Source organism: Pseudomonas sp. LS1212 (genome assembly GCF_024741815.1).
GTDB lineage: Bacteria > Pseudomonadota > Gammaproteobacteria > Pseudomonadales > Pseudomonadaceae > Aquipseudomonas.
Genome location: NZ_CP102951.1, coordinates 4386226 through 4616911 on the forward strand (window position 1 = coordinate 4386226; position 230686 = coordinate 4616911).

At 59.7% G+C, this 230686-nt stretch carries 204 protein-coding genes, 1 tRNA gene and 7 pseudogenes (2 of these 212 running past the window's edge); 100 read left to right on the forward strand and 112 right to left on the reverse strand.

Features of this window, described 5'->3' with window-relative positions:
* The 4 genes from NVV94_RS20410 to ttcA form a co-directional block, all read right to left on the reverse strand.
* On the reverse strand, window positions 1-291 hold the beginning of the coding sequence (locus tag NVV94_RS20410; protein ID WP_258444178.1) for a phosphatase PAP2/dual specificity phosphatase family protein. 1077 nt of this gene lie to the left of the window's left edge; only the first 291 of its 1368 coding nucleotides appear in the window; its start codon is at window positions 289-291; its stop codon lies beyond the left edge, outside the window.
* The gene (locus NVV94_RS20415; RefSeq protein WP_258444179.1) at window positions 288-2042 is read right to left on the reverse strand and encodes a bifunctional alpha/beta hydrolase/class I SAM-dependent methyltransferase; all 1755 of its coding nucleotides are present in this window, start codon (window positions 2040-2042) and stop codon (window positions 288-290) included. The genes NVV94_RS20410 and NVV94_RS20415 overlap by 4 nt, the downstream gene beginning before the upstream one ends.
* 14 nt (window positions 2043-2056) lie before the next feature.
* Complete coding sequence (locus tag NVV94_RS20420) at window positions 2057-2671, reverse strand: CDP-alcohol phosphatidyltransferase family protein (RefSeq protein WP_258444180.1); 615 nt, start codon at window positions 2669-2671, stop codon at window positions 2057-2059.
* A 161-nt stretch (window positions 2672-2832) separates the two neighbouring features.
* Window positions 2833-3660, reverse strand: a complete 828-nt coding sequence (gene ttcA / locus NVV94_RS20425) for a tRNA 2-thiocytidine(32) synthetase TtcA (protein WP_258444181.1) — start codon at window positions 3658-3660, stop codon at window positions 2833-2835.
* Window positions 3661-3976: 316 nt separating this feature from the next.
* On the opposite strand from ttcA, the gene NVV94_RS20430 reads away from it, so the two are divergent.
* Window positions 3977-4576, forward strand: a complete 600-nt coding sequence (locus tag NVV94_RS20430) for a Yip1 family protein (RefSeq protein ID WP_258444182.1) — start codon at window positions 3977-3979, stop codon at window positions 4574-4576.
* 138 nt (window positions 4577-4714) lie between these two features.
* Window positions 4715-5209 (forward strand): SprT family zinc-dependent metalloprotease, encoded by a 495-nt coding sequence (locus NVV94_RS20435; protein ID WP_258444183.1) that lies wholly within the window; start codon window positions 4715-4717, stop codon window positions 5207-5209.
* Window positions 5210-5310: 101 nt separating this feature from the next.
* Here the strand turns inward: NVV94_RS20435 and NVV94_RS20440 are convergent, their stop codons facing one another.
* The 4 genes from NVV94_RS20440 to NVV94_RS20455 form a co-directional block, all read right to left on the reverse strand.
* A complete protein-coding gene (locus tag NVV94_RS20440; RefSeq protein WP_258444184.1) occupies window positions 5311-6633 on the reverse strand; it encodes a dicarboxylate/amino acid:cation symporter in 1323 nt (440 codons plus the stop codon).
* 309 nt (window positions 6634-6942) lie between these two features.
* Complete coding sequence (locus NVV94_RS20445) at window positions 6943-8289, reverse strand: ATP-binding protein (protein ID WP_258444185.1); 1347 nt, start codon at window positions 8287-8289, stop codon at window positions 6943-6945.
* A complete protein-coding gene (locus NVV94_RS20450; RefSeq protein WP_258444186.1) occupies window positions 8286-8963 on the reverse strand; it encodes a response regulator in 678 nt (225 codons plus the stop codon). Before NVV94_RS20450 ends, NVV94_RS20445 begins: the two co-directional genes overlap by 4 nt.
* Before the next feature lie 115 nt (window positions 8964-9078).
* Window positions 9079-9681, reverse strand: coding sequence for an outer membrane protein (locus NVV94_RS20455; RefSeq protein ID WP_258444187.1), 603 nt, complete (start codon window positions 9679-9681; stop codon window positions 9079-9081).
* 354 nt (window positions 9682-10035) lie between these two features.
* On the opposite strand from NVV94_RS20455, the gene NVV94_RS20460 reads away from it, so the two are divergent.
* Window positions 10036-10749 carry a 4'-phosphopantetheinyl transferase gene (locus tag NVV94_RS20460; protein WP_408733519.1) on the forward strand — a complete coding sequence of 238 codons (714 nt, stop codon included), beginning with the start codon at window positions 10036-10038 and terminating at the stop codon, window positions 10747-10749.
* 4 nt (window positions 10750-10753) lie between these two features.
* Here NVV94_RS20460 and fhuF read toward each other — a convergent pair whose 3' ends face one another.
* From fhuF to NVV94_RS20475, 3 genes are read right to left on the reverse strand one after another with little or no spacing between them, the layout of a single operon-like run.
* On the reverse strand, window positions 10754-11455 hold the full coding sequence (gene fhuF / locus NVV94_RS20465; RefSeq protein ID WP_258447763.1) for a siderophore-iron reductase FhuF: 702 nt from the start codon (window positions 11453-11455) through the stop codon (window positions 10754-10756).
* Complete coding sequence (locus NVV94_RS20470) at window positions 11413-13014, reverse strand: ATP-binding protein (protein ID WP_258444188.1); 1602 nt, start codon at window positions 13012-13014, stop codon at window positions 11413-11415. Before NVV94_RS20470 ends, fhuF begins: the two co-directional genes overlap by 43 nt.
* Window positions 13015-13761: a response regulator gene (locus NVV94_RS20475; RefSeq protein ID WP_258444189.1), complete on the reverse strand. Its 747-nt coding sequence runs from the start codon at window positions 13759-13761 to the stop codon at window positions 13015-13017.
* Between the two features lie 758 nt (window positions 13762-14519).
* Between NVV94_RS20475 and NVV94_RS20480 the strand changes: the two genes are divergently transcribed.
* From NVV94_RS20480 to NVV94_RS20505, 7 genes are all read left to right on the forward strand, one after another.
* A complete protein-coding gene (locus NVV94_RS20480) occupies window positions 14520-17405 on the forward strand; it encodes a ribonucleoside-diphosphate reductase subunit alpha (protein WP_258444190.1) in 2886 nt (961 codons plus the stop codon).
* A 189-nt stretch (window positions 17406-17594) separates the two neighbouring features.
* The gene (locus NVV94_RS20485; RefSeq protein ID WP_258444191.1) at window positions 17595-18512 is read left to right on the forward strand and encodes a tyrosine-type recombinase/integrase; all 918 of its coding nucleotides are present in this window, start codon (window positions 17595-17597) and stop codon (window positions 18510-18512) included.
* The gene (locus NVV94_RS27005; protein WP_408733520.1) at window positions 18460-18789 is read left to right on the forward strand and encodes a hypothetical protein; all 330 of its coding nucleotides are present in this window, start codon (window positions 18460-18462) and stop codon (window positions 18787-18789) included. The genes NVV94_RS20485 and NVV94_RS27005 overlap by 53 nt, the downstream gene beginning before the upstream one ends.
* On the forward strand, window positions 18758-20254 hold the full coding sequence (locus NVV94_RS20490) for a hypothetical protein (protein WP_258444192.1): 1497 nt from the start codon (window positions 18758-18760) through the stop codon (window positions 20252-20254). The genes NVV94_RS27005 and NVV94_RS20490 overlap by 32 nt, the downstream gene beginning before the upstream one ends.
* Before the next feature lies 1 nt (window position 20255).
* On the forward strand, window positions 20256-22373 hold the full coding sequence (locus NVV94_RS20495) for a hypothetical protein (protein ID WP_258444193.1): 2118 nt from the start codon (window positions 20256-20258) through the stop codon (window positions 22371-22373).
* The gene (locus NVV94_RS20500; RefSeq protein WP_258444194.1) at window positions 22373-22780 is read left to right on the forward strand and encodes a hypothetical protein; all 408 of its coding nucleotides are present in this window, start codon (window positions 22373-22375) and stop codon (window positions 22778-22780) included. Before NVV94_RS20495 ends, NVV94_RS20500 begins: the two co-directional genes overlap by 1 nt.
* A gap of 1060 nt (window positions 22781-23840) precedes the next feature.
* Window positions 23841-25088, forward strand: a complete 1248-nt coding sequence (locus NVV94_RS20505) for a ribonucleotide-diphosphate reductase subunit beta (RefSeq protein ID WP_258444195.1) — start codon at window positions 23841-23843, stop codon at window positions 25086-25088.
* A gap of 217 nt (window positions 25089-25305) precedes the next feature.
* On the opposite strand, the pseudogene NVV94_RS20510 reads toward NVV94_RS20505, so the two are convergent.
* The 7 genes and pseudogenes from NVV94_RS20510 to NVV94_RS20535 form a co-directional block, all read right to left on the reverse strand.
* Window positions 25306-25479 (reverse strand): annotated as a pseudogene (locus tag NVV94_RS20510) (transposase domain-containing protein); the annotation flags it as partial.
* A 67-nt stretch (window positions 25480-25546) separates the two neighbouring features.
* Complete coding sequence (locus NVV94_RS27010; protein ID WP_408733422.1) at window positions 25547-25891, reverse strand: group II intron maturase-specific domain-containing protein; 345 nt, start codon at window positions 25889-25891, stop codon at window positions 25547-25549.
* Entirely contained in the window at window positions 25801-26157 is a 357-nt protein-coding gene (locus tag NVV94_RS20515; RefSeq protein ID WP_258444196.1) for a reverse transcriptase domain-containing protein, read from the reverse strand. Before NVV94_RS20515 ends, NVV94_RS27010 begins: the two co-directional genes overlap by 91 nt.
* 228 nt (window positions 26158-26385) lie before the next feature.
* The gene (locus tag NVV94_RS20520) at window positions 26386-27708 is read right to left on the reverse strand and encodes a hypothetical protein (protein WP_258444197.1); all 1323 of its coding nucleotides are present in this window, start codon (window positions 27706-27708) and stop codon (window positions 26386-26388) included.
* A 580-nt stretch (window positions 27709-28288) separates the two neighbouring features.
* The gene (locus tag NVV94_RS20525; protein WP_258444198.1) at window positions 28289-31798 is read right to left on the reverse strand and encodes a DEAD/DEAH box helicase; all 3510 of its coding nucleotides are present in this window, start codon (window positions 31796-31798) and stop codon (window positions 28289-28291) included.
* Window positions 31782-32561: a DUF1837 domain-containing protein gene (locus NVV94_RS20530; RefSeq protein WP_258444199.1), complete on the reverse strand. Its 780-nt coding sequence runs from the start codon at window positions 32559-32561 to the stop codon at window positions 31782-31784. The genes NVV94_RS20525 and NVV94_RS20530 overlap by 17 nt, the downstream gene beginning before the upstream one ends.
* 638 nt (window positions 32562-33199) lie before the next feature.
* Window positions 33200-34419, reverse strand: a protein-coding gene (locus NVV94_RS20535; protein WP_408733423.1) for an IS3 family transposase whose coding sequence is annotated in 2 segments (ribosomal slippage) — window positions 33200-34074 and window positions 34074-34419 — 1221 coding nt in all. Because the reading frame shifts where the segments join, the coding sequence is not laid out codon by codon here.
* Between the two features lie 102 nt (window positions 34420-34521).
* Between NVV94_RS20535 and NVV94_RS20540 the strand changes: the two genes are divergently transcribed.
* From NVV94_RS20540 to NVV94_RS20575, 9 genes are all read left to right on the forward strand, one after another.
* Window positions 34522-35946: a DDE-type integrase/transposase/recombinase gene (locus NVV94_RS20540; protein WP_258444201.1), complete on the forward strand. Its 1425-nt coding sequence runs from the start codon at window positions 34522-34524 to the stop codon at window positions 35944-35946.
* Window positions 35946-36890: a TniB family NTP-binding protein gene (locus tag NVV94_RS20545; protein WP_258444202.1), complete on the forward strand. Its 945-nt coding sequence runs from the start codon at window positions 35946-35948 to the stop codon at window positions 36888-36890. Before NVV94_RS20540 ends, NVV94_RS20545 begins: the two co-directional genes overlap by 1 nt.
* Window positions 36891-36940: 50 nt before the next feature.
* Window positions 36941-37927, forward strand: coding sequence for a TniQ family protein (locus NVV94_RS27015; protein ID WP_408733521.1), 987 nt, complete (start codon window positions 36941-36943; stop codon window positions 37925-37927).
* Entirely contained in the window at window positions 37831-38163 is a 333-nt protein-coding gene (gene tnpA, locus NVV94_RS20550; RefSeq protein WP_258443077.1) for an IS66-like element accessory protein TnpA, read from the forward strand. Before NVV94_RS27015 ends, tnpA begins: the two co-directional genes overlap by 97 nt.
* Window positions 38160-38495, forward strand: coding sequence for an IS66 family insertion sequence element accessory protein TnpB (gene tnpB, locus NVV94_RS20555; RefSeq protein WP_258443103.1), 336 nt, complete (start codon window positions 38160-38162; stop codon window positions 38493-38495). The genes tnpA and tnpB overlap by 4 nt, the downstream gene beginning before the upstream one ends.
* A gap of 81 nt (window positions 38496-38576) precedes the next feature.
* Window positions 38577-40112, forward strand: a complete 1536-nt coding sequence (gene tnpC, locus NVV94_RS20560) for an IS66 family transposase (protein WP_258443102.1) — start codon at window positions 38577-38579, stop codon at window positions 40110-40112.
* A 52-nt stretch (window positions 40113-40164) separates the two neighbouring features.
* A complete protein-coding gene (locus NVV94_RS20565) occupies window positions 40165-41070 on the forward strand; it encodes a hypothetical protein (RefSeq protein ID WP_258444203.1) in 906 nt (301 codons plus the stop codon).
* Between the two features lie 67 nt (window positions 41071-41137).
* Window positions 41138-42357, forward strand: a protein-coding gene (locus NVV94_RS20570; protein WP_408733424.1) for an IS3 family transposase whose coding sequence is annotated in 2 segments (ribosomal slippage) — window positions 41138-41477 and window positions 41477-42357 — 1221 coding nt in all. Because the reading frame shifts where the segments join, the coding sequence is not laid out codon by codon here.
* An 825-nt stretch (window positions 42358-43182) separates the two neighbouring features.
* A complete protein-coding gene (locus NVV94_RS20575) occupies window positions 43183-43713 on the forward strand; it encodes a Bro-N domain-containing protein (protein ID WP_258444205.1) in 531 nt (176 codons plus the stop codon).
* Window positions 43714-43778: 65 nt separating this feature from the next.
* Here the strand turns inward: NVV94_RS20575 and NVV94_RS20580 are convergent, their stop codons facing one another.
* The 8 genes from NVV94_RS20580 to NVV94_RS20615 form a co-directional block, all read right to left on the reverse strand.
* Window positions 43779-44591 carry an HNH endonuclease gene (locus NVV94_RS20580; protein WP_258444206.1) on the reverse strand — a complete coding sequence of 271 codons (813 nt, stop codon included), beginning with the start codon at window positions 44589-44591 and terminating at the stop codon, window positions 43779-43781.
* A 188-nt stretch (window positions 44592-44779) separates the two neighbouring features.
* On the reverse strand, window positions 44780-45070 hold the full coding sequence (locus tag NVV94_RS20585; protein WP_258444207.1) for a hypothetical protein: 291 nt from the start codon (window positions 45068-45070) through the stop codon (window positions 44780-44782).
* Window positions 45071-45195: 125 nt separating this feature from the next.
* A complete protein-coding gene (locus NVV94_RS20590) occupies window positions 45196-46179 on the reverse strand; it encodes an asparaginase (protein ID WP_258444208.1) in 984 nt (327 codons plus the stop codon).
* A gap of 35 nt (window positions 46180-46214) precedes the next feature.
* Window positions 46215-47438 (reverse strand): hypothetical protein, encoded by a 1224-nt coding sequence (locus NVV94_RS20595; protein WP_408733425.1) that lies wholly within the window; start codon window positions 47436-47438, stop codon window positions 46215-46217.
* Window positions 47439-47449: 11 nt separating this feature from the next.
* Window positions 47450-48346, reverse strand: a complete 897-nt coding sequence (locus NVV94_RS20600) for a nitrilase family protein (RefSeq protein ID WP_258444209.1) — start codon at window positions 48344-48346, stop codon at window positions 47450-47452.
* A 352-nt stretch (window positions 48347-48698) separates the two neighbouring features.
* Window positions 48699-50636, reverse strand: a complete 1938-nt coding sequence (locus tag NVV94_RS20605; protein WP_258444210.1) for an FAD-dependent oxidoreductase — start codon at window positions 50634-50636, stop codon at window positions 48699-48701.
* 402 nt (window positions 50637-51038) lie between these two features.
* Complete coding sequence (locus tag NVV94_RS20610) at window positions 51039-51452, reverse strand: CBS domain-containing protein (RefSeq protein WP_258444211.1); 414 nt, start codon at window positions 51450-51452, stop codon at window positions 51039-51041.
* A 12-nt stretch (window positions 51453-51464) separates the two neighbouring features.
* Window positions 51465-51926, reverse strand: a complete 462-nt coding sequence (locus NVV94_RS20615) for a hypothetical protein (protein ID WP_258447845.1) — start codon at window positions 51924-51926, stop codon at window positions 51465-51467.
* Between NVV94_RS20615 and NVV94_RS20620 the strand changes: the two genes are divergently transcribed.
* Entirely contained in the window at window positions 51925-52947 is a 1023-nt protein-coding gene (locus NVV94_RS20620; RefSeq protein ID WP_258447765.1) for a YhcG family protein, read from the forward strand. The genes NVV94_RS20615 and NVV94_RS20620 overlap by 2 nt on opposite strands.
* Before the next feature lie 8 nt (window positions 52948-52955).
* On the opposite strand, the gene NVV94_RS20625 is transcribed toward NVV94_RS20620, so the two are convergent.
* The 8 genes and pseudogenes from NVV94_RS20625 to NVV94_RS20660 form a co-directional block, all read right to left on the reverse strand.
* Window positions 52956-53645 (reverse strand): DUF6933 domain-containing protein, encoded by a 690-nt coding sequence (locus NVV94_RS20625; protein ID WP_258444212.1) that lies wholly within the window; start codon window positions 53643-53645, stop codon window positions 52956-52958.
* A 108-nt stretch (window positions 53646-53753) separates the two neighbouring features.
* A pseudogene (locus tag NVV94_RS20630) lies at window positions 53754-53831 on the reverse strand (type II toxin-antitoxin system mRNA interferase toxin, RelE/StbE family); the annotation flags it as partial.
* Window positions 53821-54060: a type II toxin-antitoxin system RelB/DinJ family antitoxin gene (locus NVV94_RS20635; RefSeq protein ID WP_258444213.1), complete on the reverse strand. Its 240-nt coding sequence runs from the start codon at window positions 54058-54060 to the stop codon at window positions 53821-53823. The gene NVV94_RS20635 and the pseudogene NVV94_RS20630, both read right to left, overlap by 11 nt.
* A 66-nt stretch (window positions 54061-54126) precedes the next feature.
* Entirely contained in the window at window positions 54127-54795 is a 669-nt protein-coding gene (locus NVV94_RS20640; RefSeq protein ID WP_258444214.1) for a YecA family protein, read from the reverse strand.
* Between the two features lie 165 nt (window positions 54796-54960).
* Entirely contained in the window at window positions 54961-55653 is a 693-nt protein-coding gene (locus NVV94_RS20645) for a UPF0149 family protein (RefSeq protein WP_258444215.1), read from the reverse strand.
* A gap of 215 nt (window positions 55654-55868) precedes the next feature.
* Window positions 55869-55945, reverse strand: a tRNA-Val gene (locus NVV94_RS20650).
* A gap of 48 nt (window positions 55946-55993) precedes the next feature.
* On the reverse strand, window positions 55994-56293 hold the full coding sequence (locus NVV94_RS20655) for a protealysin inhibitor emfourin (RefSeq protein WP_258444216.1): 300 nt from the start codon (window positions 56291-56293) through the stop codon (window positions 55994-55996).
* 24 nt (window positions 56294-56317) lie between these two features.
* Window positions 56318-57385 carry a M4 family metallopeptidase gene (locus tag NVV94_RS20660; RefSeq protein ID WP_258444217.1) on the reverse strand — a complete coding sequence of 356 codons (1068 nt, stop codon included), beginning with the start codon at window positions 57383-57385 and terminating at the stop codon, window positions 56318-56320.
* A gap of 122 nt (window positions 57386-57507) precedes the next feature.
* On the opposite strand from NVV94_RS20660, the gene NVV94_RS20665 reads away from it, so the two are divergent.
* Entirely contained in the window at window positions 57508-57981 is a 474-nt protein-coding gene (locus tag NVV94_RS20665; protein WP_258444218.1) for a hypothetical protein, read from the forward strand.
* A 58-nt stretch (window positions 57982-58039) separates the two neighbouring features.
* On the opposite strand, the gene NVV94_RS20670 is transcribed toward NVV94_RS20665, so the two are convergent.
* Both NVV94_RS20670 and NVV94_RS20675 read right to left on the reverse strand, forming a co-directional pair.
* The gene (locus NVV94_RS20670; protein WP_258444219.1) at window positions 58040-59032 is read right to left on the reverse strand and encodes a diaminopimelate epimerase; all 993 of its coding nucleotides are present in this window, start codon (window positions 59030-59032) and stop codon (window positions 58040-58042) included.
* Window positions 59033-59144: 112 nt separating this feature from the next.
* A complete protein-coding gene (locus NVV94_RS20675; protein ID WP_408733426.1) occupies window positions 59145-60230 on the reverse strand; it encodes an MBL fold metallo-hydrolase in 1086 nt (361 codons plus the stop codon).
* A 332-nt stretch (window positions 60231-60562) separates the two neighbouring features.
* Here NVV94_RS20675 and NVV94_RS20680 point away from each other — a divergent pair, with 332 nt between their 5' ends.
* The gene (locus tag NVV94_RS20680; protein WP_258444221.1) at window positions 60563-61639 is read left to right on the forward strand and encodes a diguanylate cyclase; all 1077 of its coding nucleotides are present in this window, start codon (window positions 60563-60565) and stop codon (window positions 61637-61639) included.
* A gap of 130 nt (window positions 61640-61769) precedes the next feature.
* Entirely contained in the window at window positions 61770-62948 is a 1179-nt protein-coding gene (locus NVV94_RS20685; protein WP_258444222.1) for an ATP-binding protein, read from the forward strand.
* Window positions 62949-62950: 2 nt separating this feature from the next.
* On the opposite strand, the gene NVV94_RS20690 is transcribed toward NVV94_RS20685, so the two are convergent.
* The 6 genes and pseudogenes from NVV94_RS20690 to NVV94_RS20715 form a co-directional block, all read right to left on the reverse strand.
* On the reverse strand, window positions 62951-64267 hold the full coding sequence (locus NVV94_RS20690) for a cytosine permease (RefSeq protein WP_258444223.1): 1317 nt from the start codon (window positions 64265-64267) through the stop codon (window positions 62951-62953).
* Between the two features lie 114 nt (window positions 64268-64381).
* Window positions 64382-65356, reverse strand: coding sequence for a biotin-dependent carboxyltransferase family protein (locus tag NVV94_RS20695; RefSeq protein ID WP_258444224.1), 975 nt, complete (start codon window positions 65354-65356; stop codon window positions 64382-64384).
* A pseudogene (locus NVV94_RS20700) lies at window positions 65353-66224 on the reverse strand (5-oxoprolinase subunit B family protein). Before NVV94_RS20700 ends, NVV94_RS20695 begins: the two are co-directional and overlap by 4 nt.
* Window positions 66224-67594 (reverse strand): acetyl-CoA carboxylase biotin carboxylase subunit, encoded by a 1371-nt coding sequence (locus NVV94_RS20705; RefSeq protein WP_258444225.1) that lies wholly within the window; start codon window positions 67592-67594, stop codon window positions 66224-66226. Before NVV94_RS20705 ends, NVV94_RS20700 begins: the two are co-directional and overlap by 1 nt.
* A gap of 10 nt (window positions 67595-67604) precedes the next feature.
* The gene (locus tag NVV94_RS20710) at window positions 67605-67850 is read right to left on the reverse strand and encodes an acetyl-CoA carboxylase (RefSeq protein ID WP_258444226.1); all 246 of its coding nucleotides are present in this window, start codon (window positions 67848-67850) and stop codon (window positions 67605-67607) included.
* An 85-nt stretch (window positions 67851-67935) separates the two neighbouring features.
* Window positions 67936-68694, reverse strand: coding sequence for a 5-oxoprolinase subunit PxpA (locus NVV94_RS20715; protein WP_258444227.1), 759 nt, complete (start codon window positions 68692-68694; stop codon window positions 67936-67938).
* Window positions 68695-68818: 124 nt separating this feature from the next.
* On the opposite strand from NVV94_RS20715, the gene NVV94_RS20720 reads away from it, so the two are divergent.
* Complete coding sequence (locus NVV94_RS20720) at window positions 68819-69736, forward strand: LysR family transcriptional regulator (RefSeq protein ID WP_258444228.1); 918 nt, start codon at window positions 68819-68821, stop codon at window positions 69734-69736.
* A gap of 76 nt (window positions 69737-69812) precedes the next feature.
* Window positions 69813-70571 (forward strand): SDR family NAD(P)-dependent oxidoreductase, encoded by a 759-nt coding sequence (locus NVV94_RS20725; protein ID WP_258444229.1) that lies wholly within the window; start codon window positions 69813-69815, stop codon window positions 70569-70571.
* Window positions 70572-70593: 22 nt separating this feature from the next.
* Here the strand turns inward: NVV94_RS20725 and NVV94_RS20730 are convergent.
* The 4 genes and pseudogenes from NVV94_RS20730 to NVV94_RS20740 form a co-directional block, all read right to left on the reverse strand.
* Window positions 70594-70743, reverse strand: a pseudogene (locus tag NVV94_RS20730) (biotin/lipoyl-binding protein); the annotation flags it as partial.
* 61 nt (window positions 70744-70804) lie between these two features.
* Window positions 70805-70921 carry a cytochrome c oxidase subunit CcoM gene (ccoM, locus tag NVV94_RS26755; RefSeq protein ID WP_309304265.1) on the reverse strand — a complete coding sequence of 39 codons (117 nt, stop codon included), beginning with the start codon at window positions 70919-70921 and terminating at the stop codon, window positions 70805-70807.
* A 134-nt stretch (window positions 70922-71055) separates the two neighbouring features.
* Window positions 71056-71223: a hypothetical protein gene (locus NVV94_RS20735; protein ID WP_258444230.1), complete on the reverse strand. Its 168-nt coding sequence runs from the start codon at window positions 71221-71223 to the stop codon at window positions 71056-71058.
* Window positions 71224-71363: 140 nt separating this feature from the next.
* Window positions 71364-71702: an aspartate-semialdehyde dehydrogenase gene (locus NVV94_RS20740; RefSeq protein WP_258444231.1), complete on the reverse strand. Its 339-nt coding sequence runs from the start codon at window positions 71700-71702 to the stop codon at window positions 71364-71366.
* A gap of 165 nt (window positions 71703-71867) precedes the next feature.
* Here NVV94_RS20740 and rapA point away from each other — a divergent pair, with 165 nt between their 5' ends.
* On the forward strand, window positions 71868-74714 hold the full coding sequence (gene rapA / locus NVV94_RS20745) for an RNA polymerase-associated protein RapA (RefSeq protein ID WP_258444232.1): 2847 nt from the start codon (window positions 71868-71870) through the stop codon (window positions 74712-74714).
* A gap of 151 nt (window positions 74715-74865) precedes the next feature.
* Here the strand turns inward: rapA and NVV94_RS20750 are convergent, their stop codons facing one another.
* Window positions 74866-75693 (reverse strand): MFS transporter, encoded by an 828-nt coding sequence (locus NVV94_RS20750; RefSeq protein WP_258444233.1) that lies wholly within the window; start codon window positions 75691-75693, stop codon window positions 74866-74868.
* Between the two features lie 170 nt (window positions 75694-75863).
* Between NVV94_RS20750 and NVV94_RS20755 the strand changes: the two genes are divergently transcribed.
* Window positions 75864-78152 (forward strand): bifunctional diguanylate cyclase/phosphodiesterase, encoded by a 2289-nt coding sequence (locus NVV94_RS20755; protein WP_258444234.1) that lies wholly within the window; start codon window positions 75864-75866, stop codon window positions 78150-78152.
* On the opposite strand, the gene NVV94_RS20760 is transcribed toward NVV94_RS20755, so the two are convergent.
* Window positions 78043-78939, reverse strand: a complete 897-nt coding sequence (locus NVV94_RS20760; protein WP_258444235.1) for an NAD(P)-dependent oxidoreductase — start codon at window positions 78937-78939, stop codon at window positions 78043-78045. The genes NVV94_RS20755 and NVV94_RS20760 overlap by 110 nt on opposite strands.
* 199 nt (window positions 78940-79138) lie before the next feature.
* On the opposite strand from NVV94_RS20760, the gene NVV94_RS20765 reads away from it, so the two are divergent.
* Window positions 79139-81322 carry a hypothetical protein gene (locus tag NVV94_RS20765; protein WP_258444236.1) on the forward strand — a complete coding sequence of 728 codons (2184 nt, stop codon included), beginning with the start codon at window positions 79139-79141 and terminating at the stop codon, window positions 81320-81322.
* Between the two features lie 151 nt (window positions 81323-81473).
* Here the strand turns inward: NVV94_RS20765 and NVV94_RS20770 are convergent, their stop codons facing one another.
* The gene (locus NVV94_RS20770) at window positions 81474-81887 is read right to left on the reverse strand and encodes a DUF2288 domain-containing protein (RefSeq protein WP_309304266.1); all 414 of its coding nucleotides are present in this window, start codon (window positions 81885-81887) and stop codon (window positions 81474-81476) included.
* A gap of 226 nt (window positions 81888-82113) precedes the next feature.
* Here NVV94_RS20770 and NVV94_RS20775 point away from each other — a divergent pair, with 226 nt between their 5' ends.
* The 9 genes from NVV94_RS20775 to NVV94_RS20815 all read left to right on the forward strand — a co-directional run bounded on the left by NVV94_RS20775 (window position 82114) and on the right by NVV94_RS20815 (window position 89751).
* Window positions 82114-83241: a branched-chain amino acid ABC transporter substrate-binding protein gene (locus NVV94_RS20775; protein WP_258444238.1), complete on the forward strand. Its 1128-nt coding sequence runs from the start codon at window positions 82114-82116 to the stop codon at window positions 83239-83241.
* 229 nt (window positions 83242-83470) lie between these two features.
* The gene (livH, locus tag NVV94_RS20780; RefSeq protein WP_258444239.1) at window positions 83471-84394 is read left to right on the forward strand and encodes a high-affinity branched-chain amino acid ABC transporter permease LivH; all 924 of its coding nucleotides are present in this window, start codon (window positions 83471-83473) and stop codon (window positions 84392-84394) included.
* Window positions 84391-85647, forward strand: coding sequence for a high-affinity branched-chain amino acid ABC transporter permease LivM (locus tag NVV94_RS20785; protein WP_258444240.1), 1257 nt, complete (start codon window positions 84391-84393; stop codon window positions 85645-85647). The genes livH and NVV94_RS20785 overlap by 4 nt, the downstream gene beginning before the upstream one ends.
* On the forward strand, window positions 85644-86411 hold the full coding sequence (gene livG, locus NVV94_RS20790; RefSeq protein WP_258444241.1) for a high-affinity branched-chain amino acid ABC transporter ATP-binding protein LivG: 768 nt from the start codon (window positions 85644-85646) through the stop codon (window positions 86409-86411). Before NVV94_RS20785 ends, livG begins: the two co-directional genes overlap by 4 nt.
* Window positions 86412-87113, forward strand: coding sequence for an ABC transporter ATP-binding protein (locus NVV94_RS20795; protein ID WP_258444242.1), 702 nt, complete (start codon window positions 86412-86414; stop codon window positions 87111-87113). It abuts the gene before it with no gap.
* A gap of 144 nt (window positions 87114-87257) precedes the next feature.
* Complete coding sequence (locus tag NVV94_RS20800) at window positions 87258-87569, forward strand: DUF2282 domain-containing protein (protein ID WP_258444243.1); 312 nt, start codon at window positions 87258-87260, stop codon at window positions 87567-87569.
* A gap of 33 nt (window positions 87570-87602) precedes the next feature.
* On the forward strand, window positions 87603-88490 hold the full coding sequence (locus NVV94_RS20805; protein WP_258444244.1) for a DUF692 domain-containing protein: 888 nt from the start codon (window positions 87603-87605) through the stop codon (window positions 88488-88490).
* A complete protein-coding gene (locus NVV94_RS20810; protein WP_258444245.1) occupies window positions 88487-89242 on the forward strand; it encodes a DUF2063 domain-containing protein in 756 nt (251 codons plus the stop codon). The genes NVV94_RS20805 and NVV94_RS20810 overlap by 4 nt, the downstream gene beginning before the upstream one ends.
* An 11-nt stretch (window positions 89243-89253) precedes the next feature.
* Window positions 89254-89751 (forward strand): DoxX family protein, encoded by a 498-nt coding sequence (locus NVV94_RS20815; RefSeq protein ID WP_258444246.1) that lies wholly within the window; start codon window positions 89254-89256, stop codon window positions 89749-89751.
* On the opposite strand, the gene NVV94_RS20820 is transcribed toward NVV94_RS20815, so the two are convergent.
* On the reverse strand, window positions 89748-90656 hold the full coding sequence (locus NVV94_RS20820) for a LysR family transcriptional regulator (protein ID WP_258444247.1): 909 nt from the start codon (window positions 90654-90656) through the stop codon (window positions 89748-89750). The two genes, NVV94_RS20815 and NVV94_RS20820, sit on opposite strands and share 4 nt — an antisense overlap.
* Window positions 90657-90761: 105 nt before the next feature.
* Here NVV94_RS20820 and NVV94_RS20825 point away from each other — a divergent pair, with 105 nt between their 5' ends.
* From NVV94_RS20825 to NVV94_RS20835, 3 genes are all read left to right on the forward strand, one after another.
* On the forward strand, window positions 90762-91361 hold the full coding sequence (locus NVV94_RS20825; protein ID WP_258444248.1) for a short chain dehydrogenase: 600 nt from the start codon (window positions 90762-90764) through the stop codon (window positions 91359-91361).
* A gap of 66 nt (window positions 91362-91427) precedes the next feature.
* Window positions 91428-92099 (forward strand): COG3650 family protein, encoded by a 672-nt coding sequence (locus NVV94_RS20830; RefSeq protein WP_258444249.1) that lies wholly within the window; start codon window positions 91428-91430, stop codon window positions 92097-92099.
* A gap of 135 nt (window positions 92100-92234) precedes the next feature.
* Window positions 92235-93845 carry an NAD(P)/FAD-dependent oxidoreductase gene (locus NVV94_RS20835; protein WP_258444250.1) on the forward strand — a complete coding sequence of 537 codons (1611 nt, stop codon included), beginning with the start codon at window positions 92235-92237 and terminating at the stop codon, window positions 93843-93845.
* Between the two features lie 48 nt (window positions 93846-93893).
* Here NVV94_RS20835 and NVV94_RS20840 read toward each other — a convergent pair whose 3' ends face one another.
* Window positions 93894-94988, reverse strand: coding sequence for a PLP-dependent cysteine synthase family protein (locus NVV94_RS20840; RefSeq protein ID WP_258444251.1), 1095 nt, complete (start codon window positions 94986-94988; stop codon window positions 93894-93896).
* A gap of 216 nt (window positions 94989-95204) precedes the next feature.
* On the opposite strand from NVV94_RS20840, the gene nhaA reads away from it, so the two are divergent.
* A complete protein-coding gene (nhaA, locus tag NVV94_RS20845; RefSeq protein WP_258444252.1) occupies window positions 95205-96386 on the forward strand; it encodes a Na+/H+ antiporter NhaA in 1182 nt (393 codons plus the stop codon).
* A 74-nt stretch (window positions 96387-96460) separates the two neighbouring features.
* Here the strand turns inward: nhaA and NVV94_RS20850 are convergent, their stop codons facing one another.
* From NVV94_RS20850 to dinG, 6 genes are all read right to left on the reverse strand, one after another.
* Entirely contained in the window at window positions 96461-96925 is a 465-nt protein-coding gene (locus tag NVV94_RS20850; RefSeq protein ID WP_258444253.1) for a glycine zipper 2TM domain-containing protein, read from the reverse strand.
* Between the two features lie 260 nt (window positions 96926-97185).
* Window positions 97186-97833 (reverse strand): pyridoxamine 5'-phosphate oxidase, encoded by a 648-nt coding sequence (pdxH, locus tag NVV94_RS20855; protein WP_258444254.1) that lies wholly within the window; start codon window positions 97831-97833, stop codon window positions 97186-97188.
* 18 nt (window positions 97834-97851) lie between these two features.
* Window positions 97852-98886, reverse strand: a complete 1035-nt coding sequence (locus tag NVV94_RS20860) for an OmpA family protein (protein ID WP_258447766.1) — start codon at window positions 98884-98886, stop codon at window positions 97852-97854.
* Between the two features lie 109 nt (window positions 98887-98995).
* A complete protein-coding gene (locus NVV94_RS20865; protein WP_258444255.1) occupies window positions 98996-100144 on the reverse strand; it encodes a serine hydrolase domain-containing protein in 1149 nt (382 codons plus the stop codon).
* Between the two features lie 106 nt (window positions 100145-100250).
* Window positions 100251-102626, reverse strand: a complete 2376-nt coding sequence (locus tag NVV94_RS20870; RefSeq protein WP_258444256.1) for a beta-agarase — start codon at window positions 102624-102626, stop codon at window positions 100251-100253.
* A gap of 80 nt (window positions 102627-102706) precedes the next feature.
* Complete coding sequence (dinG, locus tag NVV94_RS20875) at window positions 102707-104851, reverse strand: ATP-dependent DNA helicase DinG (RefSeq protein WP_258444257.1); 2145 nt, start codon at window positions 104849-104851, stop codon at window positions 102707-102709.
* A gap of 96 nt (window positions 104852-104947) precedes the next feature.
* On the opposite strand from dinG, the gene NVV94_RS20880 reads away from it, so the two are divergent.
* Window positions 104948-105412, forward strand: coding sequence for a CopD family protein (locus NVV94_RS20880; RefSeq protein WP_258444258.1), 465 nt, complete (start codon window positions 104948-104950; stop codon window positions 105410-105412).
* A 70-nt stretch (window positions 105413-105482) separates the two neighbouring features.
* Here the strand turns inward: NVV94_RS20880 and NVV94_RS20885 are convergent, their stop codons facing one another.
* From NVV94_RS20885 to NVV94_RS20900, 4 genes are all read right to left on the reverse strand, one after another.
* The gene (locus tag NVV94_RS20885) at window positions 105483-106241 is read right to left on the reverse strand and encodes a collagen-like protein (RefSeq protein WP_258444259.1); all 759 of its coding nucleotides are present in this window, start codon (window positions 106239-106241) and stop codon (window positions 105483-105485) included.
* Window positions 106234-106509: a DUF1145 domain-containing protein gene (locus NVV94_RS20890; protein ID WP_258444260.1), complete on the reverse strand. Its 276-nt coding sequence runs from the start codon at window positions 106507-106509 to the stop codon at window positions 106234-106236. Before NVV94_RS20890 ends, NVV94_RS20885 begins: the two co-directional genes overlap by 8 nt.
* 154 nt (window positions 106510-106663) lie before the next feature.
* Window positions 106664-107221, reverse strand: a complete 558-nt coding sequence (locus NVV94_RS20895) for an OmpA family protein (RefSeq protein ID WP_258444261.1) — start codon at window positions 107219-107221, stop codon at window positions 106664-106666.
* Between the two features lie 89 nt (window positions 107222-107310).
* Window positions 107311-108003, reverse strand: a complete 693-nt coding sequence (locus tag NVV94_RS20900) for an OmpA family protein (protein ID WP_258444262.1) — start codon at window positions 108001-108003, stop codon at window positions 107311-107313.
* 154 nt (window positions 108004-108157) lie between these two features.
* Here NVV94_RS20900 and NVV94_RS20905 point away from each other — a divergent pair, with 154 nt between their 5' ends.
* The 10 genes from NVV94_RS20905 (at window position 108158) to NVV94_RS20950 (ending at window position 116846) form a co-directional block, all read left to right on the forward strand.
* A complete protein-coding gene (locus tag NVV94_RS20905) occupies window positions 108158-108652 on the forward strand; it encodes a DUF6231 family protein (protein ID WP_258444263.1) in 495 nt (164 codons plus the stop codon).
* 4 nt (window positions 108653-108656) lie between these two features.
* A complete protein-coding gene (locus NVV94_RS20910) occupies window positions 108657-109133 on the forward strand; it encodes a YchJ family protein (protein WP_258444264.1) in 477 nt (158 codons plus the stop codon).
* 37 nt (window positions 109134-109170) lie between these two features.
* Window positions 109171-109656 (forward strand): LEA type 2 family protein, encoded by a 486-nt coding sequence (locus NVV94_RS20915; RefSeq protein ID WP_258444265.1) that lies wholly within the window; start codon window positions 109171-109173, stop codon window positions 109654-109656.
* A 6-nt stretch (window positions 109657-109662) separates the two neighbouring features.
* The gene (locus NVV94_RS20920; RefSeq protein WP_166358770.1) at window positions 109663-109866 is read left to right on the forward strand and encodes an SEC-C metal-binding domain-containing protein; all 204 of its coding nucleotides are present in this window, start codon (window positions 109663-109665) and stop codon (window positions 109864-109866) included.
* A 136-nt stretch (window positions 109867-110002) separates the two neighbouring features.
* Window positions 110003-112543: a penicillin acylase family protein gene (locus NVV94_RS20925; RefSeq protein WP_258444266.1), complete on the forward strand. Its 2541-nt coding sequence runs from the start codon at window positions 110003-110005 to the stop codon at window positions 112541-112543.
* Window positions 112544-112658: 115 nt separating this feature from the next.
* Window positions 112659-113441, forward strand: coding sequence for a transporter substrate-binding domain-containing protein (locus tag NVV94_RS20930; RefSeq protein WP_258444267.1), 783 nt, complete (start codon window positions 112659-112661; stop codon window positions 113439-113441).
* A 67-nt stretch (window positions 113442-113508) separates the two neighbouring features.
* Window positions 113509-114237, forward strand: coding sequence for an ABC transporter permease (locus NVV94_RS20935; RefSeq protein ID WP_258444268.1), 729 nt, complete (start codon window positions 113509-113511; stop codon window positions 114235-114237).
* Window positions 114234-114944 carry an ABC transporter permease gene (locus NVV94_RS20940; protein ID WP_258444269.1) on the forward strand — a complete coding sequence of 237 codons (711 nt, stop codon included), beginning with the start codon at window positions 114234-114236 and terminating at the stop codon, window positions 114942-114944. Before NVV94_RS20935 ends, NVV94_RS20940 begins: the two co-directional genes overlap by 4 nt.
* Before the next feature lie 8 nt (window positions 114945-114952).
* Window positions 114953-116068, forward strand: a complete 1116-nt coding sequence (locus NVV94_RS20945) for a succinylglutamate desuccinylase/aspartoacylase family protein (RefSeq protein WP_258444270.1) — start codon at window positions 114953-114955, stop codon at window positions 116066-116068.
* A gap of 13 nt (window positions 116069-116081) precedes the next feature.
* The gene (locus tag NVV94_RS20950) at window positions 116082-116846 is read left to right on the forward strand and encodes an ABC transporter ATP-binding protein (RefSeq protein WP_258444271.1); all 765 of its coding nucleotides are present in this window, start codon (window positions 116082-116084) and stop codon (window positions 116844-116846) included.
* Between the two features lie 46 nt (window positions 116847-116892).
* On the opposite strand, the gene NVV94_RS20955 is transcribed toward NVV94_RS20950, so the two are convergent.
* Window positions 116893-117102 (reverse strand): hypothetical protein, encoded by a 210-nt coding sequence (locus NVV94_RS20955; RefSeq protein ID WP_258444272.1) that lies wholly within the window; start codon window positions 117100-117102, stop codon window positions 116893-116895.
* A gap of 103 nt (window positions 117103-117205) precedes the next feature.
* A complete protein-coding gene (dcd, locus tag NVV94_RS20960; protein WP_258444273.1) occupies window positions 117206-117772 on the reverse strand; it encodes a dCTP deaminase in 567 nt (188 codons plus the stop codon).
* A 372-nt stretch (window positions 117773-118144) separates the two neighbouring features.
* On the opposite strand from dcd, the gene NVV94_RS20965 reads away from it, so the two are divergent.
* Window positions 118145-118354 (forward strand): cold-shock protein, encoded by a 210-nt coding sequence (locus NVV94_RS20965; RefSeq protein WP_008365925.1) that lies wholly within the window; start codon window positions 118145-118147, stop codon window positions 118352-118354.
* 187 nt (window positions 118355-118541) lie between these two features.
* Here the strand turns inward: NVV94_RS20965 and apbC are convergent, their stop codons facing one another.
* Window positions 118542-119636: an iron-sulfur cluster carrier protein ApbC gene (gene apbC / locus NVV94_RS20970; RefSeq protein WP_258444274.1), complete on the reverse strand. Its 1095-nt coding sequence runs from the start codon at window positions 119634-119636 to the stop codon at window positions 118542-118544.
* Between the two features lie 184 nt (window positions 119637-119820).
* Between apbC and metG the strand changes: the two genes are divergently transcribed.
* The 8 genes from metG (at window position 119821) to NVV94_RS21010 (ending at window position 126658) form a co-directional block, all read left to right on the forward strand.
* Window positions 119821-121860, forward strand: coding sequence for a methionine--tRNA ligase (gene metG / locus NVV94_RS20975; RefSeq protein ID WP_258444275.1), 2040 nt, complete (start codon window positions 119821-119823; stop codon window positions 121858-121860).
* A gap of 98 nt (window positions 121861-121958) precedes the next feature.
* Window positions 121959-122540 (forward strand): electron transport complex protein RnfA, encoded by a 582-nt coding sequence (locus NVV94_RS20980; protein WP_258444276.1) that lies wholly within the window; start codon window positions 121959-121961, stop codon window positions 122538-122540.
* Window positions 122537-123556, forward strand: coding sequence for an electron transport complex subunit RsxB (gene rsxB / locus NVV94_RS20985; protein ID WP_258444277.1), 1020 nt, complete (start codon window positions 122537-122539; stop codon window positions 123554-123556). Before NVV94_RS20980 ends, rsxB begins: the two co-directional genes overlap by 4 nt.
* Window positions 123543-124550 carry an RnfABCDGE type electron transport complex subunit D gene (locus NVV94_RS20990; RefSeq protein WP_258444278.1) on the forward strand — a complete coding sequence of 336 codons (1008 nt, stop codon included), beginning with the start codon at window positions 123543-123545 and terminating at the stop codon, window positions 124548-124550. The genes rsxB and NVV94_RS20990 overlap by 14 nt, the downstream gene beginning before the upstream one ends.
* Complete coding sequence (locus NVV94_RS20995; RefSeq protein ID WP_258444279.1) at window positions 124547-125170, forward strand: RnfABCDGE type electron transport complex subunit G; 624 nt, start codon at window positions 124547-124549, stop codon at window positions 125168-125170. The genes NVV94_RS20990 and NVV94_RS20995 overlap by 4 nt, the downstream gene beginning before the upstream one ends.
* A complete protein-coding gene (locus tag NVV94_RS21000) occupies window positions 125163-125735 on the forward strand; it encodes an Rnf-Nqr domain containing protein (RefSeq protein ID WP_258444280.1) in 573 nt (190 codons plus the stop codon). Before NVV94_RS20995 ends, NVV94_RS21000 begins: the two co-directional genes overlap by 8 nt.
* On the forward strand, window positions 125732-126370 hold the full coding sequence (nth, locus tag NVV94_RS21005; RefSeq protein WP_258444281.1) for an endonuclease III: 639 nt from the start codon (window positions 125732-125734) through the stop codon (window positions 126368-126370). Before NVV94_RS21000 ends, nth begins: the two co-directional genes overlap by 4 nt.
* A gap of 105 nt (window positions 126371-126475) precedes the next feature.
* On the forward strand, window positions 126476-126658 hold the full coding sequence (locus NVV94_RS21010) for a PA3496 family putative envelope integrity protein (RefSeq protein ID WP_258444282.1): 183 nt from the start codon (window positions 126476-126478) through the stop codon (window positions 126656-126658).
* A 117-nt stretch (window positions 126659-126775) separates the two neighbouring features.
* Here NVV94_RS21010 and NVV94_RS21015 read toward each other — a convergent pair whose 3' ends face one another.
* On the reverse strand, window positions 126776-127402 hold the full coding sequence (locus tag NVV94_RS21015) for a response regulator transcription factor (protein ID WP_258444283.1): 627 nt from the start codon (window positions 127400-127402) through the stop codon (window positions 126776-126778).
* Between the two features lie 251 nt (window positions 127403-127653).
* Window positions 127654-127899 carry a hypothetical protein gene (locus tag NVV94_RS21020; RefSeq protein ID WP_258444284.1) on the reverse strand — a complete coding sequence of 82 codons (246 nt, stop codon included), beginning with the start codon at window positions 127897-127899 and terminating at the stop codon, window positions 127654-127656.
* Window positions 127900-128052: 153 nt separating this feature from the next.
* Between NVV94_RS21020 and NVV94_RS21025 the strand changes: the two genes are divergently transcribed.
* Window positions 128053-128805 carry a hypothetical protein gene (locus tag NVV94_RS21025; RefSeq protein WP_258444285.1) on the forward strand — a complete coding sequence of 251 codons (753 nt, stop codon included), beginning with the start codon at window positions 128053-128055 and terminating at the stop codon, window positions 128803-128805.
* Window positions 128806-128881: 76 nt separating this feature from the next.
* On the opposite strand, the gene NVV94_RS21030 is transcribed toward NVV94_RS21025, so the two are convergent.
* Together NVV94_RS21030 and NVV94_RS21035 are read right to left on the reverse strand one after the other, a co-directional pair.
* On the reverse strand, window positions 128882-130099 hold the full coding sequence (locus NVV94_RS21030; protein ID WP_258444286.1) for an argininosuccinate synthase: 1218 nt from the start codon (window positions 130097-130099) through the stop codon (window positions 128882-128884).
* Between the two features lie 97 nt (window positions 130100-130196).
* Window positions 130197-131135, reverse strand: coding sequence for an OmpA family protein (locus NVV94_RS21035; RefSeq protein WP_258444287.1), 939 nt, complete (start codon window positions 131133-131135; stop codon window positions 130197-130199).
* A gap of 129 nt (window positions 131136-131264) precedes the next feature.
* Between NVV94_RS21035 and pyrC the strand changes: the two genes are divergently transcribed.
* Window positions 131265-132311, forward strand: a complete 1047-nt coding sequence (pyrC, locus tag NVV94_RS21040; RefSeq protein WP_258444288.1) for a dihydroorotase — start codon at window positions 131265-131267, stop codon at window positions 132309-132311.
* Window positions 132308-132982, forward strand: coding sequence for a ribonuclease T (gene rnt / locus NVV94_RS21045; RefSeq protein ID WP_258444289.1), 675 nt, complete (start codon window positions 132308-132310; stop codon window positions 132980-132982). The genes pyrC and rnt overlap by 4 nt, the downstream gene beginning before the upstream one ends.
* Window positions 132983-133045: 63 nt before the next feature.
* Here rnt and NVV94_RS21050 read toward each other — a convergent pair whose 3' ends face one another.
* Entirely contained in the window at window positions 133046-133648 is a 603-nt protein-coding gene (locus NVV94_RS21050) for a peroxiredoxin (protein WP_258444290.1), read from the reverse strand.
* A gap of 222 nt (window positions 133649-133870) precedes the next feature.
* On the opposite strand from NVV94_RS21050, the gene NVV94_RS21055 reads away from it, so the two are divergent.
* Both NVV94_RS21055 and bfr read left to right on the forward strand, forming a co-directional pair.
* Window positions 133871-134089 (forward strand): bacterioferritin-associated ferredoxin, encoded by a 219-nt coding sequence (locus NVV94_RS21055; protein WP_258444291.1) that lies wholly within the window; start codon window positions 133871-133873, stop codon window positions 134087-134089.
* A 201-nt stretch (window positions 134090-134290) separates the two neighbouring features.
* The gene (gene bfr / locus NVV94_RS21060; protein WP_258444292.1) at window positions 134291-134761 is read left to right on the forward strand and encodes a bacterioferritin; all 471 of its coding nucleotides are present in this window, start codon (window positions 134291-134293) and stop codon (window positions 134759-134761) included.
* Between the two features lie 84 nt (window positions 134762-134845).
* Here bfr and grxD read toward each other — a convergent pair whose 3' ends face one another.
* Together grxD and NVV94_RS21070 are read right to left on the reverse strand one after the other, a co-directional pair.
* A complete protein-coding gene (gene grxD / locus NVV94_RS21065) occupies window positions 134846-135187 on the reverse strand; it encodes a Grx4 family monothiol glutaredoxin (protein WP_258444293.1) in 342 nt (113 codons plus the stop codon).
* Between the two features lie 109 nt (window positions 135188-135296).
* Window positions 135297-136204: pseudogene (locus tag NVV94_RS21070) on the reverse strand (molybdopterin oxidoreductase family protein).
* A 392-nt stretch (window positions 136205-136596) separates the two neighbouring features.
* Here NVV94_RS21070 and argF point away from each other — a divergent pair.
* Both argF and NVV94_RS21080 read left to right on the forward strand, forming a co-directional pair.
* The gene (gene argF / locus NVV94_RS21075; RefSeq protein WP_258447767.1) at window positions 136597-137517 is read left to right on the forward strand and encodes an ornithine carbamoyltransferase; all 921 of its coding nucleotides are present in this window, start codon (window positions 136597-136599) and stop codon (window positions 137515-137517) included.
* Entirely contained in the window at window positions 137514-138623 is a 1110-nt protein-coding gene (locus NVV94_RS21080; protein WP_258444294.1) for an ABC transporter ATP-binding protein, read from the forward strand. Before argF ends, NVV94_RS21080 begins: the two co-directional genes overlap by 4 nt.
* Window positions 138624-138678: 55 nt before the next feature.
* Here NVV94_RS21080 and NVV94_RS21085 read toward each other — a convergent pair whose 3' ends face one another.
* Entirely contained in the window at window positions 138679-139461 is a 783-nt protein-coding gene (locus tag NVV94_RS21085; protein WP_258444295.1) for a PhzF family phenazine biosynthesis protein, read from the reverse strand.
* Window positions 139462-139558: 97 nt separating this feature from the next.
* Complete coding sequence (gene ybaK, locus NVV94_RS21090) at window positions 139559-140029, reverse strand: Cys-tRNA(Pro) deacylase (RefSeq protein WP_258444296.1); 471 nt, start codon at window positions 140027-140029, stop codon at window positions 139559-139561.
* Window positions 140030-140344: 315 nt separating this feature from the next.
* Here ybaK and NVV94_RS21095 point away from each other — a divergent pair, with 315 nt between their 5' ends.
* The 10 genes from NVV94_RS21095 to NVV94_RS21140 all read left to right on the forward strand — a co-directional run bounded on the left by NVV94_RS21095 (window position 140345) and on the right by NVV94_RS21140 (window position 152251).
* Window positions 140345-141196 carry an MIP/aquaporin family protein gene (locus tag NVV94_RS21095; RefSeq protein WP_258444297.1) on the forward strand — a complete coding sequence of 284 codons (852 nt, stop codon included), beginning with the start codon at window positions 140345-140347 and terminating at the stop codon, window positions 141194-141196.
* A gap of 83 nt (window positions 141197-141279) precedes the next feature.
* A complete protein-coding gene (glpK, locus tag NVV94_RS21100) occupies window positions 141280-142782 on the forward strand; it encodes a glycerol kinase GlpK (protein WP_258444298.1) in 1503 nt (500 codons plus the stop codon).
* Between the two features lie 219 nt (window positions 142783-143001).
* Window positions 143002-143757: a DeoR/GlpR family transcriptional regulator gene (locus tag NVV94_RS21105; RefSeq protein WP_258444299.1), complete on the forward strand. Its 756-nt coding sequence runs from the start codon at window positions 143002-143004 to the stop codon at window positions 143755-143757.
* A 191-nt stretch (window positions 143758-143948) separates the two neighbouring features.
* The gene (gene glpD / locus NVV94_RS21110) at window positions 143949-145487 is read left to right on the forward strand and encodes a glycerol-3-phosphate dehydrogenase (RefSeq protein WP_258444300.1); all 1539 of its coding nucleotides are present in this window, start codon (window positions 143949-143951) and stop codon (window positions 145485-145487) included.
* A gap of 320 nt (window positions 145488-145807) precedes the next feature.
* Window positions 145808-146722 carry a glutamate/aspartate ABC transporter substrate-binding protein gene (locus NVV94_RS21115; protein ID WP_258444301.1) on the forward strand — a complete coding sequence of 305 codons (915 nt, stop codon included), beginning with the start codon at window positions 145808-145810 and terminating at the stop codon, window positions 146720-146722.
* A 90-nt stretch (window positions 146723-146812) separates the two neighbouring features.
* A complete protein-coding gene (locus NVV94_RS21120) occupies window positions 146813-147559 on the forward strand; it encodes an amino acid ABC transporter permease (protein WP_258444302.1) in 747 nt (248 codons plus the stop codon).
* Entirely contained in the window at window positions 147556-148224 is a 669-nt protein-coding gene (locus tag NVV94_RS21125; protein WP_258447768.1) for an amino acid ABC transporter permease, read from the forward strand. Before NVV94_RS21120 ends, NVV94_RS21125 begins: the two co-directional genes overlap by 4 nt.
* On the forward strand, window positions 148221-148955 hold the full coding sequence (locus NVV94_RS21130; RefSeq protein WP_258444303.1) for an amino acid ABC transporter ATP-binding protein: 735 nt from the start codon (window positions 148221-148223) through the stop codon (window positions 148953-148955). Before NVV94_RS21125 ends, NVV94_RS21130 begins: the two co-directional genes overlap by 4 nt.
* A 63-nt stretch (window positions 148956-149018) precedes the next feature.
* Window positions 149019-150926: an ATP-binding protein gene (locus NVV94_RS21135; RefSeq protein ID WP_258444304.1), complete on the forward strand. Its 1908-nt coding sequence runs from the start codon at window positions 149019-149021 to the stop codon at window positions 150924-150926.
* Between the two features lie 47 nt (window positions 150927-150973).
* Window positions 150974-152251 (forward strand): sigma-54 dependent transcriptional regulator, encoded by a 1278-nt coding sequence (locus NVV94_RS21140; RefSeq protein WP_258447769.1) that lies wholly within the window; start codon window positions 150974-150976, stop codon window positions 152249-152251.
* A 9-nt stretch (window positions 152252-152260) separates the two neighbouring features.
* Here the strand turns inward: NVV94_RS21140 and NVV94_RS21145 are convergent, their stop codons facing one another.
* The gene (locus NVV94_RS21145; RefSeq protein WP_258444305.1) at window positions 152261-153253 is read right to left on the reverse strand and encodes an alpha/beta fold hydrolase; all 993 of its coding nucleotides are present in this window, start codon (window positions 153251-153253) and stop codon (window positions 152261-152263) included.
* Window positions 153254-153461: 208 nt separating this feature from the next.
* Complete coding sequence (gene metE, locus NVV94_RS21150) at window positions 153462-155771, reverse strand: 5-methyltetrahydropteroyltriglutamate--homocysteine S-methyltransferase (protein ID WP_258444306.1); 2310 nt, start codon at window positions 155769-155771, stop codon at window positions 153462-153464.
* 108 nt (window positions 155772-155879) lie between these two features.
* Here metE and metR point away from each other — a divergent pair, with 108 nt between their 5' ends.
* Complete coding sequence (gene metR, locus NVV94_RS21155; protein ID WP_258444307.1) at window positions 155880-156797, forward strand: transcriptional regulator MetR; 918 nt, start codon at window positions 155880-155882, stop codon at window positions 156795-156797.
* 6 nt (window positions 156798-156803) lie between these two features.
* Here the strand turns inward: metR and NVV94_RS21160 are convergent, their stop codons facing one another.
* Window positions 156804-157442 carry a LysE family translocator gene (locus NVV94_RS21160; protein ID WP_258444308.1) on the reverse strand — a complete coding sequence of 213 codons (639 nt, stop codon included), beginning with the start codon at window positions 157440-157442 and terminating at the stop codon, window positions 156804-156806.
* A 22-nt stretch (window positions 157443-157464) separates the two neighbouring features.
* Window positions 157465-157873 (reverse strand): annotated as a pseudogene (locus tag NVV94_RS21165) (NUDIX hydrolase).
* Between the two features lie 192 nt (window positions 157874-158065).
* Between NVV94_RS21165 and NVV94_RS21170 the strand changes: the two are divergent.
* Window positions 158066-162358 carry a DEAD/DEAH box helicase gene (locus NVV94_RS21170; RefSeq protein WP_258444309.1) on the forward strand — a complete coding sequence of 1431 codons (4293 nt, stop codon included), beginning with the start codon at window positions 158066-158068 and terminating at the stop codon, window positions 162356-162358.
* Window positions 162359-162528: 170 nt separating this feature from the next.
* On the opposite strand, the gene NVV94_RS21175 is transcribed toward NVV94_RS21170, so the two are convergent.
* From NVV94_RS21175 to NVV94_RS26760, 6 genes are all read right to left on the reverse strand, one after another.
* Window positions 162529-163542: a succinylglutamate desuccinylase/aspartoacylase family protein gene (locus NVV94_RS21175; protein ID WP_258444310.1), complete on the reverse strand. Its 1014-nt coding sequence runs from the start codon at window positions 163540-163542 to the stop codon at window positions 162529-162531.
* Complete coding sequence (locus NVV94_RS21180) at window positions 163521-164438, reverse strand: DMT family transporter (RefSeq protein ID WP_258444311.1); 918 nt, start codon at window positions 164436-164438, stop codon at window positions 163521-163523. Before NVV94_RS21180 ends, NVV94_RS21175 begins: the two co-directional genes overlap by 22 nt.
* Window positions 164435-165133, reverse strand: a complete 699-nt coding sequence (locus NVV94_RS21185; RefSeq protein ID WP_258444312.1) for an ABC transporter permease — start codon at window positions 165131-165133, stop codon at window positions 164435-164437. Before NVV94_RS21185 ends, NVV94_RS21180 begins: the two co-directional genes overlap by 4 nt.
* Before the next feature lie 5 nt (window positions 165134-165138).
* Entirely contained in the window at window positions 165139-165852 is a 714-nt protein-coding gene (locus NVV94_RS21190) for an ABC transporter permease (protein WP_258444313.1), read from the reverse strand.
* 176 nt (window positions 165853-166028) lie between these two features.
* Entirely contained in the window at window positions 166029-166811 is a 783-nt protein-coding gene (locus NVV94_RS21195; protein ID WP_258444314.1) for a transporter substrate-binding domain-containing protein, read from the reverse strand.
* Window positions 166812-166840: 29 nt separating this feature from the next.
* Window positions 166841-168847, reverse strand: coding sequence for an aminotransferase class I/II-fold pyridoxal phosphate-dependent enzyme (locus NVV94_RS26760; protein WP_309304267.1), 2007 nt, complete (start codon window positions 168845-168847; stop codon window positions 166841-166843).
* A gap of 343 nt (window positions 168848-169190) precedes the next feature.
* Here NVV94_RS26760 and NVV94_RS21210 point away from each other — a divergent pair, with 343 nt between their 5' ends.
* A complete protein-coding gene (locus NVV94_RS21210; RefSeq protein WP_258444315.1) occupies window positions 169191-170315 on the forward strand; it encodes an OpgC family protein in 1125 nt (374 codons plus the stop codon).
* A gap of 425 nt (window positions 170316-170740) precedes the next feature.
* Here NVV94_RS21210 and NVV94_RS21215 read toward each other — a convergent pair whose 3' ends face one another.
* Window positions 170741-172162, reverse strand: coding sequence for an amino acid permease (locus tag NVV94_RS21215; RefSeq protein ID WP_258444316.1), 1422 nt, complete (start codon window positions 172160-172162; stop codon window positions 170741-170743).
* 477 nt (window positions 172163-172639) lie between these two features.
* Here NVV94_RS21215 and NVV94_RS21220 point away from each other — a divergent pair, with 477 nt between their 5' ends.
* Complete coding sequence (locus NVV94_RS21220; RefSeq protein WP_258444317.1) at window positions 172640-175753, forward strand: transglycosylase domain-containing protein; 3114 nt, start codon at window positions 172640-172642, stop codon at window positions 175751-175753.
* Window positions 175754-175768: 15 nt separating this feature from the next.
* Window positions 175769-175960 (forward strand): annotated as a pseudogene (locus tag NVV94_RS21225) (siderophore-interacting protein); the annotation flags it as partial.
* Between the two features lie 24 nt (window positions 175961-175984).
* Here NVV94_RS21225 and NVV94_RS21230 read toward each other — a convergent pair.
* Window positions 175985-176620, reverse strand: coding sequence for a Pr6Pr family membrane protein (locus NVV94_RS21230; RefSeq protein ID WP_258447771.1), 636 nt, complete (start codon window positions 176618-176620; stop codon window positions 175985-175987).
* Window positions 176621-176633: 13 nt separating this feature from the next.
* Window positions 176634-176855: a VF530 family protein gene (locus tag NVV94_RS21235; RefSeq protein ID WP_258444318.1), complete on the reverse strand. Its 222-nt coding sequence runs from the start codon at window positions 176853-176855 to the stop codon at window positions 176634-176636.
* 414 nt (window positions 176856-177269) lie between these two features.
* Between NVV94_RS21235 and NVV94_RS21240 the strand changes: the two genes are divergently transcribed.
* The 4 genes from NVV94_RS21240 (at window position 177270) to NVV94_RS21255 (ending at window position 184237) form a co-directional block, all read left to right on the forward strand.
* Window positions 177270-178622 (forward strand): carbohydrate porin, encoded by a 1353-nt coding sequence (locus tag NVV94_RS21240; RefSeq protein WP_258444319.1) that lies wholly within the window; start codon window positions 177270-177272, stop codon window positions 178620-178622.
* Window positions 178623-178687: 65 nt separating this feature from the next.
* The gene (locus NVV94_RS21245; RefSeq protein WP_258444320.1) at window positions 178688-181102 is read left to right on the forward strand and encodes a glucose/quinate/shikimate family membrane-bound PQQ-dependent dehydrogenase; all 2415 of its coding nucleotides are present in this window, start codon (window positions 178688-178690) and stop codon (window positions 181100-181102) included.
* Between the two features lie 174 nt (window positions 181103-181276).
* Window positions 181277-183697, forward strand: a complete 2421-nt coding sequence (gene lon / locus NVV94_RS21250; RefSeq protein ID WP_258444321.1) for an endopeptidase La — start codon at window positions 181277-181279, stop codon at window positions 183695-183697.
* Window positions 183698-183844: 147 nt separating this feature from the next.
* Entirely contained in the window at window positions 183845-184237 is a 393-nt protein-coding gene (locus NVV94_RS21255) for a protease inhibitor I42 family protein (RefSeq protein WP_258444322.1), read from the forward strand.
* 27 nt (window positions 184238-184264) lie between these two features.
* On the opposite strand, the gene NVV94_RS21260 is transcribed toward NVV94_RS21255, so the two are convergent.
* Both NVV94_RS21260 and NVV94_RS21265 read right to left on the reverse strand, forming a co-directional pair.
* The gene (locus NVV94_RS21260; protein WP_258444323.1) at window positions 184265-185281 is read right to left on the reverse strand and encodes an alpha-xenorhabdolysin family binary toxin subunit B; all 1017 of its coding nucleotides are present in this window, start codon (window positions 185279-185281) and stop codon (window positions 184265-184267) included.
* Between the two features lie 18 nt (window positions 185282-185299).
* Window positions 185300-186517 carry an alpha-xenorhabdolysin family binary toxin subunit A gene (locus NVV94_RS21265; RefSeq protein ID WP_258444324.1) on the reverse strand — a complete coding sequence of 406 codons (1218 nt, stop codon included), beginning with the start codon at window positions 186515-186517 and terminating at the stop codon, window positions 185300-185302.
* Between the two features lie 364 nt (window positions 186518-186881).
* Here NVV94_RS21265 and cmoA point away from each other — a divergent pair, with 364 nt between their 5' ends.
* A complete protein-coding gene (cmoA, locus tag NVV94_RS21270; protein WP_258444325.1) occupies window positions 186882-187625 on the forward strand; it encodes a carboxy-S-adenosyl-L-methionine synthase CmoA in 744 nt (247 codons plus the stop codon).
* A complete protein-coding gene (gene cmoB, locus NVV94_RS21275) occupies window positions 187622-188578 on the forward strand; it encodes a tRNA 5-methoxyuridine(34)/uridine 5-oxyacetic acid(34) synthase CmoB (RefSeq protein ID WP_258444326.1) in 957 nt (318 codons plus the stop codon). The genes cmoA and cmoB overlap by 4 nt, the downstream gene beginning before the upstream one ends.
* A gap of 108 nt (window positions 188579-188686) precedes the next feature.
* Here cmoB and NVV94_RS21280 read toward each other — a convergent pair whose 3' ends face one another.
* The 5 genes from NVV94_RS21280 to NVV94_RS21300 all read right to left on the reverse strand — a co-directional run bounded on the left by NVV94_RS21280 (window position 188687) and on the right by NVV94_RS21300 (window position 196354).
* On the reverse strand, window positions 188687-188935 hold the full coding sequence (locus NVV94_RS21280) for a hypothetical protein (protein WP_258444327.1): 249 nt from the start codon (window positions 188933-188935) through the stop codon (window positions 188687-188689).
* A 102-nt stretch (window positions 188936-189037) separates the two neighbouring features.
* Entirely contained in the window at window positions 189038-190363 is a 1326-nt protein-coding gene (locus NVV94_RS21285; protein ID WP_258444328.1) for an OprD family porin, read from the reverse strand.
* Window positions 190364-190519: 156 nt separating this feature from the next.
* Window positions 190520-193669 carry a CusA/CzcA family heavy metal efflux RND transporter gene (locus NVV94_RS21290; protein WP_258444329.1) on the reverse strand — a complete coding sequence of 1050 codons (3150 nt, stop codon included), beginning with the start codon at window positions 193667-193669 and terminating at the stop codon, window positions 190520-190522.
* Between the two features lie 25 nt (window positions 193670-193694).
* On the reverse strand, window positions 193695-194897 hold the full coding sequence (locus NVV94_RS21295) for an efflux RND transporter periplasmic adaptor subunit (protein WP_258444330.1): 1203 nt from the start codon (window positions 194895-194897) through the stop codon (window positions 193695-193697).
* Between the two features lie 248 nt (window positions 194898-195145).
* Window positions 195146-196354, reverse strand: a complete 1209-nt coding sequence (locus NVV94_RS21300) for a TolC family protein (RefSeq protein ID WP_258444331.1) — start codon at window positions 196352-196354, stop codon at window positions 195146-195148.
* A gap of 539 nt (window positions 196355-196893) precedes the next feature.
* On the opposite strand from NVV94_RS21300, the gene NVV94_RS21305 reads away from it, so the two are divergent.
* From NVV94_RS21305 to nadE, 3 genes are all read left to right on the forward strand, one after another.
* On the forward strand, window positions 196894-197568 hold the full coding sequence (locus NVV94_RS21305) for a heavy metal response regulator transcription factor (protein ID WP_258444332.1): 675 nt from the start codon (window positions 196894-196896) through the stop codon (window positions 197566-197568).
* Window positions 197565-198998: a heavy metal sensor histidine kinase gene (locus tag NVV94_RS21310; protein ID WP_258444333.1), complete on the forward strand. Its 1434-nt coding sequence runs from the start codon at window positions 197565-197567 to the stop codon at window positions 198996-198998. Before NVV94_RS21305 ends, NVV94_RS21310 begins: the two co-directional genes overlap by 4 nt.
* A 71-nt stretch (window positions 198999-199069) precedes the next feature.
* Window positions 199070-199897 carry an ammonia-dependent NAD(+) synthetase gene (gene nadE / locus NVV94_RS21315; protein WP_258444334.1) on the forward strand — a complete coding sequence of 276 codons (828 nt, stop codon included), beginning with the start codon at window positions 199070-199072 and terminating at the stop codon, window positions 199895-199897.
* Window positions 199898-199974: 77 nt separating this feature from the next.
* On the opposite strand, the gene pdxJ is transcribed toward nadE, so the two are convergent.
* The 12 genes from pdxJ to rpoE all read right to left on the reverse strand — a co-directional run bounded on the left by pdxJ (window position 199975) and on the right by rpoE (window position 212034).
* Window positions 199975-200718, reverse strand: a complete 744-nt coding sequence (gene pdxJ, locus NVV94_RS21320; protein ID WP_258444335.1) for a pyridoxine 5'-phosphate synthase — start codon at window positions 200716-200718, stop codon at window positions 199975-199977.
* 42 nt (window positions 200719-200760) lie between these two features.
* The gene (gene recO, locus NVV94_RS21325; protein WP_258444336.1) at window positions 200761-201444 is read right to left on the reverse strand and encodes a DNA repair protein RecO; all 684 of its coding nucleotides are present in this window, start codon (window positions 201442-201444) and stop codon (window positions 200761-200763) included.
* A 75-nt stretch (window positions 201445-201519) separates the two neighbouring features.
* The gene (gene era / locus NVV94_RS21330) at window positions 201520-202422 is read right to left on the reverse strand and encodes a GTPase Era (protein ID WP_258444337.1); all 903 of its coding nucleotides are present in this window, start codon (window positions 202420-202422) and stop codon (window positions 201520-201522) included.
* Window positions 202415-203104 (reverse strand): ribonuclease III, encoded by a 690-nt coding sequence (gene rnc / locus NVV94_RS21335; RefSeq protein ID WP_258444338.1) that lies wholly within the window; start codon window positions 203102-203104, stop codon window positions 202415-202417. Before rnc ends, era begins: the two co-directional genes overlap by 8 nt.
* A complete protein-coding gene (locus tag NVV94_RS21340; RefSeq protein WP_258444339.1) occupies window positions 203101-203232 on the reverse strand; it encodes a hypothetical protein in 132 nt (43 codons plus the stop codon). The genes rnc and NVV94_RS21340 overlap by 4 nt, the downstream gene beginning before the upstream one ends.
* A 136-nt stretch (window positions 203233-203368) precedes the next feature.
* Window positions 203369-204223: a signal peptidase I gene (gene lepB, locus NVV94_RS21345; protein ID WP_258444340.1), complete on the reverse strand. Its 855-nt coding sequence runs from the start codon at window positions 204221-204223 to the stop codon at window positions 203369-203371.
* 5 nt (window positions 204224-204228) lie between these two features.
* A complete protein-coding gene (gene lepA, locus NVV94_RS21350; RefSeq protein ID WP_258444341.1) occupies window positions 204229-206028 on the reverse strand; it encodes a translation elongation factor 4 in 1800 nt (599 codons plus the stop codon).
* A gap of 322 nt (window positions 206029-206350) precedes the next feature.
* Window positions 206351-207667, reverse strand: coding sequence for a group II intron reverse transcriptase/maturase (ltrA, locus tag NVV94_RS21355; protein WP_258444342.1), 1317 nt, complete (start codon window positions 207665-207667; stop codon window positions 206351-206353).
* A gap of 473 nt (window positions 207668-208140) precedes the next feature.
* On the reverse strand, window positions 208141-209565 hold the full coding sequence (locus NVV94_RS21360; protein ID WP_258447772.1) for a DegQ family serine endoprotease: 1425 nt from the start codon (window positions 209563-209565) through the stop codon (window positions 208141-208143).
* Window positions 209566-209850: 285 nt separating this feature from the next.
* Window positions 209851-210819: a MucB/RseB C-terminal domain-containing protein gene (locus NVV94_RS21365; RefSeq protein WP_258444343.1), complete on the reverse strand. Its 969-nt coding sequence runs from the start codon at window positions 210817-210819 to the stop codon at window positions 209851-209853.
* Between the two features lie 8 nt (window positions 210820-210827).
* A complete protein-coding gene (locus tag NVV94_RS21370) occupies window positions 210828-211421 on the reverse strand; it encodes a sigma-E factor negative regulatory protein (protein WP_258444344.1) in 594 nt (197 codons plus the stop codon).
* 31 nt (window positions 211422-211452) lie between these two features.
* On the reverse strand, window positions 211453-212034 hold the full coding sequence (gene rpoE / locus NVV94_RS21375) for an RNA polymerase sigma factor RpoE (protein WP_258444345.1): 582 nt from the start codon (window positions 212032-212034) through the stop codon (window positions 211453-211455).
* Between the two features lie 532 nt (window positions 212035-212566).
* Here rpoE and nadB point away from each other — a divergent pair.
* The gene (nadB, locus tag NVV94_RS21380) at window positions 212567-214183 is read left to right on the forward strand and encodes an L-aspartate oxidase (RefSeq protein WP_258444346.1); all 1617 of its coding nucleotides are present in this window, start codon (window positions 212567-212569) and stop codon (window positions 214181-214183) included.
* Here the strand turns inward: nadB and NVV94_RS21385 are convergent.
* Both NVV94_RS21385 and NVV94_RS21390 read right to left on the reverse strand, forming a co-directional pair.
* Entirely contained in the window at window positions 214152-214604 is a 453-nt protein-coding gene (locus tag NVV94_RS21385; protein WP_258444347.1) for a protein YgfX, read from the reverse strand. The two genes, nadB and NVV94_RS21385, sit on opposite strands and share 32 nt — an antisense overlap.
* Entirely contained in the window at window positions 214588-214842 is a 255-nt protein-coding gene (locus NVV94_RS21390; protein WP_258444348.1) for a succinate dehydrogenase assembly factor 2, read from the reverse strand. The genes NVV94_RS21385 and NVV94_RS21390 overlap by 17 nt, the downstream gene beginning before the upstream one ends.
* Window positions 214843-215024: 182 nt before the next feature.
* On the opposite strand from NVV94_RS21390, the gene NVV94_RS21395 reads away from it, so the two are divergent.
* Window positions 215025-215966 carry a folate-binding protein YgfZ gene (locus NVV94_RS21395; protein WP_258444349.1) on the forward strand — a complete coding sequence of 314 codons (942 nt, stop codon included), beginning with the start codon at window positions 215025-215027 and terminating at the stop codon, window positions 215964-215966.
* A 74-nt stretch (window positions 215967-216040) separates the two neighbouring features.
* Window positions 216041-216847: an HDOD domain-containing protein gene (locus NVV94_RS21400; protein WP_258444350.1), complete on the forward strand. Its 807-nt coding sequence runs from the start codon at window positions 216041-216043 to the stop codon at window positions 216845-216847.
* Here NVV94_RS21400 and NVV94_RS21405 read toward each other — a convergent pair.
* Both NVV94_RS21405 and NVV94_RS21410 read right to left on the reverse strand, forming a co-directional pair.
* Window positions 216844-218223 (reverse strand): sensor histidine kinase, encoded by a 1380-nt coding sequence (locus tag NVV94_RS21405; protein ID WP_258444351.1) that lies wholly within the window; start codon window positions 218221-218223, stop codon window positions 216844-216846. The genes NVV94_RS21400 and NVV94_RS21405 overlap by 4 nt on opposite strands.
* A complete protein-coding gene (locus tag NVV94_RS21410; RefSeq protein WP_258444352.1) occupies window positions 218216-218887 on the reverse strand; it encodes a response regulator in 672 nt (223 codons plus the stop codon). Before NVV94_RS21410 ends, NVV94_RS21405 begins: the two co-directional genes overlap by 8 nt.
* A gap of 224 nt (window positions 218888-219111) precedes the next feature.
* Between NVV94_RS21410 and NVV94_RS21415 the strand changes: the two genes are divergently transcribed.
* The 5 genes from NVV94_RS21415 to NVV94_RS21435 all read left to right on the forward strand — a co-directional run bounded on the left by NVV94_RS21415 (window position 219112) and on the right by NVV94_RS21435 (window position 224519).
* Window positions 219112-220401 carry an OprD family porin gene (locus NVV94_RS21415; protein ID WP_258444353.1) on the forward strand — a complete coding sequence of 430 codons (1290 nt, stop codon included), beginning with the start codon at window positions 219112-219114 and terminating at the stop codon, window positions 220399-220401.
* Window positions 220402-220431: 30 nt separating this feature from the next.
* The gene (locus NVV94_RS21420; RefSeq protein WP_258447773.1) at window positions 220432-221433 is read left to right on the forward strand and encodes a tripartite tricarboxylate transporter substrate binding protein; all 1002 of its coding nucleotides are present in this window, start codon (window positions 220432-220434) and stop codon (window positions 221431-221433) included.
* Window positions 221434-221523: 90 nt separating this feature from the next.
* Window positions 221524-221982 (forward strand): tripartite tricarboxylate transporter TctB family protein, encoded by a 459-nt coding sequence (locus NVV94_RS21425; RefSeq protein ID WP_258444354.1) that lies wholly within the window; start codon window positions 221524-221526, stop codon window positions 221980-221982.
* A gap of 1 nt (window position 221983) precedes the next feature.
* Window positions 221984-223498, forward strand: coding sequence for a tripartite tricarboxylate transporter permease (locus NVV94_RS21430; protein ID WP_258444355.1), 1515 nt, complete (start codon window positions 221984-221986; stop codon window positions 223496-223498).
* Window positions 223491-224519 (forward strand): AbrB family transcriptional regulator, encoded by a 1029-nt coding sequence (locus NVV94_RS21435; protein ID WP_258444356.1) that lies wholly within the window; start codon window positions 223491-223493, stop codon window positions 224517-224519. The genes NVV94_RS21430 and NVV94_RS21435 overlap by 8 nt, the downstream gene beginning before the upstream one ends.
* Before the next feature lie 26 nt (window positions 224520-224545).
* Here the strand turns inward: NVV94_RS21435 and NVV94_RS21440 are convergent, their stop codons facing one another.
* The 3 genes from NVV94_RS21440 to NVV94_RS21450 form a co-directional block, all read right to left on the reverse strand.
* The gene (locus tag NVV94_RS21440) at window positions 224546-226747 is read right to left on the reverse strand and encodes an autotransporter outer membrane beta-barrel domain-containing protein (protein WP_258444357.1); all 2202 of its coding nucleotides are present in this window, start codon (window positions 226745-226747) and stop codon (window positions 224546-224548) included.
* Window positions 226748-227098: 351 nt separating this feature from the next.
* On the reverse strand, window positions 227099-229087 hold the full coding sequence (locus NVV94_RS21445; RefSeq protein WP_258444358.1) for a hypothetical protein: 1989 nt from the start codon (window positions 229085-229087) through the stop codon (window positions 227099-227101).
* 387 nt (window positions 229088-229474) lie between these two features.
* Window positions 229475-230686: the 3' portion of a hypothetical protein gene (locus tag NVV94_RS21450; RefSeq protein WP_258444359.1), read on the reverse strand. It continues 675 nt past the right edge of the window; 1212 of the gene's 1887 nt are visible here — the last part of the coding sequence; its start codon lies beyond the right edge, outside the window — the gene reads right to left on this strand; its stop codon occupies window positions 229475-229477.

A 230686-nucleotide genomic window follows, 5' to 3' on the forward strand; every position in this document is an offset into this window, starting at 1 on the left:
CTGGGCGCTGAGCAGCCGCAACGCGTGACGATTGAGTTCTAGACGGGTCAGGCACAGCAGCAGGGAAAACCCGTACAGCAGGTCGATCGACCAATACGGCACGATGGTCCAGGCCCAGAACGGTATCTGCGTCTCCCAGCCGAACACCAGGCTGGGTACTTCCGGGCGCCGGGCCGTGTACCAGGTGGCGAAGCCGTAACTGGCAAAAAAGAACGGTGCCAACAGCAACAGCCAGAGCACGGCGCGTTTCCACAGGCCAGGCTCCCGGCCCCGTGCTGGCGCGTTCATCATTCGATCCGCTGGGCCAGGGACACGCTGAAGATACCCCACTCATCGATGCGCTGGGTGATCTTGCGAAAGCCTGCCGCCTGCACCAGTTGATCCATCTCGGCCTGACTGCGCCGACGCATCACCCAGGCTTGCCCTTCGCGATGGCTGGTCAAGGCCCGGGCGATCAGTTCCAGTTGCGGGTGCCAGGGTTGCCCGGTGTAGATCAGATAGCCGCCCGGCTCGCAGGCATCACCCAGCCCGGCCAGGGATTGGCCGACTTGCTGGTTGTCTGCGAACAATTCATACAAGCCCGAGACCACGGCAACCGTCGGCCTGGGCGAGAGCAAGGCCAGGTCGGCCCGATCGAAGGCATCGCTCTTGACGAAGCGGGCGATATGCCCGAGACCCTTCTCCTCGATGAGCGCATTGCCGTCACGGACGTTGATATCGCTGTAGTCGCGCAGCAGGATCGACTCCGGCAACGCCCCGACACCCTGCAACGCCTCGAGGATGTAGCGACCATGACCCGCGGCGATGTCGACGATGTGCACCGCCCTGCCCTGTTCGCGCAACCGGGCCATGGCCAGGCGCAACAACTCTTCGACATGCAGCTTGCGCTGGCGAATGCCGCGCCAGCCGATCGACTGCAGGTAGTTCTGATCGATCATTCTGCCGACCGCCGTATGCCCGGAGGGCTGGTTGCGGTAGACGTAATCCAGGGTGCTGCCGGAGTCGAACCCGGTTTCGAAGCCCAGTTTTACCCCGGCCGAAACCCGGCTGCCCAGGCGCATGCCGGCGCGGGTCGCGCGCCAGTACAGGTCGCGCAATGAGTTGCGCGGCAATGGTGCCGCCAGGGTTTCGGCCTCGGCGCAGGTAGCCCCGGTGCGATCGGCATCGAGCAAGGCAGGCAGGGGCAGTGGCTGTTCGAAATTCTGCAGGATGAAACGTCGGGCCCGTGCGACAGCGATATGGCGGTCGCGCTCGCCGAGGGTATCGTGAAAGAACCCCGGCAGGATGTGTTTCTCTTTGCGCAAGGTTCCCAGGCGCTCGAAGAAGCGCTCCTGCGGGCCGCGGTGGACCACGAAATCCGCACCGGAAATCAGCAGCTGCGTCGGAACCCGGATCGCCTCGGCATCGGCCACCACCCGCTCCGCGGCTTCATACAGGCCCAGCAACACATTCACCGAAATGGCCTTGGTAATCAACGGGTCGCTGTCGTAAGAAGCGATGCGCTGCGGGTCATGGCTGAGAAACCCGGCCTTCACATAGCTGTTGACGAAAAAATTGCCGCGCAGCTTGCGCATCAAGCCAAGGCCTGGGCGAGCGAACGGAACGTAGAGCTTGACCTTGAATGCCGGCGAGGCCAGCACCAATGCGCGAATGCTCGGCGCGTAGTCATGGGCCCAGGTTGCGACCAGCACCGCGCCAACGCTTTGCGCGATCACCGCCAGTTGCTCCTGGGCAAGGCCATGTTGTGCGTGCAGGTGATCGATGAAGGTCTGCACATCGCGCACGCTGCAGGCAAAACTCGGGCTGTCACCGCGTGCACCGGGTGATTGCCCATGTCCGCGAGCGTCCCAGGCAAAGAAGTCGACTTCGGGCAGATCCAGCTCATCGACCAGATGGGCAATGCGCCCGGAATGTTCGTGGCCCCGATGAAACAACACCACACCGCGCCGTTGTGCAGGCTCGAGGTCGCTCGCGAGCCAGTGCCGATAGAACAACGCTACGCCGTCGTGGGTGGTGAACCGGCAGTCCTGGCCTTCGCGCATCCTGCTTCTCCCCCTTACTGGTTGCCTGCCGCTTCGGCCAGGCCCTGACGGACACGATTGAATAGGGTGTAGAGCAACAATGCGCACATCACCAGTAACACCACCTCGATCCACAAGGCAGTGACCCAGCCAATGGCCACGGCAGCGCCCAGCAAGCCCAGGCAAAAGGCGCGGTCACTCTTGCCCATGGGGCCGTCGTAGCGCCTCGATGCGCCCACCATCGGCCCCAGCACGCCGGTGTATTCACAGAGGATGGCCAGCAGGATGACCCCGGCAACCGGCCAGGGGCTGACGCCGGCAATAAAGGCAAAGGGCAGGATCAGAGCCGCGTCGGCGATGACGTCGGTCAGTTCGTTGAGGTAGGCGCCGAGCCGCGATTGCTGGTCGAACTCACACGCCAGCATGCCATCGATGGCATTGAACGCCATGCGCAGCAGCATCCACAGGGGAATGAGCGCGAACACCCAGGCGGTGTAGGCAAACACGGCAACCAGCCAGCCCACCAGCACAGAGCCGAGGCAGGCGCCAACCGTCACCTGATTGGCCGTGACACCGCGCTCGAACCAGCGTCGGACCAGGGGGCGCAGCAGATTCTGAAAGCGTGGCTTGAGTTGATAGATGGAAGTCAAGGTCGATCAGTCCTGCCCGAATCCATGAGAGTGACCATAAGGAGTGCCAGCACTCCCCTGCCGAAATGACGCGACTGCAGTATGGTGCAATCACGCCCTCCCGGCTGACTCATCTACGGGGCATTTCCAATCAAAATTTTACGAGGTGGCAGGTCGCGCGATCAGCCGATGTTCAACACGTCGAGAAAACGCGGCGTCGCGCTTTCGTCGATGCGCAGGTTGACGAAGTCGAACAGGTTGCGGTCGGCAAGCTGCGACGGCACCACGTTCTGCAAGCCACGGAAGATGCTCTCGGTACGGCCAGGCGACTTGCGTTCCCACTCCACCAGCATGTCCTTGACCACCTGGCGCTGCAGGTTTTCCTGGGAGCCACAGAGGTTGCACGGGATGATCGGGAACTGCTTGAAGTCCGAATAGGCCTGGATGTCCTTCTCGGAGCAATACGCCAGCGGGCGGATGACCACGTTGCGGCCGTCGTCGGCGCGCAGTTTCGGTGGCATTGCCTTGAGTGAGCCGTTGAAGAACATGTTGAGGAAGAAAGTCTCGACGATGTCGTCACGGTGATGCCCCAGGGCCATCTTGGTCGCGCCGATTTCGTCGGCGAAGGTGTACAGCGTGCCACGCCGCAGTCGCGAGCACAGCGAGCAGGTAGTCTTGCCTTCCGGGATCAGCTCCTTGACCACCGAGTAGGTGTCTTTCTCGACGATGTGGTACTCGATGCCCAGCTCCTTGAGGTAGGCCGGCAGCACATGCTCGGGGAAGCCAGGCTGCTTCTGGTCCATGTTCACCGCGACGATTTCGAACTTGATCGGCGCCACTTTCTGCAGGTGCAGCAGAACATCGAGCATGGTGTAGCTGTCTTTGCCGCCCGACAGGCAGACCATGACCTTGTCGCCGTCCTCGATCATGTTGAAGTCGGTGACGGCTTCGCCGGCCAGACGACGAAGGCGTTTCTGCAGTTTGTTCTGGTTGACCGAAAGAGTGCCCATAGCGCTTGAAATCCGCAAGGTGTGTGACGAAAAGCCGACTATTTTACGCACAAACCGCGCCGGGGCGAAGGCCCTCGCCACAGCACCGGACAACTGACCTGTAATGGGCCCTGACGACGGCCGGCAAAGATTACAAGGTGCTTACAGAGACTTTTGACAGCACGATTTGCTCTAAAAGCACGAGTATTTACCGCGAACTACTTTCCTATACTGGGCTTACGACCAAACACAATAGTCTGGTCCGTTCCTTACTTCGGCCTGTTGGCCGTTAGCGCTCCATTGGGGGGCGATGGCAACAACGAAAGGAGTGACTGGCATGATCCATCACGTTCTGGGGCTTTTCACCCATCCCGATCAAGAATGGCGAGAAATTCGTGGCGAAGAGGAAAGCATCAGCCACATGTATCTCACCCACACACTGATACTGGCTGCTATTCCGGCGGTATCGGCGTTCATCGGCACTACCCAGGTCGGCTGGGTCATCGGTAACCGCGCACCGGTCATGTTGACGCAAGAAAGCGCGCTATGGATGACCGTCATGTCCTACCTGGCCATGCTCGGCGGCGTTGCGGTCATGGGGGCGTTCATCCACTGGATGGCGCGGACCTACGATGCCAACCCAAGCCTGGCCCGCTGTATTGCTTTCGCCACCTATACCGCCACCCCGCTGTTCATCGGGGGGCTGGCGGCGCTCTACCCACACCTCTGGCTGGGGATGATCGTCGGCACGGCCGCCATTTGCTACACGGTTTACCTGCTGTATGTCGGCTTGCCGACATTCATGAACATCCCATCCGATGAAGGCTTCCTGTTCTCCAGTTCGGTGCTGGCCGTGGGGCTGGTCGTACTGGTGGCCATCATGGCGTTCACGGTTATCGTCTGGGGGCTGGGCGTAGGGCCTGTCTACACCAACTAAGGCATAGGGCCCATAGGGCCGTGATCATCGGGCCGCCGCAAGGCGGCCTGATACTGTGCGCATGACCATTGGGCGGCAAACGTCTCGGCAGGCTTTCGAGGTTGCGGCATAATTGCCGCCTCTGGAGTGTCATCACCAATGCCCGAGCTACTCAATTCCCGCGTCGAAACCTGTTTCCAGCAAGCCGAAGCCTTTTTCAATCGCCCCTTCAAGCGCGCGCAAGTCAGCCTCAAGCTGCGCGGCCAAAAGGCCGGGGTCGCCCATCTGCACGAGAACCTGCTGCGCTTCAACCCGCAACTGTACCGTGAGAACCGCGAAGACTTCCTCAAGCAGACCGTGGCCCACGAAGTGGCGCACCTGGTGGCTCATCAATTGTTCGGCGACAGCATTGCGCCCCATGGCGAAGAGTGGCAGCTGATCATGCGCGGCGTTTACGAACTGCCGCCCCTTCGCTGTCATAACTATGCGGTTAAACGGCGCAGCGTGACCCGTTATATCTATCGCTGCCCGTGTGATGGCAGTGATTTCGCGTTTTCGGCGCAGCGTCATGGGTTGGTGCATCAGGGGCGGCGGTATTTGTGCCGGCGTTGCCGGCATACGTTGGTGTTCAGCGGGGAGACCCGGGTTGAATAAGCGGCGCCCATAAAAAAACCCATCCGGAGATGGGTTTTTGTAGACCTTTAGATCGCATCGCTGGCAAGCCAGCGATTGGCGCCCAACGGGCGCCCGTCTACTTAGCGCGCAACACCCTCAGCCACACCCAGGTCATCGGTCGGACGCTCGTCAGAGATCGACGTGCCACCCGACGCCAGTTCAGCCTGCAGCTTGTCTTCGTCCAGCTCCTTGACCCACTTGGCCACGACCAGGGTAGCAACGCCGTTGCCGATCAGGTTGGTCAGGGCGCGCGCCTCGGACATGAAGCGGTCGATACCCAGGATCAGCGCCAGGCCGGCAACCGGCAGGTGGCCAACGGCGGACAAGGTGGCGGCGAGCACGATGAAGCCACTGCCGGTCACGCCTGCAGCGCCTTTGGAAGCCACCAGCAACACCAGCAACAGGGTGATCTGATGGCTGATGTCCATGGTGGTGTCGGTCGCCTGGGCGATGAACACGGCAGCCATGGTCAGGTAGATGGAAGTACCGTCGAGGTTGAACGAGTAACCGGTCGGGATAACCAGGCCGACGACGGACTTCTTCGCACCCAGACGCTCCATTTTCACCAGCATGCGCGGCAGGGCAGATTCCGAAGAGGAAGTGCCCAGCACGATCATCAGCTCTTCACGGATGTAGCGAATCAGCTTGATGACGCTGAAGCCATGGGCACGGGCGATCCCGCCCAGCACCACCAGGATGAACACCACGCAGGTGATGTAGAAGCAGATCATCAGCTGGCCCAACTGCACCAGCGAGCCCACGCCGTATTGACCGATGGTGAACGCCATGGCGCCGAATGCACCTATCGGGGCGAGCTTCATGATCATGTTGATGATGTTGAACATCACGTGGGCAAAGCGATCGATCAGGTCCAGCAGCAGCTTGCCGTAGGCACCCAGGCGATGCAGGGCGAAGCCGAAGATCACCGAGAACATCAGTACCTGGAGAATATCGCCATTGGCGAATGCGCCCACCACGGTGTTCGGGATGATATTGAGCAGGAAGCCAATGGTGGTCTGCTGGGCACCGGCGGCGGCATAAGCTGCAACGCTGCTGGCGTTCAGGGTGGTGACATCAATGTGCATGCCAGCGCCGGGCTTGACCACGTTGACCACGACCAGGCCGATGATCAGGGCGATGGTGGAGACGATTTCAAAGTACAGCAGCGCGTAACCGCCGGTCTTGCCGACCGACTTCATGTTCTGCATGCCGGCGATACCGCTGACCACCGTACAGAAGATGATTGGAGCGATGACCATTTTGATCAGTTTGACAAACCCGTCGCCCAGTGGCTTGAGCGCCACCCCTGTCTCGGGAGAGTAGTGGCCGAGCAGAATACCGATGGTGATCGCGATGATCACCTGGAAATACAGCGATTTGTAAATTGGCTGACGAGTCGTCATTTGTGATTTCCTCAAGTGTATCGCCGGGCATCAATAGCTTGATGCGCACGACACCTAAAGCGCGAACCCTCCTGTACCCGGAGGGATTTGTTTTTTCGAGCTGCGCTGGGCAGTTCTGCAATGAGCTATCGCAAGGCGCGTGCCACTTTGCAGAAAATCGACGCGAGCCAGGAAATCCGGCCGTTCGCGTTCTGGAGGAGGAGTATTTTCGGGGTGAGGCCTTGGCGGATTTCCGCCCATTGCATGAACAACTCCCCTGGCATTGGCGGATATCCGCCTTGCCCGGCGTACCGCCAATGAAGGTAAATCTCAGGCCGAGCGGAATCTCACGCGAAAGGCTGCGCCACCCAGGGGTGAGTCCCCAAGGGTCAGGCGAGCGTCGTAGCTTTCGATGATGTCCTTGACCACCGCCAAGCCGATGCCCTGCCCCGGATTCTGCCGGTCAAGCCGCTCGCCGCGCTTGAGGATGCGTGCTCGCTGGCTTTGCGGCACACCGGGCCCGTCGTCTTCGACACAGAGTTCGATGCCCTCGGGCAACCGTTGCAAGCTGATGCTGACCTCGCCCAGGCACAGGCGGTAAGCGTTTTCCAGCAGGTTACCGAGCATTTCGAGCAAGGCCCCCTGCTCCATCGGCACCTGCCCATTGAGCGGAATATCGAAGCTCACCTTGACCTGCTTGTCTCGATAAACCTTGTCCAGGGTGTTGCACAGGCTCTCGACCACCGGCCGCAACACGACTTGATGGCGCACCAGCCCACTCTTGCGCAGGCTGGCGCGCTGCAGCTGATAGCCGATCTGCTGGCTCATGCGCTCGATCTGGGCTTGCAGAATGCGCGCCTGCTCCCTGTCTTCCGGGCGCTGGGCAATGGTCTCACTGACGCCTTGCAGCACTGCCAGCGGGGTTTTCAGGCTATGCGCCAGGTCCCCCAGCGAATCCCGATAGCGCCCGCGCTGCTCGCGCTCACTGTGCAGCAAGCGGTTGAGGGAGTCAGTCAGGCGCAACAATTCGCGAGGGTGCTCTTCGCTCAGGCCTTCACGAGCGCCGGACTCTACCTGGTCGAGCTCCAGGCTCATCTGCCGCAACGAGCGCAGGCCCCAGGTCATGCCGACCCAGAGCAGCAGCAACAAGGCGAGCAAGGCTGCGCCGAACCCCAAATAGAGCTTCTCGTTCAACCCGGACAACGTCATCTGATACTCGCGTATAGGCTGCAACGCGACAATGCTGAAGGCCGCCGTCTTGCCACCCAGCAACTGGACCTCCACGTCATAGACAAAGAACTCTTCGCCATCGTCCTGACGGATGCGGGCGAACTCGTTGCCGCGGCCATCATAGCGCGGGGTGTAATTGATGTTTTCTTCGACCGTGGCGCGCGACCGCCAGACCAACGTGCCCTGGCGGTTGTAGATGTAGCCGAGCAGGCGACCATCCGGCAGGTCGAACTGCTCGTCCGGCAGCAGCACCGGCATTTGCAGGCTGCCATCCTCCACCCGCGCGGCCGATATCAGGGTTGTCACGTCCGAAGCCAGACGCTGCTCGATGGACTCCTGCAACGCCAGGCTGAAAGCCCCCTGCAGCGCCGGCAGCAAGCCGAGCATGAACAGAAGCGCCAGCACCGCTGCCGCCAGCATCAAGCGCACGCGCAGCGATCGAATCATCGGCAGCGCTCGGTGAACAGATAACCCAGGCCACGCACCGTATCGATCGGCTTGAAACCGCTGGCGCCTTCAAGCTTTCGGCGCAGACGCCCAACCAGCACTTCGATCACGTTCGGATCACGTTCGTCATCGTCGGGGTAGAGTTGCTCCATCAAGCGATCCTTGGCCACCACCTGTTGGTGATGACGCATCAGGTACTCCAGGATCCGGTATTCGTAAGCAGTCAACCCCAGCGGCTGATCCTCGAGCACGGCCTGCTTGCGATTGAGGTCGAGCACCAGGGGGCCGGCAACGATGGTCGACTGGGTGAATCCGCTGGAGCGGCGCAGCAAGGCATTGAGGCGTGCCTCCAGCTCTTCGAACTGAAAGGGTTTGACCACATAGTCGTCGGCACCCGCTGCCAGGCCCTCGACCTTGTCCTGCCAGTTGCCTCGGGCCGTAAGGATCAATATGGGGAAACTCTTGCCTCCCGAACGCAGTTGCCGGATCAGATCCAGCCCGCCCATGCCCGGCAAGCCCAGGTCGATCACCGCCAGGTCATGATTGAATTGTTCGGCTTGATAAAGTGCTTCTTCGGCATTGGCCACTGCTTCGACCACATGCCCGCTTTCCGTCAGACGGCTCCGTAGGTGATGACGCAACAGCGCCTCATCTTCTACCACCAGCAGTTTCATAACGCTCTCCAGGCCCCGTCCCACGACAATTCATCGTGCAAACGCCTTGTTACAACATAATCGCGCCAAACCTGCCGGCCCATTGCCTGCAGGTTTGGCGCAAGGCCGAAACGACTTAGAAGGCGTAGTTGGCCGACAGGTAAGTCTGCGCGCTGCTGTTGAGCTGCAGCGAACCCAGCTTGCTGCCACTGTGTTCGTTGACTTCAGTACTGGCATTACTGCGCAGGTAACGATAACCCAGTTCTACCGAAACGTTCTGCGCGACCTGCTGCAGCACGCCGACCTGCGCACCGATGGCGTAACCGGTGTTGGTATCGCGGCTGTAGCCCGAAGACTCCTGGGACAACCTGGCCACACCCAGGCTACCGCCGCCGAACAGTTTGGTGCTGGCAGTGACCGGAACGAACATATCGTAGCTGCCCAGCAGGTTTTCCTGACGCAGTTTCAAGCCGTTGTGACTTCCGGAAACATTGTCGTATGTCGCGTAGTAGCGGCCTTCCTTGTTCTGCTGACCGAGACGCACGCCCCAGGTGCCTTCCTTGTTGATGATGCCGTCGGCATTGGGATTTTGCAGATTGGTGTTGAGCAGGCTGGATTTCTTGACCTTGTCGCTGGTCTGACCATAGGTGAGGCTGGCAAAAGTGCTGTCGTTGGCTTGTGCCACGGCGCTGGCACCAAGTACAGCCATCGCAAGAATCAGTTTGTTGATAGTTTTCATGAGGATTTTCTCCGCGCCAGGCGCTGTTGTTGGGTACGAAGCTAGGTTAAGCAAGGTGCCCTGAACCGCCCCTGAACCCACCCTGAACCCGGGCTGAACCAAATCGACCGGGCTGAGGTGACTCTCATTGGAGGATCGACCATGCGTTTCTTGCTCGCACTTGCCTTGATCGCCGCCAGCACCCTGGCCCAGGCCGCCATCAAGACCCATGCGCCAAGGTCCGCAGGACCTTCCTGCGATCTGAAGAGCGCGACCGCTACGCGCTCGAGCGTCGCAGCGGCGCACCGAGCCTTCGGCAGCGGCTACAGCATTCTGCGCAAGCACATCTACCCAATCGTCACCGCGCACGGCAAAATGCCGACCATGACTCAGCCCCTGCCCATCTGCTGCTCCGACCTGCAACGCCACTGGCCCCTGCCCCAGCCACTGCCCGGTGCGGTCCTGGTCAGCTGCCGGTTCGATCCCGCCAGCCTTGCCAGCGATGATTTCCAGCGCAGTGGCATCGCGCAAACGTCCAGCCTGCAACGTTCAGTCGCCAAGCGTCAGGCCGAGTTCCTGGCCGGACGCGTCTGTGCCCGCGAGGCCCTGCGCCAACTCGATGGGCGCGAGTACACCCCGGCCACCGGCGAGGACCGCGCGCCGGTCTGGCCGGCGACTATCAGCGGCTCGATCACCCACGGCACCGGCTGGGCCGCCGCCGTGGTGGCGCGCAAAACCGATTGCCAGGGCTTGGGGCTGGACATGGAAACCCTGCTCGGCGAAGAACGCGCTCAACGACTGGCCGCAGAAATCCTGCTACCCGATGAGCTGCAGCGCATGGCCGCAGACCGCGTGGCACTGACCGTCACCCTGACCTTCTCGCTCAAGGAGAGCCTGTTCAAGGCGCTCTATCCGATCGTGCAGCAACGCTTCTATTTCGAGCATGCCGAACTGCTGGAATGGTCCGATGATGGCAACGCTCGCCTGCGCCTGCTCACCGACCTGTCGAGCGAGTGGCACCATGGGCGCGAGCTGAACGCGCAATTCTGCGTCGAGGGTCAGCGGTTATTGAGCCTGGTCAGCGTCTGAAGCCTCATGGGCACAACGGGCAATGCTCGCAGTGCCCGACCCACTCCACCTGAAAGCTCAGGCAACAACTGCGCCGCTGACGGCGACCATCGTCCAGATAGCGCACGGCGCCATACAGTGGGCTGCCTGAGGATTCAAGCAGGCGCCGAGCCGGCGGCAATTCGCTGCCCAGCCGCTGCTCGAGCGCCACGATGCATTGCTCGAGATAGTCCCCGGCGTTGCCCCACAACACCGCCGCCGACACGGCGCCATACTCACTGAGCGCGTCGATCACCGGCCGCAGATTGGCCTGGATCACCGACTCAAGCGCCGCGTCCCCGGCAACGCCGATCGCCAATGGCTTCAGCGCAACCGGCAAGCCGCGCTCATCCAGCGCAATGGCCACCTCGGCAAACCCCAGGGGCAATTGCCAGCCATGCATCAGCCGGGGCACCAGCAACGCAGGCCAGAACTGCATGAAATAGTACTTGGACCATTGCGACACCAGCACCGGCAACTGGCTGGGCATCAACTCCGGCCCATAGACGTGCAGCAAGGTGCGATCGAGCCGTGCGGGCTGCAACAGCTCAGGCAAGCCCAGCACCGGCCGCGGATCGTCCGGCATCAACAAGCCCTTGAGCAGATCGGCAGCAGGCCCGGCATGCCAGTCGGGCGGTGCCTCACTCATTTCTTGTCCTGATAACGCGGCCAGGCCAGGCTGAAACAGGCGCCACCGAGTGCCTCGCTCTTGCTGATCGAGGCGCGACCGTCATGCCAGTAGATGATCCGCCGCACGATGGACAAGCCCAGCCCATGCCCGCCCGAGGCGCGGGTGCGGCTGTCATCCAGGCGCAGGAAGGGGGTAAACAACTTCTCCCAGGCACTTTCCGGCACGCCCGGTCCATCATCCTCGACATCGACCCGGCAACGCTGTAGCCCCAGTTGATAGCTCAGGCGCACCTGGGATTCGGCGTGGCGCATGGCATTGCTCACCAGGTTCTGCAGGGCCCGGTGCATATAACGCGGTTCGGCCTCGACCCAGGCGCCCTCTTCCCCGCCATGGCAAACCCCTCGCAGCACCTTCACATCGGCGCGCAACGGCGCCAGTTCGGAAATCACCTGATCGATCAGGGCATCGAGGTCGATCCGCTGAAAATGCAGAGCCGGCGCCCCCTGCTCCAGGCGGGCGTAGGTGAGCATCTCGTCCACCAGCTTGTCGAGCTCCTGAATGTCGTTATCCATGCCCGCCAGGTACTTTTCCCGGGACTTCTCATTATTGGCCGAGCCAATCATTTCCAGGCCAAAGCGCAACCGCGCCACGGGAGTGCGCAGCTCATGGGAAACCGCCCGCACCAGTTCGCGCTGGATCATCAACGAGCGCTGCAGGTGCTCGGTCATGCCATTGAAGGCCGCCGCCAACCGCCCGATCGAGTCGCCATCGCCCTCCGGTACGCGGGTGTCCAGGCTGCCCTGGGCAATGCGCGTGGCGGCCGACTCAAGGCCCAGCAAGCGCCGCTCCAACCGGCGAACCAACAGGTAGACGATCAACCCGATCAGGCACAGGCCCAGCGCTGCGATCAAAATCAGCATCTGCGGTGGGTAAGGGTTCATCTGGTACAGCGGGCCGAGTTCCAGCACCCAGGGCGTATCGACCATGCCGGCAAACACCCGGATCGAGTCGCCACCCTTGCCCAGCGCCATCACCGTGTCGCCTTCATCGACGCGGCGGCGCTGGTCCTCATCCATATCGGCCTGTTCCAGGCTCACCAGTCGCAAGTCGAAACCGAAGCCCTTGTTCTTTTTCAGCTCTTCCAACCGCCTGGGTTGTTCACTGACCAGATAGCGCACCAGTTCATCGACCAACAGGTAGATGGTCGCCCGCGCCAACTGCTCGCTGATCTGCTGCACCTCGCCGGTCAGCAGCAAGGGCTCTTGACCCACCTGACGCAAGACCTTGGCCGCATGCGGGCCGGTCTGCTCGACCAGCACCTGACCACGGGCCAGCTGGCTGCGTTGGCCATTCTCCAGGCGCGCCTGGTCGAAATGCTGCAAGGCCAAGGGGATTCCCAGCAGACGCTCCCAGATCACCAGCGAACGCTTGCGCTCGACCTCGGTCATGTGCGCGAGGTTGTCGGCCATCAGGGTAAAGGTGCCGTGGGCCAGCCGCTCGCGGTACTGATCGCTGCGCACTTCATTGAGCAGGTGCAGGCTGAGCACCCCAAGCACCGCGACCAGCACCAGCGCGGCAAGCATGCCGCCGTAGATGCGCAGAAAGATCGAGTTCATTCAATAAGGCTGCCCGGGGTCGATGCGGCCCATGGCTTCGGCCGCCTCGCGGACGAACAGATAGCCCTTGCTGCGGATGGTCTTGATCATGCGCGGGTGGATCGGGTCGTCGCCGATTTTCGGGCGGATGCGCGAAATGCGCACATCGATGGAACGGTCCTGGCCGTCGTAGCCGACCCCGCGCAGGGCGGTGAAGATCTCCTCGCGCGACAGAATGCGCCCGGCATTGGCCACCAGCAGCCAGAGCAGATCGAACTCTGCACTGGTCAGCTCGATGCTGCTGTCCGATAGCCAAGCCTCGCGCAGGGTGTTATCGACCACCAGCGGGCCGAATTGCAGGCGCTCGCGCTTGTCTCCCTCAACCCCCTCGGCGCTTTCGCTGCGCCGCAGCAAGGCTTGAATGCGCGCCAGCAGCAGGCGCGGCCGCACCGGCTTGCAGACGTAATCGTCGGCGCCCATGTCCAGGCCCTGGACCTGGTCCAGGTCATCGGTGCGCGCCGTGAGCATCAAGATCGGCCCCGTGAACTGGTCACGCACCTTGCGGCAGATGGCAAAGCCATCCTCGCCGGGCAGCATCAGGTCGAGAATCACCAGATCCGGCTGCTCGGCGATGATCCGCGCCGCCGCCAGGGCGCCATTGCTTTCGATGGCGACACTAAAGCCATTGCTTTCCAGGTAATCGCGGGTGAGCTCGGCCAGTCGCTGGTCATCCTCGACTATCAATACCTGACAGGCTTCTTGCTCCACGGGGGTACCTCTGTTTTTGCACTGTTGTTATTAAAAGGCCCATTGCCCACGGCTGCCAGATAAATAAAGCAACTGATATCAGGACCATCACCACAGGTTTACCCTTGCATTCTACCCAGCCGCGGCGACCAGCACACAACATGCCAAAAGCAATCGGTGATGTGTCTTTTTTGTGATAGGGTTCGCGCCCTCAAAAATTGGCCTCACGTCATTTTTTTTGCAAAAAAAGTATGACTAACGGTCCTAAGCAGGTGGGATGCGGCTTACGTGGGTTTTAGCGATTTCACTCACAATTTACACACAAGTTATCCACAGGACCGCAACCTTGCAATAGGCCCAAGACCGCATTATCTTGTATTCCAAGCACAGCAAAACACTACATGTTGGGTTTTGCGCAAAATACCAAGCACAACTCAAAAGAGAAACTCAAGCCTTTTTCCAGCGCTTTTTTCGTTTGCAGTGAGCAAGAATTAACCGCCAAAACCGTACCAGCGGAGGGCGTCCGAATTTAACGCCTCAGTGGCAGTAAATCGGTATGGGTGCTGCATCAAGTAGTAGCACCCCGACAGCAACCGTTTTTGGATCGACGATTCGAAACCTTTGACTTCGGCCAGGGAGCGGCAACTAAAAAGCCTATTCCCATCTGTTACGAAGTGTGTGCCCGGCCCCATCTTTGGGTGGCCGGTTGTAGTGCTTCTGGACGGAACGGCCGGCACGCCTGGCGTGCCTAAACAAACATAGAGACCGCGGAGACCCCCATGCACACCGACACAACTCGCGAGAACCCGCAGGCCAACGCGCCGCAGGCTGCAGATTCGAACCAGGATCTGGCTGCCACCGCGCCTGGCCAATTGCGCGTGATCAAGCGTAACGGCACTGTCGTCGCTTACACCGATGACAAGATCACCGTCGCCATCACCAAGGCGTTCCTCGCAGTTGAAGGCGGCACCGCTGCCGCCTCGTCGCGCATCCACGACACCGTGGCCCGCCTGACCGAACAAGTCACCGCTACCTTCAAGCGTCGCATGCCTTCGGGCGGCACCATCCACATCGAAGAAATCCAGGACCAGGTCGAACTGGCCCTGATGCGTGCCGGCGAACAAAAAGTCGCCCGTGACTACGTGATCTACCGCAACGAACGCTCCAAGGAACGCGCCACCCGCTCCACCACCGAGCAGCCTGCGCAGCCGCACCCAAGCATCCGCATCACCCGCGCCGACGGCAGCCTCGCGCCGCTGGACATGGGCCGCCTGAACACCATCATCACCGAAGCCTGCGAAAGCCTGGCCGAAGTCGATGGCGACCTGATCCAGCGCGAAACCCTGAAGAACCTCTACGACGGCGTGGCGCTCAAAGACGTCAACACCGCCCTGGTGATGACCGCCCGTACCCTGGTCGAGCGTGAGCCGAACTACTCCTTCGTGACCGCTCGCCTGCTGATGGACACCCTGCGTGCCGAAGGCCTGAGCTTCCTGGAAGTGGCCGAGAGCGCCACCCACCACGAAATGGTCGACCTGTACGCCAAGGCGCTGCCGGCCTACGTCGCCAAAGGTATCGAGTTCGAACTGCTGAACCCGGTGCTGGCCAGCTTCGACCTGGAAAAACTCGGCAAGGCCATCAACCACGAGCGTGACCAGCAGTTCACCTACCTGGGCCTGCAGACCCTCTACGACCGTTACTTCATCCACAAGGACGGCGTGCGTTTCGAACTGCCGCAGATCTTCTTCATGCGCGTGGCCATGGGCCTGGCGATCGAAGAGAAGCAAAAAGAAGATCGCGCCATCGAGTTCTACAACCTGCTGTCGTCCTTCGACTACATGTCGTCGACCCCGACCCTGTTCAACGCCGGTACCCTGCGTCCTCAGCTGTCGAGCTGCTACCTGACCACCGTGCCGGATGACCTGTCGGGCATCTACCACGCGATCCACGACAACGCCATGCTGTCCAAATTCGCTGGCGGCCTGGGCAACGACTGGACCCCGGTCCGTGCACTGGGTTCGTACATCAAGGGCACCAACGGCAAGTCCCAGGGCGTCGTGCCTTTCCTGAAAGTGGTCAACGACACCGCCGTAGCCGTCAACCAGGGTGGCAAGCGCAAGGGCGCTGTGTGTGCCTACCTGGAAACCTGGCACATGGACATCGAAGAGTTCATCGAGCTGCGCAAGAACACCGGTGACGATCGCCGTCGTACCCACGACATGAACACCGCCAACTGGATCCCTGACCTGTTCATGAAGCGCGTCTTCGACGACGGCAAGTGGACTCTGTTCTCGCCATCGGAAGTGCCAGACCTGCACGACCTGACCGGCAAGGCCTTCGAAGAGCGCTACGAGTACTACGAAGCCCTGTGCGAATACGGCAAGATCAAGCTGTTCAAGACCATCCAGGCCAAAGACCTGTGGCGCAAGATGCTGTCGATGCTGTTCGAAACCGGCCACCCATGGTTGACCTTCAAGGACCCGTGCAACCTGCGCAGCCCGCAGCAGCACGTGGGCGTGGTCCACAGCTCGAACCTGTGCACCGAGATCACCTTGAACACCAACAAGGATGAGATCGCCGTCTGCAACCTGGGCTCGATCAACCTGCCGAACCACATCGTCAACGGCCAGCTCGACACCGCCAAGCTGCAACGCACCGTCAACACCGCCGTGCGCATGCTCGACAACGTGATCGATATCAACTACTACTCGGTGCCGCAAGCCAAGAACTCCAACCTGCGCCACCGTCCGGTCGGCCTGGGCATCATGGGCTTCCAGGACGCGCTGTACCTGCAGCACATCCCGTACGGCTCCGACGCTGCGGTCGAATTCGCCGACAAGTCCATGGAAGCGGTCAGCTACTACGCCATCCAGGCTTCCTGCGACCTGGCCGACGAGCGCGGCGCCTACGAGACCTTCGAAGGCTCGCTGTGGTCCAAAGGCATCCTGCCGCTGGATTCGCAACAGATCCTGATCGAAGCCCGTGGCCAGAAGTACATCGATGTCGACCTGAACGAAACCCTGGACTGGGCACCGGTCCGTGCTCGCGTACAGAAAGGCATTCGTAACTCGAACATCATGGCCATCGCACCGACCGCGACCATCGCCAACATCACCGGCGTATCGCAGTCGATCGAACCGACCTACCAGAACCTCTACGTGAAATCGAACCTGTCGGGCGAATTCACCGTGATCAACCCGTACCTGGTCCACGACCTCAAGGCCCGTGGCCTGTGGGACTCGGTCATGATCAACGACCTGAAGTACTACGACGGTTCGGTGCAGCAGATCGAGCGCATCCCGCAAGAGCTCAAAGACCTCTACGCGACTGCCTTCGAAGTGGAAACCAAGTGGATCGTCGACGCCGCCAGCCGTCGCCAGAAGTGGATCGACCAGGCTCAGTCGCTGAACCTGTACATCGCCGGCGCCTCGGGCAAGAAACTGGACGTGACCTACCGCATGGCCTGGTACCGTGGCCTGAAAACCACCTACTACCTCCGTGCCCTGGCCGCCACCAGCACCGAGAAGTCGACCATCAACACCGGCAAGCTCAACGCCGTGTCCAGCGGTGGCGACAACGCCCCACTGCAAGCCGCCCCGGCAGCCCCGGCACCCGTGCCGAAGGCTTGCGCGATCGACGAGCCAGACTGCGAAGCCTGCCAATGACAGCTAGGTACAAGTAACCGTATACATTAAGCCCTAGAAACCCAATAACCCCCTGATAACAAAGGGGGTTATTGGTTTACAGGTGTATACGACCTTCCTATACTCCCGGCCCTGCCAGCTCAGGTCACGGGAACGTATACATTGCAATCCATTCGAATCAAATCCTTCACTGCCACAGACGGCCTTCCCATGGCTGTTCTTGTCGATGAAGAGGGTCGCCCCCCTTTCCTGCCCAACGTCTACGCCACCCTGCGTTATCGCGACCGGGGCGCAGCGTTGACGACCACTGAGAAAGTCCTTCGTACCTTAGGCATGTCCTACCTCTGGGCCTATGCGCGAAAGATCGATATCCATGCTGCCCTTTCCTCTCCAACGTTCTTGACCATCGAGCAGTGCGAAGACCTAGCCAACTTTCTTCGAATGGATCGGGCCGGCCAGGATCGAGAGGTCAGCGCAGCCAAAGTCACAAAGCAACAGAAGATCGTGCGGCTTGAGCAGGTGCGTGGAAGGATGGCGACGAATGATGCCGTGACCCAGCTTTCTGCCGCTGAAGGGGGTTATAGGATCCAGACAGTCGCCAAGTTTTTGGAATTCCATCATGAGCGACTTTGCAATCAGGTACTGGCCCCGTCCAATGAAGCCCTGAAAGCGGCTCGTGAAGTGGCCATCAAGCGATTCCGTAGCTTAGCGCCCAAAACTGGTGGCTCATCGCAGGGAGACCCAGTAGAGGGGCTCCCAGAGTCAGTAATGACCATTGTGGATAGCGCATTCAAAACTGGTTCAGTTGAGAATCCCTTTAGAGAGGGATTCATACAAGCAAGAAACCATCTGATGTACAGGTTCTTCGTGGACACCACAATGAGGCGAAATGAGCTGCGCCACGTTCTAGTCGAAGATGTCGACTATGCACGCAAACGCGTAAAAATTAGAGTATCCAAAACGCTCTCCAGGGTTTTGCCAGTTTCTCAAAATACAGCCAAGTTGTATCGAGACTTCGTAAGCGATTACTGGGCAAAAATTCCAGCAAAAAAAAAGGGCGCATGGTTACTTATTCATTACAAGATCGGGCGATCAACTTTCAAAATCGGCTATAAACCTGATCTTTAAAGTCGCTAGAGATAGTTCGAAAGACATTCCCAATTATTTTGCACCACATACCCTTCGTCGGACGTGGAATGACAGGCTTAGCCGAAAAATTGATGCGCAGCCCTCAGAAAAACGCATGGATCCTGAAGAGGAAAAGCGCGTAAGAATTCAGTTGAATGGATGGTCAAAAAATTCAGAGATGGCTTCCCGGTACGCGGCCAGAGCCATTCGAGAAAAAGCTGATCAGATAGCAGAAGAATTGGCGAATGACATTGCAGGAAGAAAGCCCAATGACTAACCCGACAAAAATATCTAGTACTGCTCTTGATGCGATTATCTTCAACGAAGAAAAAAATCATCATAAAAAAGTCGTGCTACTTGATGGGCGAGCTATAGACATCACAATGGGGACTAAAGTCGCCATTCATGATCGGGATGGAAAATCATGCCCAATTTATCTTGACACCCTAGACAAAAACAATGCTTTTCATGTCAGTATTTTTAAGTGCCTAGCAGCATCTCTTGCTACGCACAGCCTAGGTTATAATTCCTTAATCAGTACCGCACTGAGGGGATGGCTCGCGCTCGACGGCATGAAACTATGCGCCAATGTTGGGCTCAAAGAGCTAAGCTTAATTTTAGAAACCAACAGCTCATACCGCAGATTTATTACTCCACTACTGCGCCGAATTAAAGAAGGCAGTTTCCCCGGCCTCTCGGAAGAGGTAATTGACTTCCTTGATAACGACGAAAAATGGGAGCAAAAGGGCAATGGTGCTTATTACACCCTGATCACCAATGACCCTGAAAGAGGAGCCTTGACTGACCAAGAGTTACATAACATCCATTCGGCACTGAACAAGGGATACTCCAACAATACGGTATCCTTGCGCGCTTTTGCTCTCTGCTGGTTCTTCATAGGCACCGGCATTCGCCCTATTCAAATCAGAAGAATGACTATGAATGACGTCATCATTCATGATCGAGTTGGTATGGAAGTAACTTTGAGAATTCCACTGGCCAAAGGGATGAAAACGATTGCCATGGAGTATTGGGTCAGAAAGGCTCCTACAGTATTAGCTGAATGCTTGATTACTTATCTGGATACCTATAAGCATGCGGGCACCACCAAGGACACTCCACTTTTTTCCGGTACAGCTACAGATCTAGGTATTTTGGTTACTCGAACGTTAGCAGCACTTCCAACATATTCCGACAGACTTGAAGGCCCCATTTATATAACCCCGTATCGCTTCAGGTACACATTGGCGACACGGGCGCTGGCTCAAGGAGCGTCAGACGCTGAAGTTGCCAGGCTTCTAACTCATCGCAGCACGTCGTGTATTCAGTTTTATAGAGCGTCCATGCCACAGTTACAGAAGCCCATCCGGAAAGCCCTGGGAAAGGAGATGGAATACTTTGCCAGCGCCTTTCGGGGGCGCTTGATCGAGCATCTGGATGAGGCCACTCGCGCAGGGGATGATGAGTGCGTCATCGCAGACTACCTGCGACTCACCGGAGAGACGCTTGGGGCCTGTGGAACACGTGCTGAATGCCATCAGCATGCACCTATCGCCTGCCTATCCTGCAGTTACTTTGAGCCCCTGATTAATGCCCCCTGGGAAACCTTGATGGTGGCTTTGATCGAAGATCAAAAGATCGAACCGGAGCCTCGAATTCAGCAAATCAACCAAAATGCGATGTCAGCTATCCAGCAGATCATTGCAATTCGTGATAGTAGAGTGGATGGGGCGGTAGTCTGACATGGGCGATATTGTACACTTTGTTGGCAAAGCTGGCCTCGCCGCTAGTTCGAATTTGGAAAGTTTCATCCTGCATGCAAAAATGAACACTCCATTTACTGATATTACCTGGGAAGATAACAGCTGGAACATCACCAGTTTCAACGTTGGAAAAAACCAAGGAAAGCGCAAAAAAATTGTTCATTTTAAATCGCTGCGCGATCCATCTGGCAGCAAATCAACTGTCGAAATTCCTTTCTCGATGCCATTTTTAGAGTTTGCGAAGTCAGCTTTCAGTGAAATCATGCGTCGATTTCAGCTGCAGGAATTTCGACGTTATCTTTATGCAATGCAAGCGATTGAGCAGGCTCTATTAGACGACAATAGAGCTCCTTGCGTGACTGAAGTCAATGCAACCACTCTGGATAAAGCAGCGGAATTACTGCAAGAACGATTCACAGATGCATGGAGTGTTGGGCGCTGCCTAGAGCGACTCGCAACTCAAATAATTGCACCTGCAAAATTGACACCTACACCCCTAGAATGGGTTTCACCAGTAGTCTACAAGCAACCAACCCGCAATGATCGTGTTGCACCAAAACACGGCGAAAAAATTGTAGGCCGACTCCCGAGCATTCAATCAATCCTAGACTTAGCAGAAATTCACCATAAGAGTGATCACGTTCCGGATCGAATCGTGACTTCTTACGTAACATTGGCCATGTTTGCGCCGAGTCGAGGATCTGAAATTCTATCGCTACCCGTCAATTGTATTCGCCACGTACAAAGCGAAGATGGCTTGATGATGGGAATCGCATGGGATCCAGCTAAGGGCGGCATGCCACTTACAAAATTTGCTGCATCAGAGCAATTTGAAAGTCTCGCACAAGAAACGGTCGATTATTTACTAGAGCTAGGCGCCCCAGCGAGAGCAGCTGCTTTGTGGTATGCAGAGAATCCAGGAAAGCTCTATCTTCCAGACGACATGAAACATCTGAGAGGGAACCCTGTAACTCTTTATGAAGTTGCCAGGATAATTGGCAAGAATACGGCAATTAAAGGCTGTCACGCTGAGCGCTATGGGCTACTGAAGGTAAAGGGCAACACTTCAGACCCAACCCGTCGCGCCGACGCGGCGGCTTCTTGGGTGAGTCTGTACGACTTTAATTCACTCGAAAAATATGTCTTAGCGAAACTGCCTGAGATCTTTCCAGTTTTAGATGGATCCACAGGGTTGAAATGGCATCAGAGTCTATTTGTGCTGCCTGAAAACATCCTTCGCCCAAATGCAGAGATCCTCTACAACATCCCTTCGCCCATAAGTGTTAATCAGATCAATAACCAGCTGGGGTCGAACCCAGGGGGTGTCACTGTCTTCACCCGGCATGGAAAAGTTCAACGTGATGGAAGCCCAGTAGAGATGGCGACTCATGACTTCCGACATTTGCTCAACACCCTTGCTCAAAGCAAGCATCTCAGTGAATCACTGATTGCGTTTTGGTCTGGTCGAAAAAACGTCAAGCAGAATGAATGGTACGACCATCTTCCGCAGGAAGCCTTCATTGAAGCCTATGTGAAACTGGGGGAAAACCTTGGAGACATGAGGACAGGCGAAGCTCTGGATGACAAGGTAAAAGGGCTGATGGCAAGCCATAGCCTTACCGAAGAGGAGGCTCTGAAGACCGAGCTAGGATCCATTAGTGTCACGCGCTTTGGACTTTGTAAGCACGAGTACGCCATGACCCCCTGCCCGCTGGACAAGGACTGCTCGAACTGTTCTGAACATGTATTCGTGAAGGGTGATCGTCGCCATCGCAAAGAAGCAGAATTTCAGTACGAAATTCATTCCAAAGCGGTAGTAGCCGCGAGCGCCGCAATGGCCAACGGAGAGCCCGGCGCCGCACGCTGGCTCAAGCAAAATCAGCCCAGAATGGAGCGCTGGGCTCTCACTTTGGAGAAAATGAATGATCCCACAATCCCTGACGGCACAATGATTACTCTTCCGCCACCTGCGAATACGCAATCTAAGACCGGCCTGGCTCACGCTGTTCGCTTGATCGCGACCAACACCGCTCAACCGGAAGAGGCTGAGCTTGCTGACACAGCTGCTGATGCACTCACGTCTTTGGAGTTCTTCTGATGGGCGCTCCAAAAATGACTGACCAGGCGATCAATCAGTCAGTGATGATGCTTGATGGGTGGACAGGCAAGCTGACTTGGGATCTGTACCTTGAATCCCTCGCGGTAGAAATTGGTCATCGGTATACCAAGGCAGCCATGCTCAGACATGAGCGGATCAAGGATGCTTGGGATCATGCCAAGAATCGAGCCCAGAATTTTGCTGAAGCTCCTAAGAAAGCGCCTGAGGTCGAGTTGTTACTTGCCCGCAACCATGAGCTTGAGGAACGCGTGGAGCGCCTCACACGCGAAAACAACAGGCTCCTGGAGCAATTCGTTCGCTGGGCTCATAACGCTTCTCGGCGAGGAATGAGTCTGGAGGAGCTAGACCGGCCTTTGCCATATGTAAAAACCAAAGACCTGTCCTAGTTATCGACCATTCGCAAGGACACGGATGGGTAGCAGGGAGGGCCTGGATCTTAAATTTCTAGGCTCATGGCTGCCCCCAATTGATCGACCAAGACTACGGCGCTTATCACTACGTCAAAGCATGCTTCCTGGGTCGCCAGAGTCTCTTTCATTGCCGCCATGAGGCTGGCCTGGGCTTCTTGGCGCTTAGCCCTCACATCCGCACTTTGAAGGCTCATAGTCCCCGTAATGGCGCCGGTCATTCGCTCAATCCCCGCCCAGGTGTTAATAAAGACTGCAGAGAGCCTTTGACCCACGTCAGCGGCAATGGCTGCCGCTGCTTCACTACGATCTACTGGACGGACTGAGTAGGAGAGCAAGAAGTGGTGATTCGTCGCCATCATCGGATCACAAGGTGGTGGGGAGGTAGCGAGCTTACCGTAAAGCGACCGATGGTCACGATCCTAGGAGCCACGTTCATCACGCATAGAAACAATGGGCCATGCTGTATTGGTAGCTCAGAGCTCCTTAGGTGCGACGACACGACTTGAAATCAGAAAAATTTAGCCTCGAAATTTCGGCTGAAATGCGTATACTTTCGAGCCTTGAAAAGGGGCCTAACCCTTCAAAAGTATACGTTTTTTCTAGAGATTTTTGATCGTAAGACGCTGAAAGCCACATAGGTTAAGGGATTCATAAAATGTATATGGATCCTACCTAGGCGTTCTGCCAATAACCGGCAGCGGCACCCCGCTCCCACTTAATGATTGAAACATTCTGGGAGCGGAAACTGTGGGAGCGGGCTTGCCCGCGATAAGGTCCGCAGGACCTTCACTGCACAGTTGCAACGGATGTACCAAGGACTGGAAACACCACAATTCCAGTCCCCTCTCCCCCCTTGGGGAGAGGGCTAGGGTGAGGGGTCGATCTCAAAATCACCCCATCCCCCCAGCACCAAAACAGAGGGACAATACCCTCCAGGATTCCCATGTTTTTTGCGTGCAGTACCGTAACGCAACCAACGCATTCCAAAGATCCAACCGGCCCCTGAACAAGGTGGCCCTCACGCAGGAGACAGATCATGCTGAGCTGGGACGAATTCGATAAAGAAGACGGCGAACAACCCGCCAAAGGCGCCAACGCCGGCCACGCCGCCGAAGCTGCCATGGACAAACTCGACGACGCCGGTGGCGAAGCCGCCCGCGCAGCCCGCGTCGTAACCGCGAGCGACTCGGCCGCCATCATCAAAGCCAAGGCCGCCCTGGACAAACTCGACATCGCCGAAGGCTTGGCCGAGCTCGAAGGCTCTTCCGCCCGCGTCGCGGTCGACGAAAAGCGCATGATCAACTGCCGCGCCGACCTGAACCAACTGGTCCCGTTCAAATATGACTGGGCCTGGCAGAAATACCTCGACGGCTGCGCCAACCACTGGATGCCGCAAGAAGTCAACATGACCGCCGACATCGCCCTCTGGAAAGACCCGGAAGGCCTGACCGACGACGAACGCCGCATCGTCATGCGCAACCTGGGCTTCTTCTCCACCGCCGACTCCCTGGTAGCCAACAACCTGGCCCTGGCCGTGTACCGCCTGATCACCAACCCGGAGTGCCGCCAGTACATCCTGCGCCAGGCCTTTGAAGAAGCGATCCACACCCACGCCTACCAGTACTGCATCGAATCGCTGGCCATGGATGAAGGCGAAATCTTCAACATGTACCACGAGATCCCATCGGTCGCGAAAAAAGCCGCCTGGGGCCTCAAATACACCCGCGCCATCTCGGACCCGGAATTCAACACCGGCACCGTCGAGACCGACAAAGAACTGCTGCGCAACCTGATCGCCTACTACTGCGTACTGGAAGGCATCTTCTTCTACTGCGGCTTCACCCAGATCCTCTCCATGGGCCGCCGCAACAAAATGACCGGCGTCGCAGAACAGTTCCAATACATCCTGCGCGACGAATCCATGCACCTGAACTTCGGCATCGACGTGATCAACCAGATCAAGATCGAAAACCCGCACCTGTGGGATGCTGAGCTGAAGGAAGAAGCTTCGCAGATGATTCTGCAGGGGACTCAGCTGGAGATCGAATACGCGCGGGATACCATGCCTCGTGGGGTGTTGGGCATGAATGCGGCGATGATGGAGGACTATCTGAAGTTCATCGCGAATCGTCGGTTGTCGCAGATTGGGTTGAAAGAGGAATACCCGGGTACCACGAATCCGTTCCCTTGGATGAGTGAGATCATGGACTTGAAGAAGGAGAAGAACTTCTTTGAGACGAGGGTTATTGAGTATCAGACTGGTGGGGCTTTGAGCTGGGATTGATTGATTCGACGTAGGTTTTCAGGATCATCTGAACTTTTTTCAGGATTTTATGAAACCATAAGGCCTCAAAGACAGTAAAGCCACCTCAGTGATAGAAGCTGAGGTGGCTTTTTTACGTGATCTACACTCCCATCACTTTCAGCCCACCGATGCCTATCCTTATTTTTCAGCCAGGTCTGGACTTTTGTAAGCGTCTGCCAAAGTCACCTTGCGTAAACTAGGCTGGCACCCACTGATGCGGCAGTAGTTGCCCGATCTCACTTGCTCGCTGCGTCGGTAGCCGTATCAGCACATCTTTGAGATAGGCATACGGGTCGTGCCCGTTCATGCGTGCCGATTGGATCAAACTCATGATCGCCGCCGCCCGTTTTCCGCTGCGCAGCGATCCTGCGAGTCGAGTCAGCCGAAGGGAATTTCACCCCTCGGCTGCTCACAGAACCGTACGTGACAGTCTCCCGTCATACGGCTCTTGACCACACATTCGATGCACGTAGTAAATACCAATGCGCGAACAGCTCCGGATTCTCCCTTCGAACAAGACGCAGCCGATGCTCCGCTTGGCGTATAGAGATTCGGTACTTGCTCTTCATCCATTTGAGTAGGCGCGATTGCAACGCGCTCCACAATCGATAGCTGAAGTTTCTGTACCAGAATTTACCGTAGTATTCGATCCATCCTCGAATCACAGCATTGTACCTGCGAGAAAAATCCCTCAGGTCATCAGTCGTGGACGATGGACGCGCCAGTGTTTGATCGTGTCTACCATCCTGCGCATCGCCTTCATCGACGCTCCGGGCATGCACTTACGAAAGAGTTCGCCCTTGGAGTTCCTCAGGGTTCGCACCTTGAAGTCATATCCGAGAAAGGTGAATCTCGTCGCGACATTGTGCCGCTCGAATGTGTCGATGTAGACAATCTTCGACTTTTCTTCATTGATGGTCAGGCCCACTTCACTCATCCGTCGCGTCAGGCTCTCCCTGATTCGAACAGCCTCACTCATCCTTGTAAAGTGAATAACAATATCGTCGGCATACCGTTCAAACGGTACGCCGCGATGTGTCCTGTCCATCCAACGATCAAAGGCATAGGTGACTTCGCCGGATGCCTACACTTCTGTGTCACAAGCAAGCTCCGTCAGGAAAGCGTGAGTTTGTGCAACGGACCTGCTCCGTTCAAACGGCATCGTCAATTAATCCTCCACGAGTGAGATCGTCAGACCAATACAAGGCAACTAGGTTCGGTTTCGCCAAATTTCGCTGGTCTAGTCCCAGACTATCTGTCAATAACGGACGCTTGTTCAATCGTGACCGCCCAGCTTAGCTTTGATCAACTCAAGAATCCGAGCGCGCTTTTCAGCATCCACCATCAGACGCTGACGTGCAGCGGGCAAGGTGTGGCGCAGGAACGCCTTGCCTCTCTCCTTGATCTGCGCTGCGACGTCCGCATCGCCGAACAACAATGAATGGTATTCGAGCTTGCACACAAACCGTTCGGTCTCCTTAGTATCGACATCGGTTTGCATGAGTTCCCTATCCAGCCGACTCCAGAATTCGTCAGTGTTCATCCAGTGGCCCAACGCTCTGCAATCGGATGCGAGCCGACAATGGTGCTGTTCGATTTTCATAGTGAAGATCTTCTTGACCTTCTTTGCAGTAGGATTTCGAAGCACATCCAGGAGTCCGTTCAAAGGAAGTTCGCTGTGCTTTGCTACATCCAAAAGTAGATCAAGGTCGAGCATGAAGCTTACTGCGACTTCCCGATAGCTGGCGTAGAGCTCTCGACCGTGGGCGATGCGGTTGCGACGAATCGGCATGATGAAAAGCAGATATTCCATGCCGATTGCATTGGTGTGCTTCTGTATCGTCTGGAGCAGTTGATTGAGAGCTGCTCTTTCGTTCACTGATTCCTTCAGGCCAAGCGTCTGGCAAATATCGTGAAAGGTACCTTCGATGAACGGCGGTAGGATGAACGACAACGAAATGTAATCGCGTTGTTTGAAGCGCTCGATGATGTGCTCCGCAAGTGCGCCCTTGCTGGCAACATGAATGTCGCTACGACCCGCCTCCAAAAACCTTGGAATAATGAACTCGTTGATGTACCACTCGGCGATCTCATAGTAATCATCAGACACCTCCCGGTCCTTGTAGTATTTCCGGATCTGATCAATGTTTTCGCGGTACACATGTACAGGCAGTGACAGGAAGCGAAAATCGATTTCCTGTAGAAGATCGGGATCGAAGTTTAGGGTTCGACAGTTGCGGAAACGATAGCGATAGGTCAGGGCATCAAACAGGGTTGGGGGGGCAGAGCCAAAGAGCGAACCGGGGCCAAACATTCGCTTGCCCTGAGGTCCCAGGTGCAGCGCAAGAGAGTACGAAGCGTTTTCGAGTTGGACACGGATATACTCTTCAATTTCAACCGCCGCAGCTTCGTTCTTCTGAAGAAAATACTCTAGCGCCAGCTTTCGATATCGCTGTTCTTGAGTACGACTTTCGTCATCGGTAACCGCCGGAGCGTCGAGTTCGGCCTTTATCCGGCCAATCTGCTCGTTGATAGAGCTACGATCCTTCTCAATTTCTACTAGCAGTTTTGCCTTTATTACGTTGGCTTCCTCGTGCATTTTTGAATGTCCTTGTGCAACGCATTCTGAACAGTCCGCCCCACCATTCATCAGGGCAGCCTTGGAGCCGGGTAGTATAGGGAAGTTCGAAACGCAGTCACCGTCGATCTCAGTGCTCGAGCAACGTCTTCTTGATGGGTTCGCTTCTGCGAGCAAAAGATACGCACCTACCGCTGCCTGTCACACAGCGCAATATTTTGACTTCGGCCTGTGGCAGCTCCAAGCCGAAAGTAGACCTAAGTGAATATACTGGGTCGATGCTGTTGAAAAAGTCCGCTGCAATCGTAGCCGCGAAAAACGGTGCAACGGAGATTGAAATCTGCCGAGTTTTGAGCGGCTAACCGGCTCAGATTTTTCGTACCAGCGCGCAAATGATGTGCTGTCTAGCCCCAACCTCAGATTGCAGTGATTACTCCGACTTTTTCAACAGCATCGGTCGTTATCTGCCTTCCGCTACAGCATTTTCGTTACAAGCAGTTGAGGACGTGGAGATAGGCAGTAACCCCGTCCAGTACATGTGCACCAGCACCCGAAGAGCGGTGGAGGCAGCCCTTACGGTGCTGGTGCAAGGGACGATTAGCTACAAGTCCTCAGGACCCAAATAGTTAATATTCAACTCCCCAACATCCTGGCCGACTTCGACCAAAAGCAACCCTTTATGCGCGATATTGATACGGGACTCAAATCGTCCAACCGGGCTACCGTCGCTACTCAGTACTTGAACCTGTCCATTCCACTTATGTAGCTGCACAGGCGTTCCAGGAGGTGGCGGAACTTCCCGCCAAGTCACTCCACCGCGATAGCTACGATTAGCCCAAACTTGACGCTCTTGGGGCTCGAAGCCCTCGGTGAACTCAACCCACAGCTGTCTTGTTTCAGGAGTTGGCCAATTCGGGAGGATGCTGAACTGAGCCAGTTCTACTGAGCGGAGCCATTGGCGAAGCCCCTCGCTGCTATCGAAGCTTGCATTGGTGTCGGTAACTGCTTTGATTGCGGCCAACCGAGAGCTGAAGCCTGCTTGGATCAGCAGGGATGCGGCGCGGTTTAACGTACCGGTTTCAACGGCAGCGACTGCCAGGCTAAGCTCAAAATTATCCATTGCCAAAGCGTATACCGTATCGCCATTGGCCTGAGCCCTGACGCGAATTGCTTCCATGGCCCATGGCAGGCGATAAACGAGGCCGTTCTCAATAAACCGCATGGTTTCAGCAGCTTGTTCGGAGGTATCGCTGGTCAGAGCTTCTCCTAGGAGCCATTTACGTAGGAGATCCCGCCAATTAGCTGGCAGTACATCAGGTTTGAAGGGATAGAAGGTGAAGACGTGTTCGGCTATGGCGGTGAGCGCTACAACCGCAGCAGCATCATCTCTTTGAAGTATTTCAGCGTTAGCTGTAACCAGCAGCGGATTGAGTATCTCTGCCCGAGCATCTAGAGTTTGTCCAGTAGTCAACCCAATGCCCGCTAGGAAGTAGCCCCGGCGCTGCGCGACGGTTGTTTGGCCCCAAATCAGCTCGGCCCGTGATTTGAGGCCAGCTTGCAAAGCTTGCTGCTCGTGCTCATTACGCCGTAGCAATCGACGCTGCCATAGTGATGATTGCAAAATATCGTCAAGCGCTGACTCGATATCATCGTCCTCAACTTCATTTTCCCCAAGTAAGCTCAGGACTGCTGTGTCGAGCGTGGCGATGTGCTGTTCCCACTCCGCCCGGGCGGCCTCAATTTCCTCGGGTTTTTCCTCATCTAGCACCGGAAAACTCCACGCCGTCGCGTTATTGGTGACGTATTCAACTAACTGGTTGAGGTCTCCGCCGGTACGCCTCCACATGCGGTTCAGCAGAGCAATCACGAGTTGGACCAGACCGCTCTCCATGTTACGTGCCCCTAGGTCGCTAATTAGCCCTTCCCAAGCGCGACGCCGCGTCGGTACCTTGTCAAATATGGGGAACAACACCACACCTTCAACATCGACGTACGCCCGGCCTGCCCGCCCGATCACGTTCTTAAACTCGGAAATCTCAATTCGCTGACCAGCTCGGTATAGCGAATGCATGACTACCGCCGTTGCGGACAGATTTAGCCCCTGAGCTAAGGTTGGTGACGAAATGGTTACTTTGAGGATTCCGTCGCGCAGCAGACGCTCAACTTCCTTCCGGTAGGCTGTGGGCAGCGCGCCATGGTGCAGCGCCACCCCTATTCGCAGGCATCTAAGAATGGCGCTGTCAGTCCCGAGCCACTCTTCGCCCAGCACAATGGCAGTGTTAAGTAGTGCCGGGTCGACCTCAAGCAGGGACCGAAGCGCTCCGCGTTCGTGGAGATCAACGACTACGTCAGCGTAGGGTTCCACACTGCTTCGTTGTGGGCAGAAGATGAGCACGGTCTGACCATCATCAATCAGACGCCAAGCCGTGGCGAGACACAGTTCACGCTGATCGCAAGGAAAAACCTTCGTCCTTCGGCGTTTTGGCCGCACCCAAACGGGGGGAATGAGCCCGAGCAGATAACGCTGCACCCACGGACGTTCATCTCCAACTCGCAGGTTGAGACGGGCTGTAGAATGCGCGGAGCTCCAGATGACCTCGCCGAAGCGAAGACGGGTCGGCCGCCATTCGTTTTTGATCACTTCGCCTGGGTGATCCTTTCGCAGCCAATTGGCAAAGTCTTCCAGTTGGTCACCATCGGGAAGGATTGCCGATAGGCATACAATCCGTCTGTGTGCCGCGTCAGGACGGCGCAGCAATCGCTGGATCTGCACCTCATAACGTACTTCGCGTTCATTTAGACCGATCATGTGGCCTTCATCGAATACCAGCAGCCCCACATCGTCGAGGATGTCAGGGTCATTTCGCAGCGCGAAGTCGATTTTCTCTGGCGTTGCAACAATGATGTCGCGGCTGCGGATCGAATCTTCGTCAATGCCGCTGACCCCGATGCTTCCGTAGAGTGCCGAAATGGTTTTACCTAGAGGACCGAACGTCCTCTGCAGGGTAGCCTCGGTCTGTGCTGACAGCGCGCGCAGAGGGGTGATAAAGGCCACGCGCTTGCCGCCCGCCAAGCATCGAAGAATGCACAATTCGGCAATGCGCGTCTTGCCGGCGCTGGTCGGGAGCGACACCACCAGGTCATCGGCTTGGTCAGCGGCACGCTTAGCTGCTTCGATTTGTGAGGGCCAGAGATCGAACTCGGCACGAGGTCGCCGGAATAACACGGCGATGAACAGCCCGCGTAACTGGGCCCAGTCCATTGCTTCGCCACCGGCAGGCTGAGGCGGGACGTTAACGTGGAACGTGCTAGACCAAAGGTCGGTTACCAAGTGGCTCGCGATACGATACGCCCACCACTGGGGCAGCATGTTCAGCTCAGCAGAAATTGCGAGTCCAGTCGCAAAGCGTTCCTGGGCTTGCTGGAGCAGTGCCTGTTCTCTCCGCTCGATTGCCGATATGAACAAGGCCATAGCAGCCATGAAGGTATCCGTTAGCGCGGTGTCCAGCCCTGCGAGTAGGAAGTCATCGCTATCGCCGGGCAAATCGCCTGCCGCGGCGATTCTATCCAGGTTGGCCTGGATGCCTGCGGCAATGACAGCATCGCTGCCGATCTCCGCTGCGCGATAGTCGAAGACCTGCATGCGCAGCGCATCGAAGTCTCTGCGCATCAGCAAAACGAGGGCGCGCTCTGTGAGGGTGAAGTTCTCTCCGCTCACCACCATTTGCAGCAACGAATAGGAGCGCGCAGACAGGTGCGCTAAGTGATAACTCGCCGCGGCCATGACAAAGTGAAAGTCGCGATCAACCTCGACCGGATTGCCTCGGGCAATAACCGCCTCCAGCGCGGTTGCAGCTTGCTCGAAAGCTATCCGCGCTTGGGTCGAGTCCCCTTGAAGTTCTCGGAGCCGCAGCCCCAGCCCAAGAAGGGAGTAGCCATAGGAGTGCAAGTCGTAACTCAGTTGTGGTGCAAACTCTGGGGCATCCGGCGGCAGCACTCCATCACGCCAAATGATCGCTCTAGCCTGACCGCGAGCAATAAGTCGACCGCGAAACCCGGTGGTTGCAGCTTCCGCGATACTCGCGGCGATGGCTTCAGGTGTTGTTGGCATTAGCGATCACCCGATCATAGACAGCACCCACAAAGAGTGCGTGCTCTTGCACATGCAAGCCAACGGCTCGTTGCGTGATGTGGCCTGGATAGTTTTGGAGGGCGCTGGTCAACAGTCCTACAGGTGCATTACCCGAAAAAGTGAACAGCAGATGTTCAACCTCCTGTGGCTGGATGCCGTGCAAAAGTTGTGCATCATCGATCGCATCAGCCAGTGCCACATTGCCGGCCTCTAAAAGGCGTTCGGCAACGAAAGCGAGTGCATGAGCGGATGGTAATCCACCATCCTTATCCAATCCTGCCCGAGCCTCTTCAAGCACCTGTCTGGAAAGCGTGACACGACTTTTGGCTTCGGTTTTAAGGAAGCGCAGACGCTGTGTGGCCGGGTCTTGCAGTATCCCGATGACATCGTCGCCGCGCATCGCCATGTTACGGTGATCCTTCCAGCGAAGTCGTTTGATCAGGGCACGAAAGCCACCACTCAGTGAGTCGATCCATTCCGTCGCGTAGATCTCACCCAAATCACCTGAGCGAATCTGCTTGCTTGTCGGCAGCTTGCCTTCGATTAAATCAGCTGCGGCGTGCTTTCCCATGCGAGCAAGCGCCCGTGCAATACGCTCCTCTGAAGCGTAATGACCTGGGATGATCGACGCTGTCGCGTTGATTCCTGTCTGGCGGTTTGCCGCTTGTTCAGTCAGCACCTTGCAGGAGTGGTTCCCCACCACGCCATCCGTGCAATCACACCAATCGTTGAACTGCGCCATTCCGTTGCTTCCCTGGACCCGTTTAACCAGTTGAGGGGGGCGTGACACCCCTCGACCATTCGCTCATCAATGCTCATTGAACTTTCTTCGATCATCTACTGGATCAGCTTTCGCCTAGGGCTACGGCTAGCGCCTGTGATACCCCAGATTCTCCGGGCAATACCAAGTATTAATCAAGTACAGCGCGGTAAAAGCTTCCGGGTGAGGTGCTAACCACGAATGGCAGCCAGAAGTCAGCCAGATCATCTCTCCACGCAGAAAAACCACGGAGCCGAACAGGCAGTATGCTCGGTTCAGCGCGGCTTCGATGTTCAGCGGCAAGTGCGGTAGCTAAACGGTGAGGAGTGCGAGCGGAGAAGACCGCAACAACGCTGCCGAGACGCGGCGGCAGGTTTTGTCGGATTTGGTCCAACTCCGGCTTACAGCTGATTCACCCAAACTGGCAAAGGCCGTCAATTCAACGCTGACAGATTGGGTGGCAAGGACCCGCCACATGCAAGCGCGAGAGCACATCCATCAACCGCACCCGATGGCAATCAGACCGGACTAAGGCGCCGGGACGCTTACTAGCTTATCCCTGCTCTCGCCCTGAGCGACGTATTGGACTTGCCCCTAAAAAACCGGACACCAACTCCCCGTTAAATTGATGCTGCGGCCAAGCGCCTGAACTCCCTCGGCGAGCGATATTTCAGGGCGCTGTGCGGATGCTCCTCGTTGTAATGCTCGAAGGCAATGGCCAGGTTGCGTAGCGCCGTTTCTCGATCCGGCTTGGGCATGTGCGCCACGTAATCACGCTTGATCGTCTTCACGAAGCTCTCAGCCATGCCGTTGCTCTGCGGGCTGCGTACTGGCGTGGTCACCGGTTGCAAACCGATCTGCCGAGCAAACAGGCGCGTCTGTTCGGCGGTATAGGCCGAACCGTTATCGCTTAGCCATTGCACCGGCGTGGCGGGCAGTTGGTCGCCAAAGCGCTTTTCCACGCTCTCCAGCATCAAGTCACGGATATCATCACCGCTGTATCCCGTTGGACTGGCGACCCAGCCGATGGCTTCGCGATCACAGCAGTCCAGGGCGAAGGTCACGCTCAGTTTGGCGCCGTCCTCGCAACGAAACTCAAAGCCGTCCGAGCACCAACGCGTATCACTGGTTTTCACGGCAATACGGCCTTCGTGTCGACGTGGCACGCCGGGCTGTTTGAGTCGACGCTCAAGCAGCAGATTGTGATCACGCATGACCCGGTAAACCCGCTTCGCGTTGATCGCGGGCAGCAACTGGGTTTCACGTGCGCGACGCAGTAATCCCCAGACACGACGGTAGCCATAGCTGGGCAGCTCGCTGACCTGTTGCTGGATTTCAACCACCAGTTCAGCGTCGTCCACGGGCCTGTTTCGCCGTACCTTGGGCAAGGCTGATTGCTTGATTCGAACCGTTAATTGCGAGCGCGCCACACCGAGACATTCGCTGACCAGCTTCACTGGTCGTCCCCCGGCAACAAGGGTGAGTGCGCAATCCATTTTCGCGAGCGGGCGATCTCCACGGCCTCTTTGAGGATTTCTGCTTCCATCGTTTTCTTGCCCAGCATCCGTTGCAGTTCACGGATCTGCTTGAGCGCATCGCTCAGCTCCGAGGCAGGCACCACGGCTTCGCCAGCACTGACCGCCGACAAGCTGCCGTCCTGGTACAGCTTGCGCCAGAGGAACAGCTGGTTGGCATTGATGCCGTTACGCCGAGCCACCACCGAAACGCTTTGCCCTGGCTCAAGACTCTCGCGAACCATGGCCAGTTTTTGCTCTGGGCTCCAGCGGCGCCGCCGCTCCTGGCCCAAAAGCTCCCCACTCTTATCGTTGCTGTTAGTCATAAACATAACCGTTTGCCTATCCCTTATCGTAAGGGGGAAACAGTGTCCTGTCTTTCATGGGGCTCGTTCACCAAGCGACTGAGCCCGGAATCCCTGGATGTCATGCAGGACTACATCCGCCATCACTACCTGAAGTCCACGAAGCCACCGGGGCTGATGGTCTACAAAATGTTCGAGACACACATTGAAGAGTTGAACCGCCAATCCGACATCAAGTTGGATATCCCCTCGCCTTCCACTTTTTACCGTGCTCTGAAGGTGCTTCCCAGCTACACGGTGGACGTCGCCCGGCTTGGCCGAAAGGCCGCCGAAAAAAAGCATGGTTTTGGCCAAGGGATCCATTGCCCTGACCGGTTGTTGGCGCGGGTCGAAGCCGACACCCAGGAAGTTGACGTACAACTTGTGGGGGACGACGGCCTGTACATTGGTCGCGCTTACCTCACCGTGTTGTTGGAGGTACTCACCAGCTCTGTTATTGGCTGGAGCCTTTCGTTTACTCCGCCGTGTTTCGAAAAGACGGCCAGTGCACTGCGTCATGCGCTGTCTGCGCGTCAAGACGGCTCACCGGCCGGGCTCATGGAAGAACTAGTCGTAGATAACGGTGCAGAGTTCTACAACGCGTCGTTGCTGAGGATAGCCAACCGCCTAGGGTTTACCGTTCGCTTTTGCTCCAAGGGACAGCCCAATCAGAAACCGCATATCGAATCATTTTTCCGCACGTTGAATTTGCAACTCATTCACGGGCTCGACGGAACGACAAAATCGAATCCGATGATGCGAGGAGATTATGACTCTGAAGGCGAAGCCGTAATGACGCTGGAAGAGTTGCGCAACATCGTCACAGATTGGATTCAAAACTATTACAACAAAACCGCCCACGGCCACCGCCATCTGCCCGCCAACGTCCTGTGGGAGCGAAAGTTGGACAAAATGAATCCGCCAAAAGTCTTCACTGCTGAAGCCATCAGGTTTATTTGCATGGCAACGCACTTCAGCACCATCAATCGCGGTCGTGTCCGGTTCAAGAACTTGAGCTGGAGCGGCCCAGGCCTATCCCATGTCCAGAGTAAATTGATGCCTGGGCAAAAGGCTGACGTCCTATACGACCGCACAAACCTCGGCACTGTCTACGTGCGTGAACCGAGCAGCGGGGTCTTTTATGAGGCCAATGCGGTGCATGAATACCAATACGGCCTGTCCTTGTATGAACACGAACTGGTTCAACAAAAACTGAAGGATGAGGCAAAACTCTTCACCGGAGAGGAAGCCAGGAAGACGTTGCCCCGCATCTGGCAGGCCCTGAGCGAGAGCAAGACGAACAATGCCCGGCGTAAGCGCGCTCGCCTGCGCGACCCTCGTAATAATGAAGATCACTTCAACACCCCACTTGGCGAAATAGCGGTCGATACGCAGTACATCGACAAAGACATTCAGCTTTCTGAGGAAATCGACTTTGAACTTATTGACGACATGCCTGATGACGATGCCGACGACTACGAAACTTTCCAACTGCCCAGGAAGCAATAATGAACGCCGAAATCAAAGACAAGCTCATCCAATTTGCACAATTTGTCGTGAACCACCCTGAGTATGCCGAGGCAATGGATTGCATTTCTCGCAGCATCGACGCCACGCTGACTCGCGGGGAGCCTGCATCTGCACTCCTTACTGGCGAGCCGGGCACGGGGAAATCTACGGTTTGCAAGATCGCCTTGAGCCATTTTGGGGAGAGGAGGATCGTCACTACAGAAGCAGGCACTACTGAGATCGTCCCGGCTTTTTACTGCTCCCTCCAAGCTGGCGCGACAATCAAGAGCCTCACCACTTCCATGTTGCAGGAGCTGGGTTCCAACAACGTGACTGGCAACAGTTCGACCCTTTTCAAGCGTCTGGTCACTCTCCTTCAAACCTGCCAGACCAAACTCATTGTGCTGGATGAGTTTGACAACTTGCTTCGCAAGGGAGCAGAGAAATCTCGCGAGCAGGTATGCGATTGGGTGAGAACGCTCTTGAACGAAACACTGGTTCCGGTTGCGATTGTGGGCATCCCCAGCTGCGAAGAAATCATCAACGCGCACCCACAGCTTTCACGAAGATACCCATATCGGCACAAGATGAATCATTTCACGTACTCCGCACTAGACCCTGCGTCCGTACTCAGCAAAACGTTGCGAGCGTTCGGTGCCGCGATCAAGAAAATCGGAGAGTTCGATAAGTCCATCAGCTTGAGCACAGACCAGCCACTCAAGGCCATGTACCTAGCGACCGGTGGGAACATGAATGGCATCCGCCAGATCCTCAACGACGCCTTCAGAATCGCGCTTCTTCGTAACGATGGGAGCTTCGGATTTGGCGATTTGATCAGCGCTGCCGACCTGTCTGTTATCCCAACAGCCCAATATCGAGGCAATGCCTTTCGTCTGCCACTTGAGTCACTAGACAAAGTCATCTCCGGAGCGAAGGGAAAATGAATATTTTCCACCTTGCTCATGCCTGTCATGAGGAGAGCCCCCGGAGCGTAATGATCCGCACCGCTTACGCGAATGGGTTTGGCTCGGTCTCGGCCATGGCTAGAGCCTTTGGGGCAAAGGAATCACTCCAACCCTTCGCCTGGCAGATGAAGCACTCGAAACTCGTTGGTCAACTGGCCAGCCACGAACACCTCAATGGCCAACAGTTTCAAGAGAGCTTCTACACGCAGCTGGGGCGCACCAGCGAAAGTCCAGTGGAGGTCATGGGGTTGGCCGTGCCTTCGGCCAATATTCGGGCTGATGCCTTCAGCATTTGCCCCGATTGCATCAAGGCGGGCACGCACTCGTCGATTCTTGATCTCAGCTGGCTCCAAAGCTGTCCCGAACACGATTGCAAGCTAGAGTCGGCCTGCCCTCAATGCCTTCGCACAATCCGTTGGACTCAGATTTCAGGGGCTCATTGCCAGTGCGGGTTTGATCTACGCAACACCCCGAAAACATACTGGCATTCGCAGAGTTCGCATTGTCTGCTGAAGATTTTTAGGACAAAAGATCAGGCTGCCTTGGGTCGATTCATTTTTGCACTGAAGGCGCTCCGATACACCAAGCACTCAGACCAAACTCAGGAAATCCTAGAAACCGCCGCTCGGGTCGCCGATTGTGACACTGAGATATTTGAGGGGCTGCTGGAGACGTCCAAACTGCTGTACCCGTGCCTTACGCTGAGGCCACTTCTTGCGCCTTGGATGGCCTCGGAAGACGCATGGATCAAAAGCCAAGTGCAACATTTGCTCCATTCCAAATCCGATATGGCAGAAGCCAAAGGAACGTGTAAATGTATCCGTCCGGCCAAGTCATCTACCCAGCCCTGCAAAGCCAAGACATGGTGTGCACTTAAATTTAAGTGGGCACCAGTTCGAGCCTTTCAAGCGGGTATTTCATGCAACCACAACGCCGTTCCTACTCCAAATCCTTCAAAGTCCAAGTCATTCAAGAGTGCGCCCAGCCCGGCGCCTCGATTGCCAGCGTCGCGCTGAGCCATAGACTCAACGCGAACCTCGTCCACAAGTGGATTCGAGGGCAAAAGCAAAAAAACACGGAGCTGCAACCTGCTTTTATTCCGTTCCCCATGCAGCTAGCCGGAGCAAATTCGCAAACTGCATCATCGAATATCTGCGTTGAAATCCAGCACCCGCGTGGCACTGTCAAAGTGAACTGGCCGACCGAAAGCGCGGCTGCCTGCGCCACCTTTCTGCGAGATCTGTTGCGATGATCCGCATCGACTCCATCTGGCTGGCGACGGAGCCCATGGACATGCGCGCCGGCACCGAAACCGCGCTGGCGCGGGTGGTCGCCGTGTTCGGTGCGGCGCAGCCGCACTGTGCTTATCTGTTTGCCAATCGTCGCGCCACGCGCATCAAGGTGTTGGTACACGATGGCCTAGGTATCTGGCTGGCGGCCCGCCGCCTGCACCAGGGCAAATTTTTCTGGCCGGGTTCTCGACACGGCGCTCACGTGGAATTGGGCGCTGAGCAGTTGCACGCTCTGGTGCTGGGTTTGCCCTGGCAACGAGTCGGGCCGGGCGACGCTATTTCCATCGTGTGACGCCTGCCATGGCCAGCCTGGCCGCGCAATTGTCCGATGAGTCTATCGCCGGTATTGGCCTGCTCTGGCAAAATCGGCGGCATGACTTCGCTTTCCAATCTCGACCAACTAAACCCTGACCAACTGCGCGCGCTGGCCGCGCAGTTGATGCAGCGCGTCGAGACGATGGACAAGCAAATCCATCGTCACCAAACGGTTATCGAGAAACTGACCCACGAGATCGCGCAGCTCAAACGCTTCAAATTTGCCAAGCGCAGCGAGCAATTAAGCCCGGATCAAGCCAGCCTGCTCGATGACCTGATCGACACTGACATCGCAGCCATCGAAGCCGAGCTTGCAGCTCTGCAACCGGCTCCCGTGCCGACCGAGGCTCGTCAAAAGCCCAAGCGTACGGCTTTGCCGCCGCAGTTTCCGCGCACCCTGATCCATCACGAACCGGACAACACGCAGTGCACCTGCGGCTGCGCCCTCAAGCGCATCGGCGAGGATGTCAGCGAGAAACTCGACTACACGCCGGGCGTGTTCACCGTCGAACGCCATATCCGTGGCAAGTGGGTCTGCGATCAGTGCGAAACCCTGATCCAGGCCCCGGTTCCGGCGCAGGTGATCGACAAGGGCATCCCGACAGCAGGCCTGCTGGCCCAGGTGATGATCGCCAAGTACGGTGATCATTTGCCGCTGTATCGTCAAGAAAAGATCTTTGCCCGGGCTGGCCTGGCCATCCCGCGCTCAACCCTGGCGCAGTGGGTCGGCACCTGCGGTGTGCAGTTGCAACCGCTGGTTGATGCGTTGCGCGAGGTGGTGCTTGGACACAACGTGGTGCACGCTGACGAAACGCCGGTACAGATGCTCACGCCGGGCGCGAAGAAAACTCACCGCGCCTATGTCTGGGCCTACGCTACCAGCTCGTTTGCCGACGTAAAGGCGGTTGTTTACGACTTCAGCCCCAGCCGCTCGGGTGAACATGCCCGCGCTTTCCTGCAAGACTGGAAGGGCCAACTGGTTTGCGACGATTTTGGTGGCTACAAGGCCAGCTTTGCACTCGGCGTCACCGAGATCGGCTGTATGGCTCATGCCCGGCGCAAGTTCTTCGAGCTGCACGTCACGAACAAAAGCCAGCTTGCCGAACAGGCCTTGCGCTACATCCAGGTGCTATACGAAATAGAGCATGAAGTCCGCGACCTCGCACCTGACGCTCGACGACGGATACGCCAGGAAAAAGCCGCGCCAGCGATGGATGCGTTGCATGCCTGGATGACCGCCCAGCGCCAGCTTGTGCACGATGGGGTGGCTATCGCCAAGGCTCTGGATTACAGCCTCAAGCGCTGGGCGGCGTTGTCACGCTATCTCGATGACGGCGCGGTACCCATAGATAACAACCACGCCGAGCAGCAGATAAGGCCGTGGGCGCTGGGTCGCAAGAACTGGCTCTTTGCCGGGTCGTTGCGCAGCGGCAAACGTGCGGCGGCACTGATGAGCCTGATCCAGTCGGCCAAGCTCAACGGGCATGATCCGTACGAATACTTGAAGAACGTACTGGCGCGGCTGCCGACGCAGCGGGCGAGCCAGATCGCCGAGCTGTTGCCACATAATTGGATGCCGTTACGCAACCTGTAATGCCCATTCGCTTACGTGTAAATGCTCAGCACTTCAGCTTTATCAGGATGAGATGATTCACGCGCTGAAAATTTCACAGACCAAGCTTCGCTCATTTCTGACTCGTGATTTGGTTCAACGCGAAAAGGGTGACGATACTCGGTGGAAATACTCCGCCAAGAAGCTATGCATGCTGCTTGAGCAACCGACGGGACTTCTCCTGCCAACCGAGCAACCCTCCATCTCGGAAACTTCAACTCAAGATTGCAGCACGCACCTAACCATCGAAGAGACTGCTATCCGCCTGGGCGTATACCCGCAGGCAATTCGTAGCGCCTACTCACGGGGCTTCATGCAGACCGGAGTCAGGAAAGGCCCCCATGGCAGGAGATGGCTCCAGGTGGCTGCGGTAGATCACTTCTCGGAAAATTTCGTGTTCATAGGTCAACTCGCTACGGATCTCGGCCTCCCCAGAACGACCCTTTCAGCAAAACTCCTCCACCTCGGGGTAACTCCGATTTCTGGGCCAGATCTTGATGGAGGGCTAATAACCGTTTACCGCCGCGATGACATCAATAGCAGGATCCAAACCTCTCTACATAACGTTGCTCACTACAAATCCAACGCTGGAAGGAAACCCATAGGCTCCGCCAGCTTCACCGGAGAGGAATCCACATCAAGTACTGATACGGCGCGCGCTCTTGGTGTTGTACTGCACGATTTGAAGCACCTCGAACAACAAGGCTTTATCACCCGAGCAAAAAATCTGAAGACTGGCCGCCATTTCACCAGCAGCTCGGTGGCAAATGCCAAAGCACAACTTGAGAACATGATCTCGCTCAAGCGTTTTTCAGCTCAGCTCGGCATGACCCCACAGACGCTCTCCAGAAGATTTATCCAAAGCGACTTTCTGAAATACCTCCGCATAGGAAGTAAAACCCTAGTATCCCTAGAGCAAATCCGTCGAGTGCAGGAGTGAACGAGCCCCATGAAAGACAGGACACCGTTTCCCCCTTACCATAAGGGATAGGCAAACGACTGTGTTTATGACTAATAGCAAAGATAAGAATGTGGAAATCCTCGGCCAGGAGCGGCGTCGCCGCTGGAGCGTCGAGCAAAAGCTGGCCATGGTTCGCGAGAGCCTGGAGCGCGGCCAGAGCGTGTCCGTGGTCGCCAGGCGCAACGGCATCAACGCCAACCAACTGTTCCTGTGGCGCAAGCTTTACCAGGATGGCAGCCTGTCGGCGGTCAGTGCCGGCGAGGCGGTGGTGCCTGCGTCCGAGTTGAGCGATGCGCTCAAGCAGATCCGCGAACTGCAACGGATGCTGGGCAAGAAAACGATGGAAGCGGAAATCCTCAAAGAGGCCGTGGAGATCGCCCGCTCGCGAAAATGGATTGCGCACTCACCCTTGTTGCCGGGGGACGACCAGTGAAACTGGTCAGTAAATGTCTCGGTGTGGCGCGCTCGCAATTAACGGTTCGAATCAAGCAATCCACATCGCCCAGAGTGCGGCGAAGTAGACCGCTGGACGATGCTGATCTGATCGCCGAAATCCAGCAGCAGGTCAGCGAGCTGCCTAGCTATGGCTATCGACGGGTATGGGGTTTACTGCGCCGCGAACGCGAAGCCAAGTTGCAGCCCGCGGTCAATGTGAAGCGGGTTTATCGGGTCATGCGAGACCACAATCTGCTGCTGGAGCGCCGGATCAAGCAGCCTGGTGTGCCGCGTCGGCACGAAGGTCGCGTGGCGGTAGAGACAAGCGATACCCGCTGGTGTTCGGACGGGTTTGAGTTCCGCTGTGAGGACGGCGCAAAGCTGAGCGTGACCTTTGCGCTGGACTGCTGCGACCGCGAAGCCATCGGCTGGGTTGCCAGCCCGACAGGCTACAGCGGGGACGATATTCGCGACCTGATGCTGGAAAGCGTGGAGAAGCGCTTTGGCGATCAGTTGCCGACAAAGCCGGTGCAGTGGTTGAGCGATAACGGCTCGGCGTACACCGCGGAACAGACACGCCTGTTTGCTCGCCAGATCGGTTTGCAGCCAGTGACCACGCCAGCACGCAGCCCGCAGAGCAATGGCATGGCTGAGAGCTTCGTGAAGACGATCAAACGTGACTACGTGGCCCATATGCCAAAACCGGATCGGGAAACGGCGCTACGCAACTTGGCGATTGCCTTCGAGCATTACAACGAACAGCATCCGCACAGCGCGCTGAAATACCGCTCACCGAGGGAGTTCAGGCGCTTGGCAGAGGCATCAATTTAACGGGGAGTTGGTGTCCGGTTTTGCAGGGGCAAGTCCAAGGAGCACCGCGAGCTATTTATAAGCTACTGCGAAGCGGATGAAATTCTTGGCGCTTCAATCGGCCACACCGCCAACCTTGTAAGACAGAAAAAACTTCATCCCCTACACCAGCATGATACCGGCTACGTTTCTACAGTTCGCCTTCTGCGCCGACATGATATTAACGAAATAAAATAATCCCCTCCTCCGCAAAAACCAGAGCTATTCTGCCACTGGAAATCCCCATAAAAAAACGAGCAAAATCAATTTCATAAATAAGTGCGAAAAATGTTTATAAATTCGCGAAACAGTGAAAAAAGAATTTCGCCCCGGTGAAAAAACAGCTCTACAAGCCTTGAGTTTCGGCACCAGCGTTTCGTAGGCCAATGACGATGAGTGCCGCATCAGATAGCCACCTCTTCAGGGAGGTGGTGCTAGGGAGAGCTTGCTGCTTTGAAGCAGCAATTTCAAAGGGACGAAAACAAGAAACCCACAGCAACCGCGCCAACGGCTGCTGTGGGTCTTGACCGTACTGATGAACAGAAGCCCAAAAGTACGGGCCGTGACTGAGGTGTATCCAGATCACGAAGCATTGTGGAAATGCGCGACGTGATTATAGACCACCTTCGGACGGTATCAACGGAAAGCCAATCAGACTTTTGATGTGTCCTCTGGTTTTGTGAGATGCGGTGTAGTCTGTTGGGGTTACTTACATCCTCTACGTTGGGCATACCAAAATGCTTGTAGAGGCTATGTAAATGACTTTCCTACCCGACTACCAATCACCAATATCGCAGGTGGCCCAGCATGACTGACCACTTCGAACCTATTCTCTTCATTCGCCATCACCGCCATTTACATACCCTCTGGTTAGAATCACAAGCTTGGTTTTGTGCTCGTGATTTAGGCCGTTTGCTTGGCAGACACCTCGATGAACGAGCAGTACGCAAACTCGATCCGGATCAGAAACGAACGCTCTGGCTTCAGCGTTATGGCGAACTTCACAGGTCACTGATGATTAGTGAGTCTGGTGCTTATGCCCTGCTCGTACACCATTACTTCCCTGAGAATCGCAGTCTGCGACAATGGCTGACCCATGAAGTGGTGGCGGTGCTGCGGGACGTGCATCACCCCTTCAATGTGATATTGCCAAACCTGAGCTTGCTGCAATGGCCGGGGTTGTCGCTTAGCCTACTGCATTGGCATAACGAACCCTGGGTCCGACTGCGTGACCTGCCACAGGTCATGTCTGATCCAGAACTCAGGGTATGCGATAGCCCTCCAAAGCGAGAGCGTTCTTGGTGGCAGATAGCAACTCAATTCATCCAGGCGAGCTAATATCTGCATTCGATAAAGTGTGAGGCTGGCAACCTACAAAAGCCACCTCACACTGCCTGTTTACTTCATGCTAATTCGTCTAAAACCCACCGACCACGGAACATACTTTTTACTTGCTCGACGCTCAGAAGCATATCTGGCTTCCTGTGAACAACCGCGTGGCAATTAGCGCAAAGCGTGATCAGATCAGTTTCTGGATCTACTTGCTTATCCCCTTCATACTCAGAAATGGGCTTCACATGGTGTACATGGATAAAACCTTTCGCATGCTCGCCATAGGCCTTCTCGAAGTCAAAACCACAAGCTTTACAGCAGACCCCATGGATCTCTATTGCTTGAAGCCGAAGTTTTGGACAACGCTCATACTTCACGCCGAAATACGTGATCTTTTTTCCTTCAGTGCCGATGATTCTTGTTTCGAACTCCTGCATGTCATCCGTTGGGCTAGTGTCATCGATTTGGATCGGTTTCGGTACAGCTCGAGTAAGAATGCTTTCAAATACGCCTTGGTCAATTGACCGAACGCCGTTACGCCAGTAATTGTCCTTTAGCCTTGGAGGAATGGACTCGAGATACTCTCCGTCGATTTTGTTCGGCACTGCGGTTTCGAAAGGTGTGAAGCCCTGAATAACTGCGAACAAGTCGCCTTTTGAGCTTTTTGCGTCAGCGTACACTTTGCCGATACGTGCCACACCGAAGTAGTGGGGATCGGCACTCAGACGCAGATCAGCAAAAGCTTTGTTCCTCATTTTGCCCTTGTAATACAGCACAGCGGTACCTTCAGAGAGAATCGCTCTGTACTGCTTCGGAAAATGGTAGAGCGCTCCCGTTTGATCCGCCCATTTCGATTCATCGTTTTCAGCAATGACAGCCGGCATCCGTTCGCCCTCTAAGAAGAGGGCAAAGCCTACCAAATGACAGGACCTTTCCTACACAGCTAAAAAAATTTACGTTGCCACATGCCGGGGCGACCTGCAGTTCCTACTACAAACTAATAATCTGACAGCGCCGAGACGCAGCGCGTCAGACCTCTGAAGGAGCCTGGGCCTGACTAACAAGTCCTTAATCACCCCTTATTCTGACGCCGATACTCTTCAACCATTTCTTTGTCGACATCCTCCTTAAAGCACAACGGCGCATACCCACCACCTCGGTTGTATGCACTGCGCTTGCCGCATCGACTGCCATTGCGCGCCGCGTTGTAGGGGCAGGGGCAATTTCCTGGGTAGGAAGAAATGGATTCTTCGATCAACCGTTGCGCAACCGCTGCGTCGGTCAACCGCGCTTCTTTCGCGACGGCATCTATGCAACAGACTAGTGCTAGGGTTGCGAGCAAGCTGATAGCAGTTTTCTTCATGACTGGTCCTTAGCATCTACAACGGACAATCCGAGTAGGCTTTACCATCATGATATCAATAAGCCATCATTTTTTTAAATACGCGAAAAGTATCGTGAGAAATGCAATCTCAGGGGGGGGGATCATTACTCCCCCGAAAAATACACTCCGACTTCCCCCTGAAGTTCGCCTCCAATCAACAACCAGAGCAATACCCGACTCTTGCGCGGACAGAGAAACCCAGCCATCACAGCCCCCCTACCCTGCAAATCCATCTCCCCACCAACAAATCCATACGAGTGCTGCGTCGTAGTCCCCGAGCCAGTACGCGAAGCAATCACCACCGGCAATTCTTCTGCAATTCGCCCAATACGCTCGGCCCATTCTGCATCCACATGCCCGACACCAAACCCAGCGATCACCAGCCCTTCATAACCCAGGCTCACGATCTGCTCGAGCAGCCGAGTATCTGCCCCCAGCACAGCCTCCAGCAGTGCCACCCGGTGATGCGTCTTGCCTGGGTATGGCAATGTCACACGCTCAGCTGGCGCCCCACCCAGATACCGAACCCGCCCTTCCACCATCACCCCAACCGGACCAAATAGCGGCGACGTAAAAGCATCCAGCGCAAGCGCATCAGATTTCCGAACCCAAGCCGCCGCATGAACCTGGTCGTTCATCACAACCTGCACCCCACGCTGGCGACTGTTCTTATCCAACGCTACCTTAATCGCAGCCATCAAGTTGGCCGGCCCGTCGGCGCCAATCTGTGAAGCCGAGCGCATGGCGCCCGTCATGACCAGCGGCACTTCCAGATCCCAGAGCAAGTCCAGAAAGTAAGCGCTTTCCTCAAGCGTGTCGGTGCCTTGGGTCAGAACCACGCCAGTGGCACCCTGCTCGACCTGCGCCTTTGCCCAGCGCAATACAGTCAACAGTTGTTCGAAATCCAGCGAGGCACTGGGCAACAGGCAAAGCGTTTCCACGTTGATCAACGCAAGCTCAGCCAGTTCCGGCAGTGAGGCGAGCATCGCCTCCCCGGTTAACGCAGGCGTTACACCTTCGCCTGCACTTTTCGCTTGCATGCTGACGGTGCCCCCGAGGGCACCGATGGACAGTTTGGGCTGGGTCATATGGGTGTCCTGTCTGTCGTCGAATGGGTAGGCATTCAGGCGCCCCCCACGAACAAGCCAATAATGGGAAGGATGAACACGGTACTGATGGCCATGGAGATCACATTGCCGACGTAGCCATGCACCCAGGCAGGCAAGCGGCGGCTAATGGCGGCGGCCAGTGGCGGTGCGATCAGGGCGCCGAGGGTGGCGCTCAGGGCGATGACGGTGAAGCTGCCACCGAGTGTCAGCACGGCGGCTGGGGCGACGGAGACGATCGGGATGTAGGTGGGGTACCAGCCGAATTTGATCCATTGGCGGCGCCAGACGATCACACCAATGGCCGAGGCCAATGCCTGGGCAGCGATCATTTCCAGCAACCAGCCTGAGCCGTAGGCCGGGCTGGCTGGGTTGAGCGCGTATGCGAGCAATGCGCCCAGCAGCAGGCCGAGGCTGGCCAGTTCATTGCCGAAAAAAGGCGCTTCGGAGAAGTCCGCCAGGATTCGCCGCAGTGTCCAGACGATGCCATAATTCGTTAGGGCTTTCGATGTAGGTTCGGCGCTCGTCTGTAGTGCGTCTTTCGATGCCTCGTGGACGCTTGGCGTCGTTACCAGGGCGGGTATCCACCGGCACAGGATAAACGCCAGGACACTGGCGATCGCCATGCCGGAAACATTGCCGATCACCACCGGCAGGCCCAAGGGTTTGCACAACCAATTGACGATCAGCAGGCACCATGGAGTAACCAATACCGCCCCCATGATCGCCCCGTTGATCGCGACCCGCCAACCCCGCCCGTACAGCAGCACCATGGCGGCCGGCAAGGACACGAAGGCGACGAATGTCGGTTGCCAGTCCCCTGCGGCAATGGTCCAGCCCCAGAGCAGGTTGCTAAGTGCCAGCCCCAGTAAGGAGCTGGTGATCAACCAAGGCCATAGTCCAGTGCCGTAGCAAATGGCGAACCCTTGCCAGGCCTTGCCGGTACGGTTCGCCCAGTAGGCAAGGCCGGCACCCGCCAGCAGGCCGATGGAGGCGAACTCGTGTTTGTAGAAGGCGACCTCGCTGATGTCACCCAACACCCAACGCCACCAGGCGAAGGGGTGATGGAGGTTTTCCATCATGTCCGCATAGCTTGGCCATACGGCATTTGGCGAGGAGGCGCTGGTGAAGGAGGTTATGCCGAGGATGCTGATGGCGGCGATCAATAGAACGATCACCATTAATACATTGGGCGACTCGTAATATGACGGGCGCGATGGTGGGTTTATCGAGTTATCCATGACTCACCTCCTTAGCGCGGCAGCGGCGAGTGCATGGAATAACCGAGCATCGGGTCGTAGAGGTCGGTGCGGCGGTCTCTGGGCAAATCGTTGAGGCTGTTCCAGATGGGGGCGGTGCGCGCCGAGGTCAGGTCGACGTCGGCGTAGAGGACGGTTTGTTCCTCGGCCGAGGCCACTTCACTGATAGGCCAGCCGTTGGTGCCGGCGATCAGCGAACAGCCCAGGAAGCGCTCGCCTCGGTCGGTGCCGATTCGGTTGGCGGCGGCGATGAAGACGTTGTTGACGTGGGCGGCGGTGATGGTGAGATAGGACGCCATGCACTTGCCCGTCGCGTCGAACAACGGCGGTGGGGTCCACACCCAGTTGTTCAGGCTGCAGATGATGTCGGCGCCTTGCATCGCGAGCAGGCGGGGCGTTTCAGGAAACCAGATATCCCAGCAGATGAGCAGGCCGATGCGGCCTATGGGAGTCTCGAAGACCGGCAAACCCAGATCACCGGGCGAGAACCAGAGCTTCTCCTGGTTCCAGAGATGGGTTTTGCGATAGCGCCCGATGAAGCCCTCCGGCCCTACCAGTACCGCCGTATCGTAGATTTTCATGCCATCGCGTTCGGCCAGGCCGGCGGCCAGATACACCTGATGTTTGCGGGCGAATTCCAGCCAGGCCTCCACGCTCGGGCCGTTGGGAACGAACTCGGCGTGGTCGAAAGCTTCTTTACGGGTTTTGAAGGCATAGCCGGTGTTGGCCAGTTCAGGCAGGACGATGAGGTTGGCGCCGTTTTCGGCAGCTTCCCTGGCCAAGTGCAAGCTATGGCAGAGGTTGTGTTCGCAGTTTTCCAGACCGCACTGGGGGTCAAACTGCACAACTGCAATACGAACGGGGCTGATGACGTCGGATGGTTGGGGCATGAATGGGGTACCTTGTTATTGTTATGAGCAACTCAAATGAGTGACATCCATATAACAAGGCATTCGAAAGAGTTGGCAAGACGGCGCTTTCTGAGTGAAGCGTGGGCACTTTCTGAGGATGCAAATGAGGCAGAAGCGATATGTGCGCTGTAGCCGCTGCCGCCAGGCTGCGCTGGAGTCCCGCAGGGGCTCCCCCCGGCGGTCTTGAGATCTTACGCCCGCTAACGCGCGCGAGCGTCGCAGCGGCGCACCGAGCCTTCGGCAGCGGCTACAAGAGCCGCCATTTACCCCAAAGATAGCGCTTGCCCGGGAAGGGGCAAGACGGTATCTACAACAGTTGGCCAGTACCTGTTTAAGGTTTCAACTTATATTCCGGGTAAACCTCCATTGAAAAACCTCCATTGAACTGCGCACCGGTTTTATCGCAAATATTTATCACCGCATCTAGGGCGCTTCTCAGAGAGGGTTCTGTCCATCCTGCATCCACCGAGAAGGATTCGCCCGTAAAATATAGACCAGACCGGCTGCCGTAATCTCGGTTGTACTTCATCAGGCTCACCGCCTCGTAGTAGGTTCCAGCTCGGTAAAGCTTTGCGCAACCCAGTGCATTTTTGTCGGTAATCCATCTTTGCACTACCGTGTGTTCCATATCAATGTAGGGAGAGATTGGCATCTGAATATTGGTGCATCGCATCAGAATTCGATCAAGCTCCCTCACACACTTGACGACCAGTTCCCGATCCGTAAACGCTGCAAGCTTGGTGGCATCGTCCTCCCATGTATAGCTAAGCAATATGCAGTCATAGGCATAATTATCGCTATAGCGATAGGCGTATACATCATGCACAAAGCTATCCGTCACCATGATCTGAGGAATCGTTTTGTTTTTCGACAGAAAGCTTTTCTTGAGAGGTGCATATATCTTGCAGCTGGTTTCCCAGTGCGCTGTCTTGTAGGCATTGATTATCGTGTAGGGCAGCATTTCAGCAGTGAAATTTTCCAACTGGATCTTGGTTTCGATAATCCATGAGGGAAGCGTCACGATCACCGAGTCGAAATCTTCGCTTAAGGCTTGTGTCGTCCGTGGGTCGCTCATATGCCAATCGAAATGGACCCGCGTTTTCTGGTTGTCCAGCTTGGTGATTTTCGTGACCGGCGAATCGGTGATCAGCCCCGCCCCTCTCTCACGGCAATGCTCATAAAAGGATTTGCCGACGCCATCGATATCCAGAAACAGCAGGCACTCATCGAGGGCCGCAAGCCCCAAATAGGCAGGCTTCTGAAACTTCACGCCATTGCTATCGTAAACCGCATCGGCTGTCAGGTAAGGAGCATCCAACGGGGCGCCCTGGACGTCGACGCGGCCATGCACCAATTGCAGATGACTACTGAAACCGAAAATTGCTGTTCGTAACGGGTACAAGCTGCAGACATCGTAAAATGCGCCCCAGCTGCCGTCACCGATGCCGATGGAGTAGAAAATGGCGGACTCTTCGGGCGACATACCCAAGCCACCGAAGTTTCCAGGGGCTTGCTCGGACCATTCGGTGACAGGGGCGAGGCTGACCAAGTCGCGAAATGAAAGCCCTTGGTAGTTTTCAACGATGGCGGCCCACATGGCTTCCCACTCGCTGCCCCCGTAGGCGGCCGCCACATGCTCGGTCATTCGTTTGGCAAAGCTGTGCCATTTACCATAGACACGCTGGAGCACTTCGGTTGGGGGTGGCGAATCACCGGTGCTGTTGTTCCAGATCAGCATTCTCGGTTCGCCATGACCTTCGAGATTTCCTTCCTGAAGGTAAATGCCTGTAGACGAGACCCACTGAGTGCCCGGATTTGGGAAGTCTGAAATTTTCAGGTCAAATAGTTGGGCATAATAAGCCATCAACGACCTGCCCTCTTTTGGGTCCTCTCCGGTTCTGTTGAAGAAGGGCATGCGCATGGCACCCATTTCGAATGGAGTTGAGGCAACATTGTTTTGTCGATTGGCGACCACGGTGAGATGCCTGCCGCCTACCCTCCTCGACTGTTCGATAAGCGTAATCTCAGTAAAACCACAACGCAGTAATTCCCGTGCGGCAGTCAAGCCAGTAACACCGGCGCCGACGATGCAGATTTTATGGTTTTTTTGAGTGGCGCTCGCAAGGCCGGATGGGAGTTCCAATAACTTGCGATAGTCAAAACACAAATCCGGCGGATTTGGGAACCTCCCAGCCCAGTTTGAAACTGGTTGAACCAACAAATTCGTTGAAAATTCTGCTGGGTAGTTATATGACGTTCCGATAGTCATATTTGACACTCCTTGTCACTAGAAAAGGCTAACCATTACCGATTTAGCTTCAGCGCACAAAAACGCGGTACTGCCTCGTTGTGAGCTGCAATCTTTCTAGATGTCCGGTGTGCTCATTGCAAAGCCTGAATTGATGCTCGTCGTTTCAAGTGTTATCAGGCAACTTACTTGGCAAGCCATTTCGGCGAACGCTTTTAGAATGAAAAGTGTTCTTCTGCTGCAGGACTTTTCTTATCGGACCACGGCTACAGAATTTATTGCAATGGTCTCGGGTGCTCAGAGGTCCTTTGGGCCTCAGCGGCGCACCGAGCCTACGGTAGCGGCTCCATGAGTTTGTTGAAAAATTGAACCCGGCGAGACAGCGCCGACTCGCCGGCTTCCTAAACCCCCTGCTTAAAATGCTCAGTGCGCTTTCGCAACACCACGCAAGACCGTGGCACTTGCATGCTCGTTGCGGGCGCTTGCGATATTGCCCAGGGAAACCACGCCCACGAGGCGCTTCGCACGGCTTAATACGGGCAGGCGACGCATTTGAACATCAGCCATGTTTTGCGCGACATCCTCGACCTCTTCATCCTCATAGCAATAGCGGACATCGTTACTCATGACCTTGCGAATCGGCGTGGCACCATCCAGCCCGTTGGCGACGGCTCTTATGGCTATATCGCGGTCGGTGACCATGCCCACCAACCGATCCTGATCGTTGACCAGGATTGCTCCACTATCGATCTGCGCCATCAGGTTTGCAGCTTCCTGAATGGTTTGGTCGGGCCTGGCCGTCTTGACGTCGCGGGTCATTACTTCAGCGATTTTCATAAAATCTCTCCTTTACGCAGGTGAAAGGACAGGCAGTGCGGTGTGCCTATTTATTGCGACCTGACGCAGAGGAGCATGGTTCAAGGTTCTGACCGGACGGCTGTCGCCATCGCTGTGCAAATATCCGATCACCGGGGCCTTGGGGGCTTGGCCGTCAGCTATCAGCTTCATCATAAAACCACGGGATTGCTCAGCACCTCTCACAAAGTCCCCCATTTCTTGGCTGAATTGGGCGAGTTCTTCTTTGATCACCAGATTATTCGCTTGATAGCTGTAGGCCGCTTCGTCTGCAGTAATTTTCAGAACAGTGCAGTCTCCCGAAAAGTGCGTTCTAGAGCCTTCAGTGAGAAAATCAGAACATCGCTGTAGGTTGTCTGAGACTCGAAAAACCAGCCTTTCGTTGCCTCGACAGCCCCAAACAGGCTCCGTATTGTCCGCCGCTTCCAGCACTGTTTCGAAGCGAGGCCACGACATGAGCAACTCCCCTCCCAGTACAACCACAGACGCTGTTGAAAGCGGATTCGCAGCAGTCGCTCAATTGATCACGCAAGCTCGTCAGCGGGCGGTACAGACGGTCAATACGCAACTGATCGAGCTCTACTGGCAGGTAGGTGCCTACATCAGCCTCAAGATTGAGCGGGCTGAATGGGGTGAAGGGGTTGTTGATCAGCTCGCCGACTACCTGGCACACACCCAACCGGGTTTACGCGGTTTTACCCGTCGCAATCTGTTTCGCATGCGACAGTTCTATGAGGCTTATCGAGGTGAGGAAAAAGTGTCAGCGCTGCTGACACAATTGCCCTGGACCCAAACCCTGATCATCCTCAGCCAGAGTAAACGGGCTGAAGAGCGTGAGTTCTACCTGCGGATGGCAATTCAGGAAAAGTGGTCAAGCCGAGAGCTTGAGCGCCAGTTCAAATCGGCGCTGTTCGAACGCACCGTTACCCAACCGGCAAAAGTCTCGGCAGTGCTGAGACAATCTCAACCATCTGCCCTAAGTATCTTCAAAGACGCCTACATGGTCGAATTCCTCGACCTCCCTAGCGGCCACGTTGAGGCCGATCTGCACCGGGGCTTGGTGCTTCGGCTGAAGGACTTTTTGAGCGAATTGGGCCGTGACTTCTGCTTTGTCGGTTCGGAGTATCCGTTGCAGGTTGGTGGGCGGGATTTCGCGCTGGATCTGTTGTTTTTCCATCGCAGCCTCAATTGCCTGGTCGCGATCGAGCTGAAAGTCGGGCGCTTCGAGCCCGAATATCTGGGCAAACTGGGCTTTTACCTTGAAGCCCTGGACCGTGATGAGCGAAAACCCCATGAGAACCCGGCGATTGGCGTGCTGTTGTGTGCCAGCAAGGAGGATGAAGTGGTCGAGTACGCGTTGAATCGCTCACTGTCGCCGGCGCTGATTGCCGAGTATCAGACCCGGTTGCCGGACAAGCAGTTGCTGCAGGCGAAGCTGCATGAATTTTATGCGATGAATGTGGTAGAGGGGTGCTAGCGCGACGCTTAATAACGTTGCCGCATCAATGCACTCCGTTGCTCCCTGAACTTGGCGACACCCGCATCGGTAACCCCGCAGAATTTCTGCAGCCACCGGGCCAGCATTTCCTCTTCCGGGTAGAAGTACTCTCCCTTGTGGACTTGGCTGGAGCGCAGCATCTTGTTCATGTCAGCGTCGAAACTGGCAACCGCATACTCATCGGGCGGCAAACAGTCCGATTCATGGACGATATCCTTGAATACCCAGAGCGCTTCGTTGATATGACTCTGGGCACTGCGCTCGCCACGCTTGAACATGACGAACTGGCTGGTAAACGCCATGAACTGCTCACCCGCGGTGGGCATTTCGACCCAGTCGAGCACGCCATTGCGCATGGCAAGCTTGAACATTCCTTCCATCCAGCGCTGGCAAAAATCGTTCAGGAAGGCTTCGACATTGGCCTTCTTCATATCGCTGAAGAACATCATGTATCGGGTGTCGAGGTGGATGGCGACCAACACGTGCTTTCGCCGTATAACGGCGGCGTGGAGCAGCCACTGGTCTGCCTGCGCTGCATCGATGCCATCCCGGACCATCGCAGCGGCGTCGTCCTCTATCCGGGCAAAGGGCGGGTTTTGCACGGGGGTGACTTTCTTACCCTTGTGCACGCGAGTGAAGAAGTCGGTGGCGGCTTGGGTGCAGTTGAAGATGAGCATTGAGGGACCTTGATCCAAGGTTCAGGCAGTTAATACAACGATTCAACCTACGCTTTCTTCCACCCACGATATCTCATACTGTTGCCTCGCAATGCCTTTGACACTTGTCAGCTGCTGGCGGACGGTATCACCCAGCTTGTGCCATTCTTTCAGTGCCCGTGCATCGAATTCAAGGCTATAGATCATTCACCGCAACCTTCACGCGCTGGGGGGCTGACAGACGCTCACGCACGGTGGCGATCAAGGCCTCATCGTCCTCGGTCATCAATACCGGACGAAACGGCAACTGGCCGCGCTCAGCCACATACTGCAAAGCTTGGCGCATAAGTTCTGAAGGGGTAACGCCGAGCCGTTCCAGCTCACGATAAGCACGGGCTTTAAGCTCGTCGTCGATACGGATATTGATGGAAGCCATGACTGAAGTCTCGCTGTAAAAACAAGCCAAAGTCTCAGCAGTGCTGAGACTTTCTCGCAAACCGGCTCAGTGCAAGCAGCACTGCTTGAACTTCTTCCCACTACCACACGGGCAAGGGTCATTGCGTCCTACCCGCTCGTCGCGTGTGCGGACGGTCTGTGGCGTGCGTTGCACCAGGTAGTAGGCGTGCAGTGCCAACACCGCAGGCTCGATGGCGTCGATCGATGCCTGAAGGTCTTCGGCACTCAGCTCTTCTACCTGCGCGAAGTTCTCTTGCACACCGTGCAGGGCAATGGCCTCCAATTGGGCGGCCTGCTCTGCCGGCAAGCCTTGCCAACCGCCACCCAGTGCCACGCCGCGCATGTAGCCGATGCACCACTCGTCAACGATCATTTCGCCATTGCCGCTTTCGCGGTTTTCCAGGAACACCGCTTCGAAGGTTTCGGGCGATTCCATCAGCTCCGCGGCGAGGGAGTTGAGGTGACGCATGAGTAGTTTGTAGAACCTGTCAGCCTGGGCAGGGTTGCTCCACTTGGGCTCTTTATCTTTACCGCCCCAGATTGCCGGCATCCATTGGCTTGGCATGACCATGACCGGGCCGGAGACGATGGCGGTGAAGAAGCCGTCCAGTTCAGAGGCGTTCTGGATGGCATCGTCGTTGCCGTGCTTCATCAGCACGTCGTCCACCTTCTGCAATTCTTCGTTATCCAGGGGTTCGAAATCTGAAACTTGCATGTCGGTGGGCCTGTGTATGAAAAGTGGGGGGATTTTACGCAGTCAGCGCATGGCGCGGTATTGAAAAGAGAGATTGAACTGGCGGGTTTTATCGGGGGCCACGACGCAGAGCATCTGCCGATGCGTGCCCACGCGGAGAGCGTGGGGCACGAGGAGGGACCCGTGTCAGCGCATGCAGCACTGCTTGTACTTCTTGCCGCTGCCGCATGGGCATGGGTCGTTGCGGCCTACCTTGGGTTCGGCCCGTACGGGCTCGTGGTTGGCTGCTTTTGAGTCCGGACGCAGTTGGGCCCAGTATTGATGAAGGCCTACAGCGGCTACCTTGAGCACTTCGATGAAGGCTTCTTCGGTACTGATCGCTTGCTCCGGGTCGTCAGTTCCACTTCCGATCACGTCCATGCCCAAGGTGTGCATGGTGATCAGGTTAAGCAAACCCTTCTCATGTTCAGGCATGTCGCCCCAGCCGCCTGCAACACTGACCCCGCGTTGATAGCCCAGGCACCAGTCTTCCACATCGAGGCCATCCCGGTCTTCGGCTTCGTTGAAGATTGGCGAGAAGTCATCCGGGTAATCCACCAGCATCATCGCGACCTGGTTCATGTGTTGGATCAGCAGGTCGAAGAAACGCTGGTAGACCTGCTCGCTTTTCCACTTCGGCAAGAACTCGGCGCCACCCCAGAATGCGGCGTACCAGTCGTTGAAATGGATGTCGTCGATGTAGGAGACGATAGCGGTGAAGTAGCCGTCCATTTCCGAGATGGTGCGAACGGCGGTTTCGCCGGCGTGCAGGTCCAGTTGGTCCTGGATGAAGTTGTACTGGGCGAGGGTCAGCGGTTGGTTGCTGATGGTGTAGGCCATGGGGTGGTACTCGGTTGGTTGGATACTGCACACAGCTGGGAAGAATATCAGAAGGACGTAGAGGCTCTGGCGCTCTTGAGATCCTGCGCCCGCTTTGCGGTCGAGCGCAAAGCGGGCGCAGCAATTTATGCCACCCCACAAAAATGCAGACAACAAAAAAGGGCGACCCTCTCGGATCGCCCTTTTCTACACCGCCCAGCAGAGCGGATTTTGTTTGGTAGGCGCGATTGGACTCGAACCAACGACCCCCACCATGTCAAGGTGGTGCTCTAACCAACTGAGCTACGTGCCTGCTGTGGGCGGCATTCTACGGAATTTAATAGGGGTGTCAACTTCGGGATCAACCCCGATGTTTCGGGCTGGCACGGTCTTTAAGATAGCCGACCAGTTCCCACGCCGATTCCGGCACATTCTGGTCGTCGTAGGTCACCGCAATTTCCCCACCGTCGTCGATGATGATCTCGTATTGCTGCATGTCCCGCGCCGTTTCGCACAGGTGCGTACCTGAAGCGCTGATGCCGCTTTCGCGAACCATGCGTTTGACTGTTTGCGCTTCATCCTGCGCCAGGGCATCGGTGTCCAGCTTGCACACTTTGACGATGCCGACGAATCCTCCCGTTTCCTGGAACTGGATTTTCATGGGGTGACCTCGCTGTAGTGATACCTACACGTTGATCCCGACCTTCTTCCACGCCGCCTTGACCGCTTTTTTAGCGGGGGCCCCGTAGCGGGCGCCGGCGACCTGGACGCTGATTTCGGCGCAGTGTTGAAACTGGCTGTTGGCATTCAGTTGTAGCATGGTTTCGTACCAAATCCGACCGGCCACGTCCCAGGCGTTTGCGCCCAATGCCTTGGCCACCAGCACGAAGGCCCGGTTCGGAATCCCGGAGTTGTAATGTACGCCGCCGTTGTCGCCGGAACCGCTGACGTATTTCGACATATGGTCCGGCTGCGGGTCGTCGCCAAGGTAAGGATCGTCCGCAAAGGCAGTCCCGGGGAATTCCATGTCGCGGATGCCTCGCCGGGTCGGGGCGGGTACCAGTACGTCGGCGCCAATCAGCCAGCTGGCGGTGCTGGCCGGTTCGTTGTTGTGCCACTGGCGCACCAGAATGCCGAATACATCGGCGAAGTGCTCGTTCAACGCACCGGATTGGCCGTAGTAATTGAGGTTGCTGGTAAAGGACTGCACGCCGTGGGTCAGTTCGTGGCCGATGACCTCCAGTGAGCGCGTGAAGCGCTGCGACCAAATCCCTGCACCGTCGCCGTAGGCCATCTGAGTGCCATTCCAGAAGGCATTGTCCATGGGGACGTAGGTTCGGGTGCGGTAATCGAACCGCTTCACGTGCACGGTCGAGATCAGGGTCATGCCGTTGTCGTCCAGGGAGTTGCGCTGGAACAACTTGTCATAGAAGGCGTAGGTTATTCCGGCACCGTCGTAGGCTTCGTCCACGGCGGGGTCACCCGACTCGGATTGCCCCTCGGCACGGGCCAGGTCACCAGGCAGCTGGCCGCTGGTGTTGGCGGTATAGACGAGGCGATGCAGGGTTCGCTTGGGCGACATCACGGCCATCAGGCCGGGCATGGCCTGGGCGCTCTCGCGGGTGGCGCGAAAGCTCGAGCCGGCCTTGAGGTTGGCGATGGCCTGGGAGCGAACCTGCGGGTCGTCGGACAGGGCGAGGCGCTCGATGATGTAGGGCGGCACGATGCAATGCAGCGGATTGCGTGAACACATGGTCGACCCTCCCTGGAGTGGGCTTTGCTCAAAGCTTAGCCGCTCGAGGGTTCAGCGGTTGGCGCAGCGTTCTACCGGTATCTGACCTACGCTGATGCAATTTACGACTTTCGGACGCGAACATGGCAGTGACAACCCCGATCCTGGTGGCGCATATCCTCTTGGGCGGCATCGGCCTGGTGCTCGGGCCGCTGGCCATGCAAGCGCGCAAACGCCCCGGCCTGCATACCTTTGCCGGGGAGTGGTATCACTGGGTCATGCTCGGAGTTTGCGTAACGGCCGGCGCGCTGGCGTTGTTGAGCTGGGAGCGCATCGGCTGGCTGCTGGGGGTAGCCGTGGGTTCCTACGCGCTGGCCTTGATGGGCTATGTCGCGGCCAAGGTGCGTTGGAAGGGGTGGTTGAAGTTCCATCTGGCCGGCCAGGGGGGCTCGTACATCGCCCTGTGCACGGCGCTGCTGGTAATCAATTGGGCAACCTTGACCGGAGTCAGCGGCTTGGCCGCCCCGTGGCCTTGGCTGCTGCCCACCCTGATCGGCTCACCGCTGATCGCCTGGGTGAGCCGCGAGGTGGCGCTGGGGCGCAGACCGAAACGCTAGCAAGAAGGTTTGATATTGCCTGCACCGGCCCAATCGCTGGCAAGCCAGCTCCTACAGGCTATGCCATTCGTTGCGCAGTCCCAAATAGGCTCACCCGCTCAAGCTTTCCTTCGCTTTCCTGCAAACGAACCGGCGCCGTACCACCCGGCATCCGCACCTGTACCGTGCCCGCCTTCACCAGACCGGTCAACCAGGCAGCACAGGCCACGGCGCTGGCACTGGTGCCCGAAGACTCTGTCGGCCCTTCCCCGCGCTCGAACACCCTGGCAGCGATCAAACCTTCGCGTTCAAGCGCAGCCCACTGCAGGTTCACGCCGGCGGGGCATGGGTCGCCCTCCCCCAGCCCGCTATCACTGGCGAAGGCAATCCGGGTCAAACTGTCATGCAACGGCTTGGCACGAAGCTGGTTCATATCGGGCAATTCATTGGGGTCAGCCAGCAGACTGACGCAATGCGGATTGCCGATGCGCACGAACACGCTGCGGTCCCAGCGCGGGTCAAGTTGGGCCAGGCGTTGTACCTGGCTGGTTGGACGCGTTTCAGTCACCCGCCCAGCCTGAGCGCCAACGGCCCCGGGGCCGAAGGTAGGTGTGCCGAGGTCGAGCCAGAAGCCCAGGGTGCCGTTGAGTACAGCGGGTTCCAGGTAAGTTGCAACCGGTGATGGCGAGTCGGTCTTGTCATGATGGACGCGTAGCGCAAAGGCTTCATTCGGGTCAGTCAGACCTTGATCGGTGAGGGCCTGGGCGAAGATGGTCAACCCATTGCCGCTGCGCTCGGCGAGGCTGCCGTCGGTGTTGACGATCAATAGGTCGAAGGGGGCTTTGTCCTGGAAGAGGCCGACCAGCAGGCCATCGCTGCGGTGAGCTTTGGCGCCTTGCGGTCTGCTGCCTTCGGGCCAGTCGCAGCAGGCTGCGATGGCCGGCGGGGCCCATTGCCTACGGGTGAGTGCTGCCTGAGCGGCAGTCTCGGGCAGAGCAATGCCTAGTTCGCGCAGGTGGTGTGGCGAGACCACTGCGTAGATATTGCCGCGTGCGTCGTAGAGGGTGGTCATTGAGTGCTCGCTGTGGCTGCGACGCAGAGCGCCTGGATCGGCATTCTCACGCAGAGCGTGTCGTTCAACCAGGGAGAAGCGCGAGTAAACCGTCCTGCAACAGTCCAAAAGGTTACATAGGCCCGGCAACGGCCACACTGTTCGGTTGTTCCACAGCCAACCACCACTTCTGCCCCGCATGGGGCTGGCGCACATTCACCGTCTCGCCCATTTGCGGGGTGCTGATGGCAATGCCCTGCGCCGTCGCCAGAGCGACGATCCGGTCGAAGGGCTCGTGCCAGCTATGGGTCGACAAGTTGAAGGTACCGTTGTGAATCGGCAGCAACCAGCGCCCGCGCAAGTCGAGGTGGGCTTGCAGGCTTTGCTCGGGTTGCATGTGCACGTTGGGCCAGTTGATGTTATAGGCACCGGTTTCCATCAGTGTCACGTCGAACGGACCGTACTGCTCGCCGATCTGTTTGAAACCGTCGAAATAGCCGCTGTCACCACTGAAAAACACCCGCAGATCATTGTCGATAATGACCCAGGACGCCCATAGCGTGCTATTGCTGTCGAACAACCCGCGACCGGAAAAGTGCTGTGAAGGCGTGGCCACGAAGCGGCTGCCGTCGATCTCGGTGGTTTGCCACCAGTCCAGTTGGCGCACCTTGGCGGCAGGTACGCCCCAGCGGATCAAGGTGTCGCCCACGCCCAGCGGCGCCAGAAAATGTTCGGTCTTGGCCGCCAGTTTCACCACCGTCTGTTCGTCGAGGTGATCGTAATGGTCATGGGACAGGATCACGGCCGTCAGCGGCGGCAGCTCATCGATGCTCAGCGGCGGCTGGTGAAAACGCCGTGGGCCGACCCACTGCACGGGTGAGGCGCGCTCGGAGAACACCGGGTCGGTCAGGATGAAACGCTCACGCAGCTTGAGCAATACCGTGGAGTGCCCCAGACGCCAGAGGCTGTTGTCCGGTGCGGCCAGCAACTGCTCGCGCGTCAGCGCCTGCAAGGGGATAGGGCCTGCGGGGCGTGTGTCGGGCGGCCGGCTCAGGAACAGGAACTTGATGCCGATATGCAGCTTCTTCAGAAACCCGTGCTGAGGCAAGGCAGCCAGGTTGCGATAGCGCCCCTCGTGCCGTTGCGAAGATTGTGGCGCCGGGTCTGCATGCAAGGATGATTGAGCCATGAGTACTCCCAGAGTCAGGGTGGTTTTCATACAGCCCAGGAATGATTTGGTGGATAACTTAGAGAATACCCCTACACCTGATTAAGCAAAGTCATTAAGCGTGACAAAAAATGATGATATGCACCTCCCGCTTTCGCTGCAGGAGTTGCACGCTCATGCAGGATCGCGGGGCCATAGCGGTTTGTTCAAACCCTGGAATGGCCTGCAAGGCCACTCTTCATCGTCGAAATAATGATCACAATATTCATGCCATTTATGCGATAAAGAGCGCGATAAAGAGCGTGATAAGAGCGTGATAAACGGCAACTCCCTCACCACCCAATAACGATAGGGGGGGAGAGAACACGTGACTGGTACTCAGGATGACGGAAAACAGGATCGGCAAAGGGCTCTCGTTTGCCAAACGGATTTACCTGCCGCGCATTGTCGGGCTGGCTATCGGCCTGCTCAGTGTGCTGGCGGCCATCTACCCGCTGGATTTGCCAGGCTGGGTCTGGGCGCTGCTTTTTTTCAACGGTCTGGCCTGGCCGCACCTTGCCTATCGACTGTCCAGCCGCGCCCGGGAACCTTACCAGGCCGAACGCCGTAACCTGATCTATGACTCGCTGCTGGGCGGGTTCTGGGCGGCGACCATGCAGTTCAACCCACTGCCCACGGTGACCATTCTTTCGATGATGGCCATGAACAACGTTGCCGCCGGTGGCCATCGTCTGCTTGTTCAAGGTCTTCTCGCGCAAGGCACCGGTATGCTGGTTTCAATAACCTTGCTCGGCCCCGGCCTTGAATTGAACGCCACGCCGCTGCAGATCTATGCCTGTCTGCCAATGTTAACGCTGTACCCGCTCGCAGTGGGCTCGGTCTGCTACGGCCTGGCGATCAAACTCTCCGAACATAAGCGCACCCTCAGGGCCCTGAGCCTCACCGACAGCCTGACGGGCCTGCTCAACCATGGTTCGTGGAAGGACCTGCTGCACCTGAAGTTCCACAAATGCCGGCAGGAGCGCTGCGAAGCGGTGATCGCCGTCATCGATATCGACCATTTCAAGCAAATCAACGACAGCTATGGGCATATCGTCGGCGACTGCGTGCTGCGCCAGCTGAGTGCCGAGCTGAAAAGGAACCTGCGCGAGAACGACCTGGCCGGCCGTTATGGCGGTGACGAGTTCTGCGTGATCCTGCCCTACAGCACGCTGAGCCAGGCCATCGAGATCATGGAGCGCCTGCGCCAGTCGATCAGCAACTACCGCAATGAGCAACTGCCTGAGTTGCGGGTCAGCTTGAGCATCGGTCTGGCCTCCTGCCGCAATGAGTTTGCCGACCCCGCTGCCTGGCTCAACGAGGCCGACAAGGCGCTCTATGCCGCCAAGAACAGCGGTCGCGACAAAGTCAATTTCGCCCCGGCCGACCCGGTTCGCTTTGCCGTCGCCTACCCCGAATGATCCTGGGCCAGCCGCAAACCGCTGGTCGCTCGGGGTGAGCCGTAAAGTAATTCCCCGACCGACGCCCTCGGTTGCTCGCTAGACTTGAATGTCATGGGCGCACGTACGCCTGCTTGCAAGTGGACGAAACATGGGCAAAGACGTCAACGCCGACATAGCCACCATTAGACGAATCAATGCCGTCCCGGCCATTCTTCAGGTGATCTGCGAAACCACCGGTATGCGTTTTGCTGCCCTGGCGCGCGTCACCGAGAGTACCTGGACCGCCTGCGCGGTGCTCGACACGCTGGGGTTTGGCTTGAGCGCAGGCGGCGAGTTGGATATGGCGACTACCCTGTGCCATGAAATCCGCGCGACCCACGAAACCATCGTGATCGACCAGGCCAGCGTCGATGAGCAGTACTGCCAGCACAACACACCGCGTATCTATAACTTCGAGAGCTATATCTCGGTGCCGGTGTTTCGCGTCGATGGCAGTTTTTTCGGCACCATCTGCGCCCTTGACCCGCTGCCGGCCCAGCTCAAGAACAGTGCCATCCGCCCCATGATGGAGTCTTTCGCCCGACTGCTGTCGATTCAGATCCAAAGCGAAGAAAACTTCCAACTCACCGAAGCCGCCCTGCAAAAGGAACGGGAAATCGCCGAACTGCGCGAGCAATTCATCGCCGTGCTCGGCCATGACCTGCGCAACCCCCTGTTCGCCATTTCGGCCGGGGCCGAATTGCTCTTGCGCAAGGCTACCGATGAAAAGTCCCGGGCGATCATCCAGAACATCCTCACCAGTGGCCGCCGCGCCGCGCACCTGGTCGAAGACGTGCTCGACTTTGCCCGGGGCAGGCTCGGTGACGGCATCACCGTCAACGTACAGCCTTGCCCGGAACTGGCCACAGCGCTCCAGCATGGGGTAGCGGAACTCCAGCGCGTTCACCCGCAACGGGTGATTCACTTGCGCATTGGCGATCTTGGGGATCTTCGTTGCGACCGTGAACGCGTCACCCAACTGTTTTCCAACCTGCTGGCCAACGCCCTTCTCCATGGTGAACCCGACGGCCCGGTGGAGGTCAGTGCTGACATCCAGGAAAACGTCTTTGTCCTGGGCGTACACAATCAAGGCCCGCCGATCGCCCCAGAGATCCTGGCACAGTTGTTCCAGCCATTCTCGCGCCCGCCCGGCGGCAACCCGCAGCGCGGGCTGGGCCTGGGCCTGTATATCGCCAACCAGATCGCCCTGGCCCACGGCGGGCGCATGGAAGTCCTGTCCAGCGCCGAAGCCGGCACCTTGTTCAGCTTCAGGTTGCCATTGGCCTGAACTCAACCGGCAGCCGCCACCCGCTGCCGCGCACCTTGAGCAAGCCCCCATTGCAGCACGAAGGCCAACAACCCGGTCAAGGGTGCGGAAAAACTCGCCAGCAGGCCCTCGCTCATCATCAACCCCAGCCCCAGTGCCGTGCCACCGAACCACGCCACCAATCCGACCGGATTGAAGTTCACCTCGCGCAATGGCGCGTCGCCACGACCGCCGATGATCTGCGCCAGCGCCACCCCGACCCACGCCACCACGAAGATCCCCTGATACCCCAGGGCCTTGAGCAGGTAGGCGAAGACGTCGGCGAGCATCAGCGCATAAACGATCGCCCCCACCACCACGGCCCAGGCCAGGTACGAAAAGCGCAGACCGAAGCGCGCGAAAAACGCCTGCATGTTCAGGGTCGCCAGGTAATAGTTGGCCGTGTTGATCCGTGTTTGCGTGGCCCAGACGAACAACAACCCGCCCACGCCCATCAATTGCAGGATGGCCATGACCACCGAGACTTCGTTCAACGCCCCATCGTGCGGGATGCTGCTGACCAGGTAGATCCCCGCCGCGCCATTGAGCAGAAAGGTCACCAGGTAGAACGGCATGCCGAAGTTCCAACGGCCGTGGTACTCGGCGTCTTCAGGCTTGCCGAAGCGCGCGTAGTCGAAGGTGAACAGCATCAGCACCCAGACACCCATGTAGGCCGTGAAGCAGTGCCACCAACCGTAGGCCACCGGCGTTTGTGGGCCGAATTCCAGCCATTGAGGCTGGTAGCCGTAGCGAGCGATCGACAGCCCCACCGCCAGCAGCAGGCCACCGAGGTAGATCGGCAGCAGCACGCCATTGAACTTGTCCAGCCAGCGCTGCACGCTGCCAAGGATCAACGGCACGCTATAGAGCACCACGATCAGCGCGGCCACTGGGTAGGCCACCTCCGGGTAGAGATGGTTGACCGCCACGGCGATGACCGACCCTTCGAACACCGCGTAATAGATCGCCGTGGTGAAGAAGATCAAGGTCGCCAGACACGCGCCGCTGTTGCCGAACAAGCGCCGGGAAAACAGCGCTACCGACTCGCCTGTGCGGATGGCGTAACGACTGATGACCGCGTTGATCAGCCCGTAGCTCACGACCGAGAGCAGCATGCCGATCAAGGCGTTGGCCGTGCCATAGGCAAGGCCCAGGGACGCGCCGACGACGATGTAGAACATGGCGCTGCACACCGCCCACCAGGCCATGGTCAGTGACAGCCGCCCCATGCGCCCGGCCTGAGGAACCGGGACACTGGCTGGATCGTGTTCAGCGTTGCGAGATTGCGATAGACCTGCCATTTGCATGAACTCCAAAGCGAATGAGAAAGCAAGGAACGCGGGCAGCCGCCAACGCACCGAGACACTGCGGTGGCGTGCGGGCAAGGGCTTGCCCGCGCAATGGGAACGACAGGATCAGGAAATGAACAACTCGCTCATGCGTTTGAGCTTCTTCTTGTAGTGCTGGCGAGCCAGCAATGCATCCTCGAGGGTGACTTCGACGAAGTGCGCCTTCTGATTCGGCTGCATCTGGCCGATCAGGTCCAGGTCGGCGCTGATCACCGTACCGATCATCGCGTAGCCACCGCCGGACACCGCATCGCGGTGCAGGACGATCGGCTCCAGGCCTGCCGGCACCTGGATCGAGCCGATCGGGTAGCAGCTGTCGACGATGTTCGAAGGGTCGGAACCGGCACCGAACGGCTGCTCGCGCGGCTGGAACTGCAGTGCGCTGCCGCCCTTGAAGCGATAGCCGATGCGGTCTGCCTCGGAGCCGACCGTCCAGGGTTCGGCGAAGAAGCTCTTGGCCGCCGTCGGCAGCAGGCGGTCGTAGTACAGCCCCGGCACGACCCGCAGTTCGATCTCGCCACCCAGCGCCTGACGCAGCGCCATTGGCAGGCTTGCACCGACCTTGCCCTGCCCGCTCGGCTCACCGATGGGCAACTCGTCACCGGCAGCCAGGCGACGCCCTTGATAACCCCCCAGGGCACCCAGGGCATAGGTCGAGCGACTGCCCAGCACCAGCGGCACGTCGATGCCACCGGCCACGGCGATATAGGTCCGGGCGCCGATCTTCGGGAAATCGAAGCGCAGCACTTGACCTGCGCGTACTGCAAACGCGGTGTCGTGCGGCATCTGCACGCCGTCCAGGCGCGCGGCCATGTGGGCGCCGCTGACGGCCACCAGGGCGTCGACGTTGAATTCCAGTTCCGGGCCGAGCAAGGTGCATTCCAGCGCAGCCGCGCCCACCGGGTTGCCGACCAGGCAATTGGCGGCGCTCAGCGCGTATTGATCAAGCGCCCCGGATGGCGGGATGCCGAGGTGGTAGTAACCTTCGCGGCCCAGGTCCTGCACCGAAGTGGCCAGGCCGGGTTTGAGTACCTTGATCATGCCAGTACCTCCTGCAACGTCTTGGGATAGCCCTGCGGGTCGGCCAGAAACGCATCCAGCGAGAACTCGACCGGACGAATCCGCAGGTCGAAGCTGCCGGCTTCGACATCGGCCACGGCCTGGTCGTAGGTGGCACGATCAATCGGCTTGAACTGAACGATGTCGCCGGGCCGGAAGAACACCATGTGCTCCTTCAGGTAGGCCAGGCTCTGGGACGGATCGTAGATCGGTGCCGGGGTGACGCCGAACATCTGGTAGCCACCGGCGCCGCGCACCGAATAAATGCAGCCGAAACAGCCGCCGTGGCCCAGGGTCAACTTGGGCGTGTCGGTGCGCGGGCGCAGGTACTTGGGCACCTGCAACTGCCGCTCGCGCTCGACCATCTGGAACATGAACGGCAGGCCCGCGACGAAGCCGACCATGGACACGAACCAGGGCGCGCCGCTGTGCGCCTGGATAAACGCCTCGACATCGGCCAGGCCATTGATGCGCGCGGCATATTCGAGGTCGGTTGCCGACGGGTCCTGATGGCGGTCGCGAAAACGCACAGGGTCTCAAAGGTCCAGGGGTCGTTGTAGAGCACCGGCACTTCGATGATCCGGGTCTGGATCCGCCGCTCGGCGACGGCCTTGGCCTCGACCGCCTGCACCGCTTCGAGCAAGGCGTGGGGGGCGATGCGATCCGGGTCGAAACGCACCTGAAAGGACGCGTTGGCCAGGCAGATGTCGAGCACGCCTTCGAGCTCGAGCTTTTCCAGTGCCCGGGTGATGGCCATGCCGCGAAAGAAGGCCTCCAGCGACATACTGTCGGAGACTTCGGCAAACAGGTGCTCATCGGCACCAAAGCTGTAACGAATGGGCTGGCTCATCACTTCTCTCCGCTGCGGCGCTCGGCCAACCAGGTTTCCAGTGTGCCGGTGTTGAACTCGGCGCTCTGCAGCCAGGGCTGTTCAAGCAGTTCGGCGTGCAAGGGCAAGGTAGTCGCCATGCCCGTCAGGGTGGTTGCGGCCACCGCCTCGCGGGCTCGCGCCAGCGCCTGGTTGCGATCACAGCCATGAACGATCAATTTGGCCAGCAACGAATCATAGTAAGGCGGTACGCGGTAGCCTGCGAACAGATGACTGTCGACCCGCACGCCCTCGCCTTGCGGCCAGTTCAGTTGCTCGACCAGGCCGGGGCTGGGGAAAAAGTCCCGGGCCGGGTCTTCGGCATTCAGGCGCATTTCCAGCGCCGCACCGTTGAGCACGATGTCGCTCTGACGTAAGCCGAGCGGCTCGCCACCGGCGATACGCAGCATGGCCTGGACCAGATCGATACCGGTGATCATCTCGCTGATGGGGTGCTCGACCTGGATCCGGGTGTTCATCTCGATGAAGAAGAATTCACCGCTGACGTCATCGAAGAGGTACTCCAGGGTGCCAGCGCCCTTGTAGCCCAGCGCTTGGGTCAAGCGCACCGCGCTGCTGCACAGGGCTTCGCGTTGCGCCGGGTTCAGGGCCGGCGATGGCGCTTCTTCGAAAATCTTCTGGCGACGCCGCTGCAACGAGCATTCGCGCTCGAACAGGTGCACCGCGTGCTGGCCGTCGCCAAGCACCTGCACTTCGATGTGTCGGGCCTGGCGGATGAAGCGCTCAAGGTAAACGCCACCATTGCCGAACGCCGCCAGGGCTTCGCGTTGGGCGCGGGGGAATTCCTCGGCCAGTTCCTCGGCATTCTGCGCCAGACGAATGCCGCGTCCACCGCCGCCGGCACTGGCCTTGATCAGCAGCGGATAACCGACTGATTCGGTCGCCGCGAGCGCCGCCTGCACATCCTGCAATTCACCGGGCGAACCCGGCACCACCGGCACGCCGGCTTGCTGGGCGGTACGCCGCGCTTCGGCCTTGTCGCCCATGCGGCGAATAGTCTGGGCGCTGGGGCCGACGAAAATCGCCCCAGCCGCCTGCACCGCATCGGCAAAGTCAGCGTTCTCGGAAAGAAAGCCATAACCGGGGTGCACCGCGTTGGCGCCACTGGCCTGCAAAGCGTCGAGCAGGGCCTGGGTATTGAGGTAGCTGCGATCGGCGCGGGCCGGGCCCAGTACCTGGACTTCGTCGGCCAGCTGCGCGGCCATCGAATCGACATCGGCCTCGCTGCAGGCGGCCACCGTCGGAATGCCCAGGGCCTTGGCCGCGCGAATGATCCGCACGGCGATCTCGCCGCGGTTGGCGACCAGCAGTTTCTTGATTGCCTGGCTCATGGTCGCCTCCTCACTGGCCGTCAAGCGTGGCGACGATCTGGCCCGGTTCGACCGGGTCACCGTCTTCCACCAGAAACGCGCTCACCCGGCCGGCGACACCGGCCGTCAGCTCGGAGAACTGCTTCATGACTTCGATCAGGCCGATCACGGTGTCTGCCGTGACCTGCGCGCCGACTTCGACAAAGGGCGGCGAGTCCGGCGTGGCGCGGCGGTAGAAGGTCCCCGGCAGGGGGGTAAATACGGTTTGCTCAGCCATGTCAGTTCCTCTTGGAATAGTTGTAGAAAGGCAGGCGTAAAAATTTTTTATGATCCCGGCGTCTCGGCGCCCGGTGCTCCATCGTTCAAAGGGGGGCGCGCACCTCGATGCCAGCCTGGTCCAGCGCGGCGCGGGTAGCCTCGACCAGGGCCAGGGCGCCGGGGGTGTCGCTGTGCAGGCAGATCGAATCAAATTCGATGGCAATCTCTTCGCCTTCGACGGTCTGCACCCGCCCCTGTTGGCAGGCTCGCAGCACCTTCGCGGCGACCTTGGCCGGATCCAGCGCGCCAACGTGGCGGGTGAAGACGATCGAGCCGCTAAGGTCATAATCGCGGTCGGCGTAGAACTCGCGGATCACCGGATGGCCGATCTCCCTGGCGACGCGCCAGGTGGCCGAGTTCGGCATGCAATAGAGCAACAGCGTCGGGTCAAGCCGGTGCAGGGTTTCGACGAACAGCCGGGCAGCGGCCTCGTCGCGCGCCAGGTGCATGTACAGCGCACCGTGGGGTTTGATGTGTTGCAGGTTCATGCCCTGGATCCGGGCGATCTCGCGCAGGGCACCGAGTTGGTAGAGCATGTCGTCGACCAGTTCCTGGGCCGGCGCATTGATATGGCGGCGGCCGAAACCGACCAGGTCGCGAAAGCCCGGATGAGCGCCGATGGCCACGCCCAGGCGCTTGGCCTGTTCAACGGTGCGGCGCATGGTGCTGGGGTCGCCGGCATGAAAGCCGGTAGCGATGTTGGCCGAGCTGATGTAACCCATCAGTTGCTCGTCAACGCCATCGCCGATGGTCCAGGGGCCGAAGCCTTCGCCCATGTCCGAATTGAAATCGACTGCTTGCATTGGTGGTTGTCTCCACGTCATTGGTGCGTGGAACCTAAATTAGAATTCCCTTGCCCCCTTGGGAAGATCTATTATCAGATAGCCAACGTTCTGAAAAACAGATACCCAAGCGCTCAGGATTCCCATGTCTCTTACCCTGCGTCAGGTCCGCTATTTCGTCGCCACCGCCGAGATCGGTCAGATTTCCCAGGCCGCCATTCACCTGAACATCTCCCAGTCGGCGGTGACCACGGCGATCAAGGAACTCGAAGGTTTGCTCGGGACGCTGCTGTTCTCGCGCTCGGCCCAGGGCATGAGCCTGACCGACGCCGGGCGGCACTTTCTCAACCGCGCCTGCGTCATCCTGCGCAGCGTCGACGATGCGCTGAACAGCCCCCTGCCGGACTTCCGTGCCAGCGGCCTGCTGCGGGTCGCGGCCAGTTACACGGTGATCGGCTATTTCCTGCCGCACCACTTGCAGCGCCTGGACCACTGGCACCCGGATGTAACCATTGAAGTCCACGAACAGGAGCGGCGGGCCATCGAGCAAGGCCTGCTGGAGAATCGTTACGACATGGCCGTGGTGCTCACTGCCAACCTGACCCACCCGGACATCGTCTCCGAAACCCTGTTCAACTCCGAGCGCAGGCTCTGGCTGCCCAGCCACCACCCCCTGTGCGAGCGCTCGGCGGTTACCCTGGCGGACGTGGCCCGCGAGCCCTATATCCTGCTCACGGTCGATGAAGCCGAGCAGAGCGCCATGCGTTATTGGGAACAGGCCGGGCAACAGCCCTCGGTGCGGGTGCGGACGAGTTCCGTGGAGGCGGTGCGCAGCATGGTCGCCAATGGCAGCGGCGTCGCCATACTGTCGGACCTGGTCCACCGGCCCTGGTCGCTGGAAGGCAAGCGCATCGAAACCGTAGGCCTGACCGACCCGGTCACGCCCATGAGCGTTGGCCTGGCCTGGCATCGGGAACATGCCTTCACCCCGGCCATGCAGGCTTTTCGCGACTACTTCCACGACGCCTTCCTGACTCCGCAGCAATTGTCGGCGCGGCGCTGAGCGGCCCCCTCGCCCATGCCCGCCGTTTGCTACGCTCGTACAGCGGCGACCGATCTATCGGCATGAGGATCAGGCAATGATTCGAAAAATCGCACTTATCACCGGCGCCAGCCGCGGGCTGGGCAAGAGCACGGCCCAACATCTGGCCGCCCATGGCATCGACATCATCGGCACTTACAACAGCAAGGCCGACGAGGCCAAGGCGCTGGTCAAGACCCTGAAAAAAGCCAAGGTGAAGGCAGCGATGCTGCAACTGGATATCAGCAAGAGCGAAACCTTCGATGACTTCGCCGGCGAAGTGTCCAGGACCCTGCAGAGCGTATTCAGCCAGCACCGCTTTGACTTCCTGATCAACAATGCCGGGATCGGCATCCACGCCAGCTTCAGCGAAACCACTGAAGATCAGTTCGACCAACTGGTGAACATCCAGCTCAAGGGGCCCTTCTTCCTGACCCAGCACCTGCTGCCGCTGATCAACGACAACGGCCGCATTATCAACATTTCCACCGGCCTGACCCGCTTCGTCCTGCCCGGCTATGCCGCCTACGCGGCGATGAAGGGCGCCATGGAAGTACTGACCCGCTATCAGGCCAAGGAGCTGGGCGCCCGGGGCATCGGCGTCAACGTCCTCGCCCCTGGCGCGATCGAGACGGACTTTGGCGGCGGTGTGGTGCGTGACAATCCCGAGATCAATGAATTCCTCGCCGGCAATACGGCGCTGGGCCGGGTCGGCTTGCCGGGCGATATCGGCGGGGCGATTGCGCTGCTGTTGGCCGACGAATCCCGTTGGATCAATGGGCAGCGGATCGAGGCATCGGGTGGGATGTTTCTGTAGTTTGCAACGCCTACAGTTCGGCTTCCTGTACCTGCTCGAAGCGGTCACGATCGATCGAAAGCAGCAGGTCGCCGGCCTTGACCGCCTGGTTATCGTAAGCCTTGAGTTCACGTACCCAACCGGAAACATCCGGGGCGATGATCGTGACCTCGGCACGAATTCGCGGCCAGGGCAAAAAAAATGGGCGACCGAAATCGCCCAAAATGCCTTGCGTGCTCGTTGAATCGAAAGGATCAGCCCTGCTTGCGCTTGTGCGAATCCTTCCAGATAAATACTCCCAGGCCAGCGAAAAACAGCAGCATCAGGCCCACCGTGATCACTCCAGCGATAACCACATTATCGAAAAACATGACGGCCTCCTTCGCTTGCACCTGTCTGATGGCGCCTAAGGTAGCGAAAGAAAGGGGGTGGAAAATTGACCGAGATCAATGGCGCCCATCAATGGGCGCGAAGGGAGGGTGCAAAACTGATCTGCATCAGGTTTTCAGCGTTTCTTGGGTTTGCTCTTCGGCTTTTTACTGGCCTTGGCCTTGGCCAGCGGCATCGCCTGCTCGAAGGCCTGGCGGACTTCGTTGAGGCGTTTTTCATTGAGGTCATGCACACGCTTGGCGCGCTCGGCATTGAGGTCGATCAGTTTGTCGTCTTGGCTCATGGGCGGGCACATCGGGGGTCAAGTCCAATTCTGCCAACGGTCGCTGGCGGTCAGTATTGGCAATAATGCGGGCTGTCAGGCGAGCTGACCAGTGCCGATTGCTACGTGATGTTCCCGACAGCGCGGCATTGGGCCCTGCCCTACACTTGGAGATCGACCCACAGCCCCTGGCGCGGCTCATCGTCGATCAAGGGCGCTACCGGCACGGTGTTATCGGCGTTGACTTCGTCGCCCGGCAAGGCCAGGTACTGTTCGGCGTCCTCCTCAGCCTGGGCCAGATGCCTTCTGCGCTGCTGGCGGCGTTGTTCTTCGCGCAGCAACCAGGCGGCCTGTTCAGCATCGCGCTGCTTGAGGTCGACCGAACCCTCGCTGGAGCCGGGCTGCGCCGGCATCACGGGGGCAATGTCCGGGGTCGGTTTGACCGGGTCGTGTTGCGAGGTGACCGGTTGTGCGCTGAGCGGAATGAGCGGCGGCAGCATTGGGGGTGTTCTCCTGTCGCCAAGGTGTCGGCGGGGCATGGCGCGACTTGAGCCCCGGGCCTGCGGGCATTTGCTTAAATGTAGGTGGTTTTTACCAGAGTCTTTGGCCCTCGGGGGCCCGATCCGTTAACATAGTCGGCTTTTTCAAGGCGGGAGTCAGGCAGCATGGCGCAGCAGTATCAACCGGGGCAACGCTGGATTAGTGACAGCGAAGCTGAGCTAGGTCTGGGTACCGTTCTGGCACAGGACGGTCGCTTGCTGACCGTGCTCTATCCGGCCACTGGCGATACACGCCAGTACGCACTGCGCAACGCGCCGCTCACAAGGGTTCGTTTTTCGCCGGGCGATGTGATCACTCACTTCGAAAACTGGAAGATGACCGTGCGCGAAGTCGAGGACATCGACGGGCTGCTGGTCTATCACGGCCTCAACGGCCACAGCGAAGCCTGCACCCTGCCGGAAACCCAACTGTCGAACTTCATCCAGTTCCGCCTGGCCAGCGACCGTCTGTTCGCCGGCCAGATCGATCCGCTGGCCTGGTTCTCGCTGCGCTACAACACCCTGGAGCACACCAGCCGCCAGTTGCAATCGTCGCTGTGGGGCCTGGGCGGCGTGCGTGCCCAGCCCATCGCGCACCAGTTGCACATCGCCCGTGAAGTCGCCGACCGGATCGCGCCACGGGTATTGCTGGCCGACGAAGTGGGCCTGGGCAAGACCATCGAAGCGGGCCTGGTGATCCATCGCCAACTGCTGTCCGGGCGCGCCAGTCGCGTGCTGATCCTGGTGCCGGAAAACCTCCAGCACCAGTGGTTGGTAGAAATGCGCCGGCGCTTCAACCTGCAAGTCGCCCTGTTCGACGCCGAACGCTTTATCGAAAGCGATGCCACCAACCCCTTCGAAGACGCGCAACTGGCGCTGGTGGCACTTGAATGGCTGACCGAAGACGAGAAGGCCCAGGACGCGCTGTTCGCCGCCGGCTGGGACCTGATGGTAGTCGACGAGGCGCATCACCTGGTCTGGCATGAAGAAAAAGTCAGCCCCGAATACGCCCTGGTCGAGCAATTGGCCGAAGTCATTCCCGGCATCCTGCTGCTGACCGCGACCCCGGAGCAACTGGGCCAGGACAGCCACTTCGCGCGCCTGCGCCTGCTCGACCCGAACCGCTTCCATGACCTGGCGGCCTTCCGCGCCGAGAGCGAGAACTATCGCCCGGTCGCCGAAGCCGTGCAGGAACTGCTCGATCAAGGCCGCCTCTCGCCCAAGGCCCACGCGACCATCCAGAACTTCCTCGGCGACGAAGGCGAAGCCTTGCTGGGCGCTGTCAGCGACGGTGACACCCAGGCCAGCGCCCGCCTGATTCGCGAGCTGCTGGACCGCCATGGCACCGGTCGCGTGTTGTTCCGCAACACCCGTGCCGCGGTCCAGGGCTTCCCCGAGCGCAAGCTGCACCCTTACCCGCTGCCATGCCCGGACGAATACCTGGAGCTGCCGCTGGGCGAACACGCCGAGCTGTACCCGGAAGTCAGCTTCCAGGCCCAGGCCGAAAGCGGTGAAGAAGAGCGCTGGTGGCGCTTCGATCCGCGCGTGGAATGGCTGATCGACACCCTGAAGATGCTCAAGCGCGTCAAGGTACTGGTCATTTGCGCCCATGCCGAAACCGCCATGGATCTGGAAGACGCCCTGCGGGTGCGTTCCGGTATCCCGGCCACGGTCTTCCACGAAGGCATGAGCATCCTGGAGCGTGACCGTGCGGCAGCCTACTTCGCCGATGAAGAATTCGGCGCCCAGGTGCTGATCTGTTCGGAAATCGGCAGTGAAGGCCGCAACTTCCAGTTCTCCCATCACCTGGTGCTGTTCGACCTGCCGGCCCACCCGGACCTGCTCGAGCAGCGCATCGGCCGTCTCGACCGGATAGGCCAGAAGCACACCATCGAGCTGCACGTGCCGCACCTGCAGAACAGCCCGCAAGAGCGGCTGTTCCAGTGGTACCACCAGGCGCTGAATGCGTTTCTCAACACCTGCCCGACCGGCAACGCCCTGCAGCATCAGTTCGGCCCACGCCTGCTGCCGATGCTCGAAAGTGGCGATGACGACGAGTGGCAAAGCCTGGTCGACGAGGCCCGGGCCGAGCGCGAGCGCCTGGAAGCCGAGCTGCACACCGGCCGCGACCGCCTGCTGGAACTCAACTCCGGCGGCGCTGGCGAAGGCCATGCACTGGTCGAGGAAATTTTCGAGCAGGACGATCAATTCACCCTGCCGATCTATATGGAAACCCTGTTCGACGCGTTCGGCATCGACAGCGAAGACCATTCGGAAAACGCCCTGATCCTCAAGCCGAGCGAGAAGATGCTCGACGCCAGCTTCCCGCTGGGCGACGATGAAGGCGTGACCATTACCTATGACCGCAACCAGGCGCTGTCACGCGAAGACATGCAGTTCATCACCTGGGAGCACCCGATGGTTCAGGGTGGCATGGACCTGGTGCTGTCCGGCTCGATGGGCAACACCGCCGTGGCGCTGATCAAGAACAAGGCGCTCAAGCCCGGCACCGTTTTGCTTGAGCTGCTGTATGTCAGCGAAGTGGTCGCCCCGCGTGCACTGCAATTGGGTCGTTACCTGCCACCGGCCGCCTTGCGCTGCCTGCTCGACACCAATGGCAACGACCTGGCAGCGCGCGTGTCGTTCGAAACCCTCAACGACCAACTGGAAAGCGTGCCCAAGGCCAGCGCCAACAAATTCATCCAGGCCCAGCGCGATGTGCTGACGCCACGGATCAACGCCGGCGAAGCCAAGATCATCCCGCACCACGCCGAACGCGTTGCCGAAGCGCAGCGTCGCCTGACTGCTGAAACCGATGAAGAACTGGCGCGCTTGACGGCCCTGCAAGCGGTCAACCCGACCGTGCGCGACAGCGAGATCGAAGCACTGCGCAAGCAGCGTGCCGATGGTTTGGCGATGCTGGACAAGGCGGCGTTGCGGTTGGAAGCGATTCGGGTGTTGGTTGCGGGCTGATTGACAGGCCGTCGGCCCTTTTCGTTTGGAAGGGCCTCTCGCTGGCAAGCCAGCTCCCACAGTACAGTGCCTGTCATACAATTTGTGAACACAGGTATTCTTTGTGGGAGCTGGCTTGCCAGCGATCGACCGCAACGCGGTCGCAATACACTTAAATCGCCGCTGGCACCCCCGCCCCTTCCACCACCATCCACTCGCGCATCCTCTGCGCATCGCGACTGAAACACCGCGACGCCTGCAACAGAAACACCAGGGTCAACAGCATTGCCACCGGAATCAGGTACATGGCGTCATGCAAGCCGACGGCCTTGAACGCCTCGGTCATCTGCCCCGCGCCTGCTTCCAGCATCGCCGCCTGGGCAAAATGGTCTGACAGCAACCCTACCACCACCGGCCCCAACCCGCCCCCGAGCAAATACAGCCCGGCAAAATACAAGGCCATGGCCGTGGCCCGCAAACGCGGCTGCACCACGTCCTGTATGGCCGTGTAAACGCAGGTGTAGAAGTTGTAGGCAAACAACCAGCCAATGCTGAACAGCGCCACGAACACGCCGATTTCAATACGCCCGGCATGCAAGGCATAGGCCGTTGCCACGGTCGCCACCAGCATGCTCGCAGCCGCGAACAGCAAACGACCATTGGCCACACGCTGATGGATCTTGTCGGCCATCCAGCCCCCTACCGTCAGCCCGACCAGGCCATTGACCGCCGTCAAACCGCTCCACACAGCCAGGCCCCAACCCATCAATTTGCTGCACGAGCCGGTATCGGCCATGCCCCCCAGCGGCAAACCGGCCAGGGCATAAACGATGGTGAACGCCGTCCCGATAATGCCCAGCTGAAAATCGCTCAGGTGCCACTCCATCCTGATCGGCTCGATAATGATGGCCGGGATGGTGCGATCGAAGAAATTGAACAGGTTGGCCAGGAACAACAGGAACAAAATGCGCCAGGCATTCGCCAGCTTGATGTCAGCCAATCCAATAGGTGGTACGCGCGTTATCGTGTTTGGCTATTTTGTTAATTACGAAATGGTTAGCATCATTATGCCACCAGGCAAGCCATTACCTCGCCAGCTCCTATACTCCTCAAAGTCGTCCCCACCCCACCAAAGGCGGGACACATAAACGATCGACAAAAGGGCCTGCTATGGAATGGCTGGGGTTGAACATTCTCGCCGAGCTTCCTCCCACCGGACAGATACTCTTGAACTGCAGGCACAACCCCTTCCTGGTGTTGCTTGCCTACCTGGTTGCCTGCGCCGGCAGTTTTGCCATGCTGAACATGGCCGAGCGTGTCAGCCACGTCGAAAAACCCAGTGCGCAAAGACAATGGCGCCTGCTCGGCGCCTTTTGCCTGGCTGGCGGCATCTGGGCGATGCATTTCATCAGCATGCTGGCTTTCGAAACTCCGCTGAAAACCTATTACGATCTGCCGATCACCGGCGCCTCCCTGCTGATCATGCTGGTTGCAGCCTTATTCACAATGAACACGCTTGGGCAGACCGAACTGCGCGCGATGCAGTATCTGCAAGCATCCACCTGCATCGGCCTGGGTATCGCCGGCATGCACTACACTGGCATGTCGGCGATGCACTCCAACGCCGTCCAGTATTATCAAACCAGCCTGGTCCTGTTTTCGATTGTCGTGGCGATCGTCGTCAGTTTTGCCGCCTTGCTTTTGGCACGGCACTTTCGCAATGGCGGCGGCATGTTCCATCAGTTGCTCAAATACATCGCCAGCCTGGTGATGGGTGCAGGCATTGTCAGCATGCACTTCACCGGCATGTGGGCCCTGACTCTGGTCGTTCCCATTGGCAGCACACTTGAACTGCCAATGACCGACAACAGCCTGCACCTGAGCCTGACCATCGCGTTGATTACCCTGCTGATCATCGCCAGCAGCATCAGCGCGGCCCTGGCCGACAAAAAGCTGCAAAGCAAGGAACACGACCTGCTGCGCGTCAATGCCCTGCTCAGCCAATTGGACCAGGCCCGGGTATCGTTACAGCAGGTCGCTCATTACGACGCCCTGACCAACTTGATCAACCGCCGGGGTTTCAATCAGATTTTCGCCGAGAAACTGGCCGAGCAAACCCACAGCAAAGGCATGCTCGCGGTGATGTTCCTGGACATCGACCATTTCAAGCGCATCAACGACAGCCTCGGTCACGACGCTGGCGACGAACTGCTTCAGGTCATTGCCGGGCAAATCAAGAATGCAACCCGCAGCCATGACGATGTGGTCGCACGATTTGGCGGTGACGAGTTTTGCATCCTGATCAGCCTGAACAACCGTGATGAAGCCCGGCAGCTGGCCCAGCGCATCATGCAAAAAATGAAGGAGCCCATCGCCCTGGTCGGGCGGCGCATGGTCATGACCACCAGCATCGGCATCAGCGTGTTTCCCGATGACGGAACGACGTGCGATGAATTGCTGAAAAACGCTGACCTTGCGCTTTATCAATCCAAGGGCAACGGTCGCAATAGCCTGAATTTCTTCAGTTCCAACCTGAAGACCCGCGCCACGCTGGAGTTGCAGCTAGAAGAAGAATTGCGTACTGCCCTGGCCGAAGAAAATGGACTGGAGCTTTACTACCAGCCGATCTTCGACCTGCGCAACGGCGAAGTGGCCAAGCTCGAGGCCCTGGTACGCTGGCAGCATCCGCAACATGGCCTGCTCAGCCCGGACCGCTTCATCGGAATCGCCGAGGCCAACGGCCTGATCGCCGAACTCGACACCTGGGTACTGCGCCGCGCCTGTCAGGACCTGGCCCGCTTGAGCCACAACGGCTGCGAACAGCTCAAAATCACCGTGAACTGCTCGGCCCTGAACCTGTGTCGCGAAGAACTCCCCGGTGAAATCGACCACGCCCTGCGCTCGGCCGGCGTCGCCCCCCATCGCCTGGAGCTGGAAGTGACCGAGAATGCCCTGATGGGCAATATCGACGTCACCGTGGCCCTGCTCAAGAAAATCCGCGCCCTGGGCGTATCGCTTTCGATCGACGACTTCGGCACGGGCTATTCCTCGTTGGCCTACCTCAAACGCCTGCCGCTCGACACCTTGAAGATCGACCGCTCGTTCATCCAGGATGTTCCCAACTCCCCCCAGGACATGGAGATCGTCCAGGCCATCATCGTCATGGCCCATACCTTGCGTTTGCAGGTGGTGACCGAGGGGGTCGAGACGGTCCAGCAGTACGCGCTTCTCGAGCAGCAGGGCTGCGACTTCGTCCAGGGCTACCTGCTCAGCCGCCCGGTACCGCTACGTGACCTGCGGCCGATTCTCGATCAACTCAACCAGCGCAAAAGCGTCAGCACCGTCGATTTCATTCAGCTTTATCCTGGCCGCGATACAGATGGATCAATGTTGCAGGATCTTTTTGTAGATAACCCTGGCTACCGTGCAAGCGCATCAGTTGCGCAGCCAGTCCGCTGATCGGGGTGGCCGAACCCTGTTCACGGGAGAATTTCACCGCGGTGTCCAGATCCTTGAGCAAGGTGCGCACGTGCCACTTGACCGGCTCGAAACGGCTTTCGGCCATTTGCGGGGCCAGAATCTGCAAGGGTTTCGAATCGGCAAAGCCCCCGGCCAGCGCTTCGGCGATCAGGCTGGCATCGACCCCTGATTGCTGCGCCAGAGCGACCACCTCGGCAATTACCAGCGCATTGCAGGCCACGATCATCTGGTTGCAGGCCTTGGTCACCTGGCCGGCCCCCACTGCTCCCATGTGGGTCACTCGCTGCCCCAGGGCCAACAGGATCGGCCGGGCCCGCGCCACATCCGCCGCCTCACCTCCGACCATGATCGCCAGGCTACCGGCCTCGGCACCCGGCGTACCGCCGGAAACCGGCGCATCGAGCCAGCTCATGCCGGTGCGTGTTGCCAGCTCAGCCGCCATTTCACGGGTGGCAGTGGGTTCCAGGCTGGACAAGTCCACCAGCAACTGCCCGGCCCACGCACCCTCGACCACACCTTGCGGACCGAACACCACATCACGTACCACGGCCGTATCGGCCAGGCACAGCAGCACGACATCGGCTGCCTGACACAGCTCGGCAGGGCTCTGGACCTGGCGTGCACCGGCCTCGACCAGCGCCGCGCACTTCTCCGGCGAGCGGTTCCACACCGTCAACGGATAACCTGCCGCCAGCAGGCGACGACACATGGGCAAACCCATCAAACCGATACCGGCAAAGGCCAGCGAAGGCAACGCAGTGCTCATGAACAGCTCCTGTCAGATTAAAGAATCGGGGCAATCGGACGATTTAAACAACAGGCTTGGCAAGGTGTCCCCCTATATCACCCTAGGGAGTGACCCTATCGCTCAAGCCATAGGCGCGCTGTAAAGTCGCGATTTCCACTAAGTGATGGCTCGATGATATCTACTCGGCAGGCCATCCAGTCCAGGTCCATGGCGCAAAATGACTTCCAAGAATAATCCTGCCAATGCGGTATCCGAGTTGGTCCTGTCCTCTACCGCGCATCAACCTACAGGCTCAAAGGAATTCTACAGCGCCCGTCCGCTCACCCCACAGCAATACCTGTATTACACCGAAACCGATATCCAGCGCATCCTCGACAATCTCGATGGCCTGCGCGACCTGGTGTTTCCGCACGCCGCCCATCTGGACGACGACAGCGAACAGCGCCGCGACCAGCAGTTTCCTTCGGTATGCCTGATCGGCCTGGGCCGCTGCGGCTCGAACATTGCGCTGGATGTGGCGGAGCTGGTGTACAACGCCCGCAAGTTCTATCTCAACGAATTCAACACCGAAGACCGCACCTACACCGAAAGGGACTACAGCCCAGCACGCTGGATTCGCAACAACCTGCGTCTGGTGCAGAACAAAGTCAGCAAACCGGTCTTTCTGGTCGAGCCACTGGTGATGCTCGGCGACCTGGACAAAGACATTGCCGGGCGCATCCGTTTTTCGCGCAAGGGCGAGAAAAGCGGCTTCATCAACGACTACAGCAAAATGAAAATCATGGACCTGTCGGAAGTCCATGCCGGTGGCGCCGGTAATGCGCCGATCCTGGGCCAATACCTGGCCAAGATCATTCTGAACAAGGAAACCCAGCGTTTCTCCAGTGCCGACTGGAAGCTGATTCACTCCTACCTGATCGACTCCTGCGGGATCAAGGCCAACCAGTCGCGCCTGTATTTCTACATTTTCAGCGCCGGTGGCGGTACTGGCTCGGGCATGGCCTCGGAGTTCGGCCTGGCCCAGCAGTACTCGTACATGAACAAGACGTTCGACACCAAGCCTGCCGACGAGAACGACAGCAAGAGTGGGCACTCGTTTGTCTTCGAGCCTATTTTCACCAGCGGCATCTGCGTGCTGCCGAACATTTCCGATCATCGCAGCGAAATGTCCGAAGCCCTGCACATCAATGCCGGTCGACTGCTGTGCAAATACCTTTCCGAGGAATGGGATTTCTCTTACAACTTCGACAATGAAGACAGCAGCGAAGCCAGCGTCATGGGCCGCATCCGCCCCTGGAACGCGATGATGCTGATCTCCAACGACATCATGCGCTACGCCGAAGAAAGCGATGACGGCAATATCCAGAACATTGATGTCAATGCGATGGAAAAACACGCTAACCAGTACATCTCACAACAGATCTTCAACATTCTTACCGCTCAGGCGGTGACCACCGACTACGATCAGAACTATTTCCGCCGTGCCGGTATCGATATCGGCGAAACCATCCGCCTGGATGCCAACGACCTGTTCATGAGTCTGGCCGGCCCTGTAGCCATTGCCTACGCAGAGTCTGTCGTGCCGGAACAGCCGTCACCCTCGTCGGACAAGTTCAAAGTGTTCGAGAAGGAGCAGCCACGGCTCAATATCGACGATCTGTTCTTCCGCTCCATCGACCTGCCGCACTTCAACAAGGTCACCCAGGCTATAGAGGGCATCAGCCTGCTGCCGATAGAATCCAAGCGTTACCGTGCAGCGCTGGAGCAATACAAGGGCTCGGGTTACGACGCGGCGGCCTTGCATGACCTGCACTTCTTCAAGAACTGCTCTTCGGTCGTGTCGATCGTTTCGCTGCCCAAGGACTACAAGCTATCCTACATGGACCTGAACCGGCTCAAGACGCACCTCAACAGCCTGTTCCCCAACACCACCCTCAAACGCTATGCGCTGGTGATCGGCGCCTCGGCCAATCTGTCGCTGACAACCCTGATCGCCAAGAGCCCGTGCCTGTCCGATGATTTCCTGACCTTGATCGTGGCCTTCATCAAGCGTTGTTTTGCCCGCACGCCGTACCGTTTCGACGACACGCTGGACAACTCGATCCTGGACTTCATCATCGGCGAGGCGTTCGATGAGGACCGGATCGACGAACTGCTCAACGAATTCGAAAACCCGGCCAGGATTCTCGATACCAACTGGTATGCGATCAAGCCGATGTACGAGAAGAAATACCGCGAATTGATCAACGACAAGAGCAAGTTTGTCTCGATCAACGATATTCGCCTGTCACGCGAATGCGTGAAAAAAGCGGTGAAGTACCTGCGTGAAATCTATCGTCACCGGATCGGCAAGACTCGGGTGATCTCGCTGAATAACCACACCGGTAGAACCGACTATTGAAAGAGCGAGCGGGCGGTGGCTAGTTGACGAAACTGTTACCGCCCGCCCTCTTTAAAAACTTGATTGTTACCGAGCACCACTTATTGACTTTTCAGTCACGCACCATGACTGTTATGGACAATGCCTCATCGCACCAAAAAAGTGCAAGGCCTCAGGGTTTTGTCCGCACCTGAATCAGTACCCAGGGCGAAACCACCACTGCCCAGATTTCCGGACGACGCTCATTGAGGTCTGCTGCCCTTGTATCAGACAGCTTGCTCACGCTCCCGGCGGCGTGCCAGACGGCAAAGTCTTCATGACGGTTCTCGGCCACGGCTTGCGCGACTTCGATCAAATCCAGCGTGGGCTCGACCCACAATAGGGCACCGCGGGCGAAAAAGGGCTGCAAACCCTCCCAGTCAATTACTGCCGTTTCTCCGAGCAGTTTGGCATAGAGGGTGCTAGGTTGTTCTGTCATGGGTTTCACCAAAAATAGTTCGACGCTTTGATGGGTCGTATTTTTGCAGAAAAACCCGGTTTCAAATAAGTGATTGATCGACAAGTTCGGAAAAGCCAAGGATTGCACCCTGGATCTGGGCACCACCTGCCGCTTTTTTGTATCTTTCTGTCAATTAAGCGACGCCTATGTGTTTTGCCCCCGGCAGCCAGCTTTTCAAGCGATAAATTGGCGCTCTACACTGTACCGGTACAGTTGCCGGGGGGATGACCGGGATAGGTGTGGTAATGCTGATCCGGTCCTGTAGCCTTGGTCGCCAGGACTATAAAAACTACAACAGATGATTGGAGCACTAATGAATAAGGCTACTAAGCAGATTTCCAAACTGTTTGCCGCAATGGTACTGGCAGGGGTTGCCAGCCATTCGTTCGCAGCCGACACCATCAAGATCGGTATCGCCGGCCCGAAAACCGGCCCCGTCACTCAGTATGGCGACATGCAGTTCATCGGCGCCAAGATGGCCATCGAGCAGATCAACGCCAAGGGGGGTGTCGATGGCAAGATGCTTGAAGCCAAGGAATACGACGACGCGTGCGACCCTAAACAAGCCGTGGCCATCGCCAACAAAGTGGTCAACGATGGTGTGAAGTTCGTTGTCGGCCACCTGTGCTCCAGCTCCACCCAACCGGCTTCTGACATCTACGAAGACGAAGGCGTGATCATGATCACCCCGGCTGCCACCAGCCCGGAAATCACCGCCCGTGGCTACAAGATGGTCTTCCGCACCATCGGCCTGGACAGCGCTCAAGGCCCGGCAGCCGGCAACTACATCGCCGACCACGTCAAGCCGAAAATCGTTGCCGTCCTGCACGACAAGCAGCAGTACGGTGAAGGCATCGCCACCGCCGTGAAGCAAACCCTCGAAGGCAAAGGCGTCAAGGTTGCCGTGTTCGAAGGCCTGAACGCCGGCGACAAGGACTTCTCCTCGATCATCCAGAAGCTCAAGCAAGCCAACGTCGACTTCGTCTACTACGGCGGCTACCACCCGGAGCTGGGCCTGATCCTGCGCCAGTCCAAGGAAAAGGGCCTGAACGCCAAGTTCATGGGGCCTGAGGGCGTGGGCAACGACTCCATCTCGCAGATCGCCCAGAACGCCTCCGAAGGCCTGCTGGTGACCCTGCCGAAATCCTTCGACCAGGATCCTGCCAACCAGGCGCTGGTGAAAGCCTTCACCGACAAGAAGCAGGACCCGACCGGCCCGTTCGTGTTCCCGGCCTACTCGGCCGTTGACGTGATCGCCGAAGGCATCAAGGCCGCCAAGAGCGAAGATACCGCCAAGGTGGCTGAAGCCATTCACAAAGGCACCTTCAAAACCCCTACCGGCGACCTGTCGTTCGACGACAAGGGCGACCTGAAGGACTTCAAGTTCGTGGTCTATCAGTGGCATTTCGGTAAACCAAAGACTGAAGTTTCGCCTCAGTAAGCAGGTTCCATGAGTAATAGAGCCCACTGCGCAAGCAGTGGGCTTTGTTTTACGAGGTTAATGGGTCAGGGTTCCGCGATCCGGGAACTGACTTACCTGAAAATCTTAAAACCGTCACCAGCGGTTCGCTGGCAAACGCTCGTGCGAAGGTGGCTACAGACCACACAGCCCGGGCTGGAACATGACTCCACCAGTGAAATGCGTATCAGGTTTTTAGGAGCGTTTTGTAATGCCTGAGATCTATCACTTCTTCCAACAGCTGGTTAATGGGATGACCATTGGCAGCACCTATGCCTTGATAGCCATTGGCTACACAATGGTTTACGGCATTATTGGAATGATCAACTTCGCCCATGGCGAGGTCTATATGATCGGTTCCTACGTGGCCTTCATCGTCCTTGCCGGACTGGCCATGCTGGGTCTCGATTCACTGCCGCTGTTGATGACCGCCGCTTTCCTGGCGACCATCGTTGTCACCAGTGCCTACGGCTACAGTATCGAACGGATCGCCTACCGCCCTCTGCGGGGCAGTAACCGCCTGATCCCGCTGATCTCGGCCATCGGCATGTCGATCTTTCTGCAAAACACCGTGCTGCTATCGCAGGATTCCAAGGACAAATCGATCCCCAACCTGATCCCGGGTAGCATTACCTTTGGTCCGGGCGGCGCACATGAAGTGCTGATCTCCTACATGCAAATTCTGGTGTTCGTGGTGACACTGGTGGTGATGCTCGGCCTCACCCTGTTCATCTCGCGTTCACGTCTGGGGCGTGCCTGCCGGGCCTGTGCCGAAGACATCAAGATGGCCAACCTGCTGGGCATCAATACCAACAACATCATCGCCCTGACCTTTGTCATCGGTGCGGCCCTGGCCGCCGTGGCGGCTGTACTGCTGAGCATGCAGTACGGCGTGATCAACCCCAACGCCGGCTTCCTGGTGGGCCTGAAAGCCTTTACCGCGGCAGTTCTGGGCGGCATCGGCAGCATTCCGGGCGCCATGCTCGGCGGGCTGGTGCTTGGGGTGGCGGAAGCCTTTGGTGCCGATATCTTCGGCGACCAGTACAAGGACGTGGTGGCATTCGCACTGCTGGTCCTGGTGTTGTTATTCCGGCCAACCGGCCTGCTGGGCCGTCCGGAGGTTGAGAAAGTATGACTCGCAATCTTAAACAGGCGCTGTTCAGCGCCCTGCTGGTATGGGCAGTCGCCTATCCGGTACTCGGTCTGAAACTGTCCATCGCCGGCATCAACCTCATAGTCGAGGGTGCCAGTGCCTCAACGCTGGCCATCATCGCCGCCTGCTCGGTGCTGATGTTCCTGCGCGTGTTGTTCGACAGTCAGTGGAACACCTTGATGAAGTCCGGGCAGAGAGGCCCGCTGGTTTCGCCCAAGGTCAGCAACTTCATGACCCTGCCAACCACCCAGCGCTGGGTCATCATGGGGTTGATCATCGTCGCTCTGGTGTGGCCGTTCTTCGGCTCTCGCGGTGCGGTGGATATCGCCACGCTGATCCTGATCTATGTGTTGCTCGGCCTGGGCCTGAACATCGTGGTCGGACTGGCCGGCCTGCTCGACCTGGGCTATGTCGGCTTCTACGCCGTGGGCGCCTACAGCTATGCCCTGCTCTCGCACTACTACGGGCTGAGCTTCTGGATCTGCCTGCCGATCGCCGGCTTGATGGCCGCGACCTTCGGCTTCCTGCTCGGCTTCCCGGTACTGCGTCTGCGTGGCGACTACCTGGCCATCGTTACCCTGGGCTTCGGCGAGATCATTCGCCTGTTCCTGCGTAACCTGACCGACCTCACCGGTGGCCCGAACGGCATCAGCAACATCGAGAAGCCAACGTTCTTCGGCCTGACCTTCGAACGCAAGGCAGCTGAAGGCCTGCAGACCTTCCACGAATACTTCGGCCTGGAGTACAACTCGGTCAACAAGGTGATTTTCCTTTACCTGGTTGCCCTGTTGCTGGCGCTGTTCGCGCTGTTCGTGATCAACCGCCTGCTGCGCATGCCGATCGGCCGTGCCTGGGAAGCCTTGCGCGAAGACGAAATCGCCTGCCGGGCCCTGGGCCTGAACCCGACCGTCATCAAGCTTTCGGCATTCACCCTAGGCGCCTGCTTCGCCGGTTTTGCCGGTAGCTTCTTCGCTGCCCGCCAGGGCCTGGTGACGCCGGAATCCTTCACCTTCATCGAGTCTGCGACCATCCTCGCCATCGTCGTATTGGGCGGCATGGGCTCGCAGCTGGGCGTCGTCCTCGCCGCCACCGTGATGATCCTGCTGCCTGAGCTGATGCGTGACTTCAGCGAATACCGCATGTTGATGTTCGGTGCCTTGATGGTGCTGATGATGATTTGGCGCCCACAAGGTCTGCTGCCCATGCAACGTCCTCACATGGAGCTGCGCAAATGAGCAGAGAGATCCTCAAAGTAAATGGCCTGAGCATGCGCTTCGGCGGCTTGCTGGCGGTCAATGGCGTGTCCCTGAGCGTGAAAGAGAAACAGGTGGTGTCGATGATCGGCCCCAACGGCGCCGGTAAAACCACTGTATTCAACTGCCTGACCGGGTTCTACAAACCCACTTCGGGCAGCATCCAGCTCAACGGTGAAGCGATCGAAGGCCTGCCTGGCCACAAGATCGCCGGCAAAGGCGTGGTGCGTACCTTCCAGAACGTGCGGTTGTTCAAGGAAATGACCGCCGTGGAAAACCTGCTGATCGCCCAGCACCGCCACCTGAACACCAATTTCCTGTCAGGCCTGTTCAAGACCCCGGCGTTTCGCCGCAGCGAGCGCGAGGCGATGGAATACGCCGAGTTCTGGCTGGATAAGGTCAACCTCAAGGAGTTCGCCAACCGTCCGGCCGGCACTCTGGCCTATGGACAGCAGCGCCGCCTGGAAATCGCCCGCTGCATGATGACCCGTCCGCGGATCCTCATGCTCGACGAACCGGCCGCCGGCCTCAACCCGCGGGAAACCGAAGACCTCAAGGCGCTGATCGGAACCCTGCGCGAAGAGCACGACGTGACCGTGCTGCTGATCGAACACGACATGAAACTGGTCATGAGCATCTCCGACCATATCTTCGTGATCAACCAGGGCACGCCTCTGGCCAACGGCACACCGGAACAGGTCCGCGACAACCCTGAAGTGATCAAAGCCTACCTGGGGGAAGCGTAAATGCTGCAGTTCGAAAACGTTTCTACCTTCTACGGCAAGATCCAGGCACTGCACGGGGTCAACGTGGAAGTCCGCCAGGGCGAGATCGTCACCCTGATCGGCGCCAACGGCGCCGGTAAATCGACCCTGCTGATGACCCTATGCGGCTCGCCTCGCGCCCACAGCGGCCACATCCGCTACATGGGCGAAGAGCTGGTCGGGCTCGAGTCGGCGCAGATCATGCGCAAGAGCATTGCCGTCGTGCCGGAAGGCCGCCGGGTGTTCGCCCGCCTGACCGTCGAAGAGAACCTGTCCATGGGTGGTTTCTTCACCGACAAGGGCGACTACCAGGAGCAGATGGACAAGGTCCTGCAGTTGTTCCCGCGCCTGAAGGAGCGCTTCAACCAGCGCGGCGGCACCATGTCCGGCGGTGAACAGCAAATGCTCGCCATCGGCCGTGCGCTGATGAGCAAGCCCAAGCTGTTGTTGCTCGACGAGCCTTCGCTGGGCCTGGCACCGATCATCATCCAGCAGATTTTCGACATCATCGAACAACTGCGACGTGATGGCGTGACCGTATTCCTGGTCGAGCAGAACGCCAACCAGGCCCTGAAAGTCGCCGACCGTGCCTACGTGCTGGAAAACGGTCGCGTGGTCATGCAGGGTACTGGCGAAGCCTTGCTCAACGATCCGAAAGTACGCGATGCGTACCTGGGTGGTTGATGCCACGTTGTAAAAAAACGGCCTTCGGGCCGTTTTTTTTATCCCCCCTGTAACACCCACCCCTGAGCAGTCTCTACTGTTACAGGCAAGCAACACATCCCCCTGTGTAGCGCCAATCCCAAACTCAACCACTGGAGCATCGCCATGAACAACCAAAGCACCCTGGGCCTGTCCCTCTCCGCCACCGCCCTGGCACTGGCCCTGGGCTCGGCCCTCAGCCTGAGCATGATCCCCGCCGCCCATGCCGCCGACGACATGGAAAAATGCTACGGCGTCGCCATGAAGGGCAAGAACGACTGCGCAGCAGGCGCAGGCACCACCTGTGCCGGCACTTCGAAAATGGACCATCAAGCAAACGCCTGGAAACTGGTCCCTAAAGGCACCTGCGAAAAAACCGCCAGTCCCACTTCGCCCACCGGCTTCGGTCAGCTCCAGGCCTTCAAGGCAAAGTCCTGACTCCCAACCAATCGACCAGCCTGAGCCTCGATCATGACAACTCCAGCCGCCACCGCCGTGCATCGAGCCGCTCAGGCCGCCTGCCAGCTACCAGCCCGAGTCGGGGTGGGGCTCAAGCCCGAGTACTTTCGCGGTCTGCTCGAAGACCATCCGGACATTGGTTTTCTTGAAATCCATGCCGAGAACTACATGGTCGAGGGCGGGCCTTTTCACCGCTACCTCGGCTTGCTTCACGAAAAGTATCCGCTTTCGATCCACGGGGTCGGCTTGTCCATCGGCGCCGAAACCCCGCTGGACCGCGACCATCTGCAGCGCCTGAAAACTCTGTTCGAAAGGCACCCACCGCAAGCATTCTCCGAACACCTGGCCTGGTCCAGCCACGGCCCGCTGTTCCTCAACGATCTACTGCCGCTGGCCTACGACCGGACGACGCTGAACCGTGTTTGCTCCCATGTGGATCAGGTTCAGGAAACACTGGGGCGCCCCTTGTTGCTGGAGAATCCGGCCACTTACCTGGAGTTCAAGGCCTCGACCCTGGATGAAACGGATTTCATCAGCGAAATCGTGCAGCGGACCGGTTGTGGCCTGCTGCTCGACGTCAACAATGTGTATGTCTCGTGCATCAATCATGGCCGCGATCCACTGGCGTACCTGTCCGCCCTGCCCCTGCACGCCGTGGAACAGGTTCACCTGGCAGGCTTCAGCGAAGATGCCGACGGCATGGGCCAGCGCCTGCTGATCGACAGCCACTCGGCCCCCATCGATGACGCGGTGTGGGCGCTCTACCGCCAATTGCTCCAGCGCATCGGGCCGATCCCTACGCTGATCGAGCGCGACAACGACCTGCCGCCCTTGCCGCAGTTGTTGGCCGAAGCCCGCCGGGCTGAAGAATTGATCATGGCCTGCGAGGTTCAGCCATGAGCACGCAAGCCGATTTCGCCGCGGCCCTGTTCGACCTTGAACGCACCGGCCCGACCGATCTGTTCAGCAGCCCGGCGCCTGACAGTCGATTTGCGGTCTACCGCAACAACGTCATCAGCTCATTGCTGGGCGCGATGGCCGACAGCTACCCGGTGGTGCTGCAACTGGTGGGCGAAGCCTTCTTCAACGCCATGGGCCTGGCCTACGTGCAGTCCCATCCACCTCGCTCGCGCCTGCTGGTGGAATATGGCGAGGACTTCGCCGCCTTTATCGAAAGCTTTGAACCAGCTGCCAGCCTGCCCTACCTCGCCGACGTCGCGCGCCTGGAGCGGCTGCGCATACGCGCCTACCACGCCGCCGACAGCAACGCCGTCGGCCATGCAGCGATTGCCGAGCTATTGGCGCAACCGGAAAGTCTGGTCGAGCTGCGCCTGAGCCTGCACCCAAGCCTCTCGATTCTGGTGTCGGACTTTGCCATCTGTTCGCTCTGGCAGGCCCATCAACATGACGGGGAGATCGAGACGGTCGATCCCTGGCTGCCCGAGCGCGCCCTGGTACTGCGCTGCGGCCTGGAGGTCGAACTCCTGGCACTTGATCCTGGAACCTGCGCGTTCATCCAGGCACTGCAGAGCGGTCTGCCCCTTGGCCAGGCAGCCGGCCAGGGCTTGCAAGCCAGTACCGGCTTCGACCTGGGCCACTGCCTGGCCCTGCTGATCGGCAAAGCCGCCATCACTCAACTGCACACACGGTAAAAGGGCTGAGCATGAACACCTACAAGGGTACCCGCAGTCTCCCCGTTCGCCTGGTAGAGCGCGCCATTGCGTTGTTCGAAGCGATCCCCCACAGCCTGGTCGCATTCATCGCGCGCTTCTCGATTGCGGCGGTGTTCTGGAAATCCGGGCAAACCAAGGTCGAAGGCTTCGCAGTCGATCTGATCTCCGGCAACTTCGAACTGGGCATGCCGCACCTGGCCGACTCGACCATTCCCTTGTTTCGAAGCGAATACCCGGTGCCGTTGCTTACACCTGAAGTGGCGGCGCACATGGCAGCCTTTGCCGAACACTTTTTTCCGGTTCTGATTCTGGTCGGCTTCGCCACCCGTTTCTCTGCACTGGCGTTGCTCGGGATGACCCTGGTCATTCAGACATTCGTCTACCCCGACGCCTACCCCACCCACGGTACCTGGGCGGCGGTGCTGCTCTATCTGATGGCCCGTGGGCCAGGAGTGCTTTCGATCGACCACCTGATTGCCCGGCGCTAGAGTTTTTCCAGTGCCTGGGTACTGCGCTGGAACCAGCCCATCAGGTAATCGGCCAACACCTGAACCCTCCTGGGCATGCCACCCTGGTACGGATGAACCAGAAACATCGGCGTGCTGCGGGTCTGGTAGTCGCGCAACAACCACTGCAAGCGCCCATCACCCAATTCGGCATGCAGCATGTAGGACGGCAGCCGAACGATCCCGGCGCCCACCAGCGCCGCTTTCTTCAGCAGGCTGTAGTGGTTGCTGGCGAGCGGCCCCGAAACCCGCACACGGAGCAATTCATGGCGCTGGTGGTACAGCCATTCCTCCCGGCCGCTATAGTGGCTGTTGAGCAGGCAACGATGCTCGGCAAGCTCCATGGGCGTATGGGGCTCCCCATGCTGCGCCAGGTAGGCCGGGCTGGCGCAGGTGACTTCCTGCATGGCCAGCAGGGGCCTGGCCACCAACCGCTCGTCATTGGCCACGTTCGAGCGGATCGCCAGGTCGAAGCCATCGCGCAATAAATCCCGGTAACCATTGTTGAGCTCCAGTTCGATCTGGATCTCGGGATACGTGCCCGAGAACTCAAGCAGCAACCCCTCGAAGAACGTTTCCCCCAGCGAGACCGGTACCGTCATGCGTACCGGCCCGGCCATGTCGTCCTTGAGCCGGGCCAGCGCCTGGCGCGCTCTTTCCACTTGGGCGACCAATGCCTGTGCCTGGGGCAACAGTGCCGCGCCAGCGGCCGTCAGGCTGAGGCGGCGGGTGGTTCGGTGCAGCAACAACACTGAGTGACTGGTTTCCAATCGACTGATGCGCTTGGACAGCTGGCCTTTGCTCCAGCCCAATTGCTGCGCGGCCAGCGTAAAACTGCCCGCCTCCATCAACACGGCAAAGGCTGTCAGGTCATCCAGTTCGCTCATGCATTGTTTCCAGATGAAAACCAAAGGTTGCCTATTAGCACGCTTATCTACAGAAAAAACCACCCTAGACTAACGATTCCCCTACCGCTACCGAGGAATGGCTCAATGAAAATCCTGTTGATCGGCGCCAACGGCACCATTGGCTCGGCAGTTGCCGAAGAACTGGCCCAGCGCCACGAAATCGTGCGTATCGGCCGCAGCAGCGGCGACCTCCAGGTCGACATCAGCGACAGCGCGTCGATTCGCCGCCTGTTCGAACAGACCGGGAAGTTCGATGCACTGGTCTGCGCCGCCGGAAATGTGACCTTCGCCCCGCTGGCGGAAATGACCGAGAAAGACTTTGCACTGGGCTTGAGTGACAAGCTCATGGGCCAGGTCAATCTGTTGCTGATCGGCCGCGACTATGCCAACGACGGCGCTTCGTTCACCTTCACCACTGGCGTGCTCAGCCACGACCCGATTCGCAGCGGCAGCTCGGCCGCGCTGGTCAATGGCGCCATCGACAGTTTCGTGCGTGCTGCGGCGATCGAATTGCCACGCGGCCTGCGCGTCAACTCAGTGAGCCCGAATGTACTGGCCGAAGCAATGGACAGCTACGCGCCCTATTTCCGCGGGTTCAAGCCGGTTCCGGCAGCCGACGTCGCGCTGGCCTATGCCAAGAGCGTGGAAGGCTTGCAGACTGGCCAGACCTACCGTGTAGGCTGAACGCCACCCTTGTGATCGGCGGGCAGCCTGCGTAACGTGGCGGCACTTCTCAGGAGACCCTCTTCGATGCGCGCTGCCCGTTCCGTACTCTTTGTTGCCTTGCTGCCCCTGTTCGCCGGTTGCCAGATGTTCGCCGATAAACCGACGAACGCCACCGCCGGCATGACCCGCATGCAGGGTGTACTCAAGGGCGAAGGCGGTCACCTGCTGTTTCAGCCCTGCCAGGAACAACGGCGCTTCATGGTCAACGACACCGGCAATACCGGCGTACTGCAGGAAGCTTCCGCGCAGGCAAGCAAGCCCGGCACGATCTTCGTCGACCTGCTCGGCAGTTTTGCCGCGAACAAGGGTGGCGGCAACGACGGTCAACTGAATCTTCATCAGGTCTATCGCATCGAGCGTGCGGCCAGCGCCTGCGAAGACCCGAACTTCAAGCGCCTGACCCTGCGTGCCAGCGGCCACACGCCGAACTGGGATCTGAAAGTCAGCGGCAAGGGCATGGTCCTGGAGCGTGAAGGCCAGCAGCCACTGGCCTTGCCTTACCTGGAAGAACAACTGCCTGACGGGCGCTTCAACCTGACCAGTGAGGCCAACGACCAGCGTATCGAGTTGTGGGTTGCGCCGCAGCGCTGCGTCGATAGCGTCACCGGCGGCGTGCAACACCTCACGGCCGAACTGCGGGTCAACGGCCAGACCCAACGCGGCTGCGCCTACTATGGCGGTTCGCGCAACGAATGAAGGTCTTGACCGACTATCAGTACAACGCGTCTTGCATTGTTTTTATCCTGACCGAAAGCAGGCTTTACGGCTTATAATTGCCGGTTCGTGTAAAGCTGCCGGGGCGCCCCTGTGGCCCGGATATTGGACCCTGTCATGTTACGAATCACTGAACTGAAATTGCCACTGGATCATCCTGACGAAGCCCTGCGCCCTGCCATCGTGCAGCGGTTGGGGATCGCCGATGATGAGCTGCTGGAATTCACCCTGTTCAAGCGCAGCTACGATGCGCGCAAGAAGTCTTCCGAACTGCAATTCATCTACACCATCGATCTGCACGTGCGCGATGAAGCCGCGCTGCTGCGCAAGTTCAGCGAAGACCGCAACGTCAACCAGGCACCGGATGTCAGCTACAAGCCCGTGGGCCATGCGCCGGAAGGCTTGAGCGAGCGCCCGGTGGTGGTTGGCTTCGGCCCCTGCGGCATTTTCGCCGGTTTGCTGCTGGCGCAGATGGGTTTCAAGCCGATCGTGCTTGAGCGCGGCACCGAAGTGCGCCAGCGCACCAAAGACACCTGGGGGCTGTGGCGCAAGAGCGTGCTCAACCCCGAGTCCAACGTCCAGTTCGGCGAGGGCGGCGCCGGCACCTTCTCCGACGGCAAGCTCTACAGCCAGATCAAGGACCCCAGGCACCACGGCCGCAAGGTCCTGCACGAGTTCGTCAAGGCGGGCGCCCCGGAGGAAATCCTCTACGTCAGCAAGCCGCATATCGGGACCTTCCGCCTGACCGGCATGGTCGAGACCATGCGCCACGAGATCCAGGCGCTGGGCGGTGAAATCCGCTTCCAGCAGAAGGTCACCGACGTGTTGATCGACGACGGGCAACTGCACGGCGTGGTGCTGGAAAATGGCGAACAGATCGCCTCGCGTCACGTGGTCCTGGCACTGGGCCACAGCGCTCGCGACACGTTCCGCATGCTGCATGGCCGCGGTGTGTTCATGGAAGCCAAACCCTTCTCGATCGGTTTTCGCATCGAGCATCCGCAGTCGCTGATCGACAAGGCGCGCCTGGGCAAATATGCCGGCCACCCGAAACTCGGCGCAGCCGACTACAAGCTGGTGCATCACGCCAAGAACGGTCGTTCGGTGTACAGCTTCTGCATGTGCCCGGGCGGTACCGTGGTGGCGGCCACTTCCGAGCCAGGCCGGGTCGTGACCAACGGCATGAGCCAGTACTCGCGTAACGAGCGCAATGCCAACTCGGGCATCGTCGTCGGAATCACGCCAGAAGATTACCCGGGCGGCCCGCTGGCCGGGATCGAGCTGCAAGAGCGCCTGGAAGCCCACGCCTATGTCCTGGGCGGCAGCAACTACGAGGCACCGGCGCAACTGGTCGGCGACTTCGTCGCTGGCCGGCCTTCTACCGAGCTGGGTAGCGTAGAGCCGTCCTATAAGCCCGGCGTCGCCCTCGGCGACCTGGCGTTGGCCTTGCCGCAATATGCCATCGAAGCCATCCGCGAAGCCTTGCCTGCATTCGACAAGCAGATTCGTGGCTTCGGCCAGCATGACGCGGTATTGACCGGTATCGAAACCCGGACCTCATCGCCGCTGCGTCTCACCCGCGACGAGTCCTTGCAGAGCCTTAACGTCAAGGGCTTGTTCCCGGCTGGCGAAGGTGCCGGTTATGCCGGTGGCATTCTGTCTGCCGGAGTCGATGGCATTCGCATTGCCGAGGCCGTGGCGCGCAGCATGCTGGGCTTGAAAGACTGATCACGCCCTCGGCATTGCCTGGCTCGCACCGGGCCTTGCCGAGGGGTTTCAGATGCCGGCGCGCAGCACGGTCGCCGGCAACGCTTTGCCTTCATCGGCACAAGCCGCTACTGAAGCTATCAGCGCATCGAGCTGATAGCCCTGGGCTTGCAACCAACTCGGCTCATAGTAGGTGGTGGCGTAACGCTCGCCGCCGTCGCAAAGGATCGCCACGATCGATCCACTCTCCCCCGCCGCTTTCATTTGCTGCGCTGCTATCAGTGCACCGATCAGATTGGTCCCGCTCGAACCACCCACTCGCCGTCCAAGGCGCCCTGCCAGGTAATGCATGGCTGCCAGCGATAGCGCATCCGGCACTTTGACCATTGCATCGATGACCCGGGGCAGGAACGAGGCCTCGACCCGTGGACGGCCGATACCCTCGATCCGCGAACCGCAATCCAGGCGCAAGCTCGCGTCGCCGCTCTGGTAATAATCGAAGAACACCGAGCGCTCGGCATCGGCGCAGAGCACCCGGGTGCAGTGCTGCCGATAACGCACATAACGCCCCAGCGTCGCCGTAGTACCACCGGTGCCGGGGCTTGAGATCAGCCAGGTGGGTTCGGTATGGCGCTCGTAGCACAGCTGGGAAAAAATCGACTCGGCGATGTTGTTGTTCGCCCGCCAGTCGGTGGCCCGCTCGGCGTAGGTGAACTGGTCCATGAAATGGCCGCCGCTTTCCCGGGCCAGGCGTTCGGACTCGGCATAGATCTGCGTCGGGTCGTCAACCAGATGGCTCTGGCCCCCGTAGAAAGCGATCTGGGCGATTTTTTCCTGGGAGGTGGTCGCGGGCATCACGGCAATGAAGGGCAGCCCGAGCAACCTGGCAAAGTACGCTTCGGAGATGGCCGTGGAGCCACTGGAGGCTTCGATGACCGGCGCGCCGGGGTGCAGCCAGCCATTGCACAAGGCATACAGGAACAGCGAGCGCGCCAGTCGATGCTTGAGGCTGCCGGTGGGATGACTGGATTCATCCTTGAAATAAAACTCTACCTCGGGAAAGCCCGCCAGCGGCAATGGGATCAAGTGCGTGTCGGCACTGCGCTGGAAGTCCGCTTCGATGATGCGTATCGCTTCGCGCGCCCATTGGCGGTTCTCGCTCATGCTGGTCTACCTGTTGAATGCCAAACTTCAATCTTAGGACTTTTCCTACATACGACACAGACACAGTGGGACTCCAATTTCCCGCCTGACTGCTAGGCTCTGACCTTTATGAGCCTACCCCCATTCTTATAACAAAATAGAATATAATTTTTGTTTTAACAACTAACAGTACGCGTTAGGGTGGACCACCTTTAAATCACAGCATGGAGAGCGAACTTGCCTCTGCGTAGCACTTTCACACGGTTCTTTCAGTTGGAAGCTGCCAGCGGTCTGTTATTGATTGCAGCTGCAGCCCTTGCCCTGATCATCAACAACTCACCGCTGTCGTTCCTTTACAACGGCTTGCTGGATACACCGGTCGTGGCCCAGGTCGGCGCGCTGAAAATCGCCAAGCCATTGTTGCTATGGATCAACGACGGCCTGATGGCCCTGTTCTTCCTGCTGATTGGCCTCGAGGTCAAGCGCGAGATCATCGACGGCCACTTGTCCAGGCCTGCGCAGGTGATCCTGCCGGGTGCTGCGGCCATTGGCGGGATGGTGGTACCCGCCCTGATCTATTGGGCAATGAACAAGGACAACCCGCCCGCCGTGGCTGGCTGGGCAATTCCCATGGCGACCGATATCGCTTTCGCCCTGGGCGTGCTCGCCCTGCTGGGCAAGCGCGTGCCGACTTCGCTCAAGCTTTTCCTGATGACCCTGGCCATCATCGATGACCTGGGCGCGATCATTGTTATCGCCCTGTTCTACTCGGGTGAATTGTCGAGCCTGTCTCTGATGCTGGCCGCGGCCTGTCTGGTCGCGCTCGTGGCGATGAACCGGCTGGGCGTGGTCAAACTCGGCCCGTACATGATCATCGGGCTTATCCTTTGGGTCTGCGTCCTCAAGAGCGGCGTGCATGCAACCCTGGCCGGGGTGACGCTGGCATTGTGCATTCCGCTGCGGACCCGCAATGCCGAACCCTCGCCCTTGCTGAGCCTGGAACATGCACTGCACCCCTGGGTGGCCTTCGGCATCCTCCCGCTGTTCGCATTCGCCAATGCCGGCGTATCGCTGGCCGGTATCACTCTGGAGAGCTTCACCCACCCTGTTCCAATGGGGATCGCCGTCGGCCTGGTGGCGGGCAAGACCCTGGGCGTGTTCGGCCTCACCTGGCTGGCAGTCAAGGCCGGTATCGCCGCCTTGCCGACGAGCGCCAACTGGGGCCAGGTACTGGGGGTCTCGATACTCTGCGGCATCGGTTTCACCATGAGCCTGTTCGTCGGTTCGCTGGCTTTCCAACCTGGTGTCAGCGAGTACGCCGGCATGGATCGCATGGGTATCCTGACCGGTTCGATCATCGCCGCCCTGGTGGGCTATGGAATAACCGCCATGGCCAGCCGGAAAAACGTCACTGCTTGATCGATGGCCAATACGAAAAAACCCCGGCCAGCACAAGCTGAGTCGGGGTTTTTAGTTTTAAAGCTGGCGTTGAATCAGTGCGCGACGCGGCTGGTACCGTCGACGGTCATGATTCGCACACGCTCGCCGACCCGGAAAATCTCGTTTTCCTGAACCTGCTGCACATAGGCACGCATGCTGCCGTCATCTTCACGCACGGTGATTTCTACACCCTGGGTACGAGTCAGGCCTTCTTCAGAGGCCGAACCGATCAGGCCACCGGCCACTGCGCCGATGACCGCCGCGACGATACTGCCGCGACCGTCACCCACCGAGCTACCTGCCACGCCACCGACAATCGCACCGGCACCGCTGCCGATAGGGGTCTTGGTACCTTCGATTTTCACGGGACGCAGCGATTCGATGGTGCCCATGCGTACGGTCTGCACCCTGCGCGCCTCGTCACGGGAATAGGAGTCGCCGCTCAGGTTCGAGGCGCAGCCGCCCAGCAACAGCGACATCGTGGTGAAGGACGCAACCAGCAATACAGATTTACGCATAGGATCATCTCCATAAGACAGATATTCATTAGACTCCGCGCGCTGACGACTGTCACGACACGAGCAGTATAAAATTGCTTCCATTCAGCTTCGGTACAGACTGCCTTATTTCTTTCAAAGTGCTGGAATGTATGCCACAACCGCGAGCCTGCTTGCGCAAGGATCAGCATGGATTACTTCATTATCACCGCGACCACCGTGGCGGGGCTGTACTTCCACTGGTGGCTCTACGTTCGCGCCACAACTAAATATCACACTGATTAAGGCGCCAGACGCTCGCGTTGCCAGGCATTGTCCAGCAGACGGTAATTGAGGCGATCATGCAGACGGCTCGGGCGACCCTGCCAGAACTCGATGCGCTCGGGCAGCAGACGGTAGCCGCCCCAATGCTCGGGGCAATGGGGTTGAGCATCGTTGAAACGCTGCTCGGTGGCCTTGAGCAAGCCCTCAAGCTCGGCCCGGTCGGCGATGACCTGGCTCTGCGGTGAAGCCCAGGCGCCCAGGCGGCTGCCCAAGGGCCGAACCTGATAATAGGCGTCGGACTCTTCTGGCGTGACCATCTCCACCCTGCCTTCGATACGCACCTGACGCTCCAGGGCCGGCCAGAAAAAGGTCATGGCAGCGAAGGGGTTGGCCGCCAGCTGCTGGCCCTTGGCGCTATCGTAGTTGGTGAAAAAGGTGAAACCCAGGTCGTCCAGGCCCTTGAGCAACAGTACCCGGCAGTGCGGCCGACCGTCCCGATCTACAGTGGCCAGCATCATGGAGTTGGCCTCGACCGGCACCTGTTCGGTCTTGACGGCCTGTTCGAACCATTGGCGAAACAGCTTGAAAGGTTCGGCAGGCGCCTGGGCTTCGGTCAGGCCATCGCGGGCATACTCACGGCGCATAGCGGCCAGGGTCTGGGTCATTGCAGCGTTCCTTTGCTATCAGTTGGTCTTGGTCGTAGTCGCGACCTTTTTCGTTTCCGTAGCTTTCTTGGCAGAAGCCTTGGCCGGTGAGGCCGCTTTCTTGGCGACGGTTGTCTTGGTCGGCGCGGCTTTCTTCGCGGTGCTGGCTTTCTTGCTCGCAGAGGCCTTGCCGGAAGCTTTTACCGGTGCTTTTTCCGGCGTTTTCGCCACAAACTTGCTGTCCTGGGCCGCGGCCAATTCGGCTGCCGACGGGGTCGGCTGCTTGTACTGGTTAAGCAATGCCAGCATGGTGTCTTGCGGCGTCACCAGCATTTCTACCCGACGGTTCAACGCACGACCCTGCAGGCTGTCGTTGGCGGCGCGTGGCATGACCGAACCCATGCCGCGCAGCGAAAGGCGATTACGTTCCAGACCGCTGAGGCGGAAAATCGCGGCGATCGACTGAGCTCGCTCCTGACTCAACTTCTGATTGACTGGCCCGGCGCCGCTGGTGTCGGCATGGCCCAATACCAATACTGCGGTCTTGGAGTCCGTCTCGATGATTTTGGCCACTCGCGTGATCGGACCAAGGATAATCGGCAGCAGCATGGCCGGACGATCGGGGTTGAACGAGCTATCGACCGGGGCGGTGATGACCAGCACATTCTCGCGGCGCTCCAGCTCGAACTTGCTGCCCTTGATCGCTTCGCGCAAACGTGGCTCGTAACTGTCGAGCCAGGCCTGGGTGACCTTGTGGTCAATTTTTGGAACAGCCTTGACCGCCTCTTTCTTGTCGCCGAAAGGCCACCACCAGCTGCCTCCAGTGTCGGCCTTGGCACTCGCGTCCTTTGCAGCAGGGGGAGCGATTTTTTCCGCGGCGGCGGCGGCAGCTACCCTGGCTTGGGCTTCGGCTGCCTTGGCGCCTGCAATGTCCTTGGCTTTTTCATCGGCAGTCTTGTCCGAACCAAAAGGCCACAAGTCAATGCCGCCTCCGGCAGCAGAGTTGTGTGGAGTTTGAGCACAGCCCGTAACAGCCAGGCAAAGCGCAAGAGCAAGCGATTTATGAGAGGACATTTTAGTTCCACACAACAAAGTGAACGACAAAAACGAGCCCGAAAGCCCGCATAAATATTTGATTAGAGGACAAAAAATGGGTCGGGTTCCAGCAGCCCGTCGGCTCAATCTATGACAGGCAGCTTCCCAAAACACGTACCAGCTTCTGTGCCCGTGGATCCATCAGGACGTACGGCCCAAGGGTATTGGTCACAAAGCCAAATGCCACGTCATGTTCAGGGTCGGCGAAACCGACCGAACCACCGGCACCCGGGTGGCCAAAAGCCTTGGCGCCCAGGCCGAAGGTCGCATTCGGCACCTGGGGTTGATCGAGCATGCAACCCAGGCCGAAGCGGGTCTGGGTCAGCAGGGTCTTGTCCTGGCCAATGCTGTGTTCGCGGGTCATCTCCTCGAGCAATTCGAATTCCAGCAGGCTGCCATCGAGCAAGCCGCTATAGAAGCCGGCCAGGCTGCGTGCATTGCCATGGCCGTTGGCGGCAGGTTGCTGCATGCGCCGCCATTCCGGCTTGTTGGTACTGGTGAGGATCGACGGCGGGTTGGTGAAGGCCCGCGTGGACATGGCCTCAGGTTCACGCATCGTGACCTGCAGCAGACGCTGGGCCGCCTCATCGCCCAGGTTACCCTTGCTTCGAGCGATATGGGCAACCCGGTAGAATTCTTCATCGGCCAGGCCGACATGGAAATCCAGCCCCAGCGGTCGCGCAACCCGGGCCACGATCGACTCGCCCGGCCCGCGTCCGTCGGCGCGGCGAATCAGCTCGCCGATCAACCAGCCATACGTAATGGCGGCATAGCCATGCCCTTCCCCAGGGGTCCACCAGGGGGCTTCAGCGGCCAGTGCGTCGACCATGGTTTGCCATTGATACAGGGCCTCGGGAGGCAGCAATTCACGCAGCGCCGGCAAACCTGCCTGGTGGCAGAGCAATTGCCGCAAGGTGATGGCCTGCTTCCCGGCTGCAGCGAACTCCGGCCAATAGCGGGCGACCGGCACATCCAATTGCAGTTTGCCCTCGGCGACCAACTGCAGCGCAGTGACCGCCGTGAAGGCCTTGGTGCAGGAGAACAGGTTGGCAATGGTGTCGCTGTGCCAGGCCTCCTTACCGTCCTTGTCGGCGGTGCCTGCCCAGAGATCGAGCACGGTTTCCCCGCCGATCTGGATACACAGCGCCGCCCCGCGCTCTTGTGGATCATCGAAGAGCGCGGCAAAGGCTTCGCGCACGGCTTCGAACTTGAGTTCGAAATGGCCCTGAATCTGCACCCGGTGACTCCCTGCACTACCATTTTTCAAAGGGGTGAGCATTGTTCCAGCCCTTGCAGGTTTTGGGAACAGATGCGAGCCAGGCGGTCAGCCCGGTATTGACCACTCATTGCTCGGGAACCGTCTGATCGACCGTCTCTGCAGGCACCTGAACATTGTCCTTGACCTGCTCCGCTGGTGCATCAGGCACTGCGGCCGCGGCCGTCTTGCCCACTTGTTGCAGGGTTTGCAGGTTGCTTTTGCGCACGGCGCCGACGAAGCCCTGGAAGGGCACATCGGTAATCCCGACCAGACCGAAGTGGCCGTTTTCGCCATCGAGCAAACGTCCGGTCACAGGTTGATCGAGGTACTGGAACCAGTGCGCACCGACAATGGACGGCTCTTCCATGGCGGCCTTGAGGAACGCGGCATAAGCGCTGCCGCGGTCTTCTTCCCTGGCCACCTCCATCACACCTGGCGAGAAGGGCCCACGATCACGCGAACCGAAATGGAATTCGCTGACCAGCAAGGGCTTGTCCAACGCTTTCAAGCGGCCGAAATCATAGCCATCCTGCGGCTTCGGCGTGTAGAAATTGAAGCTCAGGACATCACAGTATTGGGCGCAGGCATCGACCGCTTCTGGCGTGCTCACGGCAAAGCGGCCGCCCAGCAACAGGTGATTGGGCGCGTGCCAATTCAGCGAATCGGAAATGGTCTTGAAGTAGGTATCGGCAAACACCCGCTGGAAGTGCTTGAAGTCAGCCTCGATCTCCGGGTGCTCAGGGCTTGGCAGTGGCGGCTCGAAGCCTGGGTCTTCCATCAATTCCCACGCTGGAAGATCGATACCCCAGGCCTTGGACAGACCGGCCTGGTTACGGTATTTGTCGCGCAGTTGTTTGAGGAAGGCGCGCTTGGCCGGCACGTCGGTGGTCAAGCGCAGTGTGCCGTACGCCAAGGCGTAGCGCGCTTTCGGATCGTCGCCGGGGCCGGCCCAGGCCAGTTCGTTGTCGGCGAAGTAACCGATCAGCCAAGGGTCGTCACGGTGATCACGGGCAGCAATGGCCACGGCCCGCTCGGTGGCCATGGCAAAGCGCGGATCGAACGGGTCTGGCATGCCGCCCCACCAATCGGAACCTGTGCTGATACTGGCGTAGTCGCCGACGATCGACAGTGGCAACGTGTAAGGCACGCGATCGTTTTTCATCAGACCAGGGTCGCTCCAGTTACCCAGGGTGTTGAAACCCCAGGCCTGCAGACGATCGAGGGTATGGCCCTGCCAGCGCTTGGCATCGAAAGTGGGTGGCGGGCAGTTTGTGGCTTGCGGTTGCTCGCTGGCAGTTTCGACCTGAGCAGCATCGACCTTGCCGGCTTCGGCAGTGCCTGCTGCCGCTTCAGCGGTTTTCACACAAGGTTGGGCATTGGCGCGGGCCAGGTTGGCGGCGTAGAAATCGTACCAGCGCCCGCTGTTGTAGCCTCTGTCCCTGGAAGAACCATTACCATCGCGGTTGTCGCTCTCACCGTAGTAATGAGCCAACGGCTCTTCTCCCTGGGGCAGCCCCGAGAACATCCATTCGCGACCGGCGACATAAGTCTTGCCGCCATCGGCTGCAACGGCATTGACCCCCAGCGAATAAAACGGGTGCCCCTCTGGCGTTACCAGGTACCAGCGCCCGTCGCGTTTTTCGGTACGGAAAAAGCCCTTGGCCTCGAATCCCGGCCCCTGCGTCCAGCCACCGAACTTGTCCAGAGGCTGCTTGGCGCGTTCGGCGAGCCAGGTCTTGAGTACCTGCTGCTCCTTGCTCGCGGCCGTTTTGAGCTGTTCATCGCTGCCGACTTTTTCCGGCCATTTGCTGCGCGTGTGCTGGCCATAGCTATCGACAATGGCGCTATAGGCCGCTTTCGGCAGCTCATCGCTATCCTGCACCCCAAAGCGCTCGAGCAGGATGCTCTGGGCCACGGCCGGCTTGTTCATTGACAAGGTCACCGAGACCACCTTGCTCAGGTCCAGCTCGCCGACACTGCTGGCCAACAACAGGCGTTGACCGTCCTGCTGCCAGGGCATGGGGGGCCCGGCACGCATGCCGTGAGTCAGTGGCGTACTGGTGCGCAATGGCACCAGCAATGTCTGCGCGGGGCCGGCCGGCAGGTCGACCCGGCTGGTCAGGGCCTTGCCATCACTGCTCTGGATCGTCACATCGACGGTCAGCGCCCAATTCATCGCGCTCTGGATTCGCAGGGTCATGGCGCTTGCCGCGGACCAGTCCCACACGCCGCTTTGCGGTGTCAGGCGCAGGCTCGGGCGTTCGACAGGGTTGAACACCACCCGACGCAATACCTCGCCTTCGGCCGTCTGCTCCGCGTTGGACTGTGGCAGGCTGGCATTTTCAGTCGCCACCTGAACCACATCGGCAGGGCGAACGAAGTTGAACAGCGTCTGCTGGGCCGCCCACGACGGGGTAGCGAACAACAGTGCAAATACAGCGGGCAACGAACGGCGAATCATAGTGATCCAGCTCTCCTTGATGGGCTTGGGCCTTGACGACAGTGCATAGACAACGCCGCGCGACATTGATGCGAAACGCGTCAGGAAATTTCCCGGCGAAAAGGCGGCAAGGCATTGAGGATAGCCTTGCCATAGCGTTGCGTGACGACACGCCGGTCGAGCAAGGTGATGGTGCCGCGATCCTGTTCGGTGCGCAGCAGGCGCCCGCAGGCCTGAATCAGGCGCAGCGAGGCATCGGGCACGGCGATCTCCATGAAGGGATTGCCGCCGCGGGCCTCGATCCACTCGGCCAGGGCTGCCTCGACCGGGTCATCCGGCACCGCAAAGGGAATCTTGGCAATGACGACGTGTTCGCAGTAGGCACCCGGCAGGTCGACCCCTTCGGCGAAGCTGGCCAGGCCGAACAGCACGCTGGAATCGCCACCGTCGACACGCGCCTTGTGCTTGTTCAGGGTTTCCTGCTTGGACAGGTTGCCCTGGATGAAAACCTGCTTGCGCCAGTCGCGGTCCAGCCCATCGAACACGTCCTGCATCTGCTTGCGCGAAGAGAACAGCACCAGCGTGCCGCGCGAACCTTCCACCAGCTCCGGCAGGTCACGGATGATGGCCGCGGTGTGGGCCGTCGCATCGCGCGGGTCGGCACGCAGGTCCGGCACCCGCAGCAAACCGGCGTCGGCATGATGGAAGGGGCTTGGCACGATCGTGGTCACGGCAGTCTTGGGCAACCCGGCACGCATGCGGTAGCGATCGAACTTGCCCAGCGCGGTCAAGGTCGCGGAGGTCACCAGTGCGCCGTAGGCGACATTCCACAGATTGCGCCGCAGCATTTCCGCCGCAAGGATCGGGCTTGCGTTGACTTCGATGTCGAACATCGCCCCGCTTTCGGCCAACGTCAACCAGCGCGCCATGGGCGGGCTGTCTTGCGGGTCCTCGGCGGTGAACGCCGTCCACAGTTCCCAGTTACCCTGGGCGCGCATCAGCAGGCTGCCGAACAGCGGATACCATTCTTCGGCCTGATGGCTGGCAATTCCGATGCTGACCTCGCCGTCCATGCCTTCCTTGAGCAACTCGGTGAGCCGAGTGAAGACGTCGGTCAGACGAGAGAAGCCCTTCTTCAGTTCGATGCCCATCTCGCGCATGTGCTCCGGCACGACGCCAGCGACAAAGCGATGGCGCGGCCGCTCGCGGCCTTCCATGTCTTCGCCGGCGCGGAAATCGGCAAGTTGTTCGCAGGCGCTGAACATGAATTGCTGCTGGGTCTTGATCTCCCGGGCCAGTTCCGGGACTTGCTCGATCAGCTTGCCCAGATCGCCCGGCAACGGATGCTGGGCCAGCAGCTTGGTCAGGTTCTTGGCCGTTTGCTCGAGCCAGTCGGCGGTGGAGCGTAGCCGCGTGTAATGCGCGAAATGGCCGATGGCCTTGTCCGGCAGGTGATGACCTTCGTCGAATACATACATGGTGTCGCGGGGGTCCGGCAGCACTGCGCCGCCGCCCAGGGCCAGGTCGGCCAGGACCATGTCATGGTTGGTCACGATCACATCGACCTTACCCATGCCCTCGCGCGCCTTATAAAAGGCGCATTGCTGGAAGTTCGGGCAATGGCGGTTGGTGCATTGGCTGTGATCGGTGGTCAGGCGCGCCCAGTCATGGTCTTCCAGGGCCTGGGGCCAGCTGTCGCGGTCGCCGTCCCATTTGTTGCCGGCGAGCTTCTCGATCATGCTGGTAAACAGCTTCTGGCTGGCTTCATCGACTTCGATCTTGAAGCCTTCTTCTTCGAACAACTGCGCCGTGGCGTTCTGCGCATGGCCTTCCTGCAAAAGGATGTCGAGTTTCGACAGGCACAGGTAGCGGCCCCGGCCCTTGGCCAGGGCAAAGCTGAAGTTCAGCCCGCTGTTGCGCATAAGGTCAGGCAGGTCCTTGTAGACGATCTGCTCCTGCAGGGCGACGGTGGCCGTGGCAATGACCAGGCGCTTGCCCGCGGCCTTGGCGGCCGGAATCGCCGCCAGGCTGTAGGCCACGGTCTTGCCGGTACCGGTACCGGCCTCGACGGCAACCACCGCCGGATCGCCGCTGCGCCGGCCTTCATCGTCGCAATCGATATCGCCCAGCACCTTGGCGATTTCAGCAATCATCAAACGCTGGCCGTAGCGGGGCTTGAGGCTCTTGGCTTCGAGAAAACGCGAATAGGCGCCCTGGATCTGGGATTTGAGTTCGTTACTGATCATGGTTCTGGGGCGCGCGAGCCTGGATAAATTTTCAGTGTTTCGGATAGGCCGCTATCATACCCCGCTATTGAATCGAGCGCTGAACGGAGATCCTGCATGACCCCCTTTGCTATCCCCTACACATTGCATGTACTGGCAGCCCTGATTTGGGTCGGCGGTATGTTTTTCGCCTGGATGATCCTGCGTCCCGCGGCGATGACAACCCTTGAAGGCCCCGCCCGGCTGAAGCTGTGGGTGGAAGTTTTCCGACGTTTTTTTGTCTGGGTCTGGGTTGCCGTGGTGATTCTTCCGATCAGTGGCGTCGGCATGATCCACATGCGCTATGCCGGGTTCGAAGCCGCGCCACGCTACGTTCACGTCATGATCGGGCTCTACATCGTCATGACGGCGCTGTTTATCCGGATTCAATCGCTGCAATTGCCGCAACTGCGTCGCGCCGTCGATACAGCGGATTGGTCGACAGGTTCCGCCACGCTGGGCCGCATCCGTCGTCTGGTGGGGATCAATCTGATCATTGGCATGGTACTGGTCGCGCTCGCTTCGGTTCGGCCGATGCTGTAACTGCGCATCAAAGCGGACACCTCGTTCCCACGCTCTTGGAGTGGGAACGAGATAAAAGGCAGCAGCCCTGTTACAGACGCTGTACCGAAACAGAGCCCGCGGCACCCGCCACCCCAGGTTGCCCCGGCGCTCCCGGTTGACCACTGCGACCACCCTCGGCGCGGTAGACCAGGCAGCCCTTGCTCGCGCCACCGGCACCCGCCTTGCCCGGCGCGCCAGCCACGCCACCCGCACCACCCTCGACACGTACCTTGATCTGTTCACCCGGGAAGTTACGCGGCACCTGCAGACGCACCTGGGCACCCGCAGCACCAGAATGACCATCGCCTCCGTTGTCGCCATCGGCACCCTTCCCGGCCTGCCCCCACGTGCAGCCTGCCGCCTCGCCATTACCACCGTCCAGGCCCGCATAGCCTGGCGCGCCGGCGCCACCGCGGGCGTCGATCGAAAGCTCCTGTGCGCTCAAGGACTGCAACTGCAAGTCAAGGTTGCGCCCTGGCAGCGCCGGCTTCAGGTGAGTGCCAGGTGCACCACGGGCCATTATCTGGCTGCCGGTGCCCAGCTGCGCGCGCTGCGCATGCAGACGCAATTCCTTTTCGCCCGGCACGATCGCGATTCGCGCTTCATGGCCCAGGCGCAACTCACCCACATTTATTTCGGTCAGATTGGACGGAATCAGCAAGGTGCCATAATCGGCCACTTCCAGGCGCTCGAGCTGCACAACGCTGGCCTTGCCGGGCAATCGCATCAGCGAGTGGGCGTCGACGCTGATGACTTCAGCCGTGGCCATGGGGCTGCACAATGCAGCCAGTACGATCAACTTACGCATGCCTGGAAGCCCCCGTCGGTGCCGAAATCGATTGCACATGAAAAATACCCACCAGCAAGATCTGCAGTCGATCGAACCAGCGATGGCTGCGCCCACGCAAACGGCGATTGAACAGCAACACTTCCAGCGCATGGAGCAGCAGCAGCGCAGCGCCCACGGCATTGATCAGCAGGTTGAATGGATTGATCATAGGCATGAACAGATTCAGCAGCACCACCCACCAAAACACCACTGTCAATGCCTTGCCCACCCCCCAAAACCACTTCATACGCGCCCCTTGCAAATTATTCTTGGTATAGAGGAGCGATCATGGTCGCTCCCGCGAGGCCCCTGCAGGGCTCAAGATTCAGGCTTGAACCATGACAGGATATCTCCTGCCCGCACAGTAACGGCTTGCAGGCCTCTTATACCAGAGGTCTGTTTCAATTCAGATGAAGCTCCACCCTGCGGTTCTTCGCCCGACCTTCTGCTGTTGAGTTGTCGGCCACCGGCTCGCTTTCACCACGCCCTTGGCTGGTGACTTTCTCCGGCGAAAGGCCCTGAGTGATCAGAAAATCCGCAACATTTCCGGCACGACGCTCCGAGAGGTTCTGGTTATAGGCCTCGGAGCCCTGGCTGTCGGTAAACCCGACAACCAAGAGCGCCTTCATGCTCGGGTCGTTGAGTTTGTCTATAAGCACCGCCAGTTTGCTGGTGGCAGCCCCCGTCAATTCGTCGGAATTGACGGCGAACATGAGGTTACCTTCGTCGTTGAGGGTAATGACGTCCGAGACAGGAGGCCGTGCAGGCTCGCTGACCGGGTACTGCGGCAGCGGGCAACCATTGTGCTTGACGGGAGTGTTGGCCGGCGTATCGGCGCAACGATCACGACGATCGAATACGCCGTCGCTGTCTTCATCGCCATCCTGGGTGGTGGCGCACCCCGAGAAAATACTGCTGACCAGAAGGACGGGAACCGCTGCCCTGGATAACACACTCATGTGAAATGCTCCTGTGTCACCGGCCCCATACCGGTCACACAGGAGTAAAGACCGGCCCACAGGACTTAACAAGCGGGGCCGGCCGGGCTTCAGCGGTTGATCTTGATCTCCACGCGACGGTTCATTGCACGCCCGTCAGCGGTCTTGTTGTCGGTGACCGGCTGGGATTCACCCGCACCCTCGACCGCAACGAAACTGCTGCGTGGCACACCGCTTTCCACCAGGTAATCGGTCACCGATTGCGCGCGTTTCTGCGAGAGTTTCTGGTTATAGGTATCGCTGCCCACGCTGTCGGTATGACCGGTAACTTCCAGCCTGGCGCCGGGTGCTTCGTTCTTCAGGCGAGTGGCAATCTTGTCCAGACGGACCTTGTCGGCTGCGGTCAGGCGGGCAGAGTCGAACTCGAACAGGACGTCACGAATCACGATCACCTCTTCCTTGACCACCACGACCTCTTCAACCACAGGCGCCGGGGCTGGTGGGCAGCCATTGGCATCGACCTGAACACCTCGCGGAGTACCAGGGCACTTGTCACGGCTGTCAGGCACACCATCGCCATCCTCGTCGCCGTCGCCATGCACCCAGCAATAGCCGGCCGCCATGCCGGCCCCAATGAGAGCACCCCAGCCAGCCCAGGTCGAGCTCTCTGTAGCGCCCAGTGCAGCACCAGTAACGCCCCCGACAGCAGCGCATGTCGGCCAGTCGGTTTTTTGTAAACCTGCACAACCAGACAGCACACTGGTTAGCAGAACCAGGGGTAATGCCGTGCGCACAATGCTCATTTTAAGGTTTCTCCTTGGAGATTAAGTTAAAACCCGTACTCTGGGAGTAAAGCCCCCTCAATCCATCTCCGCCAGCAATAAGCCATTATTGGAATAACATGTACGTAGGACCAGGCCCCAAGCTAGTCTTGGCAGTATTAAAAGAGGACTCTTGATGAATGACGGTTTTTCTTCGCGCACGCCCCAGCAAGCGCTGGCGGCATTGCTCGATCGCTATGCCCCGCAGCGGCTTTTGCTGGTCGGCAGCCGCTTCCCGGCACTGGACGCCTTCGAGGCTGCCCACCCGGACACCGCTGTGTATGTAGCCGAACCCGGCCCTCTGCCGGCGACATTGGCCGGGCAACGCTTCGACCTGGCACTGGCAGTAGGCTGCCTGGAACAACTGAACAAAAGCAGCGGCCAGAAACTGCTGGGCGGCATCCGCAACCTCAATGCCAGCCGCATTGCCGTGCTCGCCGACCTGACGGCCTGTGGCTGGAGCGAAACCGACTTCTATTCCCTGGCCCTGCAAGCCAGTGAACGTTTCAAACGCGATGACCAGGTCTTGAGCCTGTTCACTTATGATCTACGCGAATACAAACAGGTGCCGGACTGGCTCAACGCCAAGTTCTGGGCCAACCCGCAAAACTTTGGCAAGTATTGGTGGTGATCGAATGAGTGTCTCGATCTGTCCCTGCGGCAGCGGCAATCTACTGGACGCCTGTTGCGGGCATTATCACAACGGTCACCCGGCACCCGACGCGCAAACGCTGATGCGCTCGCGCTACAGCGCGTATGTGCTTGGGTTGATCGACTATCTGGTGGCCACCACCTTGCCGGCGCAGCAGGCCGGTCTCGATCGCCAGTCGATCAGTGACTGGAGCGCACAAAGCACCTGGCTGGGCCTTGAAGTGGAAAGCGCCGAAGTCCTGGGCGGCCAGCCCGAGCACGCCTTCGTGACCTTCACCGCGCGTTGGCACGATGAAGCCGGCGAGCACAGCCACCGCGAACGCTCTTCGTTCGTGCAGAACGACGGGCATTGGTATTTCATCGACCCGACCGTACCACTCAAGGCCGGGCGCAATGATGTCTGCCCTTGTGCCAGCGGCCAGAAGTTCAAGAAATGCTGCGCCAGTTACATCAAGACCTGATCTGGAGCAGACTCGAGGGAACTGCCGGAGAAGTGAAATGCATGCACGGGCACAAATCACGGGCATTATCGGCCTTCTCATTCTGCTGAACCTCTCCGGCTGCTCGACCTGGTTCACCGGTAACTTCCAGGACCCCGACATTCACCTGGTCAAGGTCGAAGTGATCGAGGCCAAACTGCTGGAACAGCAGTTCATGCTGCATTTTCGCATCGACAACCCCAACGACTCGAATTTGCCCATTCGCGGCCTGCAGTACACCATCCGACTCAACGACATCCTGCTGGCCGACGGTGAATCCAGCGACTGGTTCACCATCCCGGCCAACGGCCGCGAATATTTCCAGGTGCCGGTGCGCACCAACCTCTGGCGACACCTGAAAGACATCGCCAGGCTGCTGAAAAATCCCGACCAGCCGATCCGCTATCGGCTCGATGGCGAACTTAAAACCGGATTATTCTTCGGCCACGACCTGCACTTGGCGCGCAGTGGTGAGATAATTCCCGGCGATTTTATTCCGGAGTGACCCCAGATGACCCAGCAACCCCATGTTCATGGCCCAGACTGCAACCACGACCATGATCATCATCACGATCATGATCACGGCCACGTTCACGGTCCGCACTGCAACCACGAACCCCAGGAGCCGGTGCGCAACGCCCTGAAGGACGTAGGTCGCAACGATCCCTGCCCGTGCGGCAGCAACAAGAAGTTCAAGAAGTGCCACGGCGCCTGAGCCGGGCAAGCGAAAACGGCCTGATGATCAGGCCGTTTTCATTTTTGCAAATAAAGGCCCTGCCCCTGCTTGCGTGGCGTCATCGCGCTCACTAACGTAGCGCCTTTCCCGATGCCACACCCGCAGGAGCCTCGCCATGGCCTCGCCAGCCCTTACACATTTTCTCCCCAGGTTCGGCGCAGCCGCAGCGATGGTCGGGCTACTGGGCCTGACGGGATGCCAATCCTGGCTCGATCGCAGCTACAACGACAGTCTGCCGGCGACCACCGGCGTACAGCAACTCAAGGGCCTGGCGCAGAGCGTTTCGGTGCGGCGCAACGCCATGGGCATGCCGCTGATCGAAAGCAGCAACTTCCATGACGCCCTGTTCGCCATGGGCTATGTACATGCCAGCGACCGCATCAGCCAGATGGTCGGCATGCGCCTGCTCGCTCAAGGTCGCCTGGCCGAAATGGCCGGCCCCGGCGTACTGGAGATTGACCGTTTCATGCGCACCGTCAATCTGAAAAAGGACGCCAACGCGCTCTACGCTGCCGCTTCGCCACGCCTCAAGCGCTTCTTCGAGGTCTATGCCCGCGGGGTCAACGCCTATCTGTTCCGCTATCGCGACAAGTTGCCGATGGACCTGGCCGAATCCGGCTATCGCCCGGAATACTGGAAGCCGGAAGACTCTGCATTGGTCTTCTGCCTGTTGAACTTCGGGCTGTCGGTCAACCTGCAGGAAGAAATTGCATCGCTGGTCCTGGCCCAGAAAGTCGGTGCCGACAAGCTGGCCTGGCTGCTGCCAAGCTACCCGGACGAGCCGCTGCCGTTCGCCGAAGCGGACAAACTCAAGGGCCTGAGCCTCGTCGGCCAGGTGCCAGGGCTAGGCGACCTGAACAACGTCGCGAGCCAACTTACCGACCTTCACATGCTGGGCGTGGCCGCCTCGAACAACTGGGCCATCGCCCCCCAGCGCAGCCGCACCGGCAAAAGCCTGCTGGCCAACGATACCCACCTGCCGATCGCGATTCCGTCGGCCTGGAACTACGTGCAGATACGCGCGCCGAAGTACCAGGCAGCCGGGGTCTCCATCGCCGGCGTGCCAGGCATCGTCGCCGGGTTCAACGGCAAAGTGGCCTGGGGCATGACCATGGTCATGGGCGACAACCAGGACCTGTTCCTGGAAAAGATCAAGCGCGAAGGCAACCGCCTCTACTATGAAGTCGATGGCAAGTGGCAGCCTGCGATCGCACGCAACGAAACCTTCTTCATCAAGGGGCAGCGGCCGATCCGCGAAACGGTCTATGAAACTCGCCACGGGCCACTGCTCAACAGTGCCCTGGGCGAGCGCAAGAATGCCCTGCAGCCTCAGGCCCTGAGCAGCGGCTTCGGCCTGGCCCTGCAAACACCCGACCTCAAGGGCGACAAGAGCATGGACGCGCTCTTCGACCTGTCCCGCGCCCAGAACGTGGAAAAGGCCTTCGAGGCCAGCCGCGAAATCCGTGCCTCGGCGCTGAACCTGGTGCTTGCCGACGCCCAGAGCATCGGCTGGCAAGTCACGGGGCGCTTCCCCAATCGTCGCGAAGGCGAAGGCCTGCTGCCGTCGCCTGGCTGGCAAGGACGCTATGACTGGGACGGTTACGCCGACCCGATGCTGCATCCCTATGACCAGGACCCGACCCAGGGCTGGCTGGGCACCGCCAACCAGCGCACTGTGCCCAGTGGCTATGGCATGCAGCTGTCCAATTCCTGGTATTACCCCGAACGCGGCGAGCGCATTGCCGAACTGGCCGGTGCCGGCAAGCACGATACGCGCAGCATGATCGCCATGCAGTACGACCAGACCACCCTCTTCGACGGCAAACTGAAGAAAATGTTCGAGGCTCCCGGCATGGCCCAGCCGCTCAAGCAGGCTATCGATGCCCTGCCCGAGAGCGAACGGGCGAAGGCACGCGAGGCCTACAGCCGGCTGATGGCGTTCGATGGCAAGCTCAGCCCGCAGTCGGCCGATGCCGCGCTGTACGAGCTTTTCCTGCAGGAAAGCGCCAGACAGACCTTCCTCGATGAGCTGGGCCCCGACGCAAGCCCCGCCTGGAAGGCCTTCGTCGCCAACGCCGACCTGTCCTACTCGGCCCAGGCAGACCATCTTCTCGGTCGCGAAGACAGCCCCTATTGGGACGACGTCAAGACCGCGCGCCAGGAAGACAAGCCGGCGATCCTGGCGCGCAGCCTGGCCGCCGCCGTCAGCAGCGGCGAAAGCCAACTGGGCAGCGATCGCCGGGCCTGGCAGTGGGGCAAACTGCACCGCTACACCTGGACAGCCGACAGCAGCAAACTGGCGCCCTTCATGAGCGCCGGCCAAGGGGCCCGCATCAACGCCTTGAGTGGCTACCTGAACCGCGGCCCACTTCCGGCCGGCGGCGACCACACCACCCTCAATACCTCGGCTTATCACTGGGGGCAGGATTTCAATACCTGGCTGATTCCAGCCATGCGCATGGTGGTCGACTTCGGTCAGGCCGAGCCAATGATCGGCCTCAACAGCACGGGCCAGTCCGGTAACCCGGCCAGCCCGCACTATGCCGATGGCATCGACGCCTGGCTCAAGGGCCAGTACGTGAGCTTCCCGATGCAACCACAGAACTTCGACAAGACCTACGGCAGCAAGCGCCTGACACTGGTGCCCGGCAAATAAGAGCGACCTGTTTCGAGACGTATGGTGCGGAACTTGCTATGAATGTGATGTCTGGCATCTGCCGGTAACGCACCTCACACGCTTCCAATGCTCATTTGGATCTAAGGACTGCACAATGAAAAAAGCATGGCTGACGCTTTCTGCACTGGCACTTTGTCTGTCGGCGGGCACCACCCTGGCCAAGGAATACAAGGAACTACGGTTTGGCGTCGATCCCTCCTATGCCCCCTTCGAGTCCAAGGCCGCCGACGGCAGCCTGGTAGGCTTCGACATCGACCTGGGCAACGCGATTTGTGCCGAGCTGAAAGTCGAGTGCAAATGGGTCGAAAGCGATTTCGACGGCATGATTCCTGGCCTGAAAGCCGGCAAGTTCGACGGCGTGATCTCGTCGATGACCGTGACCCCTGCGCGGGAAAAAGCCATCGATTTTTCCGATGAACTGTTCTCGGGACCAACCTCCTTCGTATTCAAGAAAGGTTCCGGCCTTAGCGAAGATACGGCCTCGCTCAAAGGCAAGACCGTGGGCTACGAGCAAGGGACCATCCAGGAAGCCTATGCCAAGGCCGTACTGGACAAGGCCGGCGTGAAAACCCAGGCCTACCAGAACCAGGATCAAGTATATGCCGACCTGGTTTCCGGCCGCCTCGACGCCTCGATCCAGGACCTGCTGCAAGCCGAACTGGGCTTCCTGAAGTCGCCACAAGGTGTCGATTTTGAAGTCAGCAAGCCCGTCGACAGCCCTCTGCTGCCCGCCAAAACCGCGATCGGTATCAAAAAGGGTAACAACGAGCTGAAGGCACTTTTGAATAAAGGTATCAAAGCGTTACACGATGATGGCACCTACGCCACTATTCAAAAGAAACACTTTGGCGATCTGAATCTGTACAGCGGCCAATAATCCGCGACCTGGCGCTCATTCCCGGGTGGGGATGAGCGCACCTCATTGACTGCCAAGGGCCTGATTCATGTTCGAAGACCTGTTGCAGCACCTGGGGCTCTCGGCATTCAGCTTGAAGGGCTTTGGCCCGCTGTTGCTGCAAGGCACCTGGATGACCATCAAACTGTCCATTCTCTCGCTGCTGCTGAGTGTTGTCCTGGGGCTGCTCGGCGCCAGCGCCAAGCTCTCGAGCGTGCGCCTGTTGCGCATTCCTGCGCAGCTCTACACCACGCTGATTCGCGGGGTGCCGGACCTGGTGCTGATGCTGCTGATTTTCTACAGCCTGCAAACCTGGCTGACCGACCTCACCGACGCCTTGGAATGGGAATACATCGAGATCGACCCGTTCAGCGCCGGGGTCATTACCCTGGGTTTTATCTACGGGGCCTACTTCACCGAGACCTTCCGTGGCGCGATCCTGTCTGTGCCGCGCGGGCAGGTCGAAGCCGCCACCGCTTATGGCCTCAAGCGCGGCCAGCGCTTTCGCTTCGTGGTCTTCCCGCAAATGATGCGCTTCGCCCTGCCCGGTATCGGCAATAACTGGATGGTGATGCTCAAGGCCACTGCGCTGGTCTCCATCATCGGCCTGGCCGACCTGGTCAAGGCGGCCCAGGATGCGGGCAAGAGCACCTATCAACTGTTCTACTTTCTGGTCCTTGCGGCGCTGATCTACTTGCTGATCACCAGCGCGTCGAACCTGGCCCTGCGCTGGCTGGAGCGGCGCTACAACGTAGGCACCCGGGAGGCCGTGCGATGATCGAGCTTCTGCAGGAATACTGGCGTGCGTTTCTTTACACCGATGGCTACCACATCACGGGCCTGGCCATGACGCTGTGGTTGCTCAGTGCTTCGCTGGCCATCGGCTTCCTGGTATCGATACCGCTGTCGATTGCGCGGGTTTCACCCAGGCGTTGGGTGCGCTGGCCAGTGCAGTTCTACACCTACCTGTTTCGCGGCACGCCTTTGTATATCCAGCTGCTGATCTTCTACACCGGGATCTACAGCCTCGCCGCCGTGCGCGCCCAGCCGCTGCTCGACGCCTTCTTTCGCGACGCACTGAACTGCACCATCCTGGCCTTTGCCCTGAACACCTGTGCCTACACCACGGAAATCTTCGCCGGGGCCATTCGCAGCATGAACCATGGTGAAGTCGAGGCGGCCAAGGCCTATGGCCTTCGCGGCTGGAAACTCTATGCTTACATCATCATGCCGTCGGCCTTGCGCCGTTCGTTGCCGTTTTACGGCAATGAGGTGATTCTGATGCTGCATTCGACCACCGTGGCCTTTACCGCCACCGTGCCTGACGTTCTGAAGGTCGCTCGCGATGCCAACTCGGCAACTTTTCTGACCTTTCAATCGTTCGGCATCGCAGCAATGATCTACCTGACGGTGACGTTTGCCCTGGTCGGCCTGTTCCGTCTGGCTGAACGGCGCTGGCTGGCGTTTCTCGGCCCTGCACACTAGGACTTTTCATGCACCATCGGATACATGCGTTACTCGCCCCGGTGCCCGGCATCGCCCGGCAGATCCACAGTTTCCACTTCGGCCCGCAGGGCGCCGGCAAAGTCTATATCCAGGCCTCGCTGCATGCCGATGAACTGCCCGGCATGCTGGTGGCCTGGCACCTCAAGCAGCGCCTCGCCACCCTGGAAGCCCAGGGCCTGCTGCGCAGCGAGATTGTGCTGGTTCCCATCGCCAACCCGGTGGGCCTGGAACAGGTATTGATGGATGTTCCGCTGGGGCGCTATGACCTGCAGAGCGGGGAGAATTTCAACCGCAACTTCCTCGACTTGAGCGATGAGGTCGGGGACGAGGTCGAGGCCCAGCTCAACGATGATCCGCGGCACAATCTGGAGTTGATTCGCTCCAGCCTGCACCGGGCACTGATCCGGCTGACCGCCCCCACGCCCCTGCAATCCCAGCGCCTGACCCTGCAGCGGCTGGCGTGCGATGCCGACATGGTGCTCGACCTGCACTGCGACTTCGAAGCGGTGGAACACCTCTACACCACGCCCGAGGCCTGGCCCCAGGTCGAACCCCTGTCGCGCTACCTCGGTGCCCAGGCCAGCCTGCTGGCCACGGACTCGGGCGGACAGTCCTTCGATGAGTGCTTCACCTTGGTCTGGTGGCAATTGCAGCAGCGCTTCGGCGAACGCTTTCCGATTCCCCAGGGCAGCTTCTCGGTCACTGTCGAGCTGCGCGGCCAGGGCGATGTGTCCCACCCGCTGGCCACTGCCGACTGCGAGGCGATCCTCAAGTACCTGGTGCGTTTCGGGGCCATCGAAGGCGAACCCGCCCCGCTGCCACCCTTGCCGTACCCCGCCACGCCGCTGGCCGGTGTGGAACCGGTAGCCACGCCAGTCGGCGGCCTGTTGGTATTCCATTCCCTGCCCGGTGAATTCCTGCAGTCAGGGCAATTGATCGCCGAGATCATCGACCCCGTCAGCGACAGCGTCACCCCTGTTCGCAACGAACAACCGGGCTTGCTGTATGCCCGCTCGCTGCGACGCATGGCCACTGCCGGCATGGTGATTGCCCATGTTGCGGGCCGTGAAGCCTACCGCAGCGGCTACTTGCTTTCGCCTTGAGGATGCCTTGCGCATGTACAAACTGACCATTGAAGGCCTGCATAAAAGCTACGGCGACCAGAAAGTACTCAAGGGTGTTTCGCTCAAGGCCAGGACTGGCGACGTGATCAGCCTGATCGGCGCCAGCGGCTCGGGCAAAAGCACCTTCCTGCGCTGCATCAATTTCCTCGAGCAGCCCAACGAGGGCAGCATGACCCTTGACGGGCAGGCGATACGCATGGTGCACGACCGCCATGGCATGCACGTGGCCGATGCCGATGAGCTACAGCGCATCCGCACCCGACTGGCCATGGTGTTCCAGCACTTCAACCTCTGGAGTCACCTGAGCGTGCTGGAAAACATCAGCATGGCCCCGCGCCGAGTGCTCGGCGTGAGCAAACAGGAGGCCGAAGAGCGGGCCCGGCGATATCTGGACAAGGTTGGCCTGGCCAGCCGTGTGGCCGATCAATACCCGGCCTTCCTCTCCGGCGGCCAGCAACAGCGGGTGGCCATCGCCAGGGCCCTGGCCATGGAGCCGGAGGTGATGCTGTTCGACGAACCGACCTCGGCACTCGACCCGGAGTTGGTAGGCGAAGTGTTGCGCGTTATCCAGGGGCTGGCTGAAGAAGGCCGGACCATGATCATGGTCACCCATGAGATGAGCTTCGCCCGGCAGGTGTCCAGCCAGGTGCTGTTCCTGCATCAGGGCGTAGTCGAGGAGGAAGGGCCGCCGGCCGACGTACTCGGCAATCCGAAAAGCGAACGGCTGCGACAGTTCCTCAGCGGTAATCTGAAGTAGCGATTGCACCGCAGCGGTCGGTGCGGGCCTGGGCTGTCAGAGCATTTCAGACGACAGGCGCTGGCGGAGGCTCATCCGGCAAGGTCGGCTCGCCAGGTTCGGTGGGCTGCTCGTTGGGGGTATCAGGGTCGGGTTGACCGGGTATGCCTCCCCCCATGCTGGCGTGGGGGTGCGCCAACAGCGACCAAGCCAGCAAGCCAACCTGATTGGGTTGCAGCAAGGTCAGTTTCGCAGTGATTTTCGGGTCGATTTTCATAAGGCACTCCTGAGCGAGGTTCGGTCCAGCTCGCTTCACGCAAACCGAAATGATTCAACCGTTGGAGTGCCTGGTGGCGAAGGAACTCCTTCGCCTGTTCGGCTCAGGTGCGCGGCAGTGTCACGCCACGCTGGCCCTGGTATTTGCCGCCACGGTCCTTATAGGAAACTTCGCATTCCTCATCGGACTCCAGGAACAGCATCTGCGCGATCCCTTCATTGGCATAGATTTTTGCCGGCAGGGTCGTGGTGTTGGAAAACTCCAAGGTAACGTGACCTTCCCACTCAGGCTCGAGCGGCGTCACATTCACGATAATCCCGCAACGTGCGTAGGTGCTCTTGCCCAGACAGATGGTCAGGACATTGCGCGGGATGCGGAAGTATTCAACCGTGCGCGCCAGGGCGAAAGAATTCGGCGGGATGATGCAGACGTCGCTCTTGACGTCGACGAAGCTCTTCTCATCGAAGTTTTTCGGATCGACGGTCGCCGAGTTGATGTTGGTGAACACCTTGAATTCGTCGGCGCAACGCACGTCGTAGCCATAGCTCGAAACCCCGAAGGAGATCAGCCGGTCCGCGCCTTCGCCGCGCATCTGACGCTCGACGAAAGGCTCGATCATGCCGTGCTCTTGCGCCATGCGGCGAATCCACTTGTCCGATTTGATGCTCATGGCGGGTGTCCTGAAATAGCGAGGTGGAGAAATTCTGTGCGGCATCTTACCGGGCCGGGCGCCGGGTTCAAAGTTCCACGGCGTTTCGGTCGTCGGCAGCGCGATTCACGAGGGGGTTCGTACCGGGGGCCAGAGCCGTGAAAATGACGATTCAAGCCGCTAGTCATGAAAACCGCGAAACCTGAACAAGACCATTGGCAGGCCCCGGAAAAAGGGTTAAGGTGGCGCCACTGTGCTGCTTGTGTCACTGAGAATCTCTACCCGATGTTAGATTTCGATCAAACCATCTTCATGAATTTTCCTGCTCTTTGCACTCAGTCTCGGCCAGGGCGTTTCCTGAGTCGTAGTTAACTTTGTCCAAGGAGATTCACCATGTCCAATCGCCAAACCGGTACCGTCAAGTGGTTCAACGATGAAAAAGGCTTCGGCTTCATCACCCCACAATCCGGTGACGACCTGTTCGTACACTTCAAAGCCATCCAGGCTGACGGTTTCAAAAGCCTGAAAGAAGGCCAGCAAGTTTCTTTCGTCGCTACCCGCGGCCAGAAAGGCATGCAAGCTGAAGAAGTTCAAGTTATCTAACTTGTACTGACGCAGAAAAAAAAGCCCCGCCCTCAAAAGCGGGGCTTTTTTGTGCCTGCAAGTTTTATTCTCGACACAAACTCCTCACTTGTGGGAGCTGGCTTGCCAGCGATGGCTTCACCGCAGTGTGTCAGACAGACCGCGTCGCCAGCATCGCTGGCAAGCCAGCTCCCACAGAAGTCAGTAATCAATCGTCGCTGATGGTGATATTCGGCATCGCCGGCGCCGACGCTTCCTGCAGCACGATCCGCGCGCCCACCTGTCGGGCCAGCTCCTGATACACCATGGCAATCTGGCTTTCCGGCTCGGCAATGGCCGTCGGCTTGCCACTATCGGCCTGCTCGCGGATCAGTATCGACAGCGGCAGCGACGCCAGCAGCTCGACGCCATACTGCGCAGCCAGCTTCTCGCCACCGCCCTCACCGAACAGGTGTTCGGCATGGCCACAGTTCGAGCAGATATGCACGGCCATGTTCTCGACCACGCCCAACACCGGAATGTTGACCTTGCGGAACATCTCCACGCCTTTCTTGGCATCGAGCAAGGCCAGGTCCTGCGGCGTGGTGACAATGACAGCACCAGCCACCGGCACTTTCTGCGCCAGGGTCAGCTGGATATCGCCGGTACCTGGCGGCATGTCGATCACCAGGTAATCCAGGTCGTTCCAGGCGGTCTGGGTGATCAATTGCAGCAAGGCACCGGAGACCATCGGGCCGCGCCAGACCATTGGCGTGTTGTCGTCGGTCAGGAAAGCCATGGACATGACTTCCACGCCATGCGCCTCAAGTGGCACGAACCATTTCTGCTCCTTGACCTTGGGCCGGGTGCCTTCGGCGATGCCGAACATCACGCCCTGGCTCGGGCCATAGATATCGGCGTCGAGAATTCCCACCCGCGCGCCTTCGCGGGCCAGTGCCAGCGCCAGGTTCGCAGCGGTGGTCGATTTACCGACCCCGCCCTTGCCGGAAGCCACGGCAACGATGTTCTTCACGTTGGCCATGCCCGGAATCTGCGCCTGAGCCTTGTGCGCGGCGATCACGCAATTGATCTCGACCTTGGCCGAACTCACGCCGTCGAGCGCTTCGATGGCCATTTGCAGCATCTGCGCCCAGCCATTCTTGAACAAACCCGCGGCGTAACCCAGCTCCAGTTGCACGCTGACGTGCTCGCCCTGGATGTCGATGGCGCGGACGCACCCGGCGCTGACCGGGTCCTGATTCAGATAAGGGTCGGTGTACTGGCGAAGGACGGCTTCCACCGTTGCGCGGCTGATGGTGCTCATGGGCACTCCCGATAAAAGACTGGGCAAATTAGGCGGCTATCCTAACCGTTCTGACAACCCGAGGGCATGGTTTCGCTGCATCGAATGTATCGATACCCCCCTCGATCGGTGCCCATGGGGTGAAATAAATTTCACGGCGCTTTATAGTGGCCGACCTCCGTTTCACATCAAGTAGCCGAGCCCCATGTCCGAGCCACGCAAGATCCTCGTCACCAGCGCCCTGCCCTATGCCAATGGTTCCATTCACCTTGGCCACATGCTCGAGTACATCCAGACCGACATGTGGGTGCGCTTCCAAAAGCATCGCGGCAACCAGTGCGTCTATGTCTGCGCGGACGATGCTCACGGCTCGGCAATCATGCTGCGCGCCGAAAAGGAAGGGATCACTCCCGAACAACTGATCGCCGCGGTCCAGGCCGAACACAGCGGTGACTTTGCCGACTTCCTGGTGGATTTCGACAATTTCCACTCCACTCACGCCGAAGAAAACCGCGAGCTGTCGAGCCACATCTACCTGAAGCTGCGTGAAGCCGGGCATATCGCCACGCGCTCGATCACCCAGTACTTCGACCCGGAAAAGCAGATGTTCCTGGCCGACCGCTTCATCAAGGGCACCTGCCCCAAATGCGCGGCCGAAGACCAGTACGGCGACAACTGCGAAAAATGCGGTGCGACCTACACCCCGACCGAACTGAAGAACCCGAAGTCGGCGATTTCCGGCGCCACGCCGGTGCTCAAGGATTCCCAGCACTTCTTCTTCAAGCTGCCTGACTTCCAGGCCATGCTGCAGGGCTGGACCCGCAGCGGCACCCTGCAGGACGCCGTGGCCAACAAAATCGCCGAGTGGCTGGATTCCGGCCTGCAAGAGTGGGACATCTCCCGCGATGCGCCGTACTTCGGCTTCGAGATCCCGGACGAGCCGGGCAAGTACTTCTATGTCTGGCTGGACGCGCCGATCGGCTACATGGCCAGTTTCAAGAACCTCTGCGCACGACGTCCGGAACTGGACTTCGACACCTACTGGGCCAAGAATTCCACCGCCGAGCTGTATCACTTCATCGGCAAGGACATCGTCAACTTCCACGCCCTGTTCTGGCCAGCCATGCTCGAAGGTGCCGGCTATCGCAAGCCGACCGCCATCAACGTGCACGGCTACCTGACCGTAAACGGCCAGAAGATGTCCAAGTCGCGCGGCACCTTCATCAAGGCTCGCACTTACCTCGATCATCTGTCGCCGGAATACCTGCGCTACTACTACGCCGCCAAGCTGGGGCGTGGCGTCGACGACCTGGACCTGAACCTGGAAGACTTCGTTCAGAAGGTCAACTCGGATCTGGTCGGCAAGGTGGTCAACATCGCCAGCCGCTGCGCCGGCTTCATCCACAAGGGCAACGACGGCGTGCTGGTGGCCGACAATGCCGCACCGGAACTGACCGAAGCCTTCCTGGCGGCAGCACCAGGCATCGCCGAAGCCTACGAATCCCGTGACTTCGCTCGCGCCATGCGGGAAATCATGGGCCTGGCCGATCGCGCCAACGCCTGGATCGCCGACAAGGCGCCGTGGGCCCTGGCCAAGCAGGAAGGCAAACAGGATGAAGTCCAGGCCGTCTGCGCCCTGGGGGTCAACCTGTTCCGTCAACTGGTAATCTTCCTCAAACCGGTCCTGCCATTGCTGGCGGCCGATGCCGAGGCCTTCCTGAACGTGCCACCCCTGACCTGGGACGATCACAAGACCCTGCTCGCCAACCACCAGCTGAACCCGTTCAAGGCCCTGATGACCCGCATCGACCCGGCCAAGGTACAAGCCATGACCGATGCCTCCAAAGAGGACTTGACCGCCAGCCAGGCCAGCACGCCCGCCGGCAACGGCGAGCTGCTCAAGGATCCACTGTCTCCGGAGATCGAATTCGACACCTTCGCCGCCGTGGACCTGCGCGTCGCCCTGATCCTCAAGGCCGAAGCCGTGGAGGGTGCAGACAAGCTGCTGCGCCTGACCCTGGACATCGGTGACGAGCAGCGCAACGTCTTCTCGGGCATCAGGTCGGCCTACCCGAACCCTGCCGAGCTTGAAGGTCGCCTGACCATGATGATCGCCAACCTCAAGCCACGTAAAATGCGCTTCGGCATCTCCGAAGGCATGGTCATGGCGGCAGGCCCTGGTGGGGAAGAGATTTACCTGCTCAGCCCCGACAGCGGCGCCAAGCCTGGCCAGCGCATCAAGTAAGCGCTTTACCCCCGGCCACGATGATTCGTGGCCGGGGCGTTCTAATCCCTGCGTCCTTGCCGGATAATGGCTGACAGCCCGTACACACCGGCACGATCATGACCGAACTCTTGCTCACGCTTATCAGCGCCGCCCTGATCAACAATATCGTCCTGCATCTGCCGCTGGGTATCGACCCGTTGCTGCAATCGCCGGTCGACGCTGGTCGGGCGCAGGTGCATGCCCTGGGCATCGCGACGACGGCTCTGATGCTGCTCAGTGCCCTGCCCGGCCAGGCGATCCACCACTACCTGTTGGCGCCACTGGAGCTGTCCTACCTGCGCCTGTTTGTCTTTGTGCCCTTGTGTGTCCTGCTGATCACGCCTGTACTGGCCATGCTGTCGCGCTGGCTGCCAGCCTTGCCCTTTACCGGCCTGAAACCCTTGCTGATTACCAACGCCGCCATTCTCGGCCTGAGCCTGCTCAGCGCTGAAGCCGACAAGGGACTGCTTTACACGGCGGCCTTGAGCCTGGGCGCAGGGCTGGGCTTCTGGCTGGTCCTGAGCCTGTTCAGCGATTTGCGCCAGCGCGCCTGCAATGATGATGTGCCCTTGCCGTTTCGCGGCCTGCCGATCGAACTGATCAGCGCCGGTCTGATGGCCATGGCTTTTCTCGGCTTCAACGGACTGTTCAAACCATGAACCTGATCCAACGCATCGATGCGCTTCTGCCACAGACGCAATGTGGCAAATGCGGGCATCCGGGATGCAAACCCTACGCAACCGGCATTGCCAGCGGCGAACCGATCAACAAATGTCCGCCTGGCGGCCAGGAGACCCTTGCAGCCCTGGCACAGCTGCTGGAGGTGCCGCTGATCGAACTGGACACCAGCCGGGGCTCGGCACCCGCCCAGGTCGCTTATATCCGCGAAGCCGAATGCATCGGCTGCACCAAGTGCATCCAGGCGTGCCCAGTGGACGCGATCGTCGGCGCGGCCAAGTTGATGCACACCGTCATAGTCGAAGAATGCACCGGTTGCGACCTGTGCGTGGCGCCCTGCCCGGTCGACTGTATCGAGATGCGCCCCCTGCCCTCCAGCAATGTCGTACCGATCATTGGCGGGCTGGCCTTCACCAGCGACGAACAGCAGGCCAGGGCCGCGAAACGCGATCACGCTCGCCAACGCTTCGAACAACGCAACGCACGCCTCAAGCGCGAAGAAGAGCAGAAACAGGCCGAGCGACTATCTCGCGCCCAGCGTTCAGCACCCACTCAGGAACCTGCTCGGAATCCGGTCCAGGCGGCAATCGAACGGGTCAAGGCGCAAAACGCCGCGGCCGCCGACGCAGCGCTCAAGCAGGCGAAAATCGCCGTAGCCATGAGCCGGGCGCAATTGAACAAATCCATGAAGGCATTCGGCTCGCCGCCGACTGCCGAGCAACACCGGCGCCTGCAAGCCCTCCTGCACGAGTTCGAACAGGCCGAGCAGCAACTGGCCCGACTTCAAGCGCTCGAAATACCCGCTGAAAACACTCCACCCCCTGCGAGCGGTGACGCACTGGCTGACCTCAAGCGCGCCAAGATCCAGCTGGCACTGCGTCGTGCCGAACTGAGCAAGCTCGAACGTGACCCTGCAACTACCCCTGAGACACTGCAGGAAGCTCGGCAACGACTGACCGAGGCACAATGCCAGGTAGATGCACATGCCGTCCCTTGAAGCCACCAGCGGCCTTGACCCGGCCAATGAGCGCCTGCGCAAGGCCATGAGGCTCGTCCTGCTCGCCACGCTGCCGGGCCTGCTGGCAATGCTCTGGCTGTTTGGCTGGGGCACACTGTTCAATCTGCTGCTGGCTGCAGCCGGGGCCCTGGCGACCGAAGCAGCACTGCTGAAGTTGCGGCAAAGCCCTGTACTGGCCGACGTGAGCGATGGCAGCGCACTGGTCAGTGCCACCCTCCTTGCACTGGCGCTGCCGCCCTACACGCCCTGGTGGCTGACGTTGATCGCTTCGAGCGCCGCCATGGGCCTTGGCAAGCATGTCTATGGTGGCGTGGGCAAGAATCCCTTCAACCCGGCCATGCTGGGTTACGCCCTGGTGCTGCTGTCCTTCCCCCTGCAGATGACCCAATGGCCAGCGCCACACGCACTGGACCTGATGACCGGCCTGGAGCGAGTGTTCGGTTTCCATGGCGCCGGGCAACCGGATGCCTGGGCACAGGCCACGGCGCTCGATGCACTGCGTATCAACAAAAGCCTGACCATTGAAGAGCTGTTCTCGACCCATCCGGCCTTCGGCAATTACGGCGCCAAGGGTATCGAATGGGCCAACCTGGCCTTCCTTGCCGGCGGTCTGTTCTTGATGCAGCAGCGCGTGTTCAGCTGGCACGCTCCGGTTGCCATGCTGGGCAGCCTGTTCGTCATCAGCCTGCTGTGCTGGAATGGCTCGGGCTCGGATTCCAATGGTTCGCCGGTTTTCCACCTGCTGTCCGGGGCGACCATGCTCGGCGCCTTCTTCATCGTCACAGAGCCGGTGTCCGGCCCCAGGAGTCCACGAGCCCGCCTGCTGTTCGGTGCCGGGGTCGGGCTGCTGGTTTACCTGATCCGCACGTGGGGCAACTATCCCGATGGGGTGGCTTTCGCCGTGCTGCTGATGAACCTGACGGTACCCGCCCTCGATCGACTGGCCTCGGCCTCCCAGGAGGCCCGCGCATGAGCCGGCAACCGTCGCTGATCACCGGTTTGATGCTGCTGGCGTTGCTCTGCTGCGTGACCGTGGGCGCGACGCTTGCCTGGCAACACTATTGCGCACCACGAATCGCCAAGGCCGAACAAACCTTGAAAGCCCGGGCGCTACTGACCGTGCTGCCGGCCGATAGCTACGACAATCAGCCATTGGACACCCCCCTGCAACTCAAGGAACCGACGCTGACCAACAGCACCTTGATCACCGGCTACCTGGCCACCCTCGGCGGCAAGCCACGCGCCGTGGTCCTGCACAGCCGAACCAACGGCTACGATGGCCCTCTGGACCTCCTTATCGGCATTGGCAGCAACGGCCGGTTGCTTGGGGTCAAGGCCTTGCAGCACAACGAAACCCCAGGCCTGGGGGCAGGCATTGCCGAACCGGGCAATCCGCTGATGCAGGGTTTCGTCGACAAAGACCGCACCACGACACCTGATTCCGCCTGGGCATTGACCAGGGACAAGGGGCAGTTCGACCAGTTGGCCGGTGCCACCATTACCTCGCGAGCGGTGGTAAACGCCGTGCATGATGCCTTGCGCTATTTTGACGAGCATGCCGAGGTATTGAGGGGAGGGACGGTTCATGAATAAATCCTGGTCCTGGCTTGGCGTGCTCAGCCTCGCCCCCCTGCTGGGCGCCAGCCAGACGCTGGTGCAGGCCGCCAGCCTGTTGCTGGCGACCCTGGTGGTGGTTCTGCTCTACAGCCTGGCCATGCTGGCACTGCGTCGCTTCTTGCATCCGGCGCTGCGCGAAACCGCCAGCATCGTGCTTGCCGCGGCGATTGTCAGCTGTCTCGATTTGGGGCTACGCGCCTGGGCACTGGAGATCCATCAAGGGCTCGGGCTCTATCTTGCACTGATCGGCCTGAACTGCCTGCTGCTGGAGCGCAGCCTCTTTTCCGAGGCCAGCCGTTCATTCCCGGCGCTGCGGCTGATGGCCACCTATGGCGCGCTTGTGCTCACGCTTGGCCTGAGCCGCGAGCTCCTCGCCAGTGGCACCCTGAACCTGGACATGAGCCTCATCCGGGAGGCCTCGGGCCTGCGCCTGGCAACCTTGGCACCCGGCGGTTTCATTCTCCTGGGGTTGCTTGTCGCGGCCTGGCGGAGCCTGTCCGGCCGTACCACTCGTATTCGCAAGGAAACGCTTGCCCCATGAACGCCGCAAAACGCCTGGAAATCTTTCGCAGGCTTCACGAGGACAATCCCGAGCCCAAGACCGAGCTGGCCTATTCCTCACCCTTTGAATTACTGATTGCAGTAATCCTTTCGGCCCAGGCCACTGACGTTGGCGTCAACAAGGCCACGGCAAAACTGTTTCCAGTGGCCAATACGCCCGAGGCAATGTATGCCCTTGGCGTGGAGGGTTTGTCGCACTACATCAAGACCATTGGCTTGTACAACAGCAAGGCCAGGAACGTCATCGAGACGTGCCGCCTGTTGATCGAGCAACATGACAGCCAGGTACCACAAACCCGCGAGGCACTCGAAGCCCTGCCAGGTGTTGGCCGCAAAACTGCCAACGTGGTGCTCAACACCGCGTTCCGCCAGTTGACCATGGCGGTCGACACGCACATTTTCCGCGTCAGCAACCGTACCGGCATCGCCCCCGGCAAGACCGTTCTGGAAGTTGAAAAGGGACTGTTGAAGTTCGTACCCAAGCCTTTTTTGCTGGACGCCCATCATTGGCTGATCTTGCATGGGCGCTATGTCTGCCAGGCACGTAAACCGCGTTGTGGCAGTTGCCGCATTGAAGACCTGTGCGAATACAAACACAAAACCTCCGACGATTGATCGAACATTGAAAAAACTGATCAACCGATTGAAAAAATCTTTTTTACCCGCTCAGAAATTATCGCTATAAGGTGCGCCATGGCAGTCTTAGCCTGGAGTTGACTTATGAGCACCGATAAAGAGCAACTGGAAGAAGTTGACTTCGACGCAGTCGATGGTTCTGAGGACCCGGCGGAGTCCGTAGCAGAAGTAGCCAAGACCAACCTGAGCAAACGCCGCACTATCGATAACTTATTGGAAGAGCGCCGCCTGCAAAAACAACTGGCCGATTACGACTTCGACCTTTAGCCACCCCTGATTGTCTGTCAGGCATCCATCTCTCCTGGCAGACAACCCCCGACTTGGCTGCACCAAAGCCTCCACCGGAGGCTTTTTTGTTGGGTCGCAGCCAAAATGGGCCTGCGCTCAAACCAGCCCGTTACGCTGAGCCAGCTCAATAAGGTCGACCAGAGAGCGCGCGTTGAGCTTGAGCAACAAGCGCGTCTTGTAGGTGCTGACCGTCTTGTTGCTCAAAAACATTCCATCGGCGATTTCCTTGTTGGTTTTCCCTCTGGCCAATTGCTGCAGCACCATCATTTCCCTGCCTGACAATCGCTCGACCATATCGGCTTCGGTCGAGTTGCCCAGATTGGAGCGAACCGAATGCAGCGCCTGATTTGGAAAGTAACTGTAACCGGACAACACCGCCTTGATGGCACTCAGCAGTTCGGTAAGATCCTGTTGCTTGCAGACGTACCCGGCGGCGCCGGCCTGCATGCAACGCATGGAAAAATGCCCGGGGGCCTGTGATGTCAGCACCAGTACCTTCATGGGCGTATTGGTCGATGTCAGCCGCGCAATAACCTCCAACCCATCGAGCTTGGGAATTCCGATGTCGAGAATGACTATATCCGGAACATGCTCCCGAGCCAGTTGCAAGGCATCCACACCGTTGTCCGTCTCCGCTATGACTTCATAGCCATGGCGTTCCATCAGCATGCGTACAGCAAGGCGAATGACGGGATGATCATCCACGATCAGCACTTTATTCATGGGCAAATCCAATTCTTCGCTGTTCGAATTTTTAGAGCCCGCACAATAGCCTAGTCATTCGGATCTTTGCATTGCACTCTCCCCACGCATTTACAGGCAGAGACCCCGCCTACACCCAAGAGAGATATATCCTACAAAAATCCCTCACAACAGCAGCGCTCCAGTTCAATGGAATGACACTCTCGCATGAAGGAGTCATCAAGAGCGAAAAAATTACATTATAAAAATTCCAGAGCGAGGCCAGACCACTATCAGCGGCTTCCGTAAACCATGACAGAATCTTCTAAATCAATCAGAGGACTCAGACCAGGTAAAATCACCTTAGCAGCGCCATAACAAATTTCAACCGCATACAATTTCAAAAAATCTCGACACAGAAGCACACATCGATATTGCATTCCAGTTTCGCCGGCTACAGTTGCACATTGCGTATTACGCATGCTCTGCCGAATCATTTCCACTTGATAAAAAAACAAGCCCACTGCTATTTTTGTCACACGGCATTATCCGCTCCCTGTGTCTCATCTGATTTTTCCAGGCAACAAATAATCACCTCTAGCGACGGGAGGCAGACCCTACAGTAGCCAGACCGACTCTTTCATGCGGGACGCATTGCGCGAGTCCCACCATGACCCTTCAGGCTCTCACACATGAATCAACCGTCATCCCCAAGCAAGAACCCGCTCACGATCATTGCGATCTTTGCAGGCATCATCGAAGCGTCCGCCCTGGCATCGCTTCCCTTTCTCGATAACGACAGTCAGAATATCTATACCTGGTTCCTGGTAGGCTTTCCGCCCTTCCTGACCGCCCTGTTTTTCCTCACTTTGAACTTCAATTCAAAATCTTTATATTCGCCGTCCGATTTCGTCAACGAAGAAGATTTTCTAAAACTTAGGGAATCGTCTGCAAACCATGAAAAATCCGAGACTATCAGCGACAATATCACGCCATCAGAAAGTTCCAACCCCAGCATCCCAACTGCGCCACGCACACCCACAAGAAAGAAAAAACCGACAAAAAGCGACCTCTCCAAAGCCCCCTCTTCGACGTCTGCGGATGATAATACTTCCGGCCATCTAACCGTTCATTTAAAGTCCTCCTTCCGCACCCTTCACATTATTGACAGCAGAGTTCTGACAAAGAAAATATCGCTCCCCGACATCTTCCTGGCCGCGACACCTGATGGCTGTAACAATAATCCCGAGACAACGGAGTTACTGGCTATACTATTAACCAACACAAAAACCGAACCCTGTATTGATGCTTTTCTAATCGATGCACTTCGCTCCGAAAACAAAAAAAATGCACCCAGTCGCACGGTTGCCATTTACAACCTCGACACCCTCACTCTGACAACCCTGATCAGGCAAAATCCAGACAACAACCGTCATCCTCCCTGAGCTCGAGCTCGAGTTTCATTAAACGAAAAAAAACCCCGACCAATGGCCGAGGTTTTTTTTCAACTTGCCAACAGAATCAGAACAACTTGCGACCCTTGTTCGCAGCAATTCGCATGCGCAATGCATTGAGCTTGATGAAGCCCGCCGCGTCAGCCTGGTTGTAGGCGCCGCCGTCTTCTTCGAAGGTTGCGATGTTCGCATCGAACAGCGAGTCGTCCGACTTGCGGCCGGTGACGATCACATTGCCCTTGTACAGCTTCAGGCGCACGACGCCATTCACATTCGCCTGGGACGCATCGATCATTTGTTGCAGCATCAGACGCTCAGGGCTCCACCAGTAACCGGTGTAGATGAGGCTGGCGTACTTGGGCATCAGCTCGTCTTTGAGGTGAGCGACTTCGCGGTCCAGGGTAATCGATTCGATCGCACGGTGGGCGCGCAGCATGATGGTGCCGCCAGGGGTCTCGTAGCAGCCGCGCGACTTCATGCCGACGTAGCGGTTCTCGACGATGTCCAGGCGACCGATGCCGTGTTCGCCACCGATACGGTTCAGGGTCGCCAGCACGGTAGCCGGGGTCATTTCGACGCCGTCCAGTGCGACGATGTCGCCGTTGCGGTAGGTCAGTTCCAGATACTGCGGGGTGTCAGGAGCCTTCTCCGGGGAGACGGTCCAGCGCCACATGTCTTCTTCGTGCTCGGTCCAGGTATCTTCCAGCACACCGCCCTCGTAGGAGATGTGCAGCAGGTTGGCATCCATCGAGTACGGGGACTTCTTCTTGCCGTGACGCTCGATTGGAATACCGTGCTTCTCGGCGTAGTCCATCAGCTTCTCACGCGAGAGCAGGTCCCACTCGCGCCATGGCGCAATGACCTTGACCCCAGGCTTGAGCGCGTAGGCGCCCAGTTCGAACCGCACCTGGTCGTTGCCCTTGCCGGTCGCACCATGGGAAATGGCGTCGGCACCGGTTTCGTTGGCGATTTCGATCAGACGCTTGGCGATCAAGGGACGCGCGATGGAAGTACCCAGCAGGTACTCGCCTTCGTAGACGGTGTTGGCGCGGAACATCGGGAACACGAAGTCGCGTACGAATTCTTCGCGCAGATCGTCGATGTATATCTCTTTCACGCCCATGGCTTGCGCCTTGGCACGTGCTGGCTCTACTTCTTCGCCCTGCCCCAGGTCAGCGGTGAAGGTCACTACTTCACAGTTATAAGTGTCCTGCAGCCACTTGAGGATCACCGAAGTGTCCAGGCCGCCGGAATACGCCAGAACGACCTTGTTTACGTCCGCCATGCCATCACTCCACGGGGTTGTACGGAAAGCTGTCGATTCTACCGCTCTGGCCCTTGAAATTACAGTGGCGCGACAGCTAAAGACGATGAAGCGACAGTTATTGTCGAGAGCGCGACGGTTTATGCTGCTCAGGAAGCCGCCGCAGGTTCGCGGCATCGGCCTGTGGCGCGGGGGCTTCAACAGGTGCTACACGCTCAAGCAGGATGTTTACCCGGCGATTTCGCGAACGGTTGGCCGAGCTACTGTTGGGCGCAAGCGGGTAGCGTTCGCCATGAAAGCGCAGGGTAATCTGCTGCTCGGGTATTCCCTTGGCCTTCAGGTACTCCATGACCGCCAGCGCTCGACGGCGGGACAGGTCGCGATTGGTCAGGCGGTTGCCACTGTTGTCCGAGTGGCCGTTGAGCTCGATGTGATTGACGCTCGGGTCGGCCTTGATGAAATCCAGGATCACGTCGAGCCGCGCGCGCGCGTCGGTATCAAGCTCTACCCCGCCACCGGGAAAGCCGACCTGGGTCTTGCGGACCTGATCGTAATTCATCGGCAGCAGTTTGGCCGCGCAGGCCTGATAGTCTGCATAGGCGCGGGCGAATTTCACAGGGAGCAATCGAACTTCCGTGGGTTGACCGGCCTCGCCCGAATAGTTGCGCACGACCGTGCTGCGCCCGTCGAGCAGGCCATTGATCAGGCGACCGGCCTGGCCTTGCGAGCTGTTGAACAACACGCTGCCATGGCTGACGCGCACGGCCCCCAGATTGATATCGCCACGCCCGGGCTGCCAGGGTGCAGCGGCGGCGAGCAAGGTTGCCGATCCCGTGCCGAGCCTGTGGCTGGTGGACTTGAGCTGGAACGTCGCTTGTTCGCCGGCACGGCGCACGAACTCCCCCGAGCCGAAATCGGTGATCGGCTGAATCAACCTGCACTCGAACTGATCGCCCTCGACCTTCCACTCGATGCTTTCAAGACGCGTCTGGAAGGTAAGCGCCATTGCCGGCAGGCTGGCAAATACACTGAGCAAGGCTAGATAACGCTGGCGCACGGGAGGCTCCACTGATTCCTACGGCATACCCCGAGGTATCGGTCAGCAGTGGCAAAACTTGATAGCGGGTGCCCCGCAGTGTCTTTTCCGGTAGCATTCCCCGTGAGTTCGACCCGCCTGGAATCCCCAATGTCCGACCGCCTGACCCTCCTGCGTCCCGATGACTGGCACATCCATCTTCGTGATGGCGCCGTGCTGCCCCATACCGTCGCTGACGTTGCGCGCACTTTTGGCCGCGCAATCATCATGCCCAACCTGGTACCTCCGGTACGTAATGCAGATGAAGCCGACGCCTATCGCCAGCGCATCCTGGCTGCACGTCCGGCCGGCAGCCGCTTCGAACCCCTGATGGTGCTGTACCTGACCGACCGGACACAACCCGAAGAAATCCGCACGGCCAAGGCCAGTGGCTTTGTGCACGCCGCCAAGCTCTATCCGGCAGGCGCCACGACCAATTCGGACTCTGGCGTGACCAGCATCGACAAGATTTTCCCCGCGCTCGAAGCCATGGCCGAAGTGGGCATGCCCCTGTTGGTCCATGGCGAAGTGACCCGCGGCGAAGTCGACGTGTTCGATCGCGAGAAGCTGTTCATTGACGAGCACTTGAGCCGCGTCGTCGAACGCTTCCCGAGCCTGAAGGTCGTGTTCGAGCACATCACCACCGCCGATGCCGTGCAGTTCGTCAACGAAGCCTCGAGCAACGTCGGGGCGACCATCACCGCCCACCACCTGCTGTACAACCGCAACCACATGCTGGTTGGCGGGATTCGGCCGCACTTCTACTGCCTGCCGATTCTCAAGCGCAACACCCACCAGGTCTCCCTGCTCGACGCCGCTACCAGCGGCAGCTCGAAATTCTTCCTGGGCACCGATTCGGCGCCGCATGCCCAGCATGCCAAGGAAGCGGCCTGTGGCTGCGCCGGCTGCTATACCGCCTTTGCTGCCATCGAACTGTACGCCGAGGCTTTCGAACGACGTAACGCCCTGGACAAGCTCGAAGGCTTCGCCAGCTTGCACGGCCCGGCCTTCTACGGCCTGCCGAGCAACAGCGACAGCATCACCCTGGTTCGTGAAGAATGGACTGCCCCGACCGGCCTGCCGTTTGGCGAGCAGACCGTCATCCCGCTGCGCGCCGGTGAGAAACTGCGCTGGCGCCTGCTGGAGGAACATGCGTGAGTGAAGATCATTTCGACGACGACCAGGAAGGTCATGGCGGTGGCGGGTCGCGTCACCCCATGGCTGCGCGCTTTCGCGGCTACCTGCCGGTTGTCGTAGACGTCGAAACCGGCGGTTTCAACAGTGCCACCGACGCCTTGCTGGAAATCGCTGCCGTCACCATCGGCATGGATGAAAAAGGCTTTGTGTTCCCTGACCACACCTATTTCTTCCGGGTCGAGCCGTTCGAGGGCGCCAACATCGAACCGGCGGCACTGGAATTTACCGGGATCAAGCTCGATCACCCGCTGCGCATGGCCGTCAGCGAAGAAACAGCCTTGACCGATATCTTCCGTGGCGTGCGCAAGGCGTTGAAGGCCAATGGCTGCAAGCGGGCGATTCTGGTCGGGCACAACAGCAGCTTCGACCTGAACTTCCTCAATGCCGCCGTAGTGCGCACTGACATGAAGCGCAATCCGTTCCACCCCTTCTCCAGCTTCGATACCGCGACGCTGGCAGGGTTGGCCTACGGGCAAACAGTCCTGGCCAAGGCGTGCCAGACCGCCGATATCGACTTCGACGGGCGCGAAGCACACTCGGCACGCTACGACACCGAGAAAACCGCCGAGTTGTTCTGTGGCATCGTCAACCGCTGGAAAGAAATGGGCGGCTGGGAAGATTTCCACGATTAAGCGTTTGCTTGCTCCAAAAAAAAACCGGCCTCAAGGGCCGGTTTTTTTTATCTGAGGCTGTTATTACAGCTTGTCAGCATTGGCAGACAGGTAAGCGGCAACGCCTTCTGGCGATGCAGTCATGCCCGCGTCGCCTTTTTTCCAGTTGGCCGGGCAGACTTCGCCATGCTCTTCAACGAATTGCAGGGCGTCGACCAGACGCAGCAGCTCTTCCATGTTACGACCCAGTGGCAGGTCGTTGACGATTTGCGAGCGAACCACACCGTTGGTGTCGATCAGGAACGCGCCACGGAAGGCCACGCCGCCTTCGGACTCAACGTCGTAGGCCTTGCAGATTTCGTGGGAAATGTCGGCAGCCAGGGTGTACTTGACCTGACCGATGCCGCCGTTGTTGACCGGGGTGTTGCGCCAGGCGTTATGGGTGAAGTGCGAATCGATCGACACGCCGATCACTTCGACATTGCGCGCCTGGAAGTCAGGGATGCGGTTGTCCAGAGCGATCAGCTCGGACGGGCAGACGAAGGTGAAGTCCAGTGGGTAGAAGAACACCAGGCCGTACTTGCCTTTGATGGCCGAGGACAGGTTGAAATCCTCAACGATCTCGCCATTGCCGAGTACGGCAGCGACGGTGAAATCCGGGGCTTTTTTGCCTACGAGCACGCTCATTCGATATCTCCGATGGTGTGGAATAAAAACCGGCCCATGATACACCGCGATCGGCGCGAAGCGAGCATAGAAGGACGACGCAGCTCCTACAGGGAAATCGAGGCTAAAATATACAGGTCACCAGCCGCTCTATCTCGGGCGTCGCGCAAGTTGTTTTGACAAGCATTCTCATTAACATTAAGATCCTTCGCATTGAGCCCTTACCAACGATGGTTCTCACCTATGTATGTTTGTCTTTGTGTCGGCGTAACCGACGGCCACATCCGTGAAGCGATCTACGAGGGCTGCTGCAGCTACCGTGAGGTGCGTGCCGCCACCAATGTCGGCACCCAGTGCGGTAAATGTGCCTGCCTGGCCAAGCAAGTGGTGCGTGAAACCCTCACGAAACTGCAGGCGACACAGGCTTCTCTGCCCTTTCCTGCGGAATTTACAACCGCCTGAATTCCCCGTTTTGAAGAACCGGACTCGAGGTCCGGTTTTTTTATGCCCGCAATTCAATGGTTTAGCGTCAAAATGCGGAACTCAAACATTCTTATTCCGATTAATTTTCATTTAATATTCAATAACTTAGGTTTGACAGAGGAAGTTGTCAGGCCCAAACTCTTACTTATAGGCACATACTTAATAGGGCAGGACCCCATCATGAAAGGCGACATTAGCGTCATCCAGCATCTCAACAAGATCCTCGGAAACGAGCTGGTCGCAATCAATCAATACTTCCTGCACGCCCGGATGTATGAAGATTGGGGCCTGGATAAGCTTGGCAAGCACGAGTACAAGGAATCCATCGACGAGATGAAGCACGCTGACAAACTGATCAAGCGTATTCTTTTCCTCGAAGGCATTCCCAATGTCCAGGACCTGGGCAAATTGCTGATTGGTGAACACACCAAGGAAATGCTCGAGTGCGATCTGAAGATCGAACAGAAAGGCGTGGTCGACCTCAAGGCGGCCATCGCGCATTGCGAAACCGTTGGTGACTTCGGTAGCCGCGAACTGCTCGAAAACATCCTCGAGTCCGAGGAAGAGCACATTGACTGGCTGGAAACCCAACTGGACCTGATCGACAAGGTCAGCCTGGAAAACTACCTGCAATCGCAGATGGGTGAGTGATCGGAACCGATCAGTCGCTCAACAAAAAAGCCCCGCCTCTGTAGAGAGTGCGGGGCTTTTTTGTGTGCCCTTGAGGGCACTACATCAAGCTTCGGTCTTGCCAGCAGCAGCTTTCTCGGCAGCAGCCTTGATCAACGCCTGCAGCTCACCGTTGGCGAACATCTCAGTCATGATGTCGCTGCCGCCGACCAGCTCGCCACCTACCCACAGTTGCGGGAAAGTCGGCCAGTTGGCGTATTTAGGCAGGTTGGCGCGGATTTCCGGGTTCTGCAGGATGTCCACGTACGCGAACTTCTCGCCGCAGCCCATCACGGCCTGGGCCGCTTTTGCCGAAAAGCCGCACTGCGGGGCATTCGGTGAGCCTTTCATGTAAAGCAGAATGGTGTTGTTGGCAATCTGCTCTTTAATAGTTTCAATGATATCCATGAACCACCTCGGCTGAACTTTCCGACGCATATGTCGGCACGATGGCGCATTGTATCGGAAAGCCGAGCGCCATGCTCGGCCTTGGCGATAGACAAACGTCACAGCCGGTTCAAGCTGCGACCACCTGCACAGGCACGCCATTCAAAGCCGCGTTGCCGGAAACCGCATCGAAGTGGCGCTCATCGGTCAGGTCATTGGCACTGGCGCCGGGTTGACTGCGGGCGATCTCCATCTGCACCCCGGGGCGTGCATGCCCCCAGCCATGGGGCAGGCTGACCACGCCCGGCATCATGTCGGCACTGCCCACCACTTCCACCTCGATCGCCCCCACCCGTGAACTGACCCGTACCCGCTGGCCATCGTTCAGGCCACGGCTGTGCAGGTCGTCAGGGTGCATCAACAACTGGTGTCGCGGCTTGCCCTTCACCAGGCGATGGTAGTTATGCATCCACGAATTGTTGCTGCGCACATGCCGTCGTCCGATCAGCAGCAATTCGTCAACCTTGGGCAATTGCTGCGCAGCAAAGCGCTCCAGGTCGGCGAGAATGGCCTGAGGCGCTGCCTGGATCCTTTGCCCGGCTGTTTTCAAGCGTGGCCCAAGGTTGGGCTTCAGCGGCCCCAGATCGATGCCATGGGGGTGCTCGAATTGCTGTGGGTCATCAAGCCGTAGTTGTGAACGCTTGGATTACCCTGGTAGACCGCCACCGCATTGTGCCCATGACGCTGCTGGATTGCCCACAGCCGCTGCGCGACCAGGTCGAAGGCCTCTTGCCACCCGACCGGCTGCCATTCATTGCCGACTTTGAGCATCGGTTGGCGCAGGCGGTCCGGATCGTTCTGGATATCCTGCAAGGCAACGGCCTTGGGACAGATGTGCCCGCGGCTGAAGCTGTCGTCGGCATCACCCTTGATCGAGCTGATGCGCAGGGGCTCGCCTTCGGTTGCGGTGGTTTCAATGGTCAAGCCGCAAATGGCTTCACACAGGTGGCACGCACGGTGATGCAGCGTCTTGGTCATGGCCAGTCTCGTTCTTGTTTGGGGCGTGGGCCCAGGACACGAAAACACGACTATGGTGCCTGCCCGGCACCTGCGCCAGAGACGTTCGTTTCATGAATCGCCCAGCATCAGGAGAACCGATGGGGCATTGCCAGACAGCTTGAATTGCCAAAGCGACAAGCCTCAGTGTACAAATGTTCTTTTTAGCGGGCTGACGACGTGGCCCGAATGCTCGTGACACATCCGGTTTCGTCGCTGCTTCAACCCCTATTGGTAACACGCGACATTTAATTATAGTATTGCGTCTTCCCCCTATTTCGTCGCCCAGTGCGGCTTACGCCGCAGGTCTCACTCGTTTTCCCGAAAAACCTGTTATTGAGCATCTGCGGTCTGTTGCAAAAAGGTAGTTAATGATGAGCGCAAGGCACTTTCTCTCCCTGATGGATTGCACGCCCGAAGAGCTGGTCAGCGTGATTCGTCGAGGGATCGAGCTCAAAGACCTGCGTAACCGCGGCGTACTCTTCGAGCCCTTGAAAAACCGGGTACTGGGCATGATTTTCGAGAAGTCCTCGACCCGTACCCGCTTGTCGTTCGAGGCCGGCATGATTCAGCTCGGCGGCCAGGCGATCTTCCTCTCGCCACGCGACACCCAGCTGGGTCGCGGCGAGCCGATCGGCGACTGCGCCATCGTCATGTCGCGCATGCTCGATGCGGTGATGATCCGTACCTTCGCCCACAGCACCCTGACAGAATTTGCCGCCAACTCGCGCGTGCCGGTGATCAACGGCCTGTCCGATGACCTGCACCCCTGCCAGTTGCTCGCCGACATGCAGACCTTCCTCGAGCATCGCGGCTCGATCCAGGGCAAGACCGTTGCCTGGATCGGCGACGGCAATAACATGTGCAACAGCTACATCGAAGCGGCCATCCAGTTCGACTTCCAGCTGCGCATCGCCTGCCCGGAAGGCTATGAGCCCAATCCGGTGTTCGTCGCCCAGGCGGGAGACCGAGTCACCATCGTGCGCAACCCGAAAGAGGCAGTCGTTGGCGCCCATCTGGTCAGCACCGACGTCTGGACCTCCATGGGTCAGGAAGAAGAAACTGCCCGTCGCCTGGCATTGTTTGCGCCTTACCAGGTCAACCGCGCGCTGCTCGACCTGGCCGCCGATGACGTCCTGTTCATGCACTGCCTGCCCGCCCATCGCGGCGAGGAAATCAGCCTGGACCTGCTCGACGACCCGCGCTCGGTTGCCTGGGATCAAGCGGAAAACCGCCTGCATGCACAGAAGGCACTTCTCGAATTTCTTGTTGAACCGGCCTATCATCACGCATGAGTCAGCCCTTACTGCTTAACCTGCGCAATCTGGCCTGTGGCTATCAGGACCAACGCGTCGTACAGAACCTCAACCTTCACCTTAATGCAGGCGACATCGGTTGCCTGCTGGGCTCCTCAGGCTGCGGCAAGACCACCACGCTGCGCGCCATTGCCGGTTTCGAGCCGGTACACGAGGGTGAAATCCAGCTGGCCGGCGAAGTCATCTCCAGGGCCGGGTTTACCCTGGCGCCGGAGAAGCGTCGAATCGGCATGGTGTTTCAGGACTACGCCCTGTTCCCGCACCTGACCGTTGCCGAGAACATCGCCTTCGGCATCCGCAAGCACCCGCAACAAAATCGGGTGGTCGATGAAATGCTTGAGCTGGTCAACCTCAAGCGCCTGGGCAAGCGCTACCCCCATGAGCTGTCCGGGGGCCAGCAGCAACGGGTAGCCCTGGCCCGCGCCCTGGCACCCGAACCGCAATTGCTGCTGCTCGATGAGCCGTTTTCAAACCTGGACGTCGAGCTGCGCCGTCGTCTCAGCCATGAAGTTCGCGACATACTCAAGAGCCGTGGCACCAGCGCGATCCTGGTAACCCATGACCAGGAAGAAGCCTTCGCCGTCAGCGATCATGTGGGCGTGTTCAAGGAAGGTCGACTGGAGCAGTGGGATACACCCTACAACCTCTATCACGAACCGCTGACACCCTTCGTTGCCAGCTTTATCGGCCAGGGCTATTTCATCCGCGGTCAGTTGACCAGCCCCGAATCGGTCCAGACCGAACTCGGCGAGTTGAGCGGCAACCGTGCCTACACCTGGGCACCCGGCAGCGCAGTGGATGTGTTACTGCGTCCGGACGACATCGTCCATGCCCCGGACAGTACGCTGAAGGCCCTTATCGTCGGCAAGAGTTTCCTGGGCGCGGCGACGCTCTACCGCTTGCAACTGTCCACCGGCAGTCAACTGGAAGCGATTTTCCCGAGCCACATCGATCAGCTGCCCGGCAGCGAAGTCGGCATCCGGGTGGCGGCGGACCATCTCGTGCTGTTCCTGGCGCAAGGAAGTGTGGCCGCGCAGTTGCCGGCCAACGAAGTCGGCGTACGCCGCTACAGTTCCGCGACCTGACCAGCCGCTTGCAAGGGCGTTGCCGCAGCCTGCGTCAGCGCCCTGCCCCGCAGACTCAATCGAGCAACAGCTGCCCGCTGGCCACCCGCGTGGCGTAGCCGCCGATTTTCACCCGATCACCCTCCAGACGACAGAACAGTTCCCCACCCCGCGCCGAGCACTGGAAAGCACTCAATTGAGACTTGCCCAGCCGCTGCGACCAGTAGGGGATGAGACTGCAATGGGTCGAGCCCGTCACCGGGTCTTCCGGAATACCGATGGCCGGCGCAAAGTAGCGCGAGACAAAGTCATGCCCGGTGCCCGGCGCCGTCACAATCGCGCCCAGCCAGGGCAGCCTGGCCAGCGCAGCCATGTCAGGCTGGCAGTCGCGTACCGCCTGCTCCGAGGCCAGCACCACAAACAACTCGGTCGACCCCAGCACCTCGATGGCCTCCACCCCCAGGGCGCGCTCGACGGCCTGCCTGTCTGCAACCGGGCCGAGACCGATGGCTGGAAAATCGAGCCACAACTGCCCGTTACGGCGCGTCACGCCCAGCGCACCGGATTGACTGGTAAACGAGAGGGTATCTCCCGGCTCGCCATAGACCTCGAACAAAACATGCGCAGAGGCCAGCGTCGCGTGCCCGCACAAGGGGATTTCCACCGTCGGCGTAAACCAGCGGATATGCCAGCCCTGCCCCTCACGAACGATAAAGGCGGTTTCCGCCAGGTTATGCTCGGCAGCGATCTTCTGCATCAGCTCATCGGCGAGCCAACTGTCCAGGCGGTAGACCATCGCAGGGTTGCCGGCAAATGGGCGCTCGCTGAACGCATCGACCTGATGGAATTCAAGTTGCATGGCCTGATCTCTTTTCGGTGGGCAAAACCCAAGCATGCACTGCAAAGGCCCTGGGCAATAAGTGACAGATCAGGGCAATTTCAAGGATACAGAAGCCCTAGCTGCGGCCAATGTCGGCAAATTGTGCCTGGGTATGCTCGGCCAGCACCGTCGCCGGCAACTCCACTTCAAGCCCGCGCCGCCCGGCGCTGACAAAAATCGTGGGCAAGGGTTGCGCCGACTGATCGATAAAAGTGCGCAAGCGCTTCTTCTGCCCCAGCGGGCTGATACCACCCAACAGGTAACCCGTGGCCCGCTGGGCCGCCGCCGGGTCGGCCATCTCACACTTCTTGACCCCTGCCGCCTGGGCCAGCGCTTTCAAATCGAGCGTGCCGACCACCGGCACTACCGCGACCAGCAGCTCGTTTTTTTCACTGCTGGCCAGCAACGTCTTGAACACCTGCGCCGGGTCGAGCCCCAGCTTCTCGGCAGCCTCCAGGCCGTATGAGGCGGCCTTGGGATCATGCTCGTAACTGTGAATCCTGTGTTCGGCGCGAACCTTCTTCAACAAATCCAATGCGGGGGTCATTACGGGACTCCAGGCGGGGAACGGTACGGCAACAAGCCGAATACTTTAGCCGATTCATCTCGGAAATCCCTTTCCCAACACGCAGAAATCTCGGGCTGTACATCACCGCTACTGCATCGAGCAGTCAAATTGTGAACGGTGGTTCACTTTCGACCTTTGACATTAGCGTTTCTTGTCTATATTTTTTCGTTTCTGAATATTCAACGCGCCCAACAGGTGCGTTTACGTGCAGCACACCCGACGGAACGGGAAGATTCTGTCGGCTCACCCCAGAGCGCGCCTGGCGCCACACAACAACAAGAACCGAGGTCACCCATGACGACTGCACTGCAACAACCCACCCTTTCGAGCCAATGCATGGCCGAATTTCTCGGAACCGCTTTACTGATTTTCTTCGGCACGGGCTGCGTTGCCGCGCTCAAGGTCGCCGGTGCCAGCTTTGGCCTGTGGGAAATCAGCATCATCTGGGGGATCGGCGTCAGCATGGCGATCTACCTGACCGCAGGCATTTCCGGCGCGCACCTGAACCCGGCAGTGAGCATTGCCCTGTGCCTGTTCGCCGGCTTCGAGAAATACAAACTGCCGTTTTACATCGTCGCCCAGGTTGCCGGGGCCTTCTGTTCGGCTGCGTTGGTTTACACGCTCTACAGCAACCTGTTCTTCGATTACGAACAGACCCACAACCTGGTTCGCGGCACCCAGGCGAGCCTGGAACTGGCCTCGGTGTTCTCGACCTACGCGCACCCCGCCCTGTCCACGGGCCAGGCCTTTCTGGTGGAAGTCATCATTACCGCCGTGTTGATGAGCGTCATCCTGTCCCTGACCGACGACAACAATGGCCTGCCGCGTGGCGCCATGGCGCCCCTGCTGATCGGCCTGCTGATCGCTGTGATCGGCAGCGCCATGGGCCCGCTGACCGGCTTTGCGATGAACCCGGCGCGGGATTTCGGCCCCAAGCTGATGACCTTCCTGGCCGGATGGGGCGAAGTCGCCTTTACCGGTGGCCGCGATATTCCCTATTTCCTGATTCCGATTTTTGCGCCAATCATAGGTGCCTGCCTCGGCGCTGCGCTGTACCGCGGCCTGATTGCGCGAAACCTGCCCAACGCCACGAGCGTAACTGCGCAGACGGACGATAATTCTCAGGGAAAAGTCCGCGCATCCTGACGTCGGAACCGGCCCGGCGAACCCTCGGCGTTCGCCCTGCCGCTGCCCCTGATCACCCCCTTATTTTGTGCAAGGCCATCGACATGACAGACACACAGAACAAGAACTACATCATTGCCCTGGACCAGGGCACGACCAGTTCGCGGGCCATTATTTTCGATCGCGATGCCAACGTGGTCGGCACCGCCCAGCGCGAGTTCGCCCAGCACTATCCACAAGCAGGCTGGGTCGAGCACGACCCCATGGAAATTTTTGCCACCCAGAGCGCGACCATGGTCGAAGCCCTGGCACAGGCGGGCTTGAGCCACGATCAGGTAGCCGCCATCGGCATCACCAACCAGCGCGAAACCACCGTGGTCTGGGACAAGCTCAGCGGCCGGCCGATCTACAACGCCATCGTCTGGCAGTGCCGGCGCAGCACCGAAATCTGTGAACAGCTCAAGCGCGATGGCTTGCAGGACTACATCAGCGAAACCACGGGCCTGGTCACCGACCCATACTTCTCCGGGACCAAATTGAAGTGGATCCTCGACAATGTCGAAGGCAGCCGCGAACGCGCCCGGCGCGGTGAACTGTTGTTCGGCACCATCGACAGCTGGCTGATCTGGAAATTCTCCGGCGGCAAGACCCACGTCACCGACTACACCAATGCCTCGCGCACCATGCTCTTCAACATCCATACCCTGCAGTGGGATGAGAAGATGCTCCAGGTCCTGGATATCCCGCGCGAAATGCTGCCCGAGGTGCGCTCTTCGTCCGAAGTCTATGGCCATACCAAGAGCGGCATTGCCATTGCCGGTATCGCCGGCGATCAGCAGGCCGCACTGTTCGGCCAGATGTGCGTGGAACCTGGCCAGGCGAAAAATACCTACGGCACCGGCTGCTTCTTGCTGATGAACACCGGTGAAAAGGCAGTGAAGTCCGCCCACGGTATGCTCACCACCATCGCCTGCGGCCCTCGCGGCGAAGTGGCGTACGCCCTGGAAGGCGCCGTGTTCAACGGTGGTTCGACCGTTCAGTGGCTGCGCGATGAACTGAAAATCATCAACGACGCCCACGACACCGAATACTTCGCCAGCAAGGTCAAGGACAGCAACGGCGTCTACCTGGTACCGGCATTCACCGGGCTGGGCGCCCCTTACTGGGACCCCTATGCTCGCGGCGCACTCTTCGGCCTGACCCGTGGCGTGAAGGTCGATCACATCATCCGTGCGGCCCTGGAATCGATTGCCTACCAGACCCGCGACGTACTCGACGCCATGCAGCAGGACTCCGGCGAACGCCTCAGCGCCTTGCGCGTGGATGGCGGCGCGGTGGCCAACAACTTCCTCATGCAGTTCCAGGCCGACATCCTCGGCACCCGGGTCGAGCGCCCGCTAATGCGCGAAACCACGGCACTGGGCGCCGCCTACCTGGCGGGCCTGGCCTGCGGTTTCTGGAGCAGCCTGGACGAGCTGCGCGGCAAGGCGGTCATCGAGCGCGAGTTCAGCCCGCAGCTGGATAATGAACAGAAGGAAAAGCTCTATGCCGGCTGGCTGAAAGCCGTCGATCGAACCCGCGACTGGGAACCGCACGAGGAGAGTTGATAGCCAGGTAGAACCTGCGACCGTTTCACGGTCGAGCGCAGCCTGCGGCAGCGGCTACATGTGATCGGCATTACAGGATCGCTGTAGCCGCTGCCGCAGGCTGCGCTCGACCGCATAGCGGTCGCGGGTTCTAGAGCCATGCCAGAATCCCGAAGGTAGCAGTGAAGGAATTCATCCGGCATCATGGAGGAATTTGCATGGCAGCCTGAAGGAAAGCCCATGAACCTGCCTCCCCGTCAGCAGCAAATTCTCGAACTGGTCCGTGAACGCGGCTATGTCAGCATCGATGAAATGGCTCAGCTGTTCGTTGTTACGCCGCAAACCATTCGCCGCGACATCAACCAACTGGCGGAAGTGAACCTGCTGCGCCGCTACCACGGCGGCGCAGCCTATGACTCCAGTATCGAAAACACCGCCTACGCCATGCGCGCCGATCAGATGCGTGACGAAAAGCAACGCATCGCCGAAGCCATCGCCGCGCAAATCCCCGATCACGCCTCGCTGTTCATCAACATCGGCACTACCACCGAATCCATTGCTCGCGCCCTGCTCAACCACAACCACCTGAAAATCATCACCAACAATCTGCATGTGGCCTCGATCCTCAGCGGCAAGGATGATTTCGAAGTGCTGCTGGCCGGCGGCAATGTTCGTCGCGACGGCGGCGTCGTCGGCCAGGCCAGCGTGGACTTCATCAACCAGTTCAAGGTCGACTTCGCTCTGGTGGGCATCAGCGGCATCGATGAAGACGGCAGCCTGCTGGACTTCGACTACCAGGAAGTGCGGGTTTCCCAGGCGATCATCGCCAACGCGCGCAAGGTCATACTGGCCGCCGACTCCAGCAAGTTCGGGCGCAACGCCATGGTACGCCTGGGCCCCATCAGCCTGATCGATTGCCTGGTGACCGACGAGGCGCCGGTACCGGCCCTGACCCAGTTGCTGAATCAGCACAAGATTCGGCTGGAAGTCGTCTAAGACAGCACAGGCGGTGTAAAAGCCGCCAAATGTTCGATTATTTTCACTTTCCCTGGCTTCGATCAGTTATTTCAATCGATGACAACTGGAAGTGTGGGTTTTATTCGGCTACTATTTTCGAAAGTGAACATTGATGTTCGAATTCAATTCTCGAAAATACTTTCCATCACCGGAAAGCAGGAGGCCGATCCATGCCCCACTCCACCTTGCCAACGCCACCTTTGGCCGAAATCTATGACCTCGCTGTCATCGGTGGCGGCATCAATGGCGTGGGGATCGCAGCCGATGCGGCAGGACGCGGCCTTTCTGTTTTTCTTTGTGAGAACGATGACCTGGCCAGCCACACCTCTTCGGCCAGCAGCAAGCTGATCCACGGCGGCCTGCGCTACCTCGAGCATTACGAGTTCCGCCTGGTGCGCGAAGCCCTCGCCGAACGCGAAGTGCTGCTCCGCAAGGCACCGCACATCGTCAAGCCCATGCGTTTCGTCTTGCCGCATCGCCCGCACCTGCGTCCGGCCTGGATGATCCGCGCCGGCCTGTTCCTCTATGACCATCTGGGCAAGCGGGAAAAACTCGCAGGTTCGCGCACCCTGCATCTGGGCGCAGAAAGCCCGCTCAAGGCTGACATCACCCGCGCGTTCGAATACTCCGATTGCGCCGTGGACGATGCGCGCCTGGTGGTGCTCAATGCCATGGCCGCCCGTGAACAGGGTGCCCACATCCATACCCGCACCCGTTGCGTGAATGCCCACCGCATCAAAGATTACTGGCATGTACACCTGGAGCGCGCCGACGGCAGCCTGTTCTCGATTCGCGCCAAGGCGCTGGTCAATGCCGCAGGCCCCTGGGTGGCCAAGTTCATCCGTGATGACTTGAAGCTGGAATCGCCTTACGGCATTCGTTTGATTCAGGGCAGCCACCTGATCGTGCCGAAACTGTATGAAGGCGAACATGCCTACATCCTGCAGAACGAAGACCAGCGCATCGTTTTCGCTATTCCGTATCTGGAGCGCTTCACCCTGATCGGGACCACCGACCGTGAGTACCAGGGCGATCCGGCCAAGGTCGCCATCACTGAAGCGGAAACCGATTACTTGCTCAACGTGGTCAATGCGCACTTCACCCGGCAGCTCGAGCGTAGCGATATCCTGAACACCTTCTCCGGTGTCCGCCCACTGTGCAATGACGAATCGGACAACCCTTCGGCGGTCACTCGCGACTACACCCTGGCACTGTCCTCGTCGCCCGGTGAAGCGCCATTGTTGTCGGTATTCGGTGGCAAGCTGACCACCTACCGCAAGCTGGCCGAATCGGCGATGGCCCAACTCAAGCCCTTCTTCACCCACATGAAAGGCAACTGGACCGCCACGTCCACCCTGCCCGGCGGCGAAGACATGAGCACCACGCTGGCCCTGGCCGATGCGATCCTGGCGCGCTTTGGCTGGCTGCCGGCCCCCATCGCAAGGCGTTGGTCGACCACCTATGGCAGCCGCACCTGGCGCCTGCTCGAAGGCGTGCAAGGGCCGGACGACCTGGGCGAACTGATCGGGGGCGGCCTCTATACCCGCGAAGTCGACTACCTGTGCAGCGAAGAGTGGGTGGTCAACGCCCAGGACATCTTGTGGCGCCGCACCAAGCTGGGTCTGTTCACCACGCTGCACGAGCAGGAGCAATTGCAGCGCTACCTGGACAAGGTCGAACTCAACAGACACAAGATCGAAGCCGCCTGACAAGGTGAAAGCCTTACGAGAACGCCTCGCCGTGCCTTGCACCGCGAGGCGTTTTGCTTTGCAGCAAACCACCTGCGCTTCAGTCGGTTTTCCGAACGATAGTTCCACGCACATTCGGCATTCCGTACGAAACAAGGTATCCCGCAACCTTCAATAAATATTAATCTCCTTTAAATTCATATAGTTAGCAATGTATGCCTGGCCTGGCACGAGTCATGCTCTACACTCTCACCGAATGCGCAAACGCTTCATTGCTGTATTCGCTGAACGAAAGGGCCCAGCAAAGGCCTCATAAAAAAAACAACGTCGAGGAAAGTTTGATGCGTATCGTTCCCCATCTTTTGGGCGCAGCCATTGCTGCCGCTCTGATTAGCACTCCAGTTTTCGCCGCCGAATTGACCGGCACACTGAAGAAAATCAAAGAGTCCGGCACCATTACCCTGGGGCACCGCGACGCTTCCATTCCGTTTTCCTATATCGCGGACGCTTCGGGCAAACCCGTCGGCTATTCCCACGATATCCAACTCAAAGTCGTCGAAGCCCTGAAAAAGGACCTCGACATGCCGGACCTCAAGGTCAAGTACAACCTGGTCACCTCCCAGACTCGCATCCCGCTGGTGCAGAACGGCACCGTCGACCTGGAATGCGGTTCGACCACCAACAACGTTGAACGTCAGCAACAAGTCGCCTTCTCGGTAGGCATCTTCGAAATCGGCACCAAGCTGCTGGCCAAGAAAGACTCCGCCTACAAGGACTTCCCCGACCTGAAAGGCAAGAACGTCGTCACCACCGCCGGTACCACTTCCGAGCGCATCCTCAAGTCGATGAATGCCGACAAGCAAATGGGCATGAACATCATCTCGGCCAAGGACCACGGCGAATCCTTCCAGATGCTCGAAACCGGCCGCGCAGTCGCCTTCATGATGGACGATGCCCTGCTCGCCGGTGAGATGGCCAAGGCCAAGAAGCCGACGGACTGGGTCGTGACCGGCACCCCGCAATCCTTTGAAGTCTACGGCTGCATGGTGCGCAAGGGCGACGAGCCGTTCAAGAAGGCCGTCGACGACGCCATCAAGGCCACCTACGCCTCGGGCGAGATCAACAAGATCTACGAAAAATGGTTCATGCAACCAATCCCGCCGAAGGGCTTGAACCTGATGTTCCCGATGAGCGAAGAGCTCAAGGCGCTGATTGCCAATCCCACCGATAAAGCCGCTGACGAAAAAAAATCCTGAGCAGTGACTAACCTTTCACTCGAGAGCGCCCCGGGCGCTCTCGAGTGCTCGAAGGTGCCCGTGAATTGACTGATCCGAGGGGAGACCCTGATGAATTACAACTGGGACTGGGGCGTGTTCTTCAAGTCCACCGGCGTGGGCAGCGAAATCTATCTGGACTGGTTCTTTACCGGTCTTGGCTGGACCATCGCCATTGCTATCGCTGCCTGGATAATTGCCTTGCTGCTGGGCTCGGTTCTCGGCGTGATGCGCACGGTTCCGAACCGCTGGGTATCGGGCTTTGCAACCGCCTATGTGGAACTCTTTCGTAACGTGCCGCTGCTGGTGCAGCTGTTCATCTGGTACTTCCTGGTACCGGATCTGCTGCCGGAAAACCTGCAGGAGTGGTACAAGCAGGACCTCAACCCGACCACCTCGGCATTTCTGAGCGTAGTCGTGTGCCTGGGCCTGTTCACCGCCGCCCGGGTCTGCGAACAGGTACGTACCGGTATCCAGGCGCTGCCACGTGGCCAGGAAGCCGCCGCCCGCGCCATGGGTTTCAAACTGCCGCAGGTCTACTGGAACGTCCTGCTGCCGCAGGCTTACCGGATCATCATTCCGCCGCTCACCTCTGAATTCCTCAACGTGTTCAAGAACTCGTCGGTGGCATCGCTGATCGGGCTGATGGAGCTGCTCGCGCAGACCAAGCAGACGGCCGAGTTCTCCGCCAACCTGTTTGAAGCCTTCACCCTGGCGACCCTGATCTACTTCACCTTGAACATGGGCCTGATGCTGCTGATGCGCCTGGTCGAGAAGAAAGTCTCTGTACCCGGCCTGATTTCCGTGGGGGGTAAATAATGGACTTCAGTGGAATCATTCCCTCCCTGCCAGGCATGTGGAACGGCATGGTCATGACCCTGCAGCTGATGGTTCTCGGGGTTATCGGCGGTATCGCCCTGGGCACTATCCTGGCACTGATGCGGTTGTCCTCGAACAAACTGCTGAGCAACATTGCCGGCGCCTACGTGAACTACTTTCGCTCCATTCCGCTGCTGCTGGTCATTACCTGGTTCTACCTGGCGGTGCCGTTCGTGCTGCGCTGGATCACCGGCGAAGACACGCCGGTGGGTGCGTTCACTTCGTGCCTGGTCGCCTTCATGATGTTCGAAGCGGCGTACTTCTGCGAAATCGTCCGTGCCGGCGTACAATCGATCTCCAAGGGACAGATGGGCGCCGCCCAGGCGCTGGGCATGAACTATGGCCAGACCATGCGCCTGATCATCCTGCCCCAGGCGTTCCGCAAGATGACCCCGCTGCTGCTGCAGCAGAGCATCATCCTGTTCCAGGACACCTCGCTGGTCTATGCCGTCGGCCTGGTGGACTTCCTCAACTCCGCACGTGCCAGTGGTGACATCATCGGACGCTCCAACGAGTTCCTGGTCTTCGCCGGTGTCGTGTACTTCGCCATCAGCTTCTCCGCCTCCTTCCTGGTCAAGCGCCTGCAAAAAAGGTTAACCGTATGATCTCTATCAAGAACGTCAACAAGTGGTATGGAGACTTCCAGGTGCTGACCGATTGCACCACGGAGGTCAAGAAAGGTGAAGTGGTGGTGGTCTGCGGCCCTTCGGGCTCGGGCAAATCCACCCTGATCAAATGCGTCAACGCCCTGGAACCGTTCCAGAAAGGTGACGTCGTGGTCGACGGCACGTCGATCGCCGATCCGAAGACCAACCTGCCCAAGCTGCGCTCGCGGGTCGGCATGGTGTTCCAGCATTTCGAACTGTTTCCGCACCTGACCATCACCGAGAACCTGACCATCGCGCAGATCAAGGTACTGGGCCGCAGCAAGGAAGAAGCCACCAAGAAGGGCCTGCAACTGCTTGAGCGCGTCGGCCTTTCGGCCCATGCGCACAAGCACCCGGGGCAGCTGTCCGGCGGCCAGCAACAGCGTGTGGCGATTGCCCGCGCCCTGGCCATGGACCCGATCGTCATGCTGTTCGACGAACCGACCTCGGCCCTGGACCCGGAAATGGTCAACGAAGTGCTCGACGTGATGGTGCAACTGGCCCACGAAGGCATGACCATGATGTGCGTCACCCACGAGATGGGCTTCGCCCGCAAGGTCGCCAACCGGGTGATCTTCATGGACCAGGGCAAGATCATCGAGGACTGCCCGAAGGATGATTTCTTCGGTGACAGGGGCGCCCGGCATGAGCGCACCCAGCACTTCCTCGACAAGATCCTCCAGCACTAAGGTCGGTTGCCCTGTGCCCGGCTCCGTCGGGCACAGGCTGCTGGTCGTACCAAGGCGACTGTGATGAAATGCGACCCCACCCTTTATCGCGCATCCAAGCCCGCCCTTGCCGTGAAACCCCGCCTGATCCGACATTTTTTCCTGCCGCCACTGATCATCCTGCTGATGCTCGGCCTGGGTTACGCCGGCTATCTGTTCAGTGAGCGCAACGGTATCCGCACGCTGAGCGAAAACGGCGAACGGCAGCTGGAGCTGCACGCACGCGCGGTCGAAAGCGAAATCAGCAAATACACCTACCTGCCGAGCCTGCTCGAGCTGGAAGACAACGTCTCGAAACTGCTCACCGAGCCCGATGGCGCGCATCGCCAAGCCGTCAACACCTACCTTGAAGGGCTGAACCGTCGCAGCCGCAGCCGAGCGATCTACGTGCTCGATACCACCGGCCGCGTGCAGGCGACCAGCAACTGGCGCGACATCGACAGCTACCTGGGCGAAGACCTCTCTTTCCGTGCCTATTTCCAGGATGCGGTGCGGGGGCAACCCGGCCGTTTCTATGGCATCGGCAGCACCACCGGCGAGCCTGGCTATTACTTGGCCCATGGCTTGGAAGAGCATGGCAAGGTGATCGGCGTGGCGGTGATCAAGGTGCGCATGGAAGCCCTCGAAGAGCGCTGGCAACGGGCCCGCCTGGAAGCTTTCGTCAGCGACGAGAACGGCATCATCATTCTCTCCAGCGATCCGGCCCGGCGCCTCAAATCGGTCCGCCCGCTCACCCCGGAAATCAAGGAGCGCCTGGCGCGCAGCCTGCAATACTACTGGTGGCCGCTCAACGAATTGCAACCGCTGGCACGCGAACGCCTCAGCGAGAACGTCGAAAAGCTGACCTTCCCGGCCAATGCCGAGCTGAGCACCGGTGAACACGAAGTCAGTTACCTGGCGCAAACCCGCCGACTGATCGACACCCCTTGGCGCTTCACCTTGCTGACGCCTCTGCAGGACCTGCGGCATGAGGCGATCACCCAGGGCGTGCTGGTCGGCGTGGCGTTCGCGCTGCTGGCCATTCTGCTGATCGCCTGGAACGAGCGGCGCAAAGTCATCGCCACCCGCCTGGCCGCACGCGAGGCGCTGGAAGAAGCCAACAGCCAGCTGGAACGCAAGATCACCGACCGAACCGCAGACCTGCGCGCCAGCAACGAGCGTCTCAAAGGCCAGATCCGCGAGCGCCGGCACGCAGAGGAAACCCTGCGCCGGGCCCAGGACGAACTGGTCCAGGCCGGCAAGCTGGCCGCCATCGGGCAAATGTCCACCAGCATTGCCCACGAGCTCAACCAACCGCTGGCGGCCTTGCGCACGCTATCGGGCAATACCGTGCGCTTCCTCGAGCGCGGTGCGCTGGACACCGCCAGCACCAACCTGCGGACCATGAACGAACTGATCGATCGCATGGGCCGGATCACCGCCAGCCTGCGCTCCTTCGCCCGGCGCGGCGAAGATCGCGGCGAAGCGTCCCTGGCCAAGGCCGTGGACGCCGCCTTGCAGGTGTTGGGCAGCCGCCTGGAAGGCAGTAAACTCCAATTGCACCACGACTTCAGCGACCAGCAGCTGACCATCGACCAGACCCGCCTGGAGCAAATCCTGGTCAACCTGATCGGCAACGCTCTGGATGCCATGCAGGCACAACCGCAGCCTGAACTCTGGCTGGAGGGCGAGCTGGCGGGCGATAAATACCGCTTGCGCGTGCGCGACAATGGCCATGGCATCGACTCCGAGGCGCGCAAGCACCTGTTTGAACCCTTTTTCACCACCAAGCCCGGGGAACAGGGGCTGGGCCTTGGCTTGACCCTGTCCGCCAGCCTTGCCGCGGCCGCCGGCGGCAGTCTCAGTGTCGAACATCCCGCCAGCGGCGGGACCGCATTCGTCCTGAGCCTGCCTTTGCTTAACGCCCCCTCTCAGCCAGCCGAGCCGATATGAACACTTCTCCCCTTACCGTTCTGATCGTCGAAGACGACCCGCATGTGTTGCTCGGGTGCCAGCAGGCGCTGGCCCTGGAGGACATCGTCAGCGTAGGCGTTGGCAGTGCCGAAGAGGCACTGGAGCGCATCGGCGATGACTTCGCCGGGATCGTCGTCAGTGATATCCGCCTGCCGGGCATCGACGGCCTGGAGCTGTTGACCCGGCTCAAGGCACGCGACCGCAGCTTGCCGGTGGTGCTGATCACCGGGCACGGCGACATCAACATGGCGGTGGGTGCCATGCGCGACGGCGCCTACGATTTCATGGAGAAACCATTCTCGCCCGAACGCCTGGTCGACGTCGTGCGTCGGGCGCTCGAACAGCGCAGCCTGGCCCGGGAAGTCTTCTCGTTGCGCCGGCAACTGGCCGAACGCAGCTCCCTGGAGGGGCGGATCATCGGGCGTTCGCAAGCCATGCAGAACCTGCGGGAGTTGATCGCCAACGTCGCCGACACGTCGGCCAACGTGCTGATCGAAGGCGAGACCGGCACCGGCAAGGAACTGGTCGCCCGTTGCCTGCATGACTTCAGCCGGCGCCAGGCCCAACCCTTCGTTGCCCTGAACTGCGGCGGCCTGCCGGAGAACCTGTTCGAAAGCGAAATTTTCGGCCATGAAGCCAATGCCTTCACCGGTGCGGGCAAACGCCGCATCGGCAAAATCGAACATGCCAACGGCGGCACGCTGTTTCTCGACGAAGTCGAGAGCATGCCGATCAACCTGCAGATCAAACTGCTGCGGGTCCTGCAGGAGCGAACCCTGGAGCGCCTGGGCTCGAACCAGAGCATCGCCGTGGATTGCCGGGTCATCGCGGCGACCAAGTCCGACCTGGACGCCTTGAGCCAGGCCAGCCAGTTCCGTAGCGACCTGTATTACCGTCTCAATGTGGTGACCCTGGAACTGCCGCCGCTGCGCGAACGTCGCGAGGATATCCTGCAACTGTTCGAGCATTTCCTGGAGCAATCCTCGCTGCGTTTCGACCGCGAAATACCGGAACTCGACAGCCAGACCCTGTCGCGCCTTGTGGCCCACGACTGGCCCGGCAACGTGCGCGAACTGCGCAACGTCGCCGAGCGTTATGCCCTGGGCCTGCCCGCCTTCAAGAAGCCCGGCAGCGGCAGCCAGGCCCAGGGTCTGGGTTTTGCCGAGGCCGTGGAAGCCTTTGAAAGAAACCTGCTCAGCGATGCCCTGCAACGCACCGGCGGCAACTTGAGCCAGGCCAGCCAGGAGCTGGGCATGGCCAAGACCACCCTGTTCGACAAGGTCAAGAAATACGGCCTGGGTTGAGCCCCGCGCTCAAAGCTGCGCCCAGTGGCTCACATCCTGGCGATGGGCCTTCAGGTAGGGCAGCACGGCCCCCAGCAATGCGCCTTTGAACTGCACTTGAAAGCGATGGGCCAGCCCCGGTATCAGGCGCAGCTGGCTGCCCTGGATATGCGCCGCCAGGTGCACCCCATGCATGACCGGCAGCAGGGGATCGGCGGTGCCATGCACGACCAGTGCCGGTACTCTCAACTGGTTGAGCAGTTGGACCCGGCTCGGCTCGGCCAGTATCGCCAGGATCTGCCGCTTCACCCCTTCAGGGTTGAACGCCCGATCATAGGATTCAGCCGCCTGCTGCAACAGTTGCTCGCGATCGTCGCTGACCTTCGGGCTGCCCAGGGCGGCCAGCAGGTCGGCCTGTTGCTCGAGGGCGACCTGGCGATTGGGTGCGCTGCGTTTAGCCAGCAGCTGCAAGAGTTCCGGGTTGGGTGCCGGCAGGCCCTCGGCACCGGAGCTGGACATGATCAGGGTCAGGCTCTCGACCCGCTGCGGCGCCATGGCGGCCATGTGCTGAGCGATCATCCCGCCCATGCTGGCGCCCAGCACATGGAACTGTCCAACCTGCAGGCTATCCATCAAGCCCAGCGCGTCGTCGGCCATATCGGTCAGGGTATAGGGCGCCGAAACCTCCAGGCCGAGTTTATGGCGCAGCACTTCGTAGGTCAGGTTGGCGCTCGCCGGGGGCTGGTTCCAGCTGGACAGTCCGACATCGCGATTGTCATAGCGGATGACCCGAAAGCCCTGCTGGCAGAGCGCGACCACCACTTCGTCGGGCCAATGGATGAGCTGGCCACCCAGGCCCATGACCAGCAACAATACCGGGTCGGACTCGCGGCCGATGCTCTGGTAGGCAAGGCTGACCTGCGCAAGTACAGCCCGTTCGGTCGGCACGTCGACGGAGCAGCGCGTTGCTGCAAAGGAAGGAAGGCCGCACAGCAGCGCGGCCAGAAACAGTATTACCCGCATGAAAAAACACCAAACCGCAGAACCCCAGTAGAGCGAGAGTCTGATGATGTTTGTTCAAGCGCGCTGCCACAGTTCGATGACAATTTGATGACGGGTGCCGAACGGTCAGAATTTATGTTGTTCTTTCGGGCCTCATCGCTGGCAAGCCAGCTCCTACAGAGTATTGTGCGAGCTGGCTTGCCAGCGATGGGGCCCTAAAAACCAACCATCAGGCCAACTGGCTACGCAACTGCCGCGCCGCCGCCACCATGTTCACCAGCGCCGCCTCGGTCTCCGGCCAGGCGCGGGTCTTCAAACCACAGTCCGGGTTGACCCACAGCCGCTCGGCCGGGATGCGCTGGACCGCCTTGCTCATCAACTTGACCATCTCGGCCGTGTCCGGCACCCGTGGCGAATGGATGTCGTACACGCCCGGGCCGATGTCGTTGGGGTAGTCGAAGGCCTCGAACGCATCGAGCAGTTCCATGTCCGAGCGCGAGGTTTCGATGGTGATCACATCGGCGTCCATGGCCGCGATGGATTTGATCACGTCGTTGAACTCGCTGTAGCACATGTGCGTGTGGATCTGCGTCTCGTCGCGCACGCCACTGGCGCACAGGCGGAAGGCTTCCACCGCCCAGTCCAGGTATTCCTGCCATTGCGCCCGGCGCAGCGGCAAGCCTTCACGGAAGGCGGCTTCGTCGATCTGGACGATCTTGATCCCGGCCTGTTCCAGGTCGACCACTTCATCACGGATCGCCAGCGCCAGCTGCTGCGCCTGGACCTTGCGTGAAACGTCTTCGCGAGGGAAGGACCACATCAGCATGGTCACGGGGCCGGTGAGCATGCCTTTCATGGTTTTCTCGGTCAGGCTCTGGGCGTACCGGGTCCAGTTGACGGTCATGGCTTCGGGGCGGCTCAGGTCGCCGAAGATGATCGCCGGTTTTACGCAGCGCGAGCCGTAGCTCTGCACCCAGCCGAAGCGGGTGAAGCTGTAGCCATCCAGCTGTTCGGCGAAGTATTCGACCATGTCATTGCGCTCGGCCTCACCGTGCACCAGCACGTCCAGGCCCAGGCGTTCCTGCACTTGCACGGCATGGCGGATTTCGCTGTGCATGGCGTCGGTGTAGTCATTGGCCGACAGCTTGCCCTGCTTGAATGCCTGACGCGCCAGGCGAATCGATGCGGTCTGCGGGAACGAGCCGATGGTCGTGGTTGGGAACGCCGGCAATTTCAGGCGTGCCCGCTGAGCTTCGATACGCTGGGCAAACGGCGACTGGCGCTGGCTGTCCTGTGCGGTAACGGCGGCAAGGCGGGCCTGGACCTCGGCCTTGTGAATGCGTGGCGACTGCGCACGGCTTTGCTGGACGACGCGGCTGGCGGCCAGTGCCGACTGCACGTTGGCCGATTGCGGATTGACCAGGGCCTCGGCGAGCACGGCGATTTCGCCACACTTCTGCACGGCAAAGGCCAACCAGCTTTTCAGTTCGGCATCCAGGCGGTCTTCGCGGCCCAGATCCACCGGGCTATGCAGCAGCGAGCAGGAGCCGGCTACCCACAGGTTCGCGCAAAAGCGCTGGCGAGCCTGTTGCAGTTGCTCCAGCGCCGCGTCCAGGTCACAGCGCCAGACGTTGCGACCGTTGACCACTCCGACCGACAACACCTTGTAGGTGGGCAGGCGATCGAGTACCGCAGCCAGTTGCTCCGGTGCGCGCACCAGGTCGACATGCAAGCCGTCGACCGGCAAGCCCACGGCCAGCCCGAGGTTGTCTTCCAGGCCACCGAAGTAGGTCGCTACCAGCTTTTTCAGCGGCGAGTACTGGAGGATGTGGTAAGCGCGTTCGAAGGCGTTCTTCCATTCCTGGGGCAGGTCGAGGGTCAGGATCGGCTCGTCGATCTGCACCCATTCCACGCCCTGGCGCGCCAGGCGACCGAGAATCTCGCCATAGATCGGCAGCAGGCGTTCGAGCAGGTCGAGCTTGTCGAAGCCGTTGCCCTTGGCCTTGCCCAGCCAGAGGTAGGTCAGCGGGCCGATCAAGACCGGCTTGACCTTGTGGCCCAGGGCCAGGGCTTCGTCGACTTCTTCAAAGAGCTGTTCCCAGCTCAGCAGGAAACGTTGGTCGGCCGTGAACTCCGGGACCAGGTAGTGGTAGTTGGTGTCGAACCACTTGGTCAGTTCCTGGGCATGCTGGGCCTGGCCATGGGCGCCCCCGCAACGGTGGCTGGCACCACGGGCCATGGCGAACAGGGTATCGAGGGTCGGCAGGCCGTTGTCGCCCTTGGCGCTGTTGAAGCGCTCGGGGACCACGCCGAAGGCCACCGAGTGGGTCAGAACCTGGTCGTACCAGGCGAAGTCGCCGACCGGCAGCAGTTCAATACCGGCGTCTTTCTGCAGCTGCCAATGGCGGGCCCGCAATTCCCGACCGACCGCCTTGAGACCGGCCTGGTCAAGGTCGCCTTTCCAATAGGACTCCAGGGCTTTTTTCAGTTCGCGGTCGGCGCCGATGCGTGGGAAACCGAGGTTGTGGGCCAGTGCCATGACAAGAATGCTCCATGTAAATGATGGTGCTATTGTCGACAGCCAGGCCAACATGAGACAAACTCAATATATTCGTGTTCATCCCAAAATTTTTTCATGGAGCCTCCGGTGCTCGAGATTCGCCACCTGAAAACCCTGCACGCCCTGCGTGAAGCCGATAGCCTGGTCGAAGCGGCCGAGCGGCTGCACCTGACCCAGTCGGCCCTGTCGCACCAGTTCAAGGAACTGGAGGAACGCCTGGGCATGCATTTGTTCATGCGCAAGACCAAGCCGATCCGTTTCACCAGCGCCGGTTTGCGCTTGCTGCAACTGGCCGATTCGACCCTGCCGCTGCTGCGCGGCGCCGAGCGCGACATTGCCCGCCTGGCCGGCGGCACCGCAGGCCGCCTGCACATGGCAATCGAATGCCACAGCTGCTTCCAGTGGCTGATGCCGACCATCGACCAGTTCCGCGATGCCTGGCCGGAAGTCGAACTGGACCTGGCCTCCGGCTTCTCGTTCGCCCCCCTGCCGGCGCTGGCGCGCGGCGACCTGGACCTGGTCGTGACCTCGGACCCGATCGACCTGGCCGGCATCACCTATGTGCCGCTGTTTACCTATGAGGCCATGCTTGCGGTCGCCAACCAGCACGCACTGGCCAGCAAGCCCTACATCGTGCCCGAAGACCTGGCCAGTGAAACCCTGATCACCTACCCGGTGGAACGCGACCGCCTGGATATCTTCACCCGCTTCCTGGAACCGGCCGACATCGAACCGGCCCAGGTCCGCACCTCGGAACTGACGGTGATGATGATGCAGCTGGTGGCCAGCGGCCGTGGCGTGTGCGGGATGCCGCACTGGGCATTGCACGAATACAGCTCGCGCGGCTATGTGAAAGCCAAGCGTCTGGGCGAGAAAGGCCTGTTTGCCACCCTGTACGCGGCCGTGCGCACCGACATGCTCGATGCGCCGTACATGCGCGACTTCCTGCTGACCGCCAAGGACACCTCGTTCTCGACCCTGGACGGCGTCAGCGCAGTACGCTGAGCCGGCTCAGACAGTGCGCCGCTGCTCCTGCACCAGGCGTAGCGCCAGCCCGGCCAGCACAAAGCCCATGACGTAACGCTGCAGCATCAGCCACAACGGGTAGCGTACGAACCAGGAGGCCAGGCCGGCAGCGAACAAAGCGATGAGCAGGTTGACCGAAAAACTCACGGCGATCTGGGTCAGGCCCAGGGTCAGGCTTTGCAGCAATACCGAGCCCCGTTCAGGGGAAATGAATTGCGGCAGCACCGAGAGATAGAACACCGCCACCTTGGGGTTCAGGGCGCTGGTCAGAAAGCCCATGAGCATCAACTTGGGCGCCGAGTCCGGCGGCAGCTGGCGCGGCTCGAAGGGCGAACGCGCACCGGGCTTGACCGCTTGCCAGGCCAGCCACAGCAGGTAACCGGCGCCTGCCCACTTGAGCAGGTCATAAGCCATTGGCACGGCCAGAAACAACGCGGTCAAGCCTACTGCAGCTGCCGTCATGTGCACCAGAAAGCCGCCGACCACCCCCACCAGCGAAGTGATTCCGGCCGTGCGGCCCTGGCAGATCGAACGTGAAATCAGGTAGATCATGTTCGGCCCCGGCGTCAGCACCATCAATAACGCCGCGCCGATAAACAACAGCCACTCATGGGTGGGGATCATGGGCATTCCTTTGCAAGTAGAGTCAGGCAGGTTCGCCAGTTAACTGCCGAAAGAGCGGCAAGATCAAGTCTCGCGTCAAGGGTGCCAGCACCTGGTCGATGTGACGGGTGGCGTCGACCCACATCACTTCCTCGATCTCGGCCGCTGGTACTACCAACGCCTCGGTGTGCAGCTGAAACAACTCAGCCTGTACTTCGAAGCCTGGCTCATTGGCCGCAGGGGCGCTGAACTGGCCGAGGTAGGTCGCCTCGGTTGGGTCGACCTGCAGGCCCAGTTCTTCGAACAACTCGCGTGCCAGCGCCGTTGCCGGTTGCTCGTGCGGCTCGATCTTGCCGCCTGGCTGCATGAACGCCTGGGTGCCGCGCTTGCGGACCAGCAGGGTCTGGCCCTGGGAGCAGCAGGGCGGCGGCGATGCGGATGGTTTGGGGCATGGGTGGGTCCGGTGCGGAAAAAGGGGTAAAGGATCACATGGTTTTGGTGACCTTTCAAACGCATCGCTGGCAAGCCAGCTCCCACAAAAAGCCAAGCGACATGCCCGGTGGGAGCTGGCTTGCCAGCGATGAGACCCTGACAGGCGACGAACAAACCTTGCTTCCTGCCGTCTACGCCCGCATAAAGACAAAATGACGCTACCCGCCCAAAAGGACCCGCTCCTGCACGGCTTCCACCCGGCTGTCAGCACCTGGTTCAACAGCACTTTCCCTGCGGTCACGCCCGCCCAGGCCCAGGCGTGGCCGCTGATTCAGCGTGGGCACTCGACCCTGATCGCCGCCCCCACCGGCTCCGGCAAGACGTTGACGGCCTTTCTCGCCGTGCTCGATGAGCTGGTCCGGCAAGGCCTGGCCAATGGCGGCAAGCTGCCGGACCAGACCCTGGTGGTCTACGTGTCGCCACTCAAGGCGCTGTCCAACGACATCCAGATCAACCTGCAAACGCCGCTGGCTGGCATCACCGCCGAATTGGCCAGCATGGGCCTGCCGGCCTTGCCGATTCGTACCGCCGTACGCACCGGCGACACCCTGCAAAAAGAGCGGGCGGCGATGCGCAAGAACGCCCCGCATATCCTGGTGACCACGCCGGAATCGCTCTATGTGCTGCTCGGCTCGGACTCCGGCCGGCGCATGCTCGGCGGTGCCCACACGGTCATCGTCGACGAGATCCATGCCATGGCCGCAAGCAAGCGCGGCAGCCATCTGGCGCTGAGCCTGGAACGCTTGCAGGCCCTGTGCGACAAGCCGCTGCGGCGAATCGGGCTGTCCGCCACGCAAAAGCCGATCGAGCAGGTTTCGCGTTTGCTGGTCGGTGTGGGCCGCCCCTGCAGCATCGTCGATATCGGCCACGCCCGGCCGCGCGACCTCGGCATCGAAGTACCGCCGGTGCCCCTTGGCGCGGTCATGGCCAACGACGTCTGGGAGCGGGTCTACGAACGTCTGGCAGAACTGGCCCGGCAGCACCGGACCACGCTCATTTTCGTCAACACCCGGCGCCTGGCCGAACGCTTGTCCCGCCATTTGAGCGAGCGGCTGGGGCGTGAGGCGGTCGCCGCGCACCATGGCAGCCTGGCCAAGGAGCACCGCCTGGATGCCGAACAACGGCTCAAGCGCGGCGAGCTGCAAGTGCTGGTGGCCACCGCCTCGCTGGAGCTGGGCATTGATATCGGCGAGGTCGACCTGGTCTGCCAGATCGGTTCGCCGCGCTCGATTTCGGCTTTTCTGCAACGCGTCGGGCGCTCCGGTCACCAGGTCGGTGGCACGCCCAAGGGGCGCTTGTTCGCCACCTCGCGCGATGACTTGATCGAGTGTGCAGCCTTGCTCGACTGCGTATGCCGTGGCGAACTGGATATCCTGCGGATTCCCGAGGCGCCGCTGGACGTGCTGGCCCAGCAGATCATTGCCGAGGTCAGTTGCCAGGAGTGGCACGAGCAGGCGCTGTTTGAATGTTTCCGGCAGGCCATGCCCTACAGGGCGCTCGACCCGGCCCATTACCAGGCCGTGCTGCGCATGCTCGCCGAAGGCTACAGCGCCCGGCAGGGCGTGCGCAGTGCCTACCTGCATCGCGATGCCGTGGCCGGCACCCTGCGTGGGCGGCGCGGCAGCAAGTTGACCGCCGTGACCAGCGGCGGCACCATCCCGGACAACGCCGATTACGCAGTGATCCTTGAACCCCAGGGGTTGAACATCGGCAGCGTCAATGAGGACTTCGCCGTAGAAAGCATCGCCGGCGATGTCTTCCAGCTCGGCAATACCTCCTATCGGATCATTCGCGTGGAGACCGGTCGGGTGCGGGTCGAGGATGCCCAGGGTCAACCGCCGAATATCCCGTTCTGGCTCGGCGAAGCGCCGGGGCGCAGCGATGAGCTGTCGCTGGCGGTGGCCCGCTTGCAAGCACAGATCGACGAACGCCTGGGTGCCAGTGCCGGCGAACTGCAGCCGGTGATCGATTGGCTGAGTGACAGCCTGGGCCTGAACCGGGACAGCGCCGAACAGCTGGTCGATTACCTGGCGCGTACCCGTCAGACGCTCGGCGCCCTGCCGTCCCAGGATACGCTGATAATGGAGCGTTTTTTCGATGAATCCGGCGGCACTCAACTGGTTATCCACTCGCCGTTCGGCAGTCGTCTCAACCGTGCCTGGGGCCTGGCCCTGCGCAAGCGTTTCTGTCGGACGTTCAATTTCGAATTGCAGGCGGCCGCCAGTGAAGACGCGATCGTTCTGTCGCTGTCCACCAGCCACAGTTTCGAACTGGATGAGGTCTGGCGTTACTTGCAGTCGAACACTGCCAAGCACTTGCTGGTCCAGGCCGTGCTCGAGGCACCGCTGTTCGGCGTGCGCTGGCGCTGGAGCGCCAGCATTGCCCTGGCCCTGCCACGATACAGCGGTGGCCGCAAAGTAGCGCCGCAGATCCAGCGGATGAAAAGCGAAGACCTGATCGCCACGGTGTTCCCCGACCAGATCGCCTGCGTTGAAAACCTCGGCGGCGAACGGGAAATCCCTGATCACCCGCTGGTCGAGCAAACCCTCGACGACTGCCTGCACGAAGCCATGGACAGCGAAGGCTGGCTGGCCCTGTTGCGGCGTATCGAACGGGCCGAAATCCGCCTGATCAGCCGTGACCTGCCGGCACCTTCGCCCTTGGCGGCAGCGATCCTCAATGCCCGGCCCTATGCCTTTCTCGATGACGCACCGCTGGAGGAGCGCCGTACCCAGGCTGTACTCAACCGGCGCTGGAGCGAACCGCAAAGCGGCGACGACCTTGGTGCATTGGATGCCGAGGCAATTGCCGCAGTACGCGAGCAAGCCTGGCCAGCACCTGCCAACGTCGATGAAATGCACGAAAGCCTGATGATGCTTGCCGCTGTCAGCCAGGCTGAAGTCAATGCCAGTTCCGACTGGCAAGGCTGGTTGGACACCTTGGCTGACTCAGGTCGAGCCACGCGCCTGCAGGTCGGTACAGGGCAATTTCTATGGCTGGCACTGGAGCGCCTGACCGGCCTGCAAGCCGTTTACCCGCAGGCTGCGATGAGCCCACCCCTGGTCCCCTTGCCCGGCTTCGATGCGGGCCAGGATCCGGAACAGGCGCTAGTGGAACTGATTCGCGCCCGACTCAGCGGTTTTGGGCCGCTACGCCTCGGCGAAATCGCCGGGCCGCTGAACCTGCCGCCGCTGCAGGTCGAGCAGGCCCTGGCGCGCCTCGAGGGCGAGGGCTATGTGCTGCGCGGCCAATTCAGCCCACAGCAACACGAAATCCAGTGGTGCGAACGACACCTGCTGGCGCGCATCCATCGCTACACGGTCAAGCGCCTGCGCCGGGAAATCGAGCCGGTGGCGCTGCAGGATTTCATGCGTTTCCTGTTCGACTGGCAACACCTGTCACCGGCGACCCGTCTGCAGGGCAGCGCGGCCCTGGGCGAAGTCCTCGGCCAATTCGAAGGCTACCCGGCGCCGGCCGGCGCGTGGGAAAGCGACCTGCTGCCGATGCGGCTCAAGGATTACGCCATGACCTGGCTGGACGAGGCCAGCCGGTCGGGTAAAACCGTCTGGGCCCGGCTCGCCCCACCCGGCAAGAACACCGGAAGCACCCTGCGTACGACGCCGATCGTGTTGTTGCCACGTACCCGGATCAATCTCTGGCGTGGTTTATGTGAACAGAACGAACTGACTGAATTGTCCCAACGCGCGCAGAATGTTCACGCCGCGCTGGCCGAGCACGGTGCGTTGTTTTTTGATGAGTTGCTCAGCGAGGCCCATCTGCTGCGCACTGAACTGGAAAACGCCCTGCAGGAGCTGGTTGCGGCCGGGCGGGTGAATGCCGACAGCTTTGCCGGCCTGCGCGCGTTGATAACCCCAGCCAGCAAACGCGTGGGGCGCAGCAGCCGACGCGGTCGCGGGGCGTTTGTCGGCGGCATGGACGATGCCGGGCGCTGGGCGCTGCTGCGTCGTGCCAGCGCCAGTGTCGACAGCAACGAAACCCTCGAACATATCGCCATGACCTTGTTGCGCCGTTATGGCGTAGTGTTCTGGCGCCTGCTCGAGCGCGAGGCCGACTGGCTGCCGAGCTGGCGCGAACTGCTGCGCACCTTTCACCGCCTGGAAGCCCGTGGCCAGATTCGTGGTGGCCGCTTTGTCAGCGGCCTGGCCGGTGAACAATTTGCCCTGCCCGAAGCCATCCCGCTGCTGCGCGAAGTACGCAGGCTTCCTGCCGATGGCAGCCTGATCGCCATCAGCGCCAGCGACCCGCTGAACCTGGCCGGGACCTTGCTGCCCGGCAGCAAGGTCCCGGCCCTGAGCGGCAATCGGCTGGTCTACCGTGACGGAGTGCCCGCTGCGGCGTTGATTGCCGGGCAGCAGTATTACTGGGTGGAGCTGGAGCCTGCCCAGGCTGCGACGTTGCGGGAAAAGCTGATTCGGCACGATTGATATCCCCCAGCACGGTCCTTGTAGGAGCGGGCTTGCCCGCGATGGAAGGCGCAGCCTTCCCCTGCGATGCTTGGCCCGACACAGCAGAGGGCTGCTGCGCACCCCATCGCGGGCAAGCCCGCTCCAGAGTCCGCACGGAGCCGGGCTGTAAGATAGGCAGGCACCACCCTTTAAGGATCCAACAACCCACCCGCCCAATTGGACGACAACCGGCTCCCCGTAAACTTGGCAACCACCGCCCCCTGCGGCACCAATCGATCGCGATAGCGGGTCACCATCCGCCCAGCCTGGGCAGCCTGCAGGATCACCTCGGACGCAGGCTCACCCGGTCTGCCGAGGATTCTGGCGAAACGCTCGCCCTCTTCAAGATAATCGCCCAACGCCTTCTCGAAGATCAGCACGCCCGATTGCGGCGCGAAGATCGATTCCATATGCCCGATGTCCACCGCTTCCCCCTGCCAGTGTTCCATTGGCATGCGTTCATCGATGACGCCACAGGCACAGAGCCAGGCATGTAACCCGGCAGCGTCCTGCTCGGCCAGCAGGTCGCAGACGTCGCCCTGCCCTCGCAGTTCGAGGGTCGCGGCCAGGCGCTGGCCGACTTCACCCGCGCGCAGCCAGGGCTCGATAATGGTTTCTTCGAATGAGCCGTCACCGCCTTCATCCCAGACAATGGCCACGTCGACCTTCAACGCTGCCGCCAGCGTGCGACCCTGCGGCCAGAAACTGCGGTGGATGTAGAGATACGGCAGCGCCTCGTCATCGGTGTGCAAATCGAGCACCAGATCGGCGGTCGCGGCCAACTGGACCAGGCGCTTTTGCCAATGCCCCAGATTGGTCGCCTCGCGCGTCAGCTTCAGTGACTGATCGAACAGCCGGTTGAAGTTCTGCCCGGTGGCGTCGTGAATCCGACCGAGAATCCGCCCCTGGCGGAATTGCCCGATGCCAAAGGGGTTGGCCTGGGGCACCACGGTCACGCTGCCCTTGAGCAGCCCTCGGTCCCGGGCGGACTGCAGCTTGGGCATGAGCTTGTGCAACACCAGCATTCCGGCGATTTCGTCGGCATGCACGCCTGCCTGCAGATGCACCTTCGGCCCACTGCCATCGCCCTGGTATCGCCAGGCCTGCACGCGCAGGCTTTCACCGGCGTCACTGCGTACGTTCAAGGAGACGTCTTCTGCCACGCTTTCACCTCGCTGTAGTCAGGTTTGCGCCGGCGTGAGTGATGCCTGGCGAGGATCATCGCCAGCGTACCGCTGACGGCGATCAAGCCGGCGCCCACCATCAACGGCACATCGATCAATGTGCCCCAGACCAGGTTCGATAGTAGAAAGGCCCAGATCAGCCCGGTGTATTCGAACGGCGCCAGCAACGTCGCGGTGGCACGCAGGAAACTGGCGAACAACAGGAACTGGCCAATGCCGCCCACCAACCCTGCGGCGAGCATTCCCAACCAGGCCGAAGTCGGCGACGGTGTGTGGGTCCAGGGCAATGCCACGGCCACGCACACCACGAAGACCCCATTGGTGATCAGCATCTGTTGCATCACCGAGGTCTGCTCATCCACCTGGCGCAATTGAATGTAGGTAAAGGCCCAGCACAAGGCCGCCAGCAGAGTCAGCACAATCGGCAGCGGTTCGCCCATGCTGTCGGGCCGACAGGCAACCACCACGCCGATGAACCCCAGGACAAGCACCAGCCATTGCCAGCGGCTGACATGCTCCTTGAGAAATATCGCCGCGAGCACAGTCACCATGATCGGCGCCGAGAAGTACAAGGTGGTCATTTCCGCCAGGCTCAGATCACGGGCCGCGGTGTAATACAGCAGCCAGGCGACGATCGATAACAGCCCGCGTACCACCAGCAGCCGTTTGCTGGATGAACGCCAGGCGCGCCGCATGAGCTCCATTCGCCCCACCGCCATACAGGCCACGACCACCACCAGGCTGCGCCAGAACAGAATGGTCACCACCGAGTAATCGGCCACCAGCCATTTGATGGCCGCGTCCTGCAGCGACAGGAAGGTATAGGCCAGCATGCACAGAGCAATGCCCTGCAGCGAGCGATCGCCGCTCTTCATACCGACCTGCGCAATGGCGTGCCACGCCGCTCGGCAAAGGCAAACAGCGCCTCGATCAGGAAGGTCAGGCAGACATACACCCCGGCCACCACCAGCAATGGCTGGTAGACCTGGAAGGTCTGGGCCCGCACCACGTTGGCGGCCCCCAGCAGGTCCATCACGGCAATGGTCGAGGCCAGCGCCGTCGACTTGAGCAGCATCACGCTTTCCCCCGCCAGTGTCGGCAACAGCAGGCGCATGGCCCGTGGCAAGCGCACACGCAGCAAGGCCTGGCGCTGGGTCATGCCAAACGCCGAGGCCGCCTCCATTTCACCCTTGGGCACCGCCAGCAAGCCGCCGCGGATCACCTCGCCGACATAGGCGCCCACCGACAACACCAGGGCGAAGACGATGTACCAGTAGCCGTCGCGCAGATAAGGCCAGAGGAAGCTGCCGCGCACCATCGGAAACTGCGCAAAGAGGCTGCCCAGCCCGTAGTAGAAGATGTAGATCTGAATCAGCAGCGGCGTGCCGCGTATCACGCTGGTGTAGGCCAGACTGCATTTGGCGATCACCTTGCGTTTCGACAGCCGGGCCAGCGCGACCAGCACCGCCAGGACAAAACCCAACAGGCTGGAGATCAGCAGAATCGTGATCGTCGTCTGCACCCCACGGCCCAACAGCGCCGCATAATCGAATATCCATTCTGGAATCATTTCGTTCACTCGACCGAAGGCATCCAGCGACGGACACGTCGCTCGAGCCGTCCAGACAAATAGTTGGACAGCAGCGTCACCAGGTAATAAAGCGCGGCCGCCGTGAGGTAGAACAGCAGGTAGTGTCGCGTCGAGCCCGCCGCCTGCTTGGCGGTGTACAGCAGCTCATTGGTGCCGACCACGCTGATCAGCGCGCTGTCCTTGATCAGGTTGATCCAGAGGTTGGCCATGCCGGCCATCGCGTAAGGCGCCATGATCGGAAGCGTGACCCGGCGGAACAGCCCCAGCCCACTCAGGCCAAATGCACGTCCCGCTTCGATCTGGCCATGGGGAATGGCCAGGATTGCCGCGCGGAAAATCTCCGAGGCGTACGCGCCCTGTACCAGCCCCAGCACCAGAATGGCCACCAGCGGCCCACTCACGTTTACCGCCTCATGACCGGCCCAGGCCAGCAGCGAATTGAGGCCCATGGAGCCGACGTAGTACAGCAACAGAATCAGCAGCAGTTCGGGAATAGCCCTGAACAACGTGGTGTATCCGCGCATCAGCGAGGCGATGGGCCTTGGCGCGTTGAGCTTGAGACAAGCCACCACCAGACCTATGAACAGACCGACCACAAAGGCACCGGCCGATATCTGCAGGGTCATCAATAACCCTTTGAGCAGCGCGCTGCCCCATCCCTGCTCGCTGAAATTGATCAAATCGAACATTGCTGGCATTTCAGCTCTCCACAGCGTGTCGCTATATCTGTAGCCGCTGCCGCAGGCTGCGCTCGAGGGCGAAGCCCTCGTAAAACCTCATATCAAGGTGGTACTGGTTCACCGCGATATCTGGATTTGCGAGTGCTTCGCGCTCGAGCGCAGCCTAATGGCAGCGGCTACAGGGCCAATTCCGCTTAATTAGCCGGTTTGACGCTGATGTCGAAATAACGCTGGGAGATGGTGTCGTAATCCTTGCTTGCCAGCAGGGACGCAATTGCGGTGTCAAGACGAGCCTTGAGCTCGGCGTCGTCCTTGCGCACACCGGCGCCCACGCCGCGACCGAACAGCGGGTCGTAGGGCACGATGCCAAGGTTTTCCAGGCCACTGGCGTCGGGGGATTTGACGAAGCTGGAGACGGCCGTGCCGTCGGCCATCATCAGGTCGATACGCCCGGCGATCAGGTCGGCGTTGGCCGAGTCCTGGGTGTCGTAGTAGCGCAGGTCAGCGATCTTTTCGTAGTGCGCCTTCAGGTAGTTGGCGCTGACCGTGGATATCTGCACGCCGATTGTCTTGCCCTTCAGGCCTTCGGGCGAAATCTCCAGCCTGGTGCCCTTGGGACCGGCAATGGCCACCGGGGTGTCGTAGTAAGCCTTACTGAAAGCGATCTGTTTTTCACGCTCTTCGGTGATCGACATCGAGGAGAAAATCACGTCGATTTTCTTGGCCAGCAACGACGGGATGATCCCGTCCCAGGCCACTTCCTTGATCTCGCATTGCGCTTTCATCTGTTCGCACAGCTTGTGGATCAGGTCGACCTCGAAGCCCGACCACTTCCCATTGGCCTGCTTGAGGGTGAACGGCGGATAGGGTTCCGCTGCCACCGCAAATTCAATGGTCTGGGCCTGTGCAATCCCGGAACCAACCAGAAACACACAAGCCATGCCGCTCAACCAGTTTGCCAACCGTCGATTTCCCATGATGTTTCCCCGTCTTTTTATTGTTTGTTTTAGCGAGTTTGATGTGCGTTGACGAATTGCCGGCAACGTTCACTGCGTGGGTGTACGAACACTTCATCCGGCGAACCGGTTTCCTCGATCAGCCCCTGATGGAGAAAGGCCACTTTGGAAGAGACATCGCGAGCGAAGGCCATTTCATGGGTGACCAGGATCATGGTCCGGCCTTCTTCGGCGAGTGAGCGGATGACCTTGAGCACCTCCCCGACCAGCTCCGGGTCGAGTGCCGAAGTGGGTTCATCGAACAGCATGACCTTCGGGCGCATGGCCAGGGCCCGGGCGATGGCCACCCGCTGCTGCTGGCCGCCGGACAGAAAAGCCGGGTATTCATTGCGCTTGGCCGCCAGCCCCACCCTGTCGAGCAGCGCTTCGGCTCGCTCGGTGGCTTCGGCGCGGCTTTCGCGCAACACCTGGGTCGGCGCCTCGATCAGGTTTTCCAGCACCGTGCGGTGCGGCCAGAGGTTGAAGTTCTGGAACACCATGCCCAGGCTGGAACGGATGCGCACCAGTTGCCTGGCGTCGGCCACCAGGGGGGCGCCGGGGCGATCGTAGTTCAAGTGAATGCTTTCGCCGTCCACCAGGATGCGACCCTGGTCCGGTACTTCGAGCATGTTGATGCAGCGCAACAGGGTGCTTTTGCCCGAACCGCTGGCGCCGATCAGGGAAATCACCTCGCCTTCGCGGGCGGTCAGGGAAACACCTTTGAGCACTTCGATATTGCCGAAGCGTTTGTGCAGGCGGTCGACCTCGATCATGATTTTCATCGCGTCAGGCCTGGCGGGCGCTGGATCGGCCGCGCTACGGGTCACCCTGGCTTTCGGTGTCTCGCCCTTCAACACCAGGGCGAACGTCCGGATGCGCTGGCACGCCCGCAACAGCTGTTCTTCACTCAAGGTAAAGGACAGCCGGACAAAGCCCTCGGCAGGCTGGCCGAACGCCGCCGCATCCAGCACCGAGACCCCGCCTTCACGGAACAGGCGCCAGGCGAAATCCAGGGAATCCAGACCGGTTTCACGGACATCCACCAGCACGAACATGCCGGCGTCGGGCTTGAGTACCGAAATGCCCGGGCAATTGGACAATGCCTCGATCACCAGGTCCCGACGCCGACGATAGACCTCGCGCATGCCCCCGGTCACTTGCTCGTGGGCCTGTACCGCCGTCAGCGCCGCTTCCATGACGAACCCCGGGAGGCCATAGAACATGCTCAGCACCAGGGTTTCGGCGTGATTGATCAAGGCCGGATCGGCGACGATCCAGCCGACACGCCAGCCGGTCATGGCGTGGGATTTCGACAGGCTGCCAATCACCACACAGCGTTCGGCCATGCCTGGCAACGAGGCCAGGCTGACATGCTCACGCTCAAAGGCCAGGCTTTCATAAACTTCATCCACGACCACCCAGAGGTCATGGGCAATCGCCAGGTCGGCGATGCCTTGCAGTTCTTCGCGATTGAGCACTACGCCCGTCGGGTTGTTGGGGTTGGACAGGAAGATCGCCCGCGTTCGTGGCGTGATGGCCTTGGCCAACAGCGCTGCATCGAGGCGAAAGCCCGAGTCCGCCGCACAGGGAACGCGCACCAGGGTCGCACCCGACGCCTTGAGCGTCGCCTCGTACGTCACGTACATCGGGTCCAGGGCGATGACTTCGTCGCCGGCATGCAGCAGGCACATCGAGGCGATGAACAAGGCGTTCTGGGCACCAGCCACCGCGATGACGTTTCGGGCATTCAGCGGGCGATCGAGCAGGGGGCTGTAGCGGGCGGCGATGGCCTCCCTCAAGGCCAGGCGGCCGGCTATCTCAGTGTAATGGGTGTCACCCTGGCGCAGGGCTTCTATGGCTACGTCGGTAATGAATTGCGGGGTCGCAAAGTCCGGATCGCCGACGCTCAGGATAATGACATCTTCACCCCGGCGCTGGGCCTCGAACGCCGCATGATGGATGTCCCAGGCCGCGACGCCCTGCCCTGCTACTCGCTCAACAAAGGGTGAAAACCGCATGCCATTGCCTCTCGTTGAAATAGAAAAAGCGCAAGCCCGCAAGTAACCGGCCGGGGGTGCCGCCAACATAGATAACACTGAACACTCGTTCAACAGATAATTTCGGATAGCGTCGTTTTAAGCGCAATCAGGTCGCTTTCGTAATGTTCAAAGAACAACGAGCAGGGACAGGCGCAGCGCCGGGCGATATCTGCTCAGAGACATTCAGTAATACCCATCCTTTGCAATTCCCGGCAAAACCCGCCACCCTCCGCGCCGCTGATCGGCATCGCATGGCAGTGCGGAACCACCGCTGTTCCCCGCCTATCCTTAGTTGAAATACCTTCCTGCAAGAGCCTGCGTCATGACTAACGATCGAGACCATCGGATCGATTTCTTTCGGGGTTTGGCGCTGATCTTCATCTTCTGGGATCACATTCCGCAAAACCCTCTGGCCCAGCTGACCGTGCGCAATTTCGGCTTCAGCGACGCGGCGGAAATTTTCGTTTTCCTGGCCGGTTACGCGGCCGCCCTGGCCTATGGCCGGATCGCCCTGCGCGATGGCTACCTGGTCGCCTGCGTGCGCATCCTGCGGCGCGCCTGGGTGTTGTACGTGGTGCATATCTTCTTGCTGGTACTGCTGATGGGCATCGTTTTCGTGGCCAACAGCCACGTCGAGACCCGCGACATGATTCAGGAGATGGGCCTCTATTACTTCCTGAGCAACCCGCAGCAGGCGCTGATCGATGAACTGCTGCTGCGCTTCAAGCCAAACCTGATGGACCCGTTGCCGCTGTACATCCTGCTGCTGCTCGGCTTGCCGCTGGTGTTGCCTCTGATGCTGCGACGCGCTGAATACGTCGTCGGGCTGTCGGTAGCGCTGTACTTGCTGGCGCCGTTGCTCCAATGGAACCTGGCGGCGCAGGAAGGCGGCGTCTGGTTTTTCAACCCGCTGGCCTGGCAGTTGCTGTTCGTCCTCGGCGGTGCGGCTGCGATGCGTGGGCAGCGCGCGTCCCGAGTCGATCAACGGCCGCTGCTGCGCCAACCTTTGTTCAGCCTGGCAGCGGTGTATCTGCTGGTGACCGGCTTGATTGCCCTGTCCTGGAAATGGCCGCAGGTACACGATGCGCTGATGCCCAAAGTGCTCGCCCAATGGCTGTACCCGATCAGCAAGACCAACCTGTCGCCCGTGCGCCTGTTGCATTTCCTGGCATTGGCCTACTGCACGGCCAAGCTGTTGCCGAGCGGGCCTTGGCTGCAGCACTGGCTGGCGCGCCAAGCCTGCAGGATGGGCCGTTACTCGCTGGAGGTGTTCTGCTTTGGCGTGCTGCTGGCGCCACTGGCCGACATGGCCAATGCACTGGCCGACGAAGGCCTGGGGATGCAAGTGTTCAGCGCGCTGGTAGGGGTGGGGTTGATGGTGGTCCTGGCAGCTTGGCTGGATTTGAACAAGCGCTTGAACCGCCCGGCCCAAGTGATGCCGGTTTGAAGGTAAACGGCGACACAACTCTCTACCGCGATGTAGATACCGTCTTGCCCCTCATCGGGCAAGCGCTATCTTTGGGGCAAGTGCGGACTCTGTAGCCGCTGCCGAAGGCTGCGCTCGCCTGCAAAGCAGGCGCAGGATCTCAAAATCGCTGGGGAGCCCCTGCGGGACTCCAGCGCAGCCTGACGACAGCGGCTACACCGTTCCAGGTGGATAGCGTGTAGGCATTATTCAAAATGTCGAGATGGCGCAGGCTCTGGTTGAGGCCTTGTTGGATGAGGCTGTCACGTAGAAACACCGCGCCGTCTGCATCGCTGGCAAGCCAGCTCCTACACGGGCTGCGGTACCCTGTAGGTGGCTTGCCAGCAATGAGGCCTTGAATGACACCCAAAAAAAGCCCCGGTCACAAGACCAGGGCTTTTTTCACATTACGACGCCGATCGCGCCAATGCCGCACTGTCCTGTTTCGGGGACAGCTTGAACACGTAGAACAGCACCGTCAGCAGCACCAGGAAGGCCGGGCCGACGTACAGTGCAATGCGGGTTTCCTCGAAGTACGCCATCAGGCCAACCACCAGGATCAGGAACGCCAGCGCCAGGTAGGAGCTCAGCGGCCACAGCCACATGCGGAACTGCAGGCGATCACGCTCGGCTTTGCTCAGGCCGGCGCGGAACTTGAGTTGCGCCAGCAGGATCATCACCCAGGTCCAGATCGCGCCGAACGTAGCGATCGCGGTCACCCACACGAAGACCTTTTCCGGTACCAGGTAGTTGAGCAGCACGCCCAGCAGCAAGGCCGCGATGGACAACAGCAGTGCACGACGCGGCACGCCATTGCTCGAGGTGTGGGCGAAGGTTTTCGGGGCCTGGCCATTCTGCGCCAGGCTGTAGAGCATGCGCCCGGTGCTGAAGATACCGCCGTTGCAGGACGACAGCGCAGCAGTGATCACCACGAAGTTGATGATGCCGGCAGCGGTCTTGATGCCAAGACGCTCGAAGGTCATCACGAACGGGCTGCCCTGGGTACCGATTTCGTTCCAAGGGTAGATCGACAGGATGACGAACAAGGCGCCGACGTAGAACAGCAGGATGCGCCAGAACACCGAGCCGATCGCGCTTGGAATGGTCTTTTGCGGGTTGCGTGCTTCACCGGCAGTCAGGCCGATCATTTCTACGCCAAGGTAGGCGAACATCACCATCTGCAGGGACATCAGCACGCCGGAAATGCCGTGCGGCATGAAACCGCCATTGCCCCACAGGTTGGAAATACCCACGGCCACGCCATCGTTGCCGAAGCCAAAAGCAATCACACCGATACCACCCAGGACCATGGCAACAATGGTGACGATCTTGATCAGGGCGAACCAGAATTCGAACTCACCGAAGGCTTTGACTGCGATCAGGTTGATGGTGCCCATGCTCGCCAGAGCAGCCAGGGCCCAGATCCAGCGCGGCACTTCGGGAAACCAGATGCCCATGTAAATGGCCACCGCGGTAATTTCCGCAACACAGGTCACCAGCCACAGGAACCAGTAGTTCCAGCCGGTGAGAAAGCCGGCCAATGGGCCGAGGTAGTCTTGGGCGTAACGGCTGAAGGAGCCGGCGACTGGGTTGTGCACGGCCATCTCGCCAAGCGCGCGCATGATCACCAGGATTGCCAGACCGCCGATGATGTAGGACAGCATGATGGCTGGACCGGCCATTTCGATGGCCTTGGCCGAACCCAGGAACAGACCGACACCGATACAGGCGCCCAGTGCCATCAGGCGAATATGTCGCTCGCCGAGTTCTCGCTTGAGTGGGCCGCCCTGGGCGGTCTCACCGTGAGATGGGTGGTTGCCGACTGGCATAAATCAACCTCGTTTTGTTATTGGATATAAACCGTCTGATCATCCATGGCGTGGGTCGATAGACCTGCGCAACGTGTTGTGCCGGGCTCGGCCTTGTGAGCGAGCCCGCCTGCCAGGGTGGAACCTGCCAGATCAACGGGGCGTGCAGTATAAAAAGTGATCAATAGCGCTTTTCACTATATAACCGGCAATGTTTGGCGAGATCTCTCGGCAAATAGGCCTTTTTCGGAGTGGCATTCTCCAAAATTCCTACCCTGAAATATCCTAATCACCTGTTCCAGCGCGGTCGGGGAAAAAAGGGTACACAGTTAGGGTGCGTAAAATAGCACCAAATCAGCGCACTCGAACCACTACCAAAGGCTGTATCCCACTGTTTTTAGGGAAATATCCGACGGCCTAATTACAAAGTTTTCACCAATGCTGGTCAGCGTCTAAGCTTCAGGCAAGTGCGATGAATATGTGATCAGGTTGAAAACTATGGGCGCGTTGTGGCAATCCGAACCAACCGAGACTGATGCCAGCGCTGAAAGTCTGGATGACTCGCAACCACCCAAAAGCCCTCGACAACGCCACTTGTGGTGGCGGTTGATCTGGCTGCTGCTGGTGGTCGGCCTGGTTGCGCTCGGGTTTGCCATCGAATCGGAAGTTCGCACCTCGAAACTCCAGGCCCGCGAAATCAGCCGTTATGCGGCCTCGCTGAGCTATTCGATGCATGGGGGGGCCAGCGATGCAGTGAGGTATCCGGGAGAAGGCCCGTTCGACAAGCGCCTGGGTTACAGCACGATGGATGAATTCCTGCCTCGGCTGCTCAAGCGCGACTACCTGATCAAGCAGCAGGCCCGGTTCTCGCCGGCGTTGATGAGTTACAGCGGCCATGGCTTCTTCGTACCCTACGCTGAGAAAATTCAGGCTGGGCTGTCGATTACCGACTGCAAGGGCGATTCGCTCTATGAATTCCATTACCCGCAACAGCTGTACAACAGCTTCGACGCCATCCCGCCGCTGATCGTCAACAGCCTGCTGTTTATCGAAAACCGCAACTTGCTCGATCCCAACGACCCCCTGGGCAACCCCGCCGTGGACTGGCCGCGTTTTGCCAAGGCCGCCTATACGCAAGTGGCCAAGATATTCGCGTTGCCGGGGCAATCGGCCGGCGGCAGTACCCTGGCCACCCAACTGGAAAAATACCGTCACTCACCCGACGGGTTGACGATTTCCGGTGGCGAGAAACTTCGGCAGATGTTTTCCGCCAGCGTGCGCGCCTATCAAACCGGCCCGCAGACGCTCGAGGCACGGCACAAGATCGTTCGCGATTACCTCAACAGCGTGCCGTTGTCGGCAGTGCCCGGGCATGGTGAAGTACATGGCATGGCCGAGGGCCTGCGGGTCTGGTACGGCGCCGACTTTTCCACGGTCAACCAGCAGTTGGCCTCCACCGCCACCGATCCGGCCAGTCTCGCCGCGCGCGGCCTGGCATTGCGCCAGGTGTTGTCGCTGATGATCGCCCAACGCCGCCCTTCGCATTTTCTGTCCAAGGGCCGCAACGAACTGGCCTTGCTGACCGACAGCCATATCCGCGTGCTGGCAGCCAGCAATGTCATCGACCGCCCCTTGGCCGATGCCGCCCTGGCCAGCCAGGTGACTTTTCGCGACTGGGTCCTGCAACCGACTATCCAGCCTATCGTGACCAACAAGGGCATCAGCGTGGCGCGCAGCCGGCTCTCGACCATGCTCAACCGGCCGCTGTACGATCTGGACCGCCTCGACCTCTCCGCCACCAGCACTTTGCAATCGGACTTGCAAGGCCAGGTCAGCCGGTACCTCAGGGAGCTCGCCGACCCGGTCGTCGCCGAAAGGCTCGGCCTGTTCGGCGAGCGCCTGCTCACGCCGACCAGCACCACCCAGGTTCGCTACAGCTTCACGTTGTTCGAACGCACCCCTGATGGTTCGCGGGTACGGGTGCAGACCGACAGCACCGACCAACCCTTCGATATCAATGAAGGCAGCAAGCTGGAACTCGGCTCCACCGCCAAGCTGCGCGTGTTGACCAGCTACGTGCGAATCATTGAAGAGTTGCATGAACGCTACGCCGGTCTGACCCCGGCCGAATTGAAAAAGGTCGAAGTCGCCGACCCCGACCGCATCACCCGCTGGGCAGTGGACTATCTGATCCAGAACAAGGACCGCAGCCTCCCGGCAATGCTTGACGCAGCGCTGGAACGCAAATACTCGGCCAGCCCCGGCGAAGCCTTCTTCACCGGCGGCGGCATGCACGTGTTCAACAACTTCCGCAAAGAAGACAACGGCCGCAACCCGACGCTCAAGGATGCCCTGCGCGAGTCGATCAACCTGCCTTTCATTCGCTTGATGCGCGACCTGGTGCGCTACAGCACCTACCAGGCGCCGGGCAACAGCGCTCAGCTACTCAAGGACGACAGTGACCCACGTCGCCAGGAATACCTCGCCCGCTTCGCCGACCGCGAAGGCACCGAATTCCTGCTGCGCTTCTGGAAAAAGTACCAGCGCAAGAGTTCGCAGCAGCGCCTGGACACCTTCCTCGACAGCCTGAACGTCACCCCGATTCGCCTGGCTGCCGTGCACCGCTATCTGTACCCGGAAGCCGACCCGGAGACCTTCAACAAATTCGTCCGGGCGCACCTGAAAAAGGACACGGTCACCGACAACAAGCTCGACGAGATGTACAGGAACTATGGCCCGGGCGCCTATGACCTGCCCGATCAAGGCTATATCGCCCGGGTGCACCCGCTGGACCTGTGGCTGCTGGGCTATCTGTTGAACAACCCCGATGCGAAGTTCAAGGACGCCGTCACTGCCAGCCGCTTCGAACGCCAGGAAGTCTACAGTTGGCTGTTCAAGAGCCGGCACAAGTTCGCCCGCGACAGCCGCGTGCGGACCATGGTCGAAATCGAGGCGTTCCTCGACATCCACCGCCGCTGGAAGGAGGTCGGCTATCCCTTCGACCACCTGGTACCGTCGCTGGCCACTGCCATCGGCAGCTCCGGCGACCGTCCGGCGGCCTTGGCCGAGCTGATCGGGATCATCCAGAACGATGGTGTCCGCCTGCCGACACTGCGCATCGACACCCTGCACTTCGCTGCCAACACGCCCTATGAGACCCAGTTGGTCAGCGACCCGGACAAAGGCAAGCGGATACTGGCGCCAGAGGTTGCCGCAGCCTTGCGCGGAGCGCTGTCGCAGGTGGTCGACGCCGGTACTGCACGGCGCCTGTCGGGCAGCTTCAAGCTGGCCGATGGCACGGCGCTGGTGCTGGGCGGCAAGACCGGCACCGGCGACAACCGCATCGAAGCCTTCGGCTCCGGCGGCCGGGTCATCAGCTCCAAGGCGATCAACCGCACCGCGACCTTTGTGTTCTTCATCGGCGACAACCACTTCGGCACCCTGACCGCCTTCGTGCCGGGCCGGGCTGCCGAGTCCTTCAAGTTCACCTCGGCGTTGCCGGTGCAAGTGCTCAAGGGCATGGCGCCGATCCTCACGCCTTACCTGGTGCCCGGTACCCATACAATGTGCAAAGTGCCACCGACTGCCGCACCTCAAGTGACGATACGCTGATCTCCTCCCCCGCCTGATGACCACATCAAGCTGTTGTTTGCCCGTACCCCCCAGGAGCAGGCCGCGCTGGAAACCATGCTGCTCAGCGCTGCCGGCAACGATGACGGCGCCAAGCCGGCCATGCGCGACTACACCCCGCGCCGGGTCGAGCTGCAGGCCGGTGAGCTGGACATCGACTTCGTCCTGCACGGCGACGGCCCGGCTTCGCAGGTCGAATCTTGACCAACCCCTTCAGCGAAGCGCCTGGCCCTGTGCCTGGCGCTTGCCCAGCCAGCGATCGAGGCCGATCAGCAGCACGGCGATCAGCACGAAGCCCAGCAGAATCGCCAAGGCATTGAGCAACACCTGGGTGTACCCCAGGTTGGCAACATTGATGAATGGGTATTGATAGACCCCGATCGACTCGCCCCGCCACAAGGCGTAGCCAAAGTACAGCAGCGGGTAGATCAACCAGAGCAGCAGATGGCCCAGGCGCAAGCCGCCCTTGGGCACGCAACGCCACCAATAGAGCAGGTACAGTACCGGCATGACGTCGTGCAGCAGCTCGTCGGCCAACCATTGCCAACCCTGGGGTTGCCACAGGTGTCGCAGCAACAGGCTGTAGGCCAGCGCGACCAGCGCGATACTCGCGGCAATGCCCGAACTCAGCCAAGGCGAGAGGAACAACCGCCGAACGCTGGAATCCCTGCCATAGGCCGCATAACTCAAGACCACGGCGACCAGGGTGTTGCTCAGCACCGTGAAATAACTGAAGAAACTGATCACCCCGCCCATCAGGCTGGCCTGGGCCGCCCAGCGCGCCTCCAGCACCAGATACAGTTGAATGGCCAGCGCCATCCAGCCCAGACACGCGGCCATCTTGATCATGCGCTGCACGGGTTCAGCCCTTGCGCTGCAACTGCACATACAGCTGCTCGACCTTCTCCCGGGCCCACGGCGTCTTGCGCAGGAAGGTCAGGCTCGACTTGATGCTCGGGTCACTCTTGAAGCAGCGAACATCAATACGCTGGGCCAGGCCCTGCCACTGGTAGTGGGCGACCAGTGTGTTGAGGATCTGCTCCAGCGTCACGCCATGCAGCGGGTTGTTGTTTGGTGCGGTCATGCCAGGCTCCAACGAAAAGAGAGGGTGCGCACCTTAGCCGAGGCGGGCTGGCATCGCGAGTGGCAATCCCTCTCAGACATTCTAGAGACAACGCAGATCCTTGCTGGAAGTTTCTGTAATGCGTCAGACCTGTCGAAGTTTGTCGCTCCCACATCGCGGGCAAGCCCGCTCCCACAAGGTTTGCGCAGACCTTGTGGGAGCGGGCTTGCCCGCGATGAGGCCAGACCTGCCTGTCCCGACTTTTACTGCCCCCGCAACAATCCATGTCACCAATATCTCTTTTTTTCTCCCGACCGCCCCTATATCCTTGCGCCCCAAAGCTGAATCGCTTCACCCCAACCCATTCCACCAGCCTGCCCGCGCAAGACGCAGCGCATCGCTGTTCCTGAACGCCTCAAAGATAGCGCTATCCCAATGCCAACAATCACCATTTCCTGCAAAAGCACCCTCAACCTGATCGGCAGCCTGACGGCGCTGGGCCTGGCGAACTGCGCCCAGGCTGCCCCGGCATTCGATCGCGACTCGGCGTGGATGCTCGGCGACTGGGGTGGCAAGCGCACTGAACTGGCCGAACAGGGTTATGACTTCAAGTTCGATTACACCGGCGAAATGGGTTCGAACCTGCGCGGCGGTCATGATCATGACCGCACGGCCCGCTACAGCGACCAGTTTGCCCTCGGCACCCAACTGGACCTGCAAAAGATCCTGGGCTGGCACGACGCCGAGTTCCAGCTGACCGTCACCGAACGCAGCGGCAACAACATCAGCAATGACCGGATCAACGACCCACGGGTCGGCGGCTTTACTTCCGCCCAGGAAGTCTGGGGCCGTGGCCAGACCTGGCGCCTGACCCAGATGTGGTATCAGCAGCGCTTCTTCGAGCAGAAACTCGATATCAAGGTGGGTCGCTTCGGCGAAGGCGAAGACTTCAACAGCTTCCCCTGCGACTTCCAGAACCTGGCGTTCTGCGGCTCGCAGGTGGGCAACTGGGCCGGCGACATCTGGTACAACTGGCCGGTCAGCCAGTGGGCGCTGCGGGTCAAGTACAACCTCACGCCCGAGCTTTATGCCCAGATTGGCGCCTATGAACAAAACCCATCGAACCTTGACCGTGGCAACGGCTTCAAACTCAGCGGCAGTGGCACCCAGGGCGCCGTGCTGCCGGTGGAACTGGTCTGGACCCCCGCACTTACTGGCCTGCCAGGGGAATATCGCGCCGGTTACTACTACAGTAATGCCAAGGCAACGGATGTGTACAAGGACAACAACGGTCAACCGGCGGCGCTGAGCGGCCAGGCCTATCGCAGCAGCTCGAGCAAGCACGGGCTCTGGCTTGGCGTCCAGCAGCAACTGACTTCGGTGGCAAGCGACCACTCGCGCGGCTTGAATGTGTTCGCCAATGCCACGATGCACGACAAGAAGACCAATGCCATCGACAACTATGTGCAGGCAGGTGTGGTTTACAAGGGGCTGTTCGATGCCCGCGCCAAGGACGATATCGGTTTCGCCCTGGCCCGCGTGCACGTCAATCCGGCCTTCCGCAAGAACGCCCAGGCCAGCAACCTTGCCCGGGGCATCGATGACTACGACAACCCGGCCTACCTGCCCCCCCAGGACACCGAATACAGCGCCGAACTCTATTACGGCGTGCATTTGGCGCAATGGCTGACCGTGCGTCCCAACCTGCAGTACATCCGCCACCCCGGTGGCGTCGACAAGGTCGATGACGCCCTGATTGGCGGGATCAAGCTGCAGACATCCTTCTGACACACCCAACGACTGACTGACCCGAGCCCGGCTCGATGCCTGACAACTTTACGGAGAACCACACTATGAGCACTGAGGGTGCTTTGAGTAGAAACCGCCTGTTACCGCGCCTGCTCGGCCTGGTGTTGCTGTTGATGGGGCTGGCCATGCTGGTCGGCGGGATCAAGTTGAGTGAGCTTGGCGGTTCGCTCTACTACCTGATCGCCGGTATCGGTATCGCCCTGACCGGCCTGCTGCTGCTCGCCGCCCGCCGCGTGACGCTCGGCCTATACGCCCTGGTACTGCTGGGCAGTACCATCTGGTCACTTTGGGAAGTGGGCCTGGACTGGTGGCAATTGGTGCCCCGCCTGGCTCTGTGGTTCGCTTTCGGCGTGCTGTTGCTGCTGCCCTGGTTCCGGCGCCCGCTGCTGCGTGGTCAATCGGCGTTCGTGGGCACCAGCCTGCTGACCATTGCCGTGGTAGCGGCCGGTGCGGCCGCTGTCGCCAGCCAATTCACCAACCCGGGTGAAATCAAGGGTGAACTGGACCGCGAAAGCGCTGGCACGCAAAGCGCCGCGCCAGTGATGCCTGAAGGCGATTGGCAGGCTTACGGCCGCACGGAGTTCGGTGATCGCTACTCGCCGCTCAAGCAGATCACCCCGGCCAACGTGAACACGCTGCAGGAAGCCTGGCGGACCCGCACCGGCGACCTGCCCACCGCCGATGACCCGGTCGAGTTGACCAACCAGAACACGCCGCTCAAGGCCAATGGGATGCTGTATGCCTGCACCGCTCACAGCAGGGTGCTGGCGCTGGACCCGGACACCGGCAAGGAAATCTGGCGCTTCGATCCGAAGATCCAGAGCCCGTCCGGCTTCAAGGGCTTCGCCCATATGACCTGCCGTGGCGTCTCCTACTATGACGAAAATGCCTATGGCACGAGCAACGTCGGCGCCCCGCCTGCGGCCCTTTCCGCAGCGGGCAAGGCCATCACCACCGCGTGCCCGCGTCGCCTGTACCTGCCGACTGCCGATGCGCGCCTGATCGCGTTGAACGCCGATACCGGCAAGGTCTGCGAAAACTTCGGTAACCAGGGCACCGTCGACCTGCGGGCCGGCATTGGCCCATTCACCCCCGGTGGTTACTACTCCACTTCGCCAGCGGCAATCACCCGCAACCTGGTGATTATCGGCGGCCACGTGACCGACAACGAATCGACCAACGAACCCTCCGGCGTGATTCGTGCGTTCGATGTGCATGACGGTCATCTGGTGTGGAACTGGGACAGCGACAACCCCGATGCGACCGAGCCCCTGGCGCCGGGCCAGGTCTATTCGCGCAATTCGGCGAACATGTGGTCGCTGGCCAGCGTCGACGAAAAACTCGGCATGGTCTATCTGCCACTGGGCAACCAGACCCCTGACCAGTGGGGCGGCAACCGTACGCCGGGTGCCGAGAAATTCAGCGCCGGCGTCGTCGCACTCGACCTGGGCACCGGCAAGGTTCGCTGGAACTATCAGTTCACTCACCACGACCTGTGGGACATGGACGTGGGTAGCCAACCAACGCTGGTGGACCTGAAAACCTCTGCCGGGGTCAAGCCGGCGCTGATCGCGCCAACCAAGCAAGGCAGCCTGTATGTGCTGGACCGCCGCGACGGCACGCCGATCGTGCCGATCCGTGAAATCCCTGCACCCACGGGCGCTGTTGCTGGCGACCGTACCTCGCCGACCCAGGCGCGTTCGGACCTGAACCTGCTACCGCCACCGCTGACCGAGCAAGCCATGTGGGGTGCAAGCCCCTTCGACCAGATGCTCTGCCGCATCCAGTTCCGCTCGCTGCGCTATGAAGGGCAATATACCCCGCCTTCAGAGCAGGGCAGCCTGATCTATCCGGGTAACGTCGGTGTGTTCAACTGGGGCGGCGTGTCGGTGGACCCGGTGCGCCAGCTCCTGTTCACCAGCCCGAACTACATGGCCTTCGTGTCGAAAATGGTACCGCGCGCCCAAGTCGCCGCCGGGAGCAAGCGCGAGAGCGAAACCAGCGGTGTGCAACCGAACACCGGTGCGCCTTATGCAGTGATCATGCATCCGTTCATGTCGCCCCTCGGCCTGCCTTGCCAGGCCCCCTCATGGGGCTATGTGGCAGCCATCGACCTGACCACCAACAAGGTCGTCTGGAAGCACAAGAACGGCACCAGCCGCGACAGCTCCCCGCTGCCTATCGGCCTGCCGGTCGGGGTGCCGAGCATGGGCGGTTCGATCGTCACCGCCGGTGGCGTGGGCTTTCTCAGTGGCACCCTGGACCAGTACCTGCGCGCCTATGACGTGAACAACGGCAAGGAACTCTTTGCCGCGCGCCTGCCGGCAGGCGGCCAGGCCACGCCGATGACCTACACCGGCAAGGACGGTGAGCAGTACGTGCTGGTGGTGGCCGGTGGCCATGGCTCGCTGGGCACCAAAATGGGCGATTTCATCATTGCCTACAAACTGTCCAAATAACCATCGGGACAGTTACACAAAAGGCGGCTACCGTGAGGTAGCCGCCTTTTTTATGGTCGGGGCCCTGACCGGGCGAGGTACACGACACGCTTTGACGACGCACGAGCGTTCCCCCATTGAAACCTCCCCTCGCCCGCCCCATTTAAGATCCATAGTCATTTGCGCAGGTGCCCCATGAGCGACCAGCAACCCCTTCCTGAAATCCCGGACGAACAGGCAACCGCCGAACACATCGAACACTCCAGCGCGGCCAATACCGGCCTGGCCCTGCCAGGTGAGCAGTTTCCGGACAAGGTCTACATCATCCCGATCCACAATCGGCCGTTCTTCCCGGCGCAAGTGCTGCCGGTCATCGTCAATGAAGAACCATGGGCCGAAACCCTGGACCTGGTCGCCAAGAACCCGCACCACTCCCTGGCATTGTTCTTCATGGACACGCCACCCGAAGACCATCGCCATTTCGACACCTCTGTCCTGCCCCTCTACGGCACTTTGGTCAAGGTTCATCACGCCAGTCGGGACAGCGGCAAGCTGCAATTCGTCGCCCAGGGCCTGACCCGCGTGCGCATCCGCACCTGGCTCAAGCATCATCGCCCGCCGTACCTGGTCGAAGTCGAATACCCGCACCAGCCGACCCAGCCGACCGATGAGGTCAAGGCCTACGGCATGGCCCTGATCAATGCGATCAAGGAACTGCTGCCGCTCAACCCGCTGTACAGCGAAGAGCTGAAGAATTATCTCAACCGGTTCAGCCCCAACGACCCCTCGCCATTGACCGACTTCGCCGCCGCACTCACCTCCGCCACCGGCAAGGAACTGCAGGAAGTGCTCGACTGCGTGCCCATCCTCAAGCGCATGGAAAAAGTCCTGCCGATGCTGCGCAAGGAGGTCGAGGTCGCGCGCTTGCAAAGCGAGATTTCCGCCGAAGTGAACCGCCAGATCGGTGAGCATCAGCGCGAGTTCTTTCTCAAGGAGCAACTCAAGGTCATTCAGCAGGAATTGGGCCTGACCAAGGACGATCGCAGCGCCGACCTGGAGCAGTTCGAGCAGCGCCTGGAAGGCAAGCCCCTGCCGCCGGCTGCGCAGAAGCGCATCGACGAGGAAATGAGCAAACTGTCGGTCCTTGAAACCGGCTCACCGGAATACGCCGTCACCCGCAACTACCTGGACTGGGCCACGTCCCTGCCCTGGGGTGTGTATGGCAAGGACAGGCTCGACCTCAAGCATGCGCGCAAGGTACTGGACCAGCACCATTCGGGCCTGGGTGACATCAAGACCCGTATCCTCGAGTTTCTCGCGGTCGGCGCCTACAAAGGCGAGATCAGCGGCTCGATCGTATTGCTGGTGGGCCCACCCGGCGTGGGCAAGACCAGCATCGGCAAGTCCATCGCCGAATCCCTTGACCGGCCTTTCTACCGATTCAGCGTCGGCGGCATGCGCGACGAGGCTGAGATCAAGGGGCACCGGCGCACCTACATCGGCGCCCAACCGGGCAAGCTGGTGCAGGCGCTCAAGGATGTCGAAGTCATGAACCCGGTGATCATGCTCGACGAGATCGACAAGATGGGCCAGAGCTACCAGGGCGACCCGGCTTCGGCGCTGCTGGAAACCCTCGACCCGGAGCAGAACGTCGACTTCCTCGATCATTACCTGGACCTGCGCCTGGACTTGTCCAAGGTCCTGTTCATTTGCACCGCCAACACCCTGGACTCGATCCCCGGGCCCTTGCTCGACCGAATGGAAGTGATCCGCCTGTCGGGCTACATCACCGAAGAGAAACTGGCCATCGCCAAGCGCCACCTGTGGCCCAAGCAGCTGGAAAGGGCCGGTGTCAGCAAGGGCAGCCTGAGCATTACCGACAACGCCCTGCGTGCGGTGATCGACGGCTATGCCCGCGAAGCCGGGGTGCGTCAACTCGAAAAACAATTGGGCAAGCTGGTGCGCAAGGCCGTGGTGCGGTTGCTTGAAGAGCCCGATGCCGTGATCAAGTTCGGCATCAAGGACCTGGAAGCATCGCTGGGTATGCCGGTGTTTCGCAGTGAACAGGTCTTGACCGGCACGGGGGTCATCACGGGCCTGGCCTGGACCAGCATGGGCGGTGCCACGTTGCCGATCGAAGCGACGCGGATCCATACCCTCAACCGCGGCTTCAAACTCACCGGCCAATTGGGTGAGGTAATGAAAGAGTCCGCCGAAATCGCCTACAGCTATGTCAGCTCGAACCTGAAGCACTATGGGGCGGACCCGACCTTCTTCGACGAAGCCTTCGTCCACCTGCACGTGCCGGAAGGCGCCACGCCCAAGGACGGCCCAAGCGCCGGGGTGACCATGGCCAGCGCATTACTGTCGCTGGCCCGCAACCAGGCACCGAAAAAAGGCGTGGCCATGACCGGCGAGCTCACCCTGACCGGGCATGTCCTGCCGATTGGCGGCGTGCGGGAAAAAGTCATCGCGGCGCGGCGACAGAAGATTTACGAATTGATCCTGCCCGAGCCCAATCGCGGCAACTACGAAGAACTGCCAGACTACTTGAAGGAAGGCCTGACCGTGCATTTCGCCAAGCGTTTTGCTGATGTGGCCAAGGTGTTGTTCTGATGTAGTTGTGGGAGCTGGCTTGCCAGCGATGGCCTTGCTGCGGTGCTTCAGATAGACCGCGTTGCGCCTATCGCTGGCAAGCCAGCTCCCACATTTGCCAAGCGCTTCGGTTATGCTTGGGCCCGTCCTGATCCGACTGGAGCCGTCATGTCCGCCGCCCGCCTGCTTGTCCCGCTGAGCCTCGCCCTGCTCGCTGCCTGCGCCCAGACCCCGCCGCACAACGTCAATCTGGAAGCCCAGAGTGAATGCCCGTTGCAGCTGCAGACCGGACAGATGCTGACCCTGACCTTACCCAGCAACCCCACCACCGGCTTTCGCTGGCTGGTGCAGAACCCTGCCGCCAGTATCCTGCACAGCCTGGGCCCCGAGGTCTACAGCAACCCCGAAGACGCCGGCCTGGTGGGCAGCGCGGGGCAATCTGTCTGGCGCTTCAAAGCCCAGAATGCCGGTGACGGGCATTTACTGCTGATCTATCAGCAACCCTGGGCGCCGGAAGTGCGGCCAACCCAGACCTTCGATTGCTCGATAAGCGTTAAATAGGCCTTTCCCAAAGCACTTAAGCTCCAGTCACCGCCCTTCGTTGGCCTGACGAATCAAAGCCAGATAGTGAGTCAAGGTCATGAATCGATCCTTGATGACTTTCATTGACTCGATGTCGCTCACGGCATCCAAGAGATTCTGCGCCAGGAAGCCCTGCAGTGAAGTCAGCACTTTTTCGACTTCCTGTGTCCACTGCAGGGCGGCCGCCCAGAGCTGAGAAACGCCAGATAGCGCCACGAGCCTTGGCTCGATTGTGGCTTTTTCCTGGAGCAGCGCTTGCTGGTCGCTTTTTGCCTGGGTTATGACTGCATGCAAGCGAGTGCGCTCTTTGGCCAGTTTGTTGAATCTTCGCCCTCCACTGACCAGATCGATATTTGCGGTGAGCTTCCCGAGCACAGCGGTGATCAGGTCCTGATCCACCTTTCCCAACGTCGCCGCTTGAACGGCCATTTCTACTTCGCTTGCAGTTGGAATCAGATTTCTGAAAACGCTAAGCCAATCCCGCTTTTCGAACAGCTCGATCGCGGCGGTAATCTGCGAGACGGTCTCCTGATCCTTTTCAATCTGCGTCTGCAATTCAGCGATGCGGGTTACCAAACTCTTCTGCTGCATGCTGTAGGTTCGGAGAGTGCCTTCCACGCTCGGCAATCCAATGGCCCGGACTTGACGCAGATCCTGATCAATTACCAGCGCCAGAGAACGCAGCTGCCCAAGTTCTTGCGAAATCGAATATTTGAACTCATCTTTCAACTCAGCCACCAGCGCTGTATTTTCCGCTGACGTCAACGTTTGCGTACGCTGCTGCGCCTCAACCACCTCAATGGTCTGACCCAGGTTGATGTTTTGCAACGTAACCAGGCGTAACAAGGTCCGGGCGAAAAACTGTTGTTCGGCGCCTGCCAGCTGCTGATTCAACTGTTCAAGCCGCTCCTGCGCAACCGGCAGGAATGCGAGCGCCTCTGATGAAGCGCTGAGCTGGAGGGAGCGAGAAATAGCTTTGATCACGAATACATCGGGCTGTACATACTGAAATTCTTCAATCATCTTATTTACGCTCGCCTATTATTTTGATATTGGATTAGCTGTTGTCGAGGTGGATGCTTCCAATGCCTCATTGAATAATTTCGACAATTGCTCGGCGTGCCCCTGAATCGTTTCCCAAGGGGTGATAACACGCGAAAAACGCAAGGAAAAGATGACAAGCCGTTGGCTATCATCGATTGCATTCAACTCAGTCAATGATGCCTCAACGTAGGCCGCGATAATCTGCCAAACATCCTCGAGGTTTTTACTGGCGTGCTCCGTTTCACCCAGACGGCTAGCGACATCCTCCAGATACAATGACAACCCATTAAGGCTGCTTAACAACGGTCGTTTTACCCGTAGCAGCTCGATAATTTCCGCAGTCTGATTCAACATTTCATTTTTTTCGTAACGAATTTGTTCTGCTTTCGAGCCATATATCCCTCCGGTCACTGCCACGCCAATAGGGCCGAAAAGCAATCCGCTCAAGGCGTAGCCGACGTTCTGGTTGTATTCAGCAATTTTCTCTGCGACCTGACCTTCCAAATCCCTCAATGATTCCACGTAACCCGCAATCGTTTCTTCCAACCCTTCCCGATCTGCAATGGCTCTCTTCTGCCTGACCTTCGGCAAGATAGCTTCGGTAATTTTCCGGGCAAACTCTCTGGCCAGTGCTCTAACCGCTGCAACCTTCGACTGATAACGGGCGATGTCGTCTTTTGCGATAGTCAGAAACTCTTGAATATAACGAATTGACGTGCGATCCGTTTCACTTAAAGGGTAGTTTTGCAAGGCTTCGATTTCTTCTTCCTTGAGGTCATCGAGCGAACCGTATTGTTTATAGGCTTCGGTCTGCTTGATAAATGTGATTATTGCCTGGCCTACCCCAACAAATTTTTTACCAAAAATATCGAGCTCGATTCCCAGCCTTTTACTGCCCTGCTCAAGTGCCTGCCAGTCGAGGGCATGTTGTACCACTTCCTGATGAAGCGCCTGGATATCAACCGGCTGTAGCCCATTGATTCCGCTGTCACGATACCCAAGAAATTCCTCGACTGCAGAAATATCGACCGGCCGAGCGAACGCCCATCGAACATACTTTTTAATCGAAATCAGATTATCTAGTGTAAACAACAATGCTGGGGGCCGACTGGACTTACCCTCAGCATTGAGCGAAATATCAAAGTACTGCACCGGCACGTACACAGCTTTGTCCTGCAGCGATAAATCTTTCAGATCCTTATATGTTTCTTCCATGCTAACCACCTCACAACAACATTAAAAGCTTTATGAAAACCTCATTTATGCAACAACACCAATCACGGCATATCTTGCGCTTCAAAACATACTCTTAAATACACCACTCCACCACCTGCCAAATCCTGCGCAACTGTAGGAATAGTCAAAAAAAACGAAAGAGAAACTACAAATAACTCGGACTTATTCAAATCACACAAAATACTTATATATGACCTCCCCATTATCCATGGCCAATTTTTCTATCGAATACCACAGCATGAATCCAGATGACAGCTAACGAACGCGGCACTCTCGCATATGCAAGAACACGTCAACTTCGCTAAAATGCAGCTCTTTTCTCCCCTGCACCGTTGGAACCCCTGTGAGCAAAGAGCCCGATCGCCTATTCGCCCAGCCGCTGGCCCAGGTGCCCGACTTCGCCTTCAATGAAGACGTGGTGCGGGTTTTCCCTGACATGATCAAGCGCTCGGTGCCCGGTTATCCGACCATAGTCGAGAACCTTGGCGTGCTGGCCGCCCAGTTCGCCCAGCCACACAGCGTGCTCTATGATCTGGGCAGTTCGCTCGGGGCGGTCACCCAGGCACTGCGCCGGCATGTGCGCAGCGAGGGCTGTCAGGTAATCGCCGTGGACAATTCCTCGGCCATGGTCGAGCGCTGCCGCGAATACCTCAACGCCCAGGACTCGATGTTCCAGGAGCTGCTGCCGGTAGAGGTGATCGAGGCCGACATTCTCGCGCTGGACTTCAAACCGGCGTCGGTGGTGGCCCTGAACTTCACACTCCAATTCATCGCCCCTGGACAGCGCCTGGCCCTGCTCAGTCGCATTCGCCAGGCGCTGGTGCCTGGCGGCGCGCTGATTCTCTCGGAAAAGCTGCGTTTCAACGATGCCGAAGAACACGCCCTGCTCACCGACCTGCATATCGCCTTCAAGCGCGCCAATGGCTACAGCGACCTGGAAATAGCCCAGAAGCGCAGTGCCATCGAAAACGTAATGAAACCCGACAGCCTGGAAGAACACCGCGAGCGCCTGCTGGCCGCCGGCTTCTCGAAAGTCGTTCCCTGGTTCCAATGCCTTAACTTTGCCTCGTTGATTGCCCTGCCATGATTGATCTCGCCCCCTTGGTCCGCCGTCTGGCGGGCACTCCCCTGGCTGACTGGGCTGGTGGCCTGCAAGCGCAACTCGATGCCAAGATGGAAAAAGGCCACGGCGACCTCGAGCGCTGGCAAAGCGCGCTCGATGCCCTGCCCGCCCTGATCCCGACCGAAGTCGACCTGACCGATGGCCTGACCCTCGACACCGACTGCGACAGCGAAACCCGCGCACGCATGCGCCAGGCGCTGATGGGCTTGTCACCCTGGCGCAAGGGGCCGTTCGACCTGTTCGGCGTGCACGTCGATACCGAATGGCGCTCGGACTGGAAATGGTCGCGGGTTTCCCCGCACCTGGATCTGCGTGGCAAGCGCGTGCTGGATGTGGGCTGCGGCAACGGCTATTACCAGTGGCGCATGCTCGGCGCCGGTGCCGACAGCGTGATCGGCGTGGACCCCAACTGGTTATTCTTCTGCCAGTTCCAGGCCGTACAGCGTTATCTTCCGGAACTTCCAGCCTGGCACCTGCCCTTTGCCCTGGAGGATTTGCCAGCGAACCTGGAGGGTTTCGACACTGTGTTTTCCATGGGCGTGTTCTACCATCGTCGCTCGCCCATCGAACACCTGCTGGCCCTGAAGGATTGCCTGGTCAAAGGCGGCGAACTGGTGCTCGAAACCCTGGTGGTGACCGGTGACGCGCAGCAAGTGCTGGTCCCCGAAGATCGCTATGCGCAAATGCGCAACGTCTGGTTCCTGCCCTCGGTACCGGCGTTGGAACTGTGGCTGCGGCGCGCCGGCTTCAGTGATGTGCGCTGCGTCGATGTGAGCATCACCAGCATCGAGGAACAGCGCAGCACCGAATGGATGCGTTACCAGTCGCTCAGCGACTTCCTCGACCCCAATGATCACAGCCGCACCATCGAAGGCTTGCCTGCGCCAATGCGGGCGGTGATGGTCGCGCGCAAGTAATCACTGGCCTCTCGTAAAAAAGGCGCCCGTCAGGGCGCCAAAAATTCACCTTCCCAAAGGAGCTGCAGGGGGAGCTTCAAAGGTGAATGTCCATCGCAACTCGCGCACTCAGTCCTTGGCCAGTTTCCCTCGGGTTTTCTCGGCGCTGACCTCTGTTTTTTTGCTCGAATCGGCAATACTGTTCGCGTTACCGTGAATTCTTTCCTGGCTGACCCTGAATTCTTTCCAGAACGCTTGGGAACGCTCGCTGCCACCTTCTGCCATGGCCGAAGTAGAACCCAGCGCCAGCACAGTAATAAACAACACTTGAATCCTGTTCATATCGTTCATCTCATCCAGATTAAACTTCAGATCCAACAGCCATTTGCCCTTGGAGATAGTTCAATCATAAACAGGTGAAACTAACAGGACGGTGAGTGCTTCATTACATTATTGAAAGAGTAACAACTTGATAGATTGTTAAAGCAAGGCCAGTGGATATTCGACAATCAGCCGCACCTCATCCAGGTCCGACTCGAAAGCCGTCGCCCGCGTGTTCGCCTGCCGCAGCCGTAATGACATATCCCTCAACGAGCCGGACTGCACGACGTATTTGACTTCGAAATCACGCTCCCAGCGCTTCTGATCGGTCAATGGGTTGCCAGCGGCATCCCGGCGCATGTACACGCCATTGGCATTGGAATAGTCCACATCAGTGCCTTTGCCATAACGGGTCATGAACGACAGTCCAGGCACGCCGAAGGCTGCCATGTCGAGGTCGTAGCGGACCATCCACGAGCGTTCCCCGGGTGCGTTGAAGTCGCTGTATTGGATCGAGTTGTCGAGAAAGATGGAGTCGGATTGACGCAGATAATCGAAATCGTCGTCGCCGTTGTTACGTTGGTGCGACAACGCCACGGTGTGAGCGCCGTACTTGACGCCGACCTTGCCGCTCCAGATGTCGTTGTTGAATTCGCCCAACTGTTGCTTGCCCTCATCCACCGCTTTGTAATAGTTGAAGCCGGCAAAGGCGCTGAGAGTGGTCGAGATCGGATACTTGAAGCTCGCGCCGCCGTAATACTGGTTCCAGACATCCTTCAAACGACTGGAATAGAGGCTCAGGGACAGGTTCGAATTGACCTCGTAATCACCGCCGAAGTAGCCCAGCCAAGGGGAATCGACCGCGCCACCATAGAAGGTGACGAAGCCGTCGCGCGGGTTGCTCGAAAGCGGCTGGCTCATGGCATGCAAGCGCCCGCCTTGAACCTTGAGCCCCTCGATGCCGGTATTCTCGGCAGTCACCCCGCGAAAGCTCTCCGGCAACAGACGCGAGTCGCCGTAGTGCACCACCGGGGTCGTGGGAAATACGTCGCCGACTCTCACCACCGTGTCGAATGCACGGAGCTTGGCGGCTCCGCCGACCTTGCTGAGTTCATCGCCAGCCTTGCCGTTACGATCGACCGGCAGCATGTCGAACGAACTACGCCCGCCATTGCGACCATCGCCGGTATCGAGTTTGAGCCCGAGCATGGCGAATGCGTCGACGCCCACGCCCACGGTGCCCTGGGTAAAACCCGACTCGAAGCGGCCGATAATGCCATGCGCCCAGGCCTCGGAATAACCGTTGCCGGTAGGGCTGGACTGGCCCTTGCGATCATCGCGATTGAAATAGAAATTACGATTGAGCAACGTCAGGCTGCTGCCCTCGATAAAACCCTCCCTTGAATCTTCGGCCACGGCCCATTGCGGTGCAAAACTTGCCAAAGCCGAGAAAACAGCCAAAGACCTCGTGATTCTTTTTCCCATCTGCAACTCCAGAATAATCGGCAGTTATTAGTGTTATGTGCCGCCCTGAAAGTTGTTTTCCATGGTATTCAGGGGACATCGACCGTTCATGGCGACCGATGTCCTATCCTTGCAACTCGCGGATAACCTGAAGATGATTCCCCTATTACAATTCTGTCACCTGATGATTTCCTCCTGTTCTTCCTTTCGGTGCGCCCAATAGTAAAGTGCCGGCAATACCAACAATGTCAGCGCGGTAGAAGACAGAATTCCGCCGATCACCACCGTCGCCAAAGGCCGCTGCACTTCAGCCCCGGTACCGGTTGCCAGGGCCATCGGAACAAATCCCAATGAGGCCACCAATGCGGTCATCAATACTGGACGCAACCGGGTCAAGGCGCCTTCATCGATGGCCAGGCGCAGGGGGCGCCCCTCTTCGCGAAGGTTACGGATAAAGGCAATCATCACCAGGCCGTTGAGCACTGCCACGCCCGACAGGGCGATGAACCCGACGCCGGCAGAAATCGACAGGGGAATATCGCGCAGCCACAAGGCAAACACCCCGCCGGTCAGGGCAAAAGGAATGCCGGTAAACACCAACAGGCCATCCTTGAGGTTGTTGAACATCATGAACAGCAAGGCGAACACCAACAGCAAGGCAACCGGCACCACGATCTGCAGGCGCCTGGCCGCCGATTGCAGTTGCTCGAACTGACCACCCCAGGTGGTCCAGTAACCGGCCGGGATCTGCACCTGTCGCTCGATCTGCTCGCCCGCCTCCTGCACGAACGAACCGATATCGCGGCCACGCACATTGGCGCTGACCACCACCAGCCGCTTGCCGTTCTCCCGGCTGACCTGGTTGGGACCCAGCACCAGATCGAGGCTGGCCACATCCGCCAGGGCGATAAAACCGATCTGCTCGGCGCTGTCGACTGTGGCCGGCACCGGAATCAGCAGACGGGAGAGCCCCTGGATGTCGGTGCGCAGCTTGTCCGAGAGCCTGACGACCATTTCGAAGCGCCGATCGCCCTCGTACAGCGTGCCCGCCTGCCGACCACCGACGGCCACAGCAATGGTGTCCTGCACGTCGCCGACGTTGAGGCCATAGCGAGCGGCCTTGTCGCGGTCGATGTTGATCGTCAGTACCGGCAAGCCCGAGGTCTGTTCGACCTTGACCTCCGAGGCCCCCGTGACCTTCTGCAAGGTCTCGGCAATTTGCCCGGCAGTCTTGTTGAGCACGTCCATGTCATCACCGAAAACCTTGACCGCAACGTCGCTGCGCACCCCGGAAATCAGTTCGTTGAAGCGCAGCTGGATCGGCTGCGAAAGTTCATGGTTGCTCCCCGGCACCACCGCGCTGGCGCGCTGGATATCCTCGATCAGCTGCTCGCGACGCTTGCTCGGATCCGGCCACTGGTCCTTGGGCTTGAGCATGACATAGCTGTCGGAAATGTTCGGCGGCATCGGGTCCGAAGCGATTTCGGCGGTGCCGGTGCGGGCAAATATTCGCTCGACTTCCGGCACCCGTTCGATCACGGCCTTTTCCAGCTGCTGCTGCATCTGCACCGATTGCGTCAGGCTGGTTCCCGGCACCCGCAGGGCCTGCAAGGCGAAATCGCCTTCACTCAGGCTCGGAACGAACTCGCTGCCCATGCGGCTGGCCACCAGCCCCGAAAGCAGGATGGCCGTGACTGCCACAGAGAAAGCTGCCGGGCGATGGCCCATCACCCACTTGAGCACCGGCTCGTAGCCACGCCGGGCGCTGCGCATCAGCAGGTTATCCTCTTCCTTTACCTTGCCGGTGACCAACAGCGCGATCGCTGCCGGCACGAAGGTCACCGAGAGAATCATGGCGCCGAACAGGGCGATGACGACGGTGAAAGCCATGGGATGGAACATTTTGCCTTCCACCCCGGTCAGGGCGAAGATCGGCAGGTACACCACCATGATGATCAACTGCCCGAACACCAGCGCCCGCCGCGCCTCCTTTGCCGCCGCGAACACTTCGTGCATACGTTCGGAGCGCGTCAGCGTGCGGCCATGCTGTTGCTGGGCATGGGCCAGGCGCCTGATGGCGTTTTCGACGATCACCACCGCACCGTCGACGATGATGCCAAAGTCCAGCGCGCCCAGGCTCATCAGGTTGGCGCTGACCTTGTTGGCGAACATGCCGGTAAAGGCGAACAGCATCGCCAGTGGAATGACCATCGCGGTAATCAGCGCCGCGCGAATGTTGCCCAGGAACAAAAAGAGCACCGCGATCACCAGGATCGCGCCTTCGACCAGGTTGTTCCTTACCGTGGCGATTGCTTTGTCGACCAGCGTCGTACGGTCGTACACTGTGACCGCAACCACGCCCTTGGGCAGGGAGCGGTTGATATCGGCCAGTTTCGCCGCGACAGCCTGGGAGACTGTCCGGCTGTTCTCGCCGATCAGCATGAACACTGTACCCAGCACCACCTCACGACCGTTCTCGGTGGCGGCGCCGGTACGCAGTTCCCGACCCAGGCCGACGTCCGCCACGTTCCTGATGCGAATCGGCGTGCCATCGATATTGGCCATGACGATGTTGGCAATATCGTCGGTGCTGGCGACCTGACCCGGTGCGCGAATCAACAACTGCTCGCCGCTGCGCTCGATGTAGCCGGCGCCGACGTTGGCATTGTTGCGCTCGAGCGCCGTGACCAGGTCGGTCAGCGTCAGCTTGTAAGCGGCCAGCCGCCTGGGGTCGGGGGCAATCTGGTACTCCTTGGCGAAACCGCCGATGGTGTTGATCTCGGCTACGCCCGGTACGTTGCGCAACTGCGGCTTGATGATCCAGTCCTGGATCACCCGCAGATCGGACAGGGTATAAGCGCTGCCGTCTTCCTTCAACGCGCCTTCCCTGGCTTCAACCGTCCACAGGAAAATCTCGCCGAGCCCGGTCGATATCGGCCCCATGACCGCTTCAACCCCTTCGGGCAATTGCTCGCGTGCAACCTGCAAGCGCTCGTTGACCAGCTGGCGGGCGAAGAACAGGTCGGTGCCATCCTTGAAGATCACCGTCACCTGGGACAGCCCCGAACGCGACAGCGAGCGGGTTTGCTGCAAGGCCGGCAAACCGGCCATGGCTGTCTCGATCGGGAAGGTGATGCGCTGCTCGGTTTCCAGCGGCGAGAATCCCGCCGCCGTGGTATTGATCTGCACCTGGACGTTGGTGATGTCCGGCACGGCGTCGATCGGCAGCTTCTGGTAGCTGGCGATGCCCAGCCCGGCCATGAGCAGGACAGCGAGCAACACAATGATGCGCTGCTCTATCGCGAACTGAATGATGCGTTCAAACATGAGGGACTACTCGCACGGGTGAGAATCAGTGGGCGTGCTCGGCCGAGGCCTTGCCCAACTCCGACTTGAGAACGAAACTGCCGACGGTCGCGACCCACTGGCCTGCCTGCAGGCCCTGCTTGATCTCGACATGCCCGGCTTCGCTGGCGCCCAGTACCACTGGTTGGGCGAGAAATCCCTCGGCAAGCCGGATAAACACCGAAGGCCTGTCTTCCAGGACCTGGATGGCTTGTTCGGGCACCGCGACCAGGGCCGGGCGTGTGTCGGTCGGCAACAGCACCGAGACGAACAGCCCCGGCCTCCAGACGCCACGAGGGTTGTCCAGGGTCACCCGCACGGTTGCGGTGCGGGTCTGCTCGCCAAGCAGGCTGCCGACATAGCTCACCGTGCCGGTCACCTGCTCGCCGAGTTCGATTGCACTGATCGTTACCGGTTCGCCAACCTGAACCTTGCCCAGGTCCTTGGGGGCAACGCCGAAGGTGGCCCAGACCCGTGACAGGTCCGACAGGGTGAAGGCATTGCTGGCCTCGCTGACCACCTCGCCGGGCACCAGATGCTTCTCCACCACCACGCCGTCGAAGGGGGCGCGCAACTCATAGCGGTTACCCCCGGCCAATACGCTGCTGCCACTGATCGCGCTCATCTTCTGGCGGGCATTGTTCACGGCAATCTCGGCTTCCTGCAGGGCCTGCCGTGCCTGCAGAAAGTCTTGCTCGGCAGAGATTTTTTCCTGCCATAGCTGTCGTTCACGCTCATAGGTGGTGCGTGCCAGCTCGACCCGACGCTGGCTCGCCGCCAGCTCACTGCGTTGATCGGAAATCTGCTGACTGGCGATGACAGCCAGCAGGTCCCCCTGCTTCACCGCTTGGCCGAGACTGACCTGGACCGACTCGACCACACCCGCAGCCCTGGGCACCACGTGGGCTGTCCGGTCTTCGTCGAAGCGGATTTCCCCAAGCAGCGAAAGCGTATTGCTCAGTTGCCGCGGACGGGCCTGGGCCACTTCGATCCCGGCCGCCTGGATCTGCTCGGCACTGAGCACCAACCGGTCGGCCTCGCCTTGCGGCTGCGCAGCCTGGGCATGCCCGTCTTCGCCATGTTCGTCGGCCTCTTCATGCCCGCTCCGGGTCGCTGTGGGGGTGCTGCCGAGCTCGCGTTGCACCCAGGCCCCGCCCCCTAGCCCGACCGCCAGGGCCAAGAGACCGACCATGATGTATTTCTTGTCCATGTAAACTCCTGAGAGCATCCGACCCAACCGCGACAGCACGTAAGCGACCCTCACGGCAGGCCCGTTGGATTCGATAGAAAGAGCGCGCCAAACGCGCGAAGGAATTCATGAATGCACCAGTGCCGAGGCTCCTGGACCTGGAAGTTCATAAGGTCCAGCGGGTTGTCACCGAGCAGCAGGGCACTGGCACAGAAAAGGCAAAGCACTAGCCGCTTGAATTTCTGCATTCCTGGGCAGACAGGAGGTGATCACTGCGTGTTGGAGAGATCGCCGAACGCCCGCTCGATCTGCACCCAGGCGTCGGTCACCTGCGCAGCCGCCTGGAGGTATTGAGTACGGGCATTGATCAGGGTCCGTTGTGCATCGAGCACATCGAGGAAACCGAACTTGCCCATTTCGAAACCCCGGGTCGCGACATCCACCGCATTCTGCGCGGCGGGCAGGATGATCTGATTGAACGACGTCACCTCGTTCTGCGCCGTATTCCACTGGTCCAGCGCCTGACGCACGTCCGTGCGCAAGCGCAACTCGGCGGCATTGCGCAGATCGCGGGCCTGGTCGGCGCGACGCGCAGCCGCCAGGATGTTGCCCTGGTTGCGATTGAACAGTGGGACAGGCATCGACAGCCCCACCACATTGACCCGCTCACGATCAGTTTCGCTGTATTGGCTGCCCAGGCTCACCCTCAGGTCGGGGATCCGCTGGCTTCTCTCAAGCCCCAGCGAAGCCTCGCGCTGATCGACCTGCAATTGCGCCAGACGCAGGTCGGCGGTATCGCCTATACGCCCAAGCAAGCGCGCGGCCTCGGGAACTCTCTCGGGAACGGCAATACCCGACTCGACCCGACTGAACTGCGCGAACGGCGCACCGGTAACCTCGGCCAATTGTTGATAGGCATTGGCCCGCTGCGTGTGCGCGCGGCTCACTTCCAGACGTACTTCCGACAACTGCACCTGAGCGCGAGTGGCTTCGACAGGCGAGGCTTTGCCGGCCCTGATCCGCCCTTGGGCAATGCTCAGGCCCCGTTCGGCCAGTGCCTGCGACTGCTCGGCCAGCTGCTGGCGCTCTTGCGCGCGCGCGGCGCCCGAGAAGGCGCCGATGACATTGGCGCGCAACAGATTGCGCTGGCGCTCCAACTCCACCTGTGCGACATCCTGGCCACGCCGCGCCAACTCAACGCGAGCACCACGCTTGCCGCCCAATTCCACTGCCTGACTAATGCTCAAGGTGGTGGTTCGCGAGTTTCGCCGGGTGTCCTCCGCTTCCCAGGACAATTCGGGATTGGGCACCAGGCCGGCCTGCTGTCGATCGCCCCGGGCAATTTCAATGCCCCACTGCGCCGCGGCCAGCTCGGGGTTATTGGCCAATGCCGTCTGCAGGGCCTCCTCAAGGGTGAGCGTCGGGCCTGACGCGGCCGGAAGGCGCGCACTCCAGCTCACTGCCAGGGCCACGATCACAACGCAAAGCCCCAATCGCTGCCTGGCGCCCCCCCTGGTTCTCGGTCGATAAAGTTCGCTGTTCCACTGCACTTGCACACTCCTCCACACGATTGCCCTACGCCTTCATCTATCACCGACTGCGTATGAATGACGAAACAAGACAACAGTAACTTCTGTGAGGGAGCAATGTAGTTTCCGAGCTTTATCAGCAAGGTGACCGGAACATTACAAATACGTCATCTCAGCATTTCCACCCAAGTAATGAACTAGTATGGCTATTACATTTCACATCACCCATACCTTGGCCACTTGTTACGACGTGCAACAAATTCGGGAGATGCTGGCGCGCTACAGCCCAGGCCCGGCAAAGAATTACAGGTTGACCCTGAAGCCACTTCAGGGTTGATAATAAAAAATCAAAACACTCATTAATTTGGTGTTAATGCGCCTACCTCACCACTACTTACTTTTAACCAAAAAGAAAACTCACAATAAAAACTCTATGTTTTCTGAACCAAACTCACCCATCAACACTGACTTCATAGAGTGCCTGCCCCATGCGAATCCTGATAATCGAGGATGAAACCAAAACGGCCGAATACCTGCATCAAGGCCTGACTGAAAACGGTTATATAGTCGACAGCGCCAATAATGGCGCCGATGGCCTGCACCTGGCCCAGCAACAGGCCTACGACCTGGTGGTTCTCGACGTCAACCTCCCGCAGCTCGATGGCTGGGGGGTACTGGAACGGCTACGGAGCCATGGCAATACCCGCATTATGATGCTCACCGCTCGCGGCCGTCTGGCCGACAAGGTCAAGGGGCTGGACCTGGGGGCCGACGATTACCTGGTCAAACCTTTCGAGTTTCCCGAACTGCTGGCCCGGGTGCGCACCCTGTTGCGCCGCAGCGACCAGAACATTGCGCCCCAAACCCTCAAGGTCGCCGACCTGGAACTGGACCGAGGTCGCCACCGCGCCTACCGTGGCAACCAGCGCATCGACCTGACGGCAAAGGAATTCGCGCTGCTGCACCTGTTGATGCGCCAGAGCGGCGAGGTGCTGTCACGCACCCAGATCATTTCTCTGGTCTGGGACATGAACTTCGATTGCGATACCAACGTGGTTGAAGTGTCGATCCGCAGACTACGTGCAAAGATCGACGACCCCTTCGACAATAAGTTGATCCACACCCTGCGCGGCGTCGGCTATGTGCTGGAGTCACGCGAATGAAAGCCACCCGTCTTTCGCTGCGGCTCGGACTGACTGTCAGCCTCATGGGTGCTGGCCTGGTGGTGCTGCTGGCGACCCTGGCCGTGCTGGCCCTCGATCACGAGCTGAACACCCGGGTAGAACGTGATCTGGAAAAGAAGATGCAGCAGTTGCAGCACAACCTCAGCGTGGAGCTGAAGGCCAATGACCTGTCCTTGCGCCCCCATGCCCTGCTCGATGTGGTCATGGGGCATGACAACCTGAACCTGACCATTTTTGGTCCGCGCCAGGAACAGCCGGCGCTAGTGTCGCTGGGGGCAGGCGTTGATAATCGTCACCTGGCGCAACTGGAGCCACACGAGCATCTGAGCTATCGAAGCTGGACCGACAGCGACGGCCAGCGGTTGCTGACCGCTTCGCAGTTGATGCGCCTGCAAGGTCGCGAACCGGTGCGGGTATTGCTGACGGTCAACCGCGCCGACGATGAACAGCTGCTCGGTGCCTATCTGCGCTCGACGGTTATCGCCTTGCCGCTGTTGTTGCTCTTGATCGGCGTCGCTGCCTGGTGGCTGGTGCAGCGTGGGCTGTTGCCGCTGCGACAATTTCGCCGGGTTGCGGCCAAAGTATCGGCCCAGGACCTGTCACATCGACTTTCGGTGGATAAACTGCCCCAGGAGCTGAGCGAGCTGGCCCACGGCATCAATTACATGCTCAACCGCCTGGACAACGGCGTGCAGCAACTCTCGCAGTTTTCCGATGACCTGGCGCACGAACTGCGCACGCCCATCAGCAACCTGATGGGCAAAGCCCAGGTCACCCTGGCCAAGGAGCGGCCAGCGGAGCAGTACAAGGCCGTGCTGGAGTGCAGTATCGAAGAACTCAATCGGGTCACGCGGATCATTTCCGACATGCTGTTCCTGGCTCAGGTCAGTCATCCGGCCGCCCTGGCGCCTTTTGAGCAGGTTGTGCTGGAAGACGAAGTGCAACGCGTTGCTGAGCTGTTCAGCATCGCCGCCGAAGAGAAACGGATCGGCTTGCAGATCAGCGGCCGGGCAACGGTGGCAGGTGATCGACTGATGATTCAGCGCGCGTTATCCAACCTGCTGTCCAATGCCATACGCCACAGCCCCGCGGGAGCGCAGATCGGCCTGGATATCGAGCAGCATGCAGAGGGTTTGTCAGTGGCGGTGAGCAATGGCGGGCCGGGTATCGCCGCCGAACACCTGCCGCATCTGTTCGAGCGTTTCTACCGCGCCGACAACAGCCGCTCGCGGCTCGAAGGCGGGACCGGCCTGGGCCTGGCGATCGTGCGCTCGATCATGAACCAGCATCAGGGTACCGTAGAGGTAACCAGCGTACCGGACGGCCTTACGGTCTTTCGGCTGTTTTTCCCGAAGAGTGCATCGCTTCAATTTCCAGCCACTTTTTCGACTACTTTGTCTGGAAGGTGACCAAACAGACGGGCATCGTTGCCCGCCTTGAGCACGACTTTTACCTCTGACGCTACCCTGAGGATCCAGACATGAGCAATCGCCAAACCGAAATCGCCCTGGCCCTGCAGGTCGTGCCACCCTTCACCGACGATGCGGCGCTGAAGGCCGAAGTCGAACGCCGCAAGGCCTTCATCAAGCAGTGCCTACGCAATGCCGGGGGCAAAGTGCTGGTGCTGGGAATCAGTGGCGGCGTCGACTCGCTGACCGCTGGCCGCCTGGCACAGTTGACGGTCGAGGAACTGCGCGAAGAAACCGGTGACGCCAACTACCGTTTCATCGCCGTACGCCTGCCCTACAACATCCAGCATGACGAGCAGGATGCCGCCGCGTCGCTGGCCTTTATCAAGGCTGACGTGGAAGATACGGTAAACATTGCCGCCAGCGTGCTTGGCCTGGGCGATCAAGTCGCCCACCTGCACGGGCTGACACCAGAGCGACGGGATTTTGTGATCGGCAATACCAAGGCGCGGATCCGCATGGTTGCCCAGTACACCATTGCCAACGCCAATAATGGCCTGGTAATCGGCACCGACCATGCCGCCGAAGCGGTCATGGGCTTTTTCACCAAGTTCGGTGATGGTGCCTGCGACCTGGCGCCTTTGAGCGGCCTGGTCAAGGGTCAGGTGCGGGCGATCGCGCGTTTTCTCGGAGCTCCCGAGAGCCTGGTGCTCAAGACCCCTACCGCCGACCTGGAGGAGTTGCGCCCCGGCATGCCCGACGAGGAATCCCATGGGGTGACGTACGCCCAGATCGACGCCTTCCTGCAGGGCGAAACGGTCAGCGACGAGGCCTATCAGATTATCGTGCGCACCTACGACAACACCCGGCACAAGCGCCAATTGCCGTTCGTGCCGTGACCTCCTGAGGCCGCTGTGCGCCCTGGCGCAGCCTGGCGGCAGCGGCTACAGCCAGCTGCCGCCACGGGCCTCGAAACTCAACCGCGACTGGCGGCCAGGATCAGCGCTTTCATTTCCGACACAGCCGACTTGAAGCCGACAAACAGCGCATGGGCCACCAGCGCATGGCCGATGTTCAACTCGTTGATGCCCTTGATCGCTGCCACGGCTTCGACGTTGTGGTAGTGCAGGCCGTGACCGGCGTTGACGATCAGGCCCTGGGCCAGCCCGAACGCCACCCCGTCGGCGACCCGCTGCAACTCTTCGGCAACTTCGGAGGGGGTCTGCGCATCGGCATAACGACCGGTATGCAGTTCGATGGCCGGCGCACCGACCCGGCGCGAGGCTTCGATCTGACGCTCGTCGGCATCGATGAACAGGGAGACTTCCGAGCCCAGGCGCGACAGGCGCTCTACCGCTGCCTTGATCCGCGCTTCCTGGCCGGCCACGTCCAGGCCGCCTTCGGTGGTCAGCTCCTGACGGGTTTCCGGCACCAGACAGATATGCGCCGGGCGTATGCGCTCGGCGAATACCATCATTTCTTCGGTGACGCCCATCTCGAAGTTCATGCGGGTCTGCAGCACGTCCTTGAGCACCAGGACGTCGCGCTCCTGGATATGCCGGCGGTCTTCACGCAGGTGCACGGTAATACCATCGGCACCCGCCTCTTCGGCGTCCAGTGCGGCCTTGACCGGGTCAGGGTAGCGCGTGCCGCGTGCCTGACGCAGGGTGGCCACGTGGTCGATGTTCACGCCAAGAAGAATGCGGTTACTTGTGGTCACGGAGACTCTCCAGAAGATTGAGCGCTACAGCATACGATGTGCTCAGGGCTTTCGAAACAGTTCCCGACTGACTAATGGTCGTCCGCCCAAGTGCACGGCCAGGGCCTGACGCATCAGACGCTTGGCTGCAGCCAGCGCACCGGGCGCAGTCCAGTCGGCCTCGGCCATGGCCAGCAGCTCGTCACCCTTGAACAATCCGGGCTGAAACAGATAGACGCGTTCCAGGCCTGCATCCACCTGCAAGCGATACGAGCCCTCGACCGCCAGCGGATCCCCGTTGATATCCACATCCAGGGCAAAACCGTAGCCCAGTTCATCGAGCAGCCGCCATTCGAACGAGCGCAGCAAGGGTTCGAGCGCACGCCCGGCGGCCAGTGCCTGCAGGGTCGCGGCATAGTGGTCGAACACAACGGGAAGCGGATCTTCGGCGGGCAGCAGGCGAATCAGCAGTTCATTGAGGTACAGGCCACTGAACAAGGCGTCGCCATTGAGCCAGAGGCTGATCCCGGCGCTTTCCATGCGGCCGACATTTTTCAACTCGCCGCGGCCTCGAAACTCGACTTCCAAGGGCACGAATGGCCGTGCCAGGGTACCGGCCTTGCCCCGTGCCGAGCGCAATACCGCACGCAGCCGCCCTTGGGGCGTGAGGAAGTCCACCAGTGCGCTGCTTTCGCGATACGCCCGACTGTGCAAGACGTAAGCGGGTTGAGCGACAGGCTGACTCATGGAATCCAATAGGCTCGCTGACAGCGATGGAGGGAGGGTTGCCCGCCCGGTGCAATGCGCCGGGCGGGCCGGGTATTACAAGTCGCCGTAACCCAGCGAACGCAGGGCGCGTTCGTCATCGGACCAGCCGCCCTTGACCTTGACCCAGAGGTTGAGCATGACCTTGGAGTCGAACAGCAGCTCCATGTCCTTGCGCGCTTCGGTACCGATGCGCTTGATCCGCTCGCCCTTGTCGCCAATGATGATCTTCTTCTGGCCATCACGCTCGACCAGGATCAGGCCGTGGATGTGCAGGGTCTTGCCCTGCTGCTTGAATTCTTCGATCTCGACGGTGATCTGGTAAGGCAACTCCGCACCCAGTTGGCGCATGATTTTCTCGCGGATCAACTCGGCGGCGAGGAAGCGGCTGCTGCGGTCGGTGATCTGGTCTTCCGGGAAGAAGTGATCGTTTTCCGGCAGGTGCCGGGCGATCAGACCTTCCAGCGAATCGAGGTTGTGCCCCTGCTGCGCCGAAATCGGCACGATTTCCGCGTTTGGCAGCTGCTTCTGCAACCATTCCAGATGCGGCATCAGGTCAGCCTTGTCCTCGATGCGATCGGTCTTGTTGATCGCCAGGATCAGCGGGCCCTGGACGTACTGCACGCGGTCGAGCACGAGCTGGTCTTCTTCGGTCCAGCGGGTGCGGTCCACGACGAAGATCACCACGTCGACGTCTTTCAACGCCGCCGAAGCGGTCTTGTTCATGTAGCGATTGAGAGCTTTCTCGTTGCTTTTGTGCATGCCGGGGGTATCGACGTAGATCGCCTGGATATCGCCCTCGGTCTTGATCCCGAGCATGTTGTGCCGGGTGGTCTGGGGCTTGCGCGAGGTGATCGCCAGCTTCTGCCCGAGAATATGGTTCAGCAGGGTGGACTTGCCCACATTGGGACGGCCGACGATGGCGACATAGCCGCAGCGGGTTACGTTTGTATCAGTCATTGCCATTCTCCACGCCCAAGGCTATCAGTGCTGCTGCGGCCGCCACCTGTTCGGCGATACGGCGGCTCACGCCCTGACCTCGGCTTTTTTCGTTCAACAGGGTGATTTCACATTCGACGAAAAACGTCCGGCAATGGGGCTCACCCTGAATATCCACCACTTCGTAGCGGGGCAAATCGCAGGCCCGCGACTGCAGGAATTCTTGCAGGCGGGTCTTGGGATCCTTGTTGGTGTCGACCAGCGTCAGGCTCTCGAACTCGTTGGCCAGCCAGGACAGCACGCGATCGCGCGCCGTCTCCATGCCCGAATCCAGATAGATGGCGCCAATCAAGGCTTCCAGGGCGTCGGCCAGAATCGATTCGCGGCGGAAACCACCGCTCTTCAATTCGCCGGAGCCCAGGCGCAGGTATTCACCCAGGTCGAAACCACGGGCCAGCAGGGCCAGGGTTTCGCCTTTCACCAACCGTGCACGCAAGCGCGACAGCTGGCCTTCGCGTGCCTGAGGGAAGCGCTCGAACAGCGCCTCGCCGGCAACGAAGTTGAGGATGGCATCACCGAGAAACTCCAGCCGCTCGTTATTGCGGCCGGCGAAGCTGCGGTGAGTCAGGGCCAGGACCATCAGTTCCTGATCCTTGAAGGTATAGCCGAGCTGACGCTCGAGACGGCTCAAGGAAACGCTCACAATGTACCCACGCGCATTTCGTGGTCGAATTTCACCACCGGGCCAATGAACCGGGGCTCACACTTGTCTTCTTTCAAGGAGGCCGGGACCGCAGTCCCCGCCACCGTCACGCTTAACGCTTTGTTCAAATCCGGATCCTGCAGGCTGTTGGGCTAGGTGCCCATTCGGCACAGACTGTGGCGTCGCCAAGATCGATTGACCTCATCAACACAGCCTATGCCAGAAAAGCATTCGGCGCTGTCCCAGGACAGCGCCGTTGTTGACTTACTTGATCAGGCCCACCCGCGAGAAGTTCGGGAAGTGGCTCAGTTTCGGCTCCGGCCAGCTCATCCAGACAGCGAAGGCCTTACCGACGATGTTCTGGTCCGGAACCATGCCCAGCAGATCCTTTGGAATCTTCGGGTCGTCCCAGAAACGGCTGTCGTTGGAGTTGTCGCGATTGTCACCCATCATGAAGTAATGCCCGGTCGGCACTACCCATTGCTGATCGGGCGGCATGCGGTAGCGGCTCATTTCCTTGCGGATCAAGTGCTCGGCCACGCCCAGCTTCTCCTGGTACAGCTCGGCGCTGCCCAGGGTGCCCGGCTCGCTGCCGACCAGCTGCTCGGCAACCGGCTGGCCATTGACGAACAGACGCTTGTCGTTGGTGTAACGCACCAGGTCACCCGGCAAGCCGACGACGCGCTTGATGTAGTTCACGTTCGGGTCGCTGGGGTAGCGGAACACCATCACATCGCCACGCTGCGGTTCACCGACTTCGATGACCTTTTTGTCGACCACCGGCAGACGGATACCGTAGGAGAACTTGTTCACCAGGATGAAATCGCCCACGTCCAGGGTCGGCTTCATCGACCCCGAGGGGATCTGGAAGGGTTCGACCAGGAAAGAACGCAGCACCAGGACGATGAACAGCACCGGGAAGAACGATTTGCCGTACTCGACCAGCAACGGCTCCTTGTTCAAGCGCTCGACGACCGCAATCTCGGGCTGGCTGACGCTGCCCTGGTAGTTGGCAATGGCCGTGCGCCGACGAGGTGCCAGAAACAGCAGGTCGATCAAGGCCAGCAAACCGCAGACGGCAACAGCGATGACTAACAACAGCGGGAAATTTAGAGACATAGGACCTAACTATCCAACCTGAGCACGGCAAGGAAAGCTTCTTGTGGAATTTCCACGTTGCCCACCTGCTTCATGCGTTTCTTACCGGCCTTCTGCTTTTCCAAAAGCTTGCGCTTACGGCTGACGTCACCGCCGTAGCATTTGGCCAGTACGTTCTTTCTGAGTGCCTTGACAGTGGTTCGCGCCACGATCTGCCCGCCAATGGCGGCCTGGATTGCCACGTCGAACATCTGCCGCGGGATCAGCTCCTTCATCTTCTCGGTCAGCGCGCGACCCTTGTAGTGCGCGTTGTCCTTGTGCACGATCAGCGCCAGGGCATCGACCTTGTCACCGTTGATCAGTACATCCAGCTTGACCAGGTTGGCCGACTGGTAGCGATCGAAATGGTAATCCAGCGATGCGTAACCGCGGCTGGTGGATTTCAGGCGATCGAAGAAGTCCAGTACCACCTCGTTCATCGGCAGGTCGTAACGGACTTGCACCTGGGAACCGAGGAACTGCATGTCGCGCTGTACGCCACGCTTTTCGATGCACAGGGTGATGACGTTGCCCAGGTGCTCTTGCGGCACGAGAATCGTCGCGGCCACGATCGGCTCGCGGAAATCCTCGACCGCGGAAACATCCGGCAATTTAGATGGGTTATCGACGTAGATCGTCTCACCGTTCTTCAATTGGACTTCGAAGATAACGCTAGGCGCGGTGGTGATCAGGTCCAGGTCGTATTCGCGTTCCAGACGTTCCTGGATGATCTCCATGTGGAGCATGCCGAGGAAGCCGCAACGGAAACCGAAGCCCAGTGCGTCGGAGCTTTCGGGCGAGTACTGCAGCGACGAGTCGTTCAGGGTCAGCTTTTGCAGGGCTTCGCGGAAGTCTTCGAAGTCGTCGGAGCTGACCGGGAACAGGCCGGCATAAACCTGCGGCTGTACGCGTTTGAAGCCGGGCAGTACATCGACGTCGGGGGTGCTGCTCAAGGTCAGGGTGTCACCCACCGGTGCACCGTGAATGTCCTTGATACTGGCAATGATGAAGCCTACTTCACCGGCTTTCAGATCAACGGTCTGGGTATGCTTGGGGGTGAATACACCCACGCTGTCGACCAGATGCACCTTGCCGGTGGATTTGACCAGGATCTTGTCGCCCTTTTTCACGCGGCCATGACGCACGCGCACCAGGGAGACTACGCCCAGGTAGTTGTCGAACCAGGAGTCGATGATCAACGCTTGCAGCGGATCTTCGATGTTGCCGGTCGGCGCAGGGATGGTATGAACCAGGCGCTCGAGCACTTCATCGACGCCAAGGCCCGTTTTGGCACTGCAGGTCACCGCATCGGTGGCGTCGATGCCGATGATTTTCTCGATTTCTTCCTTGACGCGGTCCGGATCGGCCTGGGGCAGGTCGATCTTGTTCAGCACCGGCATGACCTCAAGGCCCTGCTCGATGGCGGTATAGCAGTTGGCTACGGACTGGGCTTCTACGCCCTGGCCGGCATCGACCACCAGCAACGCACCTTCACAGGCCGCCAGTGACCGGCTGACTTCATAGGTGAAGTCGACGTGGCCCGGGGTGTCAATGAAGTTCAGTTGGTAGTTGATTCCGTCCTTGGCCTTGTAATACAGGGTGACGCTGTGGGCCTTGATGGTGATCCCGCGCTCGCGCTCGAGGTCCATGGAGTCCAGGACCTGGGCTTCCATTTCGCGCTCGGCCAGGCCGCCGCACATCTGGATGAATCGGTCGGCCAGCGTCGACTTGCCATGGTCAATGTGGGCGATGATGGAGAAATTGCGGATATGACTCAAATCACTCACGGGTCAACACTCAAAAAGGCTGCGGGACGGACGCCCACCGAAAAATAGCCGGGAATTGTACCTGAAAGACGCCATACCCGTCACGCGTGCAACTATTTCCTTCGATCAAACGGCGACCGCTTCGCGCTCGAGCGCAGCCTGGCGGCAGCGGCTACAGGTTCCGGCTCGACTCGGCAGGTGTAGCCGCTGCCGCAGGCTGCGCTCGAGCGCGAAGCGGTCGCAGCACTTTCAGACATCGGCATAGGGGACGGCCTTCACAGGCCGCTCCCCTGCCACACCACCCGGCATGCGGGTCCGCACCGGGCGGTTCGAGAGATTGAGGTTATGAGAGGCGCACTAATCCCAGCCTGTCGAACCACGCAATATTAAGCACGCGATTCAGCTCCAAACGACTGTTACGCCACCAGCGACAGGTGTTTCCAGCCACTTTTTGCGCCACTTGCCGGGTCGCGCCAAGCGCTCGCAGCTCCCGATAGGTCGTCGTTCCCCGCTTCCACTGCTTGAGCTGGATCGCTCGCAGCCGGTGTCGTATCCATTCGTCCAGCTCACGCCAGACGGCTGGGGTTTGCGACAAGCCGAAGTAAGTTTTCCACCCCAGAATGTAAGGTCGCAGATCATCGACGATCTGTTGCAGGCTACGACCGCATGAGCGCCGGGTGTACCAGCGTATCCGCTGCTTGAACTGCTTCTGCGCTTTGTAGGATGAAGCACGTTTGACTTCGCCTCGGGCTATCCACAACTCATAGCCTAGAAACTTGCGACCAAACGCACTCGTCACTGCACTTTTGCTCTCGTTGACACTCAAGTGCAGCTTTTCATACAGACGCCTCAGCAAAGCCATTACCCGGTGCCCCGCCTTCTGACTGCGAACATAGACATTCGCATCGTCGGCATAGCGCACGAAGCAATGACCTCGGCGTTCAAGCTCCCGATCCACTTCATCCAGCAGCACATTCGCCAGCAACGGCGACAGCGGGCCGCCTTGCGGCGCCCCGCAAAGACTGTTTTCGAGCACGCCATTAATCAGCGTTCCCGCACCCAGATACGCCCGAATCAGCCGGATAACCGCCCGATCCGAAATCCGTTTACGTAGACGATCCATCAGAATGTCGTGATCGACCCGGTCGAAGAATTTCTCCAGATCCACATCCACCACCACTTTTCGACCCGAGGACACGTAGCACTGAGCCGCCAAGACGGCCCCCTGTGCACAACGCCCCGGACGGAAGCCGTAGCTGTGCTCACTGAAAGTGGGATCGAGTAGCGGCTGCAAAATTTGCAGCAACGCTTGTTGGATCAGACGGTCGGTGACCGTCGGAATACCCAGCTCGCGCTGACCGCCGTCGGGCTTGGGGATGGCCACACGTCGTACCGGACTAGGCCGATAGACACCGGACACAAGCTGTTCACGAATCACAACCCATTGGCTCAGCAGATGTTCGGCCGTCTGATCTATATCCAGACCGTCGACCCCTGCTGCACCTTTATTGGCCTTGACCCGTTTCCACGCCCGTTTCAGGTTTTCTCTCGCAAAGGCGCGTTCCAGCAGCCCTTGCCCTGCGTAGTCGGATTCATCTTGCGGGCAATTGACCTCGTCGCTGACGGGACTTCTCACGACTTCACCGCTCGTTATCTCCATCCGCCCCGCGTTTGGCAGGCATCTGACTTCCGGTCTTTCGCATCAACATGACCTATAACGCTTTCTCTCGTTCAGCCCTTCGTCAAAAAAAAGACTACTACGGCCTCTGCTGACTTCTCGCTCCGGCTCGCGCCGTCGCCCTTTCAGGCATGAGGCGAGATCTCCCCAGGTAAGAACGCAATCCTTCACCACACAACCGCCGGATTTACGCTGCCTGATCTTTGACCACAAGAGCTTCGCGGTTTTGTGCCCGCTCACCCTGATCGGCTTCGCCTTTTATCCGGTTCTTGTACATCGGCTCATGGCTTCGATTCACGCTTCCTCCCCACACTCGGTCACCCTCATGCAGTTGCGCTTCACTTCGTTCGCTGTGGTCAGCTCACGGCGGGACTTTCACCCACAAGATTGCGCCCATGCTGGGCGCACACAAAAAAGGGCGGTCAATGACCGCCCTCCCTCAACCGTCTATCGACTTATTCAGCCAATTTGAAGGTAATGAAGCTGGCCCGCCCCTGGCGCAGGACACGCATGGACACCGAGCGGTTCTTCGGCAGTTCCTTGGCGATCTGGGTGAAATCGTTCGCCGAGGCGATTGCCTGATTGTTCAGGTGAGTGATGACATCACCCGGCTGCAGGCCGATCAGCGCGGCAGGGCCGTCCAGTACCTCTTTGATTACCACGCCACCCTGGAGGTCGAGGCTCTTTTTCTGCTCGGCGGTCAGATCGGTCACGGCCACGCCCAGACGATTGCTGCTGCGTTCCACGCCCGCCTTGGCGCTGGCACTGAGACTCTGGTCTTCCTCCGGCAGAATGCCAACGGTGACATCCAGCGTCTTGCGCTTGCCTTCCCGGATGACTTCCAGGCTGGCCTTGGCGCCGTCTTTCAGCCCACCGACCAGATGCGGCAGGTCTGCGGACATGATGATCGGCTGACCGTTCATGCTCAGGATCACGTCACCCACCTGCAGGCCACCCTTGGCCGCCGGGCCGTCCTCCATCACCTGGGCAACCAGTGCACCGGCCGGCTTGTCCAGGCCGAAGGATTCAGCCAGGTCCTTGTTGACCTCCTGAATGACCACGCCCAGCCAACCGCGGCTGACCTTGCCGTCTTTCTTCAACTGGTTGGACACGTCCAGCGCCACATCGATCGGGATGGCGAACGACAGGCCCATGAAGCCGCCGGAGCGGGTGAAGATCTGCGAGTTGATACCCACGACTTCGCCGTTCATGTTGAACAGCGGGCCACCGGAGTTACCCGGGTTGATCGCCACGTCCGTCTGGATGAAGGGTACATAGGTGTCGTTTGGCAGGGCCCGGCCCTTGGCGCTGACGATCCCCTTGGTCACCGAATGGTCCAGGCCGAACGGCGAGCCGATAGCCACTACCCACTCACCGACTTTGAGCTTGTTCGAATCACCGAGCTTGACGATCGGCAGGTCCTTGCCTTCGATCTTCAGTAGCGCGACATCGGTACGCGGGTCGGTACCGACCAGTTTGGCGGAGTACTCACTGCGATCGGACAGACGGACGAGAATCTCATCGGCACCATCGATCACATGGTTGTTGGTCAGCACGTAACCGTCGGCCGAAACGATGAACCCCGAACCCAGCGACTGCGCTTCACGCTGACGGTCACCACGCGGCGTGCGCGGAGGCTGTGGCATGTTGCGCTCGAAGAACTCGCGAAACATCGGCGGCAGGCCTTCGAGGTCCGGCATTTGCCCTGAGGCAATCCCGCGCTCAGGCAGTTTCTGCTTGGTACTGATGTTCACCACAGCCGGCGCGGCCTGCTCGACCAGCGTCGTGAAGTCAGGCAAGGCTTCGGCCTGGGCAGTGACCACCTGACCGAGCATCAGCACGGCGGCGAACAATGAAAGGCAGGTTTTCAAGCGTGGTATCGACATACGGCTCCCGTAGCAACGAGCGTGGTTAAGCAATAGGGACCAGCAAACACAAAAAACCCGGGCACCGCCCTGCAGGCTGCGACCAAGTTTCATGCATTGGCTTTTCTGATGCTGCAACAGCAAGCAAGGCCAGCCCCTGGAGGGACTGACCTATAGAAAATTTTTGGTGATTTTGCAAACGCCAATGCTCACCAAACATGTCGGCATCTCAGACGCGGATCGGGCATTCAGCACCTCGCGCCATACAATACCGCATACCGACAAGCATTGCGCCACCCCTCAATTCTTGCTCTGAGGGTCTTGCGCGCGCATCGACAGCGCAACCCGTTCGGCGGTACCGATCGGAATTTCACCCACCACGGTGACCATAATCTCGCCCTTGGGCGTGGTCAAATGCCGCGATACGGCAACGGTCGGCCCAAGCTGGGTGCGGGTATCGGTGACTGATTCGCCATTGAGCGGCTCAAGAAACACCGAGAAACGTGCCAGGCCGTCGTCATACATCAAACTGCTGACCGTGGCCTTGGTTTGCGGATCCTTGCGCACGTAGCTGTTGACGAGTTCGAAGCCAGGCGGCAGCCAGTCGGAACGCCAGCTGGCCAGTGCTTCGGCGGCCTGCGCCGATACCTTGGCAACGGCCTTGCAATTGGAACTGGGCTGCAAGTCCTGTTCGCTGGGCACGGCCTTGATGTCGAGCCCCGTGAACTGGAAACGCTCCAGCAGCTGGCTCATGTCGTTGAGCAGCAGCGACTTGAGGGGCAAGCCCGTTTCCTTGTCCAGATGCAATTCGAAGGCGTATCGGTGCTGATCGCGTGGCGTCAGTGCCACGACATCCACCTCACGGCCTGCTACGCGTGTCACTCCAATGATCTTGATGTCATACCAGGACATCAATTTGAGCGGATCGAGCAACCGACCGGATGAATCCGGGGCATTGCCCACACCCGCCACCAGGGTTCCACTTACACATTGCGTCTGCCCATCGACCCGCACCACCTCCTGGGGCAACCCATCGAGCTGCAGCAGCCGCTCGGTGATCTTGCCATCCTGAACACGGTGCCAGATCCGGTGGGTCGAGAAGATCCCGTTACGTTCGTAGACAAAAGTGCCCTGGAAGTCTTGCTGACGTTCGGCTTGTGCCAGACGGCTGAACATGTTGGTCACCCTGGCATCCGCAGGGCTCGCGGCCTGAGCAGGAACAGTCAACCATCCACCGAGCAGAAGCGGTATGAGAGGTAGGGCGCGCATGGTCCTCCTTAGCGATTTTCCAGGCTGGCGGCGCGTGCGTAAGGCAGAGCGCTTTCGGTGCCTTTAAGAGCTGCTTCCTGGGCGTGCTGGCGCAAGTAGCCTGGCAGCCGCTGATCCTGCCAGCCAGCCTGACCTTGCAGAACGCCACTGGCCATCGGGCCGGTCGCTTGCTCGGAACTTTCACTATAGCCTGCCAAAACGGCCGGGCCTTGAACTTGTGGTACAGCCAGGCCTTGCTGGGCCGATTGCTGTGCTGCGAGTTCCACGCCGGAGATTTCATCCTGGTTGTACAGACGCACGCCTGCCAGTACGGCAACGGTCACCGATGCGGCCACCGCCAGACGCCCCAGGCTGCGCCATGGGCTGCGAGTAGCCTTGACCGGCGTGGCTTCGTCCGCCAGCGCTGCCGAGACTGCCGCTGCGATATCCAGACGCGGCATCAACAGTTCATTGTGCATGGCTGCACGGGCAACCTGATAACGCGACCAGGTGGCACGGGTTTCAGAATCGTCGACGGCACTCAGTACCCGACGTAATTCCAGTTCGTCCGCTTCGTTATCCATCACCGCGGACAGCGATTCCTGCAGGGCTTCACGACTCATGGCGGTTCCTCTCTTGGCTGTCGCCGCTGTCTCAGTGTTCCTGCAACAAGGGCTGCAGGGCTTTATCAATGGCCTCCCGAGCGCGGAAAATTCGAGAGCGCACGGTACCCACCGGACACTGCATGACACTTGCAATGTCCTCGTAACTCAGACCATCGAATTCACGTAAAGTTAAGGCCGTACGCAAATCTTCTGGCAGTTGCTGGATGGTCCGATGGACAGTGCCTTCGATCTCATCGCGCAGCAACGCACGCTCCGGTGATTCGAGATCCTTGAGGCCATGATCGCCGTCGTAGAACTCTGCATCTTCAGAACTCACATCGCTATCAGGTGGCCGTCGACCACGGGACACCAGATAGTTCTTCGCCGTATTGATGGCGATACGGTACAGCCAGGTATAGAACGCACTGTCGCCGCGAAAATTACCCAGTGCCCGATAAGCTTTGATAAAGGCTTCTTGCGCCACATCCTGGGCTTCATGGGTGTCGTGCACGAACCGCACGATCAACCCGAGAATCTTGTGCTGATACTTCAGCACCAACAGATCAAACGCTCGCTTGTCGCCGCGCTGCACGCGCTCGACAAGCTGCTGATCCTCTTCCTGGGTTAGCATGAACACTCCTCGTTGAACTTGAAGGAGCGTTGCAACAGCCATCGATCAGGCTTGCAAACATAGACTCGGGCTTTTCGCAAAAGTTCTCCCCTCCAAGCAAGTTTCCTGCAGACCTTCGTTTGACCTGCACGAAAAGCGCAGCGCGGTCCTGGCCGGCTGCGTCAATGATCTGGTCGTCGAATCCGCTTGCAGTGGCCAAGACCTCAACCCTGCATAAAGCCGACGCTGCTCCCTTTATTTTGGTCAACCTTCTATGGATACCGGTCCCTTGTAGAAAGTTCCCATGCACCTCACAGCCGTTGCCGACGCCATTGGGCAATCCGACGTGGGTTTTCACGGGCACAGCAGAAGGAAAGCACGGGTTTGCGTAGCAAGCCAGGCGGTCCGACTGTTATAAAGGCAGCCCGTTTCAGTTCACGATAGTTCCACAATGCCACAAAGGCGCGACTATTGTGCCGATCCCCCCCTCTATATACTAGGGGGCTGAACCCGACAGACATGCGTCCAATGTCGCTTTGCGCGGAATCCGGAAATGAGCCAACAATATCAACATGATGTACTTGTGATTGGCAGCGGCGCGGCCGGCCTGAGCCTGGCCCTGAGCCTTCCCGGGCATCTGCGCATTGCCGTATTGAGCAAGGGTGACCTGGCCAACGGCTCGACCTTCTGGGCCCAGGGCGGCGTGGCCGCGGTACTCGACGATGCCGACACCGTACAGTCCCACGTCGAAGACACCCTCAACGCCGGTGGCGGCCTGTGCCATGAAGACGCTGTGCGCTTCACCGTCGAGCACAGCCGCGAATCGATCCAGTGGCTGATCGACCAGGGCGTGCCCTTCACGCGCGATGAAAACGCCGACGTCGATGACGGTGGCTTCGAATTTCACCTGACTCGCGAAGGCGGCCACAGTCATCGGCGCATCATTCATGCCGCCGACGCTACGGGCGCTGCGATATTCACCACCCTGCTCGCGCAGGCGCGCCTGCGGCCGAACATCGAACTGCTGGAACACCGCGTGGCCGTCGACCTGATCACCGCGCGCCGGCTGGGTCAGGACGAAAACCGCTGCCTGGGTGCCTATGTGCTCAACCGGGCCACCGGCGAAGTCGATACATGTGGCGCACGCTTTACCGTGCTGGCCACCGGCGGCGCCGCCAAGGTCTACCTCTATACCAGCAACCCGGACGGTGCCTGCGGCGACGGCATTGCCATGGCCTGGCGTGCGGGCTGCCGGGTCGCGAACCTGGAGTTCAACCAGTTTCACCCGACCTGCCTCTATCACCCGCAGGCCAAGAGCTTCCTGATCACTGAAGCCCTGCGTGGCGAAGGCGCCCTGCTCAAGCTGCCCAATGGCGAACGCTTCATGCCGCGCTTCGACCCACGCGCCGAACTCGCCCCACGGGACATCGTCGCCAGGGCCATCGACCATGAAATGAAGCGCCTGGGTGTGGACTGCGTGTACCTGGACATCAGCCACAAACCCGCTGATTTCATCAAAAACCACTTCCCCACGGTGTATGAGCGCTGCCTGGAATTTGGCATCGACATCACCCAGCAACCGATCCCGGTGGTACCGGCCGCGCACTACACCTGCGGCGGGGTCCTGGTCGACCAGCAAGGCCTGACCGATGTGCCCGGGCTTTATGCCATCGGCGAAACCAGCTTCACCGGCCTGCACGGCGCCAACCGCATGGCCAGCAACTCGTTGCTCGAATGCTTCGTTTATGGCCGCTCGGCCGCCAATGACATCATCGCCAAGCTGGCAGGCATGCCAATGCCCGAACAACTGCCCGGCTGGGATGCCAGCCAGGTCACCGATTCGGACGAAGACGTGATCATTGCGCACAACTGGGACGAGTTGCGGCGCTTCATGTGGGACTACGTGGGCATCGTGCGCACCAACAAGCGCTTGCAACGCGCCGAGCATCGGGTTCGGCTGCTGCTGGACGAGATCGACGAGTTCTACAGCAACTACAAGGTCAGTCGCGACCTGATCGAGCTGCGCAACCTGGCGCAGGTCGCCGAGCTGATGATCCACTCGGCCATGCAACGCAAGGAAAGCCGCGGCCTGCATTACACCCTCGACTACCCGGGCCTGCTGCCCGAGGCCCTGGACACTATTCTGGTGCCGCCCACCTACGCCGACTGAACTTCAGGCGCAAGCGCAGGCGCCGGTGCTGCACCGGCTCCAGCGCGTCACCGGGAATACACAGGCCGTGCACCCAGCGCCGCCCCTGCCAACGGAAACGCAGCACCACCAGCCCTGGCAATGCCAGGCTGTCGCGCTGCAGTTGCACGGGCTTCCAGCCCTCCGCGGCGCGCCACAATTGCCAGCCTGTGGCATCGCGGCGCAAGCCGGTGACGGCATACCGATGATTCAAGAGAATGTAACGCGGCAGCACCCAGACAGCATGCGCCAGGCACAGCACAATGCCGGCCAGGCTCAGCCATACGGGTATTTCAAGCAGGACCAGCGATACCAGCGCCAGCAGCTGGCCAATCAGATACGCCGCCAGCAATTGCCCGGAGGCTTGCCAGCGGCATTCGAAGCTTTCACTTGGGCTGGACACGATCCAGGATCATGCGGACCATGCGCTGCAGCTCAGGGTCCTCGGACTCGGCACGCTCCATGAACCAGCCGAACATGTCCTGGTCTTCGCATTCGAGCAGCCTGCGGTAACACTCGCGGTCCACTTCGTTCAGGTGCGGATAAACCTCTTTGACAAAGGGAACCAGCAGCACATCCAGCTCGAGCATGCCGCGGCGGCTATGCCAGTAGAGCCGGTTGAGTTCAACATCTTCGACCATGGAGCTCTCCTCAAATAGGCCGCCAGTATACAGAGGCCAGCCGCAGGGGGCACTGATCAATGGTCGCCTTGCCATGCCGATTGCGCAACCAGCGACCCAGCGTTGATTGCCGGTCCGGCAACTACCTATTTTCCCGGCAGGGCTCTATGATGGTGCCCAGTCTTTTCACCTTGCGATGACCAATGGCCGATTCAGCTTTTTTCTGCACGTTATCCCACGAAGGCGTCCTCGCCGTCCGCGGCTCCGATGCCAGCAAGTTCCTGCAAGGCCAGTTGACCTGCAACCTCGGTTACGTGAACGAAACGACCGCCAGCCTCGGTGCTCGCTGCACCCAGAAAGGCCGCATGCAATCGAGCTTCCGACTGGTGCTCGAAGGCGATGGTTGCCTGCTGGCCATGGCCCGCGAGCTGGTCGAGCCACAACTGGCGGACCTGAAGAAATACGCGGTCTTTTCCAAGTCGAAGCTGACCGACGAAAGCGCCGACTGGGTCCGTTTCGGCTTGAGCGATGGCGATGCAGCACTGGCCAGCCTCGGCCTTGAGCTGCCGCAAGAGGACAACGCCGTGGCCCGCGCCAATGGCCTGATCGCCATTCGCGTTTGCCCTGGCCGTGCCGAACTCTGGGCCCCGGTCGATCAAACACAAAGCCTGAAGACCAACCTCGCCGCGCAACTCGCCGAAGGCGACCTGAATGCCTGGTTACTGGGGCAGATTCGCGCCGGTATTGGCCAGGTGATGGCCCAGACCCGCGAGATGTTCATCCCGCAAATGCTCAACCTGCAGGCCGTGGGCGGCGTCAGTTTCAAGAAGGGCTGCTACACCGGCCAGGAAATCGTGGCGCGCATGCAGTACCTGGGCAAACTCAAGCGCCGGCAGTATCGCCTTGAGCTTGCCGGTGGCGAACTGCCCGAGCCGGGCACCCCGCTGTTCTCGCCGACCCACGCCAGTGCCATTGGCGAGGTGGTTCTGGCGGCCTCCGCCAACGGCCACAGCGAGCTGCTGGCCGTGCTTCAGGCCGAGGCCGTGGAAAATGGCAACCTGCACCTGGGCAGCCTCGAAGGCCCGCGTGCGACGTTGCTCTCGTTGCCCTACGAACTGGACCGCGACCGCGAAATCCAGCGTTGAGCAACGCCCTTGCAAAAGCGTCGAGCGCCGAACGCGTCGACGCTTGTCCCGTGATATCGCGTTAGAGAACACAGATGAGCGAGCTGGCCCGGATGGTTCAAGAGCAGTTGCTGGCTGCCATCGACAACGATGACCTGGTTTTGCCGACACTGCCCGAAGTCGCCCTGAAAATTCGCAAGGCGGCCGAAGACAGCGACATCGATGTCGGCACCTTGAGCCGAGTGATCGGCAGCGATGCCGCCCTCTCCGCTCGCCTGATCAAAGTGGTCAACAGCCCGATGCTGCGTGCGGCCAATGAAGTCACTGACCTGCAGGCAGCCATCACCCGGCTGGGGGTCAACTACAGCTGCAACCTGGCCATCGGCCTGGTTATCGAGCAGATCTTTCACGCCCGTTCAGCAGTGGTCGAGCAGAAAATGCGCGACGTCTGGGCCAACAGCCTGGAAGTGGCAGGCATCAGCTACGAACTCTGCCATCGCTATACCCGGCTCAAGCCGGACCAGGCGGCGTTGGCGGGGCTTGTGCACCAGATCGGTGTGCTGCCCATCCTCACCTATGCCGAAGAGCACAATGAACTGCTGTCCGATCCGGTGTGCCTCAACCATGTGATCGAACGCATCCACCCGCTGCTCGGCGACAAGATCCTCAGCGTCTGGGAGTTCCCGGAAATGCTGATCAAGGTCCCCAGCTTGTCCCGGGATGCCCAGCGCCGCTCGGCCCAGGCCGATTATGTCGATGTGGTCCAGGTCGCTTCACTGCTCAGCCAAGTCGAGGACCAGAGGCACCCGTTCGATTCGTTGCCGGCGTGCCGACAATTGGGTCTGGACCCGGCCACGCTGGAAGCCAGCGACCTCCATGTTGCCCGGGCCATGTTTCATTAGTCGGGGTTAAAGCTCACCCGCACTTTCAATCCTGCCGGTTCGCCATCGTGCAGGCTGATCTGGGCCAGATGCGCCCGGCAAATCTCGCCGACGATCGCCAGGCCCAGCCCGGTGCCCTGGGCACCGCGCCGGTAAAAGCGCTCGAACACCCGCTCACGCTCCTCAATGGGGATGCCCGGGCCGTCGTCTTCGACCTCCAGTACGCCCGGCGGGCTGACCCGCAGGATCACATTGCCGCCCGCCGGTGTATGGGCCAGGGCATTGTCGACCAGGTTGCTGAGCAGCTCATTGAGCAAGGTCGGCTCACCGCGCAACCAGACCGGCTCTTCGGCTTCCAGCGCCAGGGCTACGCCGCGCGCATGCGCCAGCGGCGCCATGGCCATGCCCAGCTCCCGCGTCAATTGGCTGAGATCGAGCAGCTGCGCGCCGCCTTCGGCGATCGCCCGGGCGCCGTTTTCGACCCGGGCCAGCGAAAGTAGCTGGTTGGCCAGGTGGGTCAGCTTGTCGGTGTCTTGCGCCGCCGACTCCAGGGTCTCGCGCCAGACCTCGGACTGCGGCGCGCGCAAGCCCAATTCGAGCCGAGCCTTGAGCGCAGCCAGGGGAGTACGCAACTCATGGGCAGCATCGGCGATAAACTGCGCCTGCCGCTCGAACTGCCCGCGCAGCCGCTCGGTGAAATGGTTCAGGGCTTGCACCAGTGGCCAAAGTTCGCGCTGAACTTCTACCAGCGGCAGAGGCCGCAAGTCGTCCGGCTGGCGATCTTCGACGGCCGTACGCAAGCGCTCCAGTGGCCGCAACGCCGCGCTGATGGCAAACCACACCAGCAGCATTGCGCCCATGCCGAGCATGCCCAGGCGCAACAAGGTATCAGTCATCAGACTGCGAGCCATACGCACCCTTGCCTCTTCGGTCTCGGCCACGCGGATTTCCGCCATGCCGTTCATGTTCGGCTCACTGACCGCCTTGAGCAGGCTGACCACGCGGACATCCTGGCCCAGGTATTGGGCATCGTAAAAGCGCGCCAGGGCCGGATAGTCATCGGTACGTGGTGTGCCCGGCGGTGGTGCCGGCAGGTTCTCGTAGCCGGAAATCAGCCGCTGCTGAATGTCATTGACCTGATAGTAGATACGCCCGGCGCTGTCATAGGCGAAGGTATCGAGCGCCACGTAGGGCACATCGGCGCTCAAGCTGCCGTCGCGTTGCGAGAGGCCGGCAGCGATGGTGCGTGCCGATGCCAGCAATGTGCGGTCATACGCCGTGTCGGCGGCCTCGCGGCCGTTCCAGTACGCACTCAGGCCGCTGGCCAGCATCAACACCAGCAGCAACAGCGCCAGGTTCCACAGCAGCCGCCCACGCAGGCTGCCGGGCTTACGCATCGCGGTTCTCGAGCAGGTAGCCAAGCCCCCTGAAGGTCACGATGGCGACGGCATGCCCATCGAGTTTCTTGCGCAGGCGGTGAATGTAAATTTCGATGGCATCGGCGCTGGCCTCTTCATCCAGGCCGAAGACCTGGGCTGCCAGTTGTTCCTTGCTCATCACGCGCCCGGGCCTGGCGATCAAGGCTTCGAGCACGGCCTGCTCACGGGAGGTCAGCGTGAGCAGTTCATCACCCAGGGTGAAGCGCCGGGTATCGAGGTCATAGACCAGCACGCCACAGCGTTGCTGGCGCTCGCCGCCCAGTACGCTGCGGCGCAACAAGGCCTTGACCCGCGCCTCAAGCTCGGTGAGTTCGAAGGGTTTGGCCAGGTAGTCATCAGCGCCCAGGTTCAAGCCATGGACCCGATCCTTCACATCGCTGCGGGCGGTCAGCATCAGCACCGGCAGGTTCTTGCCGCGAGCGCGCAAGCGTGCCAGGACTTCGAAGCCGTCCATGCGCGGCAGGCCCACATCGAGGATCACCACGGCATATTCCTCGCAGCTCAGGGCCAGGTCCGCAGCCACGCCATCATGCAGTACGTCCACGGTCAGGCCCGTACTTTTCAAGGCCTGGGCAATGCTTTCGGCCAATTGCAGATGATCTTCGACGAGTAGCACACGCATCGACTTCTCCTAAAGCGCTGGCCTGTGGGGAGGCCATTTCTGGCGCGGAGTTTACAGGCGCATCGGCGCCTGTGAACCCATCGTGATAATGAAAGCTGCTTGAAAGGTTAGCGAAAGGTTCAAGCCCTAGCATCGCTTCACGGCCAGATTCAGATGCCGTGAACGACGAAAAACGCCCCGATGCGTTTTCGCAACTTATAAGAACAATAACGGAGTCACACACGATGCTGTCCATGCAGCCTCAGGCATCCTCGCCTGCTCGTACCTTCCGTCTGCACCCCGCTGCACTTGCCAGTGCCGCCGCCTTTGCCGGCTTCTCGCCCCTGGGCCAGGCCGCCTTCTTCGAAGACAGTTCCGCTACCTTCGAAACCCGCAACATGTACTTCAACCGTGATTTCCGCGACGGCACCAGTGCACAGCAATCCAAGCGCGACGAGTGGGCCCAGGGCTTCATGCTCAACCTGGAATCAGGTTACACCGACGGCGTCGTCGGCTTTGGTGTCGATGCCCTGGGCATGCTTGGGGTCAAGCTCGATTCCAGCCCCGACCGTACGGGTTCCGGCCTGTTGCCGACCCATGACGACGGCCGCGCTGCCGACGAATACTCCAAGCTCGGCCTGACCGGCAAGGTGAAGATTTCCGCCACGGAACTGAAGATCGGCACCCTGATTCCCGAACTGCCGATCCTCAAGGCCAATGATGGGCGCATCCTGCCGCAAACCTTCGAGGGCGGCCTGCTGACCTCCAAAGAGATCAAGAACCTGACCTTCACCGGCGGCCGCCTGGAAAAGGTCAAGGACCGCGATGACACCAACGTCGAAGAGATCGCCCTCAACAACAAGAACAGCCGTTTCCTCGGTACCGCGGCCGGCAACCATTTCGACACCGCGGGCCTGGATTACAAGTTCACCGACAAGATCACCGGCAGTTACTACTTCGCCCAGCTCGACGACGTCTACCGCCAGCATTTCGTAGGTCTGACCAGTTCACAGCCATTCGGCCCCGGCACCCTGGGTACCGACCTGCGCACCGCCTTCAGCGATGACCAGGGCCAGGCGCGCGGCGGCGACATCGACAATACCTCGCTCAACGGTATGATCAGCTATGGCCTCAGTGGTCACAAGATCAGCGCCGCCTACCAGCACATGTCCGGCGACAGCGCCTTCCCTTATGTCGACGGCAGTGACCCGTACCTGGTCAACTTCGTTCAGATCAACGACTTCGCCGGTGCCGACGAGCGCTCCTGGCAAGCCCGTTACGACTATGACTTCGTCGCCCTGGGTATTCCCGGCCTGAGCTTCATGAGCCGCTACGTCAGCGGCGATAATGTGAAGCTGAACAACGGTGGCACCGGCAAGGAATGGGAACGCAACAGCGAAATCAAGTACGTGGTGCAAAGCGGCGCGCTGAAAAACGTCGCCGTGCGCCTGCGCAATGCCACCTACCGTTCGAATTTCGCCCGCGATGCGGATGAAGTGCGGTTGCTGGTCAGCTACAGCGTGGCTCTTTGGTAATCCCTGATAACAATAAAACTTCTGTGGAGACTGACGATGACCCTTTCACTGCGCCAAATCGCCCTGGCTACCGGTTGCGTGCTGCTGTCGAGCCAACTGTTCGCCGCGCAACCCCCTTCTACCGAACCAAAGCGTCCCGAATGCATTGCCCCGGCATCGCCCGGCGGTGGTTTCGACCTGACCTGCAAACTGGCCCAGAGCGGCCTGCTCAACGAGAAGCTGCTGACCAAACCCATGCGCGTGACCTACATGCCCGGTGGTGTTGGCGCGGTGGCCTACAACGCGGTAGTCGCCCAGCGCCCGGCCGATGCCGGTACTCTGGTGGCCTGGTCCAGCGGTTCGCTGCTGAACCTGGCACAAGGCAAGTTCGGTCGCTTCGACGAAAATGCCGTGCGCTGGCTGGCCGCCGTCGGTACCAGCTATGGCGCCATTGCAGTGAAAAGCGACTCGCCATACAAAACCCTCGATGACCTGGTCAAGGCGCTCAAGGCCGACCCGAGCAAAGTCGTGATCGGCTCCGGCGGTACCGTCGGCAGCCAGGACTGGATGCAGACCGCGCTGATCGCCAAGGCCGCCGGGATCAACCCGCGCGACCTGCGTTATGTGGCACTCGAAGGTGGCGGTGAAATCGCCACTGCCCTGCTCGGCGGGCACATCCAGGTCGGCAGCACCGACATCTCCGACTCCATGCCGCACATCCTCAGCGGCGACATGCGCCTGCTGGCGGTGTTCGCTGAAAAGCGCATCGACGAACCGGAAATGAAGAATATTCCGACCGCCAAGGAACAGGGCTACGACATCGTCTGGCCGGTGGTGCGTGGTTTCTACCTGGGGCCAAAGGTTACCGATGAAGAATACGCCTGGTGGAAAGACGCCTTCGACAAGATGCTCGCCTCCGAAGACTTCGCCAAATTGCGCGACCAGCGCGAACTCTTCCCCTTCGCCATGACCGGCCCGGAGCTGGACACCTACGTGAAAAAACAGGTGGCCGACTACAAGATCCTGGCCAAGGAATTCGGCCTGATCCAGTAACACCCTGGAGAGCAAGCCAGCTCCTCCCATGTAGGAGCTGGCTTGCCAGCGATCGACCGCAAAGCGGTCGCCCCGTAGAGGATTCCCCCAATGGTCCTGCAACGCTTTTTCGCGCTGGCGCTCCTGCTCGCCTGCGCCGCCCTGGCCGTAATGGCCTGGCCCTATCAAGCCGCCTTCTCCTATGAACCCGTAGGCCCGCGCGCCTACCCCCTGCTGATGATCGGCCTGATGTCGGCGGCCTTGTTGTACCTGCTGTTTCGGCCCACGCCCATCGTGCGTCACGAGGACGAGCCGGAGCTCGACCACCCGACCTTGAAAAAGATCGGCCTGTGCGTGCTGTTGCTGCTGTTCTTCGCCAGCCTGTTCGAGCCGCTGGGTTTCATCCTCAGCAGCATGCTGATCGGCATTCCGATGGCACGTCTGTATGGCGGCCGCTGGCTACCCAGCGTTGTGATCATCAGCCTGATGAGCGTCGGTCTTTATCTGCTGTTCGATAAAGCCATGGACGTGCCACTGCCCCTGGGCCTGCTCGATATTCTGGAGAATTGACATGGATACTTTCAGCTATCTGAGCCAGGGTTTCGGTGTCGCTCTGACGCCGTACAACCTGGTCACCGCGTTGTGCGGCACCCTGATCGGCACCGTGGTCGGCCTGCTCCCGGGCCTGGGCCCGATCAATGGCGTGGCACTGTTGATCCCCATCGCCTTTGCCCTGGGCCTGCCGCCGGAATCGGCGCTGATCCTGCTGGCGGCGGTTTACCTGGGCTGTGAATATGGCGGCCGGATCAGCTCGATCCTGCTGAACATTCCCGGTGAAGCCTCGACCGTGATGACCACGCTGGACGGCTACCCCATGGCCCGCAAAGGCCTGGCTGGCGTGGCCCTGTCGCTGTCGGCCTGGAGCTCGTTCATTGGCGCCTTCATCGCCACCTGCGGCATGGTCCTGTTCGCGCCGTTGCTGGCCAAATGGGCCATCGCCTTCGGCCCGGCGGAATACTTCGTATTGATGGTCTTTGCCATTGTCTGCCTGGGCGGCATGGCTGGCGACAAACCTCTCAAGACCTTCATCGCGGCGTTGATCGGGCTGTTTTTGTCGAGTGTCGGGATCGACGCCAACAGTGGCGTGTATCGCTTCACCGGCGACAACGTCCATCTGGCCGACGGCATTCAGTTCGTGGTGCTGGTGCTGGGCCTGTTCTCCATCAGCGAAATTCTCTTGCTGCTTGAGAAAACCCATCACGGCCACGTCGCCGTGAAAGCCACCGGGCGCATGCTGTTCAACTTCAAGGAAGCCGCCTCGGTATTCGTGGTCAACCTGCGCTGCGGCGTGCTGGGCTTCATCATGGGCGTGCTGCCCGGTGCCGGTGCGACCCTGGCCAGCGCCGTGGCCTACATGACGGAAAAACGCATCGCCGGCAAAAGCGGCAACTTCGGCAAGGGCGACATGCGCGGCCTGGCCGCCCCGGAAACCGCCATCGGTGCCGAAGCCTGCGGCGCGCTGGTGCCGATGCTGACCCTGGGCGTGCCCGGCTCCGGCACCACGGCGGTGATGATCGGCGCACTGTCGCTGTACAACATCACCCCCGGCCCACTGCTGTTCCAGCAGCAGCCAGACATCGTCTGGGGCCTGATCGCGTCGTTGTTCATCGCCAACATCATGCTGGTGGTGCTCAACATTCCGATGATCCGGATTTTCACCCGCATCCTGGCGGTGCCGAACTGGGCGCTGGTACCCATGATCGCGATCATCACCGCCATCGGTGTCTTCGCGGTGCACGCCACCACGTTCGACCTGTTCCTGATGATCGGCATCGGCATCTTCGGCTACATCCTGCGCAAGCTGGACTTCCCGCTCTCGCCGATTCTGCTGGGCTTTATCCTTGGCGGACTGATGGAGCAAAACCTGCGCCGGGCCCTGTCGATCTCCAACGGTGCGCTGGAGATCCTCTGGTCCAGCCCGATCGCCATGGGTGTCTGGGCGCTGACGGCGATCATGCTGCTGTTGCCGCTGCTGCGCATCTGGCGCAAGCGCAGTGTTCAGCGTCGCGCCTTGGCCGATGTCTGAAACGTCCTGGAAGCTGTGGTGGGGAACCCCCTTCGTCGGCTTGGCTGGCGGTTACCTCGCCAGCCAGGTCGGCTGGCCGCTGCCATGGATGGTCGGCTCGCTGCTGGCGATCATCCTGGTGCGCTGCCTGACGCCCTGGCAGTTGGGCGAAATCCCCGGCGGACGTAAATGCGGGCAGTGGATCGTCGGAATCGGCATCGGCCTGCACTTCACGCCGCAGGTAATGGAACAAGTGCTCGGTCATTTCGGCCTGATCTTCTGCGGTGCGCTGGTGACCAGCCTGTCCAGCGTGGTCGGCGTCTGGTTACTGCGCCGCACGGGTGAGGATCGCGCCACCGCATTTTTCTCGAGCATGCCGGGCGGTTCCGGCGAAATGGTCAACCTCGGCGCGCGCAATGGCGCGACCCTCAGCCTCGTTGCGGCCGGGCAGAGCCTGCGGGTGCTGGTGGTGGTGCTATGCGTGCCTGCCGTTTTCAAATACCTGTTGGGCGACGGCGTGGCGATACAGGGTTCGGGCAGTGTCGACTGGCGCTGGCTGGCCGTGGTTTTCTCGCTGGGTGCGTTGGTGGCGTGGCTCTGGCAGCGCCTCAAGCAACCCAACCCCTGGTTGTTCGGCCCACTATTGGTGAGCGCGGTGATCAGTATCGGCTGGGACTTGCATATCGGCCTGCCGCAGGGCGGTAGTCAGGTCGGGCAGTGGTTGATCGGCAGCGGGCTGGGCTGTCACTTCAACCGGGCGTTCTTCCGTCGGGCACCGTCCTTTCTTGGCCGCACGCTGATCGGCACCGCCTTGACCATGCTCATCGCAGGCGTCGCGGCGCTGGGTCTGAGCGCCCTGACCCAGCTGGACCTGCGTTCATTGACTTTGGGCATGATGCCCGGCGGTATCGCCGAAATGAGCCTGACGGCCGAGACCTTGCAGCTGTCGGTGCCGTTGGTCACGGCACTGCAGGTCATGCGCTTGCTGTTCGTGCTGTTTCTGGCCGAGCCGTTGTTCAGGTACTGGGCCAACCCCCACTAGAGGCTTGGCCTGCCACCGATGGCCGTTTACCAGAAATACCGGACACCGATGTTCACACCGTAGGGCTGCTCGATATTCTCGCCATTGCTGTAGTCGAAATCGGCATGCACCTGGAAGCTCTCCGACAGCGACGCGGCCACACCGACACCCAGTTCCGCACGGGAGCCGGACAGGTCGTTGTTGAACACATTGTTGTTGACCTGCACCTCGTTGTTCTTGGCAAACTCGTGTGCATAGGCGGCCTTCACGTAAGGCTGCACATTACGCCCCTGGCCCAGATCGAAGGTGCGCCCAACCGTGGCCCCGACCTTGCCCAGCAAGGAACGGGTGCGGTCGCCTTCGGCATTCAGGCCATTGCTCAGCGCATAGTCCCTGGACTGAATCACCACAGCCGACAACTGACTGAACGGTTCGAGGAAGTAGCCATCATCGAGCTTGATATGGCGACCGACTTCCACCGACCCACCCACACCGTGATTGTCGTAGTCGCCCTTGGCCCGTTCACCGTCACTGAGTGCTACTTTCGCGTTGTTCTGGAAGCGGTTGAACTTCAGCACACCGTCGAAGTAGTACCCTGTGTCCGCGTCGAGCCAGGTGGTATAGGCACCGGCATAGTAACTCTCGACCGTCCCCGAAGTACCCCGGTTCAGGTCCAGATCCGACTTGCTATGCCCTGCCAGCAGCCCCACCAGCCATTGCCCGTCGCCGACCGGCAACGGCGCATCGGCGCCCAGGGAAATGCCCTGCTGGGTTTGCTGATAGCCCACCCCGGAAGCATCGGCGACGTTGTACTTGTTGCCATAAGTACGAATCCAGCCACCCGCGCGCTTGCCGCCGCTGTAGCGCAATTCGCCCATGCGGCTGCGCAGCGAAGACAACTCGCCATACCAGACGGTCGGCGCCGTGTTGAACAAGGCCAGTACCGAACGGGTGCCGGGACTCACGGTGCGGGTTTCGCCGTTCAGATACCAAGCGTTGCCATCGCGCGCCAGGTCGTAGGACCAGGCACCCAGATCGACCGGGCCATTGACCAGACTGAACTGTGCATCCCCTCCGCCGGTTTGAACCACCCGCATACGCTCGACCGCCGCAGGCTCGGTTCCGCTGCTGCTGATCAACAGGCCGTGATTACCTGTGGCCGTGCCGGTTACATTGAGGCGATCGCTTTCGCCGGTGGCGAAGTTCGAGGCCATCACAAAGGTGCCATTGCCCGACAGGCTGCCGACGTTCAGCGTATAGAACGCCTGCGGGTCGCCGAATGAAACACGGCCACCGTTCAAGGCCAAACTGTTGAGCTCATTGTCACCCGTCAAGACCCAGGTCGCTTCGCTGTTGATCGCCAGGCTGGTGACATTGTCCATGCGCCCGGTGAGTATCGACTGGTTGCTCAGCACTACATTGGCGGTACTGCCCGGCGCCGCGATCACGTCGCCGGTCAAGGTCGCCTGATCGAGCGTGAGGTTGGCGGTGCTGGCGTCCGCTACCTGTATGTTGCCAGTCAAGGCAGCATTATTGACGCGAAAAGTCGCGGTGGCTGCGCCAGCCACCTCCAGTACATTGCCGTTGTTGCCGGTCAGGGTTGTGCCATTGAGTACGGCGATTTCGGCGGTTACACCGTCGTTGACAAGGATCGCCGCACCGTTTTGCCCGACCACAGTAGTATTGTCCAGGCTCAACACAGCGCCCTGATCGCTGGCCGAAGTGTCCCGACGCATTAATATGCCCTGTTGGGCACCGGTGATGCTGCCCCCGGACGCCGTCACCCGCCCGCCCAGGATATTCACGCCATTACTGCCTGCGCCGGTTCCGAAAATGTGCGAATCGGTCAAGCGAATCTGACTGTAAGCAGAAGCCGAGGCACCGACCGTACTCCCACTGATAGTGCTGTTACTGACCACCGCGGTAGAGCCGGTGGTGGTAGAAATCACCCGTGCGGCGAACAATCCGCCCCCGGCCGTATTGGTCACTCGGGTACCACTAAGATTGGCTTGACTGTTGCTCAAGCGAATACCGGCAAGCGCCGAGGCGGAGACCGCTCCCCCCGCCAGGTTCAAGGTCGATCCCGTCGTCACTTCGATATCTTGAGTCGAGGCGCCCTGTGCATTCAGCGTGCCGCCATTGATGACCTGATAACTATTGGTTGGCGTCGTAGCATCAATGTTCCTGACTACACCGTCTACGACCTCTGGCGCCGCATCAGCATACTTGCTCAACAACGACAGTGGCATTATCGCCAGCACCGTGAGCAATGTGCGGAAACACGGCCAGGTGAAACGCCTGATTCGATTTCCCTGCATGTTAAACAACCCTATTCTGCTGATAGAAACATCTCGAAACCTGATGAGCTCTGTCACTACTGACCCTCAAGTTCCAAGCGGCGCTGATCCTACAGGCTAACGTAGGATAGATATGTAGGAAAAATCCTATGCAATTAAGAGCAAATCCGACATCGACGATCGCTCGATCATCGCAACCTTGGGTGGCACCCAAATTTCCTTTTGCAAGAGCGATCAACTTTAATTATCCGGAAGTAGCCTGAAGGAAATTCCTTCAGGCTACTTTTATTCCAACATCCAGACTCAATTAGTCGGACCGCAAATGACCCCGCCCGGTTTTACTCGACTGAAGTTGACATAGTTACTTTCCGACATACCGGCCACATCACCCGCTTTCATAATATGCCAGCGAGCTTCGATTGATCCATCGGTCACCAACGACAGATGAGGGCTGCCCCACGGCACAATAACATTCGCGGTATTACTACTGGCGTCCGTTGCAGTAACTCGGTACTCAAAAGTGCTTCGTGTCGCTTCGACAGGATTCATAGGCGGGCCGTCCGCAGGGATACGGACGCTATGCATCACCCAATGCACGGTGATGAGATCGTTCTCGCTCAGGTTTGTGTAATTGATCCGAACCGTCACCCCATTGATCCAGGGAGTGTTGCTGCAGTTTATGATATTAAGCGCCGTGTTCCGCAGCGGGAACGTCGGCAAGGTCAGATCTTCAAGGTTATTCACCGACACCTCGACCTTCGTATCGGGCGACTGTTGGTAGTTTTCTGCTGTCAGGTTCGCGTAGATCCGATAGAACGCGGGAATCGAACCATTACCAATCGTCTCGATGGTGGCGGATAGCAGCGTAACCTTTACTTCGCCAGCATCTATCTCACCTTGGGTGATTGAGTGCGCAGTACCGACAGGCGTTGTGATGTCGTTATAAAAAACCCGAATGACTTCACCGACGTTAATAGGTGTATACAACGGGACAGTAATTACCGCGTCCTTGCCTTTTTCCGCCACCGTCAGTTTGTTCGGTTCGGCAGCACCGTCACCCAGGACCACCAGGAGCTCGAGATCGGGGTTGACCGGATTCGGCCGCTCCGGATTCACCGGCCCGATCACGCTCAGGTCAACAGGCACCACCAGGACTTCGGAGGGGTCAGACTCTATATTGCCGCGATAGACCTTATAACTGACGTTGGCATCATAGAGGTCGCCGAACTGCGAAACCGTTGTCCAACTTACCACTACGTTGTCGGCGGGATAGATAAACTCCGGCTGCACCGCGCCATTCCAGTTGACGACAATCCTGTCGCCCGGCAGAGCACCCGTGTACGAGTCAACAAACACCAGTACGCCATCAGATGCGTCCTCAAGGTTGACCGGCGACTCTGGCACCCTCGGCGGCCCTAGATCAACAGGTGACGAGATCAACACAACCTCGACTGTCTCCCTGATGGACGGCTGGCTGACATTGCCCGCCCGGTCCTGCAGGGTGTAGTAAATGGTTCGCACGCCCTCACCGGCGGCCTCGATGGCTGCTTTCGGAACAGTGAACTTATGGGGTGGAGCAACCGGGATGACCTCATCGGTAACAATCCTGTTGCCGTCTCCCCAGTAAACGCTGAAGGTGTCGCCAATTCGGTAGCCAAAAACGCCCGGGATGGTCAACTCGACACCATTATTGGTATTCAAATATTCGATGGTGATCGTTTTAGGGCGCGGTAAATCGGCGGGCAGTTCAATAAGCGTGGGCGGGCTCCCCAAGGCGGGGTCTTGGGTATCGACAAAATAGAAGGCCGGATCGGAAAGTTCTTCGTTCCCGGAGGTAGCATCGACCACTGTATAGGTGATCATATGTTGGCCATGGGTATTGGTATGTACACCTGCCGGAATAAAAAGCTCACCGGTCCAACTATCGTACGGTGGTGTGACAGTCTGCCGCCCCCGTTCGACCCCATCAATCAAGAAGTAAATGATGTATGAAATTTCTGCTACATCAGGCCAAAGCGGCACCGTCACATCCAAACCATATTCCCTCTCTGCCTTGGGCAGCAGGTTATCCTGGTTATCACCGTTATCAGGTAATGTATTCCTGAAGCTCAGTACATCCAGTGCTGCAACCCCGATCGCTCTTTCGGCCAGTTCACGTAATTCATCCGACAACGAGGCAGGTAATACCATCTGGGTCCGCGGGCGGTTTGTCGCCCTGGCCTGGCTTTCCTTAATTGCAATTTGCGTTTTCAGCTGTTTGAGTTCGCTGGGAACTTTCTCGTAATCCGACATGCTGCAATCTCCCTATATGAAATAATACGCTCAACACATCCGGGACTACCCAAAAACATCCCCTTGATGCTTGGTTCAGTAAACAACTTTTTTCCAGGCCGCACACCTATCAGAAATGACAGGTGCGCGAATGAAAAAAGTGTGCTCTTGCCCACCAGAAGCAGGGGCGTACTCAACACAGAGAAATATATGGCCTTTAACAATAAAAGCAGCCGCTATAAGTCCAAAACGTTCTTCAAATAATAAATCGAACGATAGTGGACTGCCGCCCTGCCCACTTGGGAGCGGAGGTTTTTTGAAATGCAGAAATGTAAACCCGGCACGTCGCCATAGCGAGTGCCGGGAATAGGGCTTCCTACAAGAGCGTTGCGCTCTTCGTCGCTCTACTTACCATGTCGGATCCACCCTTAAGATATCTCCCATGCATGGCTCCGTCGCGCCTGGTCGCACGAGGGAAATCTTGAGCAATGCGGCTGGCGCCGTGCCTGGCGTGCCATCAGCCTTGGTCAGCCTATAACTGGCCAACGCCGAGCCATCCTGCAGCCCAAGAGGAAGGACCAGGGTGTCAAACGGCAGCACATTGATCACGGCCCCTTCGATCGCTTCGGTGGCCGATAGCGTTTTTTCGAAAACATGTGCGGCGCCTTCGATAGGTTGCTCGCCGTTCTCGGTCCTGCAGAGTTGCCAGGACAGCTCGATCAGATCCCCTTCGGACAAACGCACAGCATCGCCAGGCACCTTCACCTTGATGCCTTCCCACGGTTTGACGGCGCAGTTGACCCAGCCCCAGAGCGTGGCATCCGGGAAGCTGACTTCCTTGAGCCCTTCAACCACCGTCACCGCTACCCGCACCAATGTCTCCCGCGCGCGCTGCCGGTTAATGCCATTGAACGTCCAGTAATACACCGGCAAGGCCGAGCTGTTGCCGACCGACTCGACAATTGCCCAAGGCACCGTGAAGGCAACCTCCTGCCCACCGACATCGCCTGGCCGCACCGTATAGGTGGCGGCAGTCGAGGGGTACGCTCCCCAGTACAGCTCCAGTACCTCGCCTGCAACAGGGTTTTCATACAGGGGCACAACCACGCGAGCATCGCGACCATGGTCGGCGCCTGTCAGGACGTTATCTCCCGTACTGCCTTTGACCACCACCCGCTCGAGCTGCCGGTTGACAGGTTCAGGGCCTTCGGGGTCCGGTCCGGCGACCGTCAGGTTCACATTGAAGCTGATCGACGGGGAGTTTTGCGCCGGCTGGGCGCCTCGCCTCAATTGGTAATACACCGTGCAGGGCACTTCAGCGGCAAAGCCATCGGCAGACAGCACAGCCCATTGCACCGGAATCTGCAATGGCCACACCGGGTTGACGCCAAGCGTAACAGGCGGCAAAGGCCGGCCGTTCCAAAAGGCCTGGATCACATCCCCGGCGATGGCCTCCTCGATCCGCGGAATATGCACTTCAACCCCAATACGGGCATCGGCCAGGTTGATCAACCGGTCCGGCACAGCCTGCGGCACGATCGGGGCCGGCAAGAGGATCGGCACTTCCGACAACCGGACTTGTATCGCCACCGGAGGAGAGGAGTCATTGCGGTTACCGGC

Coding starts and splice junctions, on each gene's coding strand:
- NVV94_RS20415 (WP_258444179.1), bottom strand. CDS start 2,042: ATGCGCGAAGGCCAGGACTGCCGGTTCACCACCCACGACGGCGTAGCG.
- ttcA (WP_258444181.1), bottom strand. CDS start 3,660: ATGGGCACTCTTTCGGTCAACCAGAACAAACTGCAGAAACGCCTTCGT.
- NVV94_RS20430 (WP_258444182.1), top strand. CDS start 3,977: ATGATCCATCACGTTCTGGGGCTTTTCACCCATCCCGATCAAGAATGG.
- NVV94_RS20435 (WP_258444183.1), top strand. CDS start 4,715: ATGCCCGAGCTACTCAATTCCCGCGTCGAAACCTGTTTCCAGCAAGCC.
- NVV94_RS20440 (WP_258444184.1), bottom strand. CDS start 6,633: ATGACGACTCGTCAGCCAATTTACAAATCGCTGTATTTCCAGGTGATC.
- NVV94_RS20445 (WP_258444185.1), bottom strand. CDS start 8,289: ATGATTCGATCGCTGCGCGTGCGCTTGATGCTGGCGGCAGCGGTGCTG.
- NVV94_RS20450 (WP_258444186.1), bottom strand. CDS start 8,963: ATGAAACTGCTGGTGGTAGAAGATGAGGCGCTGTTGCGTCATCACCTA.
- NVV94_RS20455 (WP_258444187.1), bottom strand. CDS start 9,681: ATGAAAACTATCAACAAACTGATTCTTGCGATGGCTGTACTTGGTGCC.
- NVV94_RS20460 (WP_408733519.1), top strand. CDS start 10,036: ATGCCGACCATGACTCAGCCCCTGCCCATCTGCTGCTCCGACCTGCAA.
- NVV94_RS20470 (WP_258444188.1), bottom strand. CDS start 13,014: ATGAACTCGATCTTTCTGCGCATCTACGGCGGCATGCTTGCCGCGCTG.
- NVV94_RS20480 (WP_258444190.1), top strand. CDS start 14,520: ATGCACACCGACACAACTCGCGAGAACCCGCAGGCCAACGCGCCGCAG.
- NVV94_RS20485 (WP_258444191.1), top strand. CDS start 17,595: ATGGCTGTTCTTGTCGATGAAGAGGGTCGCCCCCCTTTCCTGCCCAAC.
- NVV94_RS20490 (WP_258444192.1), top strand. CDS start 18,758: ATGACATTGCAGGAAGAAAGCCCAATGACTAACCCGACAAAAATATCT.
- NVV94_RS20495 (WP_258444193.1), top strand. CDS start 20,256: ATGGGCGATATTGTACACTTTGTTGGCAAAGCTGGCCTCGCCGCTAGT.
- NVV94_RS20500 (WP_258444194.1), top strand. CDS start 22,373: ATGGGCGCTCCAAAAATGACTGACCAGGCGATCAATCAGTCAGTGATG.
- NVV94_RS20505 (WP_258444195.1), top strand. CDS start 23,841: ATGCTGAGCTGGGACGAATTCGATAAAGAAGACGGCGAACAACCCGCC.
- NVV94_RS20515 (WP_258444196.1), bottom strand. CDS start 26,157: ATGGACAGGACACATCGCGGCGTACCGTTTGAACGGTATGCCGACGAT.
- NVV94_RS20520 (WP_258444197.1), bottom strand. CDS start 27,708: ATGCACGAGGAAGCCAACGTAATAAAGGCAAAACTGCTAGTAGAAATT.
- NVV94_RS20525 (WP_258444198.1), bottom strand. CDS start 31,798: ATGCCAACAACACCTGAAGCCATCGCCGCGAGTATCGCGGAAGCTGCA.
- NVV94_RS20530 (WP_258444199.1), bottom strand. CDS start 32,561: ATGGCGCAGTTCAACGATTGGTGTGATTGCACGGATGGCGTGGTGGGG.
- NVV94_RS20540 (WP_258444201.1), top strand. CDS start 34,522: ATGCAGGACTACATCCGCCATCACTACCTGAAGTCCACGAAGCCACCG.
- NVV94_RS20545 (WP_258444202.1), top strand. CDS start 35,946: ATGAACGCCGAAATCAAAGACAAGCTCATCCAATTTGCACAATTTGTC.
- NVV94_RS27015 (WP_408733521.1), top strand. CDS start 36,941: ATGATCCGCACCGCTTACGCGAATGGGTTTGGCTCGGTCTCGGCCATG.
- tnpA (WP_258443077.1), top strand. CDS start 37,831: ATGCAACCACAACGCCGTTCCTACTCCAAATCCTTCAAAGTCCAAGTC.
- tnpB (WP_258443103.1), top strand. CDS start 38,160: ATGATCCGCATCGACTCCATCTGGCTGGCGACGGAGCCCATGGACATG.
- tnpC (WP_258443102.1), top strand. CDS start 38,577: ATGACTTCGCTTTCCAATCTCGACCAACTAAACCCTGACCAACTGCGC.
- NVV94_RS20565 (WP_258444203.1), top strand. CDS start 40,165: ATGATTCACGCGCTGAAAATTTCACAGACCAAGCTTCGCTCATTTCTG.
- NVV94_RS20575 (WP_258444205.1), top strand. CDS start 43,183: ATGACTGACCACTTCGAACCTATTCTCTTCATTCGCCATCACCGCCAT.
- NVV94_RS20580 (WP_258444206.1), bottom strand. CDS start 44,591: ATGCCGGCTGTCATTGCTGAAAACGATGAATCGAAATGGGCGGATCAA.
- NVV94_RS20585 (WP_258444207.1), bottom strand. CDS start 45,070: ATGAAGAAAACTGCTATCAGCTTGCTCGCAACCCTAGCACTAGTCTGT.
- NVV94_RS20590 (WP_258444208.1), bottom strand. CDS start 46,179: ATGACCCAGCCCAAACTGTCCATCGGTGCCCTCGGGGGCACCGTCAGC.
- NVV94_RS20595 (WP_408733425.1), bottom strand. CDS start 47,438: ATGGATAACTCGATAAACCCACCATCGCGCCCGTCATATTACGAGTCG.
- NVV94_RS20600 (WP_258444209.1), bottom strand. CDS start 48,346: ATGCCCCAACCATCCGACGTCATCAGCCCCGTTCGTATTGCAGTTGTG.
- NVV94_RS20605 (WP_258444210.1), bottom strand. CDS start 50,636: ATGACTATCGGAACGTCATATAACTACCCAGCAGAATTTTCAACGAAT.
- NVV94_RS20610 (WP_258444211.1), bottom strand. CDS start 51,452: ATGAAAATCGCTGAAGTAATGACCCGCGACGTCAAGACGGCCAGGCCC.
- NVV94_RS20620 (WP_258447765.1), top strand. CDS start 51,925: ATGAGCAACTCCCCTCCCAGTACAACCACAGACGCTGTTGAAAGCGGA.
- NVV94_RS20615 (WP_258447845.1), bottom strand. CDS start 51,926: ATGTCGTGGCCTCGCTTCGAAACAGTGCTGGAAGCGGCGGACAATACG.
- NVV94_RS20625 (WP_258444212.1), bottom strand. CDS start 53,645: ATGCTCATCTTCAACTGCACCCAAGCCGCCACCGACTTCTTCACTCGC.
- NVV94_RS20635 (WP_258444213.1), bottom strand. CDS start 54,060: ATGGCTTCCATCAATATCCGTATCGACGACGAGCTTAAAGCCCGTGCT.
- NVV94_RS20640 (WP_258444214.1), bottom strand. CDS start 54,795: ATGCAAGTTTCAGATTTCGAACCCCTGGATAACGAAGAATTGCAGAAG.
- NVV94_RS20645 (WP_258444215.1), bottom strand. CDS start 55,653: ATGGCCTACACCATCAGCAACCAACCGCTGACCCTCGCCCAGTACAAC.
- NVV94_RS20655 (WP_258444216.1), bottom strand. CDS start 56,293: ATGAAAATCCAGTTCCAGGAAACGGGAGGATTCGTCGGCATCGTCAAA.
- NVV94_RS20660 (WP_258444217.1), bottom strand. CDS start 57,385: ATGTGTTCACGCAATCCGCTGCATTGCATCGTGCCGCCCTACATCATC.
- NVV94_RS20665 (WP_258444218.1), top strand. CDS start 57,508: ATGGCAGTGACAACCCCGATCCTGGTGGCGCATATCCTCTTGGGCGGC.
- NVV94_RS20670 (WP_258444219.1), bottom strand. CDS start 59,032: ATGACCACCCTCTACGACGCACGCGGCAATATCTACGCAGTGGTCTCG.
- NVV94_RS20675 (WP_408733426.1), bottom strand. CDS start 60,230: ATGAAAACCACCCTGACTCTGGGAGTACTCATGGCTCAATCATCCTTG.
- NVV94_RS20680 (WP_258444221.1), top strand. CDS start 60,563: ATGACGGAAAACAGGATCGGCAAAGGGCTCTCGTTTGCCAAACGGATT.
- NVV94_RS20685 (WP_258444222.1), top strand. CDS start 61,770: ATGGGCAAAGACGTCAACGCCGACATAGCCACCATTAGACGAATCAAT.
- NVV94_RS20690 (WP_258444223.1), bottom strand. CDS start 64,267: ATGGCAGGTCTATCGCAATCTCGCAACGCTGAACACGATCCAGCCAGT.
- NVV94_RS20695 (WP_258444224.1), bottom strand. CDS start 65,356: ATGATCAAGGTACTCAAACCCGGCCTGGCCACTTCGGTGCAGGACCTG.
- NVV94_RS20705 (WP_258444225.1), bottom strand. CDS start 67,594: ATGAGCCAGGCAATCAAGAAACTGCTGGTCGCCAACCGCGGCGAGATC.
- NVV94_RS20710 (WP_258444226.1), bottom strand. CDS start 67,850: ATGGCTGAGCAAACCGTATTTACCCCCCTGCCGGGGACCTTCTACCGC.
- NVV94_RS20715 (WP_258444227.1), bottom strand. CDS start 68,694: ATGCAAGCAGTCGATTTCAATTCGGACATGGGCGAAGGCTTCGGCCCC.
- NVV94_RS20720 (WP_258444228.1), top strand. CDS start 68,819: ATGTCTCTTACCCTGCGTCAGGTCCGCTATTTCGTCGCCACCGCCGAG.
- NVV94_RS20725 (WP_258444229.1), top strand. CDS start 69,813: ATGATTCGAAAAATCGCACTTATCACCGGCGCCAGCCGCGGGCTGGGC.
- ccoM (WP_309304265.1), bottom strand. CDS start 70,921: ATGTTTTTCGATAATGTGGTTATCGCTGGAGTGATCACGGTGGGCCTG.
- NVV94_RS20735 (WP_258444230.1), bottom strand. CDS start 71,223: ATGAGCCAAGACGACAAACTGATCGACCTCAATGCCGAGCGCGCCAAG.
- NVV94_RS20740 (WP_258444231.1), bottom strand. CDS start 71,702: ATGCTGCCGCCGCTCATTCCGCTCAGCGCACAACCGGTCACCTCGCAA.
- rapA (WP_258444232.1), top strand. CDS start 71,868: ATGGCGCAGCAGTATCAACCGGGGCAACGCTGGATTAGTGACAGCGAA.
- NVV94_RS20755 (WP_258444234.1), top strand. CDS start 75,864: ATGGAATGGCTGGGGTTGAACATTCTCGCCGAGCTTCCTCCCACCGGA.
- NVV94_RS20760 (WP_258444235.1), bottom strand. CDS start 78,939: ATGAGCACTGCGTTGCCTTCGCTGGCCTTTGCCGGTATCGGTTTGATG.
- NVV94_RS20765 (WP_258444236.1), top strand. CDS start 79,139: ATGACTTCCAAGAATAATCCTGCCAATGCGGTATCCGAGTTGGTCCTG.
- NVV94_RS20775 (WP_258444238.1), top strand. CDS start 82,114: ATGAATAAGGCTACTAAGCAGATTTCCAAACTGTTTGCCGCAATGGTA.
- livH (WP_258444239.1), top strand. CDS start 83,471: ATGCCTGAGATCTATCACTTCTTCCAACAGCTGGTTAATGGGATGACC.
- NVV94_RS20785 (WP_258444240.1), top strand. CDS start 84,391: ATGACTCGCAATCTTAAACAGGCGCTGTTCAGCGCCCTGCTGGTATGG.
- livG (WP_258444241.1), top strand. CDS start 85,644: ATGAGCAGAGAGATCCTCAAAGTAAATGGCCTGAGCATGCGCTTCGGC.
- NVV94_RS20795 (WP_258444242.1), top strand. CDS start 86,412: ATGCTGCAGTTCGAAAACGTTTCTACCTTCTACGGCAAGATCCAGGCA.
- NVV94_RS20800 (WP_258444243.1), top strand. CDS start 87,258: ATGAACAACCAAAGCACCCTGGGCCTGTCCCTCTCCGCCACCGCCCTG.
- NVV94_RS20805 (WP_258444244.1), top strand. CDS start 87,603: ATGACAACTCCAGCCGCCACCGCCGTGCATCGAGCCGCTCAGGCCGCC.
- NVV94_RS20810 (WP_258444245.1), top strand. CDS start 88,487: ATGAGCACGCAAGCCGATTTCGCCGCGGCCCTGTTCGACCTTGAACGC.
- NVV94_RS20815 (WP_258444246.1), top strand. CDS start 89,254: ATGAACACCTACAAGGGTACCCGCAGTCTCCCCGTTCGCCTGGTAGAG.
- NVV94_RS20820 (WP_258444247.1), bottom strand. CDS start 90,656: ATGAGCGAACTGGATGACCTGACAGCCTTTGCCGTGTTGATGGAGGCG.
- NVV94_RS20825 (WP_258444248.1), top strand. CDS start 90,762: ATGAAAATCCTGTTGATCGGCGCCAACGGCACCATTGGCTCGGCAGTT.
- NVV94_RS20830 (WP_258444249.1), top strand. CDS start 91,428: ATGCGCGCTGCCCGTTCCGTACTCTTTGTTGCCTTGCTGCCCCTGTTC.
- NVV94_RS20835 (WP_258444250.1), top strand. CDS start 92,235: ATGTTACGAATCACTGAACTGAAATTGCCACTGGATCATCCTGACGAA.
- NVV94_RS20840 (WP_258444251.1), bottom strand. CDS start 94,988: ATGAGCGAGAACCGCCAATGGGCGCGCGAAGCGATACGCATCATCGAA.
- NVV94_RS20850 (WP_258444253.1), bottom strand. CDS start 96,925: ATGCGTAAATCTGTATTGCTGGTTGCGTCCTTCACCACGATGTCGCTG.
- pdxH (WP_258444254.1), bottom strand. CDS start 97,833: ATGACCCAGACCCTGGCCGCTATGCGCCGTGAGTATGCCCGCGATGGC.
- NVV94_RS20860 (WP_258447766.1), bottom strand. CDS start 98,886: ATGTCCTCTCATAAATCGCTTGCTCTTGCGCTTTGCCTGGCTGTTACG.
- NVV94_RS20870 (WP_258444256.1), bottom strand. CDS start 102,626: ATGATTCGCCGTTCGTTGCCCGCTGTATTTGCACTGTTGTTCGCTACC.
- dinG (WP_258444257.1), bottom strand. CDS start 104,851: ATGATCAGTAACGAACTCAAATCCCAGATCCAGGGCGCCTATTCGCGT.
- NVV94_RS20880 (WP_258444258.1), top strand. CDS start 104,948: ATGACCCCCTTTGCTATCCCCTACACATTGCATGTACTGGCAGCCCTG.
- NVV94_RS20885 (WP_258444259.1), bottom strand. CDS start 106,241: ATGCGTAAGTTGATCGTACTGGCTGCATTGTGCAGCCCCATGGCCACG.
- NVV94_RS20890 (WP_258444260.1), bottom strand. CDS start 106,509: ATGAAGTGGTTTTGGGGGGTGGGCAAGGCATTGACAGTGGTGTTTTGG.
- NVV94_RS20895 (WP_258444261.1), bottom strand. CDS start 107,221: ATGAGTGTGTTATCCAGGGCAGCGGTTCCCGTCCTTCTGGTCAGCAGT.
- NVV94_RS20900 (WP_258444262.1), bottom strand. CDS start 108,003: ATGAGCATTGTGCGCACGGCATTACCCCTGGTTCTGCTAACCAGTGTG.
- NVV94_RS20905 (WP_258444263.1), top strand. CDS start 108,158: ATGAATGACGGTTTTTCTTCGCGCACGCCCCAGCAAGCGCTGGCGGCA.
- NVV94_RS20910 (WP_258444264.1), top strand. CDS start 108,657: ATGAGTGTCTCGATCTGTCCCTGCGGCAGCGGCAATCTACTGGACGCC.
- NVV94_RS20915 (WP_258444265.1), top strand. CDS start 109,171: ATGCATGCACGGGCACAAATCACGGGCATTATCGGCCTTCTCATTCTG.
- NVV94_RS20920 (WP_166358770.1), top strand. CDS start 109,663: ATGACCCAGCAACCCCATGTTCATGGCCCAGACTGCAACCACGACCAT.
- NVV94_RS20925 (WP_258444266.1), top strand. CDS start 110,003: ATGGCCTCGCCAGCCCTTACACATTTTCTCCCCAGGTTCGGCGCAGCC.
- NVV94_RS20930 (WP_258444267.1), top strand. CDS start 112,659: ATGAAAAAAGCATGGCTGACGCTTTCTGCACTGGCACTTTGTCTGTCG.
- NVV94_RS20935 (WP_258444268.1), top strand. CDS start 113,509: ATGTTCGAAGACCTGTTGCAGCACCTGGGGCTCTCGGCATTCAGCTTG.
- NVV94_RS20940 (WP_258444269.1), top strand. CDS start 114,234: ATGATCGAGCTTCTGCAGGAATACTGGCGTGCGTTTCTTTACACCGAT.
- NVV94_RS20945 (WP_258444270.1), top strand. CDS start 114,953: ATGCACCATCGGATACATGCGTTACTCGCCCCGGTGCCCGGCATCGCC.
- NVV94_RS20950 (WP_258444271.1), top strand. CDS start 116,082: ATGTACAAACTGACCATTGAAGGCCTGCATAAAAGCTACGGCGACCAG.
- NVV94_RS20955 (WP_258444272.1), bottom strand. CDS start 117,102: ATGAAAATCGACCCGAAAATCACTGCGAAACTGACCTTGCTGCAACCC.
- dcd (WP_258444273.1), bottom strand. CDS start 117,772: ATGAGCATCAAATCGGACAAGTGGATTCGCCGCATGGCGCAAGAGCAC.
- NVV94_RS20965 (WP_008365925.1), top strand. CDS start 118,145: ATGTCCAATCGCCAAACCGGTACCGTCAAGTGGTTCAACGATGAAAAA.
- apbC (WP_258444274.1), bottom strand. CDS start 119,636: ATGAGCACCATCAGCCGCGCAACGGTGGAAGCCGTCCTTCGCCAGTAC.
- metG (WP_258444275.1), top strand. CDS start 119,821: ATGTCCGAGCCACGCAAGATCCTCGTCACCAGCGCCCTGCCCTATGCC.
- NVV94_RS20980 (WP_258444276.1), top strand. CDS start 121,959: ATGACCGAACTCTTGCTCACGCTTATCAGCGCCGCCCTGATCAACAAT.
- rsxB (WP_258444277.1), top strand. CDS start 122,537: ATGAACCTGATCCAACGCATCGATGCGCTTCTGCCACAGACGCAATGT.
- NVV94_RS20990 (WP_258444278.1), top strand. CDS start 123,543: ATGCCGTCCCTTGAAGCCACCAGCGGCCTTGACCCGGCCAATGAGCGC.
- NVV94_RS20995 (WP_258444279.1), top strand. CDS start 124,547: ATGAGCCGGCAACCGTCGCTGATCACCGGTTTGATGCTGCTGGCGTTG.
- NVV94_RS21000 (WP_258444280.1), top strand. CDS start 125,163: ATGAATAAATCCTGGTCCTGGCTTGGCGTGCTCAGCCTCGCCCCCCTG.
- nth (WP_258444281.1), top strand. CDS start 125,732: ATGAACGCCGCAAAACGCCTGGAAATCTTTCGCAGGCTTCACGAGGAC.
- NVV94_RS21010 (WP_258444282.1), top strand. CDS start 126,476: ATGAGCACCGATAAAGAGCAACTGGAAGAAGTTGACTTCGACGCAGTC.
- NVV94_RS21015 (WP_258444283.1), bottom strand. CDS start 127,402: ATGAATAAAGTGCTGATCGTGGATGATCATCCCGTCATTCGCCTTGCT.
- NVV94_RS21025 (WP_258444285.1), top strand. CDS start 128,053: ATGAATCAACCGTCATCCCCAAGCAAGAACCCGCTCACGATCATTGCG.
- NVV94_RS21030 (WP_258444286.1), bottom strand. CDS start 130,099: ATGGCGGACGTAAACAAGGTCGTTCTGGCGTATTCCGGCGGCCTGGAC.
- pyrC (WP_258444288.1), top strand. CDS start 131,265: ATGTCCGACCGCCTGACCCTCCTGCGTCCCGATGACTGGCACATCCAT.
- NVV94_RS21050 (WP_258444290.1), bottom strand. CDS start 133,648: ATGAGCGTGCTCGTAGGCAAAAAAGCCCCGGATTTCACCGTCGCTGCC.
- NVV94_RS21055 (WP_258444291.1), top strand. CDS start 133,871: ATGTATGTTTGTCTTTGTGTCGGCGTAACCGACGGCCACATCCGTGAA.
- bfr (WP_258444292.1), top strand. CDS start 134,291: ATGAAAGGCGACATTAGCGTCATCCAGCATCTCAACAAGATCCTCGGA.
- grxD (WP_258444293.1), bottom strand. CDS start 135,187: ATGGATATCATTGAAACTATTAAAGAGCAGATTGCCAACAACACCATT.
- argF (WP_258447767.1), top strand. CDS start 136,597: ATGAGCGCAAGGCACTTTCTCTCCCTGATGGATTGCACGCCCGAAGAG.
- NVV94_RS21080 (WP_258444294.1), top strand. CDS start 137,514: ATGAGTCAGCCCTTACTGCTTAACCTGCGCAATCTGGCCTGTGGCTAT.
- NVV94_RS21085 (WP_258444295.1), bottom strand. CDS start 139,461: ATGCAACTTGAATTCCATCAGGTCGATGCGTTCAGCGAGCGCCCATTT.
- ybaK (WP_258444296.1), bottom strand. CDS start 140,029: ATGACCCCCGCATTGGATTTGTTGAAGAAGGTTCGCGCCGAACACAGG.
- NVV94_RS21095 (WP_258444297.1), top strand. CDS start 140,345: ATGACGACTGCACTGCAACAACCCACCCTTTCGAGCCAATGCATGGCC.
- glpK (WP_258444298.1), top strand. CDS start 141,280: ATGACAGACACACAGAACAAGAACTACATCATTGCCCTGGACCAGGGC.
- NVV94_RS21105 (WP_258444299.1), top strand. CDS start 143,002: ATGAACCTGCCTCCCCGTCAGCAGCAAATTCTCGAACTGGTCCGTGAA.
- glpD (WP_258444300.1), top strand. CDS start 143,949: ATGCCCCACTCCACCTTGCCAACGCCACCTTTGGCCGAAATCTATGAC.
- NVV94_RS21115 (WP_258444301.1), top strand. CDS start 145,808: ATGCGTATCGTTCCCCATCTTTTGGGCGCAGCCATTGCTGCCGCTCTG.
- NVV94_RS21120 (WP_258444302.1), top strand. CDS start 146,813: ATGAATTACAACTGGGACTGGGGCGTGTTCTTCAAGTCCACCGGCGTG.
- NVV94_RS21130 (WP_258444303.1), top strand. CDS start 148,221: ATGATCTCTATCAAGAACGTCAACAAGTGGTATGGAGACTTCCAGGTG.
- NVV94_RS21135 (WP_258444304.1), top strand. CDS start 149,019: ATGAAATGCGACCCCACCCTTTATCGCGCATCCAAGCCCGCCCTTGCC.
- NVV94_RS21145 (WP_258444305.1), bottom strand. CDS start 153,253: ATGCGGGTAATACTGTTTCTGGCCGCGCTGCTGTGCGGCCTTCCTTCC.
- metE (WP_258444306.1), bottom strand. CDS start 155,771: ATGGCACTGGCCCACAACCTCGGTTTCCCACGCATCGGCGCCGACCGC.
- NVV94_RS21160 (WP_258444308.1), bottom strand. CDS start 157,442: ATGATCCCCACCCATGAGTGGCTGTTGTTTATCGGCGCGGCGTTATTG.
- NVV94_RS21170 (WP_258444309.1), top strand. CDS start 158,066: ATGACGCTACCCGCCCAAAAGGACCCGCTCCTGCACGGCTTCCACCCG.
- NVV94_RS21180 (WP_258444311.1), bottom strand. CDS start 164,438: ATGAAGAGCGGCGATCGCTCGCTGCAGGGCATTGCTCTGTGCATGCTG.
- NVV94_RS21185 (WP_258444312.1), bottom strand. CDS start 165,133: ATGATTCCAGAATGGATATTCGATTATGCGGCGCTGTTGGGCCGTGGG.
- NVV94_RS21190 (WP_258444313.1), bottom strand. CDS start 165,852: ATGCCAGCAATGTTCGATTTGATCAATTTCAGCGAGCAGGGATGGGGC.
- NVV94_RS21195 (WP_258444314.1), bottom strand. CDS start 166,811: ATGGGAAATCGACGGTTGGCAAACTGGTTGAGCGGCATGGCTTGTGTG.
- NVV94_RS26760 (WP_309304267.1), bottom strand. CDS start 168,847: ATGCGGTTTTCACCCTTTGTTGAGCGAGTAGCAGGGCAGGGCGTCGCG.
- NVV94_RS21210 (WP_258444315.1), top strand. CDS start 169,191: ATGACTAACGATCGAGACCATCGGATCGATTTCTTTCGGGGTTTGGCG.
- NVV94_RS21215 (WP_258444316.1), bottom strand. CDS start 172,162: ATGCCAGTCGGCAACCACCCATCTCACGGTGAGACCGCCCAGGGCGGC.
- NVV94_RS21220 (WP_258444317.1), top strand. CDS start 172,640: ATGGGCGCGTTGTGGCAATCCGAACCAACCGAGACTGATGCCAGCGCT.
- NVV94_RS21230 (WP_258447771.1), bottom strand. CDS start 176,620: ATGATCAAGATGGCCGCGTGTCTGGGCTGGATGGCGCTGGCCATTCAA.
- NVV94_RS21235 (WP_258444318.1), bottom strand. CDS start 176,855: ATGACCGCACCAAACAACAACCCGCTGCATGGCGTGACGCTGGAGCAG.
- NVV94_RS21240 (WP_258444319.1), top strand. CDS start 177,270: ATGCCAACAATCACCATTTCCTGCAAAAGCACCCTCAACCTGATCGGC.
- NVV94_RS21245 (WP_258444320.1), top strand. CDS start 178,688: ATGAGCACTGAGGGTGCTTTGAGTAGAAACCGCCTGTTACCGCGCCTG.
- lon (WP_258444321.1), top strand. CDS start 181,277: ATGAGCGACCAGCAACCCCTTCCTGAAATCCCGGACGAACAGGCAACC.
- NVV94_RS21255 (WP_258444322.1), top strand. CDS start 183,845: ATGTCCGCCGCCCGCCTGCTTGTCCCGCTGAGCCTCGCCCTGCTCGCT.
- NVV94_RS21260 (WP_258444323.1), bottom strand. CDS start 185,281: ATGATTGAAGAATTTCAGTATGTACAGCCCGATGTATTCGTGATCAAA.
- NVV94_RS21265 (WP_258444324.1), bottom strand. CDS start 186,517: ATGGAAGAAACATATAAGGATCTGAAAGATTTATCGCTGCAGGACAAA.
- cmoB (WP_258444326.1), top strand. CDS start 187,622: ATGATTGATCTCGCCCCCTTGGTCCGCCGTCTGGCGGGCACTCCCCTG.
- NVV94_RS21285 (WP_258444328.1), bottom strand. CDS start 190,363: ATGGGAAAAAGAATCACGAGGTCTTTGGCTGTTTTCTCGGCTTTGGCA.
- NVV94_RS21290 (WP_258444329.1), bottom strand. CDS start 193,669: ATGTTTGAACGCATCATTCAGTTCGCGATAGAGCAGCGCATCATTGTG.
- NVV94_RS21295 (WP_258444330.1), bottom strand. CDS start 194,897: ATGGACAAGAAATACATCATGGTCGGTCTCTTGGCCCTGGCGGTCGGG.
- NVV94_RS21305 (WP_258444332.1), top strand. CDS start 196,894: ATGCGAATCCTGATAATCGAGGATGAAACCAAAACGGCCGAATACCTG.
- NVV94_RS21310 (WP_258444333.1), top strand. CDS start 197,565: ATGAAAGCCACCCGTCTTTCGCTGCGGCTCGGACTGACTGTCAGCCTC.
- nadE (WP_258444334.1), top strand. CDS start 199,070: ATGAGCAATCGCCAAACCGAAATCGCCCTGGCCCTGCAGGTCGTGCCA.
- recO (WP_258444336.1), bottom strand. CDS start 201,444: ATGAGTCAGCCTGTCGCTCAACCCGCTTACGTCTTGCACAGTCGGGCG.
- era (WP_258444337.1), bottom strand. CDS start 202,422: ATGACTGATACAAACGTAACCCGCTGCGGCTATGTCGCCATCGTCGGC.
- lepB (WP_258444340.1), bottom strand. CDS start 204,223: ATGTCTCTAAATTTCCCGCTGTTGTTAGTCATCGCTGTTGCCGTCTGC.
- ltrA (WP_258444342.1), bottom strand. CDS start 207,667: ATGGAGATAACGAGCGGTGAAGTCGTGAGAAGTCCCGTCAGCGACGAG.
- NVV94_RS21365 (WP_258444343.1), bottom strand. CDS start 210,819: ATGCGCGCCCTACCTCTCATACCGCTTCTGCTCGGTGGATGGTTGACT.
- NVV94_RS21370 (WP_258444344.1), bottom strand. CDS start 211,421: ATGAGTCGTGAAGCCCTGCAGGAATCGCTGTCCGCGGTGATGGATAAC.
- rpoE (WP_258444345.1), bottom strand. CDS start 212,034: ATGCTAACCCAGGAAGAGGATCAGCAGCTTGTCGAGCGCGTGCAGCGC.
- nadB (WP_258444346.1), top strand. CDS start 212,567: ATGAGCCAACAATATCAACATGATGTACTTGTGATTGGCAGCGGCGCG.
- NVV94_RS21390 (WP_258444348.1), bottom strand. CDS start 214,842: ATGGTCGAAGATGTTGAACTCAACCGGCTCTACTGGCATAGCCGCCGC.
- NVV94_RS21395 (WP_258444349.1), top strand. CDS start 215,025: ATGGCCGATTCAGCTTTTTTCTGCACGTTATCCCACGAAGGCGTCCTC.
- NVV94_RS21400 (WP_258444350.1), top strand. CDS start 216,041: ATGAGCGAGCTGGCCCGGATGGTTCAAGAGCAGTTGCTGGCTGCCATC.
- NVV94_RS21405 (WP_258444351.1), bottom strand. CDS start 218,223: ATGCGTAAGCCCGGCAGCCTGCGTGGGCGGCTGCTGTGGAACCTGGCG.
- NVV94_RS21410 (WP_258444352.1), bottom strand. CDS start 218,887: ATGCGTGTGCTACTCGTCGAAGATCATCTGCAATTGGCCGAAAGCATT.
- NVV94_RS21415 (WP_258444353.1), top strand. CDS start 219,112: ATGCTGTCCATGCAGCCTCAGGCATCCTCGCCTGCTCGTACCTTCCGT.
- NVV94_RS21425 (WP_258444354.1), top strand. CDS start 221,524: ATGGTCCTGCAACGCTTTTTCGCGCTGGCGCTCCTGCTCGCCTGCGCC.
- NVV94_RS21430 (WP_258444355.1), top strand. CDS start 221,984: ATGGATACTTTCAGCTATCTGAGCCAGGGTTTCGGTGTCGCTCTGACG.
- NVV94_RS21435 (WP_258444356.1), top strand. CDS start 223,491: ATGTCTGAAACGTCCTGGAAGCTGTGGTGGGGAACCCCCTTCGTCGGC.
- NVV94_RS21440 (WP_258444357.1), bottom strand. CDS start 226,747: ATGCCACTGTCGTTGTTGAGCAAGTATGCTGATGCGGCGCCAGAGGTC.
- NVV94_RS21445 (WP_258444358.1), bottom strand. CDS start 229,087: ATGTCGGATTACGAGAAAGTTCCCAGCGAACTCAAACAGCTGAAAACG.